General features: G+C 58.7%; 185 protein-coding genes, 1 tRNA gene, 1 pseudogene and 1 riboswitch (2 of these 188 only partly in view). Of the genes and pseudogenes, 74 read left to right on the top strand and 113 right to left on the bottom strand.

Annotated features, from left to right (window positions below; genetic code table 11):
• Both ADA16_RS07145 and ADA16_RS07140 read right to left on the bottom strand, forming a co-directional pair.
• Window positions 1-963, bottom strand: the 5' portion of a protein-coding gene (locus ADA16_RS07145) for a hypothetical protein (RefSeq protein ID WP_048760444.1). The gene continues 339 nt to the left of window position 1, outside the view; the window shows 963 of its 1,302 coding nt (coding positions 1-963); its start codon is at window positions 961-963; its stop codon lies off the left edge, out of view.
• The gene (locus tag ADA16_RS07140; RefSeq protein ID WP_239659383.1) at window positions 960-1,658 is read right to left on the bottom strand and encodes a hypothetical protein; all 699 of its coding nucleotides are present in this window, start codon (window positions 1,656-1,658) and stop codon (window positions 960-962) included. Before ADA16_RS07140 ends, ADA16_RS07145 begins: the two co-directional genes overlap by 4 nt.
• Window positions 1,659-1,910: 252 nt before the next feature.
• Between ADA16_RS07140 and ADA16_RS07135 the strand changes: the two genes are divergently transcribed.
• Window positions 1,911-2,660: a hypothetical protein gene (locus ADA16_RS07135; RefSeq protein WP_239659382.1), complete on the top strand. Its 750-nt coding sequence runs from the start codon at window positions 1,911-1,913 to the stop codon at window positions 2,658-2,660.
• Between the two features lie 2 nt (window positions 2,661-2,662).
• Window positions 2,663-3,379 carry a hypothetical protein gene (locus ADA16_RS07130; protein WP_048760441.1) on the top strand — a complete coding sequence of 239 codons (717 nt, stop codon included), beginning with the start codon at window positions 2,663-2,665 and terminating at the stop codon, window positions 3,377-3,379.
• A gap of 108 nt (window positions 3,380-3,487) precedes the next feature.
• Here ADA16_RS07130 and ADA16_RS11210 read toward each other — a convergent pair whose 3' ends face one another.
• Window positions 3,488-3,775, bottom strand: coding sequence for a hypothetical protein (locus ADA16_RS11210; protein ID WP_048760439.1), 288 nt, complete (start codon window positions 3,773-3,775; stop codon window positions 3,488-3,490).
• 367 nt (window positions 3,776-4,142) lie between these two features.
• On the opposite strand from ADA16_RS11210, the gene ADA16_RS07120 reads away from it, so the two are divergent.
• A complete protein-coding gene (locus tag ADA16_RS07120) occupies window positions 4,143-5,861 on the top strand; it encodes an AMP-binding protein (protein ID WP_053084304.1) in 1,719 nt (572 codons plus the stop codon).
• Window positions 5,862-5,948: 87 nt separating this feature from the next.
• Here ADA16_RS07120 and ADA16_RS07115 read toward each other — a convergent pair whose 3' ends face one another.
• A complete protein-coding gene (locus ADA16_RS07115) occupies window positions 5,949-6,809 on the bottom strand; it encodes a hypothetical protein (RefSeq protein WP_048760438.1) in 861 nt (286 codons plus the stop codon).
• Window positions 6,810-6,863: 54 nt separating this feature from the next.
• Window positions 6,864-8,321, bottom strand: a complete 1,458-nt coding sequence (locus ADA16_RS07110) for a purple acid phosphatase family protein (RefSeq protein ID WP_048760436.1) — start codon at window positions 8,319-8,321, stop codon at window positions 6,864-6,866.
• 150 nt (window positions 8,322-8,471) lie between these two features.
• On the opposite strand from ADA16_RS07110, the gene ADA16_RS07105 reads away from it, so the two are divergent.
• On the top strand, window positions 8,472-9,827 hold the full coding sequence (locus ADA16_RS07105; RefSeq protein ID WP_048760434.1) for a hypothetical protein: 1,356 nt from the start codon (window positions 8,472-8,474) through the stop codon (window positions 9,825-9,827).
• A gap of 34 nt (window positions 9,828-9,861) precedes the next feature.
• Here the strand turns inward: ADA16_RS07105 and ADA16_RS07100 are convergent, their stop codons facing one another.
• The 28 genes from ADA16_RS07100 to dacB all read right to left on the bottom strand — a co-directional run bounded on the left by ADA16_RS07100 (window position 9,862) and on the right by dacB (window position 50,875).
• On the bottom strand, window positions 9,862-10,890 hold the full coding sequence (locus ADA16_RS07100; RefSeq protein WP_005510147.1) for a TRAFAC clade GTPase domain-containing protein: 1,029 nt from the start codon (window positions 10,888-10,890) through the stop codon (window positions 9,862-9,864).
• A 6-nt stretch (window positions 10,891-10,896) separates the two neighbouring features.
• Entirely contained in the window at window positions 10,897-12,177 is a 1,281-nt protein-coding gene (locus tag ADA16_RS07095) for a hypothetical protein (RefSeq protein ID WP_152680737.1), read from the bottom strand.
• Between the two features lie 23 nt (window positions 12,178-12,200).
• Window positions 12,201-14,804, bottom strand: a complete 2,604-nt coding sequence (locus ADA16_RS07090) for a hypothetical protein (RefSeq protein ID WP_152680736.1) — start codon at window positions 14,802-14,804, stop codon at window positions 12,201-12,203.
• 20 nt (window positions 14,805-14,824) lie between these two features.
• Window positions 14,825-17,086: a hypothetical protein gene (locus tag ADA16_RS07085; protein WP_048760430.1), complete on the bottom strand. Its 2,262-nt coding sequence runs from the start codon at window positions 17,084-17,086 to the stop codon at window positions 14,825-14,827.
• Window positions 17,087-17,110: 24 nt separating this feature from the next.
• A complete protein-coding gene (locus ADA16_RS07080) occupies window positions 17,111-19,816 on the bottom strand; it encodes a hypothetical protein (RefSeq protein ID WP_048760428.1) in 2,706 nt (901 codons plus the stop codon).
• Entirely contained in the window at window positions 19,816-23,646 is a 3,831-nt protein-coding gene (locus ADA16_RS07075; protein ID WP_048760426.1) for a tubulin-like doman-containing protein, read from the bottom strand. The genes ADA16_RS07080 and ADA16_RS07075 overlap by 1 nt, the downstream gene beginning before the upstream one ends.
• Window positions 23,647-23,693: 47 nt before the next feature.
• Window positions 23,694-26,462 (bottom strand): vWA domain-containing protein, encoded by a 2,769-nt coding sequence (locus ADA16_RS07070; protein WP_048760425.1) that lies wholly within the window; start codon window positions 26,460-26,462, stop codon window positions 23,694-23,696.
• Window positions 26,463-26,472: 10 nt separating this feature from the next.
• Entirely contained in the window at window positions 26,473-27,180 is a 708-nt protein-coding gene (locus ADA16_RS07065; RefSeq protein WP_048760423.1) for a hypothetical protein, read from the bottom strand.
• A gap of 64 nt (window positions 27,181-27,244) precedes the next feature.
• Entirely contained in the window at window positions 27,245-27,847 is a 603-nt protein-coding gene (locus ADA16_RS07060; RefSeq protein WP_048760422.1) for a hypothetical protein, read from the bottom strand.
• A complete protein-coding gene (locus ADA16_RS07055; protein ID WP_152680735.1) occupies window positions 27,840-28,787 on the bottom strand; it encodes a hypothetical protein in 948 nt (315 codons plus the stop codon). Before ADA16_RS07055 ends, ADA16_RS07060 begins: the two co-directional genes overlap by 8 nt.
• A 311-nt stretch (window positions 28,788-29,098) precedes the next feature.
• Window positions 29,099-30,310 carry an acyl-CoA dehydrogenase family protein gene (locus tag ADA16_RS07050; RefSeq protein WP_048760419.1) on the bottom strand — a complete coding sequence of 404 codons (1,212 nt, stop codon included), beginning with the start codon at window positions 30,308-30,310 and terminating at the stop codon, window positions 29,099-29,101.
• Window positions 30,311-30,352: 42 nt separating this feature from the next.
• On the bottom strand, window positions 30,353-31,759 hold the full coding sequence (locus tag ADA16_RS07045; protein WP_048760418.1) for an acyl-CoA dehydrogenase family protein: 1,407 nt from the start codon (window positions 31,757-31,759) through the stop codon (window positions 30,353-30,355).
• A 122-nt stretch (window positions 31,760-31,881) separates the two neighbouring features.
• On the bottom strand, window positions 31,882-33,174 hold the full coding sequence (locus tag ADA16_RS07040) for a purple acid phosphatase family protein (protein ID WP_239659381.1): 1,293 nt from the start codon (window positions 33,172-33,174) through the stop codon (window positions 31,882-31,884).
• 344 nt (window positions 33,175-33,518) lie between these two features.
• Window positions 33,519-35,051, bottom strand: a complete 1,533-nt coding sequence (gene lysS / locus ADA16_RS07035) for a lysine--tRNA ligase (protein WP_048760415.1) — start codon at window positions 35,049-35,051, stop codon at window positions 33,519-33,521.
• A 50-nt stretch (window positions 35,052-35,101) separates the two neighbouring features.
• Window positions 35,102-37,297 (bottom strand): PhoX family protein, encoded by a 2,196-nt coding sequence (locus tag ADA16_RS07030; RefSeq protein WP_048760414.1) that lies wholly within the window; start codon window positions 37,295-37,297, stop codon window positions 35,102-35,104.
• Window positions 37,298-37,550: 253 nt separating this feature from the next.
• Entirely contained in the window at window positions 37,551-37,967 is a 417-nt protein-coding gene (gene panD / locus ADA16_RS07025; RefSeq protein ID WP_048760412.1) for an aspartate 1-decarboxylase, read from the bottom strand.
• A 151-nt stretch (window positions 37,968-38,118) separates the two neighbouring features.
• Window positions 38,119-39,237, bottom strand: a complete 1,119-nt coding sequence (panC, locus tag ADA16_RS07020; protein WP_048760410.1) for a pantoate--beta-alanine ligase — start codon at window positions 39,235-39,237, stop codon at window positions 38,119-38,121.
• Window positions 39,238-39,334: 97 nt separating this feature from the next.
• A complete protein-coding gene (locus ADA16_RS07015) occupies window positions 39,335-40,255 on the bottom strand; it encodes a Rossmann-like and DUF2520 domain-containing protein (protein ID WP_048760408.1) in 921 nt (306 codons plus the stop codon).
• Window positions 40,256-40,319: 64 nt separating this feature from the next.
• Window positions 40,320-41,570, bottom strand: a complete 1,251-nt coding sequence (locus ADA16_RS07010; protein ID WP_048760406.1) for a DUF6779 domain-containing protein — start codon at window positions 41,568-41,570, stop codon at window positions 40,320-40,322.
• Entirely contained in the window at window positions 41,567-42,073 is a 507-nt protein-coding gene (locus tag ADA16_RS07005) for a DUF3180 domain-containing protein (RefSeq protein ID WP_048760405.1), read from the bottom strand. Before ADA16_RS07005 ends, ADA16_RS07010 begins: the two co-directional genes overlap by 4 nt.
• Window positions 42,074-42,075: 2 nt before the next feature.
• Window positions 42,076-42,588 carry a 2-amino-4-hydroxy-6-hydroxymethyldihydropteridine diphosphokinase gene (gene folK / locus ADA16_RS07000; RefSeq protein WP_048760403.1) on the bottom strand — a complete coding sequence of 171 codons (513 nt, stop codon included), beginning with the start codon at window positions 42,586-42,588 and terminating at the stop codon, window positions 42,076-42,078.
• A complete protein-coding gene (folB, locus tag ADA16_RS06995) occupies window positions 42,585-42,989 on the bottom strand; it encodes a dihydroneopterin aldolase (protein ID WP_005510214.1) in 405 nt (134 codons plus the stop codon). The genes folK and folB overlap by 4 nt, the downstream gene beginning before the upstream one ends.
• A gap of 5 nt (window positions 42,990-42,994) precedes the next feature.
• On the bottom strand, window positions 42,995-43,912 hold the full coding sequence (gene folP / locus ADA16_RS06990; RefSeq protein ID WP_048760554.1) for a dihydropteroate synthase: 918 nt from the start codon (window positions 43,910-43,912) through the stop codon (window positions 42,995-42,997).
• Window positions 43,913-43,998: 86 nt separating this feature from the next.
• On the bottom strand, window positions 43,999-44,574 hold the full coding sequence (folE, locus tag ADA16_RS06985; protein ID WP_048760401.1) for a GTP cyclohydrolase I FolE: 576 nt from the start codon (window positions 44,572-44,574) through the stop codon (window positions 43,999-44,001).
• A gap of 9 nt (window positions 44,575-44,583) precedes the next feature.
• Window positions 44,584-47,295: an ATP-dependent zinc metalloprotease FtsH gene (ftsH, locus tag ADA16_RS06980; protein WP_048760400.1), complete on the bottom strand. Its 2,712-nt coding sequence runs from the start codon at window positions 47,293-47,295 to the stop codon at window positions 44,584-44,586.
• A 269-nt stretch (window positions 47,296-47,564) separates the two neighbouring features.
• On the bottom strand, window positions 47,565-48,149 hold the full coding sequence (hpt, locus tag ADA16_RS06975) for a hypoxanthine phosphoribosyltransferase (RefSeq protein WP_048760398.1): 585 nt from the start codon (window positions 48,147-48,149) through the stop codon (window positions 47,565-47,567).
• Window positions 48,150-48,270: 121 nt separating this feature from the next.
• Window positions 48,271-49,392 carry a tRNA lysidine(34) synthetase TilS gene (gene tilS / locus ADA16_RS06970; protein ID WP_275042187.1) on the bottom strand — a complete coding sequence of 374 codons (1,122 nt, stop codon included), beginning with the start codon at window positions 49,390-49,392 and terminating at the stop codon, window positions 48,271-48,273.
• A gap of 4 nt (window positions 49,393-49,396) precedes the next feature.
• Window positions 49,397-50,875: a D-alanyl-D-alanine carboxypeptidase/D-alanyl-D-alanine endopeptidase gene (dacB, locus tag ADA16_RS06965; RefSeq protein ID WP_239659380.1), complete on the bottom strand. Its 1,479-nt coding sequence runs from the start codon at window positions 50,873-50,875 to the stop codon at window positions 49,397-49,399.
• Window positions 50,876-50,999: 124 nt separating this feature from the next.
• Between dacB and ADA16_RS06960 the strand changes: the two genes are divergently transcribed.
• From ADA16_RS06960 to ADA16_RS06945, 4 genes are all read left to right on the top strand, one after another.
• Complete coding sequence (locus tag ADA16_RS06960) at window positions 51,000-51,473, top strand: inorganic diphosphatase (protein WP_048760392.1); 474 nt, start codon at window positions 51,000-51,002, stop codon at window positions 51,471-51,473.
• Between the two features lie 139 nt (window positions 51,474-51,612).
• Window positions 51,613-51,909 carry a rhodanese-like domain-containing protein gene (locus tag ADA16_RS06955; protein WP_048760391.1) on the top strand — a complete coding sequence of 99 codons (297 nt, stop codon included), beginning with the start codon at window positions 51,613-51,615 and terminating at the stop codon, window positions 51,907-51,909.
• 169 nt (window positions 51,910-52,078) lie between these two features.
• Window positions 52,079-52,870, top strand: a complete 792-nt coding sequence (locus ADA16_RS06950) for a MarR family winged helix-turn-helix transcriptional regulator (protein ID WP_048760389.1) — start codon at window positions 52,079-52,081, stop codon at window positions 52,868-52,870.
• The gene (locus ADA16_RS06945) at window positions 52,867-56,913 is read left to right on the top strand and encodes a Pls/PosA family non-ribosomal peptide synthetase (protein ID WP_048760386.1); all 4,047 of its coding nucleotides are present in this window, start codon (window positions 52,867-52,869) and stop codon (window positions 56,911-56,913) included. The genes ADA16_RS06950 and ADA16_RS06945 overlap by 4 nt, the downstream gene beginning before the upstream one ends.
• 284 nt (window positions 56,914-57,197) lie before the next feature.
• Here the strand turns inward: ADA16_RS06945 and metE are convergent, their stop codons facing one another.
• A complete protein-coding gene (gene metE, locus ADA16_RS06940; protein WP_048760385.1) occupies window positions 57,198-59,507 on the bottom strand; it encodes a 5-methyltetrahydropteroyltriglutamate--homocysteine S-methyltransferase in 2,310 nt (769 codons plus the stop codon).
• A gap of 39 nt (window positions 59,508-59,546) precedes the next feature.
• Window positions 59,547-59,745: riboswitch (cobalamin riboswitch) on the bottom strand.
• A gap of 189 nt (window positions 59,746-59,934) precedes the next feature.
• Here metE and ADA16_RS06935 point away from each other — a divergent pair.
• Complete coding sequence (locus ADA16_RS06935; RefSeq protein ID WP_048760383.1) at window positions 59,935-61,056, top strand: Dyp-type peroxidase; 1,122 nt, start codon at window positions 59,935-59,937, stop codon at window positions 61,054-61,056.
• A gap of 269 nt (window positions 61,057-61,325) precedes the next feature.
• Here ADA16_RS06935 and ppk2 read toward each other — a convergent pair whose 3' ends face one another.
• On the bottom strand, window positions 61,326-62,225 hold the full coding sequence (gene ppk2, locus ADA16_RS06930) for a polyphosphate kinase 2 (RefSeq protein ID WP_048760381.1): 900 nt from the start codon (window positions 62,223-62,225) through the stop codon (window positions 61,326-61,328).
• Between the two features lie 153 nt (window positions 62,226-62,378).
• On the opposite strand from ppk2, the gene ADA16_RS06925 reads away from it, so the two are divergent.
• Window positions 62,379-62,855 carry a DIP1984 family protein gene (locus ADA16_RS06925; RefSeq protein ID WP_048760379.1) on the top strand — a complete coding sequence of 159 codons (477 nt, stop codon included), beginning with the start codon at window positions 62,379-62,381 and terminating at the stop codon, window positions 62,853-62,855.
• A 344-nt stretch (window positions 62,856-63,199) separates the two neighbouring features.
• Here ADA16_RS06925 and groL read toward each other — a convergent pair whose 3' ends face one another.
• A complete protein-coding gene (groL, locus tag ADA16_RS06920; RefSeq protein ID WP_048760377.1) occupies window positions 63,200-64,825 on the bottom strand; it encodes a chaperonin GroEL in 1,626 nt (541 codons plus the stop codon).
• Between the two features lie 374 nt (window positions 64,826-65,199).
• On the opposite strand from groL, the gene ADA16_RS06915 reads away from it, so the two are divergent.
• Together ADA16_RS06915 and ADA16_RS06910 are read left to right on the top strand one after the other, a co-directional pair.
• On the top strand, window positions 65,200-66,585 hold the full coding sequence (locus ADA16_RS06915; RefSeq protein WP_048760375.1) for a dipeptidase: 1,386 nt from the start codon (window positions 65,200-65,202) through the stop codon (window positions 66,583-66,585).
• Between the two features lie 239 nt (window positions 66,586-66,824).
• Window positions 66,825-67,379 (top strand): hypothetical protein, encoded by a 555-nt coding sequence (locus ADA16_RS06910; RefSeq protein ID WP_048731724.1) that lies wholly within the window; start codon window positions 66,825-66,827, stop codon window positions 67,377-67,379.
• Window positions 67,380-67,530: 151 nt separating this feature from the next.
• Here the strand turns inward: ADA16_RS06910 and ADA16_RS06905 are convergent, their stop codons facing one another.
• Window positions 67,531-68,742: an IS110 family transposase gene (locus ADA16_RS06905; protein WP_048760374.1), complete on the bottom strand. Its 1,212-nt coding sequence runs from the start codon at window positions 68,740-68,742 to the stop codon at window positions 67,531-67,533.
• 447 nt (window positions 68,743-69,189) lie between these two features.
• On the opposite strand from ADA16_RS06905, the gene ADA16_RS06900 reads away from it, so the two are divergent.
• Genes ADA16_RS06900 through ADA16_RS06875 form a run of 6 tightly spaced genes read left to right on the top strand, consistent with a single transcriptional unit; the run spans window position 69,190 to window position 75,966 of the window.
• Window positions 69,190-72,348 carry a Na+/H+ antiporter subunit A gene (locus ADA16_RS06900; protein ID WP_048760552.1) on the top strand — a complete coding sequence of 1,053 codons (3,159 nt, stop codon included), beginning with the start codon at window positions 69,190-69,192 and terminating at the stop codon, window positions 72,346-72,348.
• Window positions 72,345-72,860, top strand: coding sequence for a Na(+)/H(+) antiporter subunit C (locus ADA16_RS06895; RefSeq protein WP_048760372.1), 516 nt, complete (start codon window positions 72,345-72,347; stop codon window positions 72,858-72,860). Before ADA16_RS06900 ends, ADA16_RS06895 begins: the two co-directional genes overlap by 4 nt.
• On the top strand, window positions 72,850-74,553 hold the full coding sequence (locus tag ADA16_RS06890; protein ID WP_048760370.1) for a Na+/H+ antiporter subunit D: 1,704 nt from the start codon (window positions 72,850-72,852) through the stop codon (window positions 74,551-74,553). Before ADA16_RS06895 ends, ADA16_RS06890 begins: the two co-directional genes overlap by 11 nt.
• Window positions 74,553-75,191 (top strand): Na+/H+ antiporter subunit E, encoded by a 639-nt coding sequence (locus ADA16_RS06885; RefSeq protein ID WP_048760368.1) that lies wholly within the window; start codon window positions 74,553-74,555, stop codon window positions 75,189-75,191. Before ADA16_RS06890 ends, ADA16_RS06885 begins: the two co-directional genes overlap by 1 nt.
• Window positions 75,188-75,610: a monovalent cation/H+ antiporter complex subunit F gene (locus ADA16_RS06880; protein ID WP_048760366.1), complete on the top strand. Its 423-nt coding sequence runs from the start codon at window positions 75,188-75,190 to the stop codon at window positions 75,608-75,610. Before ADA16_RS06885 ends, ADA16_RS06880 begins: the two co-directional genes overlap by 4 nt.
• Window positions 75,607-75,966 carry a monovalent cation/H(+) antiporter subunit G gene (locus ADA16_RS06875; RefSeq protein WP_048760363.1) on the top strand — a complete coding sequence of 120 codons (360 nt, stop codon included), beginning with the start codon at window positions 75,607-75,609 and terminating at the stop codon, window positions 75,964-75,966. The genes ADA16_RS06880 and ADA16_RS06875 overlap by 4 nt, the downstream gene beginning before the upstream one ends.
• A gap of 126 nt (window positions 75,967-76,092) precedes the next feature.
• Here ADA16_RS06875 and ADA16_RS06870 read toward each other — a convergent pair whose 3' ends face one another.
• The 4 genes from ADA16_RS06870 to ADA16_RS06855 form a co-directional block, all read right to left on the bottom strand.
• Window positions 76,093-77,316, bottom strand: coding sequence for a glutamate--cysteine ligase (locus tag ADA16_RS06870; protein ID WP_048760361.1), 1,224 nt, complete (start codon window positions 77,314-77,316; stop codon window positions 76,093-76,095).
• Between the two features lie 17 nt (window positions 77,317-77,333).
• The gene (locus ADA16_RS06865) at window positions 77,334-77,891 is read right to left on the bottom strand and encodes a hypothetical protein (protein WP_048760359.1); all 558 of its coding nucleotides are present in this window, start codon (window positions 77,889-77,891) and stop codon (window positions 77,334-77,336) included.
• 202 nt (window positions 77,892-78,093) lie between these two features.
• Complete coding sequence (locus tag ADA16_RS06860; protein WP_414629653.1) at window positions 78,094-79,023, bottom strand: LytR C-terminal domain-containing protein; 930 nt, start codon at window positions 79,021-79,023, stop codon at window positions 78,094-78,096.
• 42 nt (window positions 79,024-79,065) lie between these two features.
• Window positions 79,066-79,413, bottom strand: a complete 348-nt coding sequence (locus ADA16_RS06855; RefSeq protein ID WP_048760358.1) for a DUF3263 domain-containing protein — start codon at window positions 79,411-79,413, stop codon at window positions 79,066-79,068.
• Between the two features lie 188 nt (window positions 79,414-79,601).
• Between ADA16_RS06855 and ADA16_RS06850 the strand changes: the two genes are divergently transcribed.
• The gene (locus tag ADA16_RS06850; RefSeq protein ID WP_048760356.1) at window positions 79,602-80,183 is read left to right on the top strand and encodes a peptide deformylase; all 582 of its coding nucleotides are present in this window, start codon (window positions 79,602-79,604) and stop codon (window positions 80,181-80,183) included.
• A gap of 3 nt (window positions 80,184-80,186) precedes the next feature.
• On the top strand, window positions 80,187-81,332 hold the full coding sequence (locus tag ADA16_RS06845; RefSeq protein WP_082150675.1) for an N-acetylglutamate synthase, CG3035 family: 1,146 nt from the start codon (window positions 80,187-80,189) through the stop codon (window positions 81,330-81,332).
• Between the two features lie 215 nt (window positions 81,333-81,547).
• On the opposite strand, the gene ADA16_RS06840 is transcribed toward ADA16_RS06845, so the two are convergent.
• Window positions 81,548-82,372: an RDD family protein gene (locus ADA16_RS06840; RefSeq protein ID WP_239659379.1), complete on the bottom strand. Its 825-nt coding sequence runs from the start codon at window positions 82,370-82,372 to the stop codon at window positions 81,548-81,550.
• 122 nt (window positions 82,373-82,494) lie between these two features.
• Between ADA16_RS06840 and ADA16_RS06835 the strand changes: the two genes are divergently transcribed.
• From ADA16_RS06835 to ADA16_RS06825, 3 genes are all read left to right on the top strand, one after another.
• Window positions 82,495-83,292, top strand: coding sequence for an exodeoxyribonuclease III (locus tag ADA16_RS06835; protein ID WP_048760354.1), 798 nt, complete (start codon window positions 82,495-82,497; stop codon window positions 83,290-83,292).
• Window positions 83,293-83,526: 234 nt separating this feature from the next.
• Window positions 83,527-84,090: a MarR family winged helix-turn-helix transcriptional regulator gene (locus ADA16_RS06830; protein ID WP_048760351.1), complete on the top strand. Its 564-nt coding sequence runs from the start codon at window positions 83,527-83,529 to the stop codon at window positions 84,088-84,090.
• Between the two features lie 42 nt (window positions 84,091-84,132).
• Window positions 84,133-84,450 (top strand): hypothetical protein, encoded by a 318-nt coding sequence (locus ADA16_RS06825; protein ID WP_193387493.1) that lies wholly within the window; start codon window positions 84,133-84,135, stop codon window positions 84,448-84,450.
• Window positions 84,451-84,582: 132 nt separating this feature from the next.
• Here the strand turns inward: ADA16_RS06825 and ADA16_RS06820 are convergent, their stop codons facing one another.
• Window positions 84,583-85,086: an NUDIX hydrolase gene (locus ADA16_RS06820; protein ID WP_048760350.1), complete on the bottom strand. Its 504-nt coding sequence runs from the start codon at window positions 85,084-85,086 to the stop codon at window positions 84,583-84,585.
• Between the two features lie 135 nt (window positions 85,087-85,221).
• Here ADA16_RS06820 and ADA16_RS06815 point away from each other — a divergent pair, with 135 nt between their 5' ends.
• From ADA16_RS06815 to ADA16_RS06800, 4 genes are all read left to right on the top strand, one after another.
• On the top strand, window positions 85,222-86,889 hold the full coding sequence (locus tag ADA16_RS06815; protein ID WP_048760348.1) for a hypothetical protein: 1,668 nt from the start codon (window positions 85,222-85,224) through the stop codon (window positions 86,887-86,889).
• Window positions 86,886-87,965, top strand: coding sequence for a transporter substrate-binding domain-containing protein (locus ADA16_RS06810; protein WP_048760347.1), 1,080 nt, complete (start codon window positions 86,886-86,888; stop codon window positions 87,963-87,965). Before ADA16_RS06815 ends, ADA16_RS06810 begins: the two co-directional genes overlap by 4 nt.
• A complete protein-coding gene (locus ADA16_RS06805) occupies window positions 87,962-90,412 on the top strand; it encodes a serine/threonine protein kinase (RefSeq protein WP_048760346.1) in 2,451 nt (816 codons plus the stop codon). The genes ADA16_RS06810 and ADA16_RS06805 overlap by 4 nt, the downstream gene beginning before the upstream one ends.
• Before the next feature lie 188 nt (window positions 90,413-90,600).
• A complete protein-coding gene (locus tag ADA16_RS06800) occupies window positions 90,601-91,452 on the top strand; it encodes a L,D-transpeptidase (RefSeq protein ID WP_048760345.1) in 852 nt (283 codons plus the stop codon).
• Window positions 91,453-91,688: 236 nt separating this feature from the next.
• Here ADA16_RS06800 and ADA16_RS06795 read toward each other — a convergent pair whose 3' ends face one another.
• On the bottom strand, window positions 91,689-92,885 hold the full coding sequence (locus ADA16_RS06795) for an acetate kinase (RefSeq protein WP_048760344.1): 1,197 nt from the start codon (window positions 92,883-92,885) through the stop codon (window positions 91,689-91,691).
• A gap of 5 nt (window positions 92,886-92,890) precedes the next feature.
• Window positions 92,891-94,321, bottom strand: a complete 1,431-nt coding sequence (gene pta, locus ADA16_RS06790) for a phosphate acetyltransferase (RefSeq protein ID WP_414629656.1) — start codon at window positions 94,319-94,321, stop codon at window positions 92,891-92,893.
• Between the two features lie 586 nt (window positions 94,322-94,907).
• Between pta and ADA16_RS06785 the strand changes: the two genes are divergently transcribed.
• Window positions 94,908-96,296, top strand: coding sequence for an FAD-dependent oxidoreductase (locus ADA16_RS06785; protein WP_048760340.1), 1,389 nt, complete (start codon window positions 94,908-94,910; stop codon window positions 96,294-96,296).
• Between the two features lie 25 nt (window positions 96,297-96,321).
• Here the strand turns inward: ADA16_RS06785 and ADA16_RS06780 are convergent, their stop codons facing one another.
• The 7 genes from ADA16_RS06780 to ADA16_RS06755 all read right to left on the bottom strand — a co-directional run bounded on the left by ADA16_RS06780 (window position 96,322) and on the right by ADA16_RS06755 (window position 103,456).
• Complete coding sequence (locus ADA16_RS06780) at window positions 96,322-97,092, bottom strand: sirohydrochlorin chelatase (protein WP_048760338.1); 771 nt, start codon at window positions 97,090-97,092, stop codon at window positions 96,322-96,324.
• Between the two features lie 55 nt (window positions 97,093-97,147).
• The gene (locus ADA16_RS06775; RefSeq protein WP_048760336.1) at window positions 97,148-98,449 is read right to left on the bottom strand and encodes a sulfate adenylyltransferase subunit 1; all 1,302 of its coding nucleotides are present in this window, start codon (window positions 98,447-98,449) and stop codon (window positions 97,148-97,150) included.
• A complete protein-coding gene (gene cysD / locus ADA16_RS06770) occupies window positions 98,449-99,375 on the bottom strand; it encodes a sulfate adenylyltransferase subunit CysD (protein ID WP_048760334.1) in 927 nt (308 codons plus the stop codon). Before cysD ends, ADA16_RS06775 begins: the two co-directional genes overlap by 1 nt.
• A gap of 159 nt (window positions 99,376-99,534) precedes the next feature.
• Window positions 99,535-100,299: a phosphoadenylyl-sulfate reductase gene (locus tag ADA16_RS06765; RefSeq protein WP_048760332.1), complete on the bottom strand. Its 765-nt coding sequence runs from the start codon at window positions 100,297-100,299 to the stop codon at window positions 99,535-99,537.
• A complete protein-coding gene (locus tag ADA16_RS11000) occupies window positions 100,296-100,553 on the bottom strand; it encodes a hypothetical protein (RefSeq protein ID WP_239659378.1) in 258 nt (85 codons plus the stop codon). Before ADA16_RS11000 ends, ADA16_RS06765 begins: the two co-directional genes overlap by 4 nt.
• On the bottom strand, window positions 100,550-102,256 hold the full coding sequence (locus ADA16_RS06760) for a nitrite/sulfite reductase (RefSeq protein ID WP_048760331.1): 1,707 nt from the start codon (window positions 102,254-102,256) through the stop codon (window positions 100,550-100,552). The genes ADA16_RS11000 and ADA16_RS06760 overlap by 4 nt, the downstream gene beginning before the upstream one ends.
• A 174-nt stretch (window positions 102,257-102,430) precedes the next feature.
• Window positions 102,431-103,456 (bottom strand): sulfite exporter TauE/SafE family protein, encoded by a 1,026-nt coding sequence (locus ADA16_RS06755; RefSeq protein ID WP_048760329.1) that lies wholly within the window; start codon window positions 103,454-103,456, stop codon window positions 102,431-102,433.
• A gap of 252 nt (window positions 103,457-103,708) precedes the next feature.
• On the opposite strand from ADA16_RS06755, the gene ADA16_RS06750 reads away from it, so the two are divergent.
• The gene (locus ADA16_RS06750; RefSeq protein WP_048760327.1) at window positions 103,709-105,214 is read left to right on the top strand and encodes an FAD-dependent oxidoreductase; all 1,506 of its coding nucleotides are present in this window, start codon (window positions 103,709-103,711) and stop codon (window positions 105,212-105,214) included.
• 64 nt (window positions 105,215-105,278) lie between these two features.
• A complete protein-coding gene (locus ADA16_RS06745; protein ID WP_048760325.1) occupies window positions 105,279-105,782 on the top strand; it encodes a phosphoribosyltransferase in 504 nt (167 codons plus the stop codon).
• An 81-nt stretch (window positions 105,783-105,863) separates the two neighbouring features.
• Here ADA16_RS06745 and purT read toward each other — a convergent pair whose 3' ends face one another.
• The 6 genes from purT to ADA16_RS06715 all read right to left on the bottom strand — a co-directional run bounded on the left by purT (window position 105,864) and on the right by ADA16_RS06715 (window position 112,701).
• Window positions 105,864-107,084 carry a formate-dependent phosphoribosylglycinamide formyltransferase gene (gene purT, locus ADA16_RS06740; protein WP_048760323.1) on the bottom strand — a complete coding sequence of 407 codons (1,221 nt, stop codon included), beginning with the start codon at window positions 107,082-107,084 and terminating at the stop codon, window positions 105,864-105,866.
• A 118-nt stretch (window positions 107,085-107,202) separates the two neighbouring features.
• Window positions 107,203-108,234 (bottom strand): nucleoside hydrolase, encoded by a 1,032-nt coding sequence (locus ADA16_RS06735; protein WP_048760322.1) that lies wholly within the window; start codon window positions 108,232-108,234, stop codon window positions 107,203-107,205.
• Window positions 108,235-108,330: 96 nt separating this feature from the next.
• Window positions 108,331-109,587, bottom strand: coding sequence for a glycerophosphodiester phosphodiesterase family protein (locus ADA16_RS06730; protein WP_048760320.1), 1,257 nt, complete (start codon window positions 109,585-109,587; stop codon window positions 108,331-108,333).
• Between the two features lie 191 nt (window positions 109,588-109,778).
• Window positions 109,779-110,417, bottom strand: coding sequence for an LppP/LprE family lipoprotein (locus ADA16_RS06725; protein WP_048760317.1), 639 nt, complete (start codon window positions 110,415-110,417; stop codon window positions 109,779-109,781).
• 162 nt (window positions 110,418-110,579) lie between these two features.
• The gene (locus ADA16_RS06720) at window positions 110,580-111,152 is read right to left on the bottom strand and encodes an LppP/LprE family lipoprotein (protein ID WP_048760544.1); all 573 of its coding nucleotides are present in this window, start codon (window positions 111,150-111,152) and stop codon (window positions 110,580-110,582) included.
• A gap of 259 nt (window positions 111,153-111,411) precedes the next feature.
• Window positions 111,412-112,701 (bottom strand): adenylosuccinate synthase, encoded by a 1,290-nt coding sequence (locus ADA16_RS06715; RefSeq protein ID WP_016421542.1) that lies wholly within the window; start codon window positions 112,699-112,701, stop codon window positions 111,412-111,414.
• Between the two features lie 51 nt (window positions 112,702-112,752).
• On the opposite strand from ADA16_RS06715, the gene ADA16_RS06710 reads away from it, so the two are divergent.
• Both ADA16_RS06710 and ADA16_RS06705 read left to right on the top strand, forming a co-directional pair.
• Entirely contained in the window at window positions 112,753-113,673 is a 921-nt protein-coding gene (locus tag ADA16_RS06710) for a hypothetical protein (RefSeq protein WP_239659377.1), read from the top strand.
• 134 nt (window positions 113,674-113,807) lie between these two features.
• Window positions 113,808-114,530, top strand: a complete 723-nt coding sequence (locus ADA16_RS06705; RefSeq protein WP_048760316.1) for a DUF1707 SHOCT-like domain-containing protein — start codon at window positions 113,808-113,810, stop codon at window positions 114,528-114,530.
• A gap of 88 nt (window positions 114,531-114,618) precedes the next feature.
• On the opposite strand, the gene ADA16_RS06700 is transcribed toward ADA16_RS06705, so the two are convergent.
• From ADA16_RS06700 to ADA16_RS06665, 9 genes and pseudogenes are all read right to left on the bottom strand, one after another.
• Window positions 114,619-115,962 (bottom strand): FUSC family protein, encoded by a 1,344-nt coding sequence (locus ADA16_RS06700; protein WP_414629655.1) that lies wholly within the window; start codon window positions 115,960-115,962, stop codon window positions 114,619-114,621.
• A pseudogene (locus tag ADA16_RS11505) lies at window positions 115,884-116,102 on the bottom strand (hypothetical protein); the annotation flags it as partial. The pseudogene ADA16_RS11505 and the gene ADA16_RS06700, both read right to left, overlap by 79 nt.
• 23 nt (window positions 116,103-116,125) lie before the next feature.
• Window positions 116,126-116,536 (bottom strand): DUF3151 domain-containing protein, encoded by a 411-nt coding sequence (locus ADA16_RS06695; RefSeq protein WP_048760313.1) that lies wholly within the window; start codon window positions 116,534-116,536, stop codon window positions 116,126-116,128.
• Window positions 116,537-116,669: 133 nt separating this feature from the next.
• Window positions 116,670-117,887 (bottom strand): glycoside hydrolase family 76 protein, encoded by a 1,218-nt coding sequence (locus ADA16_RS06690; RefSeq protein WP_048760311.1) that lies wholly within the window; start codon window positions 117,885-117,887, stop codon window positions 116,670-116,672.
• Window positions 117,888-117,957: 70 nt separating this feature from the next.
• Window positions 117,958-118,629, bottom strand: a complete 672-nt coding sequence (locus tag ADA16_RS06685; RefSeq protein ID WP_048760309.1) for a TrmH family RNA methyltransferase — start codon at window positions 118,627-118,629, stop codon at window positions 117,958-117,960.
• Entirely contained in the window at window positions 118,616-119,461 is an 846-nt protein-coding gene (locus ADA16_RS06680) for a lysoplasmalogenase (protein ID WP_048760307.1), read from the bottom strand. The genes ADA16_RS06685 and ADA16_RS06680 overlap by 14 nt, the downstream gene beginning before the upstream one ends.
• A gap of 116 nt (window positions 119,462-119,577) precedes the next feature.
• Complete coding sequence (pyrE, locus tag ADA16_RS06675) at window positions 119,578-120,138, bottom strand: orotate phosphoribosyltransferase (protein ID WP_048760306.1); 561 nt, start codon at window positions 120,136-120,138, stop codon at window positions 119,578-119,580.
• A 51-nt stretch (window positions 120,139-120,189) separates the two neighbouring features.
• On the bottom strand, window positions 120,190-122,220 hold the full coding sequence (locus ADA16_RS06670; protein WP_048760304.1) for a hypothetical protein: 2,031 nt from the start codon (window positions 122,218-122,220) through the stop codon (window positions 120,190-120,192).
• Between the two features lie 204 nt (window positions 122,221-122,424).
• A complete protein-coding gene (locus ADA16_RS06665; RefSeq protein ID WP_048760302.1) occupies window positions 122,425-123,255 on the bottom strand; it encodes a sulfurtransferase in 831 nt (276 codons plus the stop codon).
• 155 nt (window positions 123,256-123,410) lie between these two features.
• On the opposite strand from ADA16_RS06665, the gene ADA16_RS06660 reads away from it, so the two are divergent.
• Window positions 123,411-124,202: an SDR family oxidoreductase gene (locus tag ADA16_RS06660; RefSeq protein WP_048760300.1), complete on the top strand. Its 792-nt coding sequence runs from the start codon at window positions 123,411-123,413 to the stop codon at window positions 124,200-124,202.
• Window positions 124,203-124,228: 26 nt separating this feature from the next.
• On the opposite strand, the gene ADA16_RS06655 is transcribed toward ADA16_RS06660, so the two are convergent.
• The 3 genes from ADA16_RS06655 to clpB form a co-directional block, all read right to left on the bottom strand.
• Window positions 124,229-125,770: an HNH endonuclease signature motif containing protein gene (locus ADA16_RS06655; RefSeq protein ID WP_048760542.1), complete on the bottom strand. Its 1,542-nt coding sequence runs from the start codon at window positions 125,768-125,770 to the stop codon at window positions 124,229-124,231.
• Between the two features lie 256 nt (window positions 125,771-126,026).
• On the bottom strand, window positions 126,027-126,674 hold the full coding sequence (locus ADA16_RS06650) for a GNAT family N-acetyltransferase (protein WP_048760298.1): 648 nt from the start codon (window positions 126,672-126,674) through the stop codon (window positions 126,027-126,029).
• 196 nt (window positions 126,675-126,870) lie between these two features.
• Window positions 126,871-129,450, bottom strand: coding sequence for an ATP-dependent chaperone ClpB (gene clpB, locus ADA16_RS06645; RefSeq protein ID WP_048760297.1), 2,580 nt, complete (start codon window positions 129,448-129,450; stop codon window positions 126,871-126,873).
• A gap of 369 nt (window positions 129,451-129,819) precedes the next feature.
• On the opposite strand from clpB, the gene ADA16_RS06640 reads away from it, so the two are divergent.
• Window positions 129,820-130,707, top strand: coding sequence for a fructose bisphosphate aldolase (locus ADA16_RS06640; RefSeq protein ID WP_048760295.1), 888 nt, complete (start codon window positions 129,820-129,822; stop codon window positions 130,705-130,707).
• Window positions 130,708-130,803: 96 nt separating this feature from the next.
• Here ADA16_RS06640 and ADA16_RS06635 read toward each other — a convergent pair whose 3' ends face one another.
• Together ADA16_RS06635 and ADA16_RS06630 are read right to left on the bottom strand one after the other, a co-directional pair.
• Window positions 130,804-131,421 (bottom strand): trimeric intracellular cation channel family protein, encoded by a 618-nt coding sequence (locus ADA16_RS06635; RefSeq protein ID WP_048760293.1) that lies wholly within the window; start codon window positions 131,419-131,421, stop codon window positions 130,804-130,806.
• Window positions 131,422-131,538: 117 nt separating this feature from the next.
• Window positions 131,539-132,387: a carbon-nitrogen hydrolase family protein gene (locus tag ADA16_RS06630; protein ID WP_048760291.1), complete on the bottom strand. Its 849-nt coding sequence runs from the start codon at window positions 132,385-132,387 to the stop codon at window positions 131,539-131,541.
• A gap of 143 nt (window positions 132,388-132,530) precedes the next feature.
• Between ADA16_RS06630 and ADA16_RS06625 the strand changes: the two genes are divergently transcribed.
• Both ADA16_RS06625 and ADA16_RS06620 read left to right on the top strand, forming a co-directional pair.
• Window positions 132,531-132,848, top strand: a complete 318-nt coding sequence (locus ADA16_RS06625; RefSeq protein ID WP_048760289.1) for a hypothetical protein — start codon at window positions 132,531-132,533, stop codon at window positions 132,846-132,848.
• Window positions 132,836-134,470 carry an alpha/beta hydrolase gene (locus tag ADA16_RS06620; protein ID WP_048760287.1) on the top strand — a complete coding sequence of 545 codons (1,635 nt, stop codon included), beginning with the start codon at window positions 132,836-132,838 and terminating at the stop codon, window positions 134,468-134,470. The genes ADA16_RS06625 and ADA16_RS06620 overlap by 13 nt, the downstream gene beginning before the upstream one ends.
• Before the next feature lie 106 nt (window positions 134,471-134,576).
• On the opposite strand, the gene ADA16_RS06615 is transcribed toward ADA16_RS06620, so the two are convergent.
• The 4 genes from ADA16_RS06615 to dnaK are packed head-to-tail and all read right to left on the bottom strand — an operon-like array spanning window position 134,577 to window position 138,675.
• Complete coding sequence (locus tag ADA16_RS06615; RefSeq protein ID WP_048760285.1) at window positions 134,577-134,987, bottom strand: heat shock protein transcriptional repressor HspR; 411 nt, start codon at window positions 134,985-134,987, stop codon at window positions 134,577-134,579.
• A complete protein-coding gene (dnaJ, locus tag ADA16_RS06610; RefSeq protein ID WP_048760284.1) occupies window positions 134,987-136,183 on the bottom strand; it encodes a molecular chaperone DnaJ in 1,197 nt (398 codons plus the stop codon). Before dnaJ ends, ADA16_RS06615 begins: the two co-directional genes overlap by 1 nt.
• A gap of 60 nt (window positions 136,184-136,243) precedes the next feature.
• A complete protein-coding gene (gene grpE / locus ADA16_RS06605) occupies window positions 136,244-136,831 on the bottom strand; it encodes a nucleotide exchange factor GrpE (RefSeq protein ID WP_048760282.1) in 588 nt (195 codons plus the stop codon).
• A 2-nt stretch (window positions 136,832-136,833) separates the two neighbouring features.
• Window positions 136,834-138,675, bottom strand: a complete 1,842-nt coding sequence (gene dnaK, locus ADA16_RS06600) for a molecular chaperone DnaK (RefSeq protein ID WP_048760280.1) — start codon at window positions 138,673-138,675, stop codon at window positions 136,834-136,836.
• A gap of 542 nt (window positions 138,676-139,217) precedes the next feature.
• Here dnaK and ADA16_RS06595 point away from each other — a divergent pair.
• A complete protein-coding gene (locus tag ADA16_RS06595; protein ID WP_048760278.1) occupies window positions 139,218-139,949 on the top strand; it encodes a YcnI family protein in 732 nt (243 codons plus the stop codon).
• A gap of 108 nt (window positions 139,950-140,057) precedes the next feature.
• Here the strand turns inward: ADA16_RS06595 and ADA16_RS06590 are convergent, their stop codons facing one another.
• Complete coding sequence (locus ADA16_RS06590; protein ID WP_048760277.1) at window positions 140,058-141,089, bottom strand: hypothetical protein; 1,032 nt, start codon at window positions 141,087-141,089, stop codon at window positions 140,058-140,060.
• 126 nt (window positions 141,090-141,215) lie between these two features.
• Window positions 141,216-141,827: a DUF4282 domain-containing protein gene (locus tag ADA16_RS10995; RefSeq protein WP_048760275.1), complete on the bottom strand. Its 612-nt coding sequence runs from the start codon at window positions 141,825-141,827 to the stop codon at window positions 141,216-141,218.
• A 368-nt stretch (window positions 141,828-142,195) separates the two neighbouring features.
• Here ADA16_RS10995 and ADA16_RS06580 point away from each other — a divergent pair, with 368 nt between their 5' ends.
• Complete coding sequence (locus tag ADA16_RS06580) at window positions 142,196-142,972, top strand: enoyl-CoA hydratase (protein ID WP_048760273.1); 777 nt, start codon at window positions 142,196-142,198, stop codon at window positions 142,970-142,972.
• A 149-nt stretch (window positions 142,973-143,121) separates the two neighbouring features.
• Here ADA16_RS06580 and ADA16_RS06575 read toward each other — a convergent pair whose 3' ends face one another.
• Complete coding sequence (locus ADA16_RS06575) at window positions 143,122-143,730, bottom strand: YdcF family protein (RefSeq protein ID WP_048760271.1); 609 nt, start codon at window positions 143,728-143,730, stop codon at window positions 143,122-143,124.
• 792 nt (window positions 143,731-144,522) lie between these two features.
• On the opposite strand from ADA16_RS06575, the gene ADA16_RS06570 reads away from it, so the two are divergent.
• From ADA16_RS06570 to ADA16_RS06560, 3 genes are all read left to right on the top strand, one after another.
• Entirely contained in the window at window positions 144,523-147,822 is a 3,300-nt protein-coding gene (locus tag ADA16_RS06570) for a heterodisulfide reductase-related iron-sulfur binding cluster (protein WP_048760269.1), read from the top strand.
• Window positions 147,823-148,011: 189 nt separating this feature from the next.
• Complete coding sequence (locus tag ADA16_RS06565) at window positions 148,012-149,178, top strand: histidine kinase (RefSeq protein WP_048760268.1); 1,167 nt, start codon at window positions 148,012-148,014, stop codon at window positions 149,176-149,178.
• Window positions 149,179-149,311: 133 nt separating this feature from the next.
• Window positions 149,312-149,965, top strand: coding sequence for a response regulator transcription factor (locus tag ADA16_RS06560; RefSeq protein ID WP_048760266.1), 654 nt, complete (start codon window positions 149,312-149,314; stop codon window positions 149,963-149,965).
• Window positions 149,966-150,069: 104 nt separating this feature from the next.
• Here the strand turns inward: ADA16_RS06560 and ADA16_RS06555 are convergent, their stop codons facing one another.
• From ADA16_RS06555 to ADA16_RS06545, 3 genes are read right to left on the bottom strand one after another with little or no spacing between them, the layout of a single operon-like run.
• The gene (locus ADA16_RS06555; RefSeq protein ID WP_048760263.1) at window positions 150,070-150,669 is read right to left on the bottom strand and encodes a hypothetical protein; all 600 of its coding nucleotides are present in this window, start codon (window positions 150,667-150,669) and stop codon (window positions 150,070-150,072) included.
• 8 nt (window positions 150,670-150,677) lie between these two features.
• On the bottom strand, window positions 150,678-151,352 hold the full coding sequence (locus ADA16_RS06550) for a hypothetical protein (protein WP_048760262.1): 675 nt from the start codon (window positions 151,350-151,352) through the stop codon (window positions 150,678-150,680).
• 45 nt (window positions 151,353-151,397) lie between these two features.
• A complete protein-coding gene (locus ADA16_RS06545) occupies window positions 151,398-151,991 on the bottom strand; it encodes a hypothetical protein (RefSeq protein ID WP_016421574.1) in 594 nt (197 codons plus the stop codon).
• 518 nt (window positions 151,992-152,509) lie between these two features.
• Here ADA16_RS06545 and ADA16_RS06540 point away from each other — a divergent pair.
• Entirely contained in the window at window positions 152,510-152,701 is a 192-nt protein-coding gene (locus ADA16_RS06540) for a hypothetical protein (RefSeq protein ID WP_048760259.1), read from the top strand.
• A gap of 48 nt (window positions 152,702-152,749) precedes the next feature.
• Here the strand turns inward: ADA16_RS06540 and ADA16_RS06535 are convergent, their stop codons facing one another.
• Both ADA16_RS06535 and ADA16_RS06530 read right to left on the bottom strand, forming a co-directional pair.
• Window positions 152,750-153,505: an FMN reductase gene (locus ADA16_RS06535; RefSeq protein ID WP_048760256.1), complete on the bottom strand. Its 756-nt coding sequence runs from the start codon at window positions 153,503-153,505 to the stop codon at window positions 152,750-152,752.
• Window positions 153,502-154,626 (bottom strand): CE1758 family FMN-dependent luciferase-like monooxygenase, encoded by a 1,125-nt coding sequence (locus ADA16_RS06530; protein WP_048760253.1) that lies wholly within the window; start codon window positions 154,624-154,626, stop codon window positions 153,502-153,504. The genes ADA16_RS06535 and ADA16_RS06530 overlap by 4 nt, the downstream gene beginning before the upstream one ends.
• 138 nt (window positions 154,627-154,764) lie before the next feature.
• Here ADA16_RS06530 and ADA16_RS06525 point away from each other — a divergent pair, with 138 nt between their 5' ends.
• The 3 genes from ADA16_RS06525 to ADA16_RS06515 all read left to right on the top strand — a co-directional run bounded on the left by ADA16_RS06525 (window position 154,765) and on the right by ADA16_RS06515 (window position 158,818).
• Window positions 154,765-155,301: a YceI family protein gene (locus ADA16_RS06525; protein WP_048760250.1), complete on the top strand. Its 537-nt coding sequence runs from the start codon at window positions 154,765-154,767 to the stop codon at window positions 155,299-155,301.
• Window positions 155,302-155,448: 147 nt separating this feature from the next.
• On the top strand, window positions 155,449-156,819 hold the full coding sequence (locus ADA16_RS06520; protein ID WP_284847042.1) for a pyridoxal phosphate-dependent aminotransferase: 1,371 nt from the start codon (window positions 155,449-155,451) through the stop codon (window positions 156,817-156,819).
• A gap of 496 nt (window positions 156,820-157,315) precedes the next feature.
• Window positions 157,316-158,818: a YibE/F family protein gene (locus ADA16_RS06515; protein ID WP_048760247.1), complete on the top strand. Its 1,503-nt coding sequence runs from the start codon at window positions 157,316-157,318 to the stop codon at window positions 158,816-158,818.
• On the opposite strand, the gene ADA16_RS06510 is transcribed toward ADA16_RS06515, so the two are convergent.
• Window positions 158,815-160,197, bottom strand: coding sequence for a UDP-glucose dehydrogenase family protein (locus tag ADA16_RS06510; RefSeq protein WP_048760243.1), 1,383 nt, complete (start codon window positions 160,195-160,197; stop codon window positions 158,815-158,817). The two genes, ADA16_RS06515 and ADA16_RS06510, sit on opposite strands and share 4 nt — an antisense overlap.
• A 188-nt stretch (window positions 160,198-160,385) precedes the next feature.
• Complete coding sequence (gene dcd / locus ADA16_RS06505) at window positions 160,386-160,967, bottom strand: dCTP deaminase (protein ID WP_042388964.1); 582 nt, start codon at window positions 160,965-160,967, stop codon at window positions 160,386-160,388.
• Between the two features lie 264 nt (window positions 160,968-161,231).
• Between dcd and ADA16_RS06500 the strand changes: the two genes are divergently transcribed.
• A tRNA-Gly gene (locus tag ADA16_RS06500) sits at window positions 161,232-161,305 on the top strand.
• Window positions 161,306-161,485: 180 nt separating this feature from the next.
• Window positions 161,486-163,876 carry an MMPL family transporter gene (locus ADA16_RS06495; RefSeq protein ID WP_048760240.1) on the top strand — a complete coding sequence of 797 codons (2,391 nt, stop codon included), beginning with the start codon at window positions 161,486-161,488 and terminating at the stop codon, window positions 163,874-163,876.
• A gap of 103 nt (window positions 163,877-163,979) precedes the next feature.
• Here ADA16_RS06495 and ADA16_RS06490 read toward each other — a convergent pair whose 3' ends face one another.
• Genes ADA16_RS06490 through ADA16_RS06480 form a run of 3 tightly spaced genes read right to left on the bottom strand, consistent with a single transcriptional unit; the run spans window position 163,980 to window position 167,175 of the window.
• Window positions 163,980-164,621 carry a response regulator transcription factor gene (locus tag ADA16_RS06490; protein ID WP_048760236.1) on the bottom strand — a complete coding sequence of 214 codons (642 nt, stop codon included), beginning with the start codon at window positions 164,619-164,621 and terminating at the stop codon, window positions 163,980-163,982.
• On the bottom strand, window positions 164,618-165,787 hold the full coding sequence (locus tag ADA16_RS06485) for a sensor histidine kinase (RefSeq protein ID WP_048760233.1): 1,170 nt from the start codon (window positions 165,785-165,787) through the stop codon (window positions 164,618-164,620). Before ADA16_RS06485 ends, ADA16_RS06490 begins: the two co-directional genes overlap by 4 nt.
• A 56-nt stretch (window positions 165,788-165,843) precedes the next feature.
• Window positions 165,844-167,175, bottom strand: a complete 1,332-nt coding sequence (locus tag ADA16_RS06480) for an MFS transporter (RefSeq protein ID WP_016421592.1) — start codon at window positions 167,173-167,175, stop codon at window positions 165,844-165,846.
• 177 nt (window positions 167,176-167,352) lie between these two features.
• On the opposite strand from ADA16_RS06480, the gene ADA16_RS06475 reads away from it, so the two are divergent.
• The 4 genes from ADA16_RS06475 (at window position 167,353) to ADA16_RS06460 (ending at window position 172,237) form a co-directional block, all read left to right on the top strand.
• Window positions 167,353-167,532, top strand: coding sequence for a hypothetical protein (locus ADA16_RS06475; protein ID WP_016421593.1), 180 nt, complete (start codon window positions 167,353-167,355; stop codon window positions 167,530-167,532).
• A gap of 151 nt (window positions 167,533-167,683) precedes the next feature.
• A complete protein-coding gene (locus ADA16_RS06470; protein ID WP_016421594.1) occupies window positions 167,684-168,163 on the top strand; it encodes a universal stress protein in 480 nt (159 codons plus the stop codon).
• A 196-nt stretch (window positions 168,164-168,359) separates the two neighbouring features.
• Window positions 168,360-168,554 carry a DUF2613 domain-containing protein gene (locus ADA16_RS06465; RefSeq protein WP_005510537.1) on the top strand — a complete coding sequence of 65 codons (195 nt, stop codon included), beginning with the start codon at window positions 168,360-168,362 and terminating at the stop codon, window positions 168,552-168,554.
• A 29-nt stretch (window positions 168,555-168,583) separates the two neighbouring features.
• The gene (locus tag ADA16_RS06460; protein WP_048760231.1) at window positions 168,584-172,237 is read left to right on the top strand and encodes an alpha-(1->3)-arabinofuranosyltransferase domain-containing protein; all 3,654 of its coding nucleotides are present in this window, start codon (window positions 168,584-168,586) and stop codon (window positions 172,235-172,237) included.
• A 6-nt stretch (window positions 172,238-172,243) separates the two neighbouring features.
• Here ADA16_RS06460 and ADA16_RS06455 read toward each other — a convergent pair whose 3' ends face one another.
• On the bottom strand, window positions 172,244-173,524 hold the full coding sequence (locus ADA16_RS06455) for an acyltransferase family protein (RefSeq protein ID WP_048760229.1): 1,281 nt from the start codon (window positions 173,522-173,524) through the stop codon (window positions 172,244-172,246).
• A 196-nt stretch (window positions 173,525-173,720) separates the two neighbouring features.
• Between ADA16_RS06455 and ADA16_RS06450 the strand changes: the two genes are divergently transcribed.
• Together ADA16_RS06450 and ADA16_RS06445 are read left to right on the top strand one after the other, a co-directional pair.
• The gene (locus ADA16_RS06450) at window positions 173,721-174,881 is read left to right on the top strand and encodes a DUF3068 domain-containing protein (protein WP_016421597.1); all 1,161 of its coding nucleotides are present in this window, start codon (window positions 173,721-173,723) and stop codon (window positions 174,879-174,881) included.
• A 92-nt stretch (window positions 174,882-174,973) separates the two neighbouring features.
• A complete protein-coding gene (locus tag ADA16_RS06445) occupies window positions 174,974-176,800 on the top strand; it encodes a hypothetical protein (protein WP_048760227.1) in 1,827 nt (608 codons plus the stop codon).
• Here ADA16_RS06445 and ADA16_RS06440 read toward each other — a convergent pair.
• A complete protein-coding gene (locus ADA16_RS06440) occupies window positions 176,780-177,958 on the bottom strand; it encodes a glycosyltransferase family 4 protein (RefSeq protein ID WP_048760225.1) in 1,179 nt (392 codons plus the stop codon). The genes ADA16_RS06445 and ADA16_RS06440 overlap by 21 nt on opposite strands.
• Before the next feature lie 93 nt (window positions 177,959-178,051).
• Between ADA16_RS06440 and ADA16_RS06435 the strand changes: the two genes are divergently transcribed.
• Window positions 178,052-178,915, top strand: coding sequence for a class I SAM-dependent methyltransferase (locus ADA16_RS06435; protein ID WP_239659376.1), 864 nt, complete (start codon window positions 178,052-178,054; stop codon window positions 178,913-178,915).
• 58 nt (window positions 178,916-178,973) lie between these two features.
• On the opposite strand, the gene ADA16_RS11180 is transcribed toward ADA16_RS06435, so the two are convergent.
• Window positions 178,974-179,120 (bottom strand): hypothetical protein, encoded by a 147-nt coding sequence (locus ADA16_RS11180; RefSeq protein ID WP_161797592.1) that lies wholly within the window; start codon window positions 179,118-179,120, stop codon window positions 178,974-178,976.
• A 302-nt stretch (window positions 179,121-179,422) separates the two neighbouring features.
• Here ADA16_RS11180 and ADA16_RS06430 point away from each other — a divergent pair, with 302 nt between their 5' ends.
• The 9 genes from ADA16_RS06430 (at window position 179,423) to ADA16_RS06390 (ending at window position 193,070) form a co-directional block, all read left to right on the top strand.
• The gene (locus ADA16_RS06430; RefSeq protein ID WP_048760224.1) at window positions 179,423-180,658 is read left to right on the top strand and encodes an acetyl-CoA C-acetyltransferase; all 1,236 of its coding nucleotides are present in this window, start codon (window positions 179,423-179,425) and stop codon (window positions 180,656-180,658) included.
• Window positions 180,659-180,732: 74 nt separating this feature from the next.
• On the top strand, window positions 180,733-182,964 hold the full coding sequence (locus tag ADA16_RS06425; RefSeq protein ID WP_048760221.1) for a 3-hydroxyacyl-CoA dehydrogenase NAD-binding domain-containing protein: 2,232 nt from the start codon (window positions 180,733-180,735) through the stop codon (window positions 182,962-182,964).
• A 434-nt stretch (window positions 182,965-183,398) separates the two neighbouring features.
• Window positions 183,399-184,697 carry a type IV toxin-antitoxin system AbiEi family antitoxin domain-containing protein gene (locus ADA16_RS06420; protein ID WP_161797591.1) on the top strand — a complete coding sequence of 433 codons (1,299 nt, stop codon included), beginning with the start codon at window positions 183,399-183,401 and terminating at the stop codon, window positions 184,695-184,697.
• Window positions 184,645-185,502: an MOSC domain-containing protein gene (locus ADA16_RS11450; RefSeq protein WP_342626530.1), complete on the top strand. Its 858-nt coding sequence runs from the start codon at window positions 184,645-184,647 to the stop codon at window positions 185,500-185,502. The genes ADA16_RS06420 and ADA16_RS11450 overlap by 53 nt, the downstream gene beginning before the upstream one ends.
• Before the next feature lie 48 nt (window positions 185,503-185,550).
• The gene (locus ADA16_RS06410; protein ID WP_048760216.1) at window positions 185,551-187,185 is read left to right on the top strand and encodes a protein adenylyltransferase SelO family protein; all 1,635 of its coding nucleotides are present in this window, start codon (window positions 185,551-185,553) and stop codon (window positions 187,183-187,185) included.
• Window positions 187,186-187,669: 484 nt separating this feature from the next.
• The gene (locus ADA16_RS06405) at window positions 187,670-189,427 is read left to right on the top strand and encodes a peptide ABC transporter substrate-binding protein (protein WP_048760214.1); all 1,758 of its coding nucleotides are present in this window, start codon (window positions 187,670-187,672) and stop codon (window positions 189,425-189,427) included.
• Between the two features lie 4 nt (window positions 189,428-189,431).
• Window positions 189,432-190,358 (top strand): ABC transporter permease, encoded by a 927-nt coding sequence (locus ADA16_RS06400; protein ID WP_048760212.1) that lies wholly within the window; start codon window positions 189,432-189,434, stop codon window positions 190,356-190,358.
• On the top strand, window positions 190,351-191,391 hold the full coding sequence (locus ADA16_RS06395) for an ABC transporter permease (protein WP_082150673.1): 1,041 nt from the start codon (window positions 190,351-190,353) through the stop codon (window positions 191,389-191,391). The genes ADA16_RS06400 and ADA16_RS06395 overlap by 8 nt, the downstream gene beginning before the upstream one ends.
• Window positions 191,388-193,070, top strand: a complete 1,683-nt coding sequence (locus tag ADA16_RS06390) for a dipeptide ABC transporter ATP-binding protein (protein WP_048760210.1) — start codon at window positions 191,388-191,390, stop codon at window positions 193,068-193,070. The genes ADA16_RS06395 and ADA16_RS06390 overlap by 4 nt, the downstream gene beginning before the upstream one ends.
• 344 nt (window positions 193,071-193,414) lie before the next feature.
• On the opposite strand, the gene ADA16_RS06385 is transcribed toward ADA16_RS06390, so the two are convergent.
• Window positions 193,415-194,086, bottom strand: a complete 672-nt coding sequence (locus ADA16_RS06385) for a YdhK family protein (RefSeq protein ID WP_082150672.1) — start codon at window positions 194,084-194,086, stop codon at window positions 193,415-193,417.
• Between the two features lie 76 nt (window positions 194,087-194,162).
• Window positions 194,163-195,647: a YeeE/YedE thiosulfate transporter family protein gene (locus tag ADA16_RS06380; RefSeq protein WP_048760209.1), complete on the bottom strand. Its 1,485-nt coding sequence runs from the start codon at window positions 195,645-195,647 to the stop codon at window positions 194,163-194,165.
• Between the two features lie 205 nt (window positions 195,648-195,852).
• Between ADA16_RS06380 and ADA16_RS06375 the strand changes: the two genes are divergently transcribed.
• Window positions 195,853-196,863 carry a hypothetical protein gene (locus ADA16_RS06375; RefSeq protein ID WP_048760207.1) on the top strand — a complete coding sequence of 337 codons (1,011 nt, stop codon included), beginning with the start codon at window positions 195,853-195,855 and terminating at the stop codon, window positions 196,861-196,863.
• Here the strand turns inward: ADA16_RS06375 and ADA16_RS06370 are convergent.
• From ADA16_RS06370 to betT, 3 genes are all read right to left on the bottom strand, one after another.
• The gene (locus ADA16_RS06370) at window positions 196,860-197,687 is read right to left on the bottom strand and encodes a CDP-alcohol phosphatidyltransferase family protein (RefSeq protein ID WP_048760203.1); all 828 of its coding nucleotides are present in this window, start codon (window positions 197,685-197,687) and stop codon (window positions 196,860-196,862) included. The genes ADA16_RS06375 and ADA16_RS06370 overlap by 4 nt on opposite strands.
• A 138-nt stretch (window positions 197,688-197,825) precedes the next feature.
• The gene (locus ADA16_RS06365) at window positions 197,826-199,394 is read right to left on the bottom strand and encodes an aldehyde dehydrogenase family protein (RefSeq protein WP_048760202.1); all 1,569 of its coding nucleotides are present in this window, start codon (window positions 199,392-199,394) and stop codon (window positions 197,826-197,828) included.
• Window positions 199,395-201,575 carry a choline BCCT transporter BetT gene (gene betT, locus ADA16_RS06360; RefSeq protein WP_048760200.1) on the bottom strand — a complete coding sequence of 727 codons (2,181 nt, stop codon included), beginning with the start codon at window positions 201,573-201,575 and terminating at the stop codon, window positions 199,395-199,397.
• 339 nt (window positions 201,576-201,914) lie between these two features.
• Here betT and betA point away from each other — a divergent pair, with 339 nt between their 5' ends.
• Both betA and ADA16_RS06350 read left to right on the top strand, forming a co-directional pair.
• Window positions 201,915-203,654 carry a choline dehydrogenase gene (gene betA / locus ADA16_RS06355; protein WP_048760198.1) on the top strand — a complete coding sequence of 580 codons (1,740 nt, stop codon included), beginning with the start codon at window positions 201,915-201,917 and terminating at the stop codon, window positions 203,652-203,654.
• A 110-nt stretch (window positions 203,655-203,764) separates the two neighbouring features.
• Window positions 203,765-204,871 (top strand): NAD(P)H-dependent flavin oxidoreductase, encoded by a 1,107-nt coding sequence (locus ADA16_RS06350; protein ID WP_048760196.1) that lies wholly within the window; start codon window positions 203,765-203,767, stop codon window positions 204,869-204,871.
• Window positions 204,872-204,986: 115 nt separating this feature from the next.
• Here ADA16_RS06350 and ADA16_RS06345 read toward each other — a convergent pair whose 3' ends face one another.
• The 6 genes from ADA16_RS06345 to ADA16_RS06320 all read right to left on the bottom strand — a co-directional run bounded on the left by ADA16_RS06345 (window position 204,987) and on the right by ADA16_RS06320 (window position 211,187).
• Window positions 204,987-206,183 carry a globin domain-containing protein gene (locus ADA16_RS06345; RefSeq protein WP_048760194.1) on the bottom strand — a complete coding sequence of 399 codons (1,197 nt, stop codon included), beginning with the start codon at window positions 206,181-206,183 and terminating at the stop codon, window positions 204,987-204,989.
• 191 nt (window positions 206,184-206,374) lie between these two features.
• Entirely contained in the window at window positions 206,375-206,848 is a 474-nt protein-coding gene (locus ADA16_RS06340; protein ID WP_048760192.1) for an Rrf2 family transcriptional regulator, read from the bottom strand.
• Window positions 206,849-206,959: 111 nt separating this feature from the next.
• Entirely contained in the window at window positions 206,960-208,795 is a 1,836-nt protein-coding gene (locus ADA16_RS06335) for a phosphoenolpyruvate carboxykinase (GTP) (protein WP_048760190.1), read from the bottom strand.
• 299 nt (window positions 208,796-209,094) lie between these two features.
• A complete protein-coding gene (locus tag ADA16_RS06330) occupies window positions 209,095-209,520 on the bottom strand; it encodes a DUF6802 family protein (protein ID WP_048760188.1) in 426 nt (141 codons plus the stop codon).
• Window positions 209,521-209,553: 33 nt separating this feature from the next.
• Window positions 209,554-210,663, bottom strand: a complete 1,110-nt coding sequence (locus tag ADA16_RS06325) for a hypothetical protein (RefSeq protein WP_239659374.1) — start codon at window positions 210,661-210,663, stop codon at window positions 209,554-209,556.
• Complete coding sequence (locus ADA16_RS06320) at window positions 210,645-211,187, bottom strand: hypothetical protein (protein WP_048760187.1); 543 nt, start codon at window positions 211,185-211,187, stop codon at window positions 210,645-210,647. The genes ADA16_RS06325 and ADA16_RS06320 overlap by 19 nt, the downstream gene beginning before the upstream one ends.
• Before the next feature lie 353 nt (window positions 211,188-211,540).
• Here ADA16_RS06320 and trmB point away from each other — a divergent pair, with 353 nt between their 5' ends.
• The 7 genes from trmB to ADA16_RS06285 all read left to right on the top strand — a co-directional run bounded on the left by trmB (window position 211,541) and on the right by ADA16_RS06285 (window position 218,142).
• The gene (trmB, locus tag ADA16_RS06315) at window positions 211,541-212,386 is read left to right on the top strand and encodes a tRNA (guanosine(46)-N7)-methyltransferase TrmB (protein ID WP_414629654.1); all 846 of its coding nucleotides are present in this window, start codon (window positions 211,541-211,543) and stop codon (window positions 212,384-212,386) included.
• Between the two features lie 5 nt (window positions 212,387-212,391).
• Complete coding sequence (locus tag ADA16_RS06310) at window positions 212,392-213,075, top strand: NYN domain-containing protein (RefSeq protein WP_048760183.1); 684 nt, start codon at window positions 212,392-212,394, stop codon at window positions 213,073-213,075.
• Between the two features lie 47 nt (window positions 213,076-213,122).
• The gene (locus tag ADA16_RS06305) at window positions 213,123-214,166 is read left to right on the top strand and encodes a lysylphosphatidylglycerol synthase transmembrane domain-containing protein (protein WP_048760181.1); all 1,044 of its coding nucleotides are present in this window, start codon (window positions 213,123-213,125) and stop codon (window positions 214,164-214,166) included.
• Between the two features lie 62 nt (window positions 214,167-214,228).
• Complete coding sequence (locus ADA16_RS06300; RefSeq protein ID WP_048760180.1) at window positions 214,229-214,600, top strand: DUF3054 domain-containing protein; 372 nt, start codon at window positions 214,229-214,231, stop codon at window positions 214,598-214,600.
• An 86-nt stretch (window positions 214,601-214,686) separates the two neighbouring features.
• Window positions 214,687-216,213 carry a peptide MFS transporter gene (locus ADA16_RS06295; protein ID WP_048760178.1) on the top strand — a complete coding sequence of 509 codons (1,527 nt, stop codon included), beginning with the start codon at window positions 214,687-214,689 and terminating at the stop codon, window positions 216,211-216,213.
• Between the two features lie 280 nt (window positions 216,214-216,493).
• Window positions 216,494-216,763 carry an ACT domain-containing protein gene (locus tag ADA16_RS06290; protein WP_048760176.1) on the top strand — a complete coding sequence of 90 codons (270 nt, stop codon included), beginning with the start codon at window positions 216,494-216,496 and terminating at the stop codon, window positions 216,761-216,763.
• A gap of 14 nt (window positions 216,764-216,777) precedes the next feature.
• On the top strand, window positions 216,778-218,142 hold the full coding sequence (locus ADA16_RS06285; RefSeq protein WP_048760174.1) for a PFL family protein: 1,365 nt from the start codon (window positions 216,778-216,780) through the stop codon (window positions 218,140-218,142).
• An 18-nt stretch (window positions 218,143-218,160) separates the two neighbouring features.
• On the opposite strand, the gene ADA16_RS06280 is transcribed toward ADA16_RS06285, so the two are convergent.
• The 10 genes from ADA16_RS06280 to ADA16_RS06235 form a co-directional block, all read right to left on the bottom strand.
• Window positions 218,161-218,703, bottom strand: a complete 543-nt coding sequence (locus ADA16_RS06280; protein WP_048760172.1) for a TM2 domain-containing protein — start codon at window positions 218,701-218,703, stop codon at window positions 218,161-218,163.
• A 355-nt stretch (window positions 218,704-219,058) separates the two neighbouring features.
• The gene (locus ADA16_RS10790) at window positions 219,059-219,559 is read right to left on the bottom strand and encodes a TM2 domain-containing protein (RefSeq protein WP_053084301.1); all 501 of its coding nucleotides are present in this window, start codon (window positions 219,557-219,559) and stop codon (window positions 219,059-219,061) included.
• A 126-nt stretch (window positions 219,560-219,685) separates the two neighbouring features.
• Window positions 219,686-220,609, bottom strand: coding sequence for a cutinase family protein (locus tag ADA16_RS06270; RefSeq protein WP_048760170.1), 924 nt, complete (start codon window positions 220,607-220,609; stop codon window positions 219,686-219,688).
• A 5-nt stretch (window positions 220,610-220,614) separates the two neighbouring features.
• Window positions 220,615-221,097 carry a DUF732 domain-containing protein gene (locus tag ADA16_RS06265; RefSeq protein ID WP_239659373.1) on the bottom strand — a complete coding sequence of 161 codons (483 nt, stop codon included), beginning with the start codon at window positions 221,095-221,097 and terminating at the stop codon, window positions 220,615-220,617.
• A 42-nt stretch (window positions 221,098-221,139) separates the two neighbouring features.
• The gene (locus ADA16_RS06260; protein ID WP_048760166.1) at window positions 221,140-223,251 is read right to left on the bottom strand and encodes an alpha/beta hydrolase-fold protein; all 2,112 of its coding nucleotides are present in this window, start codon (window positions 223,249-223,251) and stop codon (window positions 221,140-221,142) included.
• A gap of 450 nt (window positions 223,252-223,701) precedes the next feature.
• Window positions 223,702-224,745 (bottom strand): alpha/beta hydrolase, encoded by a 1,044-nt coding sequence (locus ADA16_RS06255; protein WP_048760164.1) that lies wholly within the window; start codon window positions 224,743-224,745, stop codon window positions 223,702-223,704.
• A 414-nt stretch (window positions 224,746-225,159) separates the two neighbouring features.
• Window positions 225,160-226,179, bottom strand: a complete 1,020-nt coding sequence (locus ADA16_RS06250; RefSeq protein ID WP_048760530.1) for a decaprenyl-phosphate phosphoribosyltransferase — start codon at window positions 226,177-226,179, stop codon at window positions 225,160-225,162.
• A 29-nt stretch (window positions 226,180-226,208) separates the two neighbouring features.
• A complete protein-coding gene (locus ADA16_RS06245; protein ID WP_048760162.1) occupies window positions 226,209-226,799 on the bottom strand; it encodes a phosphatase PAP2 family protein in 591 nt (196 codons plus the stop codon).
• Window positions 226,783-228,843 carry a glycosyltransferase gene (locus ADA16_RS06240; RefSeq protein ID WP_048760159.1) on the bottom strand — a complete coding sequence of 687 codons (2,061 nt, stop codon included), beginning with the start codon at window positions 228,841-228,843 and terminating at the stop codon, window positions 226,783-226,785. The genes ADA16_RS06245 and ADA16_RS06240 overlap by 17 nt, the downstream gene beginning before the upstream one ends.
• Before the next feature lie 198 nt (window positions 228,844-229,041).
• On the bottom strand, window positions 229,042-230,055 hold the full coding sequence (locus ADA16_RS06235; RefSeq protein ID WP_048760157.1) for an alpha/beta hydrolase: 1,014 nt from the start codon (window positions 230,053-230,055) through the stop codon (window positions 229,042-229,044).
• A 422-nt stretch (window positions 230,056-230,477) separates the two neighbouring features.
• Here ADA16_RS06235 and ADA16_RS11400 point away from each other — a divergent pair, with 422 nt between their 5' ends.
• Window positions 230,478-230,686, top strand: the start of a protein-coding gene (locus ADA16_RS11400; RefSeq protein WP_239659372.1) for an MFS transporter. The gene runs 427 nt beyond the window's last position; only the first 209 of its 636 coding nucleotides appear in the window; it begins with the start codon at window positions 230,478-230,480; the stop codon falls past the right edge of the window.

Raw genomic sequence — 230,686 nt, 5'->3', positions numbered from 1 at the left:
GGGCGTCTTAAAACCCGATTTTCCCCTTCCGGTATCAGCCTTCAGGACATCGTCATGATTGACGTTTTGAAGAATGCGATTCTCAATTGTTGAATCGGAACTAGAACAGTAGGCTCCCTCAGCAATTTGCAATTCTTTACGAAGTCTCATTGGGTCCAGCGACGTTCCGTCGTTAAGCAGACCGAAAGTATGTCGAGTCACTAAATCCGCTGGATTATCGACTGCTTGCAACCTTCGAATAAGACCGGTGCGGGTTTCAGCCTCTGGCGAGCCGGTACGAAAACTCGCACCGATGGATTTCGTTGCACTCTTCAGCATGTCGCTATCGATGGGGTTGCCGTCGATAGCGCCTTCGGACTGTTCGCGAAAGCCGCTCGCAATGACATCTGCAATCGACCGAATGTCGGTATTTGCACTACTGGCCTCATCAAAGGCCGCCCAGACTCGTTTCTCCGCGTTGTTCGTTGGACCAGTCTCAATTTCCTGGCTATCTTCAACGTCGACGTATTCACGGAGCTCCATGCGGTTAGACGTTGGAACCAATATCCGATCAAAGAACTCTTCAAGCCCGTGCTCGGTAATCGCTTTTCCGCTGCCCTTTGCATACGGCTTCAAGAATCCCTCTTTAACTGCCTTCATCTGCACATCAGTGAAGAAGTACTGAGGACGCTGTACTCGTTTGAGAACAAGTCGAAAGGAAACACCAAACTTCTTTCGCACCGCGTCAACGAAATCTTCGGTGTGCAGCTCATCGATGATGTCCAGTGCACGCTGGGACTGCTTACCGAAGAACAACAGGTCTCGAATTAAACGGACACGCGCTTCCCAAAAATCCGAGGAAGAGGCATCTCCGCCCATGGGAATGTCAGCAATCAGCTGAGCTAACTTGGCGCCCGTTGGCACTGCGCCTGGTGAAAATAAGTTTTCAGCTAGGTTGTCTCGAACTGCGGGATTCAGACTCACATCTGCTCCTGAATCTCACTGATGCGAACACGCTGTTCTGGAGATAGGCCTGTCATAAACCGCCTGGCGGGATCTACTGCGATAAGCCATCCGGTGTCTACATGCTCCGGCAACAGTCGAATCATTGCCCGAGCAGGGCGTCCCGAATCAAGTGCGGAGACAGTTGTCAGAGTCTCTCCGTTGACGTTGGTGTCCTCTCGTTCTTCAAGCTCATAGGCAGTGCCGTACGTGGAAAGCGCCTGCTTCATCTCTTCAAACGCCGCGGCAGTGTTGTAGTCGAATGCGGCGCGAGCGTAGATGTATTCCACTAGGACTACGAGAGCGAAAAGGATTAATGCTTCGAGCGAAATAAGGACGCTTTTAGACATAAGCGATGCTGCGGTGACTGCCAGCACCGTGATAATGAGGCCGGGAATCCAACTAGTCTGATTTCGCAAGAACCACATCGCAAACCCCATGGCGAATGGAATCAACATCGCCGTATCTGGATATGGTCCACTATTGATGGATTCCAAAATTCCGCCAATTATGAATCCGGCGATAATTAGTATGACTCGAAACATCCAGGGTGCCCACCAGACAAAAAATGGCGGAATGATACGACCTTCTTGATCTACACCAACACGGTTCGGAATAATTCCCTGATCTTCCAAATCACCGCGCCAACCTTTAGTGCGATCTGGAACATCCTTCACAATATCTGTGGTTCTTAAGAAGTAGCTTTTGGCCGCATCTTTCAGCTGTTGGAGATTCATTAAACGGTTCTTTCCCTCGATCCTCTGTCCAACGATCAATTCGCTGAACCCGACAGGATTTAGTTAAGCCTGCACGGGTAGTGAAAGTCACCGGGAGAACTCCCGTACCGCTTCTGAGGTCTCCGCTATAGCGTCGTCAAGCAGATGAAGAAAACGCTTATTCGGCGCTTAACTCGGAGGTTTTTAACGCCCATGTCATCCCAGTTTCATTCAAAGCACGTTTTAGCTGCGGCAGCCGCCGCGACTGCCCTGACCCTGATTGGCTGCTCAGGTATGCCCGCTAACAACGCTGCCCCGGAGTCCCCCGCAGTGGTGACAGTTACAGAAACGTCCCCTGCTTCTGATGCACAATCCGAAACCCCTAGCTCGACTGAGAGTTCGACCGGGTCGGAAGAGCCAGAGCAGGAATATGCCAACAGTTCGCAGGATAAGAATTCTCCAAACAGTGAACTTTCGGATACGGACGATGATTCTGGTGCAGTTACGCTGAATAGCTCGATGGAGCTGACCAAAATTGGCGGCATGGAGCCTGGTAGTGCCAAGCGCCAAAACGTCAAGATTGACGCGACTGCTCACCAGAAAGAATTGGGTGGCTTCAACACTGCTCGGATCACGTTTCCCTTCGAGGAGTCCAATAGCCTGTTGACCTATCCCCTGGTTGATGGCGAAGCAAACGTCAGGTTGCTGTGGAATTTCAGCCAGACCGGAGGAACTGAAACCTGTGAAAACAAGATGGAGGTCTACGATGCCGAAGGCAAGCCGACTGCGAGTGCCAGCGCAGGCGTGACTGGACAACATACTCCTTGCCAAATCGTTCGCCGGTTTGGGGAGAAGGCCTACGCAACATTTACAGAACCCGGTGAATACATCGTTGCTGTAACAGCCCAGCAGCCAGGATTCGAACCAATCACAATCGCACAGAAAGTAAAGGTAGTCGGTTAAAAATGAGCGCTCACGAACCCATCGATCCGTGGAATAGCAACCAGTCGGACACTTCCGAGAAAGTGTCGGAGAGAGCTTCCGGCACTAAGTCCGGAAAGAGTAAACCCTTGACGTTGCCGCTCATCCTCGGCGCAGTCGGAGTGATTGTTGCCGGCGCGGCAGGTTTTGCCATGGGCGGTAAGAATGCTGAGTCCGAACTTGCAAGCGCGAATGAAGAGATTTACTCGTTACAACAGCAGGCAGAGGAGCGGGAAAGCGAGCTGCAAACAAAGATTGATGAGCTGGAGGACAAGAACTCGAAAACTCATCGCGAGAGCCTCAAGTCCGACCAAGCCGCCGCAGCAGCCTACAACTACAAAAAGGCCCTCGACTGGCTCAATGTCTGCGATGCTCGCGACTACATGCCCGCAGAAACAGGGGCCAAAAAGACTAGTTGGGGCTCCCTAGGCGTTGGCTGCTCGTACGAGTTCGAAAATCCCGACGGGGAGATCATCATTCTAGTTAGCGGAGAGAGTAGTGACGACAAGACAGGGAAATTAACCAACGACGATACCGACGGCTACTTAAAATCAATCATCCACAATGATTATCTTCGGCTCAATGTGTGGGTCTCTGACTCTGGGCCATGGGCCGACGCAGAGGAAAAGGCCACAGATATTGCCGAAAAGGTCAGTAATGCCGCTGAGCTCAATAAGAAACAGGACACTGAAGAACAATAAATAGCGTCCCTGCCATAAACACCCATGAACCCCAGCTCACTAATGAGCTGGGGTTCATGGGTTACGTGGGGCCGATAATTCACAAAATCTACGGCGCCGATCAGAAGACTAATTGTTCACACGGTCATCGTCATCGTCATCGTCGTCCATGTCATCGTCACGGTCATCATCCATATCGTCATCGCGATCATCATCCGTGTCATCAACGTCATCGCGATCATCGTCCAGCTCCTCAGTCGACGTCACCGTAGTGGTCTGGACTGGAGTCGTATCGGAGTCATCCTTATCGCCACACGCCGCGAGACCGAAAGTGGCACCGGTTGCGACTGCACCAACTACGGCTACTCGAGCTACCGAGTTTCTCAGGAATGCACGGTTCTTGAGATTGGAATTCATCGATTCTCCTATGCCGTATCGGATAGGTTCGCCCTTCGCCACCGAGTCGAGGGCGCAGCTGGATTAGAACACGTTTCAGGAGCTTTCCCCAAAAGAATCAGCTCCAAACCAGAACCCTCCCCGGCTAAGGTCAGCACCCATTGAGCTGCGAAAGAGAACTGATACTTGACTATCTTCACTGGTCACATCCCAGGTCTTCACAACTATTCGTTTCTGATAAAAAAATTTTGCAAAAAGCTACACAAAAGTGACCTGGGACACTTATTCTTACTGTAAAAGAAACTAAATCGGCGGTCCTACCGATGAGGTTTCGCCTGATTAGGCCTCTCCGAAGACCACAGGACATGAACACGGAAGATGAGTGACTATGACATCTAACCCACAGACCTCGATTCTCAATAAAGTGCGCAAAGCTTCGCGAGCTACCTCCGACCTCGTTCTCGGACTCGCACCGGTGACGCAGGCTGGCGTCCTCGGCTCGATGGGACCCGGCGCTGCTGGCAAGGCATTAAATTCCATCTACCGCTGGGACTTCCTGCCAGCTGGTCTCCTCGGCATTGCAGCCGGTCGCGACCCGCACCACACCGCGATTATTGATGATGGCGGCTCCCTGACCTACGAAGAGCTGCACGAGCGCTCCACTGCCCTGGCTCGAGCACTCCGCCACGGTGATATTCAGCAGCGCAACCGCATCGGTGTGCTGGCTCGCAACCACCGCGGTTTCATTATGGCGCTGTGTGCCCACGGCCGCCTCGGCACTGACCTGGTGCTGCTCAATACCGGCGCCGCTGCCGAGCAGACTCTGGCCGTAATTCGTGAGCAGAAGATTGACTTCCTCTTCATTGATGAGGAATTCACTCACATGCTGCCGGAGGACTTCGATGAGTGCCCGGTCGCAGTGTCGTGGTTCGAAAACTACGGTGACACCTCCTGTGTTCGCGAGGGCTGGACCTCCATGCAGGAGATGCTGAAGACGGCACCCCCGGCAAAGTGGCCAACCGCCGAGCTTCCAAGCCGCCCGCGCCGTGGCCGCGTTATTATTCTGACTTCCGGAACCACCGGCACTCCAAAGGGAGCCAAGCGTCCGGAGCCACGCAGCTGGATGCCGGCATCGTCCATCATGAGCCGCATTCCGCTGCGCCAGCGTCGCCCGGCTTACCTTGCGGCTCCGCTGTTCCACACCTGGGGATTCGCAACCGCACAGCTGTGCATCGCACTGCGTTCCACCATGATCATGCGCCGCAAGTTCGATCCAGCCGACAGCCTCCGCATTATCGAGCAGCACTCTCCGCACACCATCTTCCTGGTGCCGACCATGCTGCAACGCATGATTGAGATTCTCCCAGACAACTACGACATCGGTGCGACATCGCTGAAGGTCATCGCATCCTGTGGCTCGGCTATTCCGGAGGGAATTGTCACCAAGACCCTCGAGCGCTTCGGCCCGGTTCTCTACAACCAGTACGGCTCCACCGAGGTGAGCTGGGCAACTATTGCCACCCCGGATGAGCTCAAGGCAAACCCGACCACGGCAGGTCGCGCACCGCTGGGCACCCGAGTCCAGATTCTCGACGAAGATGGCAACCGCGTTGCCGACGGAGAGACCGGTCGAATCTTCGTAGGCAACAACATGTTGTACGAGGGCTACACCCGCCCGGGTGCAGACAAGCAGGTCATTGACGGCATGGTCTGTACCGGTGACCTGGGTCGCATGGAAAACGGCCTGCTCTACATCTCCGGTCGCGAGGACGACATGATTGTCTCCGGTGGCGAGAACGTCTTCCCACGCCAGACCGAAGATGTGCTCAGCCAGCTCGAAGGCATCCGCGAGTGCGCAGTCGCAGGTGTTCCGGATGAGCGCTTCGGCCAGGCCCTGGTCGCCTGGGTTGTCCGCGACGACTCCCCTGAGGGTCGCGCCCTGACCAATGAGCAGATTCGCACATTCGTCAAGCAGCGCCTCAGCCGCTTCGCTGTTCCGCGCGAGACCGTGTTCCTCGATGAACTGCCACGCAATGCAGTCGGCAAGGTGGTTCCTCGCCACCTGCCGAAGCCGTGGGAGAATGCTGCCCAGGAGAAGGTGGCCTAGGACTCAGGGATCGTCGTAAAGCGAAAGCGCCGACCACAGTGCAAAACTGCACTTTCGTGGTCGGCGCTGTTCTGTCAAAAGTTGCAGCTAACCAGCCTGCAAAACACCCCAGTCGATGACATCGTCCTGGAAGATGTTCTCATCATAGGCGTTGTAGACGTTGATTTCGCTCGGCGTCAGTACATATTCAATGCCACCGTTCTTGGCAATAATTTCGTTTGTAGAGTAACTAACCACACTGTACGGATCCGGGCTCTCTGAAATATCACCGAAGTGGCCGACATAGTAGCGCTGCTGGCGATTACTGGAATTCTCGCAGATTACAATCCATCCCTCGGTTGTCTCAGCAAGGATTCGCGCGTAATACCCACTCGAACAGCGCGCACTATTGCCAATCCAACCGCTCTCGTCAAAGTCAGTGCCGTACGTATTACGGCTCATGTCAAAGCCCGAACGCTTTGATGAAGACTTCTGCCGCGTCGTCGAGGGCGCCGCCGGCTCCGGCTCGCTCGTCGCAGTCTCAGTGTAAGTTTGAGTCTCCGTATAAGTCTCCGTCGGAGCAGGGGCTGCGGTGCTTGACGACGATTCCCCTGCCGCAACCGTATCGGGCGACTGCGGTGACTGATCTGCGTCCTCGGAATCAGAACCCGTGACCATCACGCCAATCACCAGCGCCAACCCTAAAATGAGTACGCTGATGACGCCAATCGCGGCATAGAGAACCGTATTCGACTTTGAACCACTCTGCGGCGCTGCTGGCTGAGCAGGCTGCGGCTGTTGGGCTGCTGGTCCAAGCTGAGTGTCGGAGTTAAAAGGATTGAACTCGGTAGTTTCATTGAGGTCGTTCGAAGAACTCGACCACATATCCTCGAAATCCTGAGGGCTTCCATAGTAACCATCGAAGCCATTGCCACCATTCGGCCCGTGCGAGTCCTGTGGGTTAGCCATTGAATTCGTCCTTATCCGAAAGATTTCTTATCCAGGTCTAAGCATATCGTCGTTTTAGGTGTTTACCGCAATTTTGTAGTTCTGTACATAGTTACGATCGGAAATCTGTCCCAACATCAACTCAGGTTCTAGCCCGAACAAAGACCAGCGAGTTTTCACTGACCACGCGAGCGACTCCGGAGTCCTTGTCCTGTGATAAGTGACTTGCGACCCATCAGTATGAATATGTATCCGGGTATAGCCGCCAGGATAACCGAGCGATGATCCGCGCTCACAGAAGTCCGTCGTACCCACATCCGCAACTCCCCGGCGATTGCGATGAGTGTGACCTGCAAATACCGCCTTTGCCCCTGGAGTTGCAGCTAGAATTTTCTGAAGTGCTGCCGCTTGAGTTCGTTCGAGCATAAAGGATGGACCTCCGAGGTGTGATTGCACAGCGTCATCGGTAATCGGATGGTGTGCAAACAAAATTGTCGGCCGTTCCGGATCTTGGGCGAGCTCTGCACGAACGGCACGCATCTGTCGCTCATTAATTCGGCCACCGGCATAGCCGAATTCAGCTGTATCCAGCCCAATGAGACGGACCTCCCCGACTTGAGTCGTCCAATGCTGCTGCGTGGGGACAAGCAGACCACTGAAGTAATCGGGAATATAGGTTTTCCCCTTTCGAATATCCCGTCCACGTCGGCCATTTATATTTGGCAGCCCCGGAGGATGGATATCATGATTACCTCGAGTGACAAACCACTGTTTGCCCATTTCACCGAACTGATTCATCACTCGGAGGAATTCATCGTATTCCTCCGGACGGTTACTATCCGTGCAGTCACCGTTGACAATAATGGTGTCAATGCCGTCTTCCTTCACGGTCTTGAGCAGGCTCTCCAACTGCATCGAAGGGAATGGTTGCTCGCCAGGCTCCGAAGAGAGACCGAAATTACCGAAACGAATACCGTCGTGATTCGGCTTGCCAATATGTGTGTCATTAGTCAGGGCGATAGTGGCCAGCAATTTACCGCCCAGCGCCGGCAGCGTTTTGAAAACACCGAGGTGCTCAGGGGCCGTCTTGCTCATTGTTACGGCAAGGGTGGGCTCCGCTTTGGCATCGTCCGACCAACATTCAAACTGATATTCACGATCGGGCTCCAATCCTTCAATCACCACATGGTGATACCCGGACTCCGAGAAACCCTCATGCACCGTTTTAAGCTCTCCACCACCCACTGGTGCCATAAGCACCCGTTGTCCGGCTGCAACCGTTGGTCTAGCCAAGCCGTAGGCCGTCTTCACACCCGGCGCGTAGGTCGCCCAAGTAAAGGCCACCGAGGTGTCCGTTACAGTAACGACCTCGAGATCACTGGCCTGTACCGCCATTGACTTAGTGTCGTCCTCGGATAGCCCCAAACCTGCAGTTACCAGCCCAAGGCTGTAGGCTCCCGAGGTCTTGGCCAAAGCCATTGAACTAGCAGCGAGGGTCGCGACTGAAAGGTATGCGCGGCGCGAAATGCTCATAACCGCTAAGAGTAAGACGAAAAAGTTAAAGACAAATGAACAACCGAATCCTTGGCAATTATGGGGTTAGTGGCGTGTGATTTTCACATATTGAATGCATTTTTGGCCCTCATGCTGCCCAATCGGTGAATCTCCGGCTAGGCTCATCATATGTCCCTCAATAATATTCTCGAGCGAGTACGGCTCATCGATGCACCAGCCTCGGAAGAAATCCAAGAGATTCACCAAACTGGCACTATCGACGACCAAGAGGGCCAAATACTCGCACAGCTGGAGCAGCTTGACGCCGTCACCCAGGTTCAACCAGACCGCGAAAGCTGGGCACGCCTCATCGCACTCTTTGCCGCCCGGGCTGACGCCCACGCTAAGCGCGGCGAAGTCGAAGAGGCACAGCAAGCTTTCCGACGAGCCGCTATTTATGGCCTTCTCATCGGGGACGCTCAGCTACGAGAGCAGTCGCTTCAAGCTGCTGAGAATGCCGCCTCTATTGTCGATTCGGCCTCTGCCGCCGAGGGAGCCACCGACCTGGAAGCTGAAGAAGCGGCCCCAAAACACGCAGCTCCTGACCAAAGTGAGCAGCGCACTTGGGCTACTGCTGCTGAGCTCACCGAGCTCGAACCTGAAGAGTTCGGCGACTCAATCAATGAGCTTGCAGGCCTTGATGATCCCACTGCCACGCAGCTGATTAAAGACTGCTACGACACCTTGTCAGCGCAGCTCACTCAGGCGACAAAGGAAAACGACGCCGATCGGCAGATTCAAATTGCAGACCGCGTCATTGTCGGTGCGAACTCATCTGCTCACCCCACACCAGAGCTGCTCTCAAACTGTGTCTTCACCAAGTCGGTTGCACTGGCTCAGCGTGGCTATTCGCCACAGCTAGAGTCCGCCGTGGACGAGGCTATTAACGTCTTCAGCAGCTCTTCCGATCACGACACCGCCGGCGAGACCCTCATGCTTTGCTACCGGGCACTTATTCCGGTCCCCGAGGCATCTGCGCAACGATTCCGTTTACTTTCGGCAGCATCCGGCCACTATGAGGAATCGCAAAACACGCCGCAATCATTGACCTGCCAAATTGAACTGGGCATGGAACATCAGCGCACGAATAACTTCGCTGATGCGTTTACATTTTTCCAAAATGCCGCACAGCAGTCATACAACGCACAGGTTCCTGCGACCTTCACACGAGCTAGTTTTCTCGTCGGAGATTCTTGGGGCAGAGCTATCCAAGAGAGGAAAGTCGAGCCCAACAAAGGCGCATTTAATGCCGCCCGTGCCTACATAAGTGCTATCAGTACTTTCCCGGAAGAACAGTACACCACCAACGCGGACAAACAGATTCTCGCTCTTGCGAACCTGCGGTTAGCGGTGCTCCTGCACTCTAAGCGGGACTTGGCGCAACATCTCCAAACCACTGCCCGCACCTATGCGCTGAAGGCACATTCAATCTTCGAGTCTCTCGGAGAAAATGAACGCGCCCAACAGTGCCTCCAATACCAGTAATGGTCGAGTTGCGCTGAGCGAAAACTCAGCACAACTACGGGGTAAAGCCGTAGTTGAACAGAACCCAACTAATTGGGTCCATACAACGGTACGGGGCAATCCCCGTTTCCTGAATATGCGAGCCCTTTGGCGGTGCCCCAAGTGCCGATGTCGCAAAGTAGCGACACCGGTGCAAATTCCGCCCAAAGTAGTTATTAAATGAGTTGACCAGAGTTTTTGCGTCCAATTTAATCAACAAACTCTCGACCTCGTAATGCAGGAGCTGAGAGTCGTGATCGTCATAGTTAAAACCGTTGTCCCGTCGGTAAGCGGAGCCATAGTTGCCCATAATCTGCGCCCACTCACTGTTTTCAACTGATTCAAGGCTCTGCAAAGTATCAAATTTGGACAATGCAATGCCAAAGCGAGAGTGGTTGTCCACGTTGAGAACGCGTGTAAGATTCTGCAACACCTTGCTCGGGTCACCGCCGAGTGCAGATTCCGAAATAAAACCCTTGAGATAGTTCTTAATCTGCGGAACCTTTAGCGGGTCAAAGAGGAAAAGGATTTCATCGGCATAATTGAAGAAATCCAGGCGCGAAGTGTCCTCTGGCAGATTTTCCAAATCTTCGCCCGCAACATCACGAATAACAATAAAGAAGTTGCGATTCTCATTCGTGCTGCGGTCGAAATGAACACCGAGATGATAAATTAGCGGGTCATGCTGATAGGCATCAGAACTGCTATACGACGGGGTCGGTGGCATAAGGCCACGTTCTTCAAATAGCGGAGTTTCGTAATTGGTTTCGTAGCGCTCCTGCGTAGTTTCATCCGCAGGTTCGACTACAAATCCAAATTCTTCGCCCATCTGTTGCAGGAGTTTCACCAGCACGCCGATGTAAAGAGACTTCCCCGATGCTCGAGCACCGGCGAGGGCAATACAGACAGTCGCTGCGTTTTGCCATCCTCGGGGAAGATCGCGGTCAACGTACTCACTGCGCTCGGCGTTTGGGTCTGACAATGGCTTAAAAGTCCAAGGACAGCGCGTGACAGCGCTAGTCAGAAGCGTTGGATTGTTGTTCATCTTTCACTACCTCCAATTCCCTGGAAACTGACTGTCATTGGGGAAGGGACTTTCCGAATTACCAGGAAACTCATTGTCGGCGAACGGCGCGTCCGGAAAACTTGGACGGTTCTCCCCCTGCTGAGGCGGCTGCGGATCGAAGCCACCAAAACTGGGCACATCGATATTGGGACCGGATGAGAATCCCCCACCCGGGACATCAGGAGTGGGGTCGCTATCCAATCCTGGAACTGGGAAAGCCGGTGGTTCGATGTCACCGAAGTCAGTTGTGCCGCGCAGCTTTCGCTGACTGTGTGCGGTCGGCAGGGTCCCCTGAACAACAGTTGCGATCGCTTCGCTCACAATCTTCAGCGGATGCTGCAAACCAGAGGCACTGTCAGCAGCAGTCACCGGAGCAGACAGTCGACTTTCAAAAGTGGAACCGATGTTGACGATGGCACTGTTGTTGCCTTCTACTGGAATATCCACAGGGTTATCTCCCAGTACCAGTGCAACGGCATTGGACTCCGCTAAATCGACTACAGCAGGCGCGACGTCGGAGATGACGAAAGTCAGGTGGCTCATACCGTCACCGGAGTACTCGGCCCCTCCGACGTACCGATGGCCTTGCTTCACAATCTCAACGACGCGGGATTCGAGCATTTCTAGGCTTACGCGCTCAGTTCCATCGTGTCCCCAACACAATTCCACACTATCCAGGGATGAGCACGCGGCGACGGAACCGGTGATTACGTTAACTGCCTGCGGAATCAATCCAATAAGAGCCGGCGTGGCCATAGCCGCACCGCAGTCGAGGAAGACCCTAACACCCATACCATCAGGCAAATACGAGTTAGAGGTATCAATCATCGGACGAAGATTAGAACGGACGATACCGCCCAACCCGGCCACGCTCTGTCCAACCGAGGTATTGGCAGTGGAAACTTCTAACCATCCGTCATTCCGGGTGAGAGTGGCAATACGTAGTGGTGAATTGTCACTCAACGTCGCTGGCGGGAATTCGATAATCTCCTCCGCACTCGAACCCCGACGGCCACTGCTAATCTGCACCGTGGCGGAGACCGCATTGGAGAAGTCAGTGCCACGACCGGGCTGAATGCTAACGCTAATCTCTCCGCTACATTCCAACAGCTTAAAAGCCGAACCTGACATGCGATTATAGCGACCTTCGCCCTCTAGATTGAGCTCAGCGGGAACGTTCGAACCGGCGGTGACTACCCGAACCTCGAGCATGCCCTCCATACGGAGCCGAGTGGTCGTGCCTGGGACTAATTGGCGAAAAGACATTAGTACTCCTTCAATTCTAATTTTCAGTACTGACGGGAAACGTCGTTGGCACGACGTGTTAGAGGACTGATTCCCGGGATTTCCAGCTTGGCAATATGCTGGTTTTTTTGTTTAATCCGTGAAGTGCGCCTGTCACGCTGTGCAGCCAGTAGAGATTGTGCGAGGTCGTCAAACAAACTTTCTTCCATAAAGTCGACTCGCCACCATGGCAAGTACACCGATACTGCTTGTTTCTGCTGAAAAAACTGAGAACAATCTTCAATCGCCCAGCAAATTAGCGATACAAATGCATCGTAAAGAAGTGGATTACTCTCGATGGGCCCAAAGAAGATTCCAGAAAGCTTGGACAGTCGAACCTCGGGGTACGAGTTTTTAGGAAATAGCGGACTGCGTTGGTGTTCTTCTTTAACCCAGGAGCTAATTTCTGCGGGCGTTGCTCCCGCTAATGCAGCCAATTCTTGATCAGTAAAGGGTGTGACCGTATGGTCTAAACGCTCGGTTTCACGCTCTTGTTCCACAGCGCCCTGACCCCACTCTGACCGCGTGCCAAAGTCCACGGTCTTCTTGCCCGTGATTTCCGCTGCCGTCCTACCTGGGCGGCGCCCCGGACTGTGGGAACTCGAACTGACCGGCGCGAAGTCCGACTCAGATTGCGTAAATTCAGCCTGCTTAGCGTTTACCCCCTCGTTCTGAGACACCGAACCACTAGGTGTTTCCCACGTGGTCGGCATCTTTTCAGGCGCGGGCGGTGCAGCCGCGGACTGCGTGGCCACGAGCACATTTCGCCACATTCCAAGCGCAAGCACATCTTTGCCCTCTGCAGAGAGCAATGACTTCGCATCACGAATGACAGGGGTGAAAATGGAAATATTCTCCTGCCAACCGGGGCCTTCGCTATCCAGGACAGTCTCAATTGAGTTCAGCCCAAAAGCGATAGCTCGTGACTCATGAGCACCCAGCACAGGGGCCGTCGTCACGCCAAAATCAGAATTTTCAGGACCGATACTGGTGGAAAGATCGCTGCCAAAACTCGGTTCTGTGAAGGAAGAAGCAGAGAAACCACTGGCGAACGGATCCTGGCCCTTCGGCTGCGAATTGCTGTCTGCCACCTTTCCCAGTGCCCACGCTGAGACCAAGAGCGCGTCCACCAAATCAACCGCACGGTGATTCCTATTCTCAGCTGCGCTCAGAACTGCTGAGCTCAGCGAGAGTGAAAACTCATCCAACCCCAACCACTTAGAGACGTTAGGGTCGAGTGCCTTGGCATTGACGACGTGCTGGTAAAGGCGATCATCCTCGCTGACCAACTGCTGTAGGATTTTTTCAATCTTGGCACCGGAGCGAGGCAGCGCCCGTACTTGATAGCAGTCCTCGAACACGAGATCCAGGAAGTCTGAACCCCGAATAGCCTGCTCAATCTCCTGCTCTGAAAGCAGCCCGAGTGTTTCCCACTTCATCAGCTGCCTGTGAAGTTCCGGAAAGCGACGCGAGCATAATTGGCTCGGACCGTATTCCGTCAGCAGCTTGTCAAAAACCCGATCACTCAGATTTGCTGGTAACGGGCCAGCCGCAATCTGCTGACGAATAGGCTCGCGTAGATAACGAAGCATTCCGTCATCCATGACAGCTTCCGACACAAGATGCCAGGAAGGATGTCCCTGCTCGTTAGTCTCGACCGCATTACAGCTTTTTGCACTGGCCGAATCGGCATCGAAACACTGGTATTCAAAGAGGACTTCCCAGGCTGAAACAGGAATCTTGGTTTCGTTCAAGATGTGAACAGCACCCTCGCCATCAATGTTTTGGACATCGGGTTCTTTATCCGTACGAATACAGATGACATCGGGGTTCGCCGCAGCTGCGTCATAATCCTCAAGAGGAACACTGACGACTTGATATCCGGCCTCCACCGCCCGCGAAAGGTTACGGGCACGCTCAAATGTCGACCAGTTCAGAGCCGAGAGAGAGGCTGGTGACGCACTCAGGAAAAGGGCCGAAAGCCAGAACTTCGCTTCCTGGTTGGGGCATGCGATTGCCACTACCCGCTGCTGTGTAGAGAGCTTCAATACATGATTGACAGCGCTCAATACTGCACGGTGCACGGCGGCACGATCGACTGGCGAGCCATCGTCAAAAATCCAATTCCACACATTTTCCGGAATGGCGCAAGGGCCCTTGCGGAGCTGGCCGTCCAACGCGGGAATTGAGTTTACTTCCTGCGGCCCAAAAGGCGTCAGCAGGCCGTCCGAATCAAGGAAGTCGGTTGCTCGCTGTCCGCCGAACCCACCGCGCAGAACATATGCCTGGGTGAAAATATTTCCACGGCGTCCTGTCGCATCTTCACCGACTGGCGTTGAGTAGATAAATACCCTGTCCCCAGGGTGTCCTGACTGCTGCCAAGGAGCGTCCAAGACCGCGGTACGCCGATCCATTGCCGCAATTTCATCTCGGTTTGGATACTTTGGAATCTCGATCGGTGAATCAATGACGGTCGGAACGACCTCAACCAACGCCTTGGACTCAGCGTCGTTGAGACCCGCCTGCTGACCGATTCCCCAACCGGATCGACGATTGTTTTGGAAAGAGGCGAAAGTCAAAAAACCCTGCGCCATTATTTCTTGTGCCATCGTTTCTTGCTCTTCCCTCATCACCCAGCGACGAATTGGTTGAAGGTATCCAGCAAGATGCGCCGCGGCATGTGCTCATCTTGGGCCTCGTCCTGAATGAACAGGCGCAGTCGACCGCCAGTTGTGGAGTCGAATTCCTGGTCGCGAAATCCCACAAAGAAGCAGTTCTCAGCAGCGCGCGCTTCGGCTTCACTACCCGGCAGACGCTCTGGAGAAAGTATTGCCCCTGGCTCCGACACCAACTGGCCGTCCAGATTCCTGACCGTCGAAATCTGAAGTTTTGCAGCTCCCATGTCATTGGCATCCGTCTCTGCCAGCGGTAGTCGAGCGGGGTGATAGACACCGACGAAGCTCGGAGGATTCAGGTCCTCTCCGTCTTCCTTCCAAATGAAGACCTTGAATCCGATTCCCTGAATGAATTCCATGCTGTAGAAATACTTTGCAAGCCCCGGGTAATCCAGCTGAAGAGGCGTAGATGCAGTCTCTCGTCCGGCAAAAGTGCTAAGCGGTGTCAGGAAGACCGTCTCCCCGTCTGGGTTTAGGTTCAGTCGGACCCCGCCATCTCGGATATAGCGGCCGCGATCGAGCTCAGCGCGTGTCTCGCGGTACGAATCACCACCGGTACCTCGTGGAGCAACTTCCACCCGAACAATGTCCGCACCCTGTGGCCACACAAAGTTAATAATCTGCTGGGACGTGCGTTCGACGATTGTCGCCTCCGCAACTTCGCCTACCTGCTGCAACACTACGGACTTGCCCACGACGGCCTCGTCGTTAAGCACTGTAATCGGCGTAATGTGCAGCTCGGTCCACCCCGATGGCCACGATGCAGTCTCAGTCCTGGAAATGCCGTCCTGTGTCCACGGATCCTCGATTGCCTTGTGTCCTTCGGCGATGGCGGGATCGTAATCCAAGGCGGACTCGGGGACCGTGGTGATGGTCAAATCGGTGCTCGGTGCCTTCGGAGTGAAGTAAATGCGCACGTTTCCAGCCGGTGGCGAGTACCACGAGAGGATAACCTTGTCGCCACGACCGCTGCTGTCATCGAGAAACGCATCGATTTCCGGCGCCTGCAGTACAGCCTTGACTTCGACGGTCTTGACCACAACTTTGCCCGCGACTTCGCTCTGGCGGAACTTCACAAACGGCTTGAATGCATAACGCATCGTCTGACCGGTTGAATTGGTCTCGTGTTTGAAGCTGTGGTTACTCACACCCGCCGGAAGACGAAACTCCGGAGAATCGACCCTGTCGCCTGACTTCTCCGGCGAGGCGAAAACCTGCACCTGGTCATACTGCTCGACGAAGTTCCAGTTGCCTTCGACGATGCCGTCAGAGCACTGCACCTCAACGCCTTCAACCGGAAAAACCACCAGATCCTCACCGATGAAATACGGTTGCGAGTCCAGAATCTCGTTCAGATCTTCACCCGTATACGCCCACACTTGGTAGTGGCGAACGGCGACACCGGGATTTGCCTGCTCGACATACTCTTTGCCCTCGGTGACAATGATTTGCTGACCAAGGTCGGGCGAGCATTCCACTACCCGATCCGAGGCCACGACACGGAAGACCGTGAAGATGTCATCATTCGTAGGAATAGTGCCCGGTGACCACGTAATTTCGACAGTCGAGGCCTCTTCTTCCTGGAAAATACGTGCCTTCACCCGTCCTTGCGGCTTCAGGGATTCCTCATCGTAGGCGAATTCTGCGAAGTCCTCCGCGTAAAGGTCGACGAAGTCGTTTTCGTCGACACGTGCTCGCCTACCCTTTTCGCGCAACTCCTTGGCCTGTTTAGCCAGGTCGGACAGACGCTTCTTCTTCGGCTGTTCCTCTTCCTCGTCCGCTGAAACGTCCTGCCCCGCATCGGCGGTGGCATCGTCGGACAGGTGCGGGTTTTCTGCCATCATCGACGGCACGGTGCTTTCCGACGGCCCCTTCACCGCGGCCCCCTCCGACGCCTCAGTGGTAGCAGCGCTTGCGCCAGCATCCATTGGCATCGCTGCAGTGATCGAAGCCCACTCGTCTAGGCCCCCAGTTTCCCCACCGGCTGAAGCGGTATCTTCTACAGCCCATTCGTCCGCCGCTTCGCTAGTAGTTGCAGCTTCCTCGGGCACAGCGCTGCCCTGGAAGCGCTGCCACAGCTCCTCGGCGTACTGCTTCTTAGGGCCGGGTAGCTTGCGGCGGATTGCCTCAACCGTCGGATTGTCCATTGATGCAATTGCAAGCAAAATGTTTTCCGGAATCTCCGAAAGCTGCTTGTCAAAACTATGGTCGACCATTTATCTAAATGCCTCTTCCATTAATTATTGAATCGCTTGCAGCGAATCGAGATTGGTCAACCGCCCGTATTGAATCAGAGTCAACGTCCGCGAGAAGCCGGCGCCGTCACTTTCTCCGGATCCCGTTCCAACGGTGGGTGCAGATGTGCCCTCCTGACTATCAACCACCCGAGAAATCTCTGGGTCAATGTCGGTGGCTCCACTGTTCGCAGCCGAGAAGTTCACAGAACCGTCGGCAAATGATGCGAGAAGCTCCTGCCCCTCGTTATTCTTGCCAAAGGTCGCGAGAATATTCGCGGTCTCGATAGTGCGGGCGCCCGACTCTTCCCAAATCGCCATACGGGAAGTCAGTTCCTTTGTATTGGCATCATCCTGATTATTCGCCAGACAATCGCTCCAGGCTGCGCTCGCATCGACACGACGTGGTAAATCCGGGCTCTCAGCAACGTAGACCAGTTTGTCCAGCTGCGAACCTGAACCATAGCCCGGCATACCGGAGTAGTCATCAATCCCATATCGCGTCGAAACTGTAGCGCTCATCGCTGTGTTTGCGTCGTCGATGAGTCGGTTCAGCGACAGCTCTGCCCATCCAATTGGGTATAGCTTATTGCGCAGCGTCTGCATCGAAGTTTTCATTGCCATATCGCTTGCCTCTGCGCGGCCGATGACCGTTGCTCGAGGCAGGCCACCTTCGGGAATCGACACTGGCGCAGTCTGGTTCACCTGCATGCCGAAGGGGAAGTTAATCGCGCGACCGAGCACTCGGCTCCATGCCTGGTGCTGAGCATACGCATTGGTCGTGCGCTCGACTGCGGCAATCGCTCGTGCCAGGTTCCGAGACACAATTTCCTCTTGCTTCCGCAACAGCTGACGTTGCTGATTGCGCTCGTACAATCCGCGGCGCGCACGTGCGTAAAGCAACCACTCAGTTACCAACGCAATGATCGTCGAAACGATAACCGCGGTAAGGCCCCACGGCCAGCTCAGCTCAGCAAGGTTGCCGTGAATCTTCCAATCCGGATTAATTCCGCCGAGCACCAGGTAAATCATCATAATGACGAAGAACAGCCAACCCCAGGTAATCGACCGCATCGCACGCAGCAAACGCTTATCGACACCATCGTCACCCGCTCCCAGCTCGCGAAGTTTACGCTGAATATCGTCAAATTCTTGACGGAATCGGACGACATCTTCATTAGCCTTATAAATGAACCCCATGAGCTCGTTGCCAACTGCCCAACCGAAGCTGCGGGAATTGTTGCGCTTCCAAACCCGGAAGTCTTCCTTCTTCTGAGTGAGGCTGCGATCGGTGGACTGCTTGGCGGCCCGATCGATGTGACGCTGGTAAATCTCGGCACTGAACGGATCGAATGGCGCGACCGTAGTGTTCGGCAAATTCTTACCGAACTGCGCATTCAGTACAGAATGCGCACCATCAAAGGACTCGCTGGAGTCAACAACGGAGAACCGTGTGTTCGACAGCACCGTCGGGTTCAGGTCGCTCCACCCCACCGGCGCAAAGTTCTTTGAATTCTTGCGCTGCTCAGCATCCACCAAGGTCAGAGCGCATTCCTGGTAGGTCCTCCACATAGCCGCAAGCTGATCTGGCGGCCCCACACGGAACTCGTTCGTGTTCTGACTGGCAATCTGCTCGCGCAGCTTGGCACTGACATCGTGCATCTGCTCAACGGTGAAGTTGCGCTGCTTACCAGAGTGATTACCGCAAACTACCTCAATCTGCGATTCCTGTCCGTACAGCAAATTCTGCATACCGCTGGCGAATGCCGATTGGCCGGAGGACTTCATTGCGTTACCCCAGTCAGATGGGGAGCCGATTACTGCACGGAAGAAGAAGCTCAAAAATGCTTTAAAGGTCTGCCACGCGCTGACCTGGACAGACTCCAGTTTTGCCGCTGGCTCGTAGTCTTCGAAAAGCGACTTTCGGGACACATCACTGAAACGCTTAGTGATACCGGAAACGACCTCATCGGAATCAACGGCCACGGTTACCGGTGTGCCGCGTGACGACGTCGGCTGCGGAATCGAATCACGTACGTTGAGCGCACCCTCGCGGACGAGAGATTCAATCTCGGTGGCATCGATACGGCGGTGGTACACACGGACAAGTCGAGTGCTGCTACCCGATTCGGTATCTAGGCGACCTGCATTGAGGTCACCTAGAACCGGTACCTCGTTCATTCCCTCCCACAGGCCGGTCAAACCTGCAATCGCTGGTGCAGCATAGCGTGCCAACTCTGCCGGGCCATCACTGCGATACTTGGCAGTCTGCGGAGCGGAAGGCGTATCGGAGTCCTCTGCTGCCAGAACCAACCGAGGCCAACCCACGATTGGCTCAATCGGCCGATTAATCAGCGGCAGACGCGACAGAATCAGGTGAAGTCGCTTCGTATCGACCTTCGATGAGTGGATAATGTCTGCCCAGCGATTAATTCCCGTTTCGCTGAGGTACGAACCCTCGTCTTCGATGTCATCGAGCGCGACGAGCAATACCTGCTTGCAGTCTCGTACGACAGCCGCGATGGACCGTGGTTCTTCGACAAGCCCCTCTGCCGCACTGTGCTCGTAGACCTCGACGCTATCGCCTTCCCTGTCGGGGTTAACCCACAACAACTCCGGGATGAGACCGAGTGCTGTGAGGTCAATCAGCGCCGAGCGAATGGCATTAGCACCAGAGCCACTACCGAGGAGAATTACCTTGTTTTCCATCATCAGAATGGACCTCCAAACGGATTATCACCGGAATTATCCTGTTCACCCCAGTTAAACGTAGGCTCGCTGGTCTCCGGACCGTCGAAACTGCCCCCGAACGGCTCATTCGGCTCACTCGGCTGGCTAGGTTCAGCTGGCTGGCTTGGCTGGTTCGGTTGGCTGGGTTGAGCTGGCTGCGTTGGCGTAACCGGAGTTTCTAGTGTCCCAGTCGCCCCTGGCATAGTCGGGGCTCCGCCGAACGACGGAATCGTCGGAACCTTGGGACTGCTGTCAAACGATTGCGCTGGTACAGCATTGCCCGGCCCATTCGTTGGTTGATACTGGGTAGCTTCATCCAGACGACGAATCAGGTCATCACACATTTCGTAGACGTCCTCAGCGATGTCCCGGAACAACGGCATGCTGGACGCCACGTTGCGGTCAGTAACTCGAGCAAATGGTCGTCCCTCTGGCATCGAACCTGGAAGCGCACCCATTGGGTTCTTCTCAATGAAGTTCAAGCTCAGCTGTTGCCACTGCTTCAGGTAGTTTTCCGCGTTCTGTTTACGCTCTTCCTTGGTCGCACCGTATGGTGACTGGCCGTGAACCCGATCTTGGCCGTCCTTTAGCCACTCGTGCAACACACGCACACCGGAAATAGCGATGCCGCCAGTCGTCGGACCTTGGTCGCCGTCGTCGTAAAGCCCACGGAGGAGCATGTACGGCTGCAGCGAATCGCCAATCTGACCGCCCATCGGGATTTCCTGCACATTGGCATAGGCCACGAAGATAGACTCCAAAACCGCTGGGAGCCAATCGTAGTCGGCCTTGAACTTAGTACGCGGAGTTAGCATGTGCTTAACAAACGGAAGCCATGTGTTTTTCTTGTCCGAGTAGATGTATGCGAGACCGTCAGGCTCGTTTGCGCCGCGGATGTAAATCTTTCCGGTAATCTGTCCGATAAACCAGCCGCCGATCATTGTCCGACGCTCCTCGCGGGACATGGGCAATGCAGCTGCTAGTGGGCGGGCACGACGCAGTGTCCAGAATTCGTCGAGTTGTCCGCGCAGACTATTGATCTGCTTACCAATCGCTGGGAACAGCGAGCTAAACACGATTGGCGAGTAGTTCGGGTACGCGCCGAAAACAGTAAAGGACTGCAGGTGATCAGCAGTGTTGAGCGACTTTTCGAACTCCCCCTGAGACGTCTGGCTAATGCTCGACGACGACGTGAGTGTACCCAACAGGGCATCCTTGGCTTCCAGTCCGTTGAACGGAATTTCCGAGAACTTGAAGTTGTAGACCTCGTTGGAGTTGCCGTAGACGCGTCCTAGCATTTCCTTGCTGATTGACGCCAGCGGCAGAGCCAGCGTCAGGCACTCATAAAATGCCGTGCGCAGGCGCGACAGACGCTCGTTGTACACGGTGTCATTCGGGGCCAGTTCACGACTGAGGTAGTGACGCAGGCCCATGCTGATGAACTGCTCAAACGGCTCACCCGGGCGCGCCAGCCACTGACGGGAGCGCTCCAGCAAGTCTGTCGGGCGCAGTTTCACTTCGAATGCGCCTGGGCGCGGGTCACGCTTTTCGACGCGCCCCAGTGGGTCATCGAGCAGGTCGCGAGCGACCCAACCCGCACGGTTACCAATGAAGTCCGAGCGCTCGGGAAGCTTTGCAGCCAAGGTATCCTCCGGAGCCTTGTGACCACCGGTGGTTTCCCACATGCCGAGGATGATTTCGCGAATAGCTGCCTGAGTTGCCTGCTGCAGGTTGAGCTGCTGGCCGTCAGTATCCGACATGGTTTTGGTCAGGTGTGCCTCGTAGTCGCGTGGGAACTCCTCGACCTTGGTAATTAGCTTGACATTCTTCGATTCGAAGAAGCGGTCAGCAACCAACTCGTCACCGTCTGAAGGCCAAAGTGTGGGCTCATCGGTGGTGACATCAGCAAGCTTGGTGGACGTCGGCTTGTCTTTGGCCTTGGCTTCGAGATCCTGATGCACGTTTTCCAGCTGACGAGACAGCGGCATCAGGAAGTTGTTGCGGAAGTCCTCCAACACAGGGGCAAGACGTGCAGCGACGCACATCCAGAAGTGCTGCTGAAGCAGCGGCTCGAAGCTCTGAATAATCTGGTCGGAAATCTGAACCGAGTTATTCACACTACCGCGGCCGTTCAGCGGTGCCAGGAGCTGCTCCAGTTGTGGAGTCGGAGCTACCGGGTTGTGCGAGTTAGCGGCTTGTCCAAGCTGTCGCAGTGCGTTAATCAAACCGTCCTTGAGCAGGAGGTTAACGTTCTTAATCAGCGCTTCTGCATAGGCCAGACCGTATTTGGACAGATCCTTTTCCAGAGTACGCAGGAGGTTGTCCGCAAATGGGTTGGAGAACTCAAAGACGGCTACCGAGGCAGCGCGATCAATCGTGTGATGAACCTCGCCCGCAGACTGCGCGAGACGCTGACGCACCAGCGATGCCCACTCGGCCGACTTCATGCCATCAGCGGCCGGAATTCGAGAGTGCAGTAGGCCCTTCGCCTGCTGTGTCACATTGCGGGTGGGTGCACCAAATAGTTGTGGAATCCACTGCTGGACTGCCCCGCTGTTCGGTGCCGACGGCAGCCAGCATTCGTGGAAGAACTGTGCCTGTCGCTCATGGATGCGGCGTTCGAGCTGCTCCGATGCGGTGGCGGGGTCACTCTTGTCAAAGTGCCCCTCCAGAAGGTGGTCAAACACCGTGCGAGAAAGACGCTGCGCTGAGTATTCAGCGAAACGGTCGCGGCCCATGCTGAGCTCTGCAAAGCCCATGGAACCCCACGGAATGAGCTCCCACTTAGTCTCATCGCTAGAACCCCAACCCAGCAGAGAACGGTCGCCCGCCTCCACACCGGTATTGCCCAGGTCATACTGGACGAAGCTGTTTGAGGCTGCATCCGAGGTCATCAAAGCTGCCAGCGATCGTGCCAGACCACGGTAAATATCCCCCGGGCTGCCATCACCGAACAGGGACTTCTGCGCACCCGCGCGGGCACCAATCGGGAACAGACGGTTGAAAGTAGCGGTATCCGAGTGGCCGGAAATTCCCATCGCCTGCAGCAACCGCTGGTCGTGCTCAACCGCGGTGCCAGCCTGCGCTGCAAAGGCCTCGCCAAACATTGCAAGCGCATTGCCGCGAGTACCGGTCATCTTGTCCGCGTTAACAGCTTCAAAGACCTCCGGGGTGAACATAAACACGGCAGTCTTGCCGGATTGCACACCGTCGATGCTGCTCAGGAGGCGGCAGACATCGAATGCCATCGAAGCGCCGGTGCCGCCGGCCATGGAGCTAATCACAAAGACCAGCGGAGTTTCCTTCGTAGCGTCCTGGTACTGGCCGGTGACCTTAGTGTTCAGTTCGTTGAGTTCAGAGTTGGTCTCAACCTTGTTTAGGGTCTGCACGGCAGCCTCAAGGCCATCGCGCACTTCCTTGAAGGAATTAATGGCGAGCATGCGACCAATGGCACGGTACTGGCCAGCACCATCAGAAATCGGTGTATTGCGGGTACGTGGGTTGCGGTCAGCCCACGTAGCGATCTCTCCCAAGGCACCAGCTTGACCGAGTTTGCGGGACAGGCCTGTGTCGAACTCGTTGTAGTGCTGGCGATTACCAACCGAGATGTAGCTGCCGCCGCTCTGCTTGACGTTTGGCACGTCGTACTTCTCCGCCTCCAGCGGAGAGTCGATGGAAACAAACTGCCACGCTGCCGGCAGTCGGTCGATTTCTGGGTCGACTCGGCGGAGGTATGCCTTCAGCTGGTCAATCATGTAGGCCTGCGTCTTGGCGCCAGATCCGCCACAGCCGACGATCAGAAACTTCTTCATAAGAATGAGCCTTTCAGTTCTATCTGTATTAGTCGTGATTGCGACGTCTAGCGGTTAAATCCGCCATTATTGTCCTGCTGATCGGTTCCCCAGCCGGAGTCAGACCAGCCACCACCGGAGGTCTGGTCCCAGCCACCGGACGCGGAGTTATTCCCCGAATCACCTACTGCGCCCCACGCCTGTGTGGACGTGTCGTCGCTGTTATCGGAAACCTGTCCATCGGCCTGTCCCCAACCAAACCCGGTATCGGATCCGTTGCTGGCTCCGTTAGCAGGCGCACCCCAACCGGAATCCTGCTGGCTCGGTGCCTCAGGTACAGGGGTCTGACCCCAACCGCCGTTATTTTGTTCCGGGGCAGCGGACGCTCCAGGGGCCGTCGCAAAGCCAGACGCGGCAGCCCCCGGCGCACCGCCAGTGCTTGATGACGGCGCACCCTGCTCGCCAACCTGTTGCGCGAGCTTGGTAATACGGCTCGCGCCCTTGCTCTGGATTTCTTCGACCACGGTGGCGAGATGCTCGGGCGACATGCTCTCATCACACAGCAGAATGATGGCCTGATCTGCCGGGTTATTCTGATCCACATATGCGAACCAGCGGTTGTGGACGGCCAGTGGCAGGGAGGCTCGGCGGCCGACCTGTTTGCCGTCATCGCTGACACTTGCTTCAGCATCGACAACTGCCTGCACCGGTGCCAGCGGGTTCCATCCGGTACGTACCTTGATTGGCAGACCTGCGGCATCAAGGGACTTGCCCGTCGACTTAGTGCGCACAGCGTTGATGAAATCATTCTGGTAATCAACGTCGAACTCACGTCCGGTGTCCTGTCGCAGCAGCTGCGAGTCGCGCGCAGACACTGGAATACGCAGTACGTGAAGTCCCGGATTTGTCGGAATCTTACCGGTCAGGAAGCGGATCAGGTAGAGCAAACCAATGGGGATAAGCAGGCCGAGTAGCAGCACTATAACGAGTGTGGTGCCGAAAACGACCTTGTTAACCGGCGCGTTGACAGAACCGTTCACAGCAACCTGCGCTGGGGATCCTTCCTTGCCGTCGGCATCCTTGAAAGCGACCGGCACGGATGCTCCATTAATCGGGGCATCGACGGCCTTGTCGACCTTGGTGGTGACCAGAATCTTTCCTGTTTCACCCTTGCCGAGCTTCAGCGGGCTCGCGGAATCGTGATTTGCCGAGTAGTTAATCTGGGTGCCGTTGGTGTCGATTGCGCCGGGCTCAATCCAGACCTCACCCGGCCCCGTAACAGGAATCTCAAAGCTGCCTTCGGTGCCCTTCATATTCAAGATCGCGGAACCCGGGATGTTTGGCGCATTGGCCGGCACGACAGAAATCGGCTTTTCATAGACGATTGGCTTTAGCTGCGTACCAGGCCCATCACCAGAGGGCTTAGTGGCAATCGTGGCACTAAGACGCAGCGTGCCCCGCACGGCATCGTCGATATCCTGCAGTGGGATCTCAACTCGGCCGGTGTGGATGTCGTGGTTACCCAGTGGAACGGTTGTACCGTCTTCACCAACGATTTCAGCGGCCAAATCCGCGGTGCCTTCAAGGCCGTGCTGCTGGCCTTCCTTGTTCAACAAGCTGACAGCCAGCGGCTGATCGGACTTCAGCGATAGCGCCGGACTATCATCGCTGCCATCAACCGCGATGGAAAGACCAGGCTCAATCGTCATTTTGACGTGGTACTTGCCTTCCGACGACTCTTGTGGCTTGTACCCAAAGTTCCACTGCCCAGCCCACTCGTCACCGCCCTTGGCTAAATCGATGTCATAGCCACCCGGGACGTTGGCGTTTTCGACGACATTGACTTCGTTGCCCGCGACTGTCTGGGCGCCGGGCTTGAGTTCAACCTCTTGCCCATCGGGACCTGTGAGAACTGGAGTCAGCTTGTCAGCTCCCTCGACTGCAGAATCCGGCTGCGCGCTGATGCGAACATTGTCAATCGAATTGTCGAGCGTAAAATCCTGCTTTTCGGTCAAACCGCGCTCAGCTTCAACAGATCCACCGTCGGGAACCATTTGACGGAAGGCTGCCATAAGTTCACCGGGGTTGTTGGCGAACAAGTGCTGACCACTCGGGGCGCTGTCCGAGCAATCCCCCTCAGAAATGCGGCGCAAATCAGGAGTGTCCGTTGCGGACTTCTCCGGTGCCAAGCCGACTGTGAAAATCAACGTATCGGCTGCACGCAGACGTCCAACAGCGCCTTCTGGTCGGCAGACATCCTGCATTACAGCCTCAGCGCCACCGGCTTCACGTGTGGGGAAACCATCACTGAAAAATAGAATCGCCTTACAGTCTGATGTGCCATCGCTTACGGCTTCGGCAGCGCCATCCAAACCCTTGGCGTAGTCGGTATACTCGCCGTCCGTGCGGTCCTTAAACGCTTCGATATCACGGTCTACGTTCGTGCCGTTTCCATCAATCGCGAGCTTCTGCCAACCACCGTGAGGTAGGTAGTCGTCAGCAAAGCCACCGAGTTTGATATTAATTGCGGCCTTGTTGTCATCGGCGTAGCGAGCCATCTCACGCGCAAAGTTCATCGCTGCATCGACACGTTTTCCTTCAGCGTCGGTCGCCTGAGGGTTAGACCCCTTACCAACGAGTGATCCGGTCTCGTCGATTACAAGCAAAATGTCAGCGCTTTTCGAACCCTGGATACACGCGGCCAGACGCTGAGCTGCGTTCTGATTCGTGTCCGGGTTCTCCTGTGCATTGGCAAAGGTACCGAGGCTCGAGGACACAATGGCCGTAGATGCCAGAACGCCAGTGGCAAAAGCCTTCTTATAAAAAGTTTTAGACATCAACGAATTCCTATTTTGCAAAGACCAGGGCAATTTCAATTGCTGTTACGACAATGGCGATAAGGCCGACACACGCTGCCACGCGGTAGAGCAACACCTGCGTTGCATTTTCGATATACGGGCCGCTCGCGCGCCGCTTGTTGTCCTCCACTACATGAAGACCCAGGAAAATAAAGGTCAGGATGCCACCAATCACCCAGCCGACGAAGGCCATCGCCTTAAACGTCGTGCTGGTGAAAGAGCTTGCCGACGACGCGGTGAAGTAGGCGACAATACCGAGAATCAGGCCAACGGCTGCGCACCCGATAGCGGTGGCCACCCAGTGCCAGGGACCGGTGCCGAACTTCAGCGGACCGGTACTAGCGCCAGCACCTGTATCCACTTGACCAGCATTAGCCGAATCTCCCTGAGGCGCGAACGCAGAGGTCGGGGCATCGGTATCAAAACTATTCTGGCCAAAACCGCTCTGACCGAAGCCGGAGCCTCCACCAAAAGAATTCGGAGTTTGCCCAAACGAGTTCGGTGCCTGCCCAAATGATCCTGATGACTGACCGAACGAGCTATCGCCAGACCCAAATCCGCCAGCATTGCCGTTGTTGTCATTTTCAGAGGGAGCAGCACCCCATCCACCAGAGCCTGCTTGGGCTCCGAAGCCCGAGTTGCTCTGACCGGAATCCCCTTGGGAACCAAATCCACCTGAGCCAAATCCATTAGTCATATCTGAAAACCTGTGTCCTTATTCCAATCGCCTTTTGCTCACTACCGTTTACGCTCGGCGGTGGTTATTTGTTGGTCCAGTCCTTCTGCTCTTCGGGCTTGGTGATCTTCCATGTGAAGTAGTCGTCGAAATCAATCGGGTAGTTACACACCACAACGGGTTCTCTATTTTCCCTTTTTGCAGCAATTTCTTCTGCCGGTTCAGCACTGGGACTATCTTTCTCCGGGGATACGGGGTTTCCGTCGAGAAGAATTCGCTCGCACTTGCCGTCTTCTGTCGCCAAACGCCAGTAGCTATAGGAATGAGATTTCGTCAGCTCTTCCTCAGTGAAGTTAAACCTTAAATAGAATTCCGGCTTCGAGTTTTCCAACTCTTTAAAAGTCTCGGCTTCGAGATCATCGGTCAATGAATACGAAACTTCCTTAAGATCAGTGGTAACGCTGAGCTTTCCACCATCAGTCTTTTCAAACTGCTCTGGATTTCCCTGAAGCTTGATGGCGCTCTGTTCCATGCGATAGCCGTAGACATTGACAGCGTGGCCAAAGGAAAATGCAACAATCGCACCAATCACGAGTGCGATAAACAGAAGCACAAGCCTTGGCATTACTTCAGACTTCGCGGCCACCGAAGCTGATGTTGTCTCAACATTCTGGTTCTGATTAGTCATTGGAGGCACTCCGTCGGCTCGCGATTGGAAGGTAGCAAGACACTACAAAGATGAATGCAAGGAATTGACCAATAGGAAACTTCCCCAGTATTTGCATGAAAGCTAGATGAAGGTTCGGCGTGAGATACCAAGGTGCAACCCAAGGAACGCGGATTTCCTGACCACCTGACTGCCCGCCTGTGGCTAAGTGATAGAAAAATGCAAACAAGCCAAAAACAGCGATTGGGAACAACAACGAGAGGAAGTAGGCTCCGGCAGTACCCAGCCGCTCACCTCGCGCATCCGCAATGATGCCCATAAACAAGAGCGCGATTGGAAAAACGATTCCCGCCAAGAGCACCAGGATTCCCAGCATCCAGGGGCGGTTATCCATGCGCAAGAAGAATATGCTCAGCCACACAACCGCCAACATCGACGCCCACAGAAATGGCCGGGTATCGCTAGATAGCCAGCGAATAAAAACAAAAACAAGGCCGAGCCCGAGATAGAGACCAAACTGGATATAAACCAGAAGAGAACTGAACCGATCGAAGTCCGTAACGAGATCTTGCAAATAGGAAAATGCAAATAGAGCAAGCGCCGCAATAACAAGAGCAAGCGCTATCTGCGCGAAGTTGGGCCAGCCGGCGAGCGGCGCCTTCTTCGGCCCCGCTTTACGGGTCTTCTTTTTGTCCTTCCCCGCAGCTTCTGGTGCCGAATTAGTGGCTGCAGGTTCTGCCGTCGCAGGTCCCCCCTGAGGTGCAGCAGCATGAGGAACGCCCGCATTCACTCCGGCCTGACCACCCCACTGAGCATTGTTCCCAGGAGTGGCGGTGCCACCACCTGGAGATTGCCGAGATCCGCCCCAACCCGAATTAGGCTGAGCGCTTCCCCAGCCTGCATTTTGACCGCTATTGCCATGTGGCTGCCAGCTTCCCCCCTGACGTGGCTGCTGATTCACCGCTGAATTCCTTTCACACAGAGCTCTTATTCTTTGCTTACCTTACCGCGGGGACCGGATTATCCACACGGTAATTCGAACAATCCCCCCGCTGTGATTCTGTTTTTATACGCACTTCTAAGCGGAAGAAGCTTGTCAGCTTAACGTTTTTAACCCAGTGTTTATTTGCGCATTTCAAATATTAGGAATCAGTTGATCTACAAAAATAGGCGCCCGCAGTACCGTAACGGTAGTGCGGGCGCCTATCTGCGGTTGAACAGTTACCAGCGCAGCAATCTAGGCATCCTATCGATTGCTATCGCGGACAAGGACTACTTCAGTTCCTTGGAGGACAGCCCCAGGGTGCGGCGAGCAACAACCAGCTGCTGAATCTGCTGGGTTCCCTCGAAGATATCCAGGATCTTGACGTCGCGGGACCACTTCTCCAGCAGGTTACGCTCGGAGTAACCGAAGGTGCCTGCCAGCTGAACGGCACGCAAGCAGATCTCGGTACCAGCACGGCCGGCCTTGGCCTTACACTCAGAAGCCTCCAGGGTGTTCGGCTGCTTGTTGTCAGCCATCCACGCAGCGCGCAGAGCCAGGAGGTATGCAGCCTCCCAGTCGGACTCCAGCTTCAGGTACTCAGCTGCAGCAGCACTCTGGGTGTGTGCCGGTGCATCGTAGTCAATCTCGATGCCAGCTTCTTCGAGGATGCGACGCAGCTCTTCCAGCGAAGCGCGGGAGACACCGATGGCCATACCAGCAACCAGCGGACGAGTGTTGTCGAAGGTTGCCATTGCGCCGGCGAAGGACTTCTTAACGTCGATCTCCGGGGAACCCAGCAGGTTCTCCTTCGGAACGCGGACGTTGTCCAGGCGCAGCACTGCGGTATCCGAGGAACGAATACCGAGCTTTTCCTCCAGGCGCTCAACGGTGAAGCCCGGGGTACCCTTCTTCACCAGGAAGGACTTGATGGCAGCACGACCCTTGGACTTGTCCAGGGTTGCCCACACAACGACGGAGTCGGAACGCTCACCCGCGGTAACGAAAATCTTCTCACCGTTGATGACGTACTCGTCACCATCGAGCTTGGCAGTGGTGGAAACAGCGGAGGAGTCAGAACCGAAGGACGGCTCGGTAATAGCCATGGAAGCCCAGGTCTTGCCGAAAGCCTCCAGCTGCTCATCAGTAGCAACAGCTGCGATAGCTGCATTACCCAGACCCTGGTACGGCAAGGACAGGGTCAGACCCACGTCACCCCAGCAGGTCTCAATAACGTTGAGCAGCGAAGCCATGTTGCCACCGTTCTTTACACCGGTGCGCTTCGGCTTCTTTTCGTCGCCACGCCCACCGGATGCACCGGAGAAGCCACGGCCACCGTCTGCCATGCCGTCCATCATGGAGGCAAGGGTGTCGAGCTCCTTCGGGTACTCGTGCTCAGCGAGATCGTACTTACGGGAAATCGGTCGGAAGATCTCAGCGGCGGCCTGATGCGACTGGGACGCGCCCGCCTTGAGGAACTTCGGCAGTTCGAGGTTAATCATTTTCTTTCCTCTTAATTCTTTTCGGCTGAAGTATCTAGCGGTTTACAGAACGACGACGCCTTCGGCGACACCAATTGCGCGGAGGTCACGGTACCAACGCTCAACCGGGTGCTCCTTGGTGAAGCCGTGTCCACCGAGCAGCTGCACACCATCGGAACCAATCTTCATGCCCTTTTCAGTAGCGAAGGTCTTAGCCAGAGCTGCCTCGCGAGCGAAACCACGACCCTGGTCAGCGCGAGAAGCACCGCGGAGGGTGATCATGCGGAGACCATCGAGCTCAATCTTGATGTCGGCAACCATGAAGGCCACTGCCTGGCGGTGGGAAATCGGCTCGCCGAATGCCTGCCGCTCGTTGACGTAAGGAATGACGTAGTCGAGAACTGCCTGGGAAGTACCCATTGCAAGCGCGGCCCAGCCGAGGCGGGAACGACGCAGAATGTCGAGGTATGCCTCTTCACGGTCCTCAGCAGAGGTGCTGGCACCACCGAGAATGTTCTCGGCCGGAACCTTGACATCCTTCAGGATGACGCGCCCCAGTGCGGCACCGCGTAGACCCATGGACGGGTCAGCCTCAACGTGGAGGCCCTCAGTGTCGGACTCAACGATAACCAGAGCCGGCTTACCCTCGAGCTCAGCGCCGATGACAAACAGCTCAGCTGCACCGGCGTTCGGAACGAAGGACTTCACACCGTTGAGGACCAGCGAATCGCCCTCGCGCTTTGCGGTGGTCTCAGGCTTGCGTGCGTCGAAAAGCGGGCGCGGCTCTGCGAGGACAACAGCGGCAGCCGGGACGTTCTCGCCAGCGAATGCCGGCAGGTAGGTCTTCTGCTGCGAGTCGGAGCCGTGCGCGGTCAGGGTGGCGGCGACACCGGCCGGAGCCAGCACAGCCAGAGCCAGACCCATGTCTCCGTAGGACAGAGCCTCTGCGACCAGCGCGTTGGTGGTGACGTCCTCACCGGTAGCGATGCCCTCGAAAGCCTCCGGGACGTTGATCATGGTGACGCCCAGCTCAGAGGCCTCGGCGACGAGGTTCTCCGGCGGAGTTGCCTCGTGATCGGACTTGTAAGCGGCCTCGCGTAGGCGGGACTCAGCGAACTCCTTAACCGTCTCGACGATCATCTGCTGATCTTCGGTCGGGGTGAGGTCGAAGAGCTTCTTTGCCTTCTCCTCAGCTGCGGCTTCCTGTGCAGCCTGGGCTTCCTCAGCCGGACGCTCCGGCTTACCGGAACCGGAAATCTTCTTAAACTGACGGTTCGCGGCACCAAGGGTCTTGAAACCGGACTTGGTGGACTGGTACACCACGCGGTCGATCTTTGGCTGAAGGTCGTACTTCTGGGCGAAGTCCGAACCAGTAATCGACGTAATGAACCGCATTGCCGCTCCGATAGCGTCGCGACCAGGGTTGTTGCGGCCGACAGTCGAATCTTCGCGGTTCTTCTTCTCGCTCATGTGATCATGGCCTTTCGAGTCAGAACTATTACTGGCATAACAATAAATCAATCGCGTGACTGCTGTCACAAGATTTGGAAAAACAATGTCAAGTAACAGAAAACTTTCAGGTTTCTAACTTGTCAGGCGATAACGCGGTTAACGACGTAGTTGCGATCAGAGAGCGCACCTAGCAGAGCTTCCGGTTCGAAGCCATACATCGCCCAACGAGCACGCGCGGTCCACGCGAGCGCATCTTCGCTGCTCAGACGATGGAAGTTCACCTGGTAACCACCGGAGTAGACATGCAGTAACGTATAGCCACCGGGGTAAGCCTTACACGCGCCAGTCTCCAAATAATCAACACCGGCACCAATATCGCCACGAGTGCGTTTCGCACGATGGGTGTGACCTGCCCCCGCGAAGAATACACCCGGAGCGTCGTTAAGCAGCTGCTGCAAACGTCGTGCATCAGCGCTATTGAGAATGAATATGGGGCCGGCAGCATTTGTCCAGCCAGCCTCGGAAGTAATCGGGTGATGAGCCAGCACAACCGTCGGCTTGTTGGGGTCGCGCTGTAGTTCTTGCTCTAGTGCATCGAACTGTTCCGGGCTAATCTCTCCACCGGACTGATCCAACTTCGACGAATCCAGACCGATGACGCGGACCGGCCCCTGCTGAGTGACCCACAGTTCCTGTCGCGGACGCCCCAGGAGGACTCCGAAGGGATCGCGATGATCCTCGGTCCCCTCCAAAACTGGGAACTCGTCGTAGCCAGCAGACGGGTCGGCCTCCGGCTTATGCGGACGATCGTGATTGCCGCGGGTGACAAACCACTGCTGCCCCTGAGCGCCAAAGGTGTTCATGATCTCTGCAAATCGACGCACCTCCGCCGGACGTGCCTCCGACGTGGCATCACCGTTGACGAAAACCTTTTCAATTCCCATCCCACGAATCTCAGCGAGAGCAGCCGTCAACATGACCTCGGGGTACGGTGCCGCACCGGCTTCAGGGAAAATAGGTGCAGGCAAATTGCCGACAACAATACCGTGCCCATTTTCGCCGATATGCGTGTCGTTGAGGATGGCAATCGTGGTCAGATACTCCCCTTCCGGAGCGACCAACGTCGTGAACTGTCCAGTTTGCTCAGGCGTATTGGGGAGGTTTCGCGTAATCAATCCCGGCTCGGCGACCAGCCCATTCGACCGACATTCGAAACGGTACGTGGTTCCAGGCTGCAGCTTATCGACGGTCACAAAGTGGTAGCCCACCTGCGTCTCGTCCTTATGTACCACGGGAAGCTCACCGCCCGTGCCAGCATCGACTGGCGCTAGTGCGACCTCGGTGTCAGCCGGCGCCAGCGGAGCCAGCTTCCCCCACGCTGGATGTGGGCCTGCATACGTCGCCCACGAAAAGGTAACCGACGTATCGGTCACAGTCACGACTTCAAGGTCCGTCACCACGAGGCCACTGGTCAAACCGGTCAGTGGGAACGACGCTTGGTTCGGAGCCGCCGATGCTACTGCTGAAGTACCGACACTGTTTACAGCCCCTGTTGCGACACTTGCACTTGCTACCGCTCCCGCTGCTGCTCCCAAGCGCAATACGGATCGCCGATTAATTTTCTTATTCCCATTTACCGAAGTCATGGATGAAGAAATTACGGGATAAAGATAATCCCAGTGATAACACCGGGATAACTACGCATGAATTCACCGACCAGCCGTAATTTTCCGGCTGACCACTACTTGAATAACTTCATGCGAAAAAGAAGCGTCGCTTACGCTTCCGGCTTCACAATCGGGAACAGCACAGTTTCACGAATGCCGAGGCCGGTCAGGGCCATCAGCAGGCGGTCGATGCCCATACCCACACCGGTGGTCGGTGGCATTCCCTGCTCCATTGCCTGCAGGAAGTCCTCGTCTAGAACCATGGCCTCGTCGTCGCCACCGGCTGCCAGACGTGCCTGATCCTCAAAGCGCTCGCGCTGGACAACTGGGTCAACCAACTCGGAGTATCCGGTAGCCAGCTCGAAGCCGCGGACGTAGAGATCCCACTTCTCGGTCACGCCCGGCTTGGAGCGGTGCTGACGAGTCAGCGGAGAGGTCTCGACCGGGAAGTCGCGAACGAAAATAGGACCGTCAAGCTGATCTTCACAGAGCAGCTCCCAGATTTCCTCTACCAGCTTGCCGTGGCCCCAGCCGCCCTTTTCCGGAACCTCAAGGCCAATCACATCGGCGATTGCCTTGAGCTCCTCGACCGTGGAGTCAATAGTGACTTCCGGCTGACCAGGGAACTTGCGAGCAAGCGCCTCGTTCAGCGAGGGGTACATCTCAATCTGCTTCCACTCGCCACCGAAGTCGAACTCCGTACCGTCGGCAAGCGTGACCGTCGTCGAACCGAAGACCGCGACACAGATTTCCTGGATGACCTCGCGGACGGTGCGGGCGGAGTCATCGTAGGTGCCGAACGCCTCGTAGTACTCCAGCATCGCGAACTCCGGGCTATGCGAGGAGTCGATGCCCTCGTTGCGGAAGTTACGGTTGATCTCGAAAACGCGCTCCATACCGCCGACGACGCAGCGCTTAAGGAAAAGCTCTGGCGCGATGCGCAGGTAGAGATCGATGTCCAAAGCGTTGGAATGAGTCACGAATGGACGTGCAGCAGCACCACCGTGCAGAGTCTGCAGCATCGGGGTTTCGACCTCGAGGAAACCGCGACGCTCAAGCGCGTGACGCAGCTCGCGGATGACCTTGATACGAGTCAGAGCATTAGTGCGAGCCTGCTCGCGCATAATCAGGTCCGTGTAGCGGTGGCGCACGCGACTGTCCTCAGACAGATCAGCGAACGACACCGGTAGCGGACGCAGAGCCTTCGAGGCCATCTGCCACTTGGTAGCCATCACGGACAACTCGCCGCGGCGCGAAGAAATTACGCGGCCAGTAATGAGGACGAAGTCGCCCATATCCACGTCGGACTTCCAAGCGGCCAGTGCGTCCTCGCCAACCTCAGCCTTGGAGAGCATGGCCTGTAGGGTGGTGCCGTCGCCCTCCTGCAGAGCGGCAAAGCAGAGCTTGCCGGTGTTACGGATAAACATGACGCGACCGATAACGGTCACGACGTCCTGAGTCTCCTCGCCGGCCTCGAGGTGGCCCCACTCCTCGCGGACATCCTTGAGCGAGTGGGTACGGGGAACCTCAACCGGATACGGCTGAATTCCAGCCTCGAGCAGGCGGTCACGCTTCTCGCGGCGAACGCGCAGCTGCTCAGGAACGGTGGCGGTGTTTTCAGGGGTCTTCTTCGCGTCAGTCACGGCTATAAAGGTTAGCCGACTACACCGCCGACCTGCTAGTTGAGTGCCCTTTAGACGCCAATCTTCTTGCCATCAGTACGTACAACCTGAACGACTGCCGGGCGTGGCTGCTCCTTGCCACCATCCGGCCAGTGCGAGGTCGGGTTGGTGGTCGGATCCGGGTTGTCGCCGACCGGGTGGCCCTGATCCGTTTCAATCTCGCCCGGATGCTGAACGTTGACCATAACGCGGTTGGAGAACACCTGCGGGCCACAGGTCTCAGCAGCAACCGGGACAGTCAGGAAGCACTTGGTCTCACCGCGACGCTCGCCTTCGACAGCAACGGCGAACAGACCGTCGTTGGAGTCCAGGGCGTTACCGTCGGTGGAAACCCACAGGTTGCCGTACTCGTCGAAGGCGACGTTGTCCGGGCAGGAAATCGGAGAGACCGATTCCTTGTCGAAGCCACCGAAGTAGGTGTAGGCCTCGTTCGGGTCGCCACAGACTAGCAGGAGGTTCCACTTCCCCTTAGTACCAGCGTGGTCATCTTCCATCTCCAGAACAAGGCCATTCTTGTTCTCGGTGATTGGTGCAACCTCAGTCGCGTCCTCGTAGGGGCGCCCCGCACCATCAGTCTTCTTGGCAGCCTTGTTGTCCTGAGTCTTGCCAGAGTTATCCGGGCTCGCCTTGCCGCGGTACTTATTGTTGGTCAGCGCCGCGTAGACCTTACCGGTCTTCGGGGACGGCTCGATATCCTCCGGGCGGTCCATGCGGGTCGCTCCGACCTTGTCACCGGCGATGCGGGTGTAGATGCAGACCTCTTCGGCGGTCAGGCCATCAACGTGGGACTCATGCTTGCCGTCAGCTTTGGCGGTCATCAGCGGAAGCCACTCAATGTCACCGTCGAAACGGCCGTCCTTCGGCAGCTCACCCGAGCCGTCAATCTCAGACTCGGAATTACCGTTGAACTTACCGACGTAGAGCGTGCCCTCGGACAGGATGCCCATGTTGTGCTTGAGGTCACCCTCCTTCACCTTGCGGGAGGAGACGAACTTGTAGATGTACTCGAAACGCTCGTCGTCGCCGGAGTAGCACACAACCGTGCCGTCATCGGTGACGTAAATCTGACCGGCTTCGTGCTTGAAACGGCCCAGTGCGGTGTGCTTGACCGGGGTGGAGTTCGGATCTGACGGGTCAATTTCTACCAGCCAGAAGAAGCGGTTCGGCTCATTCGGCTCCTTGGAAACATCGAAGCGATCGTAGTACTTCTCCCATGCGCGGTCGGACAGCTCTTCGTTCTTAACCGAGTAGCGCTTGAGCTTCTTAACAGCTTCTTCGTCGTCAAGCTTGCCAACGTTGCCGAAATACTGGTCGACGTTCTCTTCACCGGACAGGTAAGTACCCCACGGAGTAACACCACCGGAGCAGTTATTCAGGGTGCCCTCAATCTTCATGCCGGTCGGGTCAGCCTTGGTCTTCAGCAAATCGTGACCAGCAGCCGGGCCGTCCACGGTGAACTCGGTGAAGCCCGTGATACGACGGTTACGCTTGTCGCTCAGAATCGGCTTCAGGAAGCCCTTGTCATCCTCTTCCACAGCAAGGATGGTCTGCCCGTGAGCAGCCAGTCCAATGTCAACCTGCTCCTTGGTGGCATCTTCCTTCTTGTAAGCACGGAACATCATCGGCTCAGTGGTGTACTCATGCGAGCAGACGTACAGCAGAGTGCCGTCTTCAGCCTTGATCAGGCCAGCGAAGTCATTGTTGAAGCCAAACTGCTTCTTCTGGTTTTCCGGAGTCTGCTTGTCGAAGTCGAACTCCGGACCGCCCTCGTGAATCGGGTCGCCCCAGCGAATCAGAACATTCTGCTCGTAGCCGTCCGGGATAACGACTGCGTCTTCCTTATTCGGCTTGACGACGTCGAAACGCATACCCTCCGGCGATTCACCCTTGCTACCGTCACCGGCTGCAGCGGTACCGGAGGCATCGGCACTACTTGCGCTACTGCCTGAATCGTCGGATGAGCAAGCGGCCAGCACGGCGCCACCGCCGACTGCAAGAGCACTGGCACCAGTGACCTTCAGTGCGGCGCGGCGGGAGAATGCGCGCTGAGAGAAGGCCTGCTTCGCAACATCACCGAAGTACTCGTTGTCAGAGAACTCATTCGGAGCATCGTCAGCACAAGCATTACCGCACTTGTAAGTACAGGTCAGGGAGCTGCGAGAGGTAGCAAAAGAATTCGTCAGCAGATTCTTGCCAATACGAACCATGAGGAGACCGCCTTTGTTTAGCTTCAACTAGGTGAGGACATGGATAACTAAAACTTTTAGATCCTCTAAGAAGCTAAGGACGTTGTGTTACTTTCCGGTTTCTAAAAACCAACTCGCCAATGAGCTTTAGCTGACGGTCTAATGGCTTACACTTTAACGCAAAGTGAACGCCCTGGTGTTGTGGTTTTCCAGCTCGGCTTTTCTCTCCAACTGCGCAGTCGACACCCCAGCTCGCGGGCTGTGCGGGCTAGATCTAGTTCTCTGGGCTACGCGGATTCTTCAGCTCAGAGCCCTCCGGCACATCCGCCGGGTCGTTGCCACTTTCTAGGATCTTGTTGTCCTCGTCGACGAAGATGACATTCGGCTTGTACTCACGCGCTTCGGTATCATCCATCATGCCGTAGCCGATGATAATAACCAGGTCACCCGGCGAAATCAGACGGGCAGCGGCACCATTGATGGAAATAATGCCCGAGCCGCGCTCACCAGTGATGCAGTAAGTGGTAAGACGGTTGCCATTATTGATATCGACGATGTCGACAGCTTCACCTTCAAGCAGGTCAGCTGCTTCCATCAAATCAGCGTCAATCGTGCACGATCCAACGTAGTGAAGATCAGCCTGAGTCACCGTGGCACGGTGAATCTTGGACTTCAACATAGTGCGGAACATGAAAAAGGTAGGTCCCTTCCTGGATGCTTCCCCTGGATGCTCGCCTACCGCGGCACCCTTTAGCGTGGCAGGTTATTAGTTGGCACACTATAGTACGACAACTTGCCAGCCACGAAAAATACGACTTCTGCTCGCTGCCCTGCTAGCAGTCCTACTCACTGTCCTGCTCAGCGCCAAAGCCGACGTTTTTTAGGTTTTCCCTGCTGGATTCATCTTTCAGGCGAGCGTCCCGAGCAGCTCGAACCTTTTCCTGCAGCTCAGCCAACTCAGCGGCCTCTTCCTCAGTCAGCTCGCCGTCCAGTCCCGCAGCCGACAAAGCCGCCGATGCAATTTCGGCATCCTTCTGCCCCAGCTGACCAAAACCGGTGACCGAATCCGGGCGCGGCGCACCCAGAATCAAGCCAACATTATCAATGAGACGGGTAGTGCCGACCTTCGCAGCAACCAGCAGGCGAGCTTCAGTCTCCTGGCCGTCACCGCGCAACGTTTCGTCGGAAAGCGGGGCGAGCGCAGCGTCGCGCAACTCCAAGTAATCCAACTCGACCTCAGGCTGGCTGGCGAGCACACCACGCGCGGTTTCCAGCACCGCGTCAGCACCACGATCTGCGACAAAAGCACCGGCCGTCAGCGCAGCGGACAGGGTAACCGCAAGACTGCGCTGTTCCTCGGAGAGGTAACGGTTGCGGGAGCTCATAGCCAGACCGTCGGCCTCGCGAATCACTGGCACACCGTGCAGCTGCACCGGCATATTCAGGTCAGTGACCATCTGCTGCATTAGGCACAGCTGTTGATAGTCCTTCTCGCCAAAAACGGCGTCAGTGCAGTTGGTGATGTTGAAAAGCTTGTTGACCACCGTCAACGCACCGGCAAAGTGCCCCGGACGAGTAGCGCCTTCAAGCTCCGAAGCCAGCGGCCCCGGCTGCACCGTCGTACGGAAACCGTTGGGGTACATCTCTTTCGCATTCGGTGCAAAGACCAGCTCAGCGCCGACAGCGCGGAGCTTCTCCACGTCTTCATCCAGAGTGCGCGGGTAAGCGTCAAAATCTTCGCCCTCACCGAACTGCAGCGGATTGACGAAAATCGACACCACTACAACAGCGCGCGGCAGCGTCTTCGCAGCCTCTACCAGTTCAAGGTGCCCCTGGTGTAATGCTCCCATCGTAGGTACGAGCACCACCGGCCGCCCAGTCTTCCGCAACGCACGGGTGACCTGCGCAATTCCAGCGATAGTCTTGTGAACAGTTGTCTCTCCGGCGGTATACCCCGTCATGTTTCCTCCGCGTTCAGATCTACCGGACCAAACTTTTCGCCCGACGGCAATACCTTACGCCACATCCCGGATGACCAGAACAGCCAGTCCGCTCAGCTCATCGGCGTAGGTACCGCAAAACCTCGTTGGCGCCGCGCAGCTCGGCGATACGCTCGGCAAGGGCCAGGTAGGCGGTTCCCATCTCCGGCGCCACCGCTTCAATTTCACGTTCGTGCTTGACGACGGTCCCAAGGTCGTCCCGCGTTACCGGGCCAGTCAGCCCCCGGGAGCCCCACCTCAAAGCATTGTCCAGCGAAGCCTCCAGCAGTGGGCGGAGGAGTTCAGCGGCTTGGCCACGACGCAGCTCAGCTAGATCGGTGTCTTCGGCTGCAGCATCTTCACCGATGGTGCCTGCGAGCATTTCTACCGCATCGACCACAACTGCGCCCAAACCGTTTGAGCCGTGGGCCATAGCCGCGTGATACAGGCCACGGTGGCGTTCGTTGATGAAGACCGGGCGGCCGCCAAGTTCGCCAATCAATAATTCACTAACTGTTTTCGCAAGCTCATCCCCGACCGTGATGCCCCAGGGACAACCGGTCAGGAGGTCGGAGTCGTCGTCAAGCCCTGCGAACGTCATTGCGGGATGGGCGGCGATGGTCAGCGCGCCGGTGAGCGCGACCGAATCGAGCACGGCGCGCCCGAGAGAACCGGACGTATGCATGACGATGCGTCCCGGGCCAACGTAACGGGCGACTTCCTCGGCGACATCGGCGATGGCACGGTCCGGCACGGCGATGACGATGAGCTCGCAGACGGAGGCCGTATCGGCGATGCTACTGACCTGTGCGTTCGGGAGACGCAGATGCGCGCGCGTGACAGATTCTGGTGAGCGTGCGACCACGTGGGTGACACGGTGCCCACAGCGCTCCAACGCCTGGCCGAGCGCAACCCCGACTTTTCCGGCAGAAATAATCCCCACCGTCAACCGTGGAGCGGTTGTCCGATGGGGATGGGAATCATGCTGGCTTTGCGTCATGACTGACTAGGTTAGACCAAACCAGCTATGCGCGGTGAGTAGGCAGCGCACGCTCGGTGAGCAGCTAGCCTTCTGCGTCCTCGCGCTGCTCCTTCTTCTGACGCATCTGCGCCATCAGCTCGGCGACAGTCAGGCTGCCCTTGTTGTCCTCGGCACGACGTCGACCGTGGCTTGCAGGCTCCTGAGCCTGTTCGTGCGCTGGCTCTCCTGCAAGGTCCTCATCGCGAATGGCCTGCAGCTGGCGAGTTGGAGAGTCGGAGTCGTCGGCGGACTCCGGTGCAGCGAACGGGTGCCGTGCACCGTATGCCTCGTGAGCACCGCCCTGGAATTCATCATCGGCGTCTTCATCCGGGGTTTCCTGCCAGTTAATAGCGCGGAAAGAGTTAGTGGAGAACTTCTCCTTGGCCGCGGTTGCGTTGTCCTTGGAGTCAGCGACTTCGGGGACGTCAACCGGCTGACCAGACGGCGAGAACGTACGGCGCATGTCGGTGGCCTCGGCATCTTCAACCTGGGATGCGGAGGAAGCGGAGCCAGTGCCACCGTGCTGGGTATGAGCACCGACAGTGCCGTTGGCGGTCATTTCAGCGCGGTGGGAAGTTGCGCGTGGTGTCGGCCGGTCGTGGCCTGTCGGGTTCTTCATTGGCGAAGCCTGCTGCGGCGAGTCAAGCTCACGCAGACGCTCGGCCTGAGCGCGAAGAGCAACCTGCTCGTCGTCGAAATCCTCACCCATGAACTCAGCCAGCTGGGCACGCAAGGCAAAGACCTCTGCGCGCAGCGCGGCAATGTTGTCGTCGTTGTTGCCTTCGAGCGAGTCCAGGTAGTTCTGCTCGAGAATCAGCTCCTGCTCACGGTGAGTTGCCAGCTCGCGGTCAAGCTCCACCTTGTGCAGCTCCTCGATGGTCTCCAACCGCTTGCGTTCCAGCGCAATGGTCTTGCGGTATCGAGTGACCAGCACAGCCCCGATAACTGCCGACCACAGCGCCAGCAGCACGGCGACCTTCATCCAGCCAGCCGAGGAGGCAAAGAGCATGACGATACTGGCAATCACCGCGAGCACCAGCAGCACAGACATGAGAATAACTGCGGTCTTCTCCGTGAGGCCATCGTTAGAACTGGGGTTCGTCACATCGTTGCTCTGGTGATCGGCATATGCCACATCATCCCCGGAGCTAAAGCCGTCGGAGAAGTTTTCGGAAGGCGAAGACGGAGACGAAGACTCAGCCACATCCGACGAAGTAGCTGCCGCGTCGCCCTGAAAATATGCGGCATCGCCCGAGCGCTTCGGGTCATTACCGGCGTTGGAGAGGTCAGTCATAACTCCCACCCTACCGAGTTAGTTCCCATTTCCCCGCTAGGAGGCGAAGAATTTTCGCCATCAGTTGGCAATTGGCACACTTTTTCCAGCCACAGCCCAGCTGCGGTTAGCAAAACTCCGGATATTGTGCCGACAATCATGATGGGGCCATCGGCCTGTGCAGCCGCAAGTTCCGTCCACTTGGGCACGGCCCACAGCACGCCACCTGCGTACATGCCACCGAGAATCGCGCCCAACCACGCGGATGCTGTGCCAACCACCAGCCATCGCGACAACGTCAACGGCTGCACCTGGCTGCGATCCTGGCCGACCTTCCCTTCTTTGAGCACCGACTTAATCCACCGCGCTGCCGTCACACAGACGGCCGTGAGCAGCCAGGGAAACCCAAGATCCCACCAACTGCGAGGTCCGAGCACACCGAAAAACTGTGCCAAAATCATCCATGACGCCAGCGCGAGAACCAGCGCAGATGCTGCCAACGTAATCGGTGAGGTCGGTTTCATCTCTAGGCCCCTTCTCCATCCGCACTGTCTGCCAGGCGCACCGCGTTTACGTCTTCGGGTGCCAGCTTATCGACGAGTTCCGCGACCCGAACACCCTCCAATTCTGCGTCCGGGTCGGCATCGAGCCACGGCACCAGCACAAAGGCACGCTCAGCTGCCCATGGATGTGGCAGGGTCAGGGTCGAATCGGTGGAGATAATTTCCTCGTCGGATTCCTTGTCGATGACCTGCACAATGTCTACGTCAAGAGCCCGCGGGCCCCAGTGAATTTTTCGTACTCGGCCAGCGTCATTTTCCAGCTTCCAACCAGCTTCCAGTAACTCCATTGGTGTCCGAGGCGTGTCGACAATGAGCACGGCATTGAGGAAGTCACCCTGCTCTACTCCACCCCAAGGCGGGGTGGCAAAAATCTTTGAGGCCGCGACCAGCTCATCGGCGAAGAAGTCGCGCACGCCGGTCAGGTTTTCTCGTGCGTGATCCATATTCGCACCGATGGAGAGGACTGCGCGAATCATGCCAACCGCTTCTTCCGCGAACGGCGGGCGGTCACCGCAGCATCATCAAAGTCGAGCGGGATGGGCGCATGCGGTTTGTGAATGGTCACTTCCACTGCATGCAACAGGGGGGACAGTCCGCGCTCAGCGCGGGCATCGTCGTCGGCAAGCACTGCTTCGGCGATCTCGGTCGCGACGGTTTCGATGAGGTTACGCGGAGTGCCGGTCAAAATTCCGTGCGCAGTGGCTGCAATATCGGCGTAGTTGACGGTGTCGTCGAGTTCATCGCTGGCGGCGGCACCGGAGAAATCCAGCCACAGGGTGACGTCACAGATGAAGTCCTGTCCATCGCGACGCTCGAAGTCGAGACAACCGTGGTAGCCGTGGGCTTTCAGACCTTTGAGTTCAATGCGATCAGCCACTGTGGTTACTCGTTTCCTTCTGGGGCCGATTCGGCGCTCTGCGCGGCGCGGTTGGAGCCGCCCTCCGGATAGTCGCCAGCCGCGGTGTAGCCCGTCAGCGAGCGGCCGAGGTTCCATGCCTGTGCCACACGCACTGCGTCGAGGTTATCGGCCACATTGTGAACTCGAACCGCCCACGCCCCCGCAGCTGCGGACAATGCGGAGATTGCGGTAGTCGCAGCATCGGCCTGCTTTGGCGTGCGAGCCTCATCACCGACGGCGGCAACGAAACGCTTGCGAGAGGCGCCGACCAGCACGGGGAAACCGAGGTCTATAAGCTCAGGTAGGCCGTGGAGCAGTGCCCAATTGTCATCGGCGTTCTTGGCAAAGCCCAAGCCCGGGTCGAGGACAATATTTTCCTCGACGATGCCGGCGGCCAGGGCACCGTCGACAAGCTGGAGCAGGTGCTCACGGACATCGGCGACGATGCCATCCGGGTGTGTTTCGGCGCGCCCGGAAGCGGAGCCGAAGCGGTCGGTCTTCCAGTGCATCAGGCAGATGGGCACATCGGCGTCGGCGCAGACTGTGTACATGTTGGGGTCTGCGAGACCGCCGGAGACATCGTTGATGAACACTGCGCCCTCGGCGATCGCAGCCTGTGCCACACTTGCGCGCATGGTATCGACACTGACCAGATGCCCCTCCGCCGCGAGCTCGCGAACCACCGGCACGACGCGGGCAATCTCCTCATCCTCAGAGACACGGTGTGCGCCCGGGCGAGTGGACTCGCCACCGATGTCGAGAATATGCGCCCCCTGGTCGACCAGTTCGTGCGCATGGGCAATCGCCGCGTCGAAGGTTTTGTACAGGCCACCATCGGAAAAGCTGTCCTCGGTGACATTGACAATGCCCATCACCTTGCAGAGCTGATTTTCGATACCCATCTCCGCCTGCTGTTCTGCCTGCGCTTGCACGGGCGATTCAGTCACCTTGTTGTCCAGCCTTTCCAATCGACCACTTAACTGTTGCGCTAGCTCTTGCGGATCAGCGCCATTGCCTCTGCACGCGAGCGAGCATCCGACTTGAAACCACCGCGGACGGCGGATGTCACCGTGCGTGCCCCCGGCTTGCGGATACCGCGCATGGCCATGCAGAGGTGCTCCGCCTCAATAACGACAATTGCCGAGGACGGATTCAGCCGTTCCACCAAGGCATCTGCAACCTGACTGGTCAAACGTTCCTGCACCTGCGGGCGCTTGGCATAGCCATCGACCAGACGAGCGAGCTTCGACAGCCCGGTCACGCGACCGTCTTTACCCGGAATATAACCAATGTGGGCAACACCGAAGAACGGCACCAGGTGATGCTCACAGGTCGAGTAAATCGGGATGTCCTTGACCAAAACGAGTTCCTGGTGATCTTCATTGAAGGTCTTCGCCAGCACCTCAGACGGATCCGTGAACAGGCCCGAAAAAACCTCACGGTAGGCTCGCGCCACTCGCGCCGGTGTCTCCTTCAGGCCTTCCCTGTCGGGATCCTCACCGACGGCAATCAGCAGTTCGCGAACCGCAGCTTCGGCTCGCTCCTGATCGAATTCGCGCTCCATGATGTGTACTTATCGCTCCTCGTTGGTGTCCGGCTTGTCCTGCCAGGCGCTGTTGTCTTCGTTTCGCTTGACGACGCCGTCCTTCTCCGAATCGTGCTTTTGTGCACCCTTGTCATCGGAGTTGTCGGCACTCTTCGCGTTAGCCGAGCGCTCCGGGTATTCCGGCTGCTCGTTATCCGGCAGGCGGAATCCGCGCAGCTCCTGTTGCTGTCCCGCCGACGGCATAACCGTAGTCGGGGTGGTGTCGCTGCCGGAGTTGTCCTGGCGGTGACGCCCGCTGTGTCTGCCCCACGGCATTTTTGGCGGAGCCGGGATATTTGCAGGGCCGTTGCCACCGCTATTGCCGGCGCCGCTGTTATTGCCGCCGTCACTACCGCTGCTAGCTGCACCGGTAGCCTTCGAGCCGGAGTTCGGGGCGCCTGCCGGATAGTTAGCAGTGCCCGGGTGCTGGCCGCGGGGGCTGCCCTGGGGACTCTGCGAACCCGGCTGGCTCTGCCCCTGCGGGCGAGGACCCGGCGCCGGTGCTGGTGCCGGAGCCGACCCATGTGCACTGCCCGTATCCTTCGGCGGCCAACCCGGTGCAGTCCAACCAGCCGGCGGTGGGGTGCCACCGTAGACCGGAACATTCGGTCGGTCCTGCTGAGTTCCCGGCAGACCCGGGGCGCCAGCGATACCGGAGCCGACGGAGCCCGCTGGCCCCTGGCCATTGCCGTTGTTGCCCGTGTCCTGGTTCTCTGGTTCGCGGCGACGCACCGGTGCGAAGATGTTGACCCGCTTCGGCGGCTCCTCACCGCGCTCGATCGCCAACTCCACCGGAGTCTTCACAGGCTCGCGACCATCGGCCGGATGCTTGGTATCGCTGTCGAAGAAGTTCAGGCGCTCACGCGGAACGACTTCGGTGAAGATAACCTCCAGATCCGGACGACGCAGGGTCTCCTTCTCCAGCAGCTTCTCAGCCAGCACATCGAGGGTGTCGCGGTTTTCCTTCAAGATGGTGTAGGCCTCATCGTGGGCCTTATTGATCAGCAGACGGACCTGCTGATCAATTTTCGCCGCCACATCTGGCGAGTAGTCCAGAGTGCCGCTGCCACCACGGCCGACGAACGGATCGCCCTGCTCCTCGCCGTACTTCACCGGGCCGAGCTCTGGCGACATGCCGTACTCAGTCACCATGGCACGAGCAATCTTGGTGGCCTGCTCAATATCGGCAGAAGCACCGGTCGTCGGCAGGCCGAAGACCAGCTCCTCGGCAGCGCGACCACCCATGGCGAAGACCAGGCGAGCGAAGAGCTCTGGCAAGTTGTACATGCCCTTGTCATCCTCGGGGACAGTCAGCGCATGACCGCCGGTGCGACCACGGGCGAGGATGGTGACCTTGTAAACGCGTTCAATATCCTTCAGTGCCCACGCAGCCAAGGTGTGGCCACCCTCATGGTAGGCGGTGACCTTCTTCTCCTGCTCGGAAATCACCTTGGAGGTACGGCGCGGACCACCAATAACACGGTCGACCGCCTCTTCCAGCGCATCCGCAGTAATGATGTTGCCATTGACGCGAGCGGTCAGCAGCGCGGCTTCGTTCAGCACGTTCTGCAAATCGGCACCGCTCATACCGGCAGTGCGCTTGGCCAGCGACTTCAGGTCTGCATCCGGGCCCAGCGGCTTGTTCCGGGCGTGGACCTTCAAAATTGCTTCGCGGCCCTTCAGGTCTGGTGCTCCCACCGGAATCTGGCGGTCAAAGCGGCCCGGGCGCAGCAGTGCGGGGTCGAGGATATCCGGACGGTTGGTTGCAGCCATGATGATCACACCCTGGCGGTCACCGAAGCCGTCCATCTCCACCAGGAGCTGGTTCAGGGTTTGCTCACGCTCATCGTGACCGCCGCCCATGCCGGCGCCACGCTGGCGGCCCACAGCATCAATCTCATCGATGAAGATAATGCACGGGCTGTTTTCCTTTGCCTGGTTAAACAGGTCACGGACACGAGAAGCACCGACACCGACGAACATTTCGACGAAGTCCGAACCCGAGATGGTGTAGAAAGGCACTCCGGCCTCACCGGCGACGGCGCGGGCCAGCAAGGTCTTACCGGTACCGGGCGGGCCGTAGAGCAGGACACCGCGCGGAATCTTCGCACCGAGTTCCTCGTAGCGAGCCGGATGCTGCAGGAAATCCCTAATCTCGTCGAGCTCCTGGACGGCCTCATCGGCACCAGCAACATCCTCGAACGTATTTGTCGGGGTCTCCTTATTCAGAAGCTTGGCGCGGTTGCCACCAAAGCCGAACATGCCGTTCTTGCCGCCTTGCATGCGGCTGAAGAAGTACATGATGACGAAGAAGAAGATCACCATCGGCAGCAGGAAGCCCAAGGTGGACATCAGGAAGGAATCCTGCGTGACCTTGGTATCGAACTTCTCCATACCCTCAGCGGCGGTGACCTTGTCAAAGACCTGGTCGGTCGCACGTGCTGGGTACTTGGTCATCACCTTCGTGACATCTTCAGTACCCTCGACCTCCACGCCCTTCTTCAGGGTGAGGCGAATTCGCTGCTCACGATCGTCAATCTGAGCTTCCGTGACGTTGCCCTTGTCCAACTCGGTCAGGGCTACGGACGTATCCACCTCGCGGTATTCCCGGGAATCATCCGCCAGCTGGGTAATAGCAAAGAGGATAATCAGGATGATGCCGGCAACGGTGGCAAACCGGAACACCTTTTTCTTGTCCATACAGTGGGTTCGCTTTTCGCTCTCTACATCTATTAGTTGCTTTTATTAATTGTACGCATCAACGAGTTTTTCTCGAAGACGCATCAAAGACACAACATGGGGCCAGGGCTCATGGCACCTGACCCCACAGTAGGTATAACGCGTCACAACCGAAAAAAGTTTCCAACTCCTACTCTTCATAGCTGGAACACAGCTAGAACAGCGTGAGGGTGCGCGCGCAATGCCCGTCGTAAAGCATCGGCACCGTGCAGGAAACGCCGAAGACTGGCCTAGTTCTGGTAAACGCGCGGGTGAAGCGTGCCGACGTACGGCAAATCGCGGTAGCGCTCGGCGTAATCCAGGCCGTAACCGATGACGAACTCGTTCGGAATGTCGAATCCAACATCCGCAACATCCAGATTGGTGCGCACGGCCTCTGGCTTACGCAGCAGCGTAATGACCTCCAGCGAGCGCGGATTGCGGTTGCGCAGGTTCTTCATCAGCCAGGACAGGGTCAGGCCGGAGTCGATGATGTCCTCGACAATCACGACATCACGTCCCTCAATATCGCGATCCAGGTCCTTCAAAATACGTACAACGCCTGACGACGAGCTGGAGTTTCCGTAGCTGGAAACTGCCATGAACTCCATCTGGCTGGGAATGCTGAGCTGACGAGCAAAGTCAGTCAGGAAGAAAACCGCACCCTTGAGCACTGCGACCAGAATCAGATCGCTGTCGGCATCCTTGTACTTCTCATTCACACGATGCGCCATCTCGGCAATGCGAGCATGCAGCTCCTCTTCGCCAATAAGAACTGCCTCTACCTCATCGCCGTAGGGGTTTGCGGGGACGTTGAAATCCTTCACATCATGCATCGCATTTCCTTTCCGCACTTCTATGGCGGCGTGTCGATGGAGCGTAACTGCCCCAGTGCAAGTTCGGGGTTATGGCAACCGATGATTCTCAGCCGCCGGATGTTGGATTGCGGCACCTTTCTTAAGACACCGCGGGACGATTCATTACCAATTGTAGAGTGCCATCTTTTCGCTCAACGACCAACCTGGCATTTCGGTCAGCGTCATCGCGACCCCGGGTCACCGGCACCTCCCCCTGGCCGTGATAACGGTGCACGAGCGCCATAATCATGTCGATTTGTTTACTGCTGGGCTCCGCACTCGCTCGCCTCAACCAACGCGCAAGGACGCGCACCGCGATGGCGTCGTCAAGCTCAGCCACCCCTCGTACAGGCAGACCCCCGCATGCCGACGCTTCTTCCTCCGCCAGCAGCGCATTCAGGGCTGACTCGGCGTGAGCGTCCAAAAAGTCATTATCGACTGCTGCGATTGCCGCAGTCTTAGCGAGATTTTCCGCAACTCCCGGCCCCAGTTCCTGCTCCAGCAGTGGCAAAATCGTCTGTCGGACCCGGACGCGGGCGTAGTGGTCGTCCTGGTTGTGCGGGTCATGCCAGACCTTCAATCCCAGCTCGCCACAGCAGCGCTGCGTGTCTGAGCGTCGCACACCGAGTAGCGGGCGCAGGATCCGAGTCCCGTCCGACCACGTAAGGTCCGCGCGGATAGCAGACAGCGCCTGTGGCCCGCCTCCCCTGGCCAGCCGCAGCAAAACTGTTTCCGCCTGGTCATCCAGTGTGTGGGCGAGCATCAGTGCCGCACCTCGAGATTGCGCGACTTCCCGCAAGACCCGGTGTCGAGCCAACCGCGCCTCATATTCGGGACCACGGTCGGAATCGTTGTTGATATCGACCGCAATCACCTCGGCCGTAGCCCCCATCCCTTGAGCTATGTGGGCGGCGCGCTCAGCGACTTCTGCAGACCCCTGCTGAAGCTGATGATCGACCACTACGGCGTGGACTTTCCGGCTGGCCAACGCACCCTTAGCCCCGAAAGCTTCCGCACAGACCCCTGCGGTCAGCGCGAGCGAATCCGCACCACCGGAAAGCCCAATGACGACACCACTACCCAACTCCTGCCCTACCTGCTGCGCCATCGCGCGGACAGCGTGCCGAATGACGAGGAAGTGAGGGCTGCGGTCTGGCCAAAACGGTTTTACAACTCCAGGGCGCTGCCCCCCTGAAGTTGCTGAGAACGACTCATTACTCAAATGTCTAAATCTCCGCCAGGGCGCTCGCTGCTTTATCGGCCGCAGCTCTTGCCGGCAACAGGCTCGCTTCGTTGGAAATCAGTGCGAACGTCAGCACCTGCCCCGACTTCGTCACCACATACCCCGCCAACGCTGAGGCTTTATTCAGTGTGCCTGTCTTCGCACGTACGATGCCCGCCCCGGACTGGCCAGCAAAGCGCGTCGCCAGAGTGCCGGACACCGCCGCCACCGGCAGGCTATCCAGCAGAGGCCGCAACGACGTGCTTTCCGACGACTCCCGCGACCCCGCCACCCCCACTTGCTCAGCCGATTCCACCGGGCCCGCGGCCGAGTTGAGCACCTCGGAGAGATGCTGCGGAGAAATGCGGTTATCCGTACTCAGGCCACTGGAGTCCGACAGCACCGCGCCGTCGAGCGGAAAACCGTGCTCCGCGAGGGTGTCGCGCACGGCACGTGCGGCCCCATCAAAGGTCGGTGGCAGTCCACGAGAGATGGCCACCTCACGGGCAATGGATTCGGCGAGCACGTTGTCGCTGTAAATCATCATCTCGTGCAGACGGGTAACCAGCGGAGCCGACTGCACAAGCGCAACTGGGTCTGGATCCAAGGGCAGTGGCTGACCATCCTTGGCTGCATCTCTCAGGCTGCCTCCGTTTTCCGCACCAAGTGCCTTGGCCAGCGCATCAGCTGCATCCGCGGCTGGCGTGGCACTTCGCCGCGATTCCTCGTTCGTCGGATCGATACGACCGGCGTCCATCATCACTGACTCCACCGGTGCGATGTAGCCATCCTCCAACCCCTCGCGCTCCCAGGCCTCGTGGAAGCTCTCGGTGAATAGGGAGTTGTCGAGATAAACCTTGCCGACCCCCTCCGGAATGACCACGGAAATCTTTTCCGCCAAATTAGCGATTGAAGCCGAGTCCTGGAAGAACCCCTCCCCGTCCTTGCTGAGGGTAGGGTCGCCCCCGCCGTGCAATACGATGTCATTAGTCCCCGTGATCCGTGAGACGCGAGTGGAGACTCGGTGATCTTCACCTAAGTCCAAGAGTGCGGCGGCCGAGGTGAGAATCTTCATGCTGGACGCCGGGACGGCCACCGCGGTGTCGTTCTTCCCCCACAGTCTCTGACCGGTCGTAGCATCGCTGACAATTCCATGCAGCTCGCCGAATGCGGAATCATCCGCCGCAGAATCCATGATTGCGCTGACTTTTTGGGTCAGAGTGTCGTCGTCAAGCGAAGACTGCGCAGTCGTCACGGGAGCAGGAACATGGCTGACGGCGGGCGGCGCATCGACAACAATCTGGCGATTGTCGTTGATGACAACCGCCGCTCCGCCGCCTGCTGCGATAACGAGGACACCCGCGATTGCACCGCCGATTTTCAGTCCCCGCGAATTCTTGGATTTGTCGGATTCTACGGAACTGGGCGATTTTTGCGTGCCCTTAGCGGTGGTTTTGGAGCTCTCGGAGTCAGCACTACTCACGATTACAAACACCTTCTTCCTAGAAACAAAACCTCACTTAAGGTGCACAAATAAACGGTTTTGAGCGGGTTTCGCATAAGATAGCCGTCAGAGAAGTGTACACCGATTATAAGGAGTCATCGCCGTGAGCGTTGAGGTCACTATTGAGATCCCGAAGGGTCAGCGCAACAAGTACGAAGTCGACCACGAGACTGGCAAGGTCTACCTCGACCGCTACCTGTTCACCCCAATGGCCTACCCGGCCGACTACGGCTTCATCGATGAAACCCTCGGCGAGGACGGCGACCCGCTGGACGCTCTCGTAATCCTGCCGGAGCCGGTTTTCCCGGGCGTTATTGTCAAGGCTCGTCCGCTCGGCGTTTTCAAGATGACCGACGAGGCCGGTGGCGACGACAAGCTGCTCTGCGTCCTCGACGACGTTCGCTTCGACAACTACCAGGACATCGACGATGTTTCCCAGTTCACCAAGGACGAGATTGAGCACTTCTTCGTCCACTACAAGGACCTGGAGCCGGGTAAGGAAGTTTCCGGTTCGGGTTGGGGCGACAAAGCTGAGGCAGAGCGCATCCTGGCTGAGGCTATCGAGCGCCACAAGTAAGAGCTGCTCTAGCTAAGCCGTCTTCCTGGGGATCGCACCTTTGATGCGGTTCCCGTGATGCAACTCTTAGGCCGTCGGATTTTTCTCCGGCGGCCTTCGCGCTTCCAGAGACAAGAACCGATTGCGTATAGTGCGCACTATGGAAACCGTAAACGTACCTGAAGTACCTGAAGACGCACAGATCATTGATGTCCGCTCGCAGATGGAGTGGGATGACGGCCACGCCACCGGCGCCATCCACATCCCCATGGAAGAGATTCCGTCCCGCTACGGCGAGCTGGACCTGGATTCCGACATTTTCCTGATGTGCCGCTCCGGCGGACGGGCCACTCAGGTCTCTTCCTGGTTGGAGAAGAACGGTATCGACACCATTGTCATCACCGGCGGCATGATTGACTGGGAACACTTTGGTCGTCCGATGGAGAAGGCCAACTAAGCACCAACCAGATATCCTGCTTCGTAGTTCATGCCCTGCATCGCGCGGGGTATTTTTATTTGCCAACACGAAAGCACCCACCTTCTAACAATCTGCAGGAAAACCGGCACTTTATTAGTTGGCCATGTCCCATTATTGATGAGTCCCCAGATTGTCTACTATGGGAGGTATGTCTGATTCATCCGTACTTTCCTCGGCGGACTCAGCCGATACCAGCGATGGTGCGGCCGCCGACGTAGACGCAAAGGTGCCTGCTAACAAATCGCAGAGCAGCACCACGTCGAAGAAGGCTCGCAAGGCAGCGAAGGCCAACACCAAGGCCAAGGCCAAGTCTGGCGCCACAAGCGAGCCCGCCGTCGCACCCGCCGCGCTGCGCAAGTCCGCGTCCTGGTGCCTGGCACAGCTCGACGCAGCTGTCCGCACCAGTGTCAACGCGGCTCTTGGCCGCACCCAGATCGAGTCCATGTCCATCCGCGGTTATTGGGTTCTGGAGGCCATCGCCGACGGCGGCGACATGGCTCAGACTGAGCTCAGTGCTTTGCTCGGCATGGACCGCTCTGACATGGTTCGCCTGATTGACTCTCTGGAGTCGGCAAATCTGGTTGAGCGCACGCGTGATGCCAAAGACCGTCGCCGCCAGCTCATCGCATTGACCGAAGCGGGCAACACCACCCGCGCGTCTCTGCGCCGCTCACTCCGCAGAGCCGAACGCGCCGCCGTCGCCGAGTGCTCACCCGAGGTACGGGTACTGCTCGCATCGCTTGCCGACGACTCCGATGCAAGCCTCGACACCGGCACCGGCACCGGCACCCCGGCTGCGGAAACCACCGAGACAGACACCGATGTTGTAGCGGAGAATAAGACGCAGGAGACGTCGTCAAGCGATGCCCCGCGTCCTAAACGCAAGAAGTCGAAGAAGAAAAAGCGCAAGAAGAAGAATAAGAAGGGGTCTCTCAAGTGACAACCACTGAAGCGAAGTTCCTGCGCTCTACCGAACAGCCGCTTGAGCGCACGCTCATTGACATTGTCCGGGCGACCGCGCGAAGGTTCCCCGAGGCTGAGGCCATTGATGACGGCGAGGTTGTCGTCACGTATGCGGAACTGATCAATGAGATTGATTCCACAGCTACGTGGCTCTATGAGCAGGGTATCCGTCGTGGCGACCGCATCGGTGTGCGGATGCCGTCGGGAAGTCGCGAGCTCTACCTGGCAATTTTGTCCATCATGGCCGCCGGTGCCGCCTACGTTCCGGTGGATGCGGACGACCCCGATGAGCGTGCGGAAATGGTCTTCGGCGAGGCCGGTATCGCCGGTTATTTCGATGCCGAGGGGCTACATTTGGCGGGATCGACGGCACGTAACCGCCCCCGCCCGCTGGACTCCGATGCCGACTCCGATGAGGACGCAGCCGAACCGACGCCGCCGAGCGCACGCGAGATCATCTCGCAGGAGCCCACTCCTGACGACGACTGCTGGATTATTTTCACCTCCGGCTCCACCGGCAAGCCCAAGGGCGTGGCGGTCACCCACCGCAGCGCCGCCGCTTTTGTCGATGCGGAGGCCCGCTGGTTCTTGGCCAATCACCCGGAAGGCCCACTCGGCCCAGACGACCGCGTCCTGGCCGGCCTGTCCGTCGCCTTCGACGCCTCCTGTGAGGAAATGTGGCTGGCCTGGCGAAATGGTGCCTGCCTGGTGCCGGCCCCACGTTCGCTGGTGCGCTCCGGCGTGGACCTGGGCCCATGGCTGATTTCCCGCCACATCACGGCCGTCTCCACGGTTCCGACGCTGGCTGGCCTGTGGCCCGCTGAAGCACTCGACAGCGTGCGCCTGCTCATCGTCGGTGGCGAGGCCTGCCCGCAAGAGCTGGTCGAGCGCCTGTCCACCCCTGAGCGCGAGATGTGGAACACCTACGGCCCCACCGAGGCCACAGTCGTGGCCTCCGGCATCGAGCTGAGGCCCGGCAAGCCCGTGACCATCGGCTTCCCGCTGGACGGCTGGGATCTCACCGTCATCGACGAGGAGGGCAACCCCGTCCCACCGGGGACGAAGGGTGAGCTAGTCATCGGCGGTGTGGGACTCGCGCGCTACTTGGATCCGGAGAAGGACGCCGAGAAGTACGCACCGCTGCCAGCCCTGGGCTGGGAGCGGGCGTACCGCACCGGCGACCACGTCATCATGGATGAGGACGGACTGTACTTCACCGGCCGCGTCGATGATCAAGTGAAAATCGGCGGGCGTCGTATTGAGCTCGGCGAGGTCGAAGCTCACCTGGCCGCACTCCCCGGGGCTACTCAGGCGACCGTCGTAGTACAGAAGACCGGCGCTGGCGACTCCATCCTGGTCGGCTACGTCGGCGCCGGTGGCGACGCCTCGGCCATGAATTACGACAAGTGCATGGACATCCTCCGCGATGCCATGCCGGCCGCGATGGTGCCACGCCTGCACATTATGGATGAGCTGCCGGTTCGTACCTCCGGCAAGGTCGACAAGGCGGCGTTGCCGTGGCCACTGCCTGCGCGTGCGGGTGAGGGCGACGTCGACAAGCTGAGCCCTGTGGAGAAGTGGCTGTCCGATATCTGGGCAGATGTGTTGTCCGTACCTGCGCCCGGCGCGGCGTCGGACTTCTTCGCTCTGGGCGGCACGTCGCTGGCGGCCGCGAGCGTCATCGCGCGCATTCGCCAGCGCGCCCCGCAGGTCGCCGTGCGTGACCTCTACGACCACCCGCGCCTGGGCAATCTCGCCGAAGAGCTGGTCGCGCGCGGTTTCATCAGCGACGACATGCTTGCCGACGCGCCAGACCCCACCGCTCACCTGGAAAAGGTGCCCGAACCGACGCCTGTGTCCCGCAAGACCCGTTGGGCTCAGGTCGGACTCATGGTGCCTCTGCAATGGGCACGTGGCATGCGCTGGGTGACCTGGCTTGCGATTATCAACTGGGTCATCGGCGGACCGCTGGCACTACCAGGCTGGTTGGTGGCCGTACTGGCCCTGTTCTTCCTGACTCCGCTGGGAGTCATGCCCATCAATGCGGCCACGACACGCCTGCTCACGCGCAACATCACCCCGGGCGATTACCCGCGTGGCGGTTCGGTGCATCTGCGCCTGTGGTCGGCCGAACGCCTGGCAGAGAGCTCCGGCGTGCACTCGGTGGCGGGAGCGCCGTTCGTACTGTGGTATGCCCGAATGCTCGGCGCCAACATTGGCAAGGGTGTGAATCTGCATGCACTTCCGCCGGTGACGGGGCTGGTCAAGCTTGATGATTACTGTTCCATCGAACCGGAGGTGGATCTGTCCGGCTACTGGGTCGATGGCGATGTCGTCCATGTCGGCGAGGTCACTATTGGCAAGCACGCACGCATCGGTGCACGTTCGACGTTGCTGCCCGGCGCGCGTATTGGCAATGACGCTCACATCGAGGCCGGTTCCACAGTCACCGGCGAGAAGAAGGTCAAGGCTGGCTCGCGCTGGTCGGGTTCCCCGGCTCGCAAGGTCGGTCGTTCCAAGCACCGTTTCCCACAGGAGGTACCAGCGGCCCGCCGCCACTGGGTGGCTATTTACGGTCTTACTGCTGTGTTGCTGACCCTGGTGCCGATCACCGCGGCGGCCGTAATGGCGGCGGTCATCGGTTGGGGCACGGGGCTTATCGACGGCACCACCGAGCTAACTACCTCGAATCTCTGGCCTACGCTGGGCAGCGCCGTGCTGTGGGCTATTCCGGCCACCTTCGCCGGTGTTGCGGTGTATGCCCTGCTGACGCTGATTCTCGTGCGCCTGTTCAGCATCGGCCTGCAGCCGGGTGTGTACCCGGTGCGGTCGCGAGTGGGCTGGCAGTCCTGGGCAACAATTCGCCTGATGGACGCTGCTCGCCACGACCTGTTCTTCATCTACGCTTCCATGCTGACTCCGCTGTGGCTGCGTGCGCTGGGTGCTCAGATTGGTCGCGACAGCGAGGTCTCGACCGCGATTGGTATTCCGAAGTTCTTGCACGTCAAGGGCGAGTCTTTCCTGGCCGACGACACGATGGTCGGCAGCTACGAGCTCGGCGGTGGTTGGCTGCTGGTGGGTGACTCCCGGATTGGCAAGCGCGCCTTCCTGGGCAACTCCGGCATCACGCTTCCGGAACGCAAGCTTGCGAAGAACTCGCTGGTGGCCGTGCTGTCCTCTACTCCAAAGAAGACCAAGTCCGGCTCCAACTGGTGGGGTTCGCCGCCAGAGCGCATGCGCCGCGTGGGCACTGTCTCCAGCGATGAGTCGGCGCAGACCTACCGTCCGACCACAGGGCTGAAGGTCGCCCGCGGCATTGTCGAGACTCTGCGTGTCCTGGCGCCGATGGTCTCTCTCATGCTCGCTACGATTACGCTATTTAGCCTGCAGACCCTCGGCATGTTCACCGCAGAGCTGGTCACTGCAGGTGGGGTTGGCGCTGCTCTGCTCGGTCTGCTGGTCGCGTGGCTGCTCTCCCCTGCCGTACTCCTGATTGTCGGTGCGCTGGGGCTGTTGGTCACAATCGTGGCCAAGTGGGTGTGCGTCGGCAAGCACAAGCCCGGTGACCACCCGCTGTGGAGTAAGTTCGTCTGGCTCAATGAGCTGCAGGATACGTTCGTCGAAATGGTCGCCGCGCCGTGGTATCTGAACCCGGCGATGGCCACCGGCGGTATCGCACGCGCGATGCGGCTGCTCGGCGCGAACGTTGGCCACGGCGTGTGGCTGGAGACGTACTGGCTGCCCGAGACCGACCTGATCACGATCGAGCGAGGTGCTTCTGTCGGCCGCGGTTGTGTCGTTCAGACGCACCTGTTCACCGACCGCGTGATGACGCTCGACACCGTCCACATCGGACACGGATCCGTGCTCGGACCGCACTCGGTCGTACTGCCGGCATCTGTGCTTGACGACGGCTGCCGCGTCGAACCCGGTTCTCTCGTCATGCGCGGTGACCACGTTCCTGCGCATACCTCCTGGCGAGGTAACCCGATTGAGCCGGTGGTGGCAAAGAAGAAGTAGCCCGGCTTGTGTAGGGCTTTGTTGGGGCCTTGTTGGCACAACGGGCTGCAAATGTGAAACTGTGCAAGCTTATAGCACTTTCAAGCCATTTTTCGGGCAATTTTTGCTATAAACGCAGTCAGTAACTCACATTGGCCCGCTGTCGCCAGCCATAAACGCAGTCAGTTACCCGCATTGGGGCTAAGTAGAGCTAAGTAGCAAAAGGTGCCCACCCAGCGACACGCCGAGCGGACACACTTTTGCTACTTAACCCGCTATTTATTTTTCGGCTTTTTGGTTCCGGCTTACTCTGCTAGCTGCAAACGAGCCTGCTTCGCTGCGGCTACCAATACTTTCAGTGAAGCCGTAACCTCTTCCCAACCTCGAGTCTTCAGACCGCAGTCCGGATTGATCCACAGCAAGCTGGGGTCAACACTTTCGAGCGCATCTTCCACGAGCTGGCTGACTTCTCCGTCCGTCGGCACGCGAGGCGAGTGGATGTCCCAGACACCTGGACCAATCCCCCGAACGTATCCCTCATCCTTCAGCGCTGCGAGCACCTGCATGCCGTTGCGAGCTGCTTCGATGGACGTGACATCGGCGTTGAGTTCATCGACGGTGTCAATGAGCTCATTGAAGTCCGAGTAGCACATATGCGTGTGAATCTGAATCTCGTCAGCCACGCCAGAGGTAGCCAGGCGGAAGGACCCCACAGCCCACTTCAGGTAGGCGGGCTGGTCCGCTTCATTCAGGGGCAGCAACTCGCGAATGGCTGGCTCATCGACCTGCACAATCTGGGCTCCAGCGGCCACGAGATCTGCAATCTCATCGCGCAAAACCAGCGCAACATTATCCGCAGTGTCACCGATTGGCTGGTCATCACGGACAAACGACCATGCCAACATGGTCACTGGCCCAGTGAGCATTCCCTTGACGGGAAGGTCAGTCATGTCTGCCGCTGCCTTGTACCACTGCACCGTCATTGGCTCTGGCCTGGTGATATCACCGTAGAGAATCGGCGGCCGCACGCAGCGGGAACCATAGCTTTGGACCCAGCCATTGGCCGTCGCGAGGTAGCCGTCCAGCTGCTCCGAGAAGTACTGCACCATGTCATTGCGCTCAGGTTCGCCGTGAACCAGCACATCGAGTCCCAGTTCTTCCTGCTGCTCAATGGAGCATCGAATTTCAGCGAGCATTGCTGATTCGTAGTCAACTGGGGTCAACTCTCCCGCGCGCAACTGCGCACGTGCACGACGAATGCTATTGGTCTGCGGGAAGGATCCGATTGTGGTGGTCGGCAGCGGAGGCAGGTTAAGGGCCTCAGCCTGAGCCGCCTGGCGAGCTGCAAACGGGGAACGAGTCCGGTCGCTCTCCTCGATTGCTGCCAAAGCTTCACGAACTTCAGGCTTAACGATCCGCTTCGATTCTGCCCTCGATGCCAGTGCTGCCCGGGACTCCCTCAACGCCTTCAAATCCGCGGCATCGAGTTGGCGGTCATTCAACCTGGCATCAAGCGCCCTCGCCAAGAGGGTCACCTCGGCGATTTTCTCATCACCGAAGGCCAGCCACTGCAGCACCTCGGCATCTTCTTCGCTCGGGTTTTCCGAGGCCAGGGAGTACGGGACGTGTAGCAGCGAACAGCTAGTCGACACCGCGATGGGGCCTCGGACTGCCAGCTTCTCCAGCGTCGCCAGGGCTGCATCCAAGTCGGTGCGCCACACATTACGCCCATCAACAATACCCGCAACCAGCAGTTCCTGGCCGGTCCAATGCGGCAACTCGGAGCTACCTGCTACCAGGTCGCAACCAATGGCCTGCACGCCTGTGCCAGAAAGGGTTTCCAGCGCCTGATCACCATCACCAAAGTAGGTCTGCACCCACAACTTGGTATTCGCAGACTCCGCCACGCCGGCCAACTTCTCGTAGACCTGGCGAGTCCTAGCAAGAGTCACTTCATCGAGGTCAGTGACCAATACTGGCTCATCGAGCTGAATCCACTCAAAGCCCTTATCCCCCAGTTGAGCGATGATTTCCGCGTATGCATCGGTCAACTTTTCCAAAAGGCCAAGTGGGTTCGAACCATCGTCGGTACGCGACAGGCTCAAGTAGGTCACTGGACCAATCAAATGAGGGCGCAGCATGGTGGTGGCGCCATTGTTCAAGCTGCAGGAATCATCCAACCAGTCAGTGAGGTCAGAGGTAAATTCAGTATCGGCTGACAGCTCCGGAACAATGTAGTGGTAATTAGTGTCGAACCACTTGGTCATTGCGGATGCCGGTTGCGTCTTCGTACCGCGAGCGGCGGCGAAGTAGTGGTTGATCCATTCCGGTAGGTTGGAACCGTCCGTTTTCGGGACATTCTGGAAGCGGGCTGGAAGCACTCCGAGCAGCGCCGATGTATCCAGCATAGAGTCGTAGAACGAGCGCCCAATTGTCGGAACCGAGTCGATTCCTGCCTTCAGCGCTGCGCCAATGTAGCTATTGACAGTGTTGCGCGCCGTCGCGGCCAGCAGGCCGCCGGTCGCCGGGTCGCGCCAGTAGTTTTCCAGAGCTCTTTTGAGCTCACGATTACGCCCTATCCGCGGAATGCCCGCGAGGGTTGCGTGAATTGCCATGATCTCGTGATTTCCTCGTCAGTCGTGATCAGCATCGGGTATGAAATTGCACAACCGGCAGGCATTCGGACTTGTCATCACTGAAAAGATTGGTTATCAACGCGTCGGATAAACCAAAGGTCTGGCAGTGATGCTTACCGTTGCGGGACAGTTCCGGACTTGCACCGGGATTCCCCTGCATAACTCGAGGGCCTCATGCGCGTTAGGCTAAAAACACACCTTGCGCGGAAAACGTGCGATATGCAGCACTTTCCTTTATGAACCCCTTCGAGGCGGCTGTGGATGTGAAGTATATCGCAATATACAAATATCTCATTCACTTAGCCCCTCCCCAAGCCTTTGCTTTGAGCTCTCCTGCTGGGGCCAAAGTGATTAAGCTCGTAGTCATAAAGGCTATTTATCCCACCTTTTCAAGGAGTGACCTCGAGTGACACAGGCTTCCGAAACTTCCCTGAGGGGCGCCAAGATTCCGTTCGACGGTCCGGTCCAGTCAGGCATTGAACAGCCCGGCCAAGCACATCTCCGCCTCGTCGCATTCGATTTGAAGGACGGCATCGACGCAGCAGATCTGAAGGAACTGTTCTCCTCGCTTACCGACGTTGCCCGCCGCCTCACCCAAGGCCAGGACATCGAGGGGTATCTGGAACCGGAAATGGTCGCAGCCACCGCAAACCTGACCATTACCGCCGGTTTCGGTGAGCGCATCTTCGACATCCTGGGCAAACCAGAGCGCAAGCCGGCTGGTCTGCACGATATCCCGTCATTCCAACATGACATGCTCCGCCCTGAGTGGGGTCAGTCTGACTTCGCCCTGCAGTTGTGCGGTGATGATCTCGTCACCGTTACTGCCGCGTCTCGTTTGCTGGAAAAGAAGGCGGCTCCGTGGGCTCGCGTGAAATGGTTCCAGAAGGGCTTTTCCTACGCCTGGGGTTCGCAGCCTCACGGCGCTACCCCACGCAACCCGTTGGGTCAGCTCGACGGCACCGTCAACCCGTCCACTCCGGAAGAGTGGGCCGAGCAGGTGTGGATCGACTCCAAGGACAAGGCGATTAACAACTCCTGCGTGATGGTTGTTCGCCGTATTGCGCTCGACTTGAATAATTGGGATGAGCTCAGCACCGACGAACGCTCCATCGTTATCGGTCGTGACTTCCACACCGGCGCTCCTCTTTCCGGCGGCAACGACGAGTTCGATGAAGAGGACATGGACGCCGTCGATGACCAGGGCGAGTACCTCATCCACCGCCAGTCTCACTTGGCACTGTCCCGTGAGCAGGATGGCCAGCCTGACGACGCCCTGCGTCGCCGCGCTTACGCATACGAGGACCAGCCGGGTGAGCCAGCTTTCCCGTTCGAAGGACCGAACGTTGGCCTGGTCTGGGTTGCATTCCAGAAGAACCCGGACGACCAGTTCAGCGCAATTCAGGCCCGTTTGGATCGTGGTGACCTGCTCAATGAGTGGAACCGTCACATCGGCTCTGCAGTGTACTGGATTGCCCCTGGCACTACCCCCGATTCCTACTGGGGCCAGGAGCTGATTGAGGGGTAGGGGGCTGCGGTCTGGCGGGCTACAGCCTGGCGGACTAAAAAGCTGGCGGGCTGCAAATGTGAAACTGACCCAGTTTATGACACTTTCGAGCAAAATTTCTGGCCGTTTTCGTCATAAACGCAGTCACTAACTCGCGGTGGTCCCGCCGCTGCGAGCCATAAGGGCATCGCCCCGGCGCTGCCAACCATAAGAAAACGCCCGCCGAGTGCCTGAGCACTCATGCGGGCGTTACTTCTTGACAAGAATTTTGTCAGTCACGAGCCACCGAACTAGTCACCAATCTGGTCGCGGCCACGCTTAACAATCTTCGGATCCGGAGTACCGACCAGCTCGTGGTCCTTCTCCGTGTACTCAAACTTGCTCAGCACATAACGCATCGCGTTGATGCGGGCACGCTTCTTGTCGTTGGACTTGATGGTAATCCACGGGGATTCATCGGTATCCGTGTAACGGAACTGCTCTTCCTTCGCGCGGGTGTAGTCACCCCAACGATCCAGCGATGCGAGGTCCATCGGAGAGAGCTTCCACTGACGCACCGGGTCAACCTGGCGAATAGCGAAGCGAGTGCGCTGCTCCTTCTGGGTCACCGAGAACCACAGCTTGGTCAGCGAAATACCGGAGCCCAGAATCATGTTCTCCAGCATCGGAACCTCACGCAGGAACTCTGCGTGCTGAGACTCAGTACAGAAACCCATCACGCGCTCAACGCCCGAACGGTTGTACCAGGAACGGTCGAAGAAAACGATTTCGCCTGCGCAAGGGAAGTGCTCAATATAGCGCTGGAAGTACCACGAGGTGGACTCACGTGGCGACGGCTTTTCCAGAGCCACAGTTCGAGCACCACGCGGATTCAGGTGCTCATTAAAGCGCTTAATGGTACCGCCCTTACCGGCGGCGTCACGGCCTTCGAAGAGGATGATGTGCTTCTGGCCAGTTTCCTTGGTCCAGTTCTGCCACTTCAGAAGCTCAATCTGCAGCTTCCTCTTAATAGACTCGTATTCCTTGCGCGTCATGCGCTCGTCATACGGGTAGCCATCGCGCCAGGTATCAACCCGCTCACCGTCTGGGGTGACCAGTACCGGATCGTCCTCATCAGAGTCATCGACGACGTAACCTTCGGTCTTCGCCAAATCGACGATGTGGAATTCCTCTTCATTCTTGTCAGCCATACCCCTTATCCTACTGAATATCTTTGTCGCACGTCCCCCATGCGGGTGCCCTTACCTGCAATTTCCCAGCAGTTAACGTTCCGTGTTACCGAAATTGAGGGGTAGGAATGCACACAGCGACCGTCGATAAGCACTGCGCGTACAATAAATGCCATGTTGTTATCCGAAGCTCTTGCCGCACGATCCGAAGTTTCCGACCGGCTGGCTGAGATAAATCGCCGTCTCTCGCTGGTGGCGCAGGTGCAGGAAGGCGATACGCCTGATGAAGATCCGCAAGCACTTATTGCCGAAGCCGAGCGTCTGATGGCGCGCTTCGAATGGCTGGTGCGCTCGATTAACGCAACGAATTCCGCTACTGCCTTCGAGGACGGAACGCTTAGCGACGCACTTGCGAAGCGCGACCACCTGCTAACACGGCGGCGGTTTTACACCTCCGCAGCCGATCAGGGCTCGGGGCGGAGGGATCGATACTCAGCTTCGGAGATTCGCTATGTCGCCACCGTGGATATCCGATCGCTGCGCCAGAAAGCCGACAAGGCGGCGAAGGAATACCGGGACTTGGATACCCGTATTCAGCAGGCGAACTGGTCAACCGAGCTTATCGAGGCCGCGAATAAACCGACCGAATAGCAAAGTGGCAGGGTTCGGTAGCCAAACCAGAAGAATTTCACATTTTGATAAGTCGGTAGTTGCATCCAGATTGTCGGCGAGCGCGACGGCCTGTCTCTGGCCTTAAAGGGACACCCAAAGATCTCACCTGTACTGAGGCAGCAGGATTAATAACGGATAGTCCTCGGCATTGCGTACATGGGTACAGATCATCGGTTATTTTTCACTACCAAGCGCTGAGGCATCTGATGCAACGAGGGTGGGTTCGGGGACTTAAACTTTCTCAAGTTACACAGCAAAAGCGCCGCTGAGGGACAACCCTCAGCGGCGCTTTTTAAGGCTAACTCAAGCAGTTAGGACCTCTCTTAGAAGCCCATGCCACCCATCTCGTCGCCACCCGGCATTGCCGGCATAGCCGGTTCCGGCTTGTCAGCGACAACGGCCTCGGTGGTCAGGAACAGAGCTGCAATGGAAGCAGCGTTCTGCAGCGCGGAGCGGGTAACCTTCACCGGATCGTTGATGCCAGCTTCCATCAGGTCGATGTACTCGCCGGTAGCAGCGTTCAGGCCCTCACCCTGCGGCAGGGAAGCAACCTTCTCGGTGACGACGCCGGCCTCGAAACCAGCGTTCAGAGCAATCTGGCGCAGCGGAGCTGCGAGAGCCGCACGCACGATGCGGACACCGGTTGCCTCGTCGCCGGTCAGACCCAGCTCGTCGTCAAGCACGTGCGAAACCTGCAGCAGTGCGGAACCGCCACCAGCGACGATGCCCTCTTCCACAGCGGCCTTTGCGTTGCGGACGGCATCCTCGATGCGGTGCTTGCGCTCCTTGAGCTCGACCTCAGTTGCGGCACCAGCCTTGATGACTGCAACACCGCCGGCGAGCTTAGCCAGGCGCTCCTGCAGCTTCTCCTTGTCGTAGTCGGAGTCGGAGTTCTCGATCTCAGCGCGGATCTGGTTAACGCGGCCCTCGATAGCGGACTGCTCGCCAGCGCCCTCGACGATGGTGGTCTCGTCCTTGGTAACGACAACCTTGCGAGCACGACCCAGCAGCGGCAGGTCAGCGGTCTCGAGCGACAGGCCGACCTCCTCGGAGATGACCTGGCCATCGGTCAGGATAGCCATATCCTGCAGCATTGCCTTACGACGGTCACCGAAGCCCGGGGCCTTCACAGCGACAGACTTGAAAGTGCCGCGAATCTTGTTGACGACCAGGGTGGACAGAGCCTCGCCCTCGACGTCCTCAGCAATGATCAGCAGCGGCTTGCCGGACTGCATGACCTTCTCCAGCAGCGGCAGCAAGTCCTTGATGTTGGAGATCTTGCCGGAAACCAGGAGGATGTACGGATCCTCCAGGACGGCCTCCTGGCGCTCCATGTCGGTGGCGAAGTAACCGGAGATGTAGCCCTTGTCGAAGCGCATACCCTCGGTCAGCTCCAGGTCGAGACCAAAGGTGTTGGCCTCTTCCACGGTGATGACGCCTTCCTTGCCGACCTTGTCCATAGCGGTGGCGATTAGTTCACCGATAGCCGGGTCAGCAGCGGAGATACCAGCGGTAGCAGCAATCTGCTCCTTGGTCTCGATGTCCTTAGCGGACTCCAGCAGCTTCTCGGTGACGGCCTCGACAGCCTTCTCGATACCGCGCTTGATGCCCATCGGGTTGGAGCCAGCAGCAACGTTGCGCAGCCCCTCGGAAACCAGAGCCTGAGCCAGAACGGTAGCGGTAGTAGTACCGTCACCAGCGACGTCGTCGGTCTTCTTGGCAACTTCCTTGACCAGCTCTGCGCCGATCTTCTCGTAAGGATCCTCAAGTTCGATTTCACGTGCAATGGAGACACCGTCGTTGGTAATAAGCGGTGCGCCCCACTTGCGCTCGAGGACTACGTTGCGACCCTTCGGGCCCAGCGTGACCTTGACAGCGTCGGCCAGGGTGTTCAGACCCGTTTCGAGACCGCGGCGGGCCTCCTCGTCAAATGCAATCATCTTAGCCATGAGGTTTGAAGAATCCTCCGTCTATTTATGTGGCACTTACATTGGAAGTTGACCCAGGCGCCCGCGACGGCATGTGATTCGAGGGAAGCGCCGCCCTCTCCATCACCGGAGTCAACACTGTACTTTTTAACGACTTTTCGACACTTGTTTCAGCGTTTGCTGCAGTATGTGCTGCGGTTTACTGCAACACGTATAAACAGCGCATACATGAACAAGGTGTGAAGTTGTTTTTATTAGCACTCAATTAGAGCAAGTGCTAACTCAACTTTTTAGCACTCAACCCCCTCGAGTGCAAGGTTAAGCGCTGTCACTCCTGATGTCACTCCAGACAGCACTCCCGACACCATCACGACTGTGCGCCTACACTGTCGCACATGAGCATTATTGATAAGGAACTCACGGACACCCTGCGAGACCACATCTCCAGCCAACGCGAGACCATCCGCACCCAGCTGACCGAGCTGGTCGCTTTCCCATCCGTACACGGCACCGAAGAAACCAAGCAGGCCTGCATTGACGCAGCTCAGGCGGTTACTGACATGTACGCAGAGCTAGGCATCGAGCTGGAGGCGCACCACACCATCGACGGTTCGATTGCACTGTCGGGTTTCGTCCCCGGGTCGTCGGAAAGCGCGAAGACCGTACTGCTCTACTCCCATTACGACGTCCAGCCGGCGGGCGACGAATCCGCTTGGACCGCGGATCCGTGGACGCTCGATGAGCGCGACGGTCGCTGGTACGGACGCGGTACTGCCGACTGCAAGGGCAACGTGGTCATGCACCTGGCTGCGCTGCGCGCGCTGCGCGACGACGCTCTTGCGGGCCACGTCGACATGCCAAACATCAAACTCATCGTGGAGGGCTCCGAGGAGCGCGGGTCGGCGGGCCTGAACAACCTCATCGCCACACAGCCAGAGCTTTTCGACGCCGACGTCATCCTCATTGCGGATGTCGGCAATGCCGAGGTTGGCCAGCCGACGCTCGTGACCACTCTGCGCGGCACCGCCGATGTGGAAGTACGCGTCGATGCGCTGGAGCAGCCGGTTCACTCGGGCATGTTCGGCGGCGCAGCCCCGGATGCGCTGGCGGCACTGATTCGCATGCTCGACAGCCTGCGCGATGAAAATGGCTTTACTTCTATTGATGGACTGGACTGCTCGCAGCGGTGGGAGGGCCTGGACTACTCGCCAGAGACTTTCCGCGCTGACGCCGGCGTGCTCAATGGAGTGGGCCTGATTAGCAACGAGGACACTTCCGTCTCCGATCTGACCTGGGCGCGCCCGTCGGTGATTGTGACCGGCATCGACTGCCCACCGGCAACCAATGCTGTCAACGCGATTTCGTCGACCGCCATGGCGCACATTAACTTCCGCATCCCAGGCGGCGTTGATCCGGCTGAGGCGCAGGACGCGCTGGAAAATCACCTGCGCGCACATGCTCCGTGGGGCGTGAAGGTGACGGTCGAACGCGACGAGCTGGCTAACCCGTTCCGGGCCAACGTTGAGGGCAAGGTTGTGCAACTGGTCGCTGACAGCCTGTCGGCCGCCTATGGCAAGGAGACCGCAAGCATGGGCGAGGGCGCCTCAATTCCGCTGTGCGCCACCCTGCTGGACGCCGTACCAGGTGCTGACATCGCGCTTTACGGCGTGGAGGAGCCACAGGCTCGCATCCACTCGGCTGATGAATCGGTCGACCCGAACGAGATTCGCGACATCGCTATTGGCGAGGCGGTTTTCCTGGCCTCTGTCAACGGAATTTAACGGGGACAGCAAAGAATCCACCAAAGATATTGATTGAATGACTTGTGTCACATCTTTTACCTGTAGTAAGGTTCCACCCATGCAGCAGAACATTCTTATTCGAGTAGCGAAGGCTACGAACCCCGGTGGAGGCCGACAGGACTGACCCCTCCACACGGGGTCTCTGGCCGCAACTTCTCAAAGCACTTGGTTGGTCCGCCACTCACAGCAAAAGCAACTAAGCAAAGGACCAGAAAAGAATGTTTCCCACTCGCACCCAGAAGAACATGTCCACTTCGACGACGTTCACGGGCAAGCGCCCTTCGTTGGAGCACCAGGACGACGGCAATGTGCGAACTTATTCCGACGATCCATTTAGGGCTCGATTCGGACATCGCCTGCCTCGAGGCTTAAGGCAAGAAGCTCGTGGCATGAACTGGCAGAAGTTCAAGGACACCTACTCCCCCACGAGCGGCCCGGTTCAGATCAAGAATTTCGAGGCAACCCGCGGCACCCTGGGGCGCTGGAATTTCAACGCTGACTTAACACTGACCGACAAGGACGACCACACCCACACCTTCACCCAGGAGATTACCGCTATGGGGCCGGTGTCGGCTTGCACTAATCTGCTGGCTGATGCAGGTTACCGCGTGGAAATCGTGGAATTCCACCAGTTCGAAATCTTCGAAGCTACCGCTACCTTTGTCTATGCAGGTCACAACAATGACCATGTGTGGACCATGGGCTTCGGCCAGACTCCGGAGGCTTCCGTGCTCTCCGCTTTGGTCTGCGCTGCTAACCGCCTGCATGGGTAGGACGCGGATGCTGCTCGTTTAGTAAACGGGGGGTGTCCCTATGTTTTTGTCAAGTGCCAGACCGATGTTGACGAGCACAGTCTTGGGAGTAGTTTCTTAGGCGTGCCTAGGAGCCGGCCAGCGTGTGCTGGTCGGCTTCGTCTTTGGGGCTTTATGCGGCGACGGGGCGTGGCGGGATTTCGCGGAAGAACTCCTTGTTTTTCAGCATCGCGTAGATGACATTGCATCGGCGTCGTGCCAGGCAGATGACTGCTGCGTTGTGGCGTTTTCCTTCAGCGCGTTTGCGTTCGTAATACCGCCGTGACGGTTCGTGGCTGCGGATAACTGCGAATGCGGAGTAGAACAAGGCGTTTTTCAGTCGTTTATTGCCTGACCGTGCCGGGAATTCACCTCTGATCGACGAACCGGATCGTCTAGTCACGGGTGCTATTCCAGCATAAGCAGCTAAGTGGCCAGCACTAGCGAAGTCGGAGCCATCACCGATCGCAAGAAGGATCTGCGCTGCGGTCTTGATGTCGACTCCGGGCATACTCATCAAGACCTCACAAAGAGGGAAATCAGCGAGCATCTCTTCAACCTGCTCAGCAATGGTGTTTCGTTGCTCTTTGAGGGCCTGGATGTTTGCAGCCAGTTGAGGAATTACTAACTCGGCGGCATCGCTTCCAGGCACGGTGACTGTTTGAGCTTTCAGCGCTGTAAAAATGTCGTCTACCAGCGGGGTGGGGTCTTTACGTGTGCGCTTGATCATCCAGTTCAACACTCGTTGGTATCCGGCTCTTTTTAGCCCCTGCGGTCCCTTGTAATGGATCAATAATTCCAGGATCGGCGTGCGAGTCAGGGTGCTACCAGCAAAAACTCGTTCCAGGCTGGGGTAGATCTGGGTGAGGACACTGCGAAGCCGATTGACAGTGCGAGTGCAATCGCGGGCGATGTCATCATCGAAGCCGGACAGCATCTTTAGGGCGGAGAGTACCTCATCATTGCGGTCGACGGCACGTAGCGTGTGGGGCATTGTGCGGGCGGTGTCGGCGATGATGAATGCGTCGCGTTTGTCTGTTTTTGCACGTCCCGGATAGAGATCTGCAGCTTTGCGCATCGCAAGACCTGGCAGGTATCCGACTTCGCAACCGCAGTCCCGGGCTACAGCAATCGGTAGTGCGCCGATGGTGTTGGGTTGGTCGACGATCACGAGCACGGTGCCAAGCTTCTGAAGCTGGTGAAAAACGCCTGCTAGTTCGGATTCGAGTTGAGGCAACGGTTTGTCGAAGACCTTGTTGCCATCACGGTCTAAGGCGCAGGCGTGGTGTTCAGATTTGCCGACGTCTAACCCAAGGAATATGTCGATGGAATGCTCCGGAGACATGATGAGCTCCTAGAAAACGAGATGGGTATGGCGTTGTTCCAGTCGCTGGTGTCATGACCTTCGTTGCAAGCACCCACGTTACAAAGAGACCTAGTTTAAAACTGGCCGTGTCCTTATCAGCTGTCATCGAAAGTCCTGGCACCCGGCGGCAACACCCCCCGGATTATGGAAACTACAGGGCAGGTAAGCCATACCGGGACCAGCGACTATCCCCATTATCGGGGACACTCACAAGGTAACGGGGCAGTAATGGCACTGATTTGGGGCTTGAGCAGTCAGCCGCTCAAGCCCCAAAAAATGCCCAACTTCCGCCCCCCACAACTCACCCCCAAATTTTCACTTTCCCAGAAACAATTGACCGTTTTCACACACTCGGTTAACACCGCTTCAAATGCTTAAGTCCCTAAAACGGGGTTGCATGAACTGGCGTGTTCCAATCATTATGGAATAGTGACTTCTCTCCTGTGCATCCTGTTCGTTACGGCAGCGCTTGCACCATGGACGATTAAGTGGCTCGGAACCCGCGGGTTCCTCGTTCTCAGCCTCCCTCTGGCAGGCGGTGCCATCTACACTGGCACCCATCTAGTTCGCTTAGCTCTAGCGAATGGAAACGGGGCAACTTCCGCAACCACGCAACCCGCCGTCACGCATTTTTCGTGGATGCCCATTATCCACTTGGATGTAAACCTGCGATTAGGTCCTATTGAATCGCTCTTCGGCACGCTGGTTTTGACCATCGGCTTTCTCGTACTGGTGTATTGCTCCGGTTACTTCGTCAACCCGCCGCCCGGAAAACGTCGCCGCGTTGGCTCCTTCGCAGCTCAAATGGTTGCCTTTGCCGCAGCTATGTACGGTCTGGTCATCAGCGACAGCATCATGCTGATGTTCGTCTTCTGGGAAATTACCTCGGTGCTGTCCTTCCTGCTGGTGGGCTATTATGCCGAGCGTGCTTCCTCCCGTCGCGCAGCAGGCCAGGCACTCCTGGTCACGACACTGGGCGGGCTAATCATGCTGGTCGGTATCGTCCTAATGGGAGTGACCACAGGCTTCTGGAACTTCTCTGAACTCACCGCGCCTGGTGCTCTGACCGTGTCGCAGTTGAACTCCACGGCAGTCTCCACAGCCGCAATCCTGCTGGTCATTGGTGCACTGTCGAAGTCCGCTATCGCGCCCTTCCACTTCTGGCTGCCCGGCGCAATGGCCGCTCCAACTCCGGTTTCGTCCTTCCTGCATTCCGCAGCGATGGTCAAAGCCGGTGTGTTCCTGGTCGCCCGACTCGCGCCAACTTTCAATGGCACCAACGCCTGGCAACCAATCATCATCCCGCTCGGCCTCTTGACCATGATTATGGGTGGCTGGATGGCCCTGCGCCAGAAGGATCTCAAGCTGATCATGGCGTATGGCACCGTCAGCCAGTTGGGCTTCATTATCACGGTAGCGTCGATAGGCACCCACGCGACGATGCTGGCAGCCCTGGCGCTGACTCTCGGCCACGCCATGTTCAAGGCCACGCTGTTTATGGTCGCGGGCACAATTGACAGGCTGACTGGTACGCGCGATATCCGTGAGCTTTCTGGGCTCGGTAGAAAGTCGCCGCAGTTGCTGGTGATTTCGGTCCTCGCTGCCGCCTCGATGATGGGTGTGCCGCCGTTCTTCGGCTTTGTCGCCAAGGAGGCGGCGCTGGAGGCCACGCTCAATGCTGAGCCGCTGCACGGAATGCCGTCGGTGTTCACCACCATTGGCTTGGTCGTGGGATCGATTCTGACCGTGGCGTACTCTCTGTACCTACTGCGTGCCGCTTTTGCGACCAAGTCCAGCACGCACGCCAGCGGTGGTGGCACTTCCCCTGCCGTGGCAGAGATGGATTCCCCGACGTGGGATCAGATTGGCCCGGCTTGGCTGTTGGCGCTGGCAGGTTTGGTTTTCGGCCTGGTTCCCCGCGTCCTCGACTCGATTATCTCGCCCTACCTCACCAGCGCATTCCCGAATACGGAAGCAGAAACGCACCTGGCGCTCTGGCACGGATTCACCCTTCCGCTGGCACTGACGGCCACAATTCTACTCGTGGGTGCCATCATGCATTGGCAGCGTAATCTGGTGCGTCAGCTGCAGTTTGATCAGCCGGCTCTCGGTAGTGCCGATGCGCTTTACGACGGAATCCTGGACTTGGCCCGCCGTCTTTCTCTCCGTGTCACTGCTGCGACCCAGCGTGGTTCCCTCCCGTTGAATGAAGCGGTCATTTTGCTGACCCTCATCGTGCTGTCCATCGGTGCGTTGTTGCTCGGCGAGCGCGATGAGCTGCGAATGGAACTGTGGGACTCTGCTCCGCAGGGTGCAGTTGCGCTCATCATGATTATCGCGGCGCTGGCCGCTACCCGGCAGAAGAACAGGCTTTCCGGGGTCATCCTGGTAGGCGTGACAGGCTACGGCTTGGCCATTATTTTCGCCATGTACGGCGCTCCTGACTTGGCCCTGACGCAGCTGCTGGTCGAGACGGTCTCAATGATTATTTTCGTGTTGGTGTTGCGTACGCTCTCCCCGCGGGCACCGGCATCGAACCCGAGGTGGACACGACACCGTGCTTGGTTGGCCATTGCAGTCGGTGTCACGGTTCCCGTGTTGGCCGCCTACGCCATGGGCTCCCGTCGTACTGAGCCAATCTCGGGCGACATTCCGCCGCTGGCGCACGATATTGGGCACGGCCAGAATGCAGTCAACGTACTGCTTGTCGACATCCGCGCCTGGGACACCTTCGGTGAAATCACCGTGCTGGTGATGGTGGCTCTGGGGATTACCTCACTGGTCTTCCGCACGCATACCATGCACATGCGTTCAAAGATTAAGCCGCAGAGGAATCGAGCTCGCCGCACCAACCGTTGGTTGAACACTCTCGATGAGTCCGGTGAAGCCGAGCGGTTGCGCTACCCGATTATGGTGCTGGTGGCATCGCGCGTGCTCTTCCCCGCCATGATGGTGGTTTCCTTCTACCTCTTTTTTGCCGGCCATAACGATGTCGGCGGTGGCTTCGCCGGTGGTCTCGTGGCTGCGCTGGCACTGACCATGCGTTATCTCATCGGTGGTCGTCGTGAGTTGGCGGCAACTCTGCCGATTCCTAACGAGATACTTCTCGGCGGCGGTTTGCTGGTGTCGGCACTCAGCGCGTTGTGGCCACTGTTTGTGGGTTGGGCGCCGCTAACTTCTACGTATGGCTCGCGGGAAATTCCGCTGCTCGGCGATGTCGCCGTTGTCTCCCCGATGCTCTTTGACCTGGGCGTATACATGATCGTGGTCGGCACGATTGTCTACATCCTGCGCAGTTTGGGCGGTGGCATCGATGTCCAGATGAATCTTCGCGCTGAGCGTGATCGTTCGCGTCGTGTGAATCGAGCCGCACTCGGCCAGTCCCGCCATCTGCGCAGTAAGTTGGCGGCGACTAAGCCAGCAGGTGCTAACCCCGCAGGTGTTAAGCCTGCAGGTGCTAAGGCTCCTGCGGCACAAGCCCCCGGTGCACGTTCCTCTAACGCAAGCACTGCCAACACAACCGCTTCAGAGGCTTCACAACCGACAGCCCCAGCTAGGACCGAAGGAAAGGATACACACCCGTGATTCTCAATTTTGTTCTGCTAGCAACTGTCGGCACGCTGATTGCTACAGGGGTGTACCTGTTCCTCGATCGTTCGTTGACCAGGATGCTCATGGGACTGTTGCTGATGGGCAACGGTATCAACCTGCTCATCCTGCTTGGCTCTGGTTCGCCGGGACGGCCACCAATTTGGGATAGGGAATCGCTGGTCAGCGATGCTCAGGCAGACTCACTGCCCCAGGCCTTTATCCTCACCGCAATTGTTATTTCCATGGGCATGACCGCATTCCTGTTGGCTCTGCTCTATCGCCAGCACCGCTACCGCATCGGCGATCACGTGCAAGATGACCACGAGGACCGCAGCCTGGCAATGCGTCGGGCCAGCGACCCATCAGCTGCTCCGGACCACGACAAATCCGACGATCCCACCACCGGTCGCCCCACAGAGGCCGGCGATAGCTTCGGTCCGGCCAGTTTTGAAAAGCCCGTGACCCCGCCATCAAACTCCCCAGGAGGTGACGACGATGACGACTGAGCAACTAATTCTGGCACTAATTCCGCTGCCTATCATCGTCCCCGCCGCCACCGCCGCAATTGCACTGCTGCTGGCGCGTTTCCCGAAAACACAGCAGACAATCGCGCTGATTTCGCTCGGCAGCCTGCTGGGAGTCGCCGGTGCACTGGTATACCTCATCTATGCCCACGGCATCCATACCGTCCAGGTTGGCGGCTGGGATGCACCGATTGGCATCACGCTCGTGGCCGACAACCTCGCAGTGCTGATGATTACCGTCTCTCAGCTGGTCCTCTTTGCTGTGATGTGGTTCGGCATTGGCCAGGGTATTAGCGATGGCGACGAAGACGAGCCAATCTCCGTCTTCGTTCCGACATATATGCTGCTCAACATGGGCGTCTCCATGGCCTTCCTGGCCGGCGATCTGTTCAACATGTACGTCGGCTTCGAGGTTCTGCTCGTAGCCTCCTACGTGTTGCTCACACTGGGGGCATCGTCGTCACGCATTCGCGCAGGCGTGTCGTATGTGATGGTCAATATGTTGTCCTCGATGGTGTTCCTGTTGGCGATCGGTCTGGTTTATCAGGCGGTCGGCACGGTGAACTTCGCACACATTTCCCTGCGCATGGAGGGCATCCCGGACGGCACCCGCACCGCGATCTTCGCAGTGCTGCTCGTCGCCTTCGCGGTGAAGGCGGCGGTGTTCCCGCTGTCGGCGTGGCTGCCGGACTCCTACCCCACCGCACCGTCGATGGTCACCGCGGTCTTCGCGGGTCTGCTGACGAAGGTGGGTGTTTACGCGATTATCCGCACGCGCAGTGTCGTCTTCCCCGACGGTCGGCTTGACGACGTCCTGATGTGGGCTGGCCTGGCGACAATGCTCATGGGCATTCTCGGCGCGATGGCCCAAAATGACATCAAACGTCTCTTGTCATTTACGCTGGTGTCCCATATCGGTTACATGATCTTCGGCATTGCCGTCGGCAATACGCTGGGGCTCAGTGGCGCGATCTTCTACATCGTGCACCACATTCTGGTGCAGACGGCGCTGTTCCTGGTGGTCGGGCTTATCGAGCGCCAGGCGGGCTCGTCCTCCCTGCGCAGCCTCGGTGGCCTGGCCAAGATGTCGCCGCTGCTGGCGCTGCTATACCTCGTGCCCGCGCTCAACCTCGGTGGTATCCCGCCGTTCTCGGGCTTCCTGGGCAAGGTCATGCTCATTGAGGCCGGCGCACAGAACGGATCCGCCACCGCATGGATTCTGGTTGCGGGATCTATCATCACCAGCCTGCTGACCCTCTACACCATGATCATCGTCTGGTCGAAGGCCTTCTGGCGCGACCGTTCCGACGCCCCGGAGGGCGACACCGTGCTTGCGCAGCCAGCCGCGCTCCGGGAAAGGACTCAGATGGTTGCTATCGCCGAGCGTGACGACGTCGGCAGGATGCCACTCGGCATGGTGATGCCGACAGCCCTGCTGGTGATTGCCTCTGTGGGGGTTACCGTTCTGGCCGGGCCGCTGTCCAATGTAGCTACCGAAGCGGCAAGCAACGTCGCGAATGTTGATGAGTACCGCGCAGCGGTCCTCGGTATCGACTCGGCCGATGACAAGGGCCTGGAGCAGCTGGAAAACCCAGGCCGCACCAAGAGCCCATGGAAGTCGGATTCGGCGACCGAACGTGCCATCAGCACGCTGGAAAGAGCAGGTGAAAGCTGATGAGTAAAGCGCGCACCAAGGTGGCTGCAAAGCGACCACCACGTATTTCAATCCTGCTCTTCTTATTCACAGTGATCATTTGGGTCATGCTGTGGGGCGAGGTGACATTTGCCAATGTGCTCTCGGGAATCCTTGTAGCCACGTTGCTGAACCTCGCCATGCCTATCCCACCAAGCAGCGCACTGGACATCAACTTCGGTGGCATGGTGCGACTGTTCGGTTCTTGGACAATCGACTTCGTGAAGGCCTCTATCAGTGTCGCCTGGCTGGCCATCCGACGAGATGATCCGCCACCGACTGCCATTATCAAGGTCCCCATGCGGACCAATGACGATATTTCGCTCACGACTGCAATGGCACTAATTAATCTGCAGCCGGGCGGCATCATTGTGGACATCGATAAGCGAAAAAAGACGCTGACCATGCATCTTCTCGACGCTTCGTCGACAGGCAAGGTAGCTGAACAAATCAACCAGCTGACCCGAATCGAGCGACGAGTGATTCGCGCGTTTGAGAACCGCGATGTCCATGAGCAACCGACTAAGCCAGGCTCTGGCGAAGAGCAGCCGAGCAGTACGAAAAGCGGCGAGCAAGGCGAAACGAGCAGCGAAAAAAGGGGAGAAAGGAGCAGCCGATGAACCCGGAAGTTTTTAACATTCTGCTCGGCGTAGCTGCTGCAGGCTATTTCATTGCGGTGATGATTACCCTCGGGCACATGATTGCAGGGCCAAACTCGCTGGACCGCCTGGTGGCCCTGGAGTCCATGACTGCAATGTTGCAGGGCATGCTCGCTGCGTTCATGGCATGGAGTTTGGACACTTCGGTGGTCTATCCAATGCTCATCATTGCGCTGCTCGGTTTCCTGTCTTCGCTGGCAGTCGCCAAATTCCGTGTCCCAGACGAAGGAAAGATACCCGCGAAGAGCGCTCGGAAGGGCACGGGGAAAGCTGCAAGCAAGGTCGCCACAAAGAAAACCGCGCAGAAGGCAGCGCAGAAAGCAGCGCCTAAGGCAACGCCAACCGCAGCTCCGAAAACGATGAAGGGAGAGGCCAAATGATTCTCGTGGCAGACATTATCGCCATCGTGCTCATTATCTCCGGAATGCTGCTGTGCGTCGCAGCGTCCGTTGGGTTAATACGCTTCCGTGACACCATCAGTCGCATGCACGCATCCTCCAAGCCACAGACGCTGGGTTTGATGCTGACGCTGGCGGGATCGCTGTTGCACGTCGCTACGCATGCGCCAGCGCACACAACCACCAACAGTGACTTGGCTCTGCTGACCCTGATTATCCTCTTTGCACTGGGAACATCGCCGATTGTTAGTAACCGGGTTGGCCACGAGGCGTTCAAGGAGCGGCTCGTGGACGAGGACAGCCTGGCCCGCGATGACAGCCGGGAACCGCGGGACTAGGTGCCCCAGTCCGCTCTCCTCAGATACTGACTGAGTTTATGGCCTAGTGACTAGGTTTATGCACACCGAAAGTGCTATAAGCCTGGTCACTAACTTTTTGTCTAGGCCCACGCTGCTTGACGACGGCTAGTCGCTCACCTGCTCGTGAAAATCTTCAGCCGCAATCGGATGCCCGGCGCGCAGCTCCTGCACCGCGAGATCCACGGCAGCCCGCCACGGGGTGTGGCCAATTCGCTGTTCATTCGCCCGCACGTCGTCCTCGGTAGCCATGGAAGGTAACGCCCCGGCCGCATCCGCCACAGTGCGCTGACGCTCGTAGGCCGCGCCCATTTCCACGATGGTGTTAACGAATTCCAGTTCGGTTCGGCAGCCCAGTTCGTCGGCAAGCGGGGCAAGCTGGGCCACGAGCTCACGGAGCTCATCGCGGACCCACCGCTCGTCGGTATCGCGATTGACGATGACCAGCGCGTCCATGCCATAGCGGGCGGCGCGCCACTTGTTTTCGGCAATGTGCCAGGACTGCAGAGACGGCAGCTCTTCGCCGGCCTCCCACATGCGGTCGTAGTAGACCGTCAGGCAGTGCGTCAATGCCACGATAGCGGCGAGTTCCTGCAGGTTAGAGGTGGCATCAGCGACGCGGACCTCGATGGTTCCGTACTTCGATGCCGGGCGGATGTCCAAGTGCATCGAGCCGGTGTGATTGATGACGCCGGAGCGGGACTGGTCATGCATGTAAGACTCCCACTCGGGCCACGTGTAAATCGCCGGCGGCTGACCGGCGGTGGGAAGCTGTTGGTAGAGCAGGCTTCGGTTGGAGGCGTAGCCCATGTCCTCGCCGTTCCAGGCCGGTGAGGACGCAGACAGCGCCAGCATGTGTGGCAGCTTGGTCGCCAGGGCCTGAATAATCGGCCAAACGCGGTCGGAGTCCTTAATGCCAACATGGACGTGGACTCCCCAAATGATCATCTGGTTACCCCACCACTGCGTGCGGTTGATGATCTCGGAGTAGTGCCCCTTGGCGCTGACCTTCTGAGCGGTACCGCGGGCGAACGGATGCGAGCCCGACGACCACACATCCACCCCGACTCGGTCAGCGGCATCGAGAACCATATCCAACTGGCTCTGGAGCTCCGCAACGGCATCGGGCACGTTCATGTGCACACCGGTGACGAGCTCCACGGTGTTGGCGAGGAACTCGCGCTGGAGCCCATGTCCGGGATGTTCCGCATCGATGATGTCGAGCACCTCGGCGGCAGCGGGGGCGGTATCGCGCGTTCGTCGGTCCACGAACGCCACTTCCCACTCCACTCCCAGAGATGGCTGCGCCGATCCGGAAAATTGCTCAGTCATACTGCTATTTTTTCACACTAGGAATCATTTTCCTCAGTTGGCTCGGTCCAGGTGACGGTTTTTGCGCAGGAGGCAAGGTCACCGTTGGAATCGACGAGCGCAACTGTGGTGAAGCTGTCCTGGTCTACCTTGGACGGGACGTTCCAGACATCTGCGTTCTGATTGGCATCGACGTGCACTTCGCCGATGACTCCCAATCCTTCAGCTGCAGGGCTGCCTACGCCACTGCAGCCGGATGCGCCGCGCGCCTGTACTGTGTACTTGCCCTTGTCCAGGGTAGTGAACTGGTCCTTTTCATCGGAAAGACCCATCCATCCCTTGGCGCTCATGACCTGCACAGTTGCCAGCATTTTCATCGATCCGTCATCGTTTGTGCGGATGAAGTTATAGGCACTGACTCGCTCAGTCAGCTTTGGCGCCGCCGGGTCTACACTCACTGGCGCAGTGCTTGTCGACGCGCCCGCGTCCTTGTCCTTGCCGCTGTTGGATTCGACCCCCGAGCAGGAAACCAATAGTGCTGCAGCACACCCCAACGCGGTGGCGACAGCAGCGCGACGACGCTTTACGGCGAACATAAAAACCTCACAGACCTCACTGGCTACTAGCAGAATACTAGTACCCCTTTTTCAACCGTGATCTGTTTGAGACTGCAAAATACGCAAAAGCCCCGCGTAGACCATGAAATGTATGGCTTACGCGGGGCTTGGAAACCTATCGCTTCGCACCACGGCGGCAGCTCTGGCACTTAGCCCTCAAACCTCAGCGAGAGACCGAAGTCTACTGGGCCGGATCAGTGGCAACCACGACGATTCCAGCCGGAGCGCCCCGGAGACGGTCATCGCGAGGTGCGGCTTGCCAACCGTTGTCGTGTGCGATCTGCTCAGCGGCGGCCTTTTCCTCTTCGTTCCTCGGGTCGAAGTAGACGGTGGTCTTCTCCCACACACCCATCTTCTCTTCAGGAGCGTTACCGGTCTCACCGGCGCCCCAGCCCTGCTCGCCCATCTGCTTGGACAGGTCATCGGCGAGGCCCACGACCTCAGAGTTATTCAGGACACTGACCTTGACAGCCTTGCGATCAATCTGGGGCGCTTCGTTGGCCTCATCCTGTGCCGGCGGATTCTCCGCGGGAGGAACCGGTTTGCCTGGCTCATTTGCCGGTGGCGGCGGCGGAACCTCGCCGTCACCATCTCCAGCAGCACCGTCCTTTGCCGGACCACTGCCGTTGGCCGAGTCAGCAGGCGCACCAGAGTCAGCCGGAGCGGATGCCGAGGTGTCATTCTGGCCGGTGCTCTCGGCATCGTCGCCACGCGTGCTAAGTGCGTAGGCACCGTAGGCGACCAGGCATACGCCGATAGCGAGCAGCACGATAGCGAGAACGCGCATGTAGCGGCCATCACCGGCACCGTCGCCGATGTCGCCGTCATCAACACCATCAGCAACTGCGGAATTGCTAGCAGCAGCCCGAGAGCCAGCACCGGTAGTGGCGCCAGCGGTGGCACCAGCAGCGGCTGCGCCAGCGGCCGGGGCCGCAGATCTGGGCGCTGCGTGTTGAGCATCCGACGGCTCGGAGTACGCATGAGCGCCGCCAGCGGCGGGAGCCTCCGCGTAATCGCTGTACTCATCGAAGTCGTCAAAGTCGTCATCGAGTCGATGGCGGCCCGGACGCGGCGAATTCTGAGGGTTTAGTTGGTCAGACACATCCCACATCCTATATGTTCTGCCGCCGAACCGTGAAGTGAAACTTGAACCTTATGAGCTTTGATTGTCCCGCACAGCGCGCAATCGATGGACCAGAACGGGCTCAGCAGCTTCAGCTGCAGGCGAATCCAAAAGTCGCGAAAGTACCTGGTGGTAGCGGATCGTGTTGTTGCCAAACTCCTCGGCAAAGCAACGTCGAATTGCCTCCTGACGCGCACCGGCCATGCGCGGTCCACGACGGGCAACTTTCAGCCATTCTTTCTCAAAATTCAGCATTTTCTGCGCCAAAAAGGGCTCAATGCCGCTGGTATCGCCCGCGAGTCCGAGATGCTCGGATGAGTCAGGCCGCAGCTCGGTCTCAGACTCGCGGCTGTCGCCTGCCGCGTTTTCACGCACCATTTTCCGCACCCCACTTTCATTTCACTCGCCCTGATTTTCCATTCTGCACAACACTGCCTATGCAGATACCTAGTGAAGATAAATAGTAGAACCTAGCCCCAGCCCCACCTACGCCTCCCCGGCCCACCAAACCCTCCAGACATCACCGGGCAACTTAGAAGTAAAGGGCGCCGAGTAGAATCAGCGACATGACTATCCGTCCCATTGTGATTGCCGGAGACCCCGTTCTCCACACTCCTACCCAGCCGGTGACCGAGGATGTCTCCGAGCTGCGCGAGCTCATCGAGGACATGTATGAAACCATGGACCGCGCCCACGGCGTGGGGCTCGCCGCCAACCAGGTGGGCGTCGGCAAGCGTCTGTTCGTCTACAACTGCCCCGATGACGACGATGTCTGGCACCGCGGCTGCGTCATCAATCCAGTGCTGACCACCAGTGAAGTCCCGAAGACAATGCCTAACGACGACGGTTCCGACGACGAAGGCTGCCTCTCTGTTCCCGGCCTGTCCTTCCCCACCAACCGCGCGGAGAAGGCTGTCGTCACCGGTCTGGATGAAAACGGCGAAGAGGTCCGCATCGAGGCCACCGGTTTCCTCGCTCGCTGCATGCAGCACGAGGTCGGCCACCTGGATGGGTTCCTTTACACCGACTGTCTCACGGGCCGCTGGAAGCGCATGGCCAAGAAGGAAATCAAGCGCGCCGGTTGGACCGAGGGTGGCCTGACCTGGATGCCTGGCGTGGATCCAGACCCGTTCGGCCACGAGGATTAAATCGTGGCAGATAGGCAACTGGAGTCGTCGGCAAGCGAGAACACGGCACAGAAGCTACCGATTTCCCGCTGGGGTGTCGGCGAAGTAGCGGTGGGACGTCGCGTCATCGTGCGACGCGCACTGACCGATAAAGAAGCTCTGGCCAGCGGAAAGAAAACCACGGACGTCATTGGGCATGTGCTCAGTATGGATCCGTTCGTCGTGCGTCCGCAGGTTCGCGCCGGCGTGCGTGCCGACGAGTCCGTGGCAGCGGTGGACTTTAGCGATAAGCACATTTTGATCGTGAAGGCCCTGCCGGATCATCCGGTGCGCAATTCGGACATTCGAGCCGTGGAAACTGCGACCGCGAAGGCCTTTCCGGGTATCGCGCACGTGGTGGAATCGGGCTGGCTGCTACGCGCGGGCGACGGTATTACGGAGCGTTCCAACTCCGCGCTGCCGCTCGAACCCGGAGCCAGCACTCAGCCGGTGCCGTTGGAGAAGATTAAGTCGTTTTACGATTCCCACGATTTGCCGGTGCGGATTGCGATTCCGGATAGAATCGCCAAACCTGCACAAGCGCTGGTCGCGGGGCCGGAATGGACGGTCGGACCGGATATTGTGGTTATGACGCGCTCGCTCGACGGGGATCTGCCGCCTGCTGAATTGGCAGCTGAATCGGACAGCGCTGAACAGGTGCTTGATGAGCACAGCGCCGAGCTTGCAGACGTGCAGGTGGATATCGCTGATCAACCTGACGACGATTGGTTGGAGCTCTACCATTTCCGCGGTACCACGCTGCCCGAGCATGCACTACAGCTTCTGCGCAATGAAATCGATGGCCGCATGTGCTTCGGACGCCTGCAAGTGCCTGACGACAATGCGCCTGAAGGAATGCGCACGGTGGCAATCACCCGCGGCACGCTAACCGAATCGGACGACGGCCGAGTGTGGCTCGGATTCTCCGCTGTGGAAGTCGCAGCCGATATGCGCCGCCGAGGACTAGGCACGCTGCTTGGCATTCACATGATGCACTGGGGCGCACAACACGGGGCAGATTCGGCATATCTGCAGGTATTGGGTTCAAACGAGGCCGGTATTGCGCTATACCGGACACTCGGTTTTACGGAGCATCACCGGCATCGCTACGCGGAGCTGACAGGGGCTTAGTTTTCGGGGAGGCATCAAAGAAAGGGACTCCGTAGTTTTCCAATCAGACTCGATTCGTTTCCCCTTCTCGTGCCCATTCGTGGCGTCCCTCGCTGCAAGAGAGAAAGAGAAAAAGAATACAGGAGTAACAGAGCCCTGCCGACGGCAGTGCGATCAAGACGAGCCAGGCTAGGTTTAGCCCCTTTTCCCTGGCAGTCAACTTTTCTCTGCTCTTTCTACTTCCCGCGCTGAACCCGCTTCCTCTGTGTCTTCCGCTTCAGCTGTCGCGACTTGTTGTCCTTCTGATCCATGTGCCGCTGCCCGCGCGACAGCTCGCGTGTCTCAGGTTTTTCCACTACACGCGTACGGACCGAGAGCTCATGGCGACCTCGCCCCAGCGGGTCGCGGGACGCACCCATCGCAATCCAGCCAGCCAGGCCCGCAGAGACGAACCAACCGGCGAACGGAATCATCGACGGCAGAATCCAGGCATTACGCACGAAACCATCACGCGCCGAAACAGGCATTCCGTGTGCGCCTTCAATCTTCATCCCCATGGCGTGCTTGCCCGGCGACCCGTCAAAAATGGAGTCCCCCGCAACACGGTAGAGATAAAAACCACCGGGTCCGAGGAAGAGACTGATTACCATCACCAACACACCGTTTTCAGAAGTCCCCACGATGCTAGCGAGAACTGCGATGGCGGCAATCAACGCAATGTAGATCACAGAATCCACCAGCAGCGCGCCAGCACGACGTGCCACCGAGCCATTGGCCAGATTGGGGTCAAAGCCCAGGTGCACTGCCATTTGCGCGGTCAGCGGTGCAACTTTGGGGTTAGTGCTGAGCTCACCGAAGGAAGACGCCCCGTAACCGACGGGGTACCCGCTTTCATAGCCGACCGGAATATTTGATGCCGGGTACGGCACTTCCTGATACGGCATTGCCGCATCGTACGCCCCATAAGCGTCGTGCTCCCGATAAGCGTACCTGCCACTACTACTCAGGTCATCCGCCGGACTGTACTCGCCGTCGTAACGGCGATCGTCCCAGTTAGCCAACCTCGAAACTCCCTTTCCTGCTGGGCTTCCGCCCACTTTGCCCACCCATTGTCCACTTATTTTGTCACTGCTTTGTTCAACGCATGAGGCCGCTCTTTCGTTCCCCTTTTACAATCGTTGATATGCGAATCTGTGTCTGGAACGTCAATTCGGCCCGAACTCGCCTCGACCGAATGGTGGAAATGCTGCGCCGAAATGACATTGATGTCCTGGCCGTCCAGGAAACCAAGTGCAAGAACGACCAATTCCCTTCCGCTGCTTTTGAAGAGCTCGGATACCAAATCGCCCACCACGGCCTGAATCAGTGGAATGGTGTTGCCATCATCTCCCGCGTCGGTCTTGACGATATCCAGGCAGGATTCCCTGGCCAACCCGGCTTCAACAAGGACCCCGATGCAGCGCCCGCCCTGGAGGCTCGCCATATCGCCGCTACCTGCGGTGGCGTGCGTGTCCACAGTCTCTACATCCCGAACGGCCGCGACATCACCGACCCGCACTTCGAGTACAAGCTCGAATTTTTGGAGCGGCTCCGTCAGCACATCATCGCCACGCTTGACGACGATCCGGAGGCCACCTTCATGATGGGCGGCGACTTCAACATCGCTCCGACCGATGGCGATGTCTGGTCGATGACAGCCTTCGCGGGTAAAACACACGTCACCCCACCTGAACGCGCAGCCTTCTATGCACTGGAGCAGGCGGGCATGAAAGAAGTGACTCGTCAGTTCACCCCAAACCAGTGGACCTACTGGGATTACAAGGCCGGTCGCTTTTTTAAGGACGAGGGCATGCGCATCGATTTCCAGCTCGCCTCCCCCGCCCTTGCTGCAAAGGCATCCTCGGGATTCATCGACATCGAAGAGCGGCAGGGCAAGGGCGCATCCGACCATGCTCCGGTGATTGTGACTTACGACGTGTAGACAAATGTGCAGGCATAAGTCCTGCAGGATGGGTCGTCACTGGGGCCGTCGTATAGCGGCGTTTTTGCTGTCAGCCCCCCTAAAAACAGGGGCAGAGGTGCACGATAAAGCTCCTACACAAGACTTATAAACCTAACTTTTTGTTTAATCTACAAATTTTCACCACGGAAAGTTATTTCGACGATATAAGGTGTTATTTCAGAACATCAATTCATTACGTCGGGAAGGAAGACCATGACTTCTGCACGCTCCCCTCAGCGCACCACCACCCCGGAGCCAGCGAGCGGCTTCCCTACCGCGGATGACTCGATTGAGTTCGATGAATCACTGCGCGAAAGCGTGCAGAAGATTTCCATCGGCTTGTATGACTTCCTCGCGTCGACCCGCCGTCTCGGTGAGCGCCCAAATGCCAGGATGGACATTTCCCAGTCAGAGATGGAAGTACTGCACTTCATTTCGACCCACCCGGGCTGCGGCGTATCTGACATTGCACGCCTGCGCTTCCTCCGCCCATCCAACGTGTCGGCGACAGTTCGCCGCCTGCTCGACAACGGACTGATTGAGCGCGAGAACAACGCGAAGGACCGCCGTGCGCAGAACCTCTATGTCTCCAGCGATGGCGAGTCCCTCCTAGAGCAGCTCATCGACCACTGGGGCGCGCTGGTGTACGAAATTGTACGGACGATGTCACCGAAGGACGTTCGCGCCCTGATTAAGGCGCTGCCTTCACTGCTGAAGCTGGCGGAGCACTCGGAAAGCTATGTTGAGGAGCACCAGCGCCGCCAGGAGCCGTTCTAAAAACCCGCCTCTAAGCCCTTCTAACCAGGTACGATGATGCTTATGGCTATTACTTTGAAGAAGGCAAAAGACGTAAAGACCGCTCCACTGGTGGCCACTGGCCTCATCGGCGGCTGGCTCACCGCTCGCGAAACCGGCATTCGCCCACTCGGCGGTGTCATCCTGGGCGCTGCCGGCGCATATGCTGCACGCACCTGGCACGAAAAGACTGGCGCCCTGGGAACCACCGGCCTGGTGGCCACCTACCTCGGCGCTTTCGGCCTCTCGCACCCACTGGCCAAGAAGATTGGCGCATGGCCGTCCGTCCTGGCTGTCACCGCGCTGGCCGCTGGTGCGGCAGCAGTCGCTGACTCCAAGTAGGCAACAAGTAGCCAATTAGACAAGCCGCTCTCCCGACCTAAAAGTCGCGCCGGGGAGCGACTTTTGCATGCCAATCTCAGCGCGCAGCCTCAATGGGGGCGGTGTGAACCTCAGACCTAGCCACCTAGTCACCTAGTCAAGGTTTTCCAGCAGCTTCTCGAGGTGCGTGCGCACCCTTGGCCACGATTCCGCGAAAGCTGGAAGCAGGTCGAGGCTGTCGACATCGGCAAGCGGAACCCAGCGCAGTTCTAAGGACTCCTCGTTCGGATTCGTCTCCAGTTCCTCGGCAGCTAGCGCGTAGACCGTGTGATACTTCCAATCGCCAGCGAGCTCGGGGCGGTCCGGATCGGCCGGGAAGGGACCAGTGGTGACCTGCGTGTCGAGGATGCGAAGCTGGTGCTCGAGAAGTCCAGTTTCCTCAGCTGTCTCACGCAGCGCAGTCGCCTCGGGGGTCTCATGAGAATCACAAGCCCCACCAGGAACACCCCACGTTAGGGGGAATGATGTCCAGTCAGCTCGATACTGCATAAGCACAGTGCGCTGAGGGCTCGCAATCAGCAGCCCCGCAGCTCCGAAGCGTCCCCAACAGCGCGTACCGTTGGGACCAGCTGACCAACCATTTCCATCCTGAAGCATGTTTCCACCCTACGCCAGATGGGCTTGTGTTTTCGGTCACAAGCTCGAGCGACTAAGATTTTCAAGGAACTAACGTCGCTCTGAGCGGAGGGATTACCGCAGGCGACTTCGGTCACGTCGGAAGGACACGTGCGCATGGGTGAAACCACTTCAAGTGCGCCTCATTCCCGCGCCCACGACAAAAACCGAAACCCATTTCACCGTAAGAATCGCGCCCCACGCCGAGCTCGTTTCAGCGGTCGAACCACTCCCGGTGGCGAAAGCTTAGACACGCACACCGCAACTCAGGCGGCAAAGGACTCGAAAGAAGCTCCCGCGCCAACCCCCGAGAGCGCCGCGCCGTCAACTGCTCTGGAAACCTCCGAGTCCTCGGCCAATACAACCGCTACAGCCACATCAGCGACGCCCGCAGGAGCCGCATCCCCAGCGATGCCTCCGCGCGATACCGATCTGCGCGTGGATGCCCTCGAAATTGGCCCCCGCAACCGGAGACTGACACGTTTTCTCGGTGACCGCCTCTACGACAAGCTCGGCCCGTCGGCCACGTATGTGCGCCGTTCAGTGTCCTTTTTGATGACATCGCCGGGCCGCTTGACCATAGTCGCCCTCATCCTCATTGTCGCTATCCTGGCCGCCGGCCTATCCATGTGGCAAACAACCTCGCAACGCCAGCAGCAGCTCACCCGAATTTCGCAACTGAGCGAACCGATGGCCAATGCCTCACAGAATCTTTATGCCTCGCTGACGATTGCCGATGCGTCGGCCAACACCGCCTTTTCCCGTGGCACGCTCAACAGCAACCAGGATCTTGTCAGCAACTTCGACGACGTCATCGCACAGGCCTCCATGTCCGCTACCCGCGCGGCTACGGGCATTGAAAACGTCGATGATCCAGAGATGAAGGATATCGCGACTGTACAGCGTCTGTTGCCGGTCTACACCGGCATGGTCGAGACAGCCCGCGCGAATGCGCGCCAGGGCAATCCCGTCAGTGTCGCGTACCTCGCCTCTGCCTCAAACCTGATGCAGGTGCAGATTCTGCCAGCAGCAAAGTCGCTCTACGAACGCACCAGTACCACCACTAATGCAGAGCAGCGCGAACTGTCGAGGCCTCCGCTGTTCCCAATGTCAGGCCTGGCAGCGGCAATTTTGATGCTGATACTCACACAGTGGTGGCTGACCCGTCGCACCGGCCGCCTATTCAACGTCGGTCTTTTTGGCGCGACCATGTTGATGGCCATCGCACTTGTCGGCGTGGGAATTGCCACCACTCAACCATGGCAATCCAACTCCATCTTCGGCGACCAGCGCCCTGACGTTCACACCCTCACCGAGGTACGCATTGATGCCCAGCAGCTACGCGCCAGCGAAACTCTCGGCTTGGTACGCCGTCAGCCGGCGGATGCGGAGTCCTTCTCACAGTCCGTGCGCTCCCTGGTCGGTGAGCTGGAAAGAGTGGATGCCAACGCCCCGGACGACGATGTCCGATCTGCCATCCACGCTGTCTACAGCTGGGAGGCCGGTCACAACCTGATGATGGAGCACTTAAGTGCAGGTGACTACGCCGGAGCGGTTCGCGTCGCAACCGATGTGGATAACGCCAGCTCATCGGCAACTGCGTTCGGGCAGTTCGATGAGTCACTGCAGAACTCCATCGCTGAGTCCCGTCTGACCGCCCGCGAGAACCTCGACCAATCCCGTCGCGCTATCGCGGCACTGTCCCTGGCTACGGTTACTCTGACCGTAATCGCAGCAGTTCTGGTCGTTATCGGATTCCGCCACCGGCTCCTGGAGTACCTATGATCGTCCCGTTGTCCCCATCGCACCGCGGTTTCGTCGGTTGGCGGCGCATGGCTACCCTCGGTGTGCTCGCCATCGCCGGCCTCACCATCAGCGCCTGCGCACCCGATTCGCTTGCCGACGATCCCTACTCGCGCACCATCCTTGAGGCCACCGGCGATTTCCCTCTGCCACCGGGCGCGTTCTACGACAAGGCCTCCTCGAAGAAGCCTGCGACTCAGACGAACACCCCAGATTTGTCCACACTAGCGCCAGATGACCAAACACCAGCGGAACGAGTCCCGGAGATTTACAAGCGCGGCCGCATCATTATTGGTGTTGACCAGTCGTTGAACCTACTCAGCTTCCGCGATTTCAGCACCGGCGAGCTCTCTGGGTTTGAAGTATCTCTGGCACAAGAGATTGCCAGGGACATCTTTGATAATCCCGACGCCGTTGAGTTCCGGTTCGTCGACAGCAATGAACGCATCGCTGCACTCGAGGACGGCACCGTCGATGTCGTGTTGCGCACTATGACGGTCACCGATGCCCGGCGCGAAAAGGCGCTGTTTTCCGCACCGTATTTGACGGCACGAGCTGGGGTGCTTGTCTCTTCGCCGGGTGGCGATGCCTCCCCTGAGGACGTCGAGGACGGGCGTATCTGTGTCTCCCGAGGATCCACTACCGAGGATTTGATTCGGCGCCTCTCGCCGAACAATACGCTGTTGTTGGTCGGTAACTGGTCGGATTGCCTGATTGCACTTCAAAACGACCAAGCAGAGATTGTCGTTGCCGACGACACCATCCTCGCTGGTATCAACGACCAAGATCCGGCCACCGCAATTGTTCAGCGAGACTTGAACGAGGAAAGCTACGCGGCCGGTGTGTCCAAGAAGAACCCCGGCCTCGTTCGCCAAATCAACGCGACCCTGGAGCGCATAGCGAACGACGGCACCTGGCAATCTCTCTACAACACCTGGTTCGGCCCCTTCCTACCAAGTGGTACCCAACCGGTGCCACAGTACGGCAACGACGAAGACATACTTGGAATTACGCCCACACCGGAAGCTGCTCCAGAAGGCGAGGTGAATGACCGATGAGCGACGAAAACCAGCACCCCGAGCAAGCCCAGCATTCCCAGCACACGCCCGGCCCCCAGGAGGACGTCCACGCAGAGGCAGAGGCTGCTGCAACTCAGGCCGTCGCCTTCGACCCGTTCGCCGATAAAGACGAGCAGGAGCCCGGCACTGCCGCTGTCGCTTTCGACCCCTTTGCAGATGATGACGATGACGAAGAGTTTGATATCTCCGAGTTGTTGGGGCGCGGGGATTCGTCGTCAAGCGAGACGACCGCACCGGGCGCCCAGCCGGCGGATCCGTCGATGGCCTCCCACCGTAAAGCGTTGGAGGACTTCCGCCGGAAGCGCTCGAATGCGCACCGCGGACGCACGGTCGCCGACGGCATGGTGCACCTGCCGTACATCACGACGCAGGACCCGCGAGATGCGGTGATGAGCGAGGAGAAGATTCGGGCGACGAATAAGCCGACGCCGAATCTAAAAGCCGGCGATATCGTCGCAGATCAGTATGAGATTGTGGGGCCGGTTGCCCATGGCGGTCTCGGCTGGATTTATCTGGCAATTGACCACAATGTCTCGGATCGCTGGGTCGTGCTCAAGGGCATGATGGCTGCGAAAAACGAGAAAGATTTCGCCGTAGTCCAGGCAGAACGCGAGTTCCTCGCGGAAATCTCGCATCCGGGGATTGTGAAGATTATCAACTTCATCGACGAGACGGACACCGACAGCGCCACCGGCTTCATTGTGATGGAGTACGTCGGCGGCCCGTCGTTGCGCAAACATCGTCGAAGCTACCCGGACGGCGTTATGCCCTGCGACCTGGCGATTGGCTACATTCTGGAGCTATTACCCGCGCTTGATTACCTGCACTCGCGCGGCGTTGTCTACAACGATTTGAAGCCGGACAATGTGCTACTCACAGAGGATCACGTCACGCTTATCGACGTCGGCGCAGTCACCGGCATCGGCGCCTACGGCCATATCTACGGCACACCTGGCTTCCAGGCGCCGGAGATTGCCACGACGGGACCGACAATCGCCAGTGATATCTACACCGTCGGCCGCACGCTGGCCTCGCTAATTTTGAAACTGCCGGCGACCAACGGTGTCTACGATCCGGGGCTGCCCACTCCCGTTGAGGAGCCCCTGTTCCGCCGTTTCTACTCGCTCTACCGCTTCCTATTGCGCGCTTGCCACGAGGACCCCGAGGCCCGCTTCGGTTCCGCCGAAGAGATGAGTGTGCAGCTCATCGGCGTACTGCGCGAAATTCTAGCGGTACGCGACGGCGTGCAATTCCCCCAGGCAGTGTCGAATTTCTCGCCGCAGCGTTCCACGTACGGCACCAAACACCTGGTGTTCCGCACCGATCAGCTTGTCGACGGAATCACCCGCGGCGTAGAAATCACTCCGCAAGAGGTGACTTTCGCGCTGCCTGTGCCGCTGATTAACCCGACGGACCCTGGTGCACGAATCCTAAGTGCCTCGTCGTTTACCGAGCCCAACGAATTAATCGAAACCCTGACCAACGCACTGTCCGAACCCGAGTATGGCTCCTCGGTGGAAATTCCATTGGGCATCGTGCGTGCAAAGCTGGATCTGGGATTGATTGATGATGCCCGCGATAGCCTCCGCGATACCTCCGAACGCCTGCAGCGCGATTGGCGTTACCGCTGGTACGAGGGCATCACTTACCTGCTTCTCGATCAGTTCAATGATGCCCTAGCGTCATTCCACCATGTGCTGACCATGCTGCCCGGCGAACCCGCTCCAAAACTAGCGCTGGCCGCGACTCTCGAGCTGATTCAGCAGCGCCTGGGCATCGCCAACGCCTCCCTCCTTGAACCCGCCGTCGCCCGCGCCGCCGCGAACTTGAGCAGCGCGTTGGATAATGTCGCCGCTGGTACGCCCGAGATCTTCTCCCCCGATTGGATCAACGAGTCCCTGTCACCACAGACTATCCGTTTCAATACTCTCCGTCTCTATGCTGTCGTGTGGGCGGCCAACCCTACGACGGTGTCCTCCGCCTTCGGCTTGGCTCGTCAGCTGGCCTCCGAGCGTCAGCACGAGATGGCTATCTCCCAGCTCGATCGCGTTCCCGGCAACTCCCGACACCATCGCATGGCACGCTTGACGACGATTCTCATGCTCACCTCCGGGCAGCCTTCCGAGTTGACCGAGTCGAGAATTCGCCGTGCTGCTCGCCGGCTTGTGGAACTCCCGACGAATGAACCGCGCATGCCGCAGCTACGCATTGCCGTGATGGCATCGGCACTGAACTGGTTGCGTAGCTCGAACCTCGACCATGCGGCGAGCTCTAACGGACTTTTCGATGCGCCCTTCACCGTGGCTGGCCTGCGCGAGGGGCTGGAAAAGGACCTGCGAATGCTGGCGCGCTCTTCCCAGTTTCCGCGGCACCGCTACAATTTGGTGGATATCGCCAACCTCATCCGACCACGAACTTGGCGTTAGGTTTTGATGCTGGAATGGCGCTGGGCTGATGCCGGACTGATGCTGGGTTAGTGTGCACGGAGTGCGGCACTGAGGCTTTAGTGCCGCTTTAGTACCGCCCCTGGTCAAACGTGAGGTTGGCGCGTGAGCGCCACCCCGGAATTGGTGAATAAAGAGAGAATTACGGTTAGTGGTTTAAGATATCCCCTATGTTTGCCTCCTCGAAATCTTCTCTCCGTAGCGCTAAGCGTGTCATCATCAGCGCTGCAGCCCTCACCACCGCCTTTGGTATTGGCGCCGGCACTGCCGTTGCTCTGCCGGTTTACCCGGATCTGCAGTCGGCGGGTCAGAAGGTCCGAGATCTCAAGCTGCCGGAAATCTCGACTCTGAATCCACGCGATCTTGCCCCTGAGCTCTCTGAGGTACTGGACTCCTCATCTGTGAAGCTGCCGGATTCGGTTGTCGCCCTGATTAATGAGAACGTCAAATTCGCTGAGAATAACAAGCAGCTGGCGGACAAGATCAAAACCCAGCTGCTGAGTGCCATCGACAGCTTGCCGCTGCCGGCACCGCAGAAGGCCGAGGCTACCCGCGTCGTCAACGAGGTTTTCGGTTTGCTGGAGGGCCAGAACAAGCCGTCGCAGCCTGAGCCGGCGCCTGCCCCTGCTCCACAGCCAGAGCAGAAGCCACGCCCAGAACCGCGCCCAGAACCAAACAACCCGTGCCCTCCGAGTGCCCGTGCTTGCGTTGACCTGGCCAACCAGAAGACCTGGCTGCAGGAAAATGGCCATATCACCTACGGTCCGGTGCCAATGTCCTCCGGTATGCCGGGCTATGAGACCACCCGCGGCAACCTGAGCGTTACCCGCAAGGTCCGTGATGAGTGGTCGGTCCCTTACAACGGTCCGATGCCATTCTCGGTGTACTTCACCAATGACGGCGAGGCTTTCCACGAGGGTTCTGTCAATCAGATGTCCCACGGCTGCATCCACCTGAATCACGATGATGCCGTGATGTACTTCGACACCCTGCAGGTCGGCGACGGCGTCTACATCTGGTAGTTACTGGTAGCTATCTGCCCCTTCCGATGTGCTTCGGTGATGACTGTGTCTTTTACGCAGTTGTCAGTGGCGTGTACAAAACAAGCCCGCCCCGCTAGGTTCTTCCAGTTTGGAAGCTAGCGGGGCGGGCTTATTTTGTTGAGGTACAGCTGTGTATTCAACAGGCGTGGCATCTAGCGGCCGTCGATTGCGGGTTACAGGAGCCCTGCCTACTCGTCGGAGCTCCTACTCAAAAACTAGTCCACGAAACTCATTGCGTAGCGGGCAATGGCCAGCTCTTCATTGGTTGGAACTACGAAGACCTTGACCTTCGAGTCATCCGCAGAAATCAGACGCGGGCCGTCGTTCGGCTGAGAGTTGCGCTCGTCATCAATCTTGATGCCAAAGTTCTCGAGCTCAGCCATTGAGTCACGGCGGATACCGACGTGATTCTCACCGACGCCGGCAGTGAAGGTGATGGCGTCCAGGCGACCGAGAATCAGCATGTAAGAGCCGATGTAGCGGCGCAGCTGGTGGACGTACATCTGGTATGCAGCCCAGGCATCCGGGTCATGGTCATCCATGCGCTCCTGCAGGACACGGAAGTCATTGACCCCGGAGACACCCTTCAGACCAGACTGGCGGTTGCACAGGTTGTCGATCTCATCGATGCTCATGCCATTGCGGTAGAGGTGGAAGATGATGCCCGGATCAATGTCACCGGTACGAGTGCCCATCATCAGACCGGCCAGTGGGGTCAGCCCCATCGAGGTATCCACCGCCTGGCCACCTCGGATAGCCGCACACGACGCACCATTGCCCAGGTGCAGCGTGATCTGATTGATTTCCTCTGTCGGCTTGTTCAAAAGGTCCGGCACCTGCTTGGAGACAAACTCATGCGAGGTGCCGTGGAAGCCGTAACGACGGATGTCGAACTTGGATGCGACCTCGGCGTTAAGCGGGTACAGAGCAGCAGCCGGCGGCATGGTGTGGAAGAAACCAGTGTCGAAAACAGCGACATGAGGCACATCAGGAAGCAGCTTGCGCGACTCTTCGATACCGACAATGTTGGCCGGGTTATGCAGTGGTGCCAGCGGAATCAAATCACGAATCATGCCGACGATTTCATCGTTAATCAGCTCCGGGCCCGAAAACAGGCGACCACCGTGAACGACGCGGTGACCAACTGCGGCAATATCCACAGACTCCGGGCCAACACCATGCTCATCCATCAGCGCGAACGCGCGGTCGAGGCCACTGGCGTGGTCTGCGATTGGCTCGGTGATTTCAATCTTCTGTCCGGAGAACTTCAGATTAACAACACCGTCTTCTTCACCAATGCGCTCAACCAGACCGGAGACATACGGCGGCTGTGTGGAGTCCTTTTCCGGATCTACCAACTGAAACTTGATGGAGGAGGAACCGGAGTTCAAAACAAGTACATGACGGGACATAATATTTAGTTTCCTCCAGCCTGAATAGCGGTAATTGCAACCGTGTTGATGATGTCCGGCACCGTGGCGCCACGGGAAAGGTCATTGACCGGCTTGTTCAAGCCCTGCAGAATCGGGCCGATTGCCAATGCACCGCCGCAACGCTGGGCAATCTTGTAACCGATGTTACCGGCGTCCAAATCCGGGAACACGAAAACAGTTGCCTTACCCGCAACGGAGGAATCCGGCATCTTCTTCGCTGCCACAGACGGGTCAATAGCGGCATCGAATTGCAGTGGACCGTCGACAGCGAGGTCAGGAGACAGCTCCTTGGCCTTGGCCCGACCAGCCTTCACACGGTCAACATCCTCACCGGTGCCGGACGCACCAGTGGAGTAGCTCAGCATGGCGACACGAGCATCGATACCGAAGGAAGCTGCAGTTTCAGCGGATACTACCGCGATTTCACCCAGCTGCTCCGGAGCCGGCTTCGGCAGCACCGCGCAGTCCGCAAAACCCCACAGCGAGTTATCCATAACCATGAGGAATAGCGACGACACCGTGGATGCCGACGGCTTGGTCTTAATAATCTGCAGGGATGGACGGATGGTGTGAGCAGTCGTGTGGGCTGCACCGGAAACCATGCCGTCGACAAGCCCGTTGTGAATCATCATCGTCGCAAAGTAGGAGATGTCCTGCATCGTCTCACGGGCCTGCTCCAGCGTGACGCCCTTGGCCTTGCGCATCTCTGCGAACTGCTCCGCGAACTGCTCAACGTACTCGGAGGTCTGCGGGTTCCAGAGATGAGCAGCGTTGATGTCGTACCCCAGTTCGGAGGCGCGCGCCTCCATAGCGTCCGGGTCACCGAGGATGGTGAGCTCACAGATGTCTTCGTGCAAGAGGTAATCAGCGGCCTCGAGAATGCGATCGTCATCGCCCTCTGGCAACACAATGTGGCGCTTATCAGCCTTGGCGCGCTGCAGCAGCCACCACTGGAAACGCTGCGGAGTCATCACAGCGGTGACCTCGCGGCTAACGACCTTGCGCAGCCCCTCGATATCGTCAACCGCAACAACGGGAACATCAAGCTCGAGAGTCTTAGCAGCCTCGGCCGCGTCCTCCCCGGTCAGGACAACAGCGAGCACCTCGCTATGACGCTGAGCTGCGCTGCTGAGAGCCAGACGAATGCGAGCCTTGGCGGCATCTTCATGGCAGCCCGTACCACCAGCGACAACGATGACACCGGCACCGGCGACAGTGGCAATACGGAAGTCGAAGTCCAGGTTGCCGGAGCCAGTCAGTACTGCCGCGCCCTCGTTAGCAACGCGGTCAGCCTCGACAGCACTGACGATGGTGTCAAGCGCAGATTCCGAATCAGAAACAACCTGGTCCACAGTGGCGCCGTGCGGCCCACCGACAGTGTGGAGGCAACGTGCCCCACCCAGTGCCTCAGACAATGCCGTAATGACATCTTGCAGATTGTCTGCGCGGTCTACTGAAGTAATCAGGACTGCGGAGTTGTTGGTGGACGCTTGGGCGTTCTTTTCGCTCACCGACGTTCCTTTCTCGCACTGCGCTTAATCGTTGACTTGCTTAATCGCTGACTTGGCTTGAGCCGTTGGACTGCCTGAGCCTCAAATCATTATTTTCATCTTATTGTGAGTCACCTTACATCTCACGGCAGACGCAAACCTCCCTGGTTACCCCTGGTAGCCACACATTTCCCCACAGATTCCAACGAATTTCCCGCACAATGCCCGCTTTTGCACTGTTTTTCTAGTGAACTATCCCAAATTCCCACATCAAACGTGATTAAGGTCACATTTAGTTTTGTCTATCTCCGAAAGCATCTCACCAATGATGTGATGCTCACCTCTCGATTTTTCGTAAGTTATCGCTACGATTGGGGGCGCTACCATTGGGAATGTCGAATAAACCCAAAGCTGACCAATAACTCACTTTCCCGCGAGGTCACCGCTGGCAGCTACTTACGCCGCGGTCTCGTGGCCGTCGTAAAGCATTAGAGAAAGAAGGACAGACTTCATGAATCGCCCGCTCCGCGTTGCCGTAATTGGCTCTGGCCCGGCCGGTGTTTATGCTTCCGATGCACTGATGAAATCCAGTACCGACGTGGAAGTCGATCTCTTTGAAAAGATGCCGACTCCATTCGGCCTGATTCGCTACGGCGTCGCCCCCGACCACCCACGTATCAAGGGCATCATCATGGCCCTGCACCGTGTGATGGAAAAGCCGGAGCTACGTCTGTTCTCCAACGTTGAGTTCGGCAAGGACATCACCCTCGACGAATTAAAGGAGCATTACGACGCCGTCATCTTCGCCACCGGTGCTGTCGGCGACCGCGCACTGCCGACGCCGGGTGCGGATCTGCCGGAGCACTTTGGTGCTGGTGAATTCGTGGGCTTCTACGACGGCAATCCGCTTTTTGAGCGCACCTGGGACCTCTCGGCGGAGTCCGTGGCCGTCGTCGGTGTCGGTAACGTCGCGCTGGACGTCTCCCGAATCCTGGCGAAGACCGGCGAGGAACTGCACGTCACGGAGATTCCGGACAATGTCTACGAGGTTCTGAAGACCAATAAGGCCAAGGAAGTCCACGTCTTCGGTCGACGTGGCCCGGCACAGGCAAAGTTCACTCCGCTGGAGCTCAAGGAACTGGACTACTCACCAAACGTCGAGGTCGTTGTCGATCCGCGCGATATTGACTACGACTCCGCGTCCGAGATTATGCGTCGCAACTCCAAGATCACTGACCAGGTCTGCACCATCCTGGAGAACTACGCCATCCGCGAACCGAAGAACGCACCGCACAAGCTCTACATTCACTTCTTCGAGTCGCCAGTGGAAATCCTCAGCGAGGAGGGCGCCGACGGCGAGCAGCATGTGGTCGGCTTGCGCACGCAGCGTATGGAATACGACGGGGCTGGCGGGCTGTGCCCGACCGGCGAGACCACCGACTGGAAGGTCGGCGCGGTCTACTCCGCCGTGGGCTACCGCTCCGACGCACTGCCGGGAATCCCGTTCGACAACGTCAAGAACGTCATCTCCAACGTCGGCGGTCGAGTCATTGAATCGGAAAACACCGAGGATGAAGAAGCCGAGACCATCACCGGCCTCTACACCACCGGGTGGGTTCGCCGTGGCCCGGTCGGCCTGATTGGCAATACCAAGGGCGATGCCAACGAGGCCGTGGCCAACCTGCTGGCAGATGCCGCAGAAGGCAAGAAGTTCACCCCATCCAAGCCGGAGCTGTCCGCAGTCAACGAGCTGCTGGAATCCAAGGGCATCGATTACCTGGATTGGGAGGGCTGGCACAAGCTCGATGCCGCCGAGCGCGCCGCCGGCGAGGCCGAGGGGCGCGAGCGCAAGAAGTACGTCGAGTGGGATGAGATGGTCGCTCACTCCAAGGGCGAGTAACTAGGGCTCTACCGGCACTACCGCCCTAGGCAACCACCGGCACGTTCGCGTAGGCGGATCGCGAGTCCCAGCGACAGCACACAATCGGTGCCAAGAGCTCAGCCAATGGCTCGCCAAAAGCCACTTGGCCAGCACCAGCAGCGGCTCCAGCATCGACGACTCGATCCCACAGCAGCCCCGGCGCGGTAAACAGCGGCACCACTACGAGTCCGCGACCACGCTTGGCCGCGCGCTCCTGTGCCACGGCCACGGCATCGGCTCCCTTGATTTTCTCGGGACCGACCACGAATGACGCACTCACATACCCCGGCAGCATCCCGCCGAGGCCTGCCGCGAACTGGTGCACAGCCGCATTGGCATCCTCATCGGAGGAGCCAACCCCCATCACCAGCGCATCCACCGGCCAGGAAAAAGATGCCTTCTCCGCCGCTTCGATGATTCGCTTGACGACGGCGCGCTTCGTGCCGTCGCCAAGCCCAAGTCCTGCGGCCACTGTGATGTCAACACCGTGACGATCGCAGAGCCGAACCTGCTCGGGAACGTCGACTCGCGAGTGGAACGCATCAGTGAACAGTAGAGGTACGGCCAGTGCGCGAGTCTCGCCAGCGGCGGCGAGGTCGGCGCAGACGGCGTCCAGCGAAGGCTCGTCGAGGTCCAGCCAAGCGAGGCGAATCTGGGAGGGAGCGTCCAGACGGGTGAGCGGCATCTTCTCGCGCACGAGTGCGACCACCTCTTCGAGCACCGGTTTGGTCTCGGAATGTCGTGAACCGTGCGCTAGCAAAATCAGTGCTGTCATCGGTGGTCTCCTCAGTCTCGCTAGCTGTGCTTTCTGGTTTCTCTATCTGGCAGCTCTACTGAGCTGCGCCACGCACGAGGCCAGCGGTGAGGGTGTCACCGGTGCCCGGCTCAATAAGCAGGAAGGCACCGACACGACCACCGACGCGGTAGGCATCGACCGGGAGCGGCTGCGCGACCTCGATGGTCACCTCAGCGACATCATTGACCGCGAGCTGGTCGGCAACGCCGGTGGGCTCACCGGTCTCGATGTCGATAAGAGCATCGACGGAAGCGATACGCCCACGCACCAGCGCGGCACCGTAGCGCACCTCAACGACACGACCGACTGCCAGCGGCTTGTCCGCAAGGTGGACAGCCACGGCGGAGAAGCGGCGGACGTCCTCCGGACGGGTGCCGCTGATAAGGTCACCGCGGGCGAGGTCGAACTCGGCATCCAGGCTGATGGCCACGGATTGACCGGCTACGGCCTCGCTGACGTCCTCAGCTGCCACAGTGATCTTCGTGACGGTCGCCTGACGGTTAGCGTCCACGGAGACAGCGTCGCCCACACGCACACTACCTGCGGCGATACGGCCAGCGTAACCGCGGTACTCGGTGGCGTGATCACGAATGACGTAGTCGATGGGCAGACGCAGGTCGGCCTCGGCATCGGTTTCCAGATCGGCACCGATGTTGAGGTTTTCCAGCAGTTCCAGCACGGTCGGACCCTCATACCACGGGGTGTGCTGGGAAGGATCGACAATGTTGTCGCCGACCAGAGCCGACACCGGAACAACGAAGGTGTTCTGCAGACCCAGGCGCTCTGCCAGCGCTGCCACATCCGACTCAATCTTGCGGAAGGCATCTTCGCTGTAGTCCAACAGGTCAATCTTGTTGACCGCGAAGATGACGTGGCGGACACCCAGCAGGCCGGCCACCGTTGCGTGACGCTTGGTCTGCGTCACGACGCCGTTGCGCGCGTCGATAAGCAAAACGACAGCCTCGGCGGTGGACATACCGGTAATCGTGTTTCGGGTGTACTGCTCGTGACCAGGGCAGTCGGCGAGGATGAACGAGCGGACGTCGGTGGCGAAATAGCGGTAGGCGACGTCGATGGTGATACCCTGCTCTCGCTCGGCACGCAGGCCGTCGACCAGCAGCGACAGGTCAGGATTTTCCTGACCGCGTGCCTGTGAGGAGGCGACGACAGCCTCATACTGGTCGGCGAGGATGTTCTTCGTGTCGTGCAGCAGGCGACCGACGAAGGTGGACTTACCGTCGTCGACGGAGCCAGCGGTGCACAGGCGAAGAGTGCGACGAGCGCGAGTGGCGCGGTCGGCGGTAATCAGGGTAGCTGGGGAATTTGGCTGGCTCATCAGAAGTAACCTTCCTTCTTGCGGTCTTCCATGGAGGATTCGGACAACTTGTCATCTGCGCGGGTAGCGCCACGCTCGGTGAGCTTGGATGTGCGAAGTTCCTCCATGACCTCCGCAATAGTGGTGGCAGTCGATTCGACAGCGCCGGTGCAGCTCATGTCACCGACAGTGCGGTAGCGGACGGTGCGAACTTCGAGGGTTTCGCCGTCGCGGGGTCCACCCCACTCGCCCGGTGCCAGCCACATACCGCCGCGGTTGAACACCTCACGCTCGTGGGCGAAGTAAATGGGTGGCAATTCAATATCACGAGCTTCGATGTAGGCCCAGACGTCGGCCTCGGTCCAGTTCGAGATTGGGAAAACGCGAACGTTCTCACCGGCGGCGTGACGGCCGTTGTAGAGGCCCCACAGCTCGGGGCGCTGACGACGCGGATCCCAACCGCCGAAGGAGTCACGGACGGAGAACACACGCTCCTTGGCGCGGGCCTTTTCCTCATCGCGGCGGGCGCCACCGAGGACAGCGTCGTAACCACGGTTGGCGATGGTTTCCACCAGCGGCACGGTCTGCAGGGGGTTGCGGGTACCGTCGGCACGCTCGGTGAGCACGCCACTGTCGATCCAGTCCTGAACCTCGGCTACGTGCAGCTTGATGCCTGGCTGAGCGGCAATCTTGTCGCGGAACGCAATGACTTCGGGGAAGTTGTGGCCGGTGTCGACGTGGAGCAGCTCCAGCGGGATACTCGCCGGCGCGAAAGCGCGCTTGGCCAGCTCGAGCACGACTACGGAGTCCTTTCCGCCGGAGAAAAGCAGTGCCGGACGGTCAAACTGGCCGGCAGTCTGGCGGATAATGTCGATGGCCTCGGCCTCGAGCTCGGCAAGCCGCGGGTCTAGGCGGTTCTGTACGGAAACGGTGGTTGAGCTTGTCATGGGGTTCTTTCTGTTGTGGCTGTGTTAGCTGTGTTAGCTTGTTGGCTGTTTTAAAAAACTGTCTGTATAAGCTGCAGTTCGCAGCGAGCCATGAGCGGCAATTGGTTAGTGGCTAGTGGCTAGTGGCTGTCGGTATCGTCTAGCCGCCAGCCGCTCAAACTAGAGATGCAATCCGCACTCTGTCTTTTCGCTGCCCGCCCAGCGGCCTGAGCGCGGATCCGCCCCCTCGGCCACTCGCGCGGTGCATGTCGCGCAGCCAATCGACGGGAACCCCTGTTGTGTCAGCGGATGCACAATGAGGTCGTTGTCCTCGATGTACTGGGCAACGTCCTCATCCGTCCAGGTGGCCAGCGGGTTGAGCTTAATGCGACCGGTCTTATCGATTTCCAGTACCGGCGTGTGCGCGCGGGTCGGCGCGTCGACACGCTTCAGTCCAGTGACCCAGCCCTCGTAGGGGCGCTTCACGGCTGACAGTGGCTCGACCTTCCGCAGTGCGCAGCAGCGCGTCGGGTCGGTTTTGTACAGGTCGACACCCTCTTCGGCGTCCTGTTCGGCGCGGGTGCGCTTCGGCTCAATCGACAGCAGTCGGTTGTCGTAGCGCTGTGCAACCTGCTCCGCCACATCGAGGGTCTCCGGGAAGTGGTAACCCGTATCCAGGAAGATCAAATCCGCCTCCGGCGCGTGCCGAGCAGCCAGCTCCGCCAATACCGTGTCCTGCATCGACAGGGTCACAGCCAGTGGCGTGTGCAGGTGCTCCGCACCCCATTCCAGTACTTCCCCGGAAGTGGCAGTCTCCAGCTTGGAGCCCCACTCCAGCGCGAGCTCGATCAGACGACGAGCGGTCTCCGGATTGTCCAGCACGTCCTCACGCGCGAGCGCCTCCTGAGTCTTAATGACTTCAGCGGTTTTCAGTCCCGTGCTCATGACGCCACCTTCCTATCAATATGACCATGCAGTTTCACTGTGAATACCCGGCAGCATTCGCGGCATTGCCAGGCGTAATCGGTTTCTACATCGGGCCACAGATCGTCACCGCCGCAGTATGGGCAGTGCATCACCGCGCCGCGGTTCGGATTGGGGTGTGCGCTTCGGCCACCAATCCCCAGTCGCGCTGGGGTCTCGTCTTGTTCGCTTGCCGACGGTCCCTGCGACCGAACCTCATTGGGAGATTCACTCACTTCAGGTCCTCCTCATCAGCTCGGACGATCCACTCGCGGAACTGTTCGCCCTCGTGACGCTGATCCTTGAAGTGATTGACGACCCGCTCGATGTAGTCCCCCAGTTCTGCGGAGGTGACCTTGTGGCCACGAACCTTGCGGCCGAAGTTGGCATCGAGTCCCAACGAGCCACCGAGGTGAACCTGGAACCCCTCAACGCGATTGCCCTCGTCGTCGGTGACGATTTGCCCCTTGAGTCCGATGTCGGCAATCTGCGTGCGGGCGCAGGCATTCGGGCAGCCGTTGAGCGCAATGGTAATTGGGACATCGAGGTCGCCGAGGCGTTCCTCCAAGTCGTCCACCAAATCAATTGCGCGCTGGCGCGTGGTGACAAGTGCGAGCTTGCAGAACTCCAGGCCGGTGCAGGCCAGGATCCCCCGTCGGAAAGCGGAGGGCTTGGCGGACAGGCCAATTTCGTCGAGTTCTGCGAGCAGGGAGTCAACCTGGTCGTCGGCGACGTCGAGGAGAATGAGCTCCTTCATCACGGTGGTGCGGACGCGGGAGACACCGTGGCGCTCGGCAATGTCAGCGAGCTTGACCAGGTCAGAGCCCGGAACGCGGCCGACAGCGGGCTTAACGCCGACGTAGTTGAGACCGTCGGCCTGCTTGTGCACGCCGATGTGGTCGCGGTCACCCTCGAAAGGCTCGGGCGCGGGGCCGTCGATAAGCTTGCGGTTGAGGTAGTCGTCTTCGAGCACCTGGCGGAACTTCTCCGCGCCCCATTCGGCGACGAGGAACTTCAGACGCGCGCGGTTGCGCAGGCGACGGTAACCGTAGTCACGGAAGATTCGGCACACGCCAGCCCATACCTCGGGAACCTCGTCCTCGGGGATCCAGGCACCGAGACGCTGGGCGAGCATCGGGTTGGTGGAAAGACCGCCGCCGACCCAAACGTCGAAACCGGGGCCGTGCTCGGGGTGATTGACACCGACGAAGGCAACGTCCTGGACCTCGTGGGTGACGTCGAGACGCGGGGAGCCGGAAACTGCGGACTTAAACTTACGCGGCAGGTTGGAGAACTCGTCGCCGGAGAGGTACTCCTCCTTGATGCGGCGAATTGCATTGGTGCCGTCGACAATCTCATCAGCTGCCACGCCGGCGACCGGGCTGCCCAGGATAACGCGGGGGACATCGCCGCAGCCGAAGTTGGTGTCGAGGCCGACTCGCTCAAGGCGGTCCCAAATCTCCGGCATGTCCTCGATGCGGATCCAGTGCAACTGGACATTCTGGCGGTCGGAGAAGTCCGCGGTGTCGCGGGCGAAGTCGCGGGAGATCTCGCCGATGGTGCGAATGCCCTCAGTGGTGGTCTGGCCACCATCGAGGCGAACGCGGAGCATAAAGTACTTGTCCTGCAGCTCGGCGTTGGTCTTCACACCGGTGTGCTCACCACTAAGGCCCTGCTTGCGCTGGGTGTAGAGGCCAATCCACTTAAAACGCGGGGCTAGATCCTCTGCGGGGATGGAATCAAAACCCCGCTTGGAGTAGGTGTCGATAACACGCTGCTTAACGGCAAAGCCGGCATCTTCTTTCTTAATGCGCTCGTCGTCGTTAAGAGGCTCGCGGCCGTCGATAAGCCACTGCCCCTGCGGCTTCGGTGCGCGCTTCTTACGTCGGGTAGCCGCTGCGGAAGCCGGACGCTCGGCGGTTTTCGTAGGAGAGCTCATGGGAATCTACCGAATCACTTTCGTTTTTTGTTCTCGTTGACCGAATCAGAGTTTTGAATCAGTCCCGAGCGGATTAGTTTCTAAATTTTTATAGACCGTGCGGTCTACGTTGCGTTGGAGGCAACATTAGACCGACCAGTCTGCCTAGTGCAAGACGGGGGCACACCCAAACGACTAGCGAAACCCTGCTTCGCCCACGTGGACACCGTTTTCTGCGGCCACCTTGATACCGTCAGAAACCTCTTCAGCCCCAGCATCAACCCCAACCTGTGATGGAGGTTCAGAATTAGGCAGGCCAGCCGAGGAAGACTGAGAATCCGGCTCGAGCTGCACACGCTGACGCAGACCCGGAAGCGTGTCGTGCGAACGCGCCCACAGCACCAGCACCACGACAGCAAAAGCCCACACGAGCAGCACTGTCGCCAGCACACTGCCGGAAACTAGCGGCGAAAACAGAGTGCGAATATTCAGCCCCACCAACACGCCGCCAATCACAATTCCAAGCAGGCGTGGATTAATGCGCCCCACCAGGTACGCAGCCAAAGGCGCGGCAATTACACCGCCGCACAACAAACCAATTACCGGTGCGGCATGCTGAGTGAATTCCTCCCGCAGCTTGGGCAAAAAGCCCAGTACAGCAGCTGAAGCGACAAGAAATTCCGCCGCAGAAACAGTGCCGATAATCTTCCGCGGCTGATCAGCCTCAGCACCGAGCAACGTAGAGGTCGTAACAGGCCCCCAACCGCCGCCACCAGTGGAATCGAGCAGACCACCAAAGAGCCCCAGCGGAGCGAGCTTCTTCGCTCCCCAGGTCTTTTTCTTGCGCTTAACATTAGCCAGGAAGGCGAAGCGAATAATCACCCACAGGCCGAGAAAAAGCAAGATTGTCGAGGTCACAGGCGTCGCGGCATCACCGTCGAGATTGGACAAAAAGGTCGCACCAACAAATGCGCCAATAGCACCCGGTACACCAAGGCTCAGTACGCGCCGCCAGTCGACATTTCCGAATCGCCAGTGCGAAATACCAGAGGCCAGTGTCGTACCCACCTCCGCTACATGCACCACCGCCGATGCAGTGGCAGCGCTACTACCAGCGACAATAAACAGGGAAGTGGCGGTGACACCGAACGCCATCCCCAGAGTGCCATCGACTAATTGCGCGCCAAGGCCGATTAGCACAAAGACTATGAGTTTTTCCATGACAAGCCCTTCCCCGCCTACCCCAACCAGAGCCTGCCGTTGCCACGATGCCCAGAAGATGAACTAACTCAGAGCCCATCCAGCAGAAGCGATGCGCAGCAAAACCCTCTCAAGCCAAAGCGGTGATTCTTGCGGTGTTTTGTGTTTGCATTTTGTAGACCAGTTTGTCTATATTCTGTTGCAGCAAGCATAGACCGATTGGTCTACGATAAGCAATCGCGACAAAGAAAAACGTAAAAAGGATTCCACCCAATGACCAACAACCAAGCTGCAGCCCAGAACACGGCCGCTTCCCCACTGCCCGACCTCGCTGACTCCACCACACCGCTGCGTGTAGCTGTGGTCGGCTCGGGCCCAGCTGGCATCTACGCCTCCGATGCGTTGATGAAGTCCGGCCGCGACGTCGCCATTGACCTCTACGAGCGTCTCCCGGTGCCGTTCGGTCTCATCCGCTATGGCGTTGCCCCAGACCACCCACGAATCAAGGGCATCATTAAGTCCCTGCACCGAGTGCTGGACAAGCCACAGGTTCGACTGCTGGGCAACGTGGACGTCGGCAAGCAAGTCAGCGTTGAGGAACTGCGCCAGTTCTACGACGCCATCGTCTTCGCCACCGGCGCGACCGGCGACCGCGACCTGAACATCCCGGGCTCCGACCTACCGGAGCACTACGGGGCTGGTGAGTTCGTAGGTTTCTACGACTCCCACCCGGAGTTCGCCCGCGACTGGGATCTCTCCGCTGACTCTGTTGCAGTGGTCGGCGTCGGCAACGTGGGCCTCGACGTCGCCCGTATTCTCGCCAAGACTGCCGATGAGCTGCACGTCACCGAAATTGCCGACAACGTCTACGATGGCCTGGCAAAGAACGCCGCCCGCGAAATTCACGTCTTCGGTCGCCGCGGTCCGGCTCAGGCAAAGTTCACTCCACTAGAGCTGAAGGAACTGGATCACTCCGACACCATTGAGGTGGTCGTGAATCCGGAGGACATCCAGTACGACGCCGCCTCCGAAACCGCCCGTCGCGAGTCCAAGATCACCGACCAGGTCTGCACGATTCTGGAAAACTACGCGATCCGCGAACCGAAGGGTGCCCCGCACAAGCTCTTCATCCACTTCTTCGAGTCCCCGGTCGAAATCATCGGTGAGACCGGCGAAGATGGCGTACAGCACGTCAGCGCTATCCGCACCGAACGCACTGAGCTCGATGGCGAGGGCGGCGTCCGCGGCACCGGCGAGTTCACCGAATGGCCGGTCGGCGCGGTCTACCGCGCAGTTGGCTACCGCTCCGACGCGGTCACTGGCGTACCGTTCGACACCGGCACCCACACCATCCCGGATGCCGGCGGACGCGTGCTTGACGACGTCGACGGCAACCACATCCAGGGCCTGTACACCACTGGCTGGATCCGCCGTGGCCCGGTCGGCCTAATCGGTAACACCAAGGGCGATGCCAACGAAACCATCGGAAACCTCATCGCCGACTGGGAGGCAGGTCGCCTGGTCGCACCTGCAAAACCCACGCATAACGACGTCGACGAGTTCCTGGCCTACAAGGGCCTCCACGTCACCACCTGGGAGGGCTGGCACGCACTCGATGCCGCCGAGCGTGCAGCGGGCGAAGCCGAAGGCCGCGAGCGCAAGAAGCTGGTCGAGTGGGCCGACATGGTTTCGGCCTCCACGGTCGTCGCAAAGCAGCCGGATGCCGAGGACGTGGCTGAAGCTGTCCACGAAGCCGTTGTGGAGACTGTCGCCAGCTAGCGCGTCGGGTCTAACCTGGCAGTTGATTGTGCACGTCAGTCGGTATTCGGATTAGAGTTAATACATGGCTTATCATGCAGACTCATCCAACCTGGACGTCAAGGAAGTTCTGACCTGGGAGGGCTTCGGCGTCGCCTCCCGCGAACTGGCACAGCAGATTGTTGATTCGGGCTTCAATCCGGAGATTATTATCGCCGTGGCCCGCGGTGGCCTTCTGCCGGCAGGTGCGCTCAGCTACACCATGGGCGTCAAGCTTTCAGATGCCATTAACGTCGAGTTCTACACCGACGTGGCGGAGACCCTGCCGGATCCGGTTTTGCTGGAACCGCTGCTGGACATCGAGTCGATTTCCGACCGCCGTCTGCTGGTCGTTGACGATGTCGCAGACTCCGGTCGCACGCTGCACCTGGTGCTTGACCTGCTCAAGACTTACGGCGCGGAAGTACGCTCCGCTGTGCTCTACGGCAAGTCCCGCTCGGAGATTGCACCGGACTACGTCTGGAAGCACACCGATGACTGGATTGTCTTCCCCTGGTCGGCCGAGCCACCGGTACAAAAGTCCAAGTAGCTCGCGCACTGCAGTGAGCGCACAAAAAGTGCGCTGCAGGGCCGGTTAAGGCCGCACCGCAGCACACGTTAGGTCGTCGAACTAGCCCAGTTCGACGACCTTAATCTTTGACGCCGCCTCAGATGCGCGCTCACGAGCAGCATCGACAGAATCTGCGGTCGAAACAGCAACACCCATGCGGCGACGCGGGCCGGCAACCGGCTTACCGAAGATACGAATGTCTGTCTCCGGAATAGCCATGGCCTCAGCCAGCCCGGTGTAGCCCGGCTGCTCGATGTCAGCACCGCCGTAGACGACAGCGGAGGCTCCCGGGGACACCAGCGTGACGTCGATAGGCAGACCCAGCACTGCGCGCGCGTGAAGCTCGAACTCGGAGAAACGCTGCGTGCCCATGGTGACCATGCCCGTGTCGTGCGGACGCGGGCTGACCTCGGAGAACCATACCTCATCGCCGCGGACAAACAGCTCGACGCCGAAGATACCGCGGCCGCCCAGCGCGTTGGTGATACGTGCGGCGACAGAGCGAGCATTGTCCAGTGCGTTTTCGCTCATAGCTGCCGGCTGCCACGACTCCACGTAGTCGCCATCCTGCTGGCGGTGCCCAATGGGCTCACAGAACCATGTCGCCCCCTCGCCGGTCTCTGGGTCAACAGAACGCACGGTCAGCAGCGTAATCTCGTAGTCGAAATCGACGAAGCCCTCCACGATAACGCGACCGGACTCTACGCGACCGCCACTCATGGCGTAATCCCACGCGACCTGGACATCCTCCGGCGAACGCAGCGTGGACTGTCCCTTGCCCGAGGAACTCATGACCGGCTTGACCACGCACGGGAAGCCAATCTCATCAACAGCTGCGGTGAACTCCTCGAAGGTGGACGCGAACTGATAGCGGGAGGTAGGCAGACCGACCTCTTCAGCAGCCAGACGGCGAATACCCTCGCGATTCATGGTCAGCTGGGTCGCCCGCGCGGTCGGGATGACGGTGATGTCCAGCGTCTCATCTTCCTCAACCTCTGCCAGGACTTCGGTTGCCAGCGCCTCAATCTCAGGGACGATAAAGTGCGGCTTGACCTGGAGAATCAGGTCATGCAGCGCACTGGGGTCCGACATATTCAGTACGTAGGCATGATGAGCTACCTGATGCGCCGGTGCGTGCTCGTAGCGATCGGCAGCGTGCACCTCAACGCCCAGGCGCTGGAAGGCAATGGTCACCTCCTTGCCGAGTTCGCCAGAGCCGAGCAGCAGAACTCGCGTTGCTCCCGGCTGGTACGGGGTTCCGGTGACTTCAGGGGTGAACATCGAGATAAACTCGCTTTCGTCTACGGCACATATGCTGCGCAACCAGCAGCTGTGAAATTGATTGTCTCCAGCATACGACAGCAGTCAGGTTCATCGCGGCGGGCGGGCGCGGGAGAACCTAGCGCGGGAACACCCGCTCGAACTCCGCTAGCGCCGCATCCCGGTCAGCAGCCAAGACAACATTTGCCTCAGCACCGGCAGAATCTTCCACTACCTGACCGCGGCGTGCTGGCTCATCTGCAAAAGTTCGCTTATCGACGCCCACGAGACGCATCTTCTCCACTTCCCCGGTTACCGCACCGACGGTCACCATCGCAGCGAAGAGGTCATGGACCTGCGCCTTGTAACCGACTCCAACCCCCTGGTGGAACTCAAAGTAGAACTTGAGCGAGCGGCGCAGAACACGTAACAACTCCGGATTCATACCGGCATCGCGCCAGGACTCGACCTCGGCATCGCTGATGGTGATGGTCTCGGTGACATTAAGCGGAACCAGCGTCGGCACCGGCGCACCTGCGGCGGTGGCGATGCTGCGCACGGCATCCTCCGGTCGCTCGACAGCCACAGCACCCGCAGTGCCGAAAACCTCGGTGACCGCGGTGGGATCGACCCAGAAGTTCCATTCCGCGAACTCGGTAACGTTGCCGTGATACTCCACCGCACCGCCCATAATGGTCACCCCGTCGAGCTCCCGCATGAGCTCTGGGTACTTCTTCAGCGCGGCCACGTACGTGGTCATAGGGCCGGTAACCAGCAGGTGTACCTTCTCCCCCGTTGACCGCGCCTGCTCAATGAGCTGACGCCAGAGCGCCAGCGGATCCGCCGCACCGCCGCGACCCGGTTCGTAGATGACGGCCGGTGGTGCCATGTTATAGCCCAGCCCGTACGGGCCGTGTGTTTCCGGCGTAGTGGTCAGCTCGCGGTCAGCGGGCCCCTCAAACCCGCTGACGACCGGAACCTCCGGGCAACCGCAGAGGTTCAGCATGTACTTGGTGTTGCGGGCAGACCATGCCGCAGTGGTGTTACCACCCGCGCAGGTCACGCCCACCAGCTCAATCTCACCTGCGGTATGCAACCCCGCGAGGTAGACGAGAGCAAGACTGTCATCGATTCCCGTGTCAACGTCGGCAAGCACTTTCAAACGCGTCATAAGGCCAAGTGTGACACGAAACGCGCCCGGCGCGCATAGCTAAACACGGGCAAAAACAGGGCTACAGGCGAGTTTTGCTGGTACCAGCCGGGGTTACTAATTCGTCGCCATCGCTGCATCACCCACCGGAGCCGACTCCGGCAGCGGCATGTTCAGCTCGGACAAAACCTCGCGCAGGCGCGTCGGGTAGTCGGTAATAATGCCATCGACGCCAGCGGCGATTTGCTCGCGCATGGTCTCCTTTTCATTAACGGTCCACGGCACCACCTTCATGCCGGCCTCATGCGCGCGGGAGATTAGTTCCGGCGTGGCGACTGGGTGGTAGTCAGAATCCGACGGGGTCTTGCCATAGGGAATGCTGTGCGTCGGAGAGAGCACCTGCACGCCGAGCTGCTTGGCGGCCTCGATGATGTCGCCGTCAACCTCGTCGTAGTTGACATCGCCGGTCCAGGGAGAGTCCTTCTTCCAGGTGGTCTCGTCCCACAGCATGACCAGCGGAATCTCTGGGTTCCGCTCCGCAACGAGCGGCAACGAGCGCCAATCGAAGGACTGAATCATCACACGGTCAGCCACACCCGCGCGGTCAATCTCGTCGAGAATCACATCGACGAACTCCTGTGGTTCTGCCGAGTCAGCGCGCTTTTCGCCCTCAATCTTGGTCTCAATGTTGAAGTGGATGTCCTGGTTGTCCTTGGTTAGCTCGAACAGCTCGGGCAGGGTCATCATCTTGTTGCCCTTGATTGGCTCCGCATCCGGGAAGTCCTCGAGCTTCTTGTCGCAGACCAGGGTCTGCACCTGCTCATAGGTGAGGTCATGCACGAGCTTGCCGACGTACGGGTACTGCGGATCCCCCTCCGTCACTGGCTCGGTGTCCGAGCACTTATCGTCTTGGATCTCCGGATCGTGCCAGACCATCGGCACGCCATCCTTCGTCAGGACGATGTCCAGCTCCAGCGTCGTAACGCCCAGCTCCAGCGAGTTGGCCATCGCCTGCTTGGACTCCTCCGTCCACTCGCCGCGACCACCACGGTGCGACTGCAGATCAAAGCCTTCCGGCAGCTTCGCCATCGCAGTCGGCCGCACATTCGCCGCCGCATTCAGCTCAGCGACCTGTTGCTTTTCAAAGGTCTTCTCTTCACTCGACGTGGTGCTGACCGCGCTTGCACTGCTTGACGACGACGCCGCGTCGTTGTCCACATCATTGCTGCAGGCTGCAATAGGAGAAATAGCAAACGCGCCCATAGCGATGGCCGCGATTGCGCGACGCGTGCCGTGGGCGCGTGAGTTCTGTGGCTGCTCGCTCTGCTCGATCCGTTCGTCAAACATGGAGTCAGATGAGTTGCTAGATGGCATGGCCGGTGATTTTCCTCTTTGGGCGTAGTGTTAGCGACTTCGTATTGACGGCGTAGTACCGACAACACAGCGTCGGCATACTATCGCCGAAGGTTTACGAGACACAGAAATCTGTGTGAAATCTGTGTGGTGCGCCACTACTGTAAAACGGCCTGGCAGTGCTCGCATCTGGAGAGACCACGGGTTAGAGATTAATTTCCCTCTGCCTTTGGAATCTCACCTTCTTGAGCAACTTCTGCCCCATCCCAGGAGTACGTAACGGGAGCGTTGTACTGGTCTTTAAAGGCGAAAGCACCGCCGTCTTCAATCATTTTATTGACATCGAAGAAATTGACGGTCACAGTTTTGCCATCGCCTTCGACCGAGTTGATTGTCTGCGGACCACCGGCGGTACCCACGTACTCGCCCTTATGAAACAGCAGCACTGCACCAGAGGTAGTTGAGTGGGTAATTTCATTCTGTACTGCTGAGGCAAAGGTCAACTCGCTGGTGGTATCCCAGTTCGTATTGTCCGTGACTGTCCAACCGCTGCCATTGCCACCTTCCATTGAGTTCAGGTCGGCAACCGCTTCTTCGAAAGACTCTTCCTGGGTTGGCGCAGAAGAACCCCCATCGGTGTCGTTATCATCGACATCCGGATTGGGGGTATCTGCACTTTCACTGTCATCCTCGACAGTGGTGGTCGTAGTGATGGTGGTCGTTTCTTCATCTACCTGAGGAGCAGAGGTCGGTGCTGCGGTCTCATCAGTGGAGCAACCGGACAAAGCCACTACACCTGCGACCGCCGCGCTAACCAGCATCGACCCGCGACGAACTGAACGACCACTCATGGCTGGAACCTCTTCTGTTCTCTCAAGTTTTCTCAAGAACTTAGCTACGGCGGAGCATTACTTTCTCATGCCCGACTCTGAATTGAGTTTACTTGGAAAAATTCAAGAGTCCCCGAGAGTGTCCAAGAATTCTCGAAAGCTCTCGAGAGTTCTCGGGAGCCGTTAGGAAGCGAGCTTCGCGCCGCCGGGAATCTTCCCCTCGTGGACGACGTGATCGCCGTTCCAGAAGAAGTGAACATTAGAGGTGAACTTGGCCGCATCAGCGTTCGGCGCACCTGCGGCCTCCTGGGCCTCCCAGTCGTGGTAGATGACTGAAATGTTCTTACCATCAGGGGTCGGCGTCACCTTGTTGATGTGCTGAGGCCGGTCAGAGTCCGTACCAATGAACTCACCCTTGTGGAACATCAACAGCACAGTGGAGGACTGAGCGTTGCCCTGCTTAGCCTGATCTGCGAGAGCAAAGCTCAAATCGCTACACGGGCTGAAGTTGGAGGTGCCAGTGTACTTCCACCCATTATGGTTGTTCGGGCGCTCCCTGTTGACCTTATCCAGGGCCTTCTGAATCTCGGGTGCAGCCGGGTTCGGGGTACAGTTGTCCCCCTGTGCCGGAGCCGGTGCCGGTTTCGCCTGAGCCGCAGGAGCTGCAATTGCTCCACCTACTGCGGAGAAAACCATCGCGCCGGAAAGCACGGCGGAACTTGCCAGTCGTTGTACTCGTTGTCCTGTGTTTTGCATGAAAACCACACGCCTTCTGTCTTTAGGACTTCTGTCGTTGGACTACGCGGTGAGGCCTACGATACAAAAATGACTCTGGGATGCCAGGGGCAACTGACAATTCCCAGAGCCTTCGCGTGGTTAGCAAATGTTCTTTTTTTTGAAGCAGCCAGCAGTTTCGGCACCGAAGATTTTTTATCTAACAGTTCGATAAAGCCGAGTCACAAAGCCGGACTATTTTCCGGTTAGTTCGCCACTATCCCCGACTAATTGTCCAGCGCTAGTTGTCCAGCACGTCATGAACAACGATGGTCTGGTCGCGGCCCGGACCAACACCGATGTAGGAAATGCGAGCGCCGGAGAGTTCCTCCAGGCGGTTCAGGTAATCCTTGGCCTTGTCCGGCAGCTCGTCAAAGGTGCGGCAGCCAGTGATGTCCTCGTCCCACGCAGGCATGGTCTCGTAAATCGGGACAGCGTGGTGGAACTCCGACTGAGTGAGTGGCATTTCGTCGTGACGCACGCCGTCAACGTCGTAAGCGACACAAATCGGAATCTCGCCGATACCGGTCAGAACGTCCAGCTTGGTGATGAATAAATCCGTGAAGCCGTTGACGCGCGCTGCGTAGCGAGCCAGCACCGAATCGTACCAACCGCAGCGGCGCTTACGGCCGGTGTTGACGCCGACCTCACCGCCGGTGGTCTGCAGGTACTCGCCCCACTTGTCGAACAGCTCCGTCGGGAACGGGCCAGCACCGACGCGGGTGGTGTAGGCCTTCATGATGCCCAGCACCGAAGTGATCTTCGTCGGGCCAATGCCGGTGCCCACGCAGGCGCCACCAGCAGTCGGGTTCGAGGAAGTCACGAACGGATAGGTGCCGTGGTCGACGTCGAGCATGGTGGCCTGGCCGCCCTCCATGAGGACGTGCTTGCCAGCGTCCAGGGCCTGGTTGAGCTCAAACTCCGAGTCGATAATCATCGGGCGCAGACGATCAGCGAAACCCATGAAGTAATCAAAGACCTCGTCCGGATCGATGGCGCGGCGGTTGTACAGCTTGACCAGAATCTGGTTCTTCTGCGCCAGCGAAGACTCAATCTTCTGGCGCAGAATCGACTCATCCAGAATGTCCTGCACCCGCAAGCCCGTACGGCCAACCTTGTCGGCGTACGTCGGGCCGATACCGCGGCCAGTAGTACCGATAGCACGCTTACCCAGGAAGCGCTCGGTCACACGGTCCAGCGTCTGGTGGTACGGAGCAACCATGTGGGCATTGCCTGAAACGCGCAGGCGGGAGGCCTTTGCGCCGCGAGCTTCGAGACCATCAATCTCGTCGAAAAGCGCCTCGAGATTAACCACGCAGCCATTACCGATAATCGGCACGGCGTTTTCCGACAGCACACCAGCCGGAAGCAGCTTCAGCTCGTACTTCTCACCACCGACGACAACAGTGTGGCCGGCGTTGTTGCCACCGTTGGGCTTGACGACGTAGTCAACGCGACCACCGAGAATATCGGTTGCCTTGCCCTTGCCCTCGTCGCCCCACTGGGCACCGACGATAATGATTGCGGCCATAGTCCTACTTCAACTCCTGGGATTGCAGACGACGCATTAGAGTGTAGTCCTATGCGTATTGTTGTGCTGCAGTGTGGCCCCGATGTACCCGCGTTTTCCCAATTGCTCCGCCAATCGTGGCCTGCATCTGCACCGACTGAACCGCCCGCCTATGCGCTTCACGACGTCGCGATGATTCCCACCCGCAAGGAGCTGGCTTTCATCGACGACCTGGCCAAGGAAGTCCTGCCTGCCGATACGGCGCCGACGCCGGAGGAAATCGCCAAGCAGAAAAAGGTCGACCACCTAGGCGCTCCGCAGCCCGCTCCGCAAAACCCAAGCGAGCCACTGCGAATTGTGGTCGTTGGCATCGACGCAGCACTGGCTGCCGTGGCGACGTATCTAATGCGCAAGAATCTCCTATGGATTGAAGTGGCACATGTTCCCACCGCGCCCTCGACCGCGGCCAAGAACTGGGGCATCGAAAGTGGAGAGGGCCTCGATGCGGCGGCTGCGCTCACACGACCGACAGTGCCAGTGCCACTGATTCGCGATGACACCGGGCACGCAATTATTGGTTACGCCCTACTGACAGAACCGGGAATTACCGGAGTGTCCTCGGCAAATGGGTTTACTGGCGAGGTCTACGTCGACGAGCATCAGATGTTCTCCGGCACATCCACCGGCTTGCAGATTCGCCCCACGCCCGATGCCCCGGGCATCGTTGCGGCCGAAGTTCCGGTACCGGAAGCGGAAAGCGATAAAGAGGATGGACACGACAGAGGCCCGCTGAGTCGGCTCGGGTTGGGTCGCGGCAGACGTCGAAAAGCGAAGGAAACCCCGACCCGCGAGCTACACCCGCCAATGACAGGACGGGCAGTTCAAGTTGGTGGCCTGGGCTTTCGATACGTACGTGATGGCGTGGAATCGAGGAAGCCGCGCGAGAAGACGACGCTGTACCGACACTTGCGCGACATGCAAATTGTGCGCTGACTGTGGCGCGGAAACAGCTATGGTCTGCCTGCGCGAGAGATGTCTACGCGGAATCTTCCTGCGAGATAGTTCGAGTACAGATAACATTTGGGTGTTAAAGCCACTGCCCGCCACTGTTTCGATAGGACGGCATCATGACTGACAACACCCCACGTCTACGCGCTGGCGACCAAGCCCGCCACACTGCGCTGGAACGCCTGGAATGGGCATTCCGCGATGGCCAGATCGACTTTGCGGAACTGCAGGAGCGTACCAAGAAAGCCCAAAAGGCGACGTACATCGATGAGTTGCCCGCACTGACACAGGACTTGTCACTGCCCGCGAACTTGGCCGAGCCAACTTCACATACGCACCCGAACCCTAACCTGCACCCGCCGATGTCCCCGTCCCCATCCGCGCACCCGAACCTGCGCAGCGTCCCGGACGAACACCACTCAGTGGCACAAAATGCGGCCAACAATCACCAGCCTGTTCGGATTAATAGTTCCGCCGCAGCATCTGGTTCGAAGCTCTCCATCGGCATCTTCGGCGGCACCGACAAGAGAGGCCCCTGGACGTGCGCGCCCACACACACCACGGTGGCGACCTTCGGCGGAACTGGCCTGGATTTCCGCGAGGCCATCCTGACCGCGGAAACTACAGTCGTCAACATTGGCTGTGCCTTCGGCGGAGTCGACGTCATTGTCCCCGACCACTACCAAGTTGATGTCGACGTGCTGCCCATCTTCGGCGGCACGGATGTTACTGGCAACCCGGGGCGCAACCTTCCCGCTACTGGTGCTGGACAGGTGCCGAAGATTATTGTGCGCGGCTTCGTCGCTTTCGGCGGTGTTGAAGTCAAACGCGTACCGCAGTAGAGCATGCCGTAGTAGCGCGTACCGCAGTAGCACGTGGGCAGTAACCGACTGGTGACTCGCGAGCCGCTACGCGCCTACGTCTCACCGGCTACTCGTCCCATACCTCCGGTGGCATTGCTGGGAACGGTGTCGTCGGCGGCAGCGTCGCCACAGCCGAACGCCTGGACAGGCCACATACCTGCAGCAGATCCACCACCAACGAGCGGCACTGCGCAAACACGACCTGCTCTGACAACGTTGTGTCCTCCACTACACGCGGATGCATTTTCGCCGCTAGACGACGCAAGTACCGAACTACGTCCTCAAGCTTGACCTCTCCGGACTCCTCGGAAAGTTGGGCGATAGGGATATCGCCAGATTCGAAGGGCAACTCGCCCCATTCTGGGATTCTGCGCACGGAAGCTTCGTCGTCAAGCAAATGACTGACCAGGCGCGTGCCTTCAGACACACCGAGAACAAGCTCGCATAGCTCGGGAGAGAAGTCGATGTGGTCCTCGCGGGCGGTGATAGCGCGGCGGGCGAGCACACGGATGTTACGCATGGCGTTATCGACTGGATGAACCATGCGCGACAGTGAGTGGATTCGATCCCGAGAGCGCCAGAGCAACGGTGAGATTCGGACCTGCTCGTCGGCGTCGGCAACAGTGCGGTCCATAAGCGAAACCTGTGCCTGCATGGAGCGCACCACGCTCAGTGCGGTGCGGATGCGATCGGTGTCGCCCTCTTTCATGCCGATGCCGATGTCGTAGAGGACGTCGGCACCCATGTCAAGGACCTTGGCCACCTTGCGACGAGCACCCGCCAGCGGACTTCGCGGCAAAACAATGAGCACAATAATGCCCACCACACCACCGACGAGAGCATCAATCATTCGGTAATAAGAACCAGCAGTGCCCGGCGGAATAATGGTGGCGATGAGCACGGCTGAAGATGCCGCTTGGTTCACTACGAGCGGACCGCGGCCGACAAACACCCCGATGACCATGGCGACGAACACACCAACGGTCAGCTGCCAGATACCCGAGCCGAGGATGGAGATAATCACATCGCCAATGCCGACCCCCAACGAGGCACCGAGCACCAACTCAACAGAGTGCTTTAGGCGCGGGCCTGCGGTCATCACGTTGAGACTGATGAAAGCGGCCATCGGCGCGAAGAACGGGTTGGGGTGCCCCAGTACCTCAAGAGCGAACCAGTAGGCCAGACCGGCGGCTAACGTGGCTTGAACAATGAGCATCCAGCGGGAGCGCACACGGTCAACCGCATGGAGGAAACGCGTACGGGGTCGTACTTTCTGACGCAGCTTGCTTGCTGCCCGGGATGCCGGATGCAGGTACGTATTGCGAAAATCTTGGAAATCCGGTCGCGGATTATCCTCGACGAATTGAGTTTCCTTAGCCTCAACGAGGTCGTCGACATGCGCAGGAGCAATGTCCTCCAGGTTTGTGGCAGCTGCGGCGTCCTTATCTTCCCCACCAGCTGTGCCAGCCATGCCGAAGTCACCACCCTCATGTGAAAAATTATGCGCTTGTTGCGTCGCTGTTGTGCTGTTGTGCTGTTGTGCGCTTTTATACTCTCTGAGTCTTTGTGCGCGATTAAAGACCCAATTCTGGCAGCGCGGTTTCATCACTGTCACGCAGCAGCGCCATCATGCGATCGAATTCATCATCCTCACCGATGGCCTTGGCAGCCTTTGCCAACGCTGCGAAGGCGCGAAGCACACCACGATTCGGCTCGTGTTCCCACGGAATGGCGCCGAACCCCTTCCAGCCGTTTCCGCGCAGCAAGTCCAGACCGCGATGGTAGCCGGTGCGAGCGAAGGCGTAGGCCTGAATCTCCTGGCCTTCAGACAAAGCACTTTCAGCCAAGTCAGCCCAGGCCTGAGAATCGCGCGGACATGCGCGAACCACGTCCTCCGGGCTTGCGCCACCGTTGCGGGCAGCAACAGCCTCGTCGAGGATGGGTAGCTTCACGGGAGCAGGAGCCATCATGTCATTGAGTTTCATGCGTCCTATTGTGCCAGGCATGACGTGGCGATGGCAGGGTCTAGGCATGCGACTCTCTGTTGGCGAGACTGGCCACAGCTCGGTGGCGCGGGCGTCGGCAAGCGCAAGATGGCGACCAACTAGGGCCCCGCGGCTACTCAGGGCAGCTCGGTTTTGGCGAGTCCAGCGACTGACCGTTTTCCAGCTTGGTCGCAACAAAATCGGCCACTCGGGCGCACGCCTCCATCAGCATCCAGCCCGACAGCTGCACGGAGAGGTCACGCTCCTTAATCGCCGAACTGCGCACCGCGCCACCGACTGAATGCGCTACCGAACCGCCCTGTGGGAACTGCGCATTCTCGTTCCAGTCAGCGGGGAAAAGTGGCAGGCCATCGACCTCGAGGCGGTGGTACCAGCACTTCTCCCCCGAAGCCAGAACCAGCCGACGAGCAATGCGGGCCGCCGCGCGATTCATGCGATCGTCGTTAGGCAAACGCACCGCGGCATCGGCGAGGTAGCGCACGAGGATGCCGTTGAACAGGCCACCATCGCCGCCACCGGCGCCGGTGATGACGTTGTCGGTGGTCGCCAAATCCTTTGCCACCGCATGGATGAGGTTTTGCACGCGCGTGAAGTACTTCGTCGCCTGTTCACGTTGGCCGTGCGCCCGAAGCGCAAGCCCCACTTCAAGGCAAGCGCCAATCATGACACCCTGGTTGTACGTAAACATGCCCTTCTGCACGACGGCGCCTGCCATGGACAAGCGAATGCCATCGTAGAGCAGTCCTGAGTCCGCTAGGAGGTTGGCGTAGACCCAATCAATAAGCTCCTCCGCCTCCTTGATACGGCCAGCCCGAGCCAGAGCGATAGCTGCCGGACCATTGGAGGGAATGTTGAAAAAGAGATCCCGCTCACGCCACGGCAACACACCCGTGGACTCCTGCCGACCATCGGCCAAGCACGAAATCAGCCGTGCCGTTGTCTTCTTGGGCACCGACGCACCGAGGGCGCCGTCGGCACGCCCGAGCGCCAGCGTCATCCACGCGCGATCGTCGTAGTACTTGTTCTTAGTCAGCAGCGTGAGATTGCGAATGCGAATCCCCCGCGTGGTCTGGCGGATGGCACGATACTTCTCTTTGGAGGGCACCCGCTTGGCCGCATCCACCAGGCAGTCGAGATATTGTGCCTGCCACCAGTAATGCCAGTTGATGAAGACTTTGTGCCGCAGCGGCGCTGGCCAGGAAGCCATTGCCAGATTCGTGCCCGGGAGTCCCCAGAGCTTCGCCGCATGACGGTTGCGAATAGCCTGCTCAGCCACGTCCGCACGATAGGCCCACGTTTCGGCCTCCGGACGCGACATTTTTAGAACCACTGGCTCTCCTTAAAACAGCTTTGGAACAGCTTTAAAACAGCCTTTCGAATTAAAACACTTAAGCAGACAATTACCAGGCTGTGGTGATATCTGCATGAGTACGAATCCAAGAGTGCATGACAATACCCGCCGCTACCCCCGCGTTTATCGAACGTGTGGATCCAAATTGAGCAATCGACACCGTCAGATCCGCCGCCTGTTGTGCTTCTTCAGTCACTCCCGGCCCCTCCTGGCCAAAGAGCAAAAGACAACGCTCGGGCAACTCAACGGTTTCAATGGGCACAGAGCCTGGGATATTGTCCACGGCCACCACAGTCAGGTCGTGCTCGCGCGCCCAACTGATGACCTCCGCCACCGTCTCGTGGTGCAGCAAGTGCTGGTAGCGGTCAGTCACCATCGCGCCGCGCCGGTTCCAGCGCTTACGCCCCACGATGTGCACGGCCTCCACCAGGAAGGCATTTGCGGTGCGCACCACGGTGCCGATGTTGGAGTCGTTCTCAAAATTCTCGATAGCGATGTGCAGCGGATGGCGACGCTTATCCAGCTCCGCGACAATGGCCTCCATCGACCAGTAGCGGTAGGCGTCGACGACATTGCGTCGGTCGCCCTCATCCAGCAGCTGCTCGTCGTATTCAGGGCCGGTCGGTCGGGGCTCGTTCGGGTGCTCCTGATCCCACGGCCCCACCCCGACACGAGCCTCAAACCACTCCGTCGGCCCCTTCCCGGGCTCAGGCGCGGTCAAGAGCCAACAGCCCCTCGACCAGGAACAACTGCGCCACGGTGTAGGTGTCCATCACTGCTGCGTTCAAAAGCTTGCCGACGACGCCCTCCTCCGCAAACATCTTTCGAGCCATCAGTAGCGTGTCGGAGATAAGGAACAGGTTGCCACCATGTCCAAGGCCGTAGGCGGCATCGGCAATCGGCAGGCCGGTCTGCTCATCGGCGCCGAGGGCACCAGCGCCCTCCAGCAGCACCGGGTCATCGGCCAGCGTGGAAGTCACAGCCAGCAGCGGGCCGTAGCCCACGGCAGCGGGCAGTGCCTCTGGTTTTACAGCCCCCACCAGCGGCACCGACCCAGCCCACAACGGGAAGCGGATGGCAGCACGCAGCGCACTAATACGCGCACCGGCACGCCACAACAACACATGGTAAGCAACCTGGTTGACTGCAAACGGCACAGATCCGCGGTTCAGGTTCGGCTTGTTCGGCATGAGAATCAAGTCGCCCAACCATCCACCAGCAAGGCCGATGAGCAGCGTGGTCGTCGTGAAGCGAGATGTCTCGTGGCGACGACGCCAAACGTTGGCTGCCAGCAGTGGCATGAGGACAGTCTTAGAGACTCGACGTGGGGTCTCCCAGCCGAAGGCGCTGGAGACAACGTTGACCGCACTGGCGGCGATGTAGCCAGCACGTTCTGGGGCACGGCGGGTGTCGGCGCTCGCGCTAGCGATACCGACGAGTGCGCCGAGACCTTCGCCCGTGCGACGCACAAACATGTCAGCGACGGTTTCCTTGGTACCGGGGAGCTTGGTCGTGGTGAGCTTGGACAAAAGTCCTTCGCGCTTGATAGCCATGGGAATACTCCTCTTTCGTGGGGCTGAGTGAGGGCTGGGCGAGGTGGCTGGGCTAGGTAGATGAGATGCGTGGGTGAGGGGTGTGGGGCTCGGTGGAAGTCCTAGCGCTTAGATTCTTAGGCCAGACCCAAGTCATTCAAACCAAGCAGGTAACGGTACTCCAGGCCTTCAGCCTTGATGACCTCGTCGGCACCCGTCGCGCGGTCAACCACAGTGGCGACACCGACAACCTCGGCACCGGCCTCACGGAGAGCGGCGACGGCGGTCAGTGGCGAGTTGCCGGTAGTGGTGGTGTCCTCGACAACCAGGACCTTCTTGCCCACGATGTCCGGCCCTTCGATGCGGCGTTGCATGCCGTGCTTCTTGGCTTCCTTGCGCACCACGAAGGCATCAATCGGACGCCCCTCGGCATGCATGACGGAGGTAGCCACCGGGTCAGCACCGAGCGTGAGTCCTCCGACGTGTGCGTAGTCCCAGTCAGCAGTGAGCTCCCGCAGCAGGGAACCAATCAGGCGCGATGCTTCATGGTGCAGGGTGGCGCGGCGCAGGTCAACGTAGTAGTCAGCCTCACGTCCAGACGACAGCGTGACCTTGCCATGAACCACTGCCAGCTCCTTGACCAGCTCGGCCAAACGCTGCAGCTTTTCCTGATTGACATTGCTCGTGGGGGTGCTCATCTGAGGTTGTCTCCTAAATAAACGACTGTGTGTTCAAGGATATGTCTGGCTCTACTCATCCGAGGAATCAGGGGTTGCACCCCTCTGCTCGGACACGGATTCGGTGGGGTCGTCGCTGGTGTCGGGGTCTGGGGCGGCGTCGGTGAAAATACTGGCGGGCTTCACATTTGATCGCACCACACGCCCCTGGCTCGAGCGCATTTGACTATGTTCGGGGTCCTCACCAAGCGCAGGAATCTGCTGATCAGAATCCCCGATATCCTCCGACTCGCCAACGTTTGCACCCATCTTTCGTGCCATCGACCGCGAGGGCAGTGCCGTCGGATCAAGCGGGATATCACGCGCAGGACGCCACGACGAGCCGTCAATTGCCTGCACTACCGTGGGGTGTTCATTGCTTTGCGACGACCACTGCGAACCATCCGTTGTCGCGCCCGCGGTGGCCGCGGACGAAGACGAAGGAGAATCTGCGTAGACAATTTCCTCGACGTCCAGCGGCTCATCCTGCTTGCTATTCTGAGCGCTGCGGCTCTGGGCATGTCCGTTCTGTGAGCTGTGATCCTGCGATTCGTGGTTAGCAGAACCATTGCGACGCTGGTCTGGTACCGCCTGCAAGTGCCCACGCCCGGTTCTATCAGAAATTAAAGAACCAGAGTCGACGGACTGCTCGGTGAGCTGAAGACGAGTGGGATCCCACTGATTTGTGTCCGGAGCGACAGTTTCGCCCTGCACAGGTGGCAACCTGCGTGCAATGTCGGAGAAGTCTGACAGCGATTCCAGTGCACCGTCCCAGTCCTCTGGCACTGAATTATCAATCAGCTGCGCCAAGGACCAGGAGTTTTCTGACCACATGCGGGTGATGGCCGGGTGCACGTCGACAAGCATGCGGGTTGCACGGTCGTCGAAGATACGATGAATGAGCTCTGGATTAGTAGCTGCGACTACCAGACCAGCTTCGGTGGCTACGTGAGGCAGCTCCGTGCCGCCGCTGCGGCGCAGCTCGAAAACCTCATCGCTCGATACAGAGCGACGGATGGCGATGGTGGTAATGCCACCGACATCGGCGAGGTGCATTTCGCGGCCAAAGGCGAAACCGGAGACCACGGCCTTGGCATCGCCGTCCGGCGTACGCTGCCAGTACGACGGCAGCTCATGATCCACACGGTTGTAGGCGGAATTGCGTTCCTGCGCCCAGGCCTTCCGTAAGTGACGCACCCGGCGACCGCTGATACGTCGGCGGACAGGGGAAACTGGCTGCCGCTGGGTGCGCTGCGGTTGCGCGGCCTGGGTGGGTGGCGTGGACTGGATGCCCTGGGTGTGTGGCGCAGAATCGGATGGTTGCGTCACTTCGCCAGCCTCGGCATTATCACTGGGAGCAGCGTCGAATTCTGTACCGCCAACAATTCCGGTGTTGGCATCGGTGGCAGTGGCGCTGGTGTCATCGTCCACTAAATCTGTCTCGTCCGAGGAAAGGTCGGGATGCACAAAGTCGGTGTCTGTCTCGGACTCATCTGCGGTGTCGGCATCTTCAGTAGCCACTGACTCGATTGACTCTGCGCCAGACTTCATGCCGCTTCGGAGAGTCGCGTCCGATTCGCCATCCAGGTCAGCTGCTGTTTCCGATACTTCGGAAGATTCCGAGATTTCTGTTGCTTCGGGCACGGAAGCCTCTGCAGGGGCCGCCGCCTCGATTCCCGAAACAGATCCAGGCTCCGTCGAAGTCAGGTTTCCTGCTGGAGTTTCAGACTCCGCCGTCGAAGCCTCAGTTTCAGAGTCAACTTCGGCGTCAGTATCATTCTCAGTGATGACCTCAGAGTCAGCGCAAGCTGCGACATCCGACTTCACCACAGAAGCTGCTTCATAACTGCTCGACTCTGAAGAATCCGGCTGTTCAGGCACAACATCTTCTGCCGCCACACCGGTCACTTCGCCGGTGGAGTCCGAAGGCTCGTCGTGAAGCGATGACGATGACGGAGACGCCACAGCAGTCTCGCGTGTGCTGCGACGGCGGCGGTCGACAGCGAACAGCGCGACTGCGGCGATGATGAGGATCGCTGCGAGGGTGAATACTAGGGGAATCATTAATCTCCTAGCTTAAGCCAGAAGCCGTTCTATTTGGTCAGCGACAAGATACCGTCCCCCGTCTGGCGCAATGCCAATGCCCGAGGCGGGGTGTGCAGGGAACTTCCGGACCGTAGCGCCGCGGGGCGATATCCACATGGACAGCACGTCATGGGCTTCCGGGCCTCTAATCCCTAGCCCGGAAGCGCGCGAGTTTGGAGCCGCCTAGAAACGGACGATAGGCAGGCTAGGATCACCAGCCCACTGGGACCAGCCGCCGACATACAGTGAGGCACCAGTGATACCCGCTTCTTCCATTGCCTGAATAAACAGCGAGGAATGAAGACCGGAACCGGAGTAGACCGCTACGTTACTACCGTCTTCGATGCCGACGGAGGCAAAGCGCTCACGAAGATGCTCAACAGGAAGGAAGGAACCATCGGCATTTTGCAGACTACGTGCCGCCAGGTTCACGGCACCCGGGATATGACCTGCCTGCAGATCGACTCGCTCACTACGACCTTCGAAGCGGCTGGGCTCACGCGCATCCACCAAAATTCCATGCTCAGACCAGGTGCTTACGTCGTCGAGACTAGCGACAGGCATATTGCTCTCGCTTACAGCAATCGTTCCAGGCCGAGGCAGGTTACCAGGTCCGAACGCGGTCTCGTTTCCATCTGCTTCCCAAGCAGCCAGCCCACCGGTGAGGACACGCACATTCTCCAGCCCCGCCCAGCGCAGAATCCACCAGGCGCGGGAAGCGAACAGTCCATCGCCTGCGTCGTAAACAATCACCAGATGCTCCGAGCGGACTCCCCATCGACGGACGGCGTCGCGCACGCGGTCGATATCCGGCAGCGGGTTGCGACCAGCTTCTCGACTGGGAACACCTGCTAGATCCAACTCGGGATCACAAAACACCGCCAGTGGGATGTGAGCCGTGGTGTAGCAGTCATATGGCTTTTTGACGCGCGACCAACGTGCGTCAACGACGACGATGCGACCGCCGCCAGTAATCTTGTCACGAAGCTCTTTTACCGAGATGGATGTTGTCATAATTCCGGATTCTAAATCGATTGACTAGGTAGCGCGATATGTAAGTTATTAAAACTAGGCGCTTGGGAAGGTCTCGAAACACGCCTCACACTCTTGGGGGTTCGAGTTCAGCAATCCCCCAATGAAGCACAGTCAAGCCCGGCTAAACTGGGAATATGTCTGAAACTGCTGCACATCTGACCGTTTTCATCTCTGGAGCAGGACGTGGAATCGGCCGTGCCACCGCAGAAAAACTTCTTACCCGCGGCTATACCGTAGGAGTTTTTGACATCTCTGGTGACCAGGAATGGGCAGCGGACCACCAGAACGCGGTCGTTGGCACTCTCGATGTCACCAATCCGCAGCAGTGGGAGGACGCGCTGAAGCAGTTCGTGGATAGGGCAGGACGCCTGGATGTGTTAATCAACAACGCCGGTATCCTCTACGGCACTCCATTCGAGGAGGGCTCCTACGAGCAGGACAATGCCCTTATCGATGTCAATGTGAAGGGCGTCCACTTCGGTTGCCGTGCAGCTCTCCCTTACCTCAAGGGCTCACGCGGACAGGTAATCAACCTCTGTTCGGCGTCAGCAATCTACGGCACCCCAGACATGGCCACCTACTCCGCCACCAAGTTCGCTGTTCGCGGCATCACGGAGGCACTCGAGGTCGAGTGGGAACCCTACGCTATCGACGTCAAGGCAGTTTGGCCACTTTACGTCAACACCTCCATGCTCGAGAACGTCAGCACGGACGGCACCAAGCGCATGGGTATTCGAATCACGCCAGATGATGTCGCTAGCGCAATCGTCGACTGCATCGACCACAAGCAGGGCAATATTACTAAGGTTCACTTCCCTGTCGGCCTGCAGACGAAACTGCTGTACTACGCCGCCAGCGTCGGCGCCCCGTTCCTCAACCGCTTCATTAACGCAAAGCTGACTACGAAGCGGAAGATCGGCCTCTAAGCTAGGGCCCCTACCTCCCGGTCCGGCTACCCACCGGGATCCTGTCCTGTCTCGCCACTGCCATCCGCTGAATCCCCCGCCCGTTTCTCTCGCGCTTTACGACGTAACCAGCGTCCCGGGTTATCGAATGCATCGGGATCCTCATTGGATTGTACCTTCCGGTTTCCTTCTGTGTCTTTCGGAGGCACCCAGACCACACGACTAGTAGAGGTTAGCTGGCCCTCCCCGCCGACTTCGTTCCCTTCGTCAGCAGCACCTAGAACCTCCGGTACCTCATCCGGCCGGAGCGTCCACCAGGCATGTCCATCACCTCGGGCATCATCTATCTTTCGATGTGTACCCGGATCCACCAATGTGAGATTATCCAGGTCAGTACCACCACCGGATGCCCATGACTGCACATTGTGAACATCGCACATGGCCCCCGGTGTGCCCATGCCCGGCGCGGAGGAGCATCCTTCCTCTCCAAGAAGTGCCAGATACTGCGGCAAAGTCCCCAGCCTGCGCGACCGCCCAAAGTACAAGGTCTGCCCCTCATTCCCCAAGACCTGGAGGAACGAATTTCTATCAACCATCTGTTGCACTGCCTGACTAATGGAAATTCGCACTCCCGCATCTGAGACCGCTTTGCCTGATCCGGGAAGTACAAAATTTCCCCCATCAGGCAAGGAGACTCCAGCTAGCGCTGCCACATCTGCGATATGTGCAACAGTGACCACCGATGTCGTACCCCGTGCCGGCTGAAGCTCACCGCCTGGTTGAAAACCCCCGTTCACTGCAGCTTCCACTGCATCATGGAAACGCTGCTCCGGATTCCGCTCGTCATCAGCGCCTTCCTCGAGCAACCCGCCAGGGCGCGCATGATCCGCCTGCAGCCTTTTGAGCACCGCCGCAAACGAAGGCGTAACCACACCGCTCAACCGGCTCATGCCGTCCGGCCCCTGAGCACCGATTTTTAAGCTTCGTTTCCGGGCACGGTCCTCATCCGTATACGGATCATCAACTCCCAGCATCGCCCGCAGGCGATTGGGCAATTGATTGAGATCATCAACACGAACCTTGTCCACCAAATCTGCAATGTGCTTGTCCAGCAGCCTAGACAGCTCCGCATGCTCCGTTGCCGGCAGCTCACGAACGGCTTTGTCGATCTTCACAACGGCATCCGCACCGACAACACCTTCCTCAACTTTCTGACGAAGGTTTGGCATTCGCACGTCCTCATTCGCCGAAGCAAACGGATCAACATTCCTACGCAGACACCCGACAATATTGATACGCTGCCGCGCTTCTGCTCGCGAGATCCGCATCTCCTGCGCTAGCCACGCAATCTTTCGATGCTCCGCACTGGGCATCCGCCCTTTCATAATCTCCACATAAGTCGCATCAATAACCGCAAGTCGTTTTCGCGCTTTCTCAATCGACTTATAGGCGTCGTGCGCATGATCCGGCGCAAGCACTTCGAAGTTTTCCACGATAGCTACTGAGAGAGCCTCAAACTGCGCAACCGCATCCAATACCTGCGATGTCGACAGCGGTCCGCTGCTGTCTGGTGCCGATCGTGTAGACATTTCCCCACCCCCTTTTAGAACGCTAGTAATCCGAATCCCCAAATGGACTAACTAATTTCCTTCCCTAACATTATCGCACACCCATTCGGCACTCCACAACCCCTAAATCAAATTTTTCGAATCTTTTTCCGAAATCTTGTCGCACTTCCAGCACCTGAACTTCCCACCCCCACATCCCAAAATCACCGGCAGCCCATACTGATAACGCCCCACACCCCCTCACCGCATCACCGGCACCGCAACGCCGCCGCAAAGCCTAAAACCGCACCACCATCACATCATGGTCCGGAAAGCTCGAACGCCCCACCAGCTCAAAGCCCGCCTTCACATACGCCTTCGCAGCCCGCGGGTTGGCATCATGGACAGCCAGACTAACCCCCGGATACCCCAGTTCACGCGCATGCTCAAGAAGCCCCGCAATCATCGGCTGCGACAGCCTGCGCCCGACAACACCCGGGCGCAGCGCAATCGCTACCTCAGGAATCCCATTTTCCACAAAACCGTACCCCGGATCGTCCTGCGTAAACGCACGCAGCCAGGCCGCCCCCACCGGCACTTCATAGCTCTCGCGCTCTTCGCTTGACGACGAATCCCCGCGCCCCAACCATTCCGCCTTAATCGTGGCCGCGCTGTAAGTAACCTCGCGAGAAACTCTCGGTTCAAATGGGTCAGTGCGAGTCATATCCCCGCTGAGCGACTCAAGGTCAGCGTCGTCAAGCGATGTGGCGAAAAGAATCACCCCGCCCTGACGCGCGTCCCACTGGTCGACGTACTGCCGCCTCGTGACTACATAATCGTCCGGCAGTGGCTGGCTTTCATCTCCGAACGTCTCCGTTAGTTCGTCCATCCAGGCAATGAAGGGTAGGTCGGAGTCTGTCGCTGGTCGCCACTGAAAGTTAGTCATATGTGCGCACTATACCGGCAGAATCAGCCGAGACCAGAATGCAACAGGGCCCCACACATCCAAGCAAGAACCACATAATCCAAGCGCGAAAGCACACAAAAGGGCGGTTCGGGAGAGAACTTTCCCAAACCGCCCCAACAAACGGACAGCCCACCGAGCAGGTACGCTCTTAGACTTGAGCCCTTAACTTGACCCCTTAAACCCGAGCTGCACCGTCCTCGCCGTAGCCGACAATCTTCAGCGACTCGCCATCGTCAGCAACCGTGACCTCTACGCGGTCACCATCGCGGACATCACCGGCGAGCAGTCGACGTGCCAGCTCATCGCCGATTGCCTTTTGCACCAGGCGACGCAACGGACGAGCGCCGTAAGCCGGGTCGTAGCCACGCTCCGACAGCCAGTCCAGCGCCCCATCGGAGACATCCAGGACCAGACGACGTGCAGCCAGACGCTCCGCCAGGTTGCGAACCTGAATGTCCACAATGCCACGCAACTGCTCGGAGGTCAGCGGATCGAAGATCACCACATCGTCAAGACGGTTGATGAACTCCGGCTTGAAGGCCATCTTGACTGCATCCATGATCTGCTCATGCGTGCCACCAGCGCCGAGATTGGAGGTCAGAATCAGAATCGTGTTTCGGAAGTCCACGGTTCGGCCCTGACCATCGGTCAGGCGACCTTCATCAAGCACCTGCAGGAGCACATCGAACACATCCGGATGAGCCTTCTCGACCTCGTCGAAAAGCACGACGGTGTACGGACGGCGACGAACAGCCTCGGTGAGCTGACCGCCAGCGTCGTAGCCGACGTATCCAGGAGGGGCACCAATCAGGCGAGCGACAGAGTGCTTCTCACCGTACTCGGACATATCGATGCGAACCATTGCGCGTTCATCGTCGAAGAGGAACTCCGCCAGAGCCTTGGCCAGCTCCGTCTTACCAACACCTGTTGGACCGAGGAACAGGAAGGAACCAGTCGGACGGTTCGGATCGGCAACACCCGCACGCGAACGACGGACGGCATCGGAGACAGCTTCCACAGCAGCATTCTGTCCAACGACGCGACGGCCGAGGTTGAGCTCCATTTCCAGTAGCTTCTCGGTCTCACCCTGCATCATCTTGCCAGCCGGGATACCCGTCCAGGCGGAGACAACCTCAGCAACTTCCTGAGGCGTGACCTCCTCCTTCAGCATGGAGTTTTCCTCTGCGTCAGCGACCGATTCCTCGGCGGCCTCCAGCTTCTTCTCCAACTCAGGAATGCGCCCGTAACGCAGCTCTGCGACGCGCCCGTAGTCACCTTCGCGCTCAGCCTTTTCTGACTCAGTGCGCAGGGCATCGAGCTCTTCGCGAACGGAGCGGACATCATCAATCGAGGACTTCTCGTTCTGCCAGCGAGTCTTCAGAGCGTTGAGTTTCTCACGCTCATCTGCAAGTTCCTCACGGAGCTTGTCCAGGCGCTCCTTCGACGCGATGTCAGTTTCCTTCTCCAGGGCCATTTCCTCGATTTCGAGGCGGCGCACGATGCGTTCCGCAGAGTCGATCTCCTCCGGCGAGGAGTCAATCTCCATACGCAGACGCGATGCGGCCTCATCCACCAGGTCAATGGCCTTATCCGGCAGGAAGCGGGACGTGATGTAGCGATCCGACAGCGTTGCCGCAGCCACCAGCGCGGAGTCTTGAATACGGACACCGTGGTGGACCTCGTAGCGCTCCTTCAGGCCACGCAGAATACCAATGGCGTCCTCAACGCTCGGCTCACCGACAAAGACCTGCTGGAAACGACGTTCCAGCGCAGCATCCTTCTCGATGTACTTGCGGTACTCATCCAGGGTCGTCGCACCGACCAGGCGCAGCTCACCACGAGCCAGCATCGGCTTAATCATATTGCCCGCATCCATCGAGCCATCACCTGTGGCACCAGCGCCAACGATGGTGTGAATCTCATCGATGAAGGTAATAATCTGACCGTCGGATTCCTTAATCTCGTCCAGAACCGCCTTCAGGCGCTCCTCGAACTCACCGCGGTACTTCGCACCGGCGACCATGGAACCCAAATCGAGACTCATCAGAGTCTTACCCTTCAGGGATTCCGGCACGTCACCTGCAACAATTCGGCGTGCGAGCCCTTCTACAATGGCCGTCTTACCAACGCCCGGCTCACCAATGAGCACAGGGTTGTTCTTGGTGCGACGACTTAGGACCTGAACCACGCGACGAATCTCCGCATCGCGGCCGATAACAGGGTCAATCTTGCCCTCACGCGCCCGCGCGGTTAAGTCCGTCGCATACTTTTCCAGAGCCTGGTACTGCTCTTCTGGATTTTCCGTTGTAACCTTCCTCGATCCACGCACGCTAGTCAGCGCGCCCTTTAATGCCTCGGCAGTAGCGCCCGTCGACTGCAGCACAGTTGCCGCCTCCGACTGGCCAGTTGCTACACCGATAAGCAGAATTTCCGTGGAGACATACTCGTCTCCAAGCTCGCCCGCCAGCTCCTCGGCAGCGTTCAGTGCATTAACGGCATCCCTATTAAACTGCGGGTTCGCCATATTCGCCCCGCTTGCCGACGGGTACCCAGCGACCAGCTCCTTAGCGCGGGTCAAAACCCCGGAAGGATTAACACCCGCTGCCTCAAGCAGCGGAGCCGCAATACCCTCCTTTTGCTCCAGCAGCGCTACCAGAATGTGCCCAGGCCGGATATCCGGATTACCTGCGCTGGTAGCGGCCTTCATAGCTTCCTGGAGAACTTCTCCAGTCTTAGTTGTTGGTGTAAAACTCATAACTTGCGCCCCTTTGACTCAACTTTGTCATTCACTACCCATAACGCATTCAGCCTTGAGTCTGTTCCACTCAACTTCAATATTTACCAATTCCCACTGTGATTCACACCACACCTATTGCAGAAGTGGTGGAACTCGCTAGCGTCGTAACGCGTCGTTAGGCGCAATAACGGGCCGGACAGCACTAGAAAGTGTCGGAAAGTTCCAGAAACCACGTGCGAACGCCCTCCAATACACCGTCCGACGCCCTCACCAGCACACTCCCGCCGGATTCTACTTCCCCCATGTGAGTGATGGGCGGGCAGCGCACTCATACTGTTTTGGTTACCCTAGTAGGTGACATTCCTTCATTCTCACGAAAGGACTCGAATGAACATCGAGCAGGCACGTCAGATGACTGAGGGCAAGGGCTTCATCGCCGCTCTCGACCAGTCCGGTGGATCGACCCCGAAGGCTCTGCGCCTGTACGGCATCAACGAGGATCAGTACTCGAACGAAGATGAAATGTTCGACCTGGTTCACGAGATGCGTACCCGCATTATCACTTCCCCGTCCTTCAGCTCTGAGCAGATCATTGGTGCGATTCTCTTCGAGCAGACCATGGATCGCGACATTGAGGGAATCCCGACCGCTCAGTACCTGTGGGAAAAGAAGGGCATCGTCCCGTTCCTGAAGACTGACAAGGGCCTCGCCGACAAGGAGAACGGCGTTCAGCTTATGAAGCCGTGCCCGGGCCTGGATGAGCTGCTGGAGCGCGGTGTCGCTAAGGGCATTTTCGGCACCAAGATGCGCTCCTTCATTGCTGAGGCAAACGAAGAGGGCATCAAGGCCAACATCGCTCAGCAGTTCGAGTTCGGCAAGCAGGTTCTGTCCCACGGTCTGGTTCCAATTCTGGAGCCGGAGGTCGACATCAACGCTGCTGACAAGGCAGAGGCTGAGGACATCGTCCTGCGCGAGCTGCTCGCTGGCCTGGATGATCTGGCTGATGATCAGAAGGTCATGATTAAGGTTTCCATCCCGACCAAGGATGACCTGTACAAGCCGCTGATTGACCATCCGAAGGTCATGCGCGTTGTCGCACTATCCGGTGGCTATGAGCGCGAGGACGCCAACGAGCGCCTGTCCCGCAACCACGGCATGATTGCTTCCTTCTCCCGCGCACTGTCTGAGGGCCTGTCTGCTCAGCAGTCCGACGAAGACTTCAACGCAACCATGGCTGACTCCGTCAAGGGCATCTACGAGGCTTCGATTTCCTAATCGTCCGCTTTGCATCTGCGCTTGTGCGCGCTTCTAGGTAGCGCCTAGTGCAACTAAAGACTCCCACACCAGGTTTTTTGGGTGCGGGAGTTTTTTTTAATCGCGCCCTTGATAATCAAATACCGGTAGCGACCAGCCGCGCCAAATTGCCGCTAGTCGAATAAACAGCGCGGACAGCACAGCGCAGATGATGTTGATGTTCTCGTGCAGGCCAACCATGTCGAGCACGTAGTAAAGCGTCGCCGCGACAACTGCGATGGACGCGTAGAGCTCCTTTTGGAAGACCAGCGGAACGCGGTCACACATCAGGTCGCGGAGCACACCACCAAATGCACCGGTAAGAACGGCACCCACAATCGCGATGATGACACCGTGCCCCATCTCCATGGCCACGCGGGCACCAATGATAGAAAATGCCGAAAGACCAATCGCGTCGGCTACCAGGAACACCACCCGGAAGTGCTTCATCAGGAAGTCGGCCATCAGCACCGTAATAAGCGCCGCCCCCACGATAACCAGCAAATATTGCGGACTAGCGACCCACACCAGCGGATAGTGACCGAGAATGACATCTCGCAGGGTGCCACCGCCGATGGCAGTCATGCACGCAATTGTTGAGACTCCAAAGAGGTCCATGCGCATTCGACCGGCCGCCAGCGCACCGGTGACGCCTTCGGCCGTAATTCCAATGACCCAGAGGATGTGGAGCAGCATGATTAGAAATATAAAGGACTTCGCCCGAATCGGTAGAACTGTCGGCTAAATACCCGCTCTCTTCGCTCCCCCACCCCCTGCTTTCAGCTCGGCTCGCCCCTCTTCCTCTCCCCTCAGCTAGCCCTGGTCGCGAATTTCCAGCACCGGAATCGAGCGGCGAATCCGTTCCACCTCCGCCACATCCACATCAGCCACGAGTAGCTGCGGACCGTAGCCCGCCGAAGCAATAACCCCACCGTCCGCATTGACCAACATAGAGTGCCCCGCACCGGTAGGCCCCTCATCCTTACCCGCGGCCTTAGCCCCACCAGGCCGCGCCGCATCAACGGCCGCGATCACGCAAGTGCTGTCCAAGGCACGTGCCGAAACCAGGGTCTGCCACTGCGCCACCTTGCCCGGGCCGTCATTCCACGAAGCGGGCAGCACGATGACCTCTGCGCCCAGGTTGGCCAGTTGAATGAATTGCTCAGGAAATCGGATGTCGAAACATGTCGCAAGACCGAGGGCGACCGACGAGCCGTCGGCAAGCGGGACGTCACAGACCACGTGCGCGTTGCCCGGCGCGACGGTATCGGATTCGCGGAACCCGAAAGCGTCGAAGAGGTGGAGCTTATCGTAGAACTCGACACCGGGGCCGTCCTCATCACGCCAAGCCAGAAGCAGCGAATTGAAGACTCGGTGCATCGTCTTACCGTCGCGCTCCACTTCATCTGCCGGGCGGAACATGCCGACCACCACGCTGATTCCGGCATCGTGTGCGGCCTGCGAGACCTCCGCTACGAACTTATCGCTGCTGGACTCCGCCACCACGTCAAGGCGACCGGAATTGAACGCCTTCATCGTGGCCTCGGGGAAGACCACCAAATCGGCATTTTCCTGTACCGCTCGCGCGATGGTCTCCTTCACTGCGTCTAGATTTTCTTCAACCGATGCTGACAATTCCAACTGAGCCAGTGCAATACGCATGCCTAAATGTTACCGGCTCCCCCGGATTGACTGCCGTGAAGTTATCCACAGCACATCGCCATGCGTTGCTGCCCCTCCTAGTTATCCACAGTTCCCTGAAGATGCTCTTCCGCTAGCTTCCGGCACCCAGCAGAATCAAAAACATGGCCGAACACATCACCGTCAATCCTGCTCAACTATCCGCCTTAAGTCGCTCCTACCAGCAGCTTTCCAGTCGTGTTGATGGAATTTCCACCATCGTGGCAGCTGCCCCGGATAGCGCCGACCTCGCCTCTGCCCTGCCCGGCTCACGCATTGTTCCCGCCGCCTCCACTACCTGTGGGAAGTGGTCGGAATCGTTACTTGCCGCGTGCACAAACATCGACGTTATTGCGCAGGCCGCCGATACCCTCGCGACCAACGCTCTCGCCCATGAACACACCCAGTCCCGCGCCTTGGAAAGGCTGTCATGGTCACGGTAGGTGAAGCGTTGCTATGGCGCGTGGATCCACTGAACAGCCTCTCCCGGGTGCTGCGTTCCGGGGCGCGCGCCCTCACCGATTCCGCCGACAGTTCCCAGGGCGCACTCGATGCGCTTTCGGAGGACGACTTCGCCGGCGACAATCGCAGCGCCGCCGAGGTCTCCGTCACCCACAGCTCCACACGGCTGCGCCGAAGCAGCGTCGCACTCGAACGTCTCGCCGCCTGCTGCAGTGACACCGCAGCCATGCTTAACGACGTCATCCGCGAACTTACCGACGCGGTAAACCAGGCAACCAACCTGGGGTTACAGGTCAACCTAGTTTCTGGTGCGGTGACTCCGCCGGAGGGCATGCTGTCTACGATTGTGCGGAGCCTCGCTCATCCCAAAATTCCTGCCGGACCTTTTACCGTGGCCGAATGGTGCGCAACCTCGCAGCGCCGGATTCAATCGGCTTTGGCTGAGCTCAACCGACTCGATGAGAAGGCAGCGGCCGCAATCTCAACTCTGTCACCGCTGGTGGCAGGAGAAGTTAGTGGCTCGGATAGAGTGCAGTCATCCCAGGCTGGCAGTGGTACTGGCAGCATTATCGACACTGGTATCAGCCGCGATGGAGACTTGGAAGTTGAGAGCGAATTGGCTGGGGCGTATTCGAGCAGACCGCTATCGGAGGTAGATGCCACTATCTCCGCTTACGCCCGCACTTTGGGTCTGCCTCCCGGACAACTACTGGAGTCCTCACCTGGACATTCTGCCATCGCCTTCGGTGACGTTGAGCGAGCATCGACTGTGATTACTCTCGTCCCCGGCACCAGCTCTAGCGCGGAAGACGCTAACAGGCAGTTTGAGCGCGTAGCCGCGACCTTCCGCGCCAGCGGTGAGGATCCGGAGAATGTAGCGGTGGTGTTATTTTCCTACGACGCGCCGCCCGACCTCCATGAGGCCATGCGCACCGAGTATCACGACTTTGCCGCAGAGCGACTGCAGCACTTGCAAGCTGGTTTGATTGAGCGTTCCGGTGGTGTGGACAGTGGTGACACTGCGATTGCCGGTGGCGCTACTGCCCACGGCACGTCTTCGAATCAGGAAGCCCCAGGTAATCCAAGCAACGCCGCTAATCAAACCTCGGCTCATCCTCCTGCCAAGTCTCCTACCCAACGGCATATTGTCGCTGGCTATAGTTACGGGGCAACGGTGGTGTCACAGGCCTCCCTTGGTAGTGGTCTTTACGCGGATAAGGTGCTGCTCGTAGCTCCGCCAGGTGTTGGCCCTGGACTTGGGCACGCAAAGGACATGAAGCTACTCAAGCCGGACGGCACCGTCCGACCCGGATATGAAAATAGCCACCGTGTAGCGGTGGCTACGTCCCCGATGGACCCCATTCGCATTCCTGCCGAACTCGGGGTTCACGGAAAGAACCCAGCTGATAAAGATTTCGGCGCGTACACACTCGACCTAAGCGAGCGTGGCCCATCCATGCAGGGCCTGGCTGATTTCATGGTCACCCCCGTGCAGGATATTCCCGAAAAATACCGGTATGTCCAGGGCAATCCCCACATAGAGCATTACTTTGACGATGAAGTTTTCACCCGCGAGACCACTCGGTGGCTAACTGATAGCTGACGATGGCTCAGTTCAACTGATTGCTAATCGACGGCTCCGGTTAGCAAGCTAAGAAAAACGGACTAACCAGCCAAAGCTGCTTAGTCCGTTCAACCATCCGTGTGGGTTATCCTTCCCCGCCACGGTCATCTCTGTGCCTGCGCCGCGTGCGTGGCTCCCACATCACCACTGCCGTAGAGCGTGGGACGTGAACCAGTTCACCACGCGAACGGCGAGCCTGTGCCTTTGCCTGATAGAGCTGCTCTCGCAGTTCTGCATTTTCCTGCTCGAGCGAATCCACTCGCTCAGTCAGGTCAATGATGGCCTTAATACCAGCCAGGTTGACGCCGTCTTCCTGGCTCAGGCGCTGAATCTCACGCAGCAGCGCCACATCGCGTTTAGTGTAGCGCCGACCTCCGCCGGAGGTGCGCTGCGGAGTTACCAACCCGAGTCGGTCATAATTACGCAGCGTCTGCGCATGCATGCCGGCGAGATTCGCGGCTACGGATATGACATAGACCTCAGTGTTGTCCGACATTACTTCGCACCCGCCCAACCCTCACGAGGATTGAACCCGCTGGCACGCTCCGCCTCGACGTAGGAGCGCAATGCCGAAGTGGCATTGTCATCCAAGTTGGTCGGCACCTTCACACGCACGGTTACCAGCAGGTCGCCCGGAGTGCCATTGCGCTTCGGGATACCCCGACCGCGCACCCTCAGCGTTCGACCATCGGCTGTACCAGCTGGGACGCGCACGCGAATCTTGTCACCTAGCGTCGGTACGGTAATCGTGCCGCCGAGTGCGAGCTCGCCGAAGCTCACCGGCACCGTGACTTCAAGGTCGTTGCCGCTGCGGGTGAAGACTTCATCTGGGCGAACGTGGACCGTGACAAAGAGATCACCGGCCGGCCGTCCCCGCAGTCCCGCTTCACCTTGGCCTGCAAGACGAACCTTCTGACCGTCCACCACGCCCGCGGGGACGCGGACGGTAATGGTACGACGGCGGGTGGTCACGCCAGTGCCGTTACACTGCGAGCAGGGGTTTTCGATGCGTGTGCCCTGGGCACCACAGTCCGAGCACGGGCTGGAGAAGCCAAAAGCACCCTTTTGCTCCTTGACATATCCCGAACCCTGACAGGTCGTACAGGTCACCGGCGAGGTTCCCGGTGCCGCACCCGAACCATTGCAGTTCGTGCATGGCGACGGGTTGGTGAGCTGCAACGGGATGGTGACGCCTTGGGCGGCCTCGCGGAAATCGAGCGTAATTTCTGTCTCCACGTCCGCGCCACGGCGAGCCTTCTGTCGTCCGGCCCCGCCAGCACCACCATTGCGGTTTACGAAGCCACCCAGGAAGTCACCTAGGCCACCTGCACCGCCAGCGGTGCCACCGAATCCGGTGCCTCCACCAAAGAGATCCGACACATCGAAGTCGAAACCACGCCTACCGGCCGCACCGGCACCACCGGAGCCTCCGGCGCCCGGGAATCGGAAACCGCCTGCGAGAGCTGCCCGCAGCTCATCGTATTCACGGCGTTTGTCCTCGTCACCCACCACCGAGTATGCCTCGGAGATTCGCTTGAACTTATCCTCGGCGACCTTGTTGCCCGGGTTCTTATCCGGGTGGTTCTCCCGGGCTAGCTTGCGGTAGGCCTTTTTAATCTCGTCGAGTGACGCAGACTTAGAGACGCCCAAGTCAGCGTAATAGTCCTTATCTGCCCATTCCCGTTGAGTCATGGTGCATCTCCTCCTTTCAGAAAAACTAATTCGAAGAAATCTGCGTCACTTGTGTCTCCGCTACTGCGGATCGCCGATGATTACCATCGCCGTACGAATGACACGGTCATTAATGCGGTAGCCCTTGCGCAGCACATTGGCTAGAACCTTGTCATCCCCTTCGGAGAGATCCTGGACAGCCTCGTGGATGTCCGGGTCGAACTCCTCGCCTGCAACACCAAATGCCTCAACGCCCTGTGCGGTCAGCACGCTACGAAACTTATCCGCGAATGCCTTTAGCGGGGTACCGTCTGCCAAGTCGCCGTGTTCCTCAGCGCGGTCGAGGTCATCGGCCAAAACCAGCAGTTCTCCGGCCAGCTTAGCCTTTGCCTGTACGCGCTCGGCCTCACGGTCTCGGTCGACTCGACGACGGTAGTTTGTGAACTCCGCCGACAGGCGCTGCAAATCCTCTGTGCGCTCATCCAGCTCACGCTGGATGGCTGCCACAGGGTCTGCGACTTCCTCCGCTGCAGTGTCACCGGCGGCATTTTCGGTCGCCGGCTCCACGTCGTCGTCAAGCTTGGCCTGCTCGAAGACCTCATTGACCTGATCGGCCAGGTTGGCCGGCTCCTCCGGGGTGGGCTGGTTTCCCTGATCCTGGTCAGTCATTTTTACTTGTCCTTCTCGTCTTCGTCGACAACCTCAGCGTCAACGACATTGTCGTCAGCGTCAGCGGCCTCAGCACCCTCGGCTGCGGTTGCGCCCTCAGCTGCCTGAGCCTCGTAGATGGCCTTACCCATCTCCTGGCTCTCAGTGGACAGCTTCTCGACGGCAGACTTGATGGCCTCGATGTCGGAGCCCTTCAGAGCCTCGTCGACTTCCTTGGCAGCCTCTTCAACGCGGTCGCGGATGTCCTGGGAGACCTTGTCCTCGTTTTCGGATGCGAACTTGCGGGTCTGGTAAGCCATGGACTCAGCCGAGTTGCGGACTTCCTGCTCCTCGCGGCGCTTCTTGTCCTCGTCAGCGTGCTTCTCAGCATCCTTAATCATCTGATCGATCTCCTCCTTGGAGAGGCCGGAGCCTTCCTGGATGGTGATCTTGTTTTCCTTACCAGTGCCCTTGTCCTTAGCGGTGACGTGGACAATGCCGTTGGCGTCAATGTCGAAGGTGACCTCAATCTGCGGGACGCCACGCGGTGCCGGAGCGATTCCGCCCAGCTCGAAGGAACCCAGCAGCTTGTTGGCTGCAGCCATCTCGCGCTCACCCTGGAAGACCTGAATCTGAACACTCGGCTGGTTGTCCTCAGCGGTGGTGAAGGTCTCCGAACGCTTGGTCGGGATAGTGGTGTTGCGCTCAATCAGCTTGGTCATGACACCACCCTTGGTCTCAATACCCAGAGACAGCGGGGTGACGTCGAGCAGCAGCACGTCCTTGACCTCGCCGCGCAGAACGCCGGCCTGCAGAGCAGCACCAACTGCGACAACCTCGTCCGGGTTAACGCCCTTGTTCGGCTCACGACCACCGGTCAGTTCCTTGACCAGTTCAGAGACTGCCGGCATACGGGTGGAACCACCGACCAGCACAACGTGGTCAATATCGGAAACCGGAACATCGGCGTCAGCAATGACCTGCTGGAACGGCTTACGGGTGCGGTCAAGCAGATCGGAGGTGATGCGCTGGAACTCAGTACGGGACAGGGTCTCGTCCAGGAACAGCGGGTTCTTGTCAGAGTCAACAGTGATGTACGGCAGGTTGATGGATGCCTGCTGCGAGGAGGACAGCTCAATCTTGGCCTTCTCAGCAGCCTCACGCAGACGCTGCAGAGCCATCTTGTCCTTGGTCAGGTCAATGCCGTTGCTGGACTGGAACTTCTCGACCAACCAGTCAACGATGCGCTGATCCCAGTCATCGCCACCGAGCTTGTTGTCACCAGCAGTTGCACGAACCTCAACGACTCCGTCGCCGATCTCCAGCAGGGAGACGTCGAAGGTACCGCCACCGAGGTCGAAGACCAGAATGGTCTGCTCCTTGTCGGACTTCTCCAGACCGTAAGCAAGCGCAGCAGCAGTCGGCTCGTTAACAATGCGCAGGACGTTCAAGCCAGCAATCTGACCTGCTTCCTTCGTTGCCTGACGCTCAGCGTCGTTGAAGTAAGCCGGAACGGTAATGACCGCATCAGTGACGTCGTCACCCAGGTAAGACTCAGCGTCGCGCTTCAGCTTCATCAGCGTACGAGCGGAAATCTCCTGCGGGGTGTACTTCTTGTCATCAATCTCGATATCCCAGTCAGTGCCCATGTGGCGCTTGACCGAACGAATAGTGCGATCAACGTTGGTGACAGCCTGGTTCTTAGCGGACTGGCCAACCAGGACCTCACCATTCTTTGCAAATGCAACCACCGACGGGGTGGTGCGCGAACCCTCAGAGTTCGCAATCACCTGCGCCTCGCCGCCCTCAAGGACGGAGACACAGGAGTTCGTCGTACCCAAGTCAATACCAACAGCGCGTCCCATGATGAACACCTTTCTAGAGAAGTAAAAGAATTACCCTTAAGTCCTACGCGCTCAAGTCTGCATTGCCGTAGAAAATCTGTCAAGCAAACTTGAGCGTGTCCGACTCAATGTTTGTCATGCTGTGCAACGGACTGTACAGCAAAGTTATTCCCACCCGACTCAACTTTTCTAGAATAATTCACATTAATGCAGGTCAGAGCGATAAAAGATTTTTTCAAACTATGTCCGAATATCATCCACGGTGTCTGACAGCAAAAATTTTCCATACAAAATCCTGCCCCTAGCCTCCGGCCCCCGCCTTCGGGGCCCTAGCCTCCAGGGGGAAATTTCTTAGCACTAGCCCTGGGAACTTTCCTGCAAAGCGAACCGACTAATCCCCTGACGTGTTTTGCAGCCACCGGCTCATCAACAGGCCATGCCCTTGTTAACCCCATGGCCTGACACCGAATCAGCTCTGGCGGCTCCACTAATACATGTCTAACTCATCCCCACTTACGGGGCGATTGAGCCAAGAATTCATCCCACTTATTTAGGAGTTTTTCGTGCCTCAGAATGCACAGCGACACCATTTCCCCTTTTTCCGTGGGCTCGCAGTAGCGTCGGCAAGCGCCGCGCTGACCCTCGCCTTCCCCGCCGTTGCATCCGCACATGTGCATGCAACCCCGTCGTCTGCCCCGATTGGCGGTTACGCGGATCTGGCGTTCGGCGTCGGTCATGGCTGCGACGGCTCACCGACAACGAAGGTCGAGTTCACCATCCCGGAGGAGTTCGAAAAGGTCACGCCGAACGTAAACGCGAACTGGGATGTCACGAAGGAGTCGACCGGCTCCGGCAAGAATGAAAAGGTGCAGAAGGTCATCTACACTGCGAAGACCCCACTGCCATCGGACCTGAAGGATTCTCTGACGCTCAGCGTGAAGGTGGCTGATGACGCAAAACCGTCGACGGTTGAGGTGCCAACTTTGCAGACCTGCGAAAAGGGATCTATGAACTGGGCTGAAAAGGACCACGATAGTGACTACCCGGTTCCAACCGTGGAGCTGATTGAGAAGTCTGCAGACGATGAACATAGCCACGGTCACGACCACAGCCACAACCATGGCACCAGCGAGACAGACCACGGCGATAACCACTCGGACGACGTAGAGCATTCCGCAGCTACTACCAGCGAGGATTCGAGCAACGCGCTTGGCGGCTGGGGCCTGGGACTCGGCCTTGTGGGCGCGCTCACCGGCAGTGCCGCATTGGTGATTTCACTGCGCAAGCGGGGCTAGCACCCTATAACACCTTTAAAAGCAATGACCGCCCCGTATACAGCAATGCGGGGCGGTCAAACTATTTAGGTCACCGCTGAGAGCTAGCTTTACTTGCCTAGGAACCCGCTACTCAACAATCGTCATGTCGAATTCACCCATTATCGGTGCCAGCAACGATGCCCCGGCACTAGTCGCATCTTCCTCGAACCCATAAGATGCCATGCCTACTGCATAAACTTCCCTTGGATTATCTGGCGATACCGCCCAAATAGCACCGCCCGAATCACCGTGGTCTGAAATATTGTCATAGCTGAACATATAGTTCTCAACCATGCCGCGGTATGAACCGCAGGAAAGTCCGCTTCGATATCCAAGCCGACAGATTCGCGGTTGTGCCTCCTCCAACCATGAGGCACTCGCCCAACCCACCAATTTCAGATTTTGAACTGCTGGGGTCCCTTCCACACTCTGAGGACTAACGGTTAGCTCAATTAGGGCATGATCTATAGGGCTACTGCGATTTTCGGTGTCGAAAGCGCTCCACACAAACTCACCGACCTTTTGATACCGACCACTGTTGTCCTGGATATAAACTTGGTCACCCTTTTCCCCACAGTGCCCAGCGCTGGTCACATAGTGCCGGCTTGGCTCATCTTGGTTGTAAACCCACCACCCAAATGAGCATTGGCTACGCGATCCATCAGCCGACTCGACCACGAAACGCCCACCCGGCATAACGTATGGCGGATACTCCAGAAACTCCCACCCCTCGCTCTTGCGGTAAATTCGCTCGTTAGTGCTCTTTTTCCCCATTAGAGTGCTTGACTCGTGACCTGGACCTTTAACATCGCTGTCAGAATCTGCCACATTTGTCTCAGGGACATCGGATTCGATGGTCGGATTCGGCATACGAGTGCTGGCAATACTGGTCGTAGTTTCGCTACTGGACGCCTCCGAGCCGGCTTCGCGGTCAGTACTTAGCCCCACCGCATCCTGCACACCGCCCATCGCGGACTTGACGCCATCCAACCCACAGCCAGCAAGGCCCATTGCAAGTAACAACGTCGTGGAAGAAACTAATAGCCCGGTCTTGAAAGTTTTCTTCGGCTTTATACCAGTATCCTGGCCAGTCTGACATTTCATTCGCTCAACGCCCATTTCACACCGTTCTTTAACGCGAGTTACTAAATAATATCCCGCCGCAAATAAAAAGCCGAGCTAGAACTCCTACCTAACTCTTCCAAGTAGATGCACTAGTTCGGCTTTTATCAGCAGGCCGAGAGGTTACTTTCCTGCAGTAGCCTCACGAATAGCTGCGGTATTCTGTGCGATTCGAATCACTGCAATCATACCTTCAAGCGCCAACCGAACTGAGACGATTTGAAGTAGCGCAGGAATCCAGCCAAACAACAGGATTCCAAATCCAAACAGGATACCGGCTCCAACATCTTCACCCATCCCGGAAAAACCTGCGATGACGAAGACAAAATAGATCAACGCAGCGATTGCGATATTGATGATGTAGATAAACTTGGCAAACTGGATGGTGATAAAGCTGGAAAAGCTGAAGTCAAAAAGCGCTTGGAAAAATCCACGCGACTCAGCTTTTACAGTTGACGCTTGAAATCCCGTTGCCTGCCCATACTGGCCGTTAGCCCCAGTTTGATATCCGCTGCTAGCACCGGCTCCGGCACCTGCTACGCCTGGGGCACCCGCATTATTACCAGTCCCGTAGTTGTAGTTGCCCGGCTGCGACCATGCGTCGTACGACCGTCCCCCAGCTCCGGCACCATTCGCCGATCCACTGTACGGGTTGTTCTGACCGCCACCGCCGTTGCTGTGGTTTCCAGCCTTGTAGCTGTCGTTATTGTAATCAGACGAGTTCTGATCGGTCATCAGGTATTTCCTTTCCTATCGGCCCACCCGCTTACCGAGCTAGCACTCCTTGTATTTCACCACATACAGGGCTGTTTTATCGGAGAATCTAAAGACAGCGGGGTTAAGCCGGTAAAACCGCAAAAACTCGCGTCGGAAAGCCTGTTCTATCCTTTGGCTTCGGCCAGAATGCAACGACGAGAGCCCCCTGTTTCTGGCACCTGGTCGAGTCCTGCCAGAAGCTCAAACAGGCTGACGACACCCGCCGCCCCAGGTACCCTCACACACAGGAAAGACTTTTCAATCCGCAGCCAAATTCTTCAGATTATGAAGTGCTGGCTACGCATCCGGCTTTCACCAAAAATTAAGCCATCACGAAGGAGCATTTGATGACCACCTACGAAAACATCCTCACCGAAATCCGCGGTCGCGTCGGCATTATTACCCTGAACCGCCCGAAGGCGCTGAACGCCCTCAATCACAAGACCATGGAAGAGATCGGCGCAGCAGCCACCGACTTCGACAACGATGCAGGCATTGGCGCAATTATCATCACTGGCTCCGAAAAGGCGTTTGCCGCGGGTGCGGACATTAAGGAGATGGCGGACAAGTCCGGAACCGAGATGTACGTCTCCGACTGGTTCGCACGTTGGGATGTTCTGACCTCCGTCCGCACCCCAGTTATCGCCGCCGTCAACGGCTACGCACTGGGCGGTGGCTGCGAGGTCGCCATGATGGCGGACTTCATCATCGCCGGCACCAAGGCCAAGTTCGGCCAGCCTGAGGTGAACCTCGGCATCTCTCCGGGTATGGGCGGCTCGCAGCGCCTCACCCGCGCAATCGGCAAGGCTAAGGCAATGGAGATGTGTCTCACCGGCCGCATGATGGGCGCCGAAGAAGCCGAGTGCGCAGGCCTGGTCGCCCGCGTGGTCGAACCGGAAGCGCTTCTCGACGAGGCCCTCAAGGTCGCAGGCACCATTGCGTCGAAGTCTCTGGTTGCTACCACCCAAATTAAGGAACAGATCAACCAGGCCTACGAAATGACACTCTCGCAGGGACTGCTCTTTGAGCGTCGCACCTTCCACTCCCTGTTCTCCTCTAATGACCAGAAGGAAGGCATGGCCGCTTTCACCGAAAAGCGCGAGGCAAACTTCACTAATTCCTAGGCTTTTCCGGAGATCACCCGCCTCCAGAAAACGCGAAAGGCGCCCTCCCTGCGAGGGTGCCTTTCGCATTTTCTGATTCAATAGACCAGCCGACTGACCTTCCCGCCAGCCGCTGGCCGCGTAAACCGCTGGCCGTATGCGACTAGTGGTTAGTTCACAGTCGACGGGACGGCCAGCCACAGAGCTGAGTTGTCGGCGGCAGAATAGGTGTCTCGTGCGCGCGGTGTGTGCGTTGGAGAAGTCACAATGACAGCAGCACGAACGCCACGTGTTCCCGATTCCACAAGGTGTGCAGTGCCAGCCGCATTTTCAACAGTGGAATCTGAGTTTGTTTCCATCGTGATACGTCGCTTCCATACCCCCATAGATGCAAGCGCATCACGCATGTACTCAGCCTCAGTCTGGCAATCCGGCTGAGTACGACCACCTGTGACGATGACCCGGTTAAGTGGATGACGCAGCGCCAGCGAACGTGCAGTTTCCAATCGGGACGTCAAGACAGCAGGAGCACTGCAGTCGGGATTGAGACGGGCTCCGAGCACAATAATCGGCACCTGAGGATCAAGTAGCGCAGTCTCCGCAGCTGCACGTCCGACCGGGGAAACCACCACTGGAGTCATAAGCGAGCTATTGAACGCCTTGACTGCGACCGCACTGACCGGATTGGCGTTTGCCACTGCACCCGAGCTAAAGACCGCACTCGCAGTAAGAATAAGGCCGACCCCAGCCATAGCGATTGCACGGAAAGATCGCGCCATTAAAGCCCCTTTCAAGAAAAAGTGGCACTGAGAAATCCATAACCCACATGCCATTTAGAATCAGGCGGATAAATCCGCAGTATCACGCTGCTAATACTAGGTGTTACACAAAATAGCGCCTACATAAGAATTGTTCCGGGGGTGACTAGACACTCTCCTCACCACCGAATTGACACGCCGATTACCAGGTAAATTGCGGACATAGAGGCTTTTAAATCCACTTGGGATTCATAAAAGTCAGTTACATTTAATGACTTTTTCGTTAACTGCCAGAAAATCCTGGGCCCCAATAGCGAACTATCTACCAAAACACAGGTTCAGAAGTAACTATTGTTATTTTTGTTAAGAATGTAACGCATGTGAATACATGTCTGCTTCAATCAATTTTCAAAGGCCAACACGCCACCGAAACCCCTCTCCGCCTCGCAACACAGCTCCGCCCCTGCACTCCAGCACTACCCCCGCAATACGTCCGCAAAACATCGAATCGGCGGCACCCAGTAGTTCCCCACCCGCAGCGCCGTCACCACTTCCGCCTATAAATGCTTGACGACGAAAGTGCCGCGCGCGCCGTCGTCAAGCGTAGGCGTTACCCCTCACAAACCCCTCTCGAATAAAACAACGATTTTTTTGCGTAATTCCCCAAATAACCACTGGTTACACCATGTATCCATGAATTCAGCACTATTTTTCACGTTAGTTAGGTAAGCATCCGCGGCTCGTGATAGAACTCACAAGAGAACTATTTTCACTCAGCCATCACTCTGGCTGAGCCAGCCTAGAAGGAACATTATGAGCGTGCTCAACCTCGCCGCGGCGACGGCTGACACGGGAATCCCGGAATCTACCGGATTCACCGTGGCCGTCGGCGTTATTGGCGTCCTGTTGTCCCTGCCCTGCTGGTTCATCTTTATCAAGGGATTCACCCACATGGTGAAGACCATCATGGTGGGCCAAAAGACGTACGGTCACACCGGTGAATGGGGAACCCGTATTTGGACCATGATCCGCGAGATCATCGGTCACACCAAGATGGCCAAGAAGCCAGGCGTTGCAGTAGCTCACTGGTTCGTCATGGTCGGCTTCCTCCTCGGATCGCTGGTCTGGTTCGAGGCCTACATTCAGACCTTCTGGCCAGCCGGTGGTTGGCCAATCCTTCGGAACCTGACTGCCTGGCACTTCATCGACGAACTGCTCGGCCTGGGCACCACCCTGGGCATCCTGGCGCTGATTATCGTCCGTCAGACCAACCTGGGCAAGGAGCGCCTGAGCCGCTTCTACGGCTCGAACGCTGGCGCTGCCTACTTCGTTGAGGCTGTCGTCCTCATCGAGGGTCTGGGCATGATGTTCGTTAAGGCGGCCAAGCTGGCTACTTACGGCGAGCACGGACAGACGGGGCCAGAGGTCTGGAACTGGGCGAACTTCGTCACCGGTGGTATCGCACAGGTCCTGCCGGCCTCCGAAGTCATGGTGTCCATCTTCGCGCTGATTAAGCTGCTGTCCGGTATGGTCTGGCTCTTCGTTGTTGGTCGCAACCTGACTTGGGGTGTCGCATGGCACCGCTTCTTGGCGTTCGCCAACATCCTGCTCAAGCGCAACGCTGATGGCTACAACGCCCTCGCTGGCGCTAAGCCGATGACCTCCAATGGCGAGATTCTGAACCTGGAAGAGGCTGACCCAGAAGTTGACTCCATGGGTACCGGTGTGGTCACCGACCACTCCTGGAAGGCTCTGCTGGACTTCACCTCTTGTACTGAGTGTGGTCGCTGCCAGGAGCAGTGCCCAGCATGGAACACTTCCAAGCCGCTGTCGCCGAAGCTGCTGGTTAACCAGCTGCGTGACCACGCTTACGCCTCTGCCCCGTACCTACTGGCTGGCGAGACTAGCGAGACCGCTCGCGAGGGCGAAGGCGCTGGCGCCGCACTGCTGACCAAGCCGCTGGTTGGCGACGGCGACGAGGGCATCATCGACCAGGATGTCCTGTGGTCCTGTACCAACTGTGGTGCCTGTGTCGAGCAGTGCCCGGTTGACATTGAGCACATCGACCACATCGTCGATATGCGCCGCTACCAGGTTCTGGTTGAGTCGGACTTCCCGACCGAGCTGGCTGGCCTGTTCAAGAACCTCGAGACCAAGGGCAACCCGTGGGGCCAGAACGCTTCCACTCGTGCCGACTGGATCAACGAGGTCCGCAAGGAAGGCGTCGTCGTCCCGATTTGGGGCGAGGATGTCGAGAGCTTCGACGACACCGAGTACCTGTTCTGGGTCGGTTGTGCCGGTGCTTACGACGACAATGCGAAGAAGACCACCAAGGCTGTTGCAGAGATGCTTTACACCGCCGGTGTGAAGTACGCTGTGCTCTCCCAAGCTGAGGGTTGTACTGGTGACTCCGCTCGCCGTGCTGGTAACGAGTTCCTCTTCCAGATGCTGGCTGAGCAGAACATCGAGCAGCTCGACGAGGTCTTCGATGGTGTGCCGCCGAAGCAGCGCAAGATTGTCGTTACCTGTGCACACTGCTTCAACACCTTCAAGAACGAGTACCCGGAGCTGGGCGGGCAGTACGAGGTCGTCCACCACACCCAGCTGCTGAACAAGCTGGTTCGCGCTAACCGCCTCCAGCCGGTTGCTTCCGGTCAGGGCCGCCAAGTCACCTACCACGACCCGTGCTTCTTGGGCCGCCACAACAAGGTCTTCGAGGCTCCACGTGAGCTGATTGGTGCATCCGGCGCTAACCTCGTCGAGATGCCGCGTAACAAGAACACCGGCTTCTGCTGTGGTGCTGGTGGCGCGCGTATGTGGATGGAAGAGACCATCGGTCAGCGCATCAACGTCAACCGCACCGAAGAGGCTGTCGGAACCGGTGCTGAGGCAATTGCCATCGGCTGCCCGTTCTGTAAGACGATGATGAACGACGGCGTCAACAACGTCATCGAGGACGACGAGAAGAAGCCGGAGGTTTTGGACATCGCCCAGATGCTCCGCGACTCCGTGAAGGTCGACGGCGAGCTGCCGCAGGCACGCGAGCCAGAGTGGATTGAGCAGCCAGAGCGTGGCTGGGTCGATCCGAAGAAGGCTGAAGAGGAAGAGCGTCAGCGCCTCGAGGCAGAAGAAGCCAAGCGCAAGAAGGCCGAGGCTGCCGAGAAGAAGAAGGCCGAGAAGGCTGCCGCCGCCGGTGCTGGCGCCGCAGCTGCTGGTACAGCCGCAGGCGCTGCCGCTAAGTCGGGTGCTCCAAAGCCTGGTGGCGCCAAGGGCGGCGCTCCGACTCCGGGTGGCGCCAAGGGCGGCGCCCCAAAGCCGGGTGGCGCCAAGGGCGGCGCCCCAAAGCCGGGCGGCGCAAAGTCCGGTGCCCCAACTCCGGGCGGCGCCAAGGGCGGCGCTCCAACTCCGGGTGGCGCGAAGAAGGGTGCCCCGACCCCAGGTGGCGCCAAGGGCGGCGCTCCAACTCCGGGTGGCGCGAAGAAGGGCGCCCCGACCCCAGGTGGCGCGAAGAAGGGCGCTCCGGTTCCGGGTGGCGCCAAGTCCGCTAAGCCGGCTGCGCAGGCAGAGCCAGCAGCTGCTGCGGAAACCGAGGCTCCGGCTGAGGCTCCGAAGGCAACCAAGGGCGCGCCGATTCCGGGTGGCGCACGCAAGGGCGCCCCTGTCCCAGGTGGCGCTAAGAAGGCAGCTCCAGCCGCCAAGCCGAAGGCCGAGGAAGCTGCTCCTGCCGAGGACACCGCTGCCGAGGTAGCGGCCACCGAGTCCAAGCAGCCAGCAGCTGAGCAGCCGAAGACCGCATCCGGTGCTCCGGTTCCGGGCGGCGCACGTAAGGGTGCTCCGATTCCAGGTGGCGCGCGCAAGGCAAAGCCGACCGCTAGCGCCCCTGCCCCGGCAGCCGAGGAAACCGAGGCTCAGGAAGCATCTGCCCAGCCAGAGGCGGAGCAGGCTCCGGAACAGCCAGAGGTTACCGAAGAGCAAGCGACGGAAGAAGCCACCTCCACCGAGCAGGCTGCTGATGCTCCTGCCGAGGAGACGCAGGCACCGTCGACAAGCGCAAAGAACCTTCCGCGCAACCAGCACGGAGTTCCGCTGCCAGGATCGGCGCGACGTAAGTAACACTCGCTAAGTAAGCAAGGATCCGCCCGAGAGATTATTCTCTTCGGGCGGATTTTTTGTGCTTTACGACGACCCCTGCGCCGCGGCATTAATCATGCAAATGGCACTCTCAATCGTGCTGACAATATATTGGTTACTGATTCTCGACAGAGGTGACCGCGTTGTGGTGTGGAAAGGGGTCTTGGCGTCGTGATTAAAAAATCGCTGTCACAGATAAGAGACTTTCTGAGGACTCCGGGGTCATTGGAGATGGTCATTGCGCTGGTCCTCACCGCGCTCGATGCACTGGTTTTCCGCGAGAGCAACTCTGACCTATTGTTGTCGTCCATTATCGGGGGCCTGCAGGTCATTCTCGTTGCAGTAGCGACGTATTTGCCTCTCTTTGCCATGGTGGTCGTCCCAGCGAATTTCTTGGCACTGGCTTTCCTTCCTACGGAGCAAGCGCCAATGCAGATTTTCTGTGCGCTTCTCATCGTGGAAGTATTGCGTGCTAACAACAACAAGACACCGGCGAAAATTACTGCACTACTGCTGTTGGTGATTTCAAATTACGACGTAAACACAAATACTTTCGCACGCGATCATGTCGCGACCTTCGTAACAACGCTGCTTTTTGTAATTGCCTACGCCATCGGCATGATGCGCAGTCGCTACAAAGAGCAACGCCAGCAGGCAAGGATTGAATCTAACCGCGCTCTGGAAGAGCAACGCCTCGAGTTGGCAACCGTACTGCACGACTCCACCGCCAAGTCTTTTACTCGCGTAACCATGCTCGCGCAGGCGCTCGCCATCGAGCGGGAAGGAACAGATGAAAAACTTGAAGAATCCCTGGAGGACATTGCAGCGACCTCCCGTGAAGGGCTACTGCAGCTGCGTCAGCTGCTTTCACTGTTAAAGTCCGCCGACGAAGAGAGCTCTTTGACATCTGCGATCGGCCAGGATGAGCGAGTTCCCAGCATGAACAGGGTGCTCCAACAGGCCAAGGATGAACTGCAGGAGGCTGGGTTTAACGTTTCGCTGGCCACGAGGATTGAAACCGAACCCTCGTTGGCGCAGATTTCAGAAGTTATCTCACCGGCGCTTTCAGAGTTCTGCACAAACATTCAAAAGTACGGCGAACCACAAACGAACGTACACATTCTGGCGCTGGGCAATGTGGAGGATGGCTTCACGCTCGACATCAGCAATCAGATATCTAAAGCGCTACCGCATTTTCTACCACGGGCGATGCTCTCGAGTGGCTTGGGGCTTTCCTCACTGCATCATCGAGTGCGGCCGTGGGACGGTTCAATCACGACAGAACGAGAAGGAAATGTGTGGAATACCAAACTCCACATGCCACTTACCAACCAGTAGGTTACGCTAGCGTAGGATTGATACTGTAGCTCATTGTGGCGAATATGACTCTCGAAAAGTCCTGGTTAGCGTAGTACTATCGCACGAAGACAGATATTGTTCGGTTTTTATGAAATCACTGAAAGGTTCGCGGATGTCTGACATTAAGGTTCTCATTGTCGATGACGACCCACTCGTACTCTCGACGCTGCGAACCTACTTCAAGAAGGCACCGCACATTACCGTGGTCGATGAAGCCTGCGATGGACATGAGGCCCTCAACATCATTGCCCGCGGTGGCATTGACGTAGTTTTGACCGATATTCATATGCCCAACATGGACGGCGTTGAGCTGCTTGAGCGCATTAAGAAGGTGGAGAATCCGCCAAAATTCATCGCTATCACCTCATTTGATACCGATGAAACAATGCTGAAAATCTTGAGCCTCGGCGGAAATGGCTACATCCTCAAGACCGCCCGCCCGGAGTCAGTCATCGGCACCGTCGAAGATGTCTTCCAGGGCGGTACCGTCATCTCGCCAATTTCTGCGACTCGACTGATTAAAACCCTGCCGTCCCGCAATATCTCCTCGTACAAGATCACTCACGCCGAAAGAGAGGTTCTCGGCCTGATCTGTCGCGGAAAGTCGAACCACGACATCGCCAAGGAACTGGGCAAGTCGCCGGGCACCATCAAAAAGCATCTCTCCAGCATGTTCAATAAGTTTGGGGCTACCTCGCGGCTGGACTTGGCCCTGAAAGCAATAGACGCAGGCTTCCAGCCGCCGGCATCCGCCGCCGCGCAGTAGCAAAAAGACGGAGTAGCAAAACAGCGGGTAGCAAAAAGGGGCCTACTCACTTTCGTGAATAGGCCCCTTTCACCCGTGCTGTGTGTGGAGAGAGAACTGTGTAACTACTGAATGGTCACCTCGACATGTCGCTCACGGGGAGCCACGCCGAAGTAGCTGCGACCAGTGGGCTGCCACGTCTTCGAGTTGGCGTTGCAGCGGACTGTCTGTCCGGCGAACTCGTCAACCAGGAATCCCCAGCTCAGACGACCAGTTTCACCCTTGCGTACTTCGTATGGTCCGATCTTCTGCCCGAGGCTCCAAACCATCTCTCGGGAGTATTCCCAGGAGTACTTGCGGTTAAGCTCCTTGCTGACCTTCACGCTGACAGAGATGTTGGTCCACCACTTCTTGGTCTTAGACTCCTTGATGGTCTGAGTCAGCGGAATCGGCTCATCGCCGATGTCATTTTTCGTAGAAACAACGCCCTCAACGTCGTAGCGTGAGCCGGTGATTTCCACGAACTCGGCCACCGAACCCGGCGCTTCACAAGTGGTTCCCGGCGCCGGACCGCGGTCAACTGCCGCTGGCTTGGGCACAGGCACCCACTCCTCCGGAGCAAACGGCTCGCCAGCTCCTGGATTCGGGGCGGCCACTGCTGTCGGAGCGCCAAGTCCGAGCGCAAAGACCGTCGTCAAGCACATGGCGACAACACTCTTTTTCATAACTGCTCCTAGTCGTTGATCGTGGCGGATGCCGGGCCGCCGTCACCTGAGTTACCACTGACAGGCGCCCACTGCTGACGGTGCTCACCCTCCTTGGTGGTCTTGTGCCAGACCACGAAGCGAGTCGACGGCCCCTTGCCGTTGTACTCACCGAAGTAGGGCTCGCCGCGCCACAGGCCGGTCTTCTGATCGCAGGTGCGGACGCGGCCGATGAAGGACTTCATATGCACGCCGTAATCTGCGCGAACGGTCTCACCGGGGTTGACGGTCACCGGGCCCAGCTTGTCGCCAACAGACCACTGACTGACCTCGACGATGCCGTACTTGTTCTTCACCCCGTGGAGGAACACGTCCCACATATTTCCGGAGCTCATTGCCTTCACAGACTCGTTGACTCCCTCAGTCACCTCGAGGGTGTACTGAATCGGACGGTCGGTGCGGTTGGTGAATGAGTTAGTGCCGTTGTAGCGGTCCCATTCGTCGGTAATCCACTGCTCCCAAGGGTGACGCTTGGCATCGTTGACCGGGTCACACTTATCGGTGTTGATGAAACCGGTGTGGTGCTCATCCTGGTCAGGGGTCTGGGTCAGCGGGGTCGCCGCGACCTGTCCAACGATGCCTGGCGCAAGAAGACTTGCACCCATCACCGCGCAGGCCAGGGCCTTCTTTTTCAGGCTCAACATGGAGAAACTTCTTTCTGCTTCGAGGTCTTAGGGACTCGGGCCGTCTTAGACGGCGTACTCCTTGACCTGCGGAGCAGCCCCGTCCACGGAGCGGTCAGCCTCATTGGCACGCATGGAGACGCGGATGTGACGCTCCTTCGGGATGGTGCCCCAGTACGGGCGACCTGCGTCGATCCACTTGCCCCCCTTACAGGTCAGGTGAGTGCCCTCGAAGGACTGGTTCAGGAAGCCATACTCCAGCACACCGGTGTAGCCAGGCTTGACCGGGTACGGGCCGAGGGTCTGGCCAACTTCCCAGGTCTGAGTGGACTGATAGCCGGCGCTGAACGTGACGTGGAAGAGCTTGAGCAGGTCGAAGTCGACCGAACCGCCGACGTTCCAGGACTTGGTCTTGCCTTCCTTGAGGGTCTGGGTCAGCGGCAGGTCGGTGTCGCCGTAGTTAGCGACAGTCGCGGTACCTTCGACCTCGAACTTCGAGCCGGTGATCTTCAGCGACTGACCAGACTGGCCTTCAACGGAGCAGGTGCCACCGACGGTGCCCGGGGTGGGGGCTGGGGCAGCTTCGGCCATCGGGGCGACAGCCAGCGAGGACATGGTAACCAGGGCTGCAATGGAGCCGGAGAGCAGGGTCTTCTTCACGGCGAAATCCTTTCAGGGTGTGTCGAGCAACTCGTAAGGAAATACTTGAACTAACACCTGCTAAGGTAAGTCGAAATTCAGCCTTTTGTAATGGAAAATTTTCGCCCCGCTTTACGACGGTCACAGCGATTATCCACATAGTAAAAATGGAATCCCACCGATTTCTACCTTGCGAAAATACGATATATAACAGCGTGTGACCAGTGATTATGAGCACCACAATAAGATTTCAGCGATTAATTTAATCGCATTAGAACTACGCCTTTTGAACCAATTCAAAAATTTCTCTGTCAGCCACTTGGTATTGGGCAATCAACATTTCGGCCACTACCCTACCTACATAAAGACACCAGAGAGTAGCCGAGTGGCCACCCCCAGTCGCGGGCAAGCGAAGGGACCTTCACGCTTCACACTCTTGATTAAATAGTTATGATTTCTTTATTAATCACTGGCGAAGTCCGGCAGTCCACAAAGCCCTGACACTTTGCCGAGGCAGATATCTTTCGGAGTACTACCTAATGTTTCGACGCTCTTCTGTTCTTGCTACCACCATTGCATCCGCAGCACTTTCCCTAGGCGCACTGACCGGCACCCCGGCCGCTGCCGCAGCACCGACAGCTACAACCGGCAGCGACGACCTACAGGTCAAGGAATACGCTCTTTCCGATACCTTCTCTTGCGACTACTACAACCTTCCGTGGTGCCGCTAATAGAGCGCCGGCCTCTCCCCCTACCCTCCCCTTCACGTGAGAGCGCGGCTACTTCGCGGTGCCGTCGAGCCCCTCTAGCAGTGTGGCAAAATCCGTGACGTTAGCGTCCACCTGCGTGTTCGTACTGCGTCGATGGTTCGGCGCACCAACACCTTGATTGCCCTCGCTGGCCCCGTCTGCTGAATGTGCTGCACCCTTTTCTTCAGCTTCGTTCCCAAAATCTGGACCAAAACCGACTACGGCCGAGCGAACACCGACAAGGTACTCGGCAAGCTCACGAGCTGCACGCACGACGCGATTACTCATCTCCGCGCCGGATACTCCGCCGGTGCCATCGCCAGCGCCAAAGTCCTCGGTCGCTGCAAATACAGCAGTCGGCATAACGGTCGCACGAAAGTAGCTAAACAGCGGACGCATCGCATACTCCAGCACCAAAGAATGACGCGCCGTGCCAGCAGTCGCAGCAATGATGACCGGCATGGAGGTCAACGCATCCTTATCCAGGGCATCGAAGAACATCTTGAACAGTCCCGAGTAGGACGCTGCGAACACTGGAGTCGCGGCAATCAATCCATCAGCACCGCTGACAGTATCGAGGGCAGTGCGCAATTTTTCGTCGTAAAGCCCTGTGGACATCCCAGCGCCAAGGCTGACAGCGAGTTCGCGCAGTTCAACGTACTCGATTTCGAGACCTTCGCCACGCTTGGAAACCTGCACGTCGACGGCTTCCGCGATGCGATCAGCGAGAATGCGCGTGGTTGATGGGGCAGAAACGCCGGCACTTACAACGACGAGGTTTTTCACCGCTGATTCCTTTCAGCCGGGCGGACGAGAAGGTGCGGGGAATCTGCACCCTCGGCAGCCAGCGAGGCATGCGTCGGCGGGTCGGAAGGCACGTGCGCCGGACGGCGGCGCTCGAACTCTTCACGCAAGACCGGAACGATTTCGGTTCCCAGGATTTCAACCTGCTCCAACGCCATCTCCAGCGGCAGGCCGGCGTGATCGATGAGGAATAGCTGGCGCTGGTAGTCACCAACGGCATCTGCATAGCCCAGGTAACGTTCGATGATTTGCTCAGGCGTGCCGACGGTCAGCGGTGTAATGTGCTCGAATTCTTCCAATGATGGCCCATGTCCATAGACCGGCGCATTGTCGAAGTACGGGCGGAAAACTTCCTTGGCCTTCTTCTCCGTCTCAGCGGCGAAGACCTGCCCGCCAAGCCCGACGATCGCCTGGTCAGCAGCGCCGTGGCCGTAGTGCTCAAAGCGCTGGCGGTAGAGATTGACCATGGCTGTGGTGTGCTCGATATTCCAGAAAATGTGATTGTGGAAGAAGCCGTCACCATAGAAGGCGGCCTGCTCGGCAATCTCAGTGGACCGAATGGAGCCGTGCCACACGAAAGGCGCTACACCGTCAAGCGGACGCGGGGTGGACGTAAAGGACTGCAGCGGAGTGCGGAATTGACCTTGCCAATCCACATTCTCTTCACGCCAGAGGGTGCGCAGCAGGTGGTAATTCTCAATGGCCAGCGGAATCCCTTTACGGATATCCTTGCCAAACCACGGATAAACTGGCCCAGTGTTGCCACGGCCCATCATAAGATCCATGCGTCCTTCGGAAAGGTGCTGGAGGTAGGCGTAATCCTCGGCGATGCGCACAGGGTCAGTGGTCGTAATCAGTGTTGTCGAGGTCGACAGAATCAGATTTTCGGTCTGTGCTGCAAGGTTCGCTAACAGAATCGGCGGGTTCGCCGGCGCCACAAACGGTGGATTGTGGTGCTGGCCGGTCGCAAATACATCGAGGCCAACCTCTTCGGCCTTCTTCGCTAGTGCGACAGTTGCCTTAATTCGCTCATGTTCAGTAGGGATTTGTCCGGTCGTGGGGTCTTTTGTGACGTCGCCAATTGTAAAAATTCCGAATTGCATGGCTCCATGTTAAGACCTTTTTGTTGACACGTCATCTCCCTCGGGCTTATAGTTGACACGTCAACACCGGAAGTTGGTTCCGGCGGACAAAAATACTTCGAAACATTCGAGATACTTTTAACTTTTAGGAGATTCGCTATGACTCTTCAGTCTGGTAACTACGTTCTTGATGCACAGCACTCCACTGTTGGATTTACCGTTCGCCACGCAATGATTACTAAGGTCCACGGTCAGTTCACTGAGTTTGAGTCCGTTATTAATTTTGATGCCGACAAGCCGGAGAATTCCACGGCCAAGGCAACCATTCAGGCAGACTCCATCAACACCAACAATGAAGAGCGCGACAACCACCTACGCTCGAAGGACTTCTTCGGCACCGACGAAAACCCGACCTTCGAGTTTGCCTCCACCGCTATCGAGCTCCAGAGCGAAGAAAAGGCCACCGTTACCGGCGACCTGACCATTAACGGCATTACCAAGCCGGTCACCCTGGATGTCGACATTTTCGGCTCCGCTGAAGACCCATGGGGTCAGACTCGCGTTGGTTTCGAGGCAGCTACCAAGATTGACCGCACCGATTTCGGTATCGACTACAACGCTCCTATTAAGACTGGCGGCCTGCTCCTTGGCAATGAGATTTCCCTGCAGATCGACGGCTCCGCAGTTAAGCAGTAACTAGCGCAGCTAACGGTTAAGAAAACCTGATACTAAGCGCCTTGCATGGACATGCAGGGCGCTTTTTCGCACTAAATGGGCAGTTAATCTGCCCCCAATGAAAGAAAAAGCATGGTGTGAGCGCAAAAAGGTGGCATGCTTAGACAGGTGAGTTCCAGTAAAGATACTTCCCAGGGCACCGAAACCACCAACGAGCCAACACAGGACGCACAGGCTGCGCAGGCCGCTCAGGCCGAGCAGTCCCGTGCCGCCCGCGTTGCCGCCCGTCGTGGAAACATCAGGGCGCCTCGCCGCACTCCGCTGAAGACACTGGACCAATCCTCCAAGCTGCAGAATGTCCTCTACGACATCCGCGGTCCGGTGACTACTCTCGCAGAGCAGATGGAGGCCGACGGCCACCGCATTATGATGCTCAACACCGGAAACCCGGCAAAGTTCGGTTTTGATGCACCCGACACCATCGTGCAGGACATGGTCCGCGCCCTTCCTCATGCACAGGGCTACTCCGAGTCCAAGGGCATTTACTCCGCACGCCGTGCCGTCGTCACGCGCTATGAAATGGATCCTGAGTTCCCACGTTTCGACGTCGACGACGTCTGGCTGGGCAACGGCGTCTCCGAGCTGATTTCCATCACTACGCAGGCGCTGCTCAACGAAGGTGACGAAGTCCTCATTCCCGCTCCGGATTACCCGTTGTGGACTGCGGCCACCACCCTCGCCGGCGGCAAGGCCGTCCACTACACGTGCGATGAGGAGAATAACTGGGCGCCGGACGTCGAAGACATTCGTTCGAAGGTGACCGATCGCACGAAGGCGATTGTCATCATCAACCCAAATAACCCGACTGGCGCCGTCTACTCGCGTCAGACACTCGAGGCCATCGTCGAAATCGCTCGCGAGCACTCGTTGCTGCTGCTTTCCGACGAAATCTACGACCGTATCCTCTACGATGATGCACAGCATATTTCCACTGCTTCGCTGGCTCCGGATCTGCTCTGCATCACCTTCAACGGTCTGTCCAAGACCTACCGCGTGGCCGGTTACCGCGCGGGCTGGATGGTGCTGACTGGCCCGAAGCGCCACGCAGAGGGTTTCATCGAGGGCATCAACCTGCTGGCCAGTACTCGTCTGTGCCCGAATGTTCCTGCTCAGCACGGCATTCAGGTCGCGCTTGGCGGCTACCAGTCCATCAACGACCTCGTCCTGCCGGGCGGTCGCCTACTGGAGCAGCGCAATGTCGCCTACGAGGGGCTGACCTCAATTCCGGGGGTGAGCTGCGTGAAGCCGATGGGCGCGATGTACGCATTCCCGAAGCTGGATCCAAACGTCTACGAAATCCACGACGACGAAAAGCTGATGCTCGACATCCTGCGTGAAGAGAAGATTCTGATGGTCGGCGGCTCTGGCTTCAACTACCCGACCCCGGATCACTTCCGCATTGTTACGCTGCCCTGGGCACGCGACCTGAAGGAAGCCATCGAGCGCCTGGGTAACTTCCTGGCCAGCTACAAGCAGTAGCAGGACTTAAGGTTGCGCACGCTGCTGGTTCTGCCCTTCTCACATATCGATGCGCTATTCACTTATGGCCACACTGGAGCGCATCGATGAGTGAGTATTGCATCGATAGGTGGGCCATAGCGCTGATAGCCCCGGCTCGGCGCGCCGGAATGGCGGTACGCCTTCCGGTGCTGGCACAGCGATTAGGTTATTAAGAGTGGGCAGGCATTCAAAAGATTCAATGAACTCTGGTAACCAGCAACCTTTTCGCGTTTCGGCGGGTTCCGACATAGGTGCGCATCTCGACGTACTGAAGAACTCGAACAGCGGCTCCCCTACCGGCCGGTTCCGGGCTGTCAATGCCGCGAATCAACCCAACTCTGAAACCTCGGCTGCCCCAGCACGACATGCGGAACCTGCCGCACATTCAAAACCAGCACCGGCACCGCAAACCGCACCTGCACAAGCCGAATCAAAACTGACGAAACCACGACACAACCCCACAAGAGCACGTCGCTTGCTGGCCACAGTTCTTACAGTTGCTGGCATTGCGACTTTCCTCGCAGTGATTGGGCTCTGGCCATCGGGCGAGGCTCCGAGTCCGGGGCCGGGATTCCTACAGTCACAGACGTCAGCTGCAGAGACGGTCAAAGGATCCGTCGTAAAGCACAGCGTCGGTGCGTGCAATTCGCCTGACAACGGTCGTGTCTTCGACGACCAGCCGCGACCAGGGCTGACGGCTTCCCTCAACGACTCAGCTGCGCCGAAGTGCCAGCTCTCGGTCATTGAACTGACCTCGGGCCCGGACGAGGGCAAGAAGACGCTGCTGGAGGCATCCGGCTTGCCCGGCGAGATTGAGCTGAAGGAGGGCGACAAGGTCGTCCTGGCAATTCACCGTCCGAACGCGGCTGGTACCGGAGCTTTTGACAATGGTGTTGTGCCGGATCCTGGGTTGATGGCGCCACCTCCCGGCATTGTTCCCGCGCCTGCCCCTGAGGGCGCAGAGGATGCGCCTGCACCAGCCCCAGAGACTCCCGCACCGGCTCCGGAACATGCTCCCGAAGCACCACCGGCTCCAGCACCCGAGCAGGAACCAGCGCCTGAGCCCGGTGCAGACACCCCCGCTGCCCCTGCTGCTCCCGTTGCCGACACCAACATCGTCGACCTCGCACCTCATCAGGTTGCCGACACCGCTGACATCGGCAACACTTACACTTTCCTAGACATGGACCGCACCACGACGATCTGGTTGTGGCTCGGCGCGGCGGTGCTGCTCATCGTCCTAGTCGGCATGACCCGCGGTGTCTTGAGCCTCCTCGGTCTCGGCATCACACTGGCCGCAGTGATGGGATTCCTCGTTCCGGCATTGCTACGCGGCGGCGACCCGGTGGCCTTGGCTATCACGACGGGCGCGGCGATTCTCTTCCCGGTGCTCTTCCTCGTGCATGGCATCAATTGGAAGTCAGCTTCCGCGCTGGCGGGGACGCTCACCACGATGGTGCTGGCGGCGGGCTTGGCCAACCTCGCGATCTCGACGTCGCAGCTGCGTGGTCTCGGCAATGAGGACAACCTGCTCATTCAGCTCTACCTGCCTGACGTCTCCGTCACGGGCTTGCTTCTGGCGGGCTTCATCATTGGCGCGTTGGGTGTGCTTAACGACGTCACCATCGCCCAGGCCTCGACCGTCCAGGAGCTCTACGAAGCAGCTCCGCGGTCGCGGCCTATGGAGGTCTTCCGCTCGGCAATGCGCGTCGGCCGCGACCACATCGCGTCGATGGTCTACACGCTGGTACTGGCGTACCTCGGCACCGCACTGCCGCTGTCGATTTTGTTAAGCGTCTCCGACCGGCCGCTAATGCAGTCGTTGACCTCCGACGTGGTGGCCACTGAGCTGCTGCGTTCCATCATCGGTGCGGTGGCCTTGGTACTCGCGGTGCCGATTACCACCCTCATCGCCGCCTATACCGTGGCGCCGGAGGGCATGAAGTTCCCGAAGCGCTCAAGAGAGGCAAGCATTTAGCCGCGACCGAGGCAGGTGACATCCCAGCCTGCGGCACGCCACTTGTCGGCTGGCAGGCAGTTGCGGCCATCGAGAACCGCTGCGCGCTTGACCAGCTTCTTCGCAGCTACCGGGTCGATCTCGCGGAACTGCTGCCACTCGGTGGCGACGACGACCATCTCCGAGCCTTCCAGGGCCGCTTCGATGCTCGGCGCGTACTCCAAGGTTGGGAAATTCTTCTTGGCATTCTCCATGGCCTGCGGGTCATAAACACTCACCGAAGCGCCCGCCAGAGACAGCGAACCGGCAATCGACAGCGCCGGAGAGTCACGCACATCGTCGGAGTTTGGCTTAAAGGCCGCACCCAACACAGTCACAGTGTGACCGAGCAGCGAGCCGCCGAAGCTGCCACGCACCAGGTCAACGGTCTTTTCACGGCGACGCATGTTAATTGCATCGACCTCGCGCAGGAAGGTCAACGCCTGGTCAACGCCCAGCTCACCGGCGCGGGCCATGAATGCGCGGATATCCTTCGGCAGGCAACCACCACCGAAGCCCAGTCCCGCATTGAGGAAGCGCCGGCCAATTCGGGCGTCCATACCGATGGCGTCGGCAAGCGTAGTGATATCCGCACCTGTGACCTCACAGATTTCGGAGACCGCGTTGATGAAGGAAATCTTGGTGGCGAGGAATGCGTTCGCCGACACCTTCACCAGCTCTGCGGTGGCCGTGTCCGCGACGATGAACGGTGTCTCGCGCTCGATGATGGGGCCGAAGCACTCGCGCAGGCCGTCCTCTCCGATGGATTCAACTTCCTGACCTGCACCATTGAGGATCATGCCCGGCTTCTGCACACCCAGTACCACACGGTCCGGCTCCAGGGTGTCCTTTACCGCGAAGCCCTCACGCAGGAACTCCGGGTTCCAGGCGATCTCGAGGCTGGTGTTCTTCAACTGCTCATCACCAGATGCGGCGCGCTCGCTGATTATCTCCGCAGCCAGTTCCTGCAGGCGCGGCGCGGTACCGACGGGCACGGTGGACTTACCAAACACCAAGTGCTTGCCGACGACGCGCTTAGCCAATTCGGTTACAGCGGCGTCCACATAGCGAACGTCAGCAGCGTAAGAGCCCTTAATCTGCGGAGTTCCCACGCCTACAAAGTGGACGTTCGCGAATTCAACGGCCTCGTCGTAGTCAGTGGTGAAACGTAGACGCCCCGACTCAACGTGCTTCTTCAGCAGTTCGGGCAAACCAGGCTCGAAGAAAGGAACTTGACCTGCGGACAATGCCTCAATCTTGGCGGGATCAACATCTACGCCGAGAACCTCGTGCCCCAACTCCGCCATTGCTGCGGCGTGAGTGGCACCAAGGTAACCCGTACCAATAACCGTAATACGCATGAGGGCTATTATTTATCGAAAGATAAAAGGCCTTCAAGCCGATTTAACCCTTAAATGGTGTGAACTAAAGGCTCATCTTTAGGCTTTCCACCTGCGAAAACTCTTTATCGAACAATTGTTTCCGTTTCTTCACCGAGAATTCACTCGGGGCTATTCGCAATTCATTTATGTCCCGAGGTCCCGAAGTCTTATTCCTCATCACGGAAGTTGAGGTACGCACGCGACGGCGTCGGACCGCGCTGCCCCTGGTACTTCGAACCGAGCTTGCCGGAACCGTAAGGCACCTCCGCCGGCGAGGACATCTTGAACAACGCCAGCTGGCCGACCTTCATGTTCGGCCACAGTGCAATGGGCAAGTTTGCGACGTTGGACAGCTCCAGCGTGATGTGGCCAGAAAATCCTGGGTCAATAAAGCCGGCTGTCGAGTGCGTTGCCAAGCCCAGACGCCCCAGCGAGGACTTACCCTCCAGACGGCCTGCCAAATTCGGCGGAATGGTGAAGTACTCCAAGGTCGATGCCAGGACGAACTCGCCCGGGTGAAGAATGAAGGGCTGCCCTTCTGGAACCTCGTGTGGGGATGTCAGCTCTTCCTGTGGCAGCTTCGGATCGATGTGCGTGTATTGGGAGTTGTTGAAGACTCGGAAGAACTTATCCAGGCGCACGTCGATAGACGAAGGCTGAATCATCTTCGGGTCGAAAGGATCAATGCCGAGATGGTCGGAGCCTTCGGCATCGATAGCGGCACGAATATCACGATCTGAGAGCAACACATAGACCAGCTTAACCGCTCTGTAATGCACTGCGTGTGTGGGTTGCAGGATATGCCCTCGACAGGTTCCCCGAGAGACTACAAGAGCCTGGCGACTAGTCCCACGATTAACCCGAGCAAGGCGAACAAGCCGAACCTCAAGACTAATTTTCTCGACATGATTCGCGAGTGCTACATTGAAGTTACAGAGGGCGACTGATTTCCTGCGTGCCACACCTACTGTGCCAATCTCGTGGCACGCTTTTAATCATTCCGCCTGCTGTGTGCCGATGTAGTTCAATGGTAGAACTCCTGCTTCCCAAGCAGGCGGCGCGGGTTCGATTCCCGTCATCGGCTCCACTGAGGCTCAGCGTCAAGCTGAGCCTCATTTTTGTTTGTATTTGTTTGTGCTTATTTGAATACCTGCCTGCACCCCCCATAACCCAAATACACCCCGGAGCCCCACCAGCAATCCCTATATCTAGTGGTCAACGCTATAATTGATAGGAAAGATCGCCTATTTTTGAAAACGTTATCGCCATGGCTTCCTTTTTGTACAAAATCGGTAAATCAGCTTATCTTCACCGCTGGCGTTTCCTGATTGTGTGGCTGCTGCTTATCGCGGGCATGGGTACCGCGACCGCAACGCTGTACAACGGCACGTCGGAAAACTTCACTTTCCCAGGCCTCGAGTCCGTTGAAACTCAAAAAGAGATTCAGCAGCGCTTCGCCACTGACGAAGACCAGCTACTCGCACCAACGGGCACTGTGGTCATTCAAGCTCCAGAGGGTAAGACTCTCGAGGACCCAGCTATTGCGGGCGAGGTCAGCGAGCTGGTCGCCGCCATGCGGGGCACCGAAGGTCTGACGAAGACCGAAGAAATTGTCCCTCCCATGATGGCGGCCGAGGGCATGAAGCAGCAGGCCATACCGGCAATGCAAGCTCAGGGCTTCCCCGAGGAGCAGATTAACGCGAATCTGCAGGCCGTTTCCCCACTGAGTGCTGATAGGACCACCGGCACCATTTCCGTGACTTTCGATGCTGCTACCAGTATGGATATCGATAAAGATGTCCGGGATGCGTTCACCGCAACCGTCGATAAGCACAAGGGCGATTTGAACGTCGCCTGGTCCGGTAACGCGTTCCAGATGAGCGAGATTTCTGCTACTGCGGAGATTGTCGGCATCATCGTGGCCGCTTTCGTGCTGATTGTCACGTTCGGCAGCTTCGTCGCCGCTGGATTGCCACTGCTGTCGGCCGTGATCGGCCTAGGAATTGGCATGGCGGGCATCTTCGCCGCCACCGCTTTCACCGACACCATCTCCACCATGACGCCGACGCTAGCATCGATGATTGGCCTGGCTGTCGGCATTGACTACGCGCTGTTTATCCTGGCTCGCTTCCGCAATGAGCTGGTTGCACACGTCGATGGTTCCAACCTTGAGCCGAAGGACCTGGCCGCCGAGCTAAAGAAGGTCCCGCACGATGAGCGTGCACATCTGGCTGGCCTGGCAGTCGGCAAGGCTGGTTCCGCAGTGGTTTTCGCAGGCCTCACCGTGCTGATTGCACTTGCGGCGCTGTCAATTATCAACATCCCGTTCCTGACTGCAATGGCGCTGGCCGCGGCGTTCACTGTCGCTATGGCGGTGCTCGTTGCCATCACGCTGTTGCCGGCTATTCTCGGCCTGTTCGGCACCAAGGTTTTCGCCGGTCGCGTGCCGTTTGTGAAGGCTCCGGACCCGGAGAACGACACCCCGACCATGGGCCTGAAGTGGGTCCGCATCGTGCGCAAGCGTCCGCTGGCCTTCGTCCTTGGTACGGCAGTTGTCCTAATTCTGTTGGCCATCCCCGCTGCAAATCTCCGCTTGGCCATGCCTTCTGACGGCATGATGGCCAAGGGCACGCCCAACCGCACGGCATATGAAATGACCGAAGACGCTTTCGGCCCCGGTCGCAACTCCCCGATGCTGGCACTGGTGGGCTACAAGGAGCTCGCCGCACCGGAAAAGCAGAACGCCATGATGGCCGCTCTAGCAGAGCTACAAAGTGTTGAGGGCGTGGTGAACGCGCAGGTCATTGCCACTAATGGCAATCCGCAGGATCCGCGTGACCTCGGTGATGCCGCCCAGATTCTGATTACCCCGGCGTACAGCGCGACCGATGAGCGCGCCGCTGACCTGCTGCAATCCATTCGCGATAACGAGGACAAGTACAACGAGGCCACAGGCGCCCGCTACTCCATCACCGGTGTCTCGCCCATGTACGAGGACATCTCGCAGCGGCTTTCCGACGTGGTGTTGCCCTACATCGGCATCGTGCTGGTCTTGGCCTTTCTACTGCTGATGCTCGTCTTCCGTTCCATTTGGGTACCGCTGGTGGCAGCTATCGGCTTCGCACTGTCGGTGGCCGCAACCTTCGGTGTCACTGTCGCCCTGTGGCAGGAAGGCGCCCTGGGCATCATCGATGACCCGCAGCCGCTGATTTCCTTCCTGCCAATCATGTTGATTGGTATCGTCTTCGGCCTGGCCATGGACTACCAGGTGTTCCTGGTTACCCGTATGCGTGAAGGCTGGGCCCATGGCAAGACTGCCGGTAATGCTACGGCCAACGGTTTCAAGCACGGTGCCCGCGTGGTCACCGCTGCCGCACTGATTATGATTTCGGTGTTCGCCGCCTTCATCCTGATGGATGAGCCGTTCATTAAGGTCATGGGCTTTGCCCTGGCAGCCGCTGTGCTTTTCGATGCCTTCATTGTCCGCATGACCTTCATCCCGGCCATGATGTTCCTGCTCGGCGAGCGCGCCTGGAAGATTCCGGGCTGGCTGGACAAGATAATCCCCGCTGTGGATGTGGAGGGTGAGAACCTCAATAAGCAGTTCGGCGATGCTCAGGTAGTCGCTAAAACTGATGTTGCTGCTGAAGCCCAGTAACGCCAATTAGATAGCTATAAGCCCCGCATCGACTCCAGTTTCGCAGGAGTCGGCGCGGGGCTTTTGCGTAGGGCGCAGTTTAAACCAAAGACAACGGCAAAGCCTAAGTCGACGGCGCGGTGTACCTCAGCCACCGCAACACGGCTTTGACACGACGGTTTGTATCTTCCGGTTGGAAACCCAGCTTCAAGAACACATTTGCCACATGTTTACTCACAGCGCCTGCGGTTAGTACCAGGCGTTTTTCTATTTCCTTATTACTGAGCCCCTGCGCCATCAGATTGAGCACTTCGCGCTCACGCGGAGTCAGCGTGGCGATACCGTACTGCTTTGCAGTAAGCAGCGTCGCGACCACTTCAGGATCAACCACGGTACCGCCACTTCGTACCTCTTCCAGTGCTGAGACAAAGTGCTCGACATCCGAGACACGTTCTTTCAGCAAGTACCCAAAGCCACCATGCTGCAGCAGGCGATCCAGGTAACTGGCCGCCACGTATTGGCTGAGCACGACAACTGGCTGGTTGGGGTTGCTCTGACGCAATGTGGATACCGCGACCAGGCCGTCGTCACGCATGCTCGGCGGCATCCGAACGTCAGTAACGATGACATCGAACACCTGCCCTTCAGCAGCGGCGAGCAGCTGATCTGCATCGCCGACGGCGACGACCTCGTGCCCCAACGCCCGCAGCAGGCCGGTCAGCCCCTCGCGCAGGAGCACGGAATCCTCGGCCAGCAGTACTTTCATCGTGTCCTTCCTTGACGAACGGGCAGTTCCAACCGCAATTCAGCACCGCCGTCGGCGTTGGCGAGCGACACGGTTCCGCCAAGCGCTGCCGCCCGTTCGCGCAGGCCCGCAATGCCGGTGCCCCGACCATGCTTTACGACGTCTACAGCGCCCGCACTCGTTGGTTCTTCGAGCCCTACGCCATCGTCGCGCACAGTGACCATAAGCGTACCGAGATGCGACACGAGCGCCTTCTTCGGAGTCTGAACCGCGAGAGTGATGTCAGCCCGATGGGCATGGCCATGTTTAGTGGCGTTGGTCAGCCCCTCCGCTGCGCAGTGGTAGGCGAGCAGAGCTGTGGTTTCATCAATTGGCCCGAAGTCTGAGACACCGTCCTCACGGACGGAAACCTCCATACCAGCGTGCGCTGCCAGCTCCCTCACGGCAGCGACCAGTCCATTTTCAAACAGTACCGGCGGGGCAATGCCAAGCACCACGGAGCGCAGCTGTGCAAGCGCCTGCGTTGCATTGTTATCGGCGGCGGTGAGCGCCTCGGCTACCTCTTCTTCAGTCTTGCCCATGCGAGCAGCGGCAATGTTGAGTTTCAAGGCGGTGAGGTGTTGCTGAGGGCCGTCGTGAAGCTCGCGTTCGATGCGGCGGCGCTCACCGGAGAAGGAGCCAATGAGCACGTCGCGGGACTGGCTGACTTCTTCGCTGGATGGTGCGAGGATGACGCGGGAGAGCCAAATGGACAGCAAGCCGGCACCGAGGTTGATGGCGATGGTCAGCACCAAAAAGAGGATTGCGAAAACCCAGCCAACAGTGATCTTCTGCGCGGGATCCGTCAGAGTCCAGCTGAAAAACTCCAGTTCGTCAACCAGGAAAGGTGCAGCGAAGAGCACTCCGACAGTAAAACCACCGCCGACCCACGCTGTAAAGGTGACGAACCCAATGACCAATTGGACGAGTAGGTTGACGAAGTTACGGATGTCGAACCAGCGATTTGTCACACGATTGGGGATTGGAGTGCCGGACCACGATGCCGCCATACGAGAGAGCCAGTCGGCGCCGCGGCCGATGAGCGGAATCCAGGGCAGAAGAACGACGGAGACGATCAAACCCGGAATGAACAGCAGTCCGAGAATAAAACTCCAGGCCAGCGCGATTAAATTCTTTTTCTTTGTCATAGTTTCAAAGCTAAATTGGCCCGCGCCCAAAAACAGTGGAGCTGACTCCCCTAAATTCAGTCGAGCTGAATACGCCCCGACTTCTTTTCTCCGATACCACGGTCGGCCAATTCGTCATCGATGAACGTTGGCCGACCGATAATCAGTCCAAGCACTGCAAGCACGACGGTGGTGCCAAGCAGCACAATCAGAATGGGGGTCCATGTTTCCGCGGTTCCGGCGGCCACGCCCACCAGGAATGGCCCGACTGCGGAGAAAATGTAGCCGATTGGCTGCACGAAGCCGGACAACCGCGCGGTCAGCTCATGGCTTCGAGTGCGAGCTGGAATCAGCGCGATAGCCATGGGGAAACAAAAACCACCCACACCCAGCAGGAACGCAGCGCCGATAGCGTATCCCGCACCAGTTGCTGCCGCTCCTCGCTGGTCGATAAGAATCATCAACAGATAGCCGAGGAAGAAAAGACAGCCGAGACTAAAAGCGACGTAGGACATGGTACGAAGCCGTGCAATCAGCGGCGGCATCAGCAGACCACCGATGATGCCCAACCCTTGGACGAGCATGGATGCTGCGGTGGCTACGCTGACGCTGATGCCAGCGTCGATAAGCATTTTCGGCATCCAGCCCATGAGAACGTAGGCGTTCATAGACTGCACGCCGAAGAAGACCGCCAGTGCAATGGCTGTCGGCGACTTCCAGATTGGTGTATTTGCCGAAGAGCTGACCGGTGCCTTCGGGTAGTCGAATCCAATGCGCGCACGCAGCGGACCCCACACGACGAGCTGCACCAGGGCGGTAATCGCCCATGCGGCAATCGCCCAGCGCCACATGTCGATACTGCCTGCGGACGCTTCGGGTGAATCGCTAATCAAAAACGCCGTCGCCGGCCCCAGGCCGCCACCGAGGGCGAGCATGCTGGAATACAGCATCATCAGCACGACCGTATGACGGCCGCCGTGCACCTTAATCCACGCAGGTAGCAGCACATTTCCCAGCGCGATACCAGCAACTGACAGCGCAGTGAACAGTAGGAATAGCCAGATACTGCTCACCCACGGTCGCACCGCAAGGCCGACGAATAGCAACGCCGCTGACAGTGTGAGCGCGCCGCTTAGCCCCATGCGCTTGCCGACGGACACCGCAGACAACCCAATCGCGAAAAACGCGAGCCCCGGAATGGCCGTAATCAGACCACCAAAGGCGGAGGATGCACCGAGGGTGGAAAGGAGCTGATCGAGCACCGGGCCGATCGACGCGATACTCGGGCGCAAGTTCAGCGCCGCAACGATTACTGCTATGACGAGGATGGGAACGCCGAGTGTAATGGCATTCTTCGAGGTACCAGTAGCTTTTGGTTGTGGTTGCCCCGGTTTTTCTTCTATTGCCATAACAGTGGACGTTACCGCTTCCTGTTAATGCCTCTCTAGCCGGCTACGACTCCCCCGGTCGATTTATCGTTTCCACTTGAATAGGGGATAATTTTCGGTAGTGAAACGGCATTGCCCTCACGCCCCTACCCCTGGCCAGCAGGCAGGTTGGCCGCCCCTCAAGGAGATTGATGAAGTATGTGTCGACCCGTTGAATGCAATGTTTGCCACAAGACGACCTGGGCTGGCTGCGGGCAGCACATCGACCAGGTAAAGGCAACTGTTCCGGCAGATCAGTGGTGCGGCGGAAAGCACACCGATGAAGAAATTAAGGCGGCTGGTGCAAACCGCGGTTTCCTCGGACGCCTGTTCGGCTAGTTCAGTGCTTCTGCCACCAATGGCCGGGAGTAGCCTGAAAAATTGACGTACTCGATGTCGCTGTTGCCCTATCCTGGACTACAGCGACATCTCTTTTTCTGTATCTATTGACAGTCTTCCAGCTATCTCTGACGTAAGGATCGAACTGAAAATGGTTGAACCGATTTCTGATTCCATGCTCATTGCCTACGACGGCTCCGACGAAGCCAAGCGGGCACTGGCCTACGCCGGAAAGTTGCTGCGCGTCAAAACTGCCTACATTCTGACTGCTTGGGAGCCCCTGCAGCGCGCTGCAGCTCGTACCGCTGGTGCCTCAGGCATGATGCAACCTGATTGGGATGCCACTACTGAAGACGGCGATCCGGCTCACGACGAGGCTGTGCGCATTTGCCGTGAGGGCGTGCAGATTGCCGCTGAGGCCGGCTTCGTCGCGGAGCCATACCTGGTAGAGACCGAAACTACTATCTGGTCGGCCATCGTCGACGCAGCTCACGACCTCGATGCGGGTGTGATTATCTCCGGTACTCGTGGCGTCACTGGTCTGCGCGGACTATTTACTGCCTCGACCTCCGACGCTTTGCTCAAGAATGCTGGTCGCCCAGTCCTCGTAGTTCCGGGGGAAAAGGAATAATTTTTAGAAAATTTTCAAAAACTTACTTAGCTGATAGAAAATGGTATAACCTCTCAACTAAGAAAACTCAATGACCGCTGAAGCCACTCAAAATTCAAGGCAGGGAAGGATTCCCAGCTGTTCCACTGGTTTACAGAAGTCACAGAGTGTAGTTTTATAAACAGTATTGACTTAATGCACACGAGGAGTCCTCAACATGGCATACGAAACTGATTCCGAGCAGCGTCGTAGCGTTGGCCCCGCCCTGGCCTCGGCGCTTATTGGCGCCCTTCTCGGTGGTGCCGCAATTTTCGGCATCGGCCAGGCTCTGACCGAAGACCGAATTCCGGAAGCACAGGCTGTTTCCACCGATGACGCTCTGCTTGGCGGTGTCGAATACGGTCAGCGTTAACCCTTTAACGCTAGCCCTCCTTTAAAGCTATGCCCACCTTTGTTCGAGCGCGTAAGCGCGTGCTTGTACCCTGGTGGGCTTTGCTGTGCCTACTGGCATTCATTCAGTCCCCCGGCAAAACTGTCGCTGACACCAAGCACGACCTGACGGAAAACCCCATCGGGTTTTTGTCCGCATCGCTTAACATGTGGTCAGACACCATGCCGCTGGGGCAGCTCCAGAACCAGGCCTATGGTTACCTCTTTCCGCAGGGCACATTCTTCGCCCTGTTCAGTTTGCTGCCCGACGTATTAGCGCCCAGTTGGATTATCCAGGCGCTGTGGTGGAGTCTCACTCTCTGCTTGGCTTTTACCGGCGCATATCGTGTGGCCGAAGCTATCGGCGTCGGCACGCATACCTCGCGCGTGCTGGCGGCATTGTTGTACGCATTGTCGCCGCGCGTAATTACGACGTTGGGCGCGATTTCGTCCGAGACCTGGCCTGTGGCGCTAGCGCCATGGATCCTCCTTCCATTACTGCGGGTTGCCGCCCGGCGCGAAGAGCTGCCCTGGCGTGCGACCACCCGCGCTGTGTTGCTTTCCGGTCTAGCTGTACTGTGCACTGGCGCAGTCAACGCCGTCAGTACGGCTGCGGCCTGCATCCCTGCCGGACTGATGCTGCTCTTCTTCGCTTTTACGGGACCCCGCCGTGGGCGCGCATGGGCGATGCTCGGCGGTTGGCTGGCTGCGTGCGCGGCGGTCAGCATGTGGTGGATCGTGCCGCTGCTACTGCTGGGCAAGTACTCACCACCGTTTACGGACTACATTGAGTCCTCCGGTGTGACCACTCGCTGGCTGAGCCTCGGCGAGACGCTGCGCGGCGCTACCTCGTGGACGCCGTTTGTCTCTTTTGAGCGCGTGGGTGGAAATGCGCTGGTCGCGGAGCCAATTCTGATCTACGCCACGATGGCTGTCGCAGCAATCGGACTGCTTGGCCTGGTCATGCGTTCACTGCCGCTGCGCCGGATGTGGCTGCTGATGATGCTCATCGGCCTTGTCATCATGGCGGCCTGGACGGAGCCATTCGGACTGGTGTGGGAATCGGCTCGAGAGATGCTCGACTCCACGCTCGCAGCGGTACGCAACCTGCACAAATTCGACACTATTGTGCGCCTGCCGCTCGTTATCGGTTTCGCTCATGCGACAGCGCAGCTGCCATGGCCGTGGCGGGAACCTGCGATTGACCGTGCGGAGAAGGCGAGTGCTGATGCTGACGCCGAAAACACCGATGCCAAGGTGCCAACCGCAGCTCAAGCGACCATCGGCTGGCAGCAGTGGCTGCACCCGGAGAAGCACCCGCGCGCTATCGCATCGATGCTGGTTCTGGTGGTTCTCGCTAGCGCCACCGCACCTGCGTGGAGTGCTCGCTTAGCTCCGGCAGGAGGTTTTTCCGAGGTTCCGGGCTACTGGCACGAGGCCGCCGATTGGCTGAACAAGCAGGGCGAGGACACCCGCACGCTGGTCGTACCGTCATCACCGTTTGCCGATCAGACGTGGGGCAATACTCGTGACGAACCACTCCAGCCGCTTGCCGACGTCCCCTGGGCCGTCCGCGATACCGTGCCATTGGCGCCTCCAGAGGCGATTCGCGGCCTCGATGGTCTGCGCAATTCGCTGACTCGTGGGCGTGAAGTACCGGCGCTGGACGCCACACTGCGCAACAATGGCATCGGCTATGTACTGGTCCGCCACGACCTGCGAGTGGCATCAAGAGGCGATTCACTGCGCGCCATTACCTCCACGCTGCAGGACTCCCCGACCATGGAAAAGGTGGCAGAGTTTGCGGACGAGGACGGCCATACTGCTATCCAGATCTGGGGTGCAGGACCGAAGGAACTGCGCAATCACGCTCTGTCACCGCGCTTGGTGGACACCGCGCAGGTGCCGCTGGTCGCCGGTGGTCCCGAGGTGCTCCCGCGGCTTGATGAGGTCGATTCCGATGCCCCAGTGCGCATTCTGTCTGGCAAGGATGCCGGAACGGTCACCGACACTCCTGCACGCCGCGGCCGTAACTACGGTGAAGTCGTTGGCGCGGAGTCGGCAATCCTGGCCGAAGACGAGGATTCATATGTCCGCAACCTCGTTCCGAACTACCCCGTCGCTGGGCTTCCGCTGACGCAGACGGCAACGGGCCGGGCCACAATTGAGGTTTCGTCGTCGGCCTCGGAGCCATACAACGTCGGTGGTGCATCCGCCGACCACTCCGTCAACGCAATGCTCGACGGCGACACTTCCACCTGGTGGGAACCCTTGGCGGGTAAGAGCCAGGCTGAGTGGGTCAAGCTTTCCTGGAAGAAGCCAACCGACAACGCGGTGCTCGTCCTGACCGGTGCTCGCGTTCCAGTGCAACTGCGCATCCAGACTGATACGGCCTCCAGCTCCGTACAGTTGGTCCCGGGTGAGACGACTCGTATTCCACTGCCTGGCGGCAAGACCACATCTGTACTTATCACTGCAAAGATTGCCCCTGTAGGCTTTTCTATTTCCGAGCTGAGGCTGGTGATTCCAAAGCGGGACACTGATTTCGATGCGTACGAAACTACTACCCCAGATTCCGATGCGGAGACCCAGCTTTCCGACAAGGACATAGCGGAGGACCTCACTCCGGTTCGTGTCCCGGTGGTGCCGAATTCCTCATCGCTGGCACAGCGTTGGGTCTTTGGTCAAGAGATTCATGAGGGCACGCTGGTGCGCCTGTTCACTGTTCCGAAGCCGGTAAAGGTGAAGGTCGATGCGGACACCTGCCGCAGCAACATCGGAGATCCGTGGGCCAGCCTCCAGCGCGGTGACGGTTCTGATCACCGTGAGCTGACCTGTGGCGAAGAGATTGAGCTCTCGCCGGGCCCATGGCGCATCGATGCCAAGTCCGATTGGGTATCACTTACCTCGACCGACTACTTCGCGCCGTCAGCCGAGCAGCAGCAGGTCACGCCAATCGATCTGAGTGGCACCATCGGTGCTAGCGACCGCGACCGCATTGTGTGGTTGCCCATCTCCGTCAATGCGGGCCACGAGCTGCGAGTCGGAGGTGCCGCCATGAATCCGGTAACAGTCTCTGGATGGCAGCAGGGTTGGACGATTCCGGCTGGCGTTGGTGGCGCAGTCGAGCTGACCTACCCACCGCAGCAGACCTGGCGGACTGGAATCCTCGCAGGCGGCGCACTCGCAGCCGTGTATGCGCTGGTCACTGTGGGGCTGGCATACGCTTGGCGACGATTCGCTCACCCCTCCCCGATTCCCAGGGCTTCGCTGGGCAATGACCTGCCGCGGGCGGCTATTGGCATTGCCGCTGCCGCGACAGTGACATTGGTATCCAGCTGGCCTGGCGTGGTCGTTGCCCTCGTGGTGGTTACCGCTACCCTTGGTGGAGCTTTCTGGGCACGGAAGCGTGGGGACGTCGTCAAGCCGTGGCTGAACGTGCGAAACGCACTGATTGTGGCGCTTGCTGCGACGATGACGATTGCGGGCATGATGCTGGCGGCGAACCCGTGGCCAAAGGATGACTACGCCGGCGCTGGCTGGCCGCTGCAGTTACTGCTGACGGCGGCGCTGACGATTGTGGCATGCTGCTCGATGTTTTCGGGCAACGGTGCTGATGACAACGCCGACAATGACGCCGACGACACCGGCAATGATGCTGGTTAAAAACTGTTAGCGGTTGACCCAGACTCGTGCGAAGAAGCGACGTGCGGGTTCCTCGACAAGCGCGTAGGAGGCGGCAGCCACCGGAATCGACAGTGCGACCGTGACAATGGTGACGCTGAGAAGATGGCCAGTAAATAGCTTCACACCAAGCAGCGGGAATGCGATGGAGAGCATCGCCACGTGCCAGAGGAAGATACCGTAGGACCAGCGTCCCAGCGCCTGCATGATGGGGTGTTCGAAGAAGCGCGATTCCGGCGCCATCGTCCAGGGACCGATGATGGCGGCACCGAAGACCAGACCGCACAGCAGGCGGCGGGTGAATTCCCAGTTGGTCAGTTCGACTAGCCCTTCGGGCCCCAGGTAGGAAGCCAGGACCAGCGCACCAACGGCGATCGCCAGCCACAGTGGGCGGCGGCGAGCCCAGCGCTGCATGGTTTCCACCTTCGCGCGTGCGGCATCGGTATCGACGCCTTGGAGCGATTCCAGTTCGGCGAGAATCATGCCAGCGGCGAACCATGAAAAGTACGCAATTGGCTGGATATGCGGGTTCACGCCGTCCGGGTACGGCAGCGGCAAGTAGGGCCAGCCGAAGCTCAAAATCGCAAGCAGAGTAAGTGCCACTATGCGACGCCCCTGCTGGCGATGCGGGTCCAACCGGCTCAGTGCGATGGCAAACAGCGGCAGCGTGATGTAGAACGCGACCTCCACCGACAGCGACCACAGGTGCGTCAGCCCACCGTGCAGCGAGCCGGAGAAATAAACCTGCGTCAGCGTCAGGTTTGTCATCCAAATTTTGAGATCCGCCCCACGGCCCACCGGCAGTACGATGAGCACAATAAGTACCAGCACCCAGTAGGCAGGCATAATGCGCGCGACGCGCTTCTTGTAGTACTTCGCCCAGCTCTTTTTCCGCCCACCGTCAGCATCAGCCAGCGCTTTCCGACGGGGGATTCCGCCGTAACCCGAGCGGTGAGAACGCCACAGCAAGAATCCGGACAGCACGAAGAAGACGGCCACAAAGAAGTCGAAGCGGCCGAGGACACGCTCCCACAGCGCCCCCACATCATGCCCGGTCTGGAATGCGACGTGCGTGCCGATGATACCCATCGAAGCCACAGCACGAAGGCCCTCCAGCGAGGGCAGGAAGCCCGGACGGAAGGTGGTGGCCGAGCTTGACGACGAGCCTGACCCGGTGTGCGAGCTGGTGCTCGGCGCGGAGTTCGGCGCTACATTTGTCGCGGAGGCTAGCTCGACGTTCGGCGCTGCCTCAGATGCCTTGGATGTCATAGTACTTTCTTACACGGAGACCGGAATGAGTAAAATCACTTGTATTTTATTATGAAATAAGTCCTGTTCAGGCCGGTTTTTCCAAAATTCTTTTGTTTTCCTGACAAGTTATTTTTAAAAAACACACCACAACGCTCCTAACTTCCTGCTAGGTTTTGCAGCAGAAAGTTACGTACAGTTAAAGGACTATCCGCTGATGAAGAGAACTCTCGGACATGCACTGATTATTATCGGTGCTGCATTGATTGTCATTGCCGTCCTTCTGCCAACCTTCCTGGTGCCGCGCCTCCGGGTCATCCCGCTTGACACTGTGAGCGATACCATCACGGAGGTGCGCGACGGCACTCTGTTGGACTCCGGCCAGCTGGGCAAGAATGAGCCAACACCAAACCGCAAGAATGACCCGCGCTGTGAGGCAGAAACGGACGAAGAGAAGCGCGACCTCCCGATCCACTGCTTCATCAACGACAAGACTCCTATGCAGTCGAAGCGCCACGTAGAGATTGAGGAGCCGGCTGACGACAAGATCGCAACCCTCCAGGTCGGTACCACTCTGCTGCGCGATGACCGCGAAGAGCCGAAGAACCTCATCAATGCGACCCTTGACCGCATCACTGTCGACCGCAGCACTGCGTACCCGGTAGATGACCCGATTTCCAGCGTTGCTATTAACGCACCGCAGGGCGGTTCGGACACCAAGCCGCCGACGTTCACCCGTCCGGGCATCCAGTACCAGTTCCCGTTTGGCGCTGAGAAGAAGTCCTACCCGTACTACGACGTCCAGGCGATGCGTAACTTCGAGATCGACTTCGTCGGTGAGGAAACTCAGGACGGCGTCAAGGTCTACAAGTACTCCATGACGATTCCGCCGCAGAACCTCTACGAGTCCCTGACCGAGCACTTCACTCGTGACGGCCGCAAACTCACCGAGGCCGACAAGTCCTCGCTGGCTTCCATGCGCCTGAGCTTCCCGGCTCACAAGTGGGGCCTGGAGGGTGACGACGACGTCGAGATGGATCGTTACTACACCAACGTCCGTACTGTTCGCGTCGAGCCGACTTCTGGCGTGATTGTAAACGGTACTGAAGAGATGTTCATGTTCTACGCCAAGGATCAGAAGGAAGCCGAAGAGATTGCTTCTAAGGCTGGCCGTGAGAAGGAGGCCAAGGAGCAAAACCGTACCGCAATGAAGTACACCGCTCAGTGGGACGAAGACTCCAAGGGTCGCCAGATGGACCGCGCGAAGGACGCACGTAAGTCGCTGACTATCGGTGGCACTGTCGCACCGTGGATTCTCGGCATCCTCGGCCTGGTCCTGATCGTGATTGGCTTCCGTATTCGCAGCAAGTCTGCCTAAGAGGCCAAGCTACGGCACCGCTAGGATTCCTCAGACACTCGCTTACACCGAGTTTCACTGAGGGAATCTAAAAATAATTTAATATAGGGCACGTGACGCAACGTTTCCGCACTACTTTGACCCAGTCGGCTCGCTCTCACTCGGAGCGAGTCGCCTGGGTTTTTGTGTTGTCGTGGATTCTTATGCTGACCACTGCCGTGTGCTGGCCGCTCTTTATCCCGCACAAGGCACCGGATGAGGGTCGCTTTGGGGCACCGATGTTTCTGCTGCGCGACATGGTCATCCCCAATCACCCACCGCTTACCGACGCAGCCCTGGGGCTCGGCCCCGCTGCGGCACGAGCAGTTCCGCAGGACACTGCCCTGTGGGCGCTGGGCTACTTTGTGGATGCCAGCCATTGGGTGCGCTTTGCCATGGTTGGCGCCTGCTTAATCGGCGGCCTTGCAGCTGCTGAGCTCGCCCGCAGGCTCACACTCGACAGCGCTGGCGCCGGCGCCAGTGCCACACCTGGTTCGGGGCTTGTTCGAATGACTCCGAGCTTGGTCAGCCAACTGATTGCACCGACGATGCTGCTCTGGAACCCGTTCGTGGTCGAGCGCTTACTGCAGGGGCAGTGGTCACTGGTCATCGCTGTATTGCTACTTCCAGCAGTTGTTCTGGCAACGCAGATGGGCAGTGCTTTGTGGCGCACCAGTGTCATTGCCGCAGCGGGTCTCACACCGACCGGTGCTCTTTTGGCTGGTATCACCGGCCTTGTCGCCGCCCGCAATAACCGCGATCGCGCCTGGATCGCGACCACAACAGTAGCGGTCAGCTCGCCGTGGTTGATCGCATCTTTGCTGAACCCCAGTGCGGCGGGGCCCTCCGATGCGGCTGGCGCTGCCGCATTTGCGGCCAGAGCAGAGGCTCACGTCGGCACGCTCGGCAGCCTGTTGGGGCTGGGTGGCATCTGGAATAAGCAGGCTGTGCCGCTAACTCGCGAGGCCGGTTTTTCAGCGATTATGGTGCTGGTGCTCTTGGTACTCATGGGTCTGGGGTTCCGTCGTGTCTGGGATTCGCGGGAGCGCTGGCGGGGTCTGATGATTGCCGGCGCCGTGAGCATTGTGCTCGTCGCTCTCGCCGCGACAACGCCGGGCATTCTGGTGATGGGCTGGGCGCTGGAGCATATCCCGGGTGCGGGTCTACTTCGCGATGCCCAGAAGTGGATCGCACTCGCCGTCCCCGCCTATGTCATTCTCGCCGCTAGTGGTGCGGAGTACCTGGCGCGCCGCGCGCGTGGCGCCACTGCCGATGTTGGTCAGTGGCTGGCTGCTGGGGTCAGCGCGCTCATCATCATCGCGGCTGTCCCCACGCTACCCGCCGATGTCGCTCCACTGCGCCCCATTCCGTCGTGGGAGGGGTGGTCTGCGGTTTCCGGTGTCGTCGCGCTTGACGACGATAGCGTTGCGGTTCTTCCTGCCGGTTCTTATCGCATCATTAATGGGCGTCCTGTGCTCGATCCGGCTACGAAGATTTTGCCCGCGCCGGTGGTGAGCTCTGGCGAGCTGATCGTCTCGGGGCAATCAGTATCCGGCGAGGGAGCCACAACCGTTGAACGAACGCTACTCGGCGGTGCGACGTCGCCGGCTGAGGTTGATTTAGCCCTCCAGAGCCTTCGAGACCAGGGCATTGGCTGGGTCCTTGTGGAGAATTCGCCCGGCAATTTCGGTGACTCCGCTGACATTGTGGCAGCTTTGGATCCGGTTTATACCACCGCTGACCTGCAGCTATATCATGTTCCCGGCGTTATTAAGCCGACCACGCGACCGAGCCAGGGTGCCTACGCGGCTGCGTGGTTGACCTTTGGAATCTGGGCGCTTTGCCTGCTCGCTGGGCTACTCGCAGCACTGCTGGAAGCGCTACTGCCCCGCCGCAGGTAGCAGCTTGTCCAGAGTTGGGTTCTCCAAGACTTTCAGGACCGCCTCTCCAGTTTTATCCCAGCCAAATTCCGCAGCACGCGCGACACAGGCCTTGGACATTGCGCAATGCAGTTCACCGTCATCGAGAATCTGTCGTGTCTTGGTAATTAGATCAGCTTCATCGCTGGCCAGCAGGCCAGTTTCACCGTCGTTGACCGAATCGCGCAAGCCCGCCGAGGAACGGTAACCGACCGTCGGCACGCCGTGCTGCGCCGATTCAATGACGGCGAGCCCCCACCCCTCCTTGCGGGACGGCATCAGGTGCAGGCACGCCCGGGAGAGGATGCGATGTTTATCCGCCTCGGTGACCTGCCCGTGGAAGACGACGTGGTCAGATACACCCTTGTCACGGGCATATTCCACGAGATTGTCGTGCCACCAGCCCGAGCCAATGACATCGAGAATCGCACCTGGGCGATCCTGAACGAGATCCGCGAGCACGTCGATGGCGTGCTCGATCTGCTTATGCGGAACCAGCCGCGACAGCGTCACCAGATGGGGTGCTGGGCCGTCGCACTCGGACAGGTCAGCCATGATTTCGGTTGACTGCACCTCTTGCGGAATCGGGTCCACTCCATTGCGAATCACCGCAATTCGCCCCGGAGACACTCCGAGTTCTTCCAGCTCAGCGGCACTTGGCTCGGAAACAGTGATGTAGCGGCAGCGACGGTGAATCATCGGCGACAACCGCGATTCGATGAACCACCCAAGCTTGCTGATAATCGGGCCCGCCACTGGCCACTGCTCGCGGTGGCAGTGATGTGTCAGCAACACCGTCGGCGCGCCGGAGAAAATCCGAGCGAAAAAGGGGACGCCATTTTGGGTATCAACCACGACATCGGGCTTGCCACCAAGCACCTTGGCAATTGGCCCGACGCCAAATCTAGCCCCCAGCATCGCGGTCCAAGAGCGCACGTAGACGGAAAAATCTCCACCGGCGCGGGAGAAAGTCACTCCGTCACGACGCGACAGTGCCGGTGCGCCTGGGTAGCTGGCCGTGCGGAACACCACGGTGTGGCCTTGGCTGGCAAGGTAACCCGCAACGCGTTCCAAATAGCGCTCACTGCCTCCACCTTCGGGGTGGCCAGTGTCACGCCAACACAACAGTAAGATTTTCATAACAATATGAGCTTAACGCTCGGTGGCGCTTTCTTTGCCGCTTTAGCTCAAATCCATGTTCCACAGCCCATCTAGTCCATTAGATTGATTGACGTGACCAGCTTTCGCTTCCCCGATTTTATTGTTCCTCCTGCCCTAAGGGAGCTGCGCAGCTTCGCCACGCTGTCGCGCTCATTCGGGCTGCTCAACGACTTCAAATACGAGCAAACCGATCCCGACATCTTCTACGGACACCTGGCCGAGGACACCATCGGTCTCCTGGAGGGCATCGCGGCTGGGGCGGATGGTGCGGCGGGGTCGGCGGGCGCAGGAGGGCCGGCGGGCACGTCGTCAAGCGTTACGACGAACACCGCACTGCGTGGCAAGCGCATCCTTGATGTCGGCGGCGGCCCTGGGTACTTTGGCCGCGCGTTTGCCCAGCGTGGCGTGGAGTATTACACCTGTGAGCCCGATGTGGGCGAGATGGCGGCGGCGGGTATCAAGCTGGAGTCGTCGGTACGCGGATCGGGACTGGAGCTGCCTTTTCGCGATGATGCTTTTGACCTGACGTACTCGTCGAACGTTGCCGAGCACGTACCCGAGCCATGGACGATGGGTGAGGAAATGCTGCGCGTGACCAAGCCGGGCGGGCTGGTCGTGTACTCGTACACCATTTGGTACGGCCCGTTCGGTGGTCACGAGATGGGGATGACGCATTACCTGGGCGGCGACCGCGCGCGGCGCATGTATGAGAAGAAGCACGGCAAGCGGCCGAAGAACTACTTTGGCGAGTCGCTGTTCAAGGTCGGTTGCGGTGAAGGGTTGAAGTGGGCGCGCGCTGCGGCGGAGGCTGGTGACTGCGAACTGCTGGCCGCTTTCCCGCGCTACCACCCGTGGTGGGCCTGGTGGATGGTGCACGTGCCGGGGCTGCGCGAGTTCGCGGTGTCGAACCTGGTGCTGGTGCTGCGGAAGCGATAAGGGGTGACCTAGCGCAGAGATTCGAGCGAACATCTCTCCAAGCCGATTCATATCCGTGTTATGCGTTGAATTCTGAATCCAGGGCTTCTAGCTCTTCTATCGTATATTCCTCACCTGTAGCAGGGATGACCCACTCCCCTTCTGTTGTTCGGATATACGCACTGCCGCCGACAGCAATATCGTACTGATCTTTCAAAACTTTCATCGCAGCTCCAATTGCTTGAGTTCACACTTGAAACAGATTTTGCTATGCGGTATCGAGGTTCTAAACCTAACGGAGATATCTCCGCGCGTGTAGAGAATGAGATCTATCCGGGACACATGACAGACCGACCCCACCATCCAAAACTACTTATGTAATTACCCCCGGTTTCTCCCATAACCGCAGGTGAAATGGTGCGGTTGGCCGCTTTTCCCTACAACACCCCTCAAATCACCCCCGCCAGTCCGCCTTTCGTTATAGAGTGACGCACGACACTTTACGACGAATCTGTGAGGTAAAAACACATGACTTCCGCCACCATTCAGCCGGGCGGCGAAGCCTTCATCTACGAGGCAATTCGCACCCCGCGCGGCAAGGGCAAGAAGGACGGCTCCCTCCACGAGGTACGCCCGGTATCGCTTCTCGTCGGCCTCATCGACGAAATCCGCAATCGTTTCCCTGACCTGGACGAAGAGCGCATCAGCGACCTCATCGTGGGCTGCGTCAGCCCAGTCGGCGACCAGGGTGCGGATATTGCCCGTACCGCAGCACTCACCGCAGGTCTGCCGTACCGCACTGGCGGTGTCCAGATCAACCGCTTCTGCGCTTCCGGCCTCTCCGCCATCAACCTGGCTGCTCAGAAGGTCCGCTCCGGCATGGACGAGCTCGTTCTCGCCGGTGGCGTGGAGTCCATGTCCCGCGTGCCAATGATGTCCGACGGTGGCGCAATGGCAATGGACGCACAGGTCTCGTTCGCGACCGACTTCGTCCCGCAGGGTATCTCCGCTGACCTGATCGCATCGCTCGACGGCTTTGACCGCGAGTCCCTCGACGAGATGGCAGCACTCTCCCACGCTCGTGCTGCAAAGGCATGGTCTGAGGGTCGCTTCGACCGCTCGGTCGTCCCAGTCAAGGACGCTAACGGTCTGACCATCCTCGACCGCGATGAAACCATTCGCGAAGGCGTCTCCGCAGAGTCCCTCTCCGGCCTGCGCGCAGCCTTCACCATGATGGGCGAGCAGGGCGGCTTCGACGCAGTTGCTCTGAAGAAGTACCCGCAGCTCGAGCGCATCAACCACGTCCACCACGCAGGTAACTCCTCCGGCATCGTCGACGGCGCTGCACTGACCCTGGTTGGTTCTGAGAAGGCCGGCGCTGACATGGGGCTCACCCCACGCGCACGCGTTGTCGCCACCGCAGTCAATGGTGTCGAGCCGACCATCATGCTGACCGGCATCGAGCCGGCTGTCCGCGAGGCACTGGCCAAGGCAAACCTGACCGTCGACGATATCGACGTGTGGGAAATCAACGAGGCGTTTGCCGCCGTCGTCAAGCACGCTCAGCAGAACCTGGGCATCGACTACGACAAGCTCAACATCAACGGTGGCGCAATGGCCATGGGTCACCCGCTGGGTGCAACCGGTGCCATGATCACCGGCGCCGCAATCGACGAGCTGCACCGCACCGGTGGCCGCTACGCCCTCATCTCGCTCTGCGTGGCTGGCGGCATGGGTGTTGCAACCATCATCGAGCGCGTCTAAAGCAAACCGGAACGAAACTCACAGCGACAATTACCGCGGTCACACCGCGATAACCACAAAGGACTGACTGATTTATGAGCACAGATAACATGTTCCGGTGGGATCAGGACGACGCCGGAATCGTCACCCTCACCATGGATGACCCGAATGCACCGGTCAACACCATGAACCAGACCTTCCAGGACGACATCCGCGCCACCGTGGAGCGCCTGGAAAACGAAATTGGCGACGGCTCTGAGACCTCCATCAAGGGCATTATCATCACCTCTGCGAAGAAGACTTTCTTCGCAGGCGGCGACATCAAGCAGATGTCCAAGGCCACTGAGGACGATGCAGCTGACATGTTCAACATGGTCGAGGACATGAAGGCTTCCCTGCGTCGCCTGGAGAAGCTCCCGGTGCCGATTGTTGCTGCCATCAACGGCGCAGCACTGGGCGGCGGCCTCGAGGTCGCACTGGCTGCTAACCACCGCGTTGCTGCCGATGCCCGCGGTTCCAAGATTGGCCTGCCGGAGGTCACCCTCGGCCTGCTGCCGGGTGGCGGCGGCGTCTCCCGCGTCGTTCGCATGCTGGGCATTCAGGACGCGCTGATGAAGGTCATTCTGACCGGCGCGCAGATGAACCCGGGCAAGGCTCTCGCAGCTGGCCTCGTTGACGAGGTTGTTGCTCCGGAGCAGCTCATCGACACTGCTCGTGCATGGCTGACCAGCGAAGATGCCAAGGCAGCACAGCCGTGGGACGAGAAGGGCTTCAAGATCCCGGGTGGCGACCCGAAGACTCCTAAGTTCGCAATGAACCTGCCGTCCTTCCCGGCAAACCTGACCAAGCAGCTCAAGGGCTCCCCGATGAAGGCTCCGCGCCTTGCTATGCAGGCTGCCATCGAGGGCTCTCAGGTCGACATCGACACCGCACTGCGTATCGAGTCCCGCTACTTCACCGAGCTGGTCACCGGTACCCAGTCGAAGAACATGATGCAGGCGTTCTTCTTCGACCTCAACCACGCTCAGGGCGGCGGCTCCCGTCCGCTGCAAGCTGACGGCACCCCGTACCCGAAGCGCGAGTTCAAGAAGGTTGCCGTTGTCGGCGCCGGCATGATGGGCGCAGGTATTGCATACGTGTGTGCAAAGGCTGGCATGGAAGTTGTCCTGAAGGACATTTCCCTGGAGAACGCCGAGCGCGGCAAGGCCTACTCCGAGGGTCTGGAGGCCAAGGCTCTCAAGCGCGGTCGCACCACTGAGGAGAAGTCCGCAGCACTGCTGAACCGCATCAAGCCGACCGAATCCTACGATGACCTGTCCGACGTCGACCTGGTCATCGAGGCCGTCTTCGAGAACACCGACCTCAAGCACAAGGTTCACGCCGAGATCGAGGCCGCAGTTCCGGAGACCTGCATCCTGGGCTCCAACACCTCCACCCTGCCGATTACCGAGCTGGCTTCCCACGTCAAGCGTGAGAAGGACTTCATCGGCCTGCACTTCTTCTCCCCGGTGGACAAGATGCAGCTGATCGAGATCATCTCCGGCGACAACACCGACCCAGCTATCCTCGCCGCTTCGCTGGACTTCGCTGTTGCGATCCGCAAGATTCCGATTGTCGTCACCGACTCTCGCGGCTTCTACACTTCCCGCGTCATCGGCACCGTCATCAACGAGGCTCTGCGCATGGTTGCCGAGGGCTATGACCCGGCCATCATCGAGGCCGCTGGCCGCCAGGCTGGTTACCCAGCACCGCAGCTCCAGCTTGCCGACGAGCTGAACCTCAAGCTCATGGAGAAGATCGCTGGCGAGACCCGCGCTGCCGCCGAGGCTGCAGGTCAGCCCCTGGACGAGGGCGGCGTGCCGGCTCTGGTCGAGGCCATGCTGCACAAGTTCGAGCGCCCGGGCAAGCTCGAGGGCAAGGGCTTCTACGAGTACGTCGACGGCAAGCGCTCCGGTCTCTGGCCGGGCCTGTTCAACGAGCTGCGCGAGGAGCTGAACATCACCCCGATCGCTCCGGAAGACACCGACCTGCAGGAGCTGGTCGACCGCATGCTCTTCATCGAGGCCATCGAGACTCAGAAGTGCGTCGACGAGGGCGTTCTGCTTCACGACGCCGACGGCAACATCGGCTCCATCTTCGGTATCGGCTACCCGGCCTGGACCGGTGGTACTCGCCAGTTCATCAAGAACTACGACGGCGCCACTGTTGTCGACCCGGCTGCAGCTCACCCGGAGCGCCGCGGTGTCGCAGGCTTCGTCGAGCGCGCCGAAGAGTTGGCTGCTAAGCACGGCGAGCGCTTCAACGCTCCGGAGTCCCTGAAGAAGTAGGGCTCTTTTCACCTCGGCTAGCTAGTTCACTAGTTCATACGGCTTCGGCCATACAGCACACCAACCAGCCCCGACCGGCAGTTTTTAACAAACTGCGGGTCGGGGTTTCGGCTTTTCGCGGGAAGGTTGGTGGACTTGGATCCGTCGTAAAGCGAAAACAACGGTTATCGCCATTTAACAGGGGTGTTTTGACGTAGACTCGCATGTTTGGTGGGCTTCAAATAAGAAACTCCCAGGTCAGCTCCCTGGATTTGGGCAAAAAAGGCACCAAACATGCGAGTCTAGGTAATTTTGCCTCTTGTAAACGCCTTTAACCGTTACTTTTGGATCTGCAGTCTGGCTCAATTGATGTGTTATCCACAGTCCGAAAACTATCCACAGAAAGTTGATTTACAACGGTCTTTGGCCAGCGGGCTTCCGCACCATCGATGAGAATGTCCGCCATGCGGAAAACGAGCGAGCTCATTTTCAATTCCTCCGGAATTGTGCACCTGCGAGAACAGACTCATATCAGCCGAAATACAGCACGAGGGATTCTCAGCCGGGCGGTCGAGCGCGGTGAACTTGTTCAGTTGTTTCGGGGCACTTACGCGGATGCACGAATATGGCCATCTAACAGCGATTTTCCACGAGGGATTCTTGCCATTAAGGCGGAACTCATCCGGGCACGGATTCAATGCATTGCCATTTCACAGGCACACCCAGATCGCGTATTAACCGGAATCGCAGCAGCGCTGATACATGGCCTGCCACTGCTCGATATTCCGCAAACGCTGACGCTCAGTTCCAGTGTAAAAAGTGGGTCGTCGACACTTAAAACACACCATGGCCTGCAATTTCACCAGAATTACTTAACATTGCCCCCAAGTGCCACGACCACCATCGATGGCGCGCGGGTCACTACTCTGGCGCGAACCGTGGTTGATATCGCTGCTGCTCAGCCGCGCGTCGACGACGCCACGCGCCGCAAACCCGAGGTCTTTCGACGCTTTGCCGAAGCTATCGCGCTTGCCGACGGCGCCCTGCGTGGCTCGGTCGGAACACTTGGCTCGACGGGAATGCAGCCTCAGCAAGCCCTGCCGTGGCCGGAGGCGCCACCGCGCTTTAAGCCACCAAATTGGGACATTGAACAGGAGTTTCCGCAGCTCGCAGCGCCGCGGCACGTGGCCATTTCCAGTACTGATTTCTTACCCCACGTGCACGACCAACGGGGTCGAGTGCGTGGGCCCCGCATGCTGGAGGTGCTGATGGTGGCATCGCCGTGGTCGGAAAGTGCATTTGAGTCGGTGACAAAGGCGTTGCTCGTGGAGCTAAAGCTGTCATTTGTGCAGCAACCGCGAATAGTAGATGAGGCCGGGGTGTTCGTTGCGCGTGTGGATTTCCTGCTTCCGGCTCACGGAATCATCATCGAGTGCGACGGGCGGATGAAGTACGAGCCCGCGCAATCAACTGCGCAATCGAGAATGCAATCAACAGTGCAATCAGAAACGCGCGCTGGCGCCGGCCAACACCACGCGGGCACAGCAAGCATCTGGCATGACCGGCGTCGCGACTACCAACTCACCAACCTCGGCTACGCCATCATCCACCTGACGTGGGATGCGATCTTTGACGGCTCGGCGGCGGGCATGATTCGTAAGGCATTGGCAGCCTCAACGACACCGCGCGGACGCTGGTTTGATGCCATTACCGCACTTCCAAAAGGCGCATATAAATTCTCCTTTTCTGGCTAAAACGCTTCCAGTCACATGGCAGACTCAAAACATGAGCCCGCAGACCCAGCCAAGCCACCAACGACCAAGCCACCAACGACCAAGCCAGGAACAACCAAGCCACCCACAGCCGAGCCACCAACTCCCAGAACTCATCGGCCGAGTGCGCCGAGTCCGCACAGGCCCGGCAGTGACGCAAAAGTGGAGCGGCCGTGAAATCAGCACCGGCGCGGCCAAAGCACCACGCGCAGACCGCGTAATAGCCACAGAAAACGGCCTTGACGGCGACGCCCAAGGCAACTTGAAGGTCCATGGCGGACCAAACAAAGCGATGTGCTGCTACCCATTGGAGTTCATGGCTCAGTGGGCGGCTGATGGATTCGATTTACCGGAGGGCGCTTTCTTCGAAAATCTCACGCTAGAAGACCTTCCTGACCAGGTGGTTTATCTGGGTGACATCTTCGAACTGAACGATCTGACAGTCCAGGTCACGCAACCGCGTCGTCCGTGTGCCACGGTCTCGGCACGTTGGAGTGACCGCCGACTGCCCAGGCTCATGCAGTCGAAGTCCCGTTCCGGCTACTACCTGCGGGTCCTTCATCCCGGCACCATCGCTGAAGGTGACACCATGCGGCTGGTCAAACGTCTTCCAAACGCCGTCTCTGTTGCAGAGACCAATCGCGTCATGAACATCGACCGCCAGGACATCGAGGGCATCCACCGTCTCCTCGCCGCCCCGGAACTTCCGGAGCGGTGGCGAGCAACGCTCCAACGCCGCTTGGAAGGCCAGCTTGAAGAGGACACCGCTCGCCTCGGCAATCCCTGAACATAAAAGCGCACATTCTCACTCCGGACTACCCGTTAAACTGCGCACATGGCTAGAAAAGTTGCTGATCTACCCACCGCACTGGCTGAGTTCACTATCGACCAGCAGGGGTTTGACGCCCCATCGCCGCAGCTGGCCATGCTTAACGACGAGCTCGCGACCCAACTCGGTCTCTCCCCGCAGTGGCTTAGGTCGGACGCTGGCCTGAGGTTCCTCACTGGCCATGGCGTCAGCAACGGCACCGGCACCCCACCCGGTGCATACGAAACTCCTGTGGCCACGGCCTACGCCGGCCACCAGTTCGGCAACTTCGCAGGCTTACTCGGAGATGGCCGCGCGCTCTTGCTCGCCACCGTCGAGGGTGAACCGGGCCTGACCGGTCTGTCCAGTCAATCCAACCAACCCAGCCATCCCAACCAACCCAGCCACCCCGAAGAGACGCCCCACAGCGACAGCACCCAGTCCTACGAGATTCAAGCCAAAGGCACAGGCCCCACGCCCTTCTCCCGTGGCGGCGACGGCAAAGCCACGCTGACCGCCGCCCTGCGGGAATACCTCATCAGCGAAGCCGTGTATGCGCTCGGCATCCCCACCACCCGCGCGCTGGCGGTCATCAAAACCGGTGAGGAAATCCACCGTGGCTCGCAAACCCCTTTCGACAACACCGAACCCACCACCGAACTCCAGCCGGGCGGCATCATTGTGCGAGTAGCATCCAGCCACCTGCGAGTTGGAACATTCGAACTGGCCGCACGCTCCGGGGCAGACACCGGCATCATGGATCGGCTCATCGAGTTCGCCGCGCAGAGACATGGCTACGGGGCTTCGGCGGAGTTGGTTCTCCGGGACGTCGTCAAGCGGCAAGCGAATCTCGTTGCGGCGTGGCTAGCCTGCGGTTTTGTCCACGGCGTGATGAATACCGACAACGCCAGCATCGCGGGTGAGACCATCGATTTTGGGCCGTGCGCGTTTCTGGATGCGCACAGTCCGCAGGCGGTGTTTAGCAGCATTGATCGCGGTGGTCGGTACGCGTACGGCGCCCAGCCAACGATCGCCGGGTGGAACATGTCGAAGCTCGCGGAGACTTTGCTGCCGCATTTCGCAGGGACCCTGGAGGACGCCCTCGCACGCGCCCGCGACATCCTGGGCGAATTCGCCGACGAGTTCACCGATGCGCTCAGCCGCAGGTGGCTGCCCAAGTTGGGGATTCTCCCCTCGCTTTACGACGACCCCCTGGCCATCCCCCTCGTTCAGCAGTGGCAGGCGTTGCTGGCGAAGTTTGGGCTTGACCACACGAATGCTCACCGGGCGCTGATTGAGGTTCTGGCCAGTAGCGATGGGGAGGAACCCGCTGCGTTGGCTGCACTGACCGCACTGTCCGATGACCCGGAATTCCCCACTGCGGCGGCTGAATGGGCGAAGTTGTGGAAGCAGACGCGGGGCGAGCTGGGAATCGACCAGCCCACGGCCCTGGCTCTGATGAGGGAGACCAATCCGCTGTATATTCCGCGAAATCACCTGGTCACGGAAGCGTTGGCGGCAGCAGCGGTGGGCGACATGGCCACCTACCAGCGTCTGGTGGAGGCGGTAACAAAGCCCTTTGAGCCGCAAGACGTCCCTGATGAGTTCACCGAGCCAGCGCCGCAGGAGTTGGGTGCCTTTCACTCGTACTGCGGGACCTAATGCGCTGGTTAGGCGGCGCTCCGGCGCCCCTCCACCAAGCCCCAAAGCCCACTTCACGACACAGGTGTCACCTTGTGCCAGCTGTGGAGGTGGCATGAGGTGACATAGGTGTCGTGAAGTCGCGGGGAGCCTTGGCTGAGGGGCCTAGCTGCGGGTCAGCGGCGCGGAGCACCACAGCCCCAACCCCCGCGGGGGTGCCAGGGTGTCACAGACTTTCACCGCTACACAGAATTAACTCCCCGATTGAGGGTAAAAGGCCCCGCCAAATAGGGGACGACTCACCTAATCAATATTCATATGTTTTTTGGACTTGTAAGGTTAGAGACTGTATTGAACGGTCGTATCCAAACCTTAGAGTCCGTCACGCTCAAATTCTCGCCACCACCATTATTTGTGCAGGTGAGAGGTGGTCATCTAAGTCTTTCGGAGTGAGCCGATCACCAAATTCATATCGCCTATCTGGCAGAATCTAGAAAGGCTCGCGATGCATAGACCCATTGCCTCCGGCCCCTTCCATACCCGGCAGAAGCTCCGGCAAAAGCTCCGGCAGCATTATCTGCAGCGAGAGAAGTTCCGCGCAGCAAAACTGCACGAAACAACTCTCAGCGGCAAAGGAAGGTTCACGCTGCATGTCCGCCAAATCCTGGCGGTTTTGCTGGCAATTGTCCTACCGGGCGCTGCACTTGCTGCCTGTAGCACTGACCAGCAACAGGTCGGCGAAGGGTTCATCGTTATCCAAAACTCCGAACCACAGTCGCCGCTGTACACCACTGACACCAATGAAACCGGTGGTGGCGATATCCTCCGCATGCTCTACTCGGGCCTGGTGCGCTACGACACCGACGGCTCGATGATCCTCGATCATGCGGCAGAAATTAAGCCCAACGAGGACTCGACACATTTCGACATCACTCTGAAGCCGGGCTGGACCTTCCACAACGGCGAACCAGTCACCGCACAGAGTTACATCGATGCCTGGAATTACGCTGCCCACGGCCCGAACCTGCAGAAGCAGCAGTCCTTCTTCGCCAATGTACAGGGCTTTGATGCAGTTTCGGGAGAAAAGGCCACAGAGAAAACGCTCTCTGGTCTGAAAAAAATCGATGAGCTGAAGTTCACCGTGGATCTGACCACCCCAGATTCCTCCTTCCCGCTCAGTCTCGGCTATGTCGCATTTATGCCACTGCCGAAGGCCGCGTTCGAAGACAAGAAGGCTTTCGGTGAACACCCAATCGGCAACGGCCCGTACAAGATGGCCGAAGGCCGCGCATGGCTACACAACAACCAGCTGACCGTTGTCCGCAATGATGACTTCGCCGGTGAGCACAAGGCCCGCAACAACGGCTTGGTCTACCGCTTCTACTCGGACGTGGACACCGCATACGCAGACCTCCAGGCAGGCCGCCTGGACACGCTGCCACGCACAATTCCCCCAACGGCCCTGGCCAGCTTCGAAACCGACTTCCCCGACTCCAGCGCAAACGTCCCGACCTCCTCTTCGCAGTACTTCGCAATTCCGCGAAATCTGCCAGGATTTTCGGGTGAAGAGGGCAAGCTTCGTCGTCAAGCGATTTCCATGGCGATTGACCGCGAACTCATCACTGAGAAGATCTTCTTCGACACCCGCACCCCGGCGCGCGAGTTCAGCTCGTTGACGCTCGGCGACCTCGACCCGAACGTACCTGGCCAAGAAGTACTGAAATACAACCCGAAGAAGGCTCGCCAACTGTGGGCCGAGGCCAACAAAATTGCGCCGTTTACCGGCTCGTTCGACATTGCCTACAACGCCGATGGCGGACACCAGCAGTGGGTCGAAGCGGTGACCAACATGATTGGTGAAACCCTCGGCATCGAATCCCACGGCAAGGCCTACCCGACCTTCAAGCAGCTGCGCGATGAGATCTCCAACGAGACCATCACCAGCGGCTACCGCACGGGCTGGGCAGCTGACTACCCATCAGTGGCCAATTACATGCTTCCGCAGTTCGTCACCGGTGGCTCCTCGAATGACAACCACTACTCCAACCCGGAGTTCGACAAGTTGATTCAGGAGGCAGCCTCGGCAAAGAGCGCAGAAGATGCCAAGCCGATTTACGTGAAGGCTCAGTCTGTGCTGATGGAGGATCTGCCTGCAATTCCGCTGTGGTACCCGAATGCTTCGGTGGCGTGGAATCCGAAGCTGCGCAATGCCGTGGTGATGTGGGACGGCATTTTGGACTACCCAATGATTGAGAAGGACTAGCACCATGGGTTGGTATATCGGAAAGAGACTCCTGCAGATGGTGCCGGTATTCTTCGGCGCCACGCTGTTGATTTACGCAATGGTCTTCGCCATGCCAGGCGACCCCATTGCCGCACTGGCTGGCGATAAGCAGCTGCCACCGGAGCAGGTCGCTGCACTGCGCGCCCACTACCATCTGGATGAGCCTTTCCTCGTCCAGTACTGGGAGTACCTCAAGGGCCTGTTCACCCTGGATATGGGCGAGACCTTCTCCGGCCGCTCGGTCGGCGAGGAAATCGCGCTGGCTTTCCCTATTACGATTCGCCTGGCGCTGATGGCCGTTGCCATTGAGGCCATTTTCGGCATTGGTCTCGGCGTTATTGCCGGCATGCGCAAGGGCGGCTTCTTCGACTCCACCGTTCTGGTGATGTCCCTGCTGGTTATCGCAACTCCGACCTTCGTGCTCGGCTTCGTGGCCCGCTACCTCTTCGGTGTGCGCTGGGAGATCGTCTCCCCCACCGTTGGTAGCGATGCCTCCTTCACATCCCTGCTGCTGCCGGCATTCGTGCTGGGGCTCGTCTCGGTTGCTTATGTCCTAAGGCTGACGCGCTCCGAGGTCGCGTCGGCACGCCATGCTGACTTCGTTCGCACTGCCCGCGCCAAGGGCTTACCGACCTCCGAAGTCACCCGACGCCACATCCTGCGCAACTCGCTGATTCCCGTTGTGACCTTCATCGGCGCTGATCTGGCTGCCCTGATGGGTGGCGCAATCGTCACCGAGGGCATCTTCAACGTGCCCGGCATCGGTGGCCTGATCTTCCACGCCGTCCAGATTGGTGAAGCTCCCACCGTGGTCAGCATCGTGACCATCCTGGTGGTTATCTATATGTTCGCCAACTTGCTCATCGACTTGCTCTACGCAGTCCTGGATCCGAGGATTCGCTATGCCTAAGCCAGATTCGACGCAGTCAAATTCGACACAGCCGGAAAAGCAGGCCAACGCCGTGCAGGCCAACGCCGTGCAAGCCGACACCGTGCAAGCCGACACCGTGCAGGCCAACACCGTGCAGGCCAACACCGCGCAAGCGCCAGTTTCGGCCACGAAACCCGACCACAAGCAGTTGCCGGATACCCCACCACTGGGGCTCTGGGGTTCGGCCTGGCAGAATCTGCGCTACCGCCCACTGTTCTGGGTCTCCGCATTCATTATTTTGCTCTCTATCGCAGTGGCTGCATTCCCGTCGCTGTTCACCTCCGTGGACCCAACTGCGGCAAACCTGCGCGACTCGCTGGCTCCGGCCCGCGAAGGCCACCCGATGGGCTTCACTCAGCAGGGCTATGACGTCTACGCCCGTGTCATCTACGGTGCCCGCGCCTCGGTCATCGTCGGTATCGGCGTCACCCTGGCCGTGACCGTGGTGGGCATCATCCTCGGCGCCATCGCTGGCTATCTGGGCGGTTGGGTCGATGCGGTGCTCTCCCGCATCACGGATATGTTCTTCGCCATCCCGCTGATTCTCGCTGGCATCGTGCTGATGCAGCTGTTTACCGAACGCACCATCTGGTCCGTGGTCTTCGTGCTCGCCGCTTTCGGCTGGCCGCAGATGGCGCGCGTGGTGCGTTCCTCAGTGATCTCGGTGAAGAACGAGGAATACGTCACCGCCTCCAAGGCACTCGGCCTGTCCAACACCGGCATTCTCTTCCGCCACGTGCTGCCGAACTGCCTCGCCCCTGTCATCGTCATGGCCACGACCTCGCTGGGTATTTACATCGTCGCCGAAGCCACGCTGTCCTACCTGGGCATTGGCTTGCCGACGACCACCGTGTCCTGGGGAAATGACATCTCTGTCGCGCAGCAGGTGCTCCGCCAGGCCCCGTCCAACCTGTTCTGGCCAGCACTCGCCCTGGCGATCACCGTTCTTGGCTTCATCCTCATGGGTGACGCTTTGAAGGATTCTCTCGACCCGAAGGAGCGTCGTCGATGAGCACCGACACCAACACTTCCGCAGCGCCCATTCTCACCTTGAAGGATGTCTGCATTGGCTTTCCGACGACCACAGCGTCCGGCCGCCGCAGTAAATCGTTGACCGATGTGGTGCATGATGTCGACCTGGAGATTTTCCCCGGTGAGACGGTCGCCATTGTTGGCGAGTCCGGCTCCGGTAAGTCCACCACTGTCCATGCCGCACTGGGGCTCCTGCCCGGTGATGGCGAAGTCACCGGTGGCACCATCACCTTCGATGGCCGCGACATCACGCATCTGACAGACCGCGAATTTGTCAGCATCCGCGGTAGTGGCATCGGCCTGGTCCCGCAGGATCCGATGACCAACCTAAATCCAGTGTGGACCGTCGGCGCCCAGATTAAGGAGGCGCTGCGCGCAAATAACATCGCCACTGGCTCTGAGGCCCACAAAAAGGCGATTGAGCTGCTGGAACAGGCTGGTCTTCCCGATGCCAAAAAGCGTATCGACCAGTACCCGCACGAGTACTCCGGTGGCATGCGCCAGCGCGCGCTGATTGCAATGGGTCTGGCGGCACACCCGAAGCTGCTGATTGCCGATGAGCCCACGTCCGCTCTCGACGTGACCGTGGCGAAGAAGATCCTCGACCACCTTGCCAAGCTCACTAGCGAACTCGGCACGTCGGTGGTGCTGATTACTCATGACCTCGGTTTGGCTGCCGAGCGCGCTGACCGACTCGTCGTTATGCAAGCAGGACGTGTCGTGGAGACCGGCCCTGCCTTGGAAGTCCTCACGCACCCGCAACATCCGTACACCAAGCAGCTGATTGCGGCTGCTCCGTCGCTGGCTGCCCGGCGCGGTGATCGTGTGGTGGCGACTCCGACGACCGCAGACCACGAGCAGAAGGAGATTCTGGTCGCAAAGAACCTGGTTCGCGACTTCGCCATCCCCGGCAACCGCCCGTGGCGCAAGGACTCCTTCCGCGCCGTCGATGACATCAGCTTTACGCTGCGTCGCGGTCGCACCATCGGAATCGTGGGCGAATCCGGTTCGGGTAAATCCACCGTCGCAAATATGGCGCTGGGGCTGCTCGATCCCACTGAAGGCGAAGTGCTTTTCGACGGCAAACGCGTCCAGGGCCGGAATCGTAAAGAAGAGCTGGAGCTGCGACGTCGCATTCAGCCGATTTTCCAGAACCCGTATGCGACGCTGGATCCGATGCGCACGGTGCATTCCTCCATCGAGGAGCCGCTGCGGATTCACAAGATTGGCACCAAGCAGGAGCGTGAGCAGCGCGTATTCGAGCTTCTCGACCGCGTCGCGCTTCCCGCGGAAATGGGGCGCCGCTTCCCCGGTGAGCTCTCTGGTGGCCAGCGTCAGCGTGTGGCGGTCGCACGTGCTTTGGCCCTGAACCCTGAGGTTGTGGTCTGTGACGAGGCGGTGTCAGCCCTCGACGTGGTGGTGCAGGCTCAGGTTCTCAAACTGCTTGCTGAGCTGCAGGAAGAGATGGATTTGGCCTACCTGTTTATTACGCATGACCTCGCTGTGGTGCGGCAGGTGGCTGATGAGGTCATCGTGATGGAGCACGGCAAGATGGTTGAGCACCGTCCTACCGACGATCTCTTCGACCACCCGGAGAAGGAATACACCCAGCGGCTGCTGGATGCCATTCCGGGTGCATCGTTGGATTTGGATCTGTAGCTGGGCAGTGCCGCGCCCCACCCCTACACACACGCAGCACTTCACTCCACCCTCTGGGCGGGGCAGATCGCACTTCACGACACCTATGTCACCTCATGCCAGCTGCGGAGGTGGCATGAGGTGACGCTTGTGTCGTGAAGTCTCTAAGCGATTTTGAGTCGGGGTGAGTCGGTTGCGAGAAGAGAGAAAAGCGCCCGGGCGGTACCTCCCGGGCTCAGCAGGTCGTTTGGGAATACGAAAACCGGGCAGCATGCCGGTATGCGCGCGACGCCCGGTTTTTGGCCGATGGAGAGAAATCGCAGTGACCAGCTTAGAAGTAGCCGACTGATCAAACCGCCTACTAGTTAGTCCTCCGGTGCGAGCTCGCTCTCCGTGACCCACTTGTGGTTCTTCATGGTCATGTCGTCTTCGTCGATATCAACCATGTAAACCGGCTCCTGGGTGGAGTAATCAACAGTGCCCTTGGCGCCCTTCATGCCCGCCATATGCTCGGCGTTGATGGTGATCTCGGAGCCGTCGGCAAGCGGAGCCTCGCCTGGGTTCTCCAGCTCCTCATGAACGACCCAACGGTGATCCTTCACCGGTTCACTGCCATCGGTCGGAGTGTAGGACACGGAGTACGTGGTGGTGTTGAAAACACCAACAACCTTGCCTTCTGCACCCTTCATGCCCGGCATGTGATCAGCCAGAACCTTCACTTCACTGCCGACCGGGAACTTCGCGTTGTCAGCCGGAGCCATTCCCTCGGGAGCCGGACCGCCATCGGCCGGGTGATCATGGCCAGCCATTGCATCGTCATCATGGTCGCCGTGCTCACCGTGGTCATCGGCATCGTCCATGTCATCCATGTCGTCCGTGTCCTCAGAGCTGGTTGCCGTTGCCGACGAGCTGGTCTCGCTAACAGTGCTGCTTGCTTCGGTATTAGTCGAATCATCGGAGGAGCAACCGGCCAGCGCAAGCACGCTGGCGGCACCTGCGGCTACAAGCGCATTAAGTGGTCGGATATTCTTTGCCATGGTCAAGCTCCTTTGTTGTTGATGTCAATCAATCTATGCCCTCACCCTACCGACGCTCCTCTAACGCCACCAGGACTTATCGCCCTCGGCGAACGGAAATCGTCCAGCCGGCCTCACCGGTCTGCTCGAAGTTGGTGACCTCGTGGCCATCCTTCGCAGCCCAGCGCGGAATCGCATCCGTGGCCTGGGTGCAGTCGAATGGAATCACCAGCTCCTCGCCAATCTCAATCTTGCCAATCGCATCCTTGGCCTCGATCAGCGGGAATGGGCACACGGCGCCGACGGTGTCGAGCTCGTAACGCCCGCCGCCCAGTGGCTTGAGCTTGCCGTCTTCCTGCTTGCCGACGCTCCGGTCGAGCAACGCCACCGGAGCGACAGCAAAGGCACCCGCCAGCGGGGAGGCCTCGGTGCCAGCGGCACCGGCACCTTCACTACCCGGCAGGGACACAGGAGAAGTAGCAGCCGAAGTTACCGGAGCCGCTGCCGATACCGCCGTGTCATTGGTGGTGGAAAGGGTGCTCGGGACGTCGTTAAGCGAAGGTGCAGACGGCTTCAGCCAAAGCTTGGCTGCGATAGCGACACCTGCGGCGATGGACGCCAGGGCAAGCCAACCCTGGTAGCTGAACAGCGAAGTCTGGACCATGCCGTTGCCGACGGTGCAACCGCCGGCCCACGCAGCACCGACACCCATGAAGATGCCGCCGACGACCGAGCGAGCGCCCTGGGTGGCGTCCGGGACGCGGAGGCGGAATTCACCGGAGGCCTTGGCCGCGATGAAGGAACCGACGAGGATGCCGAGGACGAGGAGGACGCCCCAGTCGAAACGCTCGGTGTCACCAGTGACAACGTAGTTAGCGAGGTTGGAGGAGGGAGTCGTGATGCCGAGGCCATCGTTGCGGCCGGTGGCGGCGGACAGTGGCCAAGCAATCACGCCGAGCACACCGACGATAGCGGCGGTGGCGTACACGTGCCAGGGCTTCTCAGCCAGGATATGCGCGAGACCGGACTTGCGCGGCGCCAGAGTTACCGGGCGCGGGCCGGAGAATTCTTCGCGCAGGTAGCGGACGGCGAGGTATGCAGTGACGGCGCTCAGCGCGATGACCAGGGGCCAAATGCTAATGCCGAGAGAGGAATGAATGCTGGTCAGGCCGACGGTGCGGTCCTTCAGGGAATTCTGCAGGCCACCCAGGAAGCCAGTTTTCATAGCAGCAGCGGATAGGGCGTAAAAGACCAGTGCGATCCAAGAGCCGATCAGGCCCTCACCGGAGCGGTACCAGGTGCCCGAGGCGCAACCGCCGGCCAGGACGATGCCCAGGCCGAAAATGACACCGCCGACGATAACAGCCAGTGGAGCCAGTTCCTTGTATTCGGGAGTAATTACGCCGGCGCTGGTCAGTGCGGCCAGGCCGATGGCGTGGACAGAAATAACAATCAGCAGGGCGACGAAGCCGCGCCAGCTGCGCTGCGTGAAGATATCGCGCAAGAAGCCGGTGACGCAAAAGCGTCCTCGCTGCATAACAAAGCCGAGCACGGCACCCAGCGCTAGTCCTGAGATGAGCATGAAAGTAGTTCTCCTAAGTTTTGTGGACAAGCCCGTCATTTAAACCTTTATGAACAGAGCTGTCTATTCGTGGGTTAGAAACTACTTCAATCACCGAAGAAAGTCCAACTTAACGGCGTTTTCGCAGGGAGTAGCCATCCGCAATAGACAGACCGAACCGTATAGTTGCTGGAGAAACGCACGCTTTATGGCAAGCTAAAACGCTATGAGCGCACACACTTCAGTCCTGGCGCGGCACAAGCGACTCCTTGCTATGCGCTCGATACTCGACCTGCCTTTTGCCCACACTTTCGCCCTTGATCCACAGCTGGTCATCGACATCTCCGGCGTCGCCCGTCTCAGCGAGCTCAACGCCAAAAATGTCGCAATAGTCGACAGCTTGCGTTCACTCGCACACACCAACACGCAGGACTTTTATGCCATCGATGACGCGGCAGAAGCTCTGGGCACCGCCTTGCGAATGGCGATTTCCTCCCGGCAGCTACTCTGGTTCAGCTCACTTCCCCACAGCGACGTGGAGAGGGTACGAAACATCCTCGGCGACGACATCGTTCATGTGGTGGGTCCGGAACTGGCCGTCGATAAGCTCGATGAAAACATCCTGGAGCTTCCCGATGCCATGAAGCAGCGCGGAAAACCACTGGTGCCCATCGCCGTCTCGCCGACCGAGCTGGTGCAGACCTGGGCCCACGGTACGCGCGAGCAGCAAAAACTGCTGACGTACCTGATGGAGGGTACGAATACGCTGGTCATGCAGCAAAAGAACCTGCATGCACTGCGCAAAGTCGGGACCAAACTCATCGAGCGCAATCCCGTGTGGCGCCTGCTCTACAACCCAAAGGTGCTCGCATATCTGGTGGTGATGGTTTACTCTTCGCTCCGCGCGCTGCCCGTGGTTTTCGTTCCCGGATTCCACGGCAATGTCTGGGTGCTGTGGAGCATCGACATCATTACCGCTATCCCCTACACCTGGGGAATTGTCGAGATGATCACCGGCCGCTCATTCGGCCGAAGAATGTTGGGGCTCCTAATCACCCTGGTGACTTTCGTCTCACCCTACGTCTACTTCTGGGCCAACGGGCGCGATTATCCAGTGTGGGTCACCATCTTTGTCATCGCGTTAATCGTTGCCGCCTGCGCCGTCGAATACATCCGCTGGCTGCGCGACCGCGTCATCTACGCAATCCTGCTCCAACCACCCACCATCTGCCGCTAGCGACCGCTGAGCGAGCGCCGCACGCCCCCGACAATCAGCCAGGCACCGGCGGCAACGTTGACAACCACAAGCCCGTGAATGGAAGTCACGCTTAACGACGCTGCCGTCGTCTCACCCGCGATAAGCATGCCAGTCGAGACGATCCAGATGAACGTTGCGGCAATATTGGCCACTCTGCCGCGTTCCACGCGGAATGGGTGCGTGTAGTGCAGCGGCACCACCGTCATTGCGCTGAAAATAAAAATGGCAGCGATGCACACCGCCATGGGCGCATTCCATACCCACAGCAAAACCGCCACGATGTTCCACGCGGCGGGGAAACCAACGAAGTAGTAGTCGCCGGACTTGGCGGCTTCGTTGGCATAGCAGAACATCGATGACACCAGGACCAGGATGACCAGGGAAATTGCCAACGGGCGTGGCCCCAGCGGCAGATACATGACCATGAAAGCCGCGGGAATGGCGGTCCAGGTGAGATAGTCGACGATGTTGTCCACCACTGCGCCGTTAAACCACGGGACAACTTCCTTGATGTGGTGCTTACGCGCCATGTTGCCGTCCACACCATCGACAACGAGAGCAATGCCCAACCAGAGCCACATCCAGTGCGGGCGGCCCTCCAGGAGTGCGACCACAGCCAGCGTTGCCCACACCAAACCGGTCAACGTGAAGGCATGCACAGCCCAGGCGATGACATGCTGACGCCGGGTGAAGCGGGTGAAGGCCTCGGCGGTGTTGGCAGCATCGGTGTTGGCAGTCGAGACAGCAGCGGAATTATCGGCAACAGCGGAGCTGTCATTGTCGGAGCGGGTAGTAGTGATCACGGCAGATGTCCTTAGAGAACAAAAAGCGTACAACTGCAAACCTTTACGCAGTTGTACGCAGAGTCGATTTTTCAATCGGTGAGTATAACGGTTCGTTGCCGCTTTCCCGTATTTTTGCTCGGACTAGTGCCCAAATTTTTAACGGCGATCCTCGAACCAACCAGTGACAGCCGGTGCCGTGTTTTCATAGACCAGCTTGGCCTCGGTGTACTCCTCCAGACCGGTCGGACCCAGCTCGCGACCAATACCGGACTGGCCGAAGCCACCCCATTCGGCCTGTGGCAGGTAGGGGCCAAAGTCGTTGATCCAGACGGTGCCGTGACGCAGTCCGCGGGAGACTCGCTCAGAAACCTCGCGGTCGGATGCCCACACCGCACCGGCCAGGCCGTATTCGGTGTCGTTGCCAATCTCGATGGCCTCATCAACCGTAGTGAAGGTCTCCACCGTCACCACCGGGCCAAAGGCTTCGTCGTGAACGCAGTCCATTTCGCGGGTGACCTGGTCAATCACGGTTGGGAGGTAGAAGTAGCCGTCGGCAAGCGAGGCGGAACCGTCAGCGGTGGCGCCGGTGGCAATCTCGCCACCAACGCGCACGCGAGCGCCCTGCTCACGCGCCCGATCGACGTATGCCGCGACCTTATCCAGGTGCTGCTTGGAAATCAGCGCACCGGTCTCAGCCTTCTCATCGAGCGGACCACCGAGCTGGATGTGCCCGGCGCGCTCAACCAGATCGTCGACAAACTTCTCAGCGATGGACTCCTCCACAATCAAGCGAGCGCCCGCCGAGCACACCTGACCGGAGTGCAGGAACGCAGCATTGAGGGCATTGTCCAAAGCGGCTTCGTAGTCGGCGTCGGCGAAGATGATGTTCGGGTTCTTGCCGCCGAGCTCAAGTGCGACCTTCTTCACGGACTTGGCTGCTTCACCAGCAATAATCTTGCCGGTGACAAGACCACCGGTGAAGGAGACCATGTCCACCTTCGGATGAGAGGACAGCGGTGCGCCCGCTTCGGCGCCAGCGCCGGTGATGAGGTTGGCAACGCCCGCCGGAACACCCAGGTCATCGATAACGTGCATGAGCAGGATAGCCGTGTGCGGGGTCAGCTCCGCCGGCTTCAACACAAAGGTATTGCCCGTGGCCAGGCACGGTGCGACCTTCCATGCGGTCTGCAGCAGTGGGTAGTTCCACGGCGTGATCAGGCCACAGACACCGACGGGTTCACGCACGATACGCGCGACGACGGTCGGGTCATCCGCGTCCACGAGACGACCGGCATCATTGCCCGCGAGCTTCCCGAAGTACTCAAAGCAGGCGATGATGTCATCCATATCGGCTGCCGCCTCAGGCAGGCGTTTGCCGGTATCCATAGCCTCTGCCCAGGCAAATTCATCCTTGCGCTGCCTGATGGCAGCTCCGATGTCGAGTACCAACTTGCTGCGCTCAGCTGTGCTCCAGGATGCCCAGGAACCTTCCCCGGTACGTCGGAAAGCAGCGTCGGCAGCGGCGATAGCGCGCTCGGTGTCGGTCGCATCCGCTTCCGCGACCTCGGCGATGAAGGAGCCGTCGGCCGGGCACTCGATGGTGCGAGTGTTGCCAGCGGCAGCGGCGGACCAGGTGCCGTTGATGAACAGCGTGGCCGCGCCTTCGTGGGATTTGGCGGTCTCGGGTGCGAGGGCCTTATCAGTAGTGGAAGGCTTAAAGGTCATTTAGGAATCCTCCTTGGCGTAGTCATCAGACCATTCGCGGACAGGTTCGGCATTATCGGACAGATCTGAGGTGCCCGGGAGATCAGCCTGCATATGCAGGAACTCCAGGTGCCGTTCGTAGAGATCGAGGACATCGGAAATCAGCTGCTCTTGGGTGTAGCCGTAAACGTCGTAGCCAAGAGAGCCGGTCAGTGTGAATACCTCAAGGCGGTAGTAGTAAATGTCGGCGTCACTGTCCAGGTGTACCAGGCCAGCAAAGGACGGCGTCAAGTGTTCAACCGGATAGACCTGGTAGCGGAAGCTCATCTCCTCGCCGAAGCCGACCTGCAAGTCAATCTGGTCAATACCGACTTCTTCCACAGGTTCTCGGTGCAGCGATACCTCACCGCCGCGGTCCCTGATGGCATCTGCCACCTGTTCAAGTGCGGGCTGCACCACTCGGTCGAGGTAGCGCATGACTGGCTTCTTGCCCGGGAAGGACATGGAGCGGGCCAGGCGCTTCCGCCAATCACCCTGCTGGCCATCCACAGCGCGTCCCGACATCGCACCGTGGAGTGCACGACGTGTCGAGTCCTGCTGCAGCAGCTCCAGTCGCAGCGACTTAAACAGGCCGTACATCACCAGATAGATGACAAAGGCAAACGGCAGGCCCATCACAATCGTCGCAGACTGCAGTGTCGGAATACCACCGACATAGAGCATGGAGATGGTCAGCACACCGACCACGACAGCCCAGAAAATGCGGGTCCACTTCTTGCCGTCCTGCTGCGTATCGGTGATCTTCGAAGTGAAGTTACTCATCACCAGTGCTGCCGAGTCCGCCGAGGTGATGTAGAGCAACAGGCCGATCAGAGATGCGACTGCAGCCACCATCATCGGCGCCGGGTACTGCTCCAGCAGCAGGTAGAAGGCACGCTCCGGGTAGTCCAGAGCAGTCTGGCCAAACTCCGAGTCGCCACCAATGACCAGGTCCAGCGCCGAGTTACCGAACACCGACACCCACATCAGGACGAAGAGGAATGGAATGGTCAGCGTGCCGACGACAAACTGGCGCAGGCTACGGCCACGGGAAATACGGGCCAGGAACAAACCGACGAATGGAGCCCAGGCCACCCACCAAGCCCAGAAGAACAGAGTCCAGGCGTTCAGCCATTCCTGTGCGCCCGAGAAGGCGTAGGTATCCATAGTCATGGACGGGAACTTGGAGACGTACTCACCGACGTTCATCACCAGGGCGTCAAACAGGAACGCGGTGCGGCCAGTGACCAGGATGTAGAGCATCAAGCAGATGGCCAGGCCAACGTTGAGCTCCGAGAGACGACGAATTCCCTTGTCAACACCGGAAACTGCGGAGGCGATAGCCACCGCTACAGCCACCACGATTAGAGCAATCTGCCAGGACGTACTCTCCTCCACCCCGAACAGCACGCGCAGACCGTAATTCAGCTGGACGACGCCGATACCCAGCGAAGTTGCGACACCGAAAACGGTACCGAGCATCGCCGCGATTTCGACCGCCTCACCAGCGGGGCCGTGGATGCGCTTGCCAATGATTGGGTAGAGCGCCGAGCGAATGGTCAGTGGCATGTTCAAGCGGTAAGCAAAGTAGCCGAATGCCATGCCCATCAGCGCGTAGAGCGCCCAACCGGTCACGCCGTAGTGGAAGAGCGTAAAGACGACTGCCTGACGCGCGGCTTCGATGGTCTCCGCATCTCCGGTCGGCGGGCCATAGTACTGTGCCACCGGCTCTGCTACCGAGAAGAAGAGCAAGTCAATGCCGATACCTGCGGCAAAGAGCATAGAGGCCCAAGAAAACAGGCCGAACTGAGGTTTGGCGTGATCGGGGCCGAGCTTAATCTGCCCCGTTCGCGAGATGGCGATGTAGAGCATGAAGAGCACTGCCACCGTCGCGGTCACGATATAGAACCAGCCGAAGTTCTTTGATACCCAGGCGACAATGCCAGCGAGGGTGTCCGCCGCATTGTCCGGGGCAAAAATAGCCCACAGGGCAATGGCGAGAATGCCAACGCCTGAAATAATAAATACGGGCCAGTTGACCTCAGGTTCAGAAGTTGCACTCGTTTGCGATTGTTGCGAAGGGGCAGGCATTGATCGCTGCAGTTCTTGTGGCGATAATGACTTCCCCTCCGCCTCATTCTCTGTTGGCGGAGTATCAGACATAGGAAAATCCTTCAGATTCGGGAACTAATTCAGCATACCTAGTTTGCATAATCCTTCAAACCGTAAAAGGCGGCCACAAAGGATTTTTCTCTCCCACTATTACCCTCCCCACCTGCAAATATACCTAGTTTTCAAAGCATTTAAAATCGTTCTAACTGGAACCGAATGACAATTGTGTGTCATTCTATATAAGTGAAGGGGACTTGAGATACGCCTCCGGCCATTTATTCCAATACCAATATATAGGGCCAGGCTTTAAATACGACTTGAGGCTTATCACAGTCCTTGAAACCCATTCCGATTTACATCGGCAAACAACCTACGGAGGTACACCAGAACATGGGAGCTTTCCCGGCTGTCTTCAACTTCGGTAAAAAGAATGACAACACCACAGTCGAACACCGCGACGTCGTCATCGTTGGCGCGGGCTCTGCCGGCTCTGTGCTGGCTAACCGGCTGTCTGCAGACCACACTCAGCAGGTGCTCGTACTCGAGGCTGGCCGCATGGACTCCCTCTGGGATCTCTACATTCACATGCCTTCGGCGTTCTCCTTCCCAATCGGCAACAAGTACTACGACTGGAAGTACGAATCCGAGCCGGAACCGGAGATGAACGGTCGCCGCATCTACCACGCCCGCGGCAAGGTCGTCGGTGGCTCCTCCTCTATCAACGGCCAGATCTACCAGCGCGGTAACCCCATGGACTACGACAAGTGGGGCGACACCAAGGGGCTGGAAAACTGGGGTTGGAACCATGTCCTGCCGTACTTCAAGCGCATGGAAAATGCGCTGGGCTCCGACAAGGACGACCCGCGCCGTGGCCACGACGGCCCGCTGCGCATGAAGCGCGGACCGGCCGATTCTCCGCTGTTCAAGGCTTTCTTCAAGTCCGTACAGCAGGCAGGCTACAACTACACCCCGGACGTCAACGGCTACCGCCAGGAGGGCTTCGGCCCCTTCGACGCGAACATCGACAAGGGCCGTCGCCTCTCCGCAGCTCGCGCATACCTGCACCCGGCTCTGCAGCGCCCGAATCTGGAGCTCCGCACCCGCGCAGAAGCCACCCGCATCCTCTTCGAGGGCACCAAGGCCGTCGGCGTGGAGTACACCTGGAAGGGTCGCACGCGTCAGGTGCGAGCAGACAAGGTCATCCTCTGCGGTGGCGCTTTCAACTCTCCCCAGCTGCTCGAGGTATCCGGCATTGGCGATGAGAAAATCTTGAATGCCGCCGGAGTGAACGTCGTCAAGCACCTGCCTGGCGTCGGCGAGAACCTGCAGGATCACCTGGAGGTCTACATCCAGTACAACGCCACCCAGCCGGTGTCCTCGCAGCCGTACCTGGAGAAGTGGCGTTGGCCGTTCATCGGCCTGTGGTGGATGCTCACCCACAAGGGCCCGGTGGCAACGTCGCACTTCGAGGGCGGCGGTTTCGCCCGCTCCAACGACAACGAGCCCTACCCGAACCTGATGTTCCACTTCCTGCCGCTGGCCATGCGTTACGACGGCACGAAGATCGATAGCCCCCACGGTTTCCAGTTCCACGTTGGCCCGATGTACTCGGATGCCCGTGGCCATGCCCACATCACGTCCTCTGACATCAAGGTCAAGCCGTCGATTCTGTTCAACTACCTGTCCACTGATCAGGACCGCCGTGAATGGGTCGAGGCTGTCAAGGTCTCCCGTAAGCTGCTGGACACCCCGGCAATGAAGGAGTACACCGACGGCGAGATTTCCCCGGGTGCAGATGTGCAGACCGACGAGGAAATTCTCGAGTGGGTCCGCAAGGATGCCGAGACCGCACTGCACCCATCCTGCACCTGCAAGATGGGTCCGGCCTCCGACGAGATGGCCGTGGTCGATCCGGAAACCATGCAGGTTCACGGCACCGAGGGCCTCTACGTGGTTGATGCTTCGGTCATGCCGGGCATCACCAACGGCAATATCTACGCACCAACCATGATGATTGCCGAAAAGGCCGCTGACCTCATCGCCGGCAAGACTCCGCTGGCACCGCAGGACATTCCGTTCTACCGCGCCGGCCAGGGTATGCCGCTGGATCCGCCGGAGAACAATAAGTAGTTCTTGAAGCGGTAGCGGGTAGCGCGGAGTCTATTGCGCAACGCCGTTCGTCGGCATTGGCCGGGTTCTCCCACACGGGGGAATCCGGCCTTAGTGTTACTCTCGCCCCTATGAGCAGCACAACCTCGCAATCACCCGAAAACCTACGACGCTCATCAATCATCTTGGCGCCGATGGCCGGTGGTCCATCCACGCCCGAACTCGTCGCTGCAGTTTCCAATGCTGGTGGGGTTGGCACGCTTGCCGCCGGCTATCTCACTGTTGAAAAGCTCACTGAACAGGCACGGCAGACGTGCGCACTGCTTGACGACGGCAAAGGTTTCGGCATCAACCTCTTCTGCCCCAACACGGCTGACGCCGGTGGCGGAACCTCCGAGGAGGGGCTTGCGCAGTGGACCACGTTTCGCGGCCACTTAGCACCGGCAGCAGACCACTTCGACATCGACTTGCCCGATGCTCCGACCTGGTCAGATGACTACTTCTCGGCGAAAGTCGAGGCAATTCTCGCTGATGATTTTCTGCCCAACCCCGACGCGCTGGAGTTCGTCTCCTTCACCTTTGGCTATCCAGATAAAGAGGTCATTGCTCGGGTAAAGGAATCTGGCCGCAAAGTGGTGCTGAATGCGACCTCAATTGAGGGGGTGCGGGCGGCGGCTGCAGCCGGCGCTGATCGCATTGTTCTGCAGGGATTAGCTGCGGGTGGACACCGCGCATTCGTGAAGGGCAAGGACTCGTCCGACAACATTGGGGCCTCTGTAGAAGAGCTCGCCCAAGCAGTCACCGAGGCGAGTGCAGTTACCGATGCACCCATCATCGCCGCTGGTGGGGTGGGCCACCGAGAGGACGTCGTCAAGCTTTTGGGTGCTGGTGCGACAGCTATACAAGTTGGCACACGGTTCCTCACCACCGCAGAGGCGGGTACGAAGGAGACGCACCGACGGGCATTGCGTGAGCTCACGGAGCGCGACACCGTTTTGACCCACGCCTTTTCCGGCAAGCCCGCGCGGGCAATTGAGAACACGTTTACCCGGGCGTTTTCTAGGGTCGCGCCGGAACTTTATCCGCAATTGCACTACTTGACCACGCCAATCCGTGGTGCCGCGAATCAGGCCGGTGACCCTGAATATCTCAACTTATGGGCGGGTATTGCTTTTTCTCAGTGCGAGAACCAAACTGCGGGCGAGGTTGTTGCGGAGCTTTCCTGCTCAGCCGAGTAATACGAAGCCACCGAAGCTACAAACAGCACAATGACCAGCCACGGGCATATATCGCGGCTGGTCATTTGGCTTTATTTGTGACGATGGATTTTATGCCGACGGCGCAGTTGTGACGCTAAGCGTCTAGCAGCCAATCGTTCGGGCTGAACAGCTCGAAGTGAACGTTTTCGCGAGCAACGCCGCGATCGGCGAGCTGCTGGCGAATGGCCTGCAGGAAACCATTGCCACCACAGAGGTAGAACTGAGCGCCCTCCGGCAGCTCCGTATCAGCCAGATTCATCAAATCCGGCTCGTACCACACCTGCTGGTGGGCATTGGCCAGTGCAGAGACTGCGTTATTGCGTTCTGCGCGCAGGGCATCTGCGGCTTCTGCGCGGTCCGCGTGGAGGACGACGACATCACGCTTGGAGTCGGCTGCTACCAGGGCATCCAGCATGCCGATCATGGGGGTGGCGCCAATACCTGCGGAGATAAGCACCACTGGGTCGTTTGACTTGGTGTCCAGCACCAGGTCGCCTGCAGGCAGAGAAATTTCGATCGCATCGCCCGGCTGCACCTTTTCCCACAGCTGTGTGGAAACTTCGCCAGCCGGCAGGTCCTCGGAGACATCGACACGACGAACCGCGAAAGTCAGAACATCTTCCGCGCCGCCAACCAGGGAGTATTGCCGTAGCTGGCCGGCGCCGTCCGGCATGGTCTGACGTACAGAGATGTACTGTCCCGGGAGGTAGGAAACGGGGGATTCGTCGTCAAGCTTGACGGAGAACACTGCGACGTCATCACCGCGCTCTTCACGAGAGACGACGTGAGCGGCACGGAAGACATCACCTGCTTCGACACCGAGGTCATCATAGAGCCCCTTCTCGAAGTCGATGAGAACACGCTGCATCTCCAGGTAGACGGCATCCCATGCGTCGCGGACAGCCCCCTGAAAGACCTCTGGGGTGAGGATTTCCTCGATGGCATCGAAGAGATGCTTGTGGACGATTGGGTACTGTTCTGGCTTGATGCCAACGGAAATGTGCTTGTGCCCGATACGGGAAAGCAGTTCTTCCGGGGCAGGAGCATCTGGGTCAACCAGGGTAGCTGCGAAAGTAGCGACCGATGCCGCCAGCGCCTTCTGCTGAGCACCCTGCTTCTGGTTGCCGCGGTTGAAGGTATCGGCAATGAGCTCTGGGTGAGCAGCGAACATCCGGTTGTAGAAGTTCGGCGTGATCTTCTCGATGTTGGCACCGACGACGGGCAGGGTTTGAGTGACGATTTCAGCCTGCTCTGGAGTCAGGCCGTTCTTGTTAACATTCAGGTTTGGCATGACTTCACAATAACACCATATTGCGCATTCTGTTTGCGTATTATTGTCCAATGGTGTTCATAACTACTCTTTGCGGTTGAGTTTTACCTGGCTTGAACTGCACAAATGGCAATGTCGAAAACTCACCAGAAAACTTCGACAGCACCCTTTTTTAGCTTTTTCAACCCGCGGTCAGTCCTTCAGCTCTGCACTTAAACCGGACGAATATTGAGCTGGGTGCTCCCCTGCGGACCGCCTCCCTCGAGGCGATTGACATCCGCACCATTAGCCGATTTGAGCGGAATGAGATCAGCAATCAACACCGGATCCAGTGCGGCGAAGAACGCCTCCTGCGCAGCCGCTAGCTTGCCGCGCAATAGACACGTCGGCAGCAATGGGCAGTCGGTACCGACACAATCGACGACCTCGTTGTTTTCCAGAGTGCGCAGCAGCTTGCCGACGGACTTCTCCGTAGCCGACTCGCGCAAATAGATGCCGCCGTTGCGCCCCTTGACCGCATCCAGGAAGTCCAGCTCAACGAGCCTCGAGACGACCTTAGAGACATGCGCGCGAGACGCATTGAGGGACTCAGCCACCTCGGCAGCGGTGTACTTTCGCCCCGGCTCCCCCATCGCCATCAAAGTGATGACACGCAGGCTTAAGTCAGAGAAAAGCGTCAATTGCATTGCGTGTCACCCTTCATCGTCAAATTGCGCAAACCACCCCCTTGCCAGCCACTTCGGGCAGCAAGGGGGTGGTTCTGGTTCTAGCTTCTAGCAAGGCTAGCCAGCGGACTCTTAATCCTGCAGGCTCTTCTCGATACGAGCCTTCAGAGTCTCGAACTCGTCCCAGACTTCCTGCGGAACGCGGTCGCCGAGGAACTTCAGCCACTCCTCGTTGTCCGGCAGGTCGCCCTGCCACTTAGCAGCCGGTGCCTTCAGGGCTTCCTTGACATCTTCAAAGTCGATGTCCAGGCCAGTCAGATCCAGGTCCTCTGCCTTAGCGGTGTGACCAACAACGGTCTCCTTGGCACCAACACGGCCCTCAATGCGGTCGATGATCCACTTGAGAACGCGAGAGTTGTCACCGAAGCCCGGCCACAGGAAGCGGCCGTCTTCACCACGGCGGAACCAGTTAACCAGGAAGACCTCTGGCATCTTGTCGCCGCCCTTGGCACCCATGTCAATCCAGTGCTGCAGGTAGTCACCGACGTTGTAGCCAATGAACGGCAGCATTGCCATCGGGTCGTGGCGCAGGGAGCCAACCTTGGCCTCAGCGGAAGCAGCGGTCTGGCCGGAAGCCAGGGTTGCACCGATGAAGGTTGCGTGGTTCCAGGACAGTGCCTGGGTCACCAGCGGCACAGTGTCCGGGCGGCGGCCACCGAACAGGATGGCGTCGATCGGGACACCCTGCGGGTCGTCGTACTCCGGTGCGGCGACCGGGCACTGCGAAATCGGGGTGCAGTAACGGGAGTTCGGGTGCGAGGACAGCTCGTCGGAATCCGGGGTCCAGTCATTGCCCTTCCAGTCAATGAGGTGATCCGGCTTGCCTTCCATGCCTTCCCACCAGACGTCACCATCGTCGGTTAGTGCGACGTTGGTGAACAGGGTGTTACCGGCCTCCATAGTCTTCATGGCGTTCGGGTTGGAGGAGTAGTTGGTGCCCGGTGCAACACCGAAGAAGCCGTTCTCCGGGTTAACAGCGTACAGGCGACCGTCCTCACCGAATTTCAGCCATGCGATGTCGTCGCCGACGACCTCGGCCTTCCAGCCCTCGATGGTCGGAGTCAGCATAGCCAGGTTGGTCTTACCACATGCAGACGGGAATGCAGCGGCAACGTGGTAGGCCTTGCCTTCCGGATTGGTGAGCTTCAGGATGAGCATGTGCTCAGCCATCCAGCCCTCTTCCTTGGCCATGACCGAAGCGATACGCAGTGCGTAGCACTTCTTGGCCAAGATGGCGTTTCCGCCGTAGCCGGAACCGTAGGACCAAATCTCCTTGGTCTCCGGGAACTGGGAGATGTACTTCTCATCGTTGCACGGCCATGCAACGTCCTCCTGGCCCTCCTCCAGCGGAGCGCCAACGGAGTGCAGAGCGTGGACGAAGTCTCCGTCCGGACCAATCTTGTCCAGGGCATCCTGACCCATGCGGGTCATGATTCGCATAGAGAGAACCACGTACTCCGAGTCGGTCAGCTGAACACCCAGCTTCGGCTCCGGGTCGGTGATCGGACCCATGCAGAACGGAACGACGAACATGGTGCGGCCCTTCATGGAACCGCGGTAGTGCTCGGTCATTTCCTTCTTCAGCTCGACCGGATCCGCCCAGTTGTTGGTCGGGCCAGCGCCCTCTTCCTTTTCAGAAGCGATGAACGTGCGGGACTCCACACGAGCAACGTCCTTCGGGTTAGAGCGGGCTAGGAAAGAGTTCGGGCGCTTTTCCTCATTCAGCTTGATAAGAGTTCCCTTATCAACCAGGTCCTGGGTAAGGCGGTTCCACTCTTCTTCCGAGCCATCAGCAAAGACAACCTTGTCTGGCTGGGTCAGTTCTGCGACCTCAGCAATCCAGCGCAGCAGTTCGGCGTTCTCGGTCGGGGCCTGGCCCTCGAGACCAGGAATAGAAGGTGCGGACATCAGTTCTCCTGACTCATTGATTCGCGTCTTGATTTAAGGCTACCGGGGGATACCGAAAGTTGCCGGGCCCCACATCGACAATCGACTCGCTCCCCCATTTTGAAAGCCGTTACATCACGGCTTTACAACAAAAGATTTTCCCCGTCCCATTCTTGCGACCTGTTCATTTACGGCTATAACCAGCGAATAAGGCCAGCCTTACCACGCAAATTCACAACCATTAACCCTTTGACTGCAGTTACCCCCATTTGTAAGCAACTGGGACACGGGTACCCCCGTGCACAGCGTTCCCAAAGTCGTTAGTTCCAGCTGCCCCGGGCCGATTGCTCCCAGGAGTACGCATCCCACTTCCCCGCTGCTGGTGTCGCTTCCACTACCGCTTTGCCAATCGCGTCAGCAGCCCTGACATCATCGCTGCTCCAGGACTCCCAAGTACCGTCAAAACGGACCGTCGTCACGTGATCCACCGTGCCGTCACCGTCCAAATCCGAATAGATTGACAACCCGGAATCGTCGGCAAGCGTAATCGACCCTTCGTCATCACCGAGGTCGTAGAGCTGCCCATCGACCTCCACGACCAGCCCGGCGTCGCCAATACCCGCCGACTGCCCATCAATCGGTGTCGCCGCCTCCAACCCACACGGCGTAGCGAGCGACCGGGCGTCCGCCCCACCATCGGACGCAGGCTGTTCGGAAAAGTACTGCAGTAAAGAAAACTCATCCATCGTAATCTCCCCTATCTCTCCTGGCTGTCACGGCTATCTAGCGGACGTTCCGCTGTACTCCGCCAGCTGTTCTATTCGCCATCCCGGCCCCCGCGCACCAAGGGCCTCTCGCACCGCCACCTCCGCGGACTGCGTCCATCTTCGCCGCAGGTGGGCAAGGTAGTTTGCCCGCCACTGTACGGTTCGTTGGCGTGCGTTACGACGAATCGTTGCGCCCACCGCCACCACCGCGACACAGAGACCTATTGCAAGTGCGACTAGCTGCGCCGCAAGCATCGGCACCCCAATCCACATGAACAACCCGTGGACAATCCGCACTACACCGACCGCCACGCCGAGCGATGCCACCGCAACCAGGGCTTCCATGACATAACTGGGGCGAGTCGGACTTTCTGGAGCGGGCACCGAGATTTCCACGCAAAGACCCAATTCATCACCGCACCGCTGTTGCAGTCGCGCCGCTGCGTCCTCGGCACGGCCCTGCAGTTCCGCTTGGCCACCTGCGGGTTCATCAGCCACTTCCTGCAGTGCATCCCGCACCGCGCTTTCAGCTGCCAACTGCATCTTCCGCTGCAATCGCGCCGCCGCCCCGGCTCCGCGCGATCGCTCCTGTACCAGCTGAGCTCGCACGTTTCGAACCCGGCGCACGCTCAGGGTTTCCCCCGAGTTTCTGGGCGGCCCTTCTGCCAAAAGAACCAGGGTTCTGGCCATCCTCTCGTCCAGCGCTCCCATTGGAATTGTGCTGTCGATTTCCTGGCGCCAGGCCTCGGCATGCTCGCCATTACCAATCAGACCTACTGCAACGCGGCCGGTGGCCTGACTAATTGCTGCAACCGTGCTGACGCACTCCCGTGTTGGCTGCACCTCGCTGTCTGCGACATAGAGCACGACGGCGCTGCGTTTATCCACAAATTCCAAGCGACGTGACGGCACTGCAGTGTCAACGACCTGCGAAAAATCCGCGCGGCCTGCAGCGGTACCAGCCTTGGTGACAAGAAGTGGCGGCTGTTCTGGCACCTGTGGTTCTGGTTGTGGCGCGGGTGCAGATGCAGATGCGGCTTCGGGTATCGGAGCAGGTAAGCTCACCTGCTCCGATACCTCCGCCGATACCGCGCGTGGCTCAACTACTTCCGGTGCTGCCATAGCAACTCCTCCAGGCTGTCTCTAGCCGCGGGAAAGGCCACCGCTATCTCAGTCAACTGCACTGCGAGTAGTCCGTCACCATCGTGTGGCTCGCCTTTCGCACCGTGGCGTTCAATAATCTTCCGCAACGCAGAGTCGAACAAAAAGGTGTGTTCAGCTGGCTCGTTTGTGGTGATGTCGCAGTACTCGTCGGCAAGCGAGCGGCGAATCGGTTGTTGCTCGATGACCAGCTCGACGGGTGCGGGCAGTTTTTCGGCCAGCTCTGCGTAACATTGCGTGAACGCCTCGCGCACAGCGGTTTCGCCCACCCCTCTGCGCAGCCGCGCGCAGATTACCGGTGCTCGTTTCTCGCGCTCGAGCGCCGTGGCAACGCATACCTCTGCGCCGCTCGTGTTTGTAACCGCCGAGTGTGTGGCCTGCCGTGATGACAGCCAGTCCACGACGGCCGAACGCAACGTCGACGAAGTGGATCCCCCTGACAGCTGCGTTGTTTCCGTGACATCAGTTGCGGAAATGAGGTCCATGCGACCTAGTCCCCTCCCATAAATCCCCTGCGTGGTTCAGCTAAAACCCTGCGTAACCCCCGTATGGCCCGCCGACCAGAATCCGCGCCCCGAAGCGCTGTGCCAGACAGACCCCAAGCACCGCTTCAAGCAACGGACAAGCGCGGCTTCGCGTTCAGACTACAACGGACCACGGATTCGGCAAGTCGACAAAACAACTTCAGCCAGCCGCGCCGCCAGCTCACATCGACACTGCATCGCATACCGACCGCAAACCACCAGGCCATCAACCAAAATCCTAGGGGCAGTGATTGGATAGTTGGCCGTTGTCGTGGACAATAGGGGACGTGACTACTTCTGATTTTTCTGAAAATATCGAACAGCCTGCGGTTTCGCAGGAATCTGAACCATCGTCGGCGTCTGCAGAGCGACAGGCCGAGCAGGGTTCGGAGCAGCAGGCGGAACAACCGCATGAGCGCCGGCCGAAGAAGGGCGAACTGCCTGCGGGGCGTCCGGAAAAGACCCAGTTCAACGACGGTCTTGACTACCCACGCATCGGCAATCTGTCCTTCCGCCGAGGCACTTTGACTCCCAACCAGGAAAAGATCTGGGAAGACAACTGGGACACTTACGGCAAGGTCCTCTCCGACGAGGTCATTGACGTAGAGGAATGGTTCGGCCGCAAGGGCCCGACCATCGTCGAGATTGGCTGTGGCACCGGCACGTCCACCGTCGCGATGGCCCCGCAGGAACCGGACCACAACATCATCGCAGTTGAGCTTTACCGCCCTGGCCTGGCAAAACTGCTTTCCGCCACCGTGCGTAATGAGGTTTCGAACATCCGCATGGTCCGCGGCGACGGCGTTGAGGTTCTGCAGCGCATGATCGAGCCGGAGTCGTTGGCCGGCGTGCGCCTGTTTTTCCCGGATCCGTGGCCGAAGGCGCGCCATCACAAGCGCCGCATTGTGCAGTCCGGCACGTTGCGCCTGATTTCTTCGCGTCTGAAGCCTGGCGGCATATTCCACGCCGCCACTGACCATGCGGACTACGCCGAGTGGATCGAAGAACTTCGCGATGTCGAGCCGACGCTGGAGCCCATCGCCTGGCCATGGTCGGAATCTCCCATGCTTCTCGACCGACCGACAACCAAGTTCGAAGCCCGCGGCCTGAACCTCGACCACGACATCCACGAGTTCATCTGGCGCAAGAAAGAGGCATAGGAACCATGAGCACCACACAGAACACCTCTGCCAGCTACAACACCGCTGAAACGCATCCCACCGCACTGCTCGTGTGGGATGCTCCGAACTTGGACATGGGGCTCGGCGCCATCCTGGGTTCCCGCCCGACCGCCGCGCACCGCCCGCGCTTCGACGCCGTGGGTAAATGGCTTATCGACGAAGCCGAGCGCGTATCCAAGAAAATCGGCTCCGATGTCCTCCCCGAAGCCACGGTCTTCACCAACGTCAACCCGGGCTCTGCGGAGATTGTCCGCCCCTGGGTCGAGGCCCTGCGCAATGTTGGTTTCGCGGTCTTCGCAAAGCCGAAGATTGAAGAGGACACCGACGTTGACCCGGACATGATTGCGCACATCCAAAGGCGTTACGACGAGGGCGTGTTGCGCAGTGTCGTCGTTGCGTCCGCCGATGGCCAGAACTTCCAGGAGCTGCTGGAAAAGCTCGCCTCCGAGGGGATTCCGGTAACCGTCATCGGTTTTCACGAGCATGCTTCCTGGGCGCTGGCCTCCGATGCGATTCGCTTCGTTGACCTGGAGGAAATCAAGGGCGTCTTCCGTGAACCGCTACCCCGTATCGATCTCGACCGCCTACCGGATGGCGGTGCGTGGCTGCAGCCATTCCGTCCGCTCACTTCGTTGCTCAAAGACCGCGACGGCAAGAACGACGACTAGGGAGACCACCGCGGCGACGAACAGGAAGACGAACAGGCTTCTTATTTATGTCACGACTTAAAAATGTTCTCAAAACCGGCAATTCGAGCTGGCTACGATCAATAATCCTCGTAGCCCTCGTGATTGCCGGTATCGTGCTGACGGTAAGAAACTGGGACAGTGTCGTCCAAGGGCTGCAAATCCTTGCGGATGTTGACGCTAAGTGGCTGTTCACCTCCATTTTTTCCGTGGCTTTTTCGCTCTACGCGATGGCGGAAGTGATGCGTCTGCTGTTGCGAGCTGGAGGCGTCAAAGCCGCCACTCGCCGTAGCACCAATGCGTTAACCCTCGCATCCAACGCGTGGGCGGTCACCGTTCCCGGTGGTGCTGCATTTTCCACGGCGCTGCAGATTAAGCGCATGATGCAGTGGGGCGCATCCGCGGTCCTTGTCAGCTGGTTCGTGCTTTTTTCGGGTGCGTTGTCGTTTTTAGGGCTGGCATTTCTGGGGCTTGGCAGCCTCTTCTTCGTAGGACAGGGCGGCACGACCGCAGTGCTCATCGCTATGGCAATTGTGGTGTTACTAGCCACCATTTTGCTGTGGCGGATTTCGCAGAACCCAGCTTTCGTCAATAAGGCCGGTACATGGTGCCTACATATCTTTAACAAGATTCGAAAGAAGCCCGCGGACACCGATGTCGACCGCCTTGAAGAGTCCGTCAAACAACTCACCAGCGTGAAGTTGCCCGTGCAAACTTTGGCTCTTTCCTTCACCTGGTCCTTTATCAACTGGGTAGCGGAAATCGTCTGTCTCTACGCTGCCATCCGTGCAGTCGGCGTCGATGATATCTCCGCCACAAAGGTGCTGTTGGCCTTCGTGACCGGCAAACTCGCAGGCTTCATCCAGGCCACGCCGGGCGGCATCGGCACTGTCGAGGCCGCTTTGACCGCGGCCCTCATCGCGGGTGGCACCACCGGCGCTGAGGCTTTTGCATCGGTGCTGGTCTACCGCATCGTTTCCTTCGTCCTGGTGGCAATTGTGGGTTGGATTATCTACGCCCTCGGCTTCGACCACAAGGACCAGCCCGAACGTCATACGGTCGCCAACCGTTAACGGCCGCCTCACCGGAAGTCTCTGGTCACCCACCACTCTGAGGGGTCGCTAAACTAAGGGGCATGAACACACGCGTATCGACGTTCTTGATTGACATCCTCGCCATCTTTATTTTCGCCGTATTAGCGCGCCTGGCTCACAACACTCCAGAGGATCCGTTCACTTTCATCAACATCCTCGATACCTGGTGGCCGTTCGCTTTCGGTGTCCTCCTGGGCACCGCGCTGATTAAGAATGAACCGAACCCGCGTGCCGTGAGCGCAGGCGCAATTGTCTGGATTGGTACTGTCGCCGTCGGGCTGGCTGTGTGGGCTACCCGCAATTCTCAGATTCCACACTGGTCGTTCATCCTGGTCGCGTCGGTCATGAGTGCCTTGCTGCTGCTGGGTTGGCGTGCAGCGTCGAATGCGGTTGCCCGTAAGTCTCTGGACTAAGCCTTCGGGCTCGTTTCTAATCCTTCGAACTAGTTCTTTGACTAAATCAGTTTTTAATTTCTGCGCGACGCCTCGATAATTGAAGAATGGACAATTCTTCTGACGAGGCTCTCGGCCATCAACCAACTGCCGAAGCCCTAACTGCTAAGGACCCCGCGGGGCCCAGCGAAGAACGCACATTCATGGGTCAGCCGTGGGGTCTCGCCAACCTCTTCGGCATCGAAATGTGGGAGCGGTTCAGCTTCTACGGCATGCAGGCCATCCTGGCTTTCTACATGTACCACGAGACCACCCAGGGCGGTCTCGGCCTGGATAAGGGCGCTGCTACCTCCATCGTCGGTGCTTACGGCGGTCTTGTCTACATGGCCGCACTCGTTGCCTCTCTGGTCGCCGACCGTATCCTCGGCTCGGAGCGGACGCTGTTCTACTCCGCCATCCTGGTAATGATTGGCCACATTTCCCTGGCGATTATCCCCGGCGTGACGGGCTTGGCCATTGGTCTTGTTTCCATCGCGATTGGCTCCGGCGGTGTGAAAACCAACGCACAGGTCGTGCTTGGCCAGCTCTACGCCAAGGATGACCCACGTCGTGATGCGGGCTTCTCCATCTTCTACATGGGCGTCAACATCGGCGCCCTGTTCGGCCCGCTGCTCACCGGCTGGATCTGGGGCATGAAGGGCTTCCACTGGGGCTTCGGCCTGGCCGCTATCGGTATGGCTGCCGGTCTGATTCAGTACATCCTGATGCGCAAGTCCACCATCGCCGAGGCCGGCCATGACGTTCCGAACCCGCTGCCAAAGAAGCAGTACCCGGTATGGATTGGCATCGCAGTAGTCATCACTGTTGTCTCAGTTACGCTGGTTTCCACCGGTATTGTTCCGGTCACCGCCCTTTCCACCGTGGTCACTGTTATCGCATTGATTGCCGCTGTGGTGCTGTGGTGGCAGATGTACTCCTCGCCACTTACGACGAAGCCTGAGAAGACTCGCCTGGTCGGTTTCATTCCGATGTTCATCTCGGGCGTGCTGTTCTTCGGTATCTTCCAGCAGCAGTTCACGGTGCTGGCCATCTACTCGGACATCCGCCTCGACCGCGAGATCTTCGGTTGGGAAATGTCCCCGGCTTGGATTAACTCGATCAACCCGATCTTCATCATCGCCTTCTCGATGGTCTTTGCAGCTGCCTGGTCCAAGCTTGGAGATCGTCAGTGGTCCACCCCAGTGAAGTTCGGTGTCGCGAACATCATCATCGGTATCTCGCTGTTCTTCTTCATCCCATTCTCCGGTGGCGGCGAGAACTCCACTCCGCTATGGGCGATTATCTGGATTCTCTTCCTGTTCACCATGGGTGAGCTCATGCTGAGCCCGGTCGGCAACGCGCTTGCTACCAAGGTCGCTCCCGCGGCATTCCCTTCGCGCATGATGGCCGTCTGGCTGATGGCAATCGCTATGGGTACTTCGCTGGCAGGCACCCTGGCCGGCTTCTACAACTACGAAGATGCCGCTGCTGAGAACACCTTCTTTATCACCCTGGGTATCGCCTCGGTTGTCCTGGGCCTGATTCTGCTCGCACTGCGCAAGTGGATTGTCAAGGAGTTCGTCGACGTCCGGTAATCCCGGCATTCTTCTCGGGCGCTCGGCGGGTGCTCGCCGGGTGCTCGCCGGGCGCTGGCTGATTGGCCCGCAACACGCCTTAGCTCCCGCCCTAGCATGGCCGCGTACCCACTTCACGACACCAGCGTCACCTCATGCCACCTCCACAGCTGGCACAAGGTGCCATAGGTGTCGTGAAGTGTTTTGGGCGGTTCCTGAACATGCTTCGCCACAAACTTGCCGCCAGCACAACCGCCATCCACAGATTTTCCCCACCACCCCACCGGCTAAAATTGAGGCCATGTTTGCCATCATTACCGTCACCGGCGAGGATCACACCGGCATCATCGCCGCCGTCACCACTGCTCTGGCGGAGCAGGACGTCAACATCGTCGATGTTTCCCAGACTCTCATGGACAAATGGTTCACCATGATTCTGCGGGTGGAGTTCGACGAGAAGGCCACTCCTATCAGCACGCTGCAGGGTTACATGGATTCCGTCGGCAAGCGGGAGGGGCTTGTCATCCGAATCCAGTCTGAGGCGCTGTTCAACGCCGTCAACGAGATCTAGAGGGCGCGACCAGGATGGATTTCAACTTCGCGCAATCTAAATTCCTCGACACCATTGACATGATTGAGAAGTATCGCCTGGATATCCGGACGGTCACCATGGGCATTTCGCTGCTCGAGTGCTCTCGCTCCGAGATGGAGGCCACCGCTCAGGCGGTGTACGACCGCGTAACCAGGCAGGCCGCTCGTCTCGTGGAGGTCTGTGAGGGCATCGAGGCGGAGCTGGGCATTCCGATTGTCAATAAGCGTATTTCCGTCACCCCGGTTGCTCTGATCACGGCCGGTTGCGAAGGCGATCCCACAGTGGTTGCCAAGGCGCTCGATCGCGCCGCCCGCGATTCGGGCGTGAACTTCCTCGGCGGTTACTCGGCGCTCGTCGAAAAGGGCGCCACAACCAGCGAGAAGCGGCTCATCGACTCCATTCCCCACGCTCTTAGCGAGACCGAATTGGTGTGCAGCTCGGTCAACGTTGCGTCGTCACGCGCGGGCATCAACATGGATGCGGTGCGCCGCATGGGCGAAGTGGTGAAGGAAGCCGCGGGGCAGACCGCCGACCGCAGCTCCATTGCCTGTGCGAAGCTGGTGGTTTTCGCCAACGCGGTGGGTGACAATCCGTTCATGGCCGGCGCGTTCCACGGTGTTGGGGAGCCGGATTGCGTCGTGTCCGTCGGTGTTTCGGGTCCGGGTGTGGTCGATCGCGCGCTCGGCGATCTGCAGGGCGCCAGCTTCAACGAAGTCGCCGAGGAGATTAAGAAGGCGGCGTTCAAGATCACACGTACGGGTCAGCTGGTCGGCACGATGGCATCGGAGCGGCTGGGCATACCTTTTGGCATCGTGGACCTCTCGCTCGCGCCGACGGCCGAGATGGGCGATTCCGTCGCTCACATCCTGGAGCACATGGGGTTGGAGCAGGTCGGTACGCACGGCACCACTGCCGCGCTGGCGCTGCTTAACGACGCCGTCAAGAAAGGTGGCCTGATGGCTTGTTCACGCGTCGGTGGACTGTCCGGGTCGTTCATCCCGGTCTCTGAGGACAAGGGCATGATTGATGCTGTCCGTGCGGGGTCGATCAGCATGGACAAGCTGGAGGCGATGACCTCTATTTGCTCGGTGGGCTTCGACATGATTGCGATTCCGGGAGACACGCCTGCGACCACGATTTCCGGCATGATTGCCGACGAGGCCGCCATCGGTGTCATGAACCACAAGACCACCGCAGCCCGCCTTATTCCGGTGCCGGGTACTAAACCGGGCGATGAGGTGAACTTCGGTGGCCTACTAGGCTATGCGCCGGTCATCGATGTCAATGCCAAGGGCAATGCCGAGTTCATTGCCCGCGGCGGCTATATCCCCGCGCCGGTGCACGGCTTCAGGAACTAGCGTCTTTGTAGGAGGCTCCTACGACTGCAGCTGGCGCCCATTTGCGTCATAGGCGTAGGAGCCGCTGCCGACGAGGATCAGAACGAACTCAATAAATGCCCAGACACTGACGCCGATAATTAGGAAGAAGCCGACGAGGAAGATGGCTGTAACCCATCCGACAATGGTCAGGGCCAGCTGAAGCGCCCCTCGCGAATTGTGGCCCAGGTAGAAATTGTGGACGCCGAGGGTTCCCATAAAGAAAGCGAGCAGAGCCGCTGCAATCTTGGACTTATCCGAGACAGGGGTGCCTGCACCCCCGTAAGCCTGGTGCGGGTTCGGACCGCCGAATCCAGCGGAATACGCCGGTTCCTGCTGGTTCGGGAAATCACTCTGAAACGGGTTCGAGTGTCCGTTGTGGAAGTTGTACTGGTTCGGGTCCTGATATCCCTGCCCCATGTTCGGCTGCTGCGGTGGGTACGGATCTGTGTACGGAGTACCGGAGCTGTTGGCAAATTTTCCCTTGGACCTCGGCATACCGTCTTCGTCGAAATCGCCATACGGGTTTATCGGATTCGTCATTGCGCACTACCTTTTCGACTAGATTCCCCTACCGCGCAAAGCCCGGCAGTTCGCTGAAGTGGTAAAAGAACTAATGCTCCCAGAACTTTCACTCCCATTTTGTTCTCAAAAGGGAATGTATTAGTTCTTGCACAAATCCTAACAGCAATCGGCCATTGCGTACGCTCGTAACTTTTCTAGTCACCGACTGCCACGGCTGCAGCGATTTTTGCCACTGCACTAATCCGCACCGCTGCAGGGGCCAAAACTAAAAGGCACTAAGACAATATGAAAACAGTAAGAGGGTCAATGAAGCCCCAGAGCTCATTGACCCTCTTACCAATCGGAAACGCCCCCCTGTGGGATTTCCCAGTTACTAGCTCAGTACCCGCCCCTCAGAGTCGTACTTGTACTCTCCGCTGCCAACGATGAGCATGATGAATTCGACGAAGACCCAAATCCACAGCGGGACTAGAATAAGAAAACCAATGGCCACGGGTGCGGATGCCCAACCAATGATGCCCATTACCAGCTGAATCGCACCGCGGCTAGTATGTCCGGTGTAGAAGTTGTGGATACCCCAGTTTCCCAGGAAGAACGCCAGCAAAATGGCCGCAATCTTGGATTTTGGCGACTCGGTCCGCGCCGGCGTGCCACCATTCACGATGTTGATGGTGGAGTTGTAGCCGGTCGACATTCCAGGCTGGCCGTAGGGCTGTGGCTGCTGAAATCCCTGCTGGAACCCCTGCGGCTGCTGGTAGGCCGGCTGATTCCCCTGCGGGGCACCGTAAGGCTGTGGCGCAGAAGGGGTATCCCAGGGGTTGTTGCCAGGGATAGGCATGCCGTCTTTGTCAAAGTTGCCGTAAGGATTGGTCATCGATTTTGTGCCTTCCCGCTTCGCTGTACATTGGACCCTTATTGGAGCCTGAGGATATTTCATACTCTAGCCCAAAACAAACCATTAGACACCATTTTTACCCGGCGGGTACAGCGATAACGGCGATTACCGCGCCAGCGACTGATCAATCAGCTCGCGAGTCCAGCCCTCAGTCCATGCCAACGGGGTTGTCCCCGGAATCGCCACGTCATTCGTGGCGTAGGTCGCATGCGCTCCTGCGCCGGCAATCATCTCCTGCGCTCGCGCAATCGCATCAGACACTGCCGGAGGAACATCACAGAAGGAGTCCGAGGGCACGCAGACATTCTGGACCTTGTCGTTGAGGGACCCAAAGCCGTCTCGCGGACCGCGCATCGTTGCGCCCGGAACCGCAGCCTGCACAATGCCGCCAAGGGGCTGCAATGACAGCTCGACACCCACGCCAGCCAGCGGAACACCCTGGTTAACACCCTGGTTCGGGTCACGTCGCGGGTCACCCAGCAGTGCCACACCCGCAATGCGCTCGGCGGGGACCACACCGCGGCCATTGCCGATATCGGACGCCAAATCGCCTGCAATAGCCGCGCCCTGGGAAAAGCCCATCAGGACAAAGTCCGTCAGCGGGCACTGCCCGTGCAGGTCAGTCATTTCCTTGGCGGTGACATCGCGCCCGACTGCCTGCGAATCATCGTAGGTGAGCTGGTCAGGCATCTGATGCGTTTTAATCTGTGCCGGGTACGGCGTGGTCCAGACCTTGACATCGCCCTCCGCGTAGGACTGCGAAATCGAGTTCGTCAGGCCAAGCAGCAGCGAGTTTGGGTTCGCGGTCGGGGCCATCGGGTCATCGTCGGCACGCGATTCTGCAGTTCCTGGCACCGCGATAACTTCTACCGCCGGGCACCATTCGGGCTGTTCGGCCAAAACCCCGCCATCGTCGCCGGGTGGCGGTGGGGTTTGGCCGCTTTGGTCGTCGTTAAGCCATTGCACAACGCCGAAGCCAATAGCGGCCACCAGCACAATCACCGCCAGAATTGTCAGCACTTTACGCATGAGTGCTAGCAATACGCCTTTTTAGCGGAGCTTGCAATGATCTTCGCCACTTCCTCGGCGCTGTCCTGCGAACGATCCTGTGCGACCAGCTGCCCGGCAATCGCCAACGCAATCACCTGGCGCTCCTCTTCCGGCGCATCCGCGCATGTCGCGCGACCAGTGCCGATGAGCTGATCTTCCACGCCATCAACATCAATTCCCGCGGATTCCAACGCTTCGAGGTACGAATCGTCAGCCTCGCTGAGCTTCATCTGTCCATCGGGCGCTTCGTCCACGCGCTTGGCTTGAGGGTCCGTAATCTCCGGCGCAGACGTTTCGCTCGGCTTCGGCGTAGAGGTTTTCGTGCTTGACGACGTCGTGGAGGTCTTCGTAGTCGTCGACGAGGTGACCTCTGAAGACTCCACTGTGGAACCACCACAGGCGGCCACTCCGAATGTCAGTAGCGCGACGGCTGCGGTCGTAGCCAGTGTGCGGAAGGACTTGTTCATGGGCATTCGCCTATCCTTTTTCAGTGTCCTACTTTGATTGGCTTACTTGTCGTCACCGTTGTCGACGGCTGGGGCTGGGGCTTCTGGTTCATTGCGCTCCTCGACAATCTTGCCGTTGAGCTGGCGAATCCAGCCACCCTCGAACTCCTGCTCCAGACCGCCGGCCTTCACTGTCTGCAGTGGGCCAACCGGGTAACCGAACGGACCATTTTCATAGCCAGTGCTGCCCCAGTGGTCAGTGATGTCGTTGGAGCCCACCGGCTGGGCACCAGTTTCCGGGGTCCAGTAAATAGAACCGTGTTCGAAGCGCTGGAAAGCGCCGCGGGTGAGCTTGTGCTCATCGCCGTCGACAGGCAGACCCAAATCGGACTCGGCGCCACCGAGCTCCTTGTAGACACGGCCGATTTCACCACGCACGATACGAGGCTCTTCGCCGCCAATCTTCACGATGGTACCGCCCTGGAAGTCCTGGGCGACTCCGCCTGGAATATCGCGATGGTTGGCAGTCGGGTAACCCAGCGGGCCTGTCTCGAAGCCAGCCTTGCCCCAGGCATTCATAATGTCGCCAACGACTTCGTGGGCTCCACCTTCCGGAGTCCAGTAAATCGAACCGTTCTGGAAGTGGACGAACCGTCCCGAACCATCCGGAGTGGCCAGTTCGTTGGTCACCGGGTAGCCAAGCGGCGAGGACGGACCTCCGAGCTCGTTGTAACGCGAACCGATGCGCCCCCAGACCACGTGTGCTCCGGAATCCGGGTGCCAGTAGGCGGTACCACCGGTGAAGTCCTGAGCCACGCCATTCTTCGCGGCGCCGTACTCATCCGACAGACAGGTACCGATTCCTGGCAGCGAAGCGACGGCCTTTTCAATCTCGCCACCTACCTGGCAGACCGCGCCACGATCTGTCTCCGGCAGCTGTAGCGCGTCGGCCAGCGTTGGCCAGGCCTGGCTGACCTCGAACTGCCAGTACGGCCAGGTGTGAGTACCCGAGCTGCGGAAGTTCACAACCGGCTCGACACCTTTTTCACGAGCATTCCGAATGAAGGTTTCACTAGTCATACGGGAGAGGACTTCCAGTGCGTAACCGGTCGGATTGTCCGGCTTCGTCGGATCAATCTGCGACGGCACGTCCCACTCACCGGTGTTGCCGTTACCAGCCGAGATGTACAGTGACATGCCCTTGAGCTTGTCGATGTTCAGCTTCGGATCATTGTCCTTCCAGCGCTGCGAACCGAGCGGGCCCCACATCTTGGTAGCGTCGAAGCCACCGGTGTTCTTCATTGCCAGAGCAATTGCCTGCGGCATGCCCGGTGAGCTCATGTCCAGGTAGCCGGAGAGACTACCGGCGAACTTCCACAACTCTGGGGAGTGCGCTGCAACGTTGTATGCACCGGTGGCGCCCATGGAGATACCAAGAATTCCACGGTCATCGTTGCCGCGGAAGCCGTTGGTTATAACCGGGACGAGCTCCTTGGTGAGGAAGCTCTCCCACTTGTAGTTCTTGCCGTTATCTGGCTGATCCCAGTCAGAGTAGAAGGACGATGTACCGCCAGCAGGCATAACTACCAGGACATTCTTGTCCTCGTAGAAGCGTTCGATATTGGTAGCGCGAATCCAACCGGAGTAGTCATCAAACGATGCCATTCCGTCAAGATGGTAGACACTCGGGAAGGTGCGATCCTTGTCGCGATACCAATCGCGTGGCAGCAAAATCTCAACCTGAATCGGCTTCTCCGGCATAACAGCCGAGCGAATATACGCAATGACGTGGTGATCTGTATACCACTCGACCTTGTCTACGCTGACGCCGCTGGGCAAGTTCGACACTGCAGGAGTGTCGACTTTAAATGGCGTGCGCTCCGGCCCGGGCATCGGCTTTGGCATGCCCAGCCCTGGTAGCTGTGCTCCAGCAGCTTGCGCTGCTTCAGCGGCCTTGGCAAGGTCACCCAGGTTCCCTCCCTGAGGCAACTGCCCCTGAATGGCCTGGAGTTCCTCATAGCTGGGCAGACCCTGCTGAGCTGGCTCGGGATCCGCCACTGCTGCCGGGGCTCCGAGTGCGAGAGTCAACGGTACTGCCAAAAGTGCGGTCAACGCCCGCGACGGTTTACGGCTGTTGCCGAGGCCACCACGAAGGAATCTAGCGGTTACGCGCATAAGAGGGCTTCCCTTTACAAAGTCGCTTGTTGAGATTATTTGAGAAGTTGAGTGTTGCACCGACACCGGTTAGGTGTCCGCAGATAGCATCACGCAGCGCTTGGGCTATGCGATTGCCGTTCGGTTTCCCAGAACTACGTGGTGACCAGCAACGTATCCGAAGGTTCCCCTCCTCCGGCGTACCGCTGCGAGCAGGATCTCACACACGTACTGCGAAACGAACGGTATAGCTACCTGAATAGCTTCACCCTTTACTTTAAGGTTCGACTCTCATGTTTACCCTCTTATGGGTAAAAACAGTGGCGACACACGCAAAACGAACTGAATTCACGTTATAGCAGCATGAAATTTCTGCCGCACAAAAAAGACCAACCCCGAGTACGGGATTGGTCTTTTCTCAAAACTGGCGCCCACCGAGGGGCTCACTGTGAGGAAATCTCACAAGACAGCTTAAACCCCAAGCGCTCCGAGAATATATGGGCGAGCCAGTGCCGCGTCACGCCCCCACAGCTCCCACGAGTGGATACCGTTAGGAGTGTAGACGAACTGTGCATTCAGGCCTGCAGCTCGAGCATCCTGCTCAAAGCGCTGCGTCGAAGCACGAGAGACAGACTCCATTACTGCACGCCAAACAGTGTCGGGGAGCTGCGGTACCGGACGGTTCAAAACCTCCGGATCGCTCCACAGACTCTGAACACCCTGAGCGGAAGAAACATACATCGGCAGCCCACGGAGCTGGTCAAGCAACAACGACGGGTCATTGGCCTGACGCTGCGGCGATGCCGGCACCGGCAGGCCCCACATACCGGTCGGATTGACTACACCAACACCAGCGACCATCGCGGTAGTGCCGGTAGCAACCACCGGATTAGACATCTGGTAGTAGCCAGACAGCGCAGTAACATGCTTAAACTGATCGCGGTGTCGGGCTGCGAGCGACACCGCAGCAGATGCACCCATGGACAGGCCAGCGATTGCATTGCGGTTCGGGTTGACTCCGAACTCTCGCTGCAAGTAAACCGGCAGCTCACGAGTCAGGAAGGTCTCCCACTTCTGAATCTTTGGACCTTCAGTGGTCAGCGCTGGAGTGTTCCAGTCAGTGTAGAAGGAACCATCGCCGGCAGCCGGGGCAACCAAGGTGATGTTGTCATTGACAAAAGTCTGGGCAATGTGGCCCGACCAGATCCACCCGGATGCACCGCGATTAAAGCCCCAGAGACCATCGAGCATGTAAAGGGAGGCATCGCCGCCACCTGTAGCTGCCTTAATCTGAACCGGAATGTTGCGGTTCATAGCTGGCGAGAAGACCTGGCAGTACTGAACCCACCAGTTATATGGGTCCCAGTCACAGCCTGGGCGCAGTCGATCCCGGTTTGGATCAGCGCTCGCATCATTTGCAGATGCGAGCATAATGCCGCCGAACAGCATTGCAATCGCGACAAGAACAGCTACGACCTTCACCGTGAAGTTGTGTCTCACTGCAGTAAAGCTCATTGTTCTCCTCTTTACTTTCGGATTACTTTCGGACCTACCTCCGCGCCAGACTTTTCGGAGGCAGTCGCTTACGCGAGCTTTCGCTTTTCTGCTTCCAGTTGTGACGCGCCAACTGGAGACCCCGCATGAGAATCTCGATTACGTAACAATACTCAAACAATTCACAACAACCAAGTCCAAATCGTAATCATTCCGTAACATTTCTGACATTTGCTGACAAAAATATCTCCGACGGGCACAAACACTGTTCACCACTAAGGGAATTACAAATATGTAATTTCTACCCCCGGCTTACCCTCATCCCCCTGAGCCCCAATAGAAACAACAATCACAGCGCCACTTAAACCCAATCTCGACGCAAAAAGCCCATGCACCTCTCGATGCATGGGCTTTCAGAAAACCAAAGCAGAAGAACTACCCCATAGCTGGAACAGCGTAGACGGCGATGGCAATGGACAGCAGCCACAGCACAGCCAGCGCCTGCAGCGGGCGATCCTTAAGCGCAATCTCATCCGGACTTCCCGCATCACCGCGGTCAACATCAGCTGCGAAGCGCAGGATGGCCACAGTGAATGGAACCATCGAGATCTCGTACCAAATGGCCGAAGTGGAGGAAGTGCCCGGCGCGCGGCCCATCTCGAAGCCCCACAGCGCATAGCTGAGCACCACCGCAGTCGCGGCCAGTGTCCACACAAAGCGCAGGTAAGTCGCGGTGTATCCCTGCAGAGACTTGCGAATCTTCTTGCCCGTGCGCTCTGCCAGCAGCAGCTCCGCGTAACGCTTGCCTGCTGCCATGAACAGCGAACCGAAAGCGGCGACCAGCAGGAACCACTGGGACAGGTTGATGTTGGCGGCCACACCACCGGCCATTGCACGCAGCATGAATCCCGAGGACACCAGCGCGATATCAATCACCGGCTGGTGCTTCAAACCAAAGCAGTAGCCAAGCTGCAGCGCAATATATACAGCCACGACAATTGCCAGCCCCGGCCCCTCAGAGGCAATCCAGGACACGGCAATCGAACCAACAATCAGAGCAACCGCCATGATGTACGCCATGCTCACTGGCAACACACCAGCGGCGATAGGACGGAAACGCTTGGTCGGGTGCGCGCGGTCGGCTTCGACATCGCGGGCATCATTAATCAAGTAAATCGACGATGCTGCCAAACAGAAGGCCACAAACGCCACCAGGATGTCGACGGTCAGGGTGCCGATCGAACGTCCCGAGTCCATAATCTCATTGCCGGCCGCCAGCGGAGCCGCGATAACCAGGACGTTCTTCACCCACTGCTTCGGGCGAAGTGCCTTGATCATGCCGTCCAGCAGGTTCTTCGGCGGATGGCCCTGCGGGTGCGCAGGCTCATCAATACCGGAAGTGTGCGGCTCGGATCCAATCCTTGATTGAGAAGCTGCTCGCTGATTGGCCGACACATTGGCCAAGTTATCTTTCTCCGCCTGTGTCACTGTGCATTCCTTTCCGCAGTGGAGGGCTGTCCACCCTGATTATGCTGCGCCCTTTTCGGCTCGATGACCTTATCACCTATCTTGTCCACCGCAAGAGCAGTGGCAGTGCCCAGCGCCGCTCCAAGAGCGACATCCGTTGGGTAGTGCACTCCCAACACCAGGCGAGAGAGCATGATTGCCGGCACCCCCACGGCCGGAGCTGCCGGGTAGCCCAACTTTGCAATCCCCACCAGTGCCGCCGTTGTCGACGTCGCGTGCGAGGACGGGAAGCTCAGCTTACTCGGCGTGCCAACGCCAATCGCTATACGACGGTCATGGGGACGCGGGCGGCGGACAACGCGCTTAAGCACCACCGATGCCGCATGCGAGGTGAAAGCAGCCACACCAACCTTTGCCCAGCCAATGCGCCGTTCCTTATCCACCACCGCTCCGAGAGCCGCGAGCCCCATCCAACCGAGGGCGTGCTCACCGAAATAGCTCATGCCACGCGCGGTGGGGAGCACACCCGGGACGTCGTTAAGCGTGTGCTGAATATTAACGAGAACGTCGGACTCGCCGAACGGATCGCCTTTAATTTTCGAAGACATCGGCCCAAGCCTTCCTACTGGTCAGATGGTCATAGGCTGCGCGGTAGCGTGCCTGCATTTGTTCAAAACGCTCCTCCACCTGCTTCTGCAGCTCCCAGGATTCCTCCAGCAGAGCCTTGGCCTTGTCGCGGTCGCGCTGGCGATACACCACGCCACGGCCATCAGCGGTGGTGACCGTTGCGCCATCCAGACGCGACAGGGAGAACCAACGAGCCTCCAGCGGCGCCAGGTTCGCCTGCGGAACCTCGTGGTGCTCAGAGTTTTCCGGGCGCACGCTGTGAAGCAGCCCCTTGGCCAGCCAACCGACTTTCTTCAGCTTGCCCAGACGTCCACCGACATCCTTTGTCGGCACTCCCGGAATACCGGAGGGCTTCGGCAGATCGCCTGCGCTCGGCAACACAACCGCATCGGGGAAGCTCTTGCGCAGCGTATTGATACGCGGCAGTGAGGACTCGAGAATGTCGAACAGATGCTCCGGACCTGCCAGGAAGTCCTTCATGGCTTCGTTCTGGATGGCAACAGTGGAGTACTCCAGGCACAGGAGGTGCTTGAAAGTGGCCTTGCGCATGGAACGCACGATACCGGCAGCATCGCCCTCGTGCTGAAGAGCCGCGACAATCAAGCGGTTGCGCAGGTGGAAGTACGCCTGCCAGTCAATGGCATCGTCCTTATCCGACCAGGCCATATGCCAAATTGCGACGCCCGGCCACGTGGCCGTCGGAAAGCCTGCCTTGCCTGCGCGCAGGCCGTATTCGGCATCGTCCCACTTAATAAACAGCGGCAGTGGCTGACCGATCTTCTCAGCGGCGACGCGCGGAATCAGGCACATCCACCAACCATTGAACTCGACGTCGATGCGACGGTGAAGATCCTTCGAATCAACGACCTCACCGGTTGCGTTAGTGCCGTGCTCCCCACGGTCACGCAACGGGTGCGCATAAAAGTCGTGGTCATAGTGGACGTGTGGCGCGGAAGTCCACATGAAGTCATGGCGACCGATAACCTCACCCATCGAGTGCAAGTGGCTGCGCTCCTGCAGGTTCAGCATCTGACCGCCGACCAACATCGGGGACTTCGCGAACCGGCCGACGGCGACCGCACGGAGGATGGAATCCGGTTCGATAGCGATGTCATCATCCATGTAGAGGATGAACGGGCTATCAGTCGCGCGCTTCGGATCGGAGTCCGGACCCCCCAAGGCTTCATACATAATGCGGGAGTAACCACCGGAGCCACCGAGATTTCCCTGCGGGAAGATACGCAGACGATCACCAAAGTGCTCGGAAACAGCATCAAAGCCAGGCTCGTCTGCCGGGTGCTTGGTGCCCTGGTCAGGCATCAAAACAGTGTCAATAATGGCATCGACTTCCGGATCCGAGGACAGTGCCTCAAGTGCAGCAACCGCATCGGTCGGGCGATTAAACGTCGGGATGCCGATAGTGACGCGCCCCTCCGGTGCCGGATGCTCCGTGCCGTCCGGGTACGTCTGGCTCGGCGCCTCGATATCGGAGTACCAACCTGCAGAGTGGATCACTACGTCCGTCTCGCAGGTCAGGTCGAACCAGATCCAGCCACCGTCTTCAAATTGCGTCAGCGGTACTGGGATTTCGCAGACGTGGACATCCTTGCCGTCCACCTTGGCTTCTGCGCCTTCAGCAGCAGCGCCCAGGTCACCGACAACCTCGCCCGTCACAGCGATGCGAGCGCCATCAATCTTCGAACGGTAGATATCCACGCGCGCTGTGCCAGACAGCTCCAGGCGCAGGACAACATTGTCCAGATTCGTCCACCGGCGCCAGTAACTGGCCGGAAAAGCATTGAAATAGGTTTCGAAACTGACTTCATCGCCCGCCGGAATGGTGGCTGACGTGCGTGAATGCGCTTGCACACGACCGGCGTTAGTCTCCGGCTCAACCAAGTAGAGCGAGCGGACATCACGCGGCTCACCCAACTTTGGCAGCAAAATCCGCTGCAGGCGTTCAACGGCAAGGCTTGACGACGTTGTCGGGGTATGTGTCCGCTTTTGTTCAGGCTGTGATGCCATGAGACGTATCAACCACTTTCCGAAAGGTCTACCGGGGATGTTGCCGCCGATAAGTTACCGACGTTTCTGTCTCATAGCATCCTAGTGCCAGTAGCGGATTGCCTCTGTTTGCCACGCTAGTGACAGCCCGGAATGTAACAAGCCCTATGCGCTGCGGATTATCTGCTACGCATAGGGCTGTCAGTTCAGTTTGTAGTTTTAAGCTCCGAGGAAGCCTTCGATGCGGGCCTTGGAGTTCTGCAGGTTGCGCTCCCAGGTCGGCCAGTCATGGACACCGGTCTTGTCGTATTCGAAGGTGGCATCCAGACCAGAGGTACGAGCACGCAGCTCGAACTCACGGGTGGACAGGTGCGCCAGGGATTCCAGCGCAACGCCACCGGCCTTCGGGATGGCACGGTAGAGATTCTTCGGGTCACGAACCTCATCCGGAACACCATTCGCCGAGGTGATAACCAGGTCCAGTCCCTTCATCCGCTCGACGTTCAGGTACGGATCGTTGCGGACACGCTCCTTCGACATTGGGGCACCCCACATATCGATGGAGTTGTAGCCGGCCGAACGCTGAGAGATTTCAATTGCGGTGTGCATACCCGGTGCAGTGGTGTGCAGGTAGCCGGAGAATGCAAGCGCCTGACCAAACTGATCACGGTGATTGTATGCCAGCGACAGCGCAGCGGAAGCACCCATGGACAGACCCGCCACAGAGTTACCAGTTCGAGAAATGCCGAACTCACGCTCAAGGTAGACCGGCAGTTCCTGAGTCAGGAAGGTCTCCCACTTGTTTACCTCTGGCCCGTTCGGCCCAACCGTCGGTCGAATCCAGTCGGTGTAGAAGCTACCGCCGCCGCCACCTGGAATAACAAGGTTAATGTTAGACCCCTCAAAAGTACGCGGGGCGTTACCGCGCTCTACCCAGTCCGAGGCGTCAACCGGGCTACGCAGGCCGTCAAGCAGGTAGAGGGCCTTGTTACCACCATTGGCAGAGGCCACAATCTGGACCGGAATAGTGCGGTCCATGGCTGGCGAATAAACCCGGCACTTCTGGGTGAAGTACTTGTACGAATCCCATTCACAACCCGGGCGCAGCGAACCTCGGTCACCAGCGGCGCTCGCAGCCGGTGCCATAGTAAATGCGGACGCAGCTACAGCTACTGCGGACGCAACGGCTGCAACCTTTCGGCGCCAACCACGGAAAGTAGAGGTGGTTTTCACGTGTGCATTCTCCTCACAATGTGCGACTCCCCACAGCCGGTGGGAACTATCAGGCGTGTTTCCTCTTCAAAGAACTGCCTTAAGAAATAGTAAATCTCAGACGAACTTACCCGCATTCACCGGTATTTTCCAGAAGAACACGTCGAAACCCCACCTTTCGGCGGGACCGTCGAGTTGGTTTTCACTAGTCTGACTGGTCAACTCGCTATCGTCGCACACTACAGAATTCCAGTATAGTGTCTTCCGGCCTGGAATACGAGACATGTTGTGTGGCCCTATTTATTATCTCCGCTCGAAGAGTATCCCCGACTGAGTTACCGCCTCGCCCCGGAGATGGCCCGGGTGTAATCCCGGAGAAGACCGCACGTAAATCTGATTACGCCACCGAAGCCATTCCTGTTCATTCGATTTAGAGAGGCTTCATGGCTACGTCTCCTTCGGCGCGCTCTGATGCGTCTACAGCGCCTACAGCACCTGCCACTCCAGCTGCACCTACTGTAGAAAGTAGGTCGCTGACTATTATGTTTGCGGCCGCGCTGGCTGCTTTTATCGCTACTTTCAACGAAACTTTCCTCAACGTCGGCTTCACCCGGATCATGGCCGACTTCAACATTGGCGTTTCTGCCGTTCA

Source organism: Corynebacterium vitaeruminis (assembly GCF_001054325.1).
In the GTDB taxonomy this organism is placed as follows: Bacteria; Actinomycetota; Actinomycetes; order Mycobacteriales; family Mycobacteriaceae; genus Corynebacterium; species Corynebacterium vitaeruminis_A.
Note: the sequence above shows the minus strand (reverse complement) of the source record. Positions and strands in the feature narration are given on the sequence as shown.

Excerpts from the sequence above, each read along its gene's own strand:
- ADA16_RS06280 (WP_048760172.1), bottom strand. The coding sequence starts at position 218,703 with ATGACGAATCCGATAAACCCGTATGGCGATTTCGACGAAGACGGTATG.
- ADA16_RS06785 (WP_048760340.1), top strand. The coding sequence starts at position 94,908 with ATGAATCGCCCGCTCCGCGTTGCCGTAATTGGCTCTGGCCCGGCCGGT.
- ADA16_RS06380 (WP_048760209.1), bottom strand. The coding sequence starts at position 195,647 with ATGCTCATCTCAGGACTAGCGCTGGGTGCCGTGCTCGGCTTTGTTATG.
- ADA16_RS06590 (WP_048760277.1), bottom strand. The coding sequence starts at position 141,089 with ATGGGCGTTGAGCGAATGAAATGTCAGACTGGCCAGGATACTGGTATA.
- dnaK (WP_048760280.1), bottom strand. The coding sequence starts at position 138,675 with ATGGGACGCGCTGTTGGTATTGACTTGGGTACGACGAACTCCTGTGTC.
- ADA16_RS06765 (WP_048760332.1), bottom strand. The coding sequence starts at position 100,299 with ATGAGCACGGGACTGAAAACCGCTGAAGTCATTAAGACTCAGGAGGCG.
- ADA16_RS07075 (WP_048760426.1), bottom strand. The coding sequence starts at position 23,646 with ATGAAGAAGTTTCTGATCGTCGGCTGTGGCGGATCTGGCGCCAAGACG.
- ADA16_RS07015 (WP_048760408.1), bottom strand. The coding sequence starts at position 40,255 with ATGACGCAAAGCCAGCATGATTCCCATCCCCATCGGACAACCGCTCCA.
- ADA16_RS07045 (WP_048760418.1), bottom strand. The coding sequence starts at position 31,759 with ATGAGCGAGAAGAAGAACCGCGAAGATTCGACTGTCGGCCGCAACAAC.
- ADA16_RS06880 (WP_048760366.1), top strand. The coding sequence starts at position 75,188 with ATGAACCCGGAAGTTTTTAACATTCTGCTCGGCGTAGCTGCTGCAGGC.
- ftsH (WP_048760400.1), bottom strand. The coding sequence starts at position 47,295 with ATGGACAAGAAAAAGGTGTTCCGGTTTGCCACCGTTGCCGGCATCATC.
- ADA16_RS06240 (WP_048760159.1), bottom strand. The coding sequence starts at position 228,843 with ATGGCATCACAGCCTGAACAAAAGCGGACACATACCCCGACAACGTCG.
- ADA16_RS06255 (WP_048760164.1), bottom strand. The coding sequence starts at position 224,745 with ATGAGCTTTACTGCAGTGAGACACAACTTCACGGTGAAGGTCGTAGCT.
- ADA16_RS06705 (WP_048760316.1), top strand. The coding sequence starts at position 113,808 with ATGACTGACAACACCCCACGTCTACGCGCTGGCGACCAAGCCCGCCAC.
- ADA16_RS06865 (WP_048760359.1), bottom strand. The coding sequence starts at position 77,891 with ATGTTCGCCGTAAAGCGTCGTCGCGCTGCTGTCGCCACCGCGTTGGGG.
- ADA16_RS07130 (WP_048760441.1), top strand. The coding sequence starts at position 2,663 with ATGAGCGCTCACGAACCCATCGATCCGTGGAATAGCAACCAGTCGGAC.
- panC (WP_048760410.1), bottom strand. The coding sequence starts at position 39,237 with ATGACGGGGTATACCGCCGGAGAGACAACTGTTCACAAGACTATCGCT.
- ADA16_RS06910 (WP_048731724.1), top strand. The coding sequence starts at position 66,825 with ATGTTTCCCACTCGCACCCAGAAGAACATGTCCACTTCGACGACGTTC.
- ADA16_RS06265 (WP_239659373.1), bottom strand. The coding sequence starts at position 221,097 with ATGAACAAGTCCTTCCGCACACTGGCTACGACCGCAGCCGTCGCGCTA.
- ADA16_RS06470 (WP_016421594.1), top strand. The coding sequence starts at position 167,684 with ATGGTTGAACCGATTTCTGATTCCATGCTCATTGCCTACGACGGCTCC.
- ADA16_RS06855 (WP_048760358.1), bottom strand. The coding sequence starts at position 79,413 with ATGGTGCGTGAAAACGCGGCAGGCGACAGCCGCGAGTCTGAGACCGAG.
- ADA16_RS06400 (WP_048760212.1), top strand. The coding sequence starts at position 189,432 with ATGGGTTGGTATATCGGAAAGAGACTCCTGCAGATGGTGCCGGTATTC.
- pyrE (WP_048760306.1), bottom strand. The coding sequence starts at position 120,138 with ATGAGCACCCCCACGAGCAATGTCAATCAGGAAAAGCTGCAGCGTTTG.
- ADA16_RS10790 (WP_053084301.1), bottom strand. The coding sequence starts at position 219,559 with ATGACCAATCCTTACGGCAACTTTGACAAAGACGGCATGCCTATCCCT.
- ADA16_RS06390 (WP_048760210.1), top strand. The coding sequence starts at position 191,388 with ATGAGCACCGACACCAACACTTCCGCAGCGCCCATTCTCACCTTGAAG.
- ADA16_RS07100 (WP_005510147.1), bottom strand. The coding sequence starts at position 10,890 with ATGAACAACAATCCAACGCTTCTGACTAGCGCTGTCACGCGCTGTCCT.
- ADA16_RS06670 (WP_048760304.1), bottom strand. The coding sequence starts at position 122,220 with ATGATTCCCCTAGTATTCACCCTCGCAGCGATCCTCATCATCGCCGCA.
- ADA16_RS07090 (WP_152680736.1), bottom strand. The coding sequence starts at position 14,804 with ATGGCACAAGAAATAATGGCGCAGGGTTTTTTGACTTTCGCCTCTTTC.
- ADA16_RS06365 (WP_048760202.1), bottom strand. The coding sequence starts at position 199,394 with ATGACCTTTAAGCCTTCCACTACTGATAAGGCCCTCGCACCCGAGACC.
- ADA16_RS06540 (WP_048760259.1), top strand. The coding sequence starts at position 152,510 with ATGTTTCGACGCTCTTCTGTTCTTGCTACCACCATTGCATCCGCAGCA.
- ADA16_RS07080 (WP_048760428.1), bottom strand. The coding sequence starts at position 19,816 with ATGATGGAAAACAAGGTAATTCTCCTCGGTAGTGGCTCTGGTGCTAAT.
- ADA16_RS06745 (WP_048760325.1), top strand. The coding sequence starts at position 105,279 with ATGGCTTATCATGCAGACTCATCCAACCTGGACGTCAAGGAAGTTCTG.
- ADA16_RS06870 (WP_048760361.1), bottom strand. The coding sequence starts at position 77,316 with ATGACTGAGCAATTTTCCGGATCGGCGCAGCCATCTCTGGGAGTGGAG.
- ADA16_RS06530 (WP_048760253.1), bottom strand. The coding sequence starts at position 154,626 with ATGCAATTCGGAATTTTTACAATTGGCGACGTCACAAAAGACCCCACG.
- ADA16_RS06335 (WP_048760190.1), bottom strand. The coding sequence starts at position 208,795 with ATGTCCGCACCTTCTATTCCTGGTCTCGAGGGCCAGGCCCCGACCGAG.
- ADA16_RS06345 (WP_048760194.1), bottom strand. The coding sequence starts at position 206,183 with ATGCCAAACCTGAATGTTAACAAGAACGGCCTGACTCCAGAGCAGGCT.
- ADA16_RS06410 (WP_048760216.1), top strand. The coding sequence starts at position 185,551 with ATGGCTAGAAAAGTTGCTGATCTACCCACCGCACTGGCTGAGTTCACT.
- ADA16_RS06330 (WP_048760188.1), bottom strand. The coding sequence starts at position 209,520 with ATGGATGAGTTTTCTTTACTGCAGTACTTTTCCGAACAGCCTGCGTCC.
- ADA16_RS06890 (WP_048760370.1), top strand. The coding sequence starts at position 72,850 with ATGACGACTGAGCAACTAATTCTGGCACTAATTCCGCTGCCTATCATC.
- ADA16_RS06320 (WP_048760187.1), bottom strand. The coding sequence starts at position 211,187 with ATGGACCTCATTTCCGCAACTGATGTCACGGAAACAACGCAGCTGTCA.
- folK (WP_048760403.1), bottom strand. The coding sequence starts at position 42,588 with ATGATTCGCGCAGTCCTCTCCATCGGTGCGAATATGGATCACGCACGA.
- ADA16_RS07010 (WP_048760406.1), bottom strand. The coding sequence starts at position 41,570 with ATGACTGACCTCTCCAACGCCGGTAATGACCCGAAGCGCTCGGGCGAT.
- ADA16_RS06660 (WP_048760300.1), top strand. The coding sequence starts at position 123,411 with ATGTCTGAAACTGCTGCACATCTGACCGTTTTCATCTCTGGAGCAGGA.
- ADA16_RS06425 (WP_048760221.1), top strand. The coding sequence starts at position 180,733 with ATGAGCACAGATAACATGTTCCGGTGGGATCAGGACGACGCCGGAATC.
- ADA16_RS06305 (WP_048760181.1), top strand. The coding sequence starts at position 213,123 with ATGTCACGACTTAAAAATGTTCTCAAAACCGGCAATTCGAGCTGGCTA.
- folE (WP_048760401.1), bottom strand. The coding sequence starts at position 44,574 with ATGGAGCGCGAATTCGATCAGGAGCGAGCCGAAGCTGCGGTTCGCGAA.
- ADA16_RS06815 (WP_048760348.1), top strand. The coding sequence starts at position 85,222 with ATGGGTGAAACCACTTCAAGTGCGCCTCATTCCCGCGCCCACGACAAA.
- ADA16_RS07115 (WP_048760438.1), bottom strand. The coding sequence starts at position 6,809 with ATGGCTAACCCACAGGACTCGCACGGGCCGAATGGTGGCAATGGCTTC.
- ADA16_RS06285 (WP_048760174.1), top strand. The coding sequence starts at position 216,778 with ATGGATTTCAACTTCGCGCAATCTAAATTCCTCGACACCATTGACATG.
- ADA16_RS06395 (WP_082150673.1), top strand. The coding sequence starts at position 190,351 with ATGCCTAAGCCAGATTCGACGCAGTCAAATTCGACACAGCCGGAAAAG.
- ADA16_RS06830 (WP_048760351.1), top strand. The coding sequence starts at position 83,527 with ATGACTTCTGCACGCTCCCCTCAGCGCACCACCACCCCGGAGCCAGCG.
- ADA16_RS06715 (WP_016421542.1), bottom strand. The coding sequence starts at position 112,701 with ATGGCCGCAATCATTATCGTCGGTGCCCAGTGGGGCGACGAGGGCAAG.
- cysD (WP_048760334.1), bottom strand. The coding sequence starts at position 99,375 with ATGACAAGCTCAACCACCGTTTCCGTACAGAACCGCCTAGACCCGCGG.
- ADA16_RS06905 (WP_048760374.1), bottom strand. The coding sequence starts at position 68,742 with ATGTCTCCGGAGCATTCCATCGACATATTCCTTGGGTTAGACGTCGGC.
- ADA16_RS06730 (WP_048760320.1), bottom strand. The coding sequence starts at position 109,587 with ATGCCATCTAGCAACTCATCTGACTCCATGTTTGACGAACGGATCGAG.
- ADA16_RS07070 (WP_048760425.1), bottom strand. The coding sequence starts at position 26,462 with ATGTCTAAAACTTTTTATAAGAAGGCTTTTGCCACTGGCGTTCTGGCA.
- ADA16_RS06925 (WP_048760379.1), top strand. The coding sequence starts at position 62,379 with ATGTTGTTATCCGAAGCTCTTGCCGCACGATCCGAAGTTTCCGACCGG.
- ADA16_RS06755 (WP_048760329.1), bottom strand. The coding sequence starts at position 103,456 with ATGGAAAAACTCATAGTCTTTGTGCTAATCGGCCTTGGCGCGCAATTA.
- ADA16_RS06875 (WP_048760363.1), top strand. The coding sequence starts at position 75,607 with ATGATTCTCGTGGCAGACATTATCGCCATCGTGCTCATTATCTCCGGA.
- ADA16_RS06810 (WP_048760347.1), top strand. The coding sequence starts at position 86,886 with ATGATCGTCCCGTTGTCCCCATCGCACCGCGGTTTCGTCGGTTGGCGG.
- ADA16_RS07060 (WP_048760422.1), bottom strand. The coding sequence starts at position 27,847 with ATGACTAATCAGAACCAGAATGTTGAGACAACATCAGCTTCGGTGGCC.
- ADA16_RS07005 (WP_048760405.1), bottom strand. The coding sequence starts at position 42,073 with ATGAAACCGACCTCACCGATTACGTTGGCAGCATCTGCGCTGGTTCTC.
- ADA16_RS06650 (WP_048760298.1), bottom strand. The coding sequence starts at position 126,674 with ATGACTAACTTTCAGTGGCGACCAGCGACAGACTCCGACCTACCCTTC.
- ADA16_RS06805 (WP_048760346.1), top strand. The coding sequence starts at position 87,962 with ATGAGCGACGAAAACCAGCACCCCGAGCAAGCCCAGCATTCCCAGCAC.
- ADA16_RS06885 (WP_048760368.1), top strand. The coding sequence starts at position 74,553 with ATGAGTAAAGCGCGCACCAAGGTGGCTGCAAAGCGACCACCACGTATT.
- betT (WP_048760200.1), bottom strand. The coding sequence starts at position 201,575 with ATGTCTGATACTCCGCCAACAGAGAATGAGGCGGAGGGGAAGTCATTA.
- ADA16_RS06735 (WP_048760322.1), bottom strand. The coding sequence starts at position 108,234 with ATGACGCGTTTGAAAGTGCTTGCCGACGTTGACACGGGAATCGATGAC.
- ADA16_RS06550 (WP_048760262.1), bottom strand. The coding sequence starts at position 151,352 with ATGTTGAGCCTGAAAAAGAAGGCCCTGGCCTGCGCGGTGATGGGTGCA.
- ADA16_RS06820 (WP_048760350.1), bottom strand. The coding sequence starts at position 85,086 with ATGCTTCAGGATGGAAATGGTTGGTCAGCTGGTCCCAACGGTACGCGC.
- ADA16_RS06825 (WP_193387493.1), top strand. The coding sequence starts at position 84,133 with ATGGCTATTACTTTGAAGAAGGCAAAAGACGTAAAGACCGCTCCACTG.
- ADA16_RS06325 (WP_239659374.1), bottom strand. The coding sequence starts at position 210,663 with ATGGCAGCACCGGAAGTAGTTGAGCCACGCGCGGTATCGGCGGAGGTA.
- ADA16_RS06510 (WP_048760243.1), bottom strand. The coding sequence starts at position 160,197 with ATGCGTATTACGGTTATTGGTACGGGTTACCTTGGTGCCACTCACGCC.
- purT (WP_048760323.1), bottom strand. The coding sequence starts at position 107,084 with ATGTTCACCCCTGAAGTCACCGGAACCCCGTACCAGCCGGGAGCAACG.
- ADA16_RS06385 (WP_082150672.1), bottom strand. The coding sequence starts at position 194,086 with ATGGCAAAGAATATCCGACCACTTAATGCGCTTGTAGCCGCAGGTGCC.
- ADA16_RS11450 (WP_342626530.1), top strand. The coding sequence starts at position 184,645 with ATGCCATTACCGCACTTCCAAAAGGCGCATATAAATTCTCCTTTTCTG.
- ADA16_RS07050 (WP_048760419.1), bottom strand. The coding sequence starts at position 30,310 with ATGATTAACCTCGAACTGCCGAAGTTCCTCAAGGCGGGCGCGTCCCAG.
- ADA16_RS06455 (WP_048760229.1), bottom strand. The coding sequence starts at position 173,524 with ATGACATCCAAGGCATCTGAGGCAGCGCCGAACGTCGAGCTAGCCTCC.
- ADA16_RS07105 (WP_048760434.1), top strand. The coding sequence starts at position 8,472 with ATGTCCCTCAATAATATTCTCGAGCGAGTACGGCTCATCGATGCACCA.
- ADA16_RS06775 (WP_048760336.1), bottom strand. The coding sequence starts at position 98,449 with ATGAGCCAGCCAAATTCCCCAGCTACCCTGATTACCGCCGACCGCGCC.
- ADA16_RS06630 (WP_048760291.1), bottom strand. The coding sequence starts at position 132,387 with ATGCGTATTGCACTGGCTCAGTTGGAATTGTCAGCATCGGTTGAAGAA.
- ADA16_RS06245 (WP_048760162.1), bottom strand. The coding sequence starts at position 226,799 with ATGTCTTCGAAAATTAAAGGCGATCCGTTCGGCGAGTCCGACGTTCTC.
- ADA16_RS06665 (WP_048760302.1), bottom strand. The coding sequence starts at position 123,255 with ATGACAACATCCATCTCGGTAAAAGAGCTTCGTGACAAGATTACTGGC.
- dnaJ (WP_048760284.1), bottom strand. The coding sequence starts at position 136,183 with ATGACTCAACGGGAATGGGCAGATAAGGACTATTACGCTGACTTGGGC.
- ADA16_RS06615 (WP_048760285.1), bottom strand. The coding sequence starts at position 134,987 with ATGTCGGACAACACTGAGGTCTATGTCATATCCGTAGCCGCGAATCTC.
- ADA16_RS06295 (WP_048760178.1), top strand. The coding sequence starts at position 214,687 with ATGGACAATTCTTCTGACGAGGCTCTCGGCCATCAACCAACTGCCGAA.
- grpE (WP_048760282.1), bottom strand. The coding sequence starts at position 136,831 with ATGACTGACCAGGATCAGGGAAACCAGCCCACCCCGGAGGAGCCGGCC.
- ADA16_RS06795 (WP_048760344.1), bottom strand. The coding sequence starts at position 92,885 with ATGTCCCGTCATGTACTTGTTTTGAACTCCGGTTCCTCCTCCATCAAG.
- hpt (WP_048760398.1), bottom strand. The coding sequence starts at position 48,149 with ATGCATGATGTGAAGGATTTCAACGTCCCCGCAAACCCCTACGGCGAT.
- ADA16_RS06710 (WP_239659377.1), top strand. The coding sequence starts at position 112,753 with ATGCGTATTGTTGTGCTGCAGTGTGGCCCCGATGTACCCGCGTTTTCC.
- ADA16_RS06340 (WP_048760192.1), bottom strand. The coding sequence starts at position 206,848 with ATGCAATTGACGCTTTTCTCTGACTTAAGCCTGCGTGTCATCACTTTG.
- panD (WP_048760412.1), bottom strand. The coding sequence starts at position 37,967 with ATGTTCCGCACTATGTTGAAGTCCAAGATTCACCGTGCCACGGTGACT.
- ADA16_RS06625 (WP_048760289.1), top strand. The coding sequence starts at position 132,531 with ATGGCCGAACACATCACCGTCAATCCTGCTCAACTATCCGCCTTAAGT.
- ADA16_RS06725 (WP_048760317.1), bottom strand. The coding sequence starts at position 110,417 with ATGAGTGGTCGTTCAGTTCGTCGCGGGTCGATGCTGGTTAGCGCGGCG.
- ADA16_RS11210 (WP_048760439.1), bottom strand. The coding sequence starts at position 3,775 with ATGAATTCCAATCTCAAGAACCGTGCATTCCTGAGAAACTCGGTAGCT.
- ADA16_RS07085 (WP_048760430.1), bottom strand. The coding sequence starts at position 17,086 with ATGGTCGACCATAGTTTTGACAAGCAGCTTTCGGAGATTCCGGAAAAC.
- ADA16_RS06635 (WP_048760293.1), bottom strand. The coding sequence starts at position 131,421 with ATGCTGCTCCACATCCTCTGGGTCATTGGAATTACGGCCGAAGGCGTC.
- ADA16_RS06580 (WP_048760273.1), top strand. The coding sequence starts at position 142,196 with ATGACCACCTACGAAAACATCCTCACCGAAATCCGCGGTCGCGTCGGC.
- ADA16_RS07065 (WP_048760423.1), bottom strand. The coding sequence starts at position 27,180 with ATGACTAATGGATTTGGCTCAGGTGGATTTGGTTCCCAAGGGGATTCC.
- ADA16_RS06440 (WP_048760225.1), bottom strand. The coding sequence starts at position 177,958 with ATGAAAATCTTACTGTTGTGTTGGCGTGACACTGGCCACCCCGAAGGT.
- ppk2 (WP_048760381.1), bottom strand. The coding sequence starts at position 62,225 with ATGGCTGACAAGAATGAAGAGGAATTCCACATCGTCGATTTGGCGAAG.
- ADA16_RS07110 (WP_048760436.1), bottom strand. The coding sequence starts at position 8,321 with ATGAGCATTTCGCGCCGCGCATACCTTTCAGTCGCGACCCTCGCTGCT.
- ADA16_RS06310 (WP_048760183.1), top strand. The coding sequence starts at position 212,392 with ATGAGCACCACACAGAACACCTCTGCCAGCTACAACACCGCTGAAACG.
- ADA16_RS06655 (WP_048760542.1), bottom strand. The coding sequence starts at position 125,770 with ATGTCTACACGATCGGCACCAGACAGCAGCGGACCGCTGTCGACATCG.
- ADA16_RS06950 (WP_048760389.1), top strand. The coding sequence starts at position 52,079 with ATGTCTGATTCATCCGTACTTTCCTCGGCGGACTCAGCCGATACCAGC.
- ADA16_RS06405 (WP_048760214.1), top strand. The coding sequence starts at position 187,670 with ATGCATAGACCCATTGCCTCCGGCCCCTTCCATACCCGGCAGAAGCTC.
- ADA16_RS06555 (WP_048760263.1), bottom strand. The coding sequence starts at position 150,669 with ATGAAAAAGAGTGTTGTCGCCATGTGCTTGACGACGGTCTTTGCGCTC.
- ADA16_RS06955 (WP_048760391.1), top strand. The coding sequence starts at position 51,613 with ATGGAAACCGTAAACGTACCTGAAGTACCTGAAGACGCACAGATCATT.
- groL (WP_048760377.1), bottom strand. The coding sequence starts at position 64,825 with ATGGCTAAGATGATTGCATTTGACGAGGAGGCCCGCCGCGGTCTCGAA.
- ADA16_RS06450 (WP_016421597.1), top strand. The coding sequence starts at position 173,721 with ATGAAGAGAACTCTCGGACATGCACTGATTATTATCGGTGCTGCATTG.
- ADA16_RS06460 (WP_048760231.1), top strand. The coding sequence starts at position 168,584 with ATGCCCACCTTTGTTCGAGCGCGTAAGCGCGTGCTTGTACCCTGGTGG.
- ADA16_RS06620 (WP_048760287.1), top strand. The coding sequence starts at position 132,836 with ATGGTCACGGTAGGTGAAGCGTTGCTATGGCGCGTGGATCCACTGAAC.
- ADA16_RS06525 (WP_048760250.1), top strand. The coding sequence starts at position 154,765 with ATGACTCTTCAGTCTGGTAACTACGTTCTTGATGCACAGCACTCCACT.
- ADA16_RS06680 (WP_048760307.1), bottom strand. The coding sequence starts at position 119,461 with ATGGCTATCAAGCGCGAAGGACTTTTGTCCAAGCTCACCACGACCAAG.
- ADA16_RS06575 (WP_048760271.1), bottom strand. The coding sequence starts at position 143,730 with ATGGCGCGATCTTTCCGTGCAATCGCTATGGCTGGGGTCGGCCTTATT.
- ADA16_RS11180 (WP_161797592.1), bottom strand. The coding sequence starts at position 179,120 with ATGAAAGTTTTGAAAGATCAGTACGATATTGCTGTCGGCGGCAGTGCG.
- ADA16_RS06350 (WP_048760196.1), top strand. The coding sequence starts at position 203,765 with ATGAGCAGCACAACCTCGCAATCACCCGAAAACCTACGACGCTCATCA.
- ADA16_RS06560 (WP_048760266.1), top strand. The coding sequence starts at position 149,312 with ATGTCTGACATTAAGGTTCTCATTGTCGATGACGACCCACTCGTACTC.
- ADA16_RS06800 (WP_048760345.1), top strand. The coding sequence starts at position 90,601 with ATGTTTGCCTCCTCGAAATCTTCTCTCCGTAGCGCTAAGCGTGTCATC.
- ADA16_RS06465 (WP_005510537.1), top strand. The coding sequence starts at position 168,360 with ATGGCATACGAAACTGATTCCGAGCAGCGTCGTAGCGTTGGCCCCGCC.
- ADA16_RS06495 (WP_048760240.1), top strand. The coding sequence starts at position 161,486 with ATGGCTTCCTTTTTGTACAAAATCGGTAAATCAGCTTATCTTCACCGC.
- ADA16_RS06270 (WP_048760170.1), bottom strand. The coding sequence starts at position 220,609 with ATGCGTAAAGTGCTGACAATTCTGGCGGTGATTGTGCTGGTGGCCGCT.
- metE (WP_048760385.1), bottom strand. The coding sequence starts at position 59,507 with ATGGCAATTCACGCAACCCTCGCGGGCATTCCGCGGATAGGGCGTAAT.
- ADA16_RS06490 (WP_048760236.1), bottom strand. The coding sequence starts at position 164,621 with ATGAAAGTACTGCTGGCCGAGGATTCCGTGCTCCTGCGCGAGGGGCTG.
- ADA16_RS06750 (WP_048760327.1), top strand. The coding sequence starts at position 103,709 with ATGACCAACAACCAAGCTGCAGCCCAGAACACGGCCGCTTCCCCACTG.
- ADA16_RS07135 (WP_239659382.1), top strand. The coding sequence starts at position 1,911 with ATGTCATCCCAGTTTCATTCAAAGCACGTTTTAGCTGCGGCAGCCGCC.
- ADA16_RS07030 (WP_048760414.1), bottom strand. The coding sequence starts at position 37,297 with ATGGTTCGTATTGGCAAGAATCTGCTGACGAATTCTTTTGCTACCTCT.
- ADA16_RS06850 (WP_048760356.1), top strand. The coding sequence starts at position 79,602 with ATGACTATCCGTCCCATTGTGATTGCCGGAGACCCCGTTCTCCACACT.
- ADA16_RS10995 (WP_048760275.1), bottom strand. The coding sequence starts at position 141,827 with ATGACCGATCAGAACTCGTCTGATTACAATAACGACAGCTACAAGGCT.
- ADA16_RS06760 (WP_048760331.1), bottom strand. The coding sequence starts at position 102,256 with ATGAGCTCTCCTACGAAAACCGCCGAGCGTCCGGCTTCCGCAGCGGCT.
- ADA16_RS06420 (WP_161797591.1), top strand. The coding sequence starts at position 183,399 with ATGTCCGCCATGCGGAAAACGAGCGAGCTCATTTTCAATTCCTCCGGA.
- ADA16_RS06570 (WP_048760269.1), top strand. The coding sequence starts at position 144,523 with ATGAGCGTGCTCAACCTCGCCGCGGCGACGGCTGACACGGGAATCCCG.
- ADA16_RS06475 (WP_016421593.1), top strand. The coding sequence starts at position 167,353 with ATGTGTCGACCCGTTGAATGCAATGTTTGCCACAAGACGACCTGGGCT.
- clpB (WP_048760297.1), bottom strand. The coding sequence starts at position 129,450 with ATGAGTTTTACACCAACAACTAAGACTGGAGAAGTTCTCCAGGAAGCT.
- ADA16_RS06430 (WP_048760224.1), top strand. The coding sequence starts at position 179,423 with ATGACTTCCGCCACCATTCAGCCGGGCGGCGAAGCCTTCATCTACGAG.
- ADA16_RS06835 (WP_048760354.1), top strand. The coding sequence starts at position 82,495 with ATGCGAATCTGTGTCTGGAACGTCAATTCGGCCCGAACTCGCCTCGAC.
- ADA16_RS06485 (WP_048760233.1), bottom strand. The coding sequence starts at position 165,787 with ATGACAAAGAAAAAGAATTTAATCGCGCTGGCCTGGAGTTTTATTCTC.
- ADA16_RS06915 (WP_048760375.1), top strand. The coding sequence starts at position 65,200 with ATGAGCATTATTGATAAGGAACTCACGGACACCCTGCGAGACCACATC.
- ADA16_RS06695 (WP_048760313.1), bottom strand. The coding sequence starts at position 116,536 with ATGAAACTCAATGACATGATGGCTCCTGCTCCCGTGAAGCTACCCATC.
- ADA16_RS07120 (WP_053084304.1), top strand. The coding sequence starts at position 4,143 with ATGACATCTAACCCACAGACCTCGATTCTCAATAAAGTGCGCAAAGCT.
- ADA16_RS06375 (WP_048760207.1), top strand. The coding sequence starts at position 195,853 with ATGAGCGCACACACTTCAGTCCTGGCGCGGCACAAGCGACTCCTTGCT.
- ADA16_RS06290 (WP_048760176.1), top strand. The coding sequence starts at position 216,494 with ATGTTTGCCATCATTACCGTCACCGGCGAGGATCACACCGGCATCATC.
- ADA16_RS06260 (WP_048760166.1), bottom strand. The coding sequence starts at position 223,251 with ATGCGCGTAACCGCTAGATTCCTTCGTGGTGGCCTCGGCAACAGCCGT.
- folP (WP_048760554.1), bottom strand. The coding sequence starts at position 43,912 with ATGGGTATCGAAAATCAGCTCTGCAAGGTGATGGGCATTGTCAATGTC.
- ADA16_RS06780 (WP_048760338.1), bottom strand. The coding sequence starts at position 97,092 with ATGACAGCACTGATTTTGCTAGCGCACGGTTCACGACATTCCGAGACC.
- ADA16_RS06860 (WP_414629653.1), bottom strand. The coding sequence starts at position 79,023 with ATGTGGGATGTGTCTGACCAACTAAACCCTCAGAATTCGCCGCGTCCG.
- ADA16_RS06300 (WP_048760180.1), top strand. The coding sequence starts at position 214,229 with ATGAACACACGCGTATCGACGTTCTTGATTGACATCCTCGCCATCTTT.
- ADA16_RS06640 (WP_048760295.1), top strand. The coding sequence starts at position 129,820 with ATGAACATCGAGCAGGCACGTCAGATGACTGAGGGCAAGGGCTTCATC.
- ADA16_RS06480 (WP_016421592.1), bottom strand. The coding sequence starts at position 167,175 with ATGGCAATAGAAGAAAAACCGGGGCAACCACAACCAAAAGCTACTGGT.
- betA (WP_048760198.1), top strand. The coding sequence starts at position 201,915 with ATGGGAGCTTTCCCGGCTGTCTTCAACTTCGGTAAAAAGAATGACAAC.
- ADA16_RS06720 (WP_048760544.1), bottom strand. The coding sequence starts at position 111,152 with ATGCAAAACACAGGACAACGAGTACAACGACTGGCAAGTTCCGCCGTG.
- ADA16_RS07095 (WP_152680737.1), bottom strand. The coding sequence starts at position 12,177 with ATGTCTTTTCGCCAATTAGTCCCAGGCACGACCACTCGGCTCCGTATG.